This is a genomic window from Paraburkholderia graminis C4D1M, from assembly GCF_000172415.1.
Lineage (GTDB): Bacteria > Pseudomonadota > Gammaproteobacteria > Burkholderiales > Burkholderiaceae > Paraburkholderia > Paraburkholderia graminis.
Genome location: NZ_ABLD01000011.1, coordinates 1 through 192866 on the forward strand (window position 1 = coordinate 1; position 192866 = coordinate 192866).

The following is a 192866-nucleotide window of genomic DNA, read 5'->3' on the forward strand; positions in this document are numbered from 1 at the left end:
ATTAATGCGATGCGGTCCGCAACCCGTCAACCCCTTCTCTGCAATTATTTTCGAAAAGTTCAGAAGTGCAAGAAAAAGCGGCAACAAGCCGCACTCTTCTCCGGCGAATAGAATAGTTAGTTATCCAATGAAAATATTTGTCACTGAATAGGAGCCTGGTCGTCGGCAGATCTTCTCGCCCTTCAGCCGATCAATTCTTCCGGCGTCAGGTGCCGCGCGCCCCAGGCGGTAGCCAGTCTCTCGCAGCGGCCAAGCCGTATCGTGCCGTGCTCGAAGTCGACGAATACGATCTCGTCCGCGTGAGGAGGCCGTGCCGCCTCATCTGTTGTGCGTCCATCGGTGAGTATCCACACCCAGCGCTGCTGCGCGGGCTTGCGCCGCGCGCTGCGCTCGAGCAGTTGCGTGGCGCACTGAACGCCCGCTGCGAACGGCGTACCGCCGCCACCGCCGACCGGCTCGAGCCATCGCTCGTTCCACCAGCGCGGCACGGCGGGACCGAAACGCAAATCCGCACCCGCTCCACCGAAGCAGACCAGCGCAGCTTCCGCACGCATCGCGCTCGCGCGGTCGAACAGCGCAATCAGCAAACCCTTGGCAAGCGCGAGACGCTCTCCGGCCAGCATCGAGCCCGAACAGTCCAGCACGAAGCAATGCAGCACACCGCCGCGCGGTACATCACGCATGAAGCGCAGATCTTCGGCACTCAGCGCGCGCCGCCGTTGTTTCCCCATCGCGGCGAATGTCTGCGGCCATGCGATACGCCGGCTCGAATTACCACGCATCTCAAGACGCGCATCGCCACGCGAACGCAAGACCGCATCCGCCTTTTGCCGCCATCGAAAACCGCTGTCCAACTCAGCGGCGGCGCCCTTCCGATGGCTCAGCGTTTTTTTACGTTGAGCGGGATAACGCCTTTGACGTGCGTCGTCGTGGCCGGCTGCGGTGGCAGATAACCCCAATCGCCTTCGCCGCGAGCGGCCTCGTCTGGCGAAGGTGAAGAGGAAGACGAAGGCGAATGCGCAGTCGAGCCCCGCTGCGACTCACGCGAGGACTCCGTCTCGCTATCCCGCGCACTACTCGCAGACGACGCTCCCCGCTCACGCCGCCGATGCATCAGCACCGCATCCGCGACGCGCTCGACATGCTGCGGCGTCACCGCGTCCGCAAGCTCGAACGCCGCGAGCGCACGTGCCGCGCGAAGCATCACGAGATCGGCGCGCAAGCCATCCACGGCGGCGTCGATACACAACGCACTGACGTGCGCGTGCACTGCGTCGTCGAAAGAAAGCTGCGGCAGCGCCTCGCGCGCCGCATGAATCCGCTCGACGTACCGCGCCTGCTCCTGCGCATAAGCCGCACGAAAACCAGCAGCATCCAGATCGAACGCGAGCCGTGCCTTCACGATCTGCTCACGCACGCGCGGCTCGAAACAGTTTTGCAACTCCACCATCAGGCCAAAACGGTCGATCAATTGCGGCCGCAACTCGCCCTCTTCAGGATTCATCGTGCCGATCAGCACGAAGCTCGCCTCATGACTATGCGATACGCCATCGCGTTCGACGGTATTCACGCCGCTCGCCGCCGCATCGAGCAACGCATCGACGAGCGCATCGGGCAGCAGATTCACTTCGTCCACATACAGCACGCCGCGATGCGCCTTCGCGAGCAGCCCGGGCGAGAAGCGCACGGAGCCGTCGCGCAGCACCGTTTCAATATCGAGCGTGCCGATCAAACGATCCTCGCTTGCGCCGAGCGGCAGGTTCACGAGTTGCCCTTCCGGCAGCAACTCGGCGAGCGCACGCGCTGCCGTCGATTTCGCCGTGCCGCGCGGCCCGCTGACCAGCACGCCGCCGATGCCCGGATCGATCGCCGCGAGCAGCAATGCCTGCTGCAACGCGGGCTGTCCGATCAACGCGGCAAACGGAAACGCGGGTCTTTTCTGCGGCGCGCCGTCGCGTGCATCGTGCGTGGCGGCATTCATGATTGCATTCCTTCGATCTGCTGTTCGCTCGCGAGCAGATGCTGTTCGACCTGCGCGCGATAGTCGCCAGGCGCCTGCCACAAACCGCGCTGCATCGCTTCGAGCAGACGCTCGCAAATCGAATGCAGCGCATGCGGATTGTGCTGTTGCAAGAACTCGCGCGTGTCGCGATCGTTCAGATAAGCATCGGCGACGAGCGCATATTGATGATCCGCGACCACGCGCGCGGTCGCGTCATAGCCGTAGAGATAATCGACCGTGGCCGCGATTTCCGAAGCGCCCTTATAACCGTGGCGCTTCACACCGTCGATCCATTTAGGGTTGACCACGCGCGAGCGGATCACGCGCGCGATTTCCTCATGAAGCGTGCGAACGCGCGGCGCGGCCGGATTGCTGTGATCGGCGTGATAGACGCTCGGCTGATTGCCCGCGAGATGCCGCACGGCCGCCACCATGCCACCCTGAAACTGATAATAGTCGTTCGAATCCAGCAGATCGTGCTCGCGGTTGTCCTGATTCTGCAAGACGACATCCATTGCGGCGAGGCGTGCGCCGAACGCCTGACGCGCCTCTTCGCCCGCACTCTTCTGCGTGTACGCATAACCGCCCCACGCCTGGTAAGCATTCGCGAGGTCCGCGTCGGTCTGCCACTGTTGCGAGTCGATCATGTCCTGCAAGCCCGCGCCATACGCGCCGGGCCGCGCGCTGAACACGCGCCAGCCGGCGCGCTTGCGTGCTTCGGCGGCGTCCATGCCGCGCGCGATCAACGCATCGCGTTCACGCAGAACACGCGCGCGAATCGGATTGAGCTCCGCGGGTTCGTCGAGTTCGGCGACGGCCTGCACTGCCGCATCGAAGAGGTGCATCACGTTGGCGAAAGCGTCGCGGAAAAAACCGGACACGCGCAACGTGACGTCGATACGCGGGCGGTCGAACGCTTCGATCGGCATGATCTCGAAGTCGGTCACGCGATGGCTGCCAGGCGCCCACTTCGGCCGCACCCCGAGCAGCGCAAGCGCCTGCGCGATGTCGTCGCCGCCGGTACGCATGGTCGCGGTGCCCCATACGGAAAGACCGATCGCGCGCGGATAATCGCCGTGTTCCTGCAGATGCCGCTCGATCAATTGCTGAGCCGACTTGAGCCCGAGCGACCAGGCGGCTTGCGTGGGAACCGCGCGCGTGTCGACCGAATAAAAGTTGCGCCCTGTGGGAAGCACATCGGGCCGGCCACGCGATGGCGAACCGCTCGGCCCCGGCGGCACGAAACGCCCTTCGAGGCCGCGCTTCAGATGCAGCATTTCCTGGGGGCCGCATGCGTCGAGCCGCGGCAGCACGTCGTTGCGCAAACGTTCGAGTACGCGTGATGCTTGCGGCAGGCTGACTTCGGCGAAAGCGTTTGAAGCGTCGCCTTGCTCCTTGCACATTGCACGCAGCATGTCGGCTGCGAGCAGTTCGAGACGCTCGCGCGTATCGCCGCAATGCCGCCACGGCGCGTCGCTCACGCGTTGCAGAACATCGGAACGCGGACCCGTCCATGCCGCCGACCAATCGACAGACAACGGATCGAAGAACCGATCGATGTTCAGATCGCGCGCCAACGCATCGATCAAACCTGCGTTGCCGCCTTGCCCATCGCCGACGGGAAAGCGCCCCAGCGCGAGCAACGTATCGCGCCGTTGCACGCCGTGCGGCGATTGACCGAACGTATGCAACCCATCGCGAATCTGCGCCTCTTTCAATTCGCAGAGCCACGCATCGACGCGGGTCAACAGCACATCTTCATCGTCCTCGCCGTTCGGCTCCGACAGGCTCAGCTCTTCATGCAACCTGTGTTCTACGATGGTCGCGAGAATCGTGCGGCGCAACAGCTTCGAGCGGCGCGGATCGACCATCAATGCTTCATAGTATTCATCGACCTGGCGCTCGAGATCCTGCAGCGGCCCATAGCTTTCCGCGCGCGTGAGCGGCGGCATCAGGTGATCGACGATCACCGCCTGCGCACGGCGTTTCGCCTGGCTGCCCTCGCCCGGATCGTTAACGATGAACGGATACAGATGCGGCATCGGCCCGAGAATCAGATCGGGCCAACAGGTGTCGCTCAATGCGACGCTCTTGCCCGGCAGCCATTCCAGGTTGCCATGCTTGCCGACATGCACGATTGCGTCGATGCCGAACTGATGACGCAGCCAGAAATAGAACGCCAGGTACGCATGCGGGGGCACCAGTTCGGCGTCGTGATAGCTCGCGTAATCGCCCTGGTCGCGTGAACGCGACGGCTGAATGCCGACGAACACATGACCGCAGCGCCAGCCCGAAATCATGAAACGGCCGCGCCGCACGGTCGGGTCCTGGTCCGGCGGCCCCCAACGCGCGTTCAGCGCATCGCGCGTCTGAGCAGGCAGCGCATTGAAATGCGCGAGGTAGTCGCCAAGCGCAAAGCTTTGCAAAGCGGGCCGCAGATCGCGCACGACGGGATCGTTCGTCACACCTTCGGTCAGCTTCTTCAGCAGCGCGTCGCCGCCTTCGGGCACGTCGGCCACGCGATAACCTTCGTCGCGCAGCATCGACAGAATGCCGACCACCGACGCCGGCGTGTCCAGCCCGACGCCATTGCCGATGCGTCCCTCGCTCATCGGATAGTTGGCGAGAATCAGCGCGAGCTTCTTGTCCGCGTTATCGAGCGAACGCAGCCGGCACCAGCGGCGGCTCAGTTCAGCGAGAAAACGCACGCGTTCGACATCCGGCTGATAGCGGACCACGTCGACTTCCGTATGCGGACAACGATAGGCGAGTCCCTTGAAACTGATCGCGCGCGTGATGATGCGGCCGTCCACTTCCGGCAGCGCGATATGCATGGCGATGTCGCGCGAATTGAGGCCCTGGTTGTCCTTCACCCAGTCGTCGCGATTGCCGCCGCTCAGGATCACTTGCAGCACCGGCGCATCGCCTGCGAGCGCGAGCGGCTCCGGATCGTCGATCGCAGACGCGGCGAACGCAGTGGTGTTGAGCACTAGCGCGGCATCATGTTGCGCGCACAACGACTGCACGACTTCCCGGCTCATCGCATCTTTCAGCGACGTGATCGCAATCGGCAGCGGGTTCATGCCTTCGGATTCCAGCGCGTCGATCAGCGCATCGAACACCGCGGTATTGGCCGCCTGGAGATGCGCCTTGTAGAACAGAATCGCGGCAACGGGCGCGGCATGCCGCCAGCGCGCCTGCCAGTCGGCGATAGTCGGCGTATCGCATGCGGGATGGTAGAGCGACGCGGCTGGCAACGCGCGCGGCGGCGCCGGTTCGCGGCCCCACCCAAGCGCGCGATGCGCGATGCAGCGCAGGAACGCCTCGGCGTTCTGCGGCCCGCCTTCGCGCAGATAGCGCCACAGTTGATGGCAGAGATCGGCATCGGCGGTACTGCGTGCGAGCAGGTTCGGATCTTCCTGCAGATCGCCGGAGAACATCGCGAGCGTCTGCTGTTTGCGCTCGGCAAGCGCGACCACCTGCTCGATGCCGTATGGCCAGTACGCCTCGCCGCCAAGATGATCGACCACGACGACGCGCGCATGTTGCAACACGTCTTCGACGTAAAAGTCCACGGAGGCCGGCTGCCGCAGATACGTGACATTCGCGAGGCGCACGCTCGGAAAGCCGTCGCCGAGACGGGGAAACGCGCTCGCGAGCAACGACAGCGTCGTATCCGCGGAACTCAGAATGACGATGTCCGCGGGCCGCTGATCGATGCGGATCACGCCTTGCGTATCGTCGACGAAACCGCCCGGCGTGGTGCGCAGCAGATGCATGTGTCTATACCTGCTTACGTCTGTTGCGCGGCGACAGCGGCTGCAACGCCGAGCCCCGCGTCGAACGCGCGTTGCAGCGCAGCCTGGTCGAGGTCTTCACCGATCAGCACGAAGCGGCTTTCGGCGCCTTCGCCTAGTTCTTCCAGTTCACCTTGCTGCCAGCGTCGATCGAAATAACTATCGAAGCGCCGGCCCACGCCTTGAACGACGAGCCGCATCGGCGCGCCCGGCAACGCCGCGAAACCCTTCACGCGATAAATCGTGTTGTTTTCCACGAGTCCTTGCAGCGCGGCGATCACCGCTTCACGCGACTGTGCCTTTGCATTCACGACCACCGAATCGAACTCATCGTGATGATGATTGGCGTCGTCGGCCGAACCGTGGTGATCGTGGCGCAAGTGAATGGTTTCCTCCGACGCCGCTTCAAGCCCGAACAACGCATGCAGATCGAGTTCGCCTTTATGCGCGCGCACGATCTTCACCTGCGGCGGAATTTCGGCGCGAATCACGGCTTCGACCGCGTTCTGGCCTGCTTCGTCGAGCAGATCGGTCTTGTTCAGAATCACCAGATCCGCAGCCGACAACTGATCCTCGAACAATTCGTGCAGCGGCGACTCGTGGTCGAGATTCGGATCGGCCTTGCGTTGCGCGTCGACAGCAAGCGGGTTTTCGGCGAACTGACCGCTTGCCGCAGCGGGTCCATCGACCACCGTAATCACCGCATCCACAGTGAAACTGTTCTTGATCTGCGGCCAGTTGAACGCCTGCACGAGCGGCTTCGGCAACGCGAGCCCCGACGTTTCGATCAGCACATGGTCGATCTGCTCACGGCGCTCGACGAGTTTTTCCATCACCGGAAAGAACTCTTCCTGGACCGTGCAGCACAGGCAACCGTTCGCCAGTTCATACAATTGGCCTTCGGTCTCGACGCCGTTTTCATCGCAACCAATGCCGCAACCTTTGAGGATTTCACCGTCTATGCCGATCTCGCCGAACTCGTTGACGATCACCGCAATGCGCTTGCCGCCCGCGTTCCGAAGAATGTGCCGCAGCAACGTCGTCTTGCCGCTGCCGAGAAAGCCCGTGACGATGGTGACGGGAATCTTGCGCATCTGAACTTGCATGGTGAGTCCATCCGTGAGAGTTGCATCTGCTGGCCGGCCGAATCACGCGCTTTGCGCATGACGTCGCATCGCAAAACGCGGGGACGCACGACGGCCTTGCCGCTACACCAGGGAAACGCAGAATACGGGTATGAGGTCATGAGCGCAGCGCCGCTTCCCCGCGGCGTTCGCCCTTCGTGTTCCGGCCGGTATCCGGGCTGGCGAAAGCGCCGCTTCCCCTTCCCGGACGAGTGATTTCTCGCCCAGTGGTGATATGCCGACGCGGCCTTGCGCGTGGACATCGAAGCCGGCTCCGCGGCGCCATGCAAACCGCCATGACGTCGCTTTTCGCTTACCGTTGCGGGGGCAGCACAGGTTGACCCGATCCATGCGAGGCGGGCGCCCTGTTTCCCGTTTAACTGCATGCGCACGAGCGCGCACACGAGCACCAGAAGTGCGTGCGAGTGTAGGCCGCGCGCCTTGCGCCGTCAAGAAAACGCAAGCCCCGCACGCTTATCGGACGGGCTTGCCGTGTGCTATCGTATGCGCGCGTCTGGTGCCCGCACATGCGCTCGCGTGTGCAGTTAAACGGGAAACAGGCAGCGCGCTTGCGCTCAACCTGTGCTGTCCCCGCAACGGTAAGCGACCGGCGGCGCGATTATTTTTTGCGCCGCACATGCGTTTTCAGTGCCACTGTCCAGCACATTCGAACGAATGTGGGCGGGAAGGCAAAGCGCATGAGGCCGCCAGCCCGGATACCGGCCAGACGCGGAGGCGGCCGTGCGTTCTCAACGTCACGCCGCCGGCCGCCGGAATCCGCGAGGGACGGATGTGAAGGCGCTCAAGCACGACTTAGGGAAGCGGTCTGCAATCCGCGTTTGCTGTCGTGCGCGAATGCACAGTTTCGAATGACTTCAATTTCCATCACATTGCGTGTATGTCGACGCTGCATGATTGCATGTGCGCCGACGCGGCGCATGCCGCGATGAAACGCGCATGGCTGATCGGCGCAGGCCCCGGCGACGTCGAACTGATGACGCTGAAGGCAACCCGCGCGCTCGCGCAAGCCGACGTGATACTCGTCGACGATCTGGTGAACCCCGACGTGCTGCAATTTGCGCGCGCCGATGCGTGCATCGTGTATGTCGGCAAGCGCGGCGGTCATCCGTCGACGCCGCAACACGGCATCGTCGAACAAATGCTCGCGCATCTGAACGAAGGGCGCAGCGTCGCGCGACTCAAAGGCGGCGATCCCTTCGTGTTCGGCAGAGGCGGCGAAGAGCAACAGGCACTGCATGCCGCGGGCGTCGATGTCGAAATCGTCAGCGGCATCACGGCCGGCATTGCGGCGCCGGCGGCCATCGGCATTCCGGTCACGCACCGCGATCATGCGCAAGGCGTCGTGTTCGTGACCGGCCACGGCGCGGGCACGAGCGAGCCGGATTGGGCCGCGCTCGCCGCCACGCGCATGACGCTCGTCATCTATATGGGCATGCGGCGGCTAAACGACATCGTCGGCGCGTTGCTGGCAGCGGGCATGTCGGCACAGACTCCGTGTGCCGCGATCGAATCCGCAACGCGCCCCGAGCAGCGGCATGCGCTCGCCACACTCGGTGATTTCGCCGATGCCGTCGCGCGCGCGGGACTCGGCTCGCCCGCGATCGTGGTGATCGGCGGCGTGGCGTCGCTGGCGAAGGATGTCCGATGAAAACGCTTAGCGTGGGCATCGGTTGCCGCTTGCAGACGTCGGCGGAAGAAATCGAAAACGCTGTGCGCGCAGCGCTCGGCTCGCATTCATTCGAAGACATCGCGGCCGTCGCCTCGATCGAAACCAAAGCGCAAGAACCCGGCTTGCTTGCGTTCTGCGCGCGCCACAAATTGCCGCTGCAACTCTTCACTCGCGAGCAGATTGCCGCGCTGCATGTCGCCGAGCCGTCGGCGGCGGCGCGCGAGCATCTCGGCGTCGACGGCGTCTGCGAACCTTGTGCGTTGCTTGGCGCGTCGATCCACGCTGCTGCTCACACGCCCTATCTCGTCGCTCGCAAAACCGTCCACGCGGGCGTCACCGTGGCGATTGCATCGACCGAACACGCGCTGCCGCGCAGCGCCACCTTCACTGACCAGGACCTTCCATGAAGACCGACCCCGAATCGCATCAACGCATGACCGAACGCCGGCGCGAAGGCCACGAAAAGAAACAGGCCAACGCGACCGTCGAAAAGGGTCTGCTGATCGTCAACACCGGCACCGGCAAAGGCAAGACGACCGCTGCGTTCGGCATGGCCGTGCGCGTGCTCGGCCACGGCATGCGTCTTGGCGTCGTGCAGTTCATCAAGGGTGCGCTGCATACGTCCGAGCGCGACTTTCTCGGCGCGATTGCGAATTGCGATTTCGTCACGATGGGCGACGGCTACACCTGGAACACGCAGAACCGCGACGCCGACATCGCGACCGCGCGCAAGGGCTGGGACGAAGCGCGCCGGATGATCGAAAGCGGCGACTATCAGATGGTGATCCTCGACGAGCTGAACACCGTGCTCAAGTACGAGTACCTGCCGCTCGACGAAGTGCTGTCCGTGATCGCCGCGCGTCCAGAGATGCTTCATGTGGTCGTGACGGGCCGTCATGCGCCCGAGGCGCTGATCGAAGCCGCCGACCTCGTCACCGAAATGCGCATCGTCAAGCATCCGTATCGCGAGCAAGGCGTGAAAGCGCAGCGCGGCGTGGAGTTCTGAACGTGCCCGCCTGCCCCGCGCTCTTCATCAGCGCGCCCGCGTCGGGCCAGGGCAAGACCACGATCACCGCGGGTCTTGCGCGCTACCATCGGCGGCTCGGGCGGCGCGTGCGTGTCTTCAAGACCGGGCCCGACTTTCTCGATCCGATGATTCTGGCGCACGCGAGCGGCGCGCCGGTGTTGTCGCTCGATCTGTGGATGGTCGGTCAGGACGCGTGCCGCAATCTGCTTGCCGAGGCGGCGGCCGAAGCCGATCTGATCCTGATCGAAGGCGTGATGGGTCTGTTCGACGGCACACCGAGCAGCGCCGATCTCGCGAGCGCTTTCGGGGTGCCCGTGCTCGCCGTCATTTCTGCGAAGGCGATGGCGCAGACCTTCGGCGCGGTCGCGTTCGGGCTCGCGAATTTCAGGCCGCACGTGCCGTTTCATGGCGTGCTCGCTAACCGCGTCGGCTCGGCGCGTCACGCGCAGATGCTGCAAGAAGCGTTGCCACCGACGCTGCGCTGGTGCGGCCACCTCGCAGCAAGCGATGAAATCGAATTGCCCGACCGTCACCTCGGCTTGCATCAAGCGGCCGAAATCGACGACCTCGACGCGCGCCTCGAACGCGCCGCCGATGCGCTCGCCGATACGGCGTTAGCCGACCTGCCGCCCGCCGTCGAATTCGGCGCGCCCACGCCGCTGGCGCTGCCGCCGCTTCTGCAAGGCAAGGAGATCGCCATTGCGCGCGACGCAGCGTTCTCGTTCATCTATCCGGCCAACGTCACGCTGCTGGAAGCACTCGGCGCGCGCGTGCAATACTTCTCGCCGCTCGCCGACGAGCCGTTGCCCGCGGGCACGGACGCTGTGTATCTGCCCGGCGGCTACCCCGAACTGCACGCGGCGGCGCTCGCCGCCAACATGCGCAGCGCCGCTGCGGTCCGCGCGCATGTGGCAAACGGCAAACCGCTCGTCGCCGAATGCGGCGGCATGCTGTATCTGCTCGATCGACTCACCGACACGCAAGGCGTCAGCACGCCGATGCTCGGCCTGCTGCCCGGCCACGCGACGATGCAAACGCGTTTCACCGCGCTCGGCATGCAGCAGATCGACAGCCTGCATGGCGTGATGACCGGTCACACGTTTCACTACTCGAAGGTGAGCACCGCGTTAGTGCCGCTGCGCTCGGCCACGCGGCCTCAAGGCGATGCGCCCGGCGAGGCGCTATATCGCGCCGGCTCCATCGTCGCAACTTATATGCACGCTTACTGGCCCTCCAACCCGGCTTTCGCGGCCGCTCTCTTCAATGGCCAAGCCTTTTAACGACGCCGACCGCGATGCGGTCTATCGCGCGATCCACGAACGCCGCGACATGCGCCATTTCGTGCGCGATCCCGTCGATGCCGCCGTGTTGCAGCGTCTCCTCGACGCCGCGCATCACGCGCCGAGCGTCGGCTTCATGCAGCCGTGGCGGATCGCGCGCATCACCGATCCCGCGTTGCGCGCCGCGCTGCATGCAACCGTCGAAAGCGAACGGCTTGCCACCGCCGACGCGCTCGGCAAACGCCGCGAAGAGTTCATGAAGCTGAAAGTGGAAGGCATGCTGGAATGCGGCGAGCTGCTCGTGATGGCGCTGATGGACGGCCGCGAGCGGCACGTTTTCGGCCGACGCACGTTGCCGGAGATGGATCTCGCGTCAGTCGCGTGCGCGATCCAGAACATGTGGCTCGCCGCGCGCGCGGAAGGCCTCGGCATGGGCTGGGTGTCGCTCTTCGACGTCGATGCGGTACGCCGGCTTCTGCATATGCCCGAAGGCGCGCGGCCGGTCGCGATACTGTGTCTTGGGCACGTCGACCGGTTCTATAGCGAGCCGATGCTGCAGACCGAGCGTTGGGCGGATCGCATGCCGCTCGCCGATTGTGTGTTCGAAAACCGCTGGCCTGAGAACCTCTAAGCGCAGCAGCGGCGTTACTTTTTAAGCGGCTCGACGGACACGACATCCGGCACGCCGCGCGCTTTATCCATGCGCAATTTGACGCGCCAGTCGGCCGGTGCGTCGAAGGGAAATTGAGCCAGCGCGCTTTTGATCAGCGACGGCGTCGCGCGCAGCGGATCGGCGTCGCGATCCGTGCTGGCCGCGCTCACTTTGTAGATCTCGCGTCCGCTCGCGCGCTCGAAAAAACGCAGCGTCAGCGTATGCCTATACGCACGTGCCCCGAACAGCGAGAACGGTGCGCCGCTCTGCGGACCGCAATCGCCGGCCGTGCAGTCGCTGCGATCCACGCCGATTTCGGCGGGACGCGTTTCGTATCCGACTGACAGCACGTAGTGCGCGGGACGGTCAGCGGTATCGGCAAAGCCCTGCTTCGCCAGCTCGTCTCGCAGTTGGGTTTCGACCTGCGCGTGGTCGCTCTGCGCACCCTGCGCGCCCTGCGTCGGCATGCGCGCGAAGCTATAGGTCCGCTCGCCTGGCAGTGCAGTTGCAGGCGTGGCGGTATGCACGTCGGCGTGCATGCCGGTGCAGCCGGCGAGAGTCGCCGCCGTGAGCAGCGCGCCGATAAGGATCGCATTCAGCCCTTTCACCGCTTTCACCGCTTTCACCGTTCTCTCCTCGCTTCGATAGGTTGCGTGCTCACACGCCATGAAGAGGCCTCGTGGGCAACTCCGATTGTTCGTCGTCCAGTGCCGGCAGGCGGATCGTTACCGCCGTGCCGCGGCCAGGCGCGCTCACGACCTCGACATCGCCGCCGTGGCGGGTGACGACTGTCTTCACGAAGGCCATGCCGAGCCCCGCGCCGCCCACGTCGGGCCGCTCGGTTTCATGGAATCGCCTGAAGCGCTCGAACAAGCCGGCCTGCTGTTCCTCTGGAATGCCATAACCCTCGTCGCGGATCGTGCACGACACGCCGGCAGACTTCACATACGACAGCTCGCAGGCGATGCGCGTATCCGATGGACTATATTTGACCGCGTTGTTGAGGATGTTGACGAGCGCGCGCGTCATCAGCGAACGGTCCGCGCAGATCCAGTGGCCGTCGTTGTCGTTCTCGTCGCGGCCGCTGCGGCCTGTCGCGCTGTCCGTTCCCGTATCGAGCGCGATGCGCTTCGCGTGCGCCTGCGGCCAGACTTCGTCGCTCGCGTCGATCATCAGCTCGGCGAGATTCACCGGCTCCAGCATGTAGGTTTGCGATTCGGCGCGCGCGAGCTGCACGAAGTCATCGGCGAGCGTCAGCGCGCGTTGCGCATAACGTTCGATGCGCTCGAGCACGCCGCGCGCGAGCGCCGGCGTCTCGCGTGCGCGCTCCATTTCGACGAGCGCGAGAATCGACGCCTGCGGCGAACGCATGTCGTGCGACAGCAGCCGCAGCGCGTCTTCGCGTTGACGCTCGGCTGCGTGCAGCGCCGACACGTCGACGAGACCCGCGATCCAGCCGGTCGTCTCGCCTTGCGCGTTGGTGCAGTTTGCATAGCGCAGCAGATGATCGCGTTCGTCGGCGTCGCGCACCTCGACGCCCTGCGCCATCAGCGCGGCGAATTCGCTGCGCGCGGGATCGAGCAGCGCGGGCCAGTGTGCGCGCGCGAAGAGCGTTTGGTCGGCGTCCGACGCCGCGCCGCTGTCGATCGCTTTGACGAGCGTCAGCCCGCCGAGCACGGCCTGCATCGCGCGTCCTTCCGGCATGGGCGCGCCGAGCCGCGCGAAATGCGCCTTGGCGGCATGATTGGCGATCAGCACGATGCCGCGCACGTCGCTGACGAGAATCGGCTCCGGCACGCTGTTCAGGCTGTCCCACACGAAGCGCTTCATGTCCTGCACGCGTTGCGCGGCTTGCGCCATCAGCGCCATGTGCTGCTCCAGCACGTCGCCGCCGAATTCGCGGCGGCGTTGCGGCGTCTGCGGAGTCTGCGGCAGCAGGTGCGGTTCGTCGGCGAGACGCTGCAGTTCCTTGCGCAGATAGGCCATCGTCATTTCGAGGCGACGCCAGTTCCAGATCGGATAAACGACGACCACGCCGATGATCGCCGGCACCGGCGACAGCCACAGCCGCGCGCCGTAGAGCAGCACGGCGCTGCCCGTCAGCGCGATCACGCACAGCGCGCCCGTGAGCAGCAACGAGCGGCGCGGCGACAACACGAGGAAACCGGCCAGCAGCGCGGCAAGCGACACCAGCGACACCGCGAACAGCAACCATCGCGCGGCCGGCAGGACCTGGCGACCGGTCAGCAGCGTATCCAGCACGTTTGCATGAATGTAGACGCCGGGCAGCGGCCCCAACTCGCCGGACACCGGCGTCGCGAACCGGTCGTAAAGGCCCGATGCGGTCACGCCGATTACGACGATGCGGCCACGCAGTTTATCCACGGGGACGTCGCCGGCAAGCACGCTCGCGAAGCTCAGCTTCGCATAGCGCTGCGCGTTGCGGCTGAATGGGATGAGGAAGCGGCCGTCGGTGGATGCGTCTTGGTTTGCGTCGGGGTTTGCGTCGGGGTTTGCGTCGGGGTTTGCGTCGTTGCTTGCGTCGCCGCGCGCTGCGCTCGCCTGGTTCATCGGCTGCGGATTCAGCACAAACGCGCCCCGCTGCGCCGCCCTTGCGACCGTCACCATCAATTGCGGCCAGCGCGCGTCGGCGTCGCCTTCGAACTGGGCGACGCTGCGCACGATGCCGTCGCTGTCCACCTCGAGGTTGATATGCCCGAGGCCGGCCGCGGCGCGCGCAAGCGGCGCGACCGGCTCGACGACCACGCGCGGCGCGTCGCGCCCCGCATCTTCGAGCAGCACCGGCAGATAAGTCGGACTCAGCGCGATCGCGCGGGCAAGCGCGGCGTCGTCGGCATTGGGTTCTGTGAAGAGCACGTCGTAGACGACGGCGGCAGGCTTCGCTCTCGCGATCTGCTCGAGCAGCTTTGCATGAACGCTGCGCGGCCACGGCCAGCGACCGAGTTCCGCGACGCTTTCATTGTCGATTTCAAGCACGACGATGTCGGGCAGCACCGGTTGCGCGCGCCAGCTCAGCAAGTGGTCGTACACCAGGTGATCGACGCTCGCGCTCATGCGTCCGATCGAACAGAGCAGGATCACGATGAGGCCGAGGCTCCCGATCGCCGCCCATTCGATCAGAAAACGCCGACCCGCGCGCCGTCCGAGACGGGCGCGCGGGTCGAGGCTCAGGCGCGTAGATGTGTTCAGCAAGGCGTGCGCGTAGGGTCTGTTGGGCGTGCGAGTCCGGGAGCGTATCGTATGCGGCTCCGTGAATCTACCAGCGAATCCGCCAACGTCAGCGCGCGAGCGTGAACGAGCGGACCGCGCTCGTCGTCTCGTAGAAGCGGCCGTTGTCGAACTGCTCGGCGACGATCGTCCAGTAATAGACGCCCGGCGGCAGATCGCTCACCACCAGTTGACCGTCCGTCAGATCAGCGCGATCGACGATCGGATGACGCAGATCCGCTGTCGTCGCCATGACGAAGCGAAAGCGCGTTTCGCCCGACGCCGGCGCGCGGCTCACGAACCAGCGGAACTCGTACTCGTGACTGCCGGCGCGCGGCGCGGCGGACGCCGTCAGTCCGAACTGACGCCGCTCGAAGCCATACACCTGCGGCAAACCTTCGAGCCCGTTTGCGTCGATGGCGGCGATGCGCAAGAAATACGTGCCGTCGGCGAGATCGCCAAAGTCCGCGTGCGGCGTGCTCACGCGCAGGTCGCGAATCAGGTCGAGCTGGTCGGCGTCGCGCGAAATCTGCACGCGATAGGCCGCGGCCTTGCGCGCCGTCTCAGCGGAGCCACCGGCGGCGGCCGGTATCAGATCGAAGGCCACCGTCTTGCCGTCCTGCACGCGGGCCGGTTGAACAAGCGCGGGCGCGGCGAGCAGTTCGACTGCTTCGCCTGGCGCGCCGCCGGCTCGCGTGACGCTGCCAAAGCGCGCCGCCAGCAGTTGCGCCGACGCCTGCAACGGCAGGCCGGGTGCAGGCGCACGTGACAGAGCCGAATCGGGATCGACGCCGACCGCGCCATCCAGCACTTCGACGGCGGTGGTTTGCGCGTCGCCGTCGTAAGCGACCCGGAAGTGCGTGCCGCGCACGCCCGCGACCACCGACGGCGAGCGGATCTGAAAGCGGTCGTCTTTCTTCGTCGCGTGCGTGACCTCGCTTTCGACACGCCCACGGCGCAGCTCGAGTTGCCGGTCGCCCGCGCCCGTCAGTGCGGTTCGCCGCAGCTTGCCGATGTCGAGCATCGCGTCGTCGGTCAACGTCACGTGCGAGCCGTCGGACAGTTCCAGCGTGACGAAGCCGTTGGTTCCGGTGCGGATGCGGTCGCCTTCGCCGAGCATCTCGCCCGCCGCAAGCGGCACATACGGCCCCTTGCCGAACGCATGTTCGGCGGGGCCGCTCGTCGCAATCACGCGCGCGGTTTCCGCGTCCTGTTTCAGTTTGTCGGCGGGCAGGCGCAGCGCGACGCCGGCGTGCATGCGACGCGGCGCGGGCACGTGGTTCAGGCGGCTTAACACCGCCCAGTCGCCGCCGTCGATCAGATAGCGGCTCGCGATTTCATAGAGCGTGTCGCCTTCGCGCGTCACGTAGGAGACATAGGCGGGCGGCGCGGCTTTCGCGCGCTGCCTGGGCGCGCGCGAAGACTGCGCGTGCGCGTCAGGCGGTGCGAAACAGGCAATCGCGAGCATGCCGGCTGCCGCGAGCCACGCGCTCGCGCGGCGGCTCGCCGACGCTGCACTGCCGCGCTCCGCCGCGGCAAGATCGACGGCAAAGGTCACGCCTGCCCCGCTTCCCGACGGTCGGCCGCGGCCGGCGCGTCGCTCGCGGATTCGAGCCGTTCGAGCCGGTAGCCATAGCCGTAAATCGGCGTCAGACGGTAGCCGTGTTCGGGGCGCAGACCGAGCTTGCTGCGCAGCATCGAGACGTGCGTGTCCATCGTGCGCGACGGGATGTCGGTCGCCTGCTTCCAGATGACGTCGAGAATATGCGCGCGCGACAGCGGCCGGCTCAGATGCTGGAACAGCAGGAGCGCGAGCTCGAACTCCTTCTGCGTGACCGCGACCTTCGTGCCGCGCACCACCACATGCTTCGCGTGCAGGTCGAATTCGAACTCGCCGAACACTTCTTTCGCCGACGGCGGCTTCAGATGATAGGCGCGCCGCAGCAGCGAACCGACGCGCGCAAGCAGCACGGCGCCGGAGACCGGCTTGACGACGTAGTCGTCGGCGCCCGTATTCAGAATCGACGTGATGTCGCTTTCATGGCCGCGGCTCGTCATGAACAGGACGGGCAAGCGCTCCGACAGACTTTCTCGCACCCAGCGCAAGACATCTTCGCCGGACATGTCAGGCACGTTCCAGTCGAGCACCAGCAGATCGAAGGTCTGGCGCCGCAACTGCCGCACCAGTTCGCGACCCTGGCCATAGGCATGACAGACATGGCCCGCCGCCGACAGCGTTTGGCAAACTAGATCGGCCTGCGCCGAATCGTCATCCAGGACAGCAATTCTCATAAAACCCCGCAACGCGACTTACGTTTGTTCGTCATCTATAACTGGGGCCAGCGCACGAGCACCGTCAAACGGTGCCGCAAACCGGCGGATCGGCCGGGATGCCGGTGCTCGCTGGCACCGACGATCCGGCTTTCCACTCATTTCGAAGTTTCTTCCACTTTCTTTCAACTAATGGTCCTTCGCCTCGCGCCCCGTAAAGCTGTTGCCGCCCCGTCTCAAAATTTGTGCGCATTTTCTTTGATTTAGGAGCGGCGATTATCAAACCGGCGATAATCATAATCGAAAAAACGCGCGTTTATGCTCGCATCATTAAACGTCGCGGCAGCGGCGGCCTTTGCATTGCATCGCCCTTTCGAGCAACGCTTTGGCACCGCTTAGGTACCGTTTTGGGAGCCGCCTGCATGCCGCAAAATGCCGCCGAATGCCGTTCGGTGCGGCCTTGCGCGCCGCTCCGACGTTTTTCGTTTTTGCCTCTCAGGTGCTGCCGATTAGCGCTTCGCCCACTGGGCTCGCTATTGGATTAGTTGGTCTCTCTCGCGCGGTGCTGGCCCCGCCGCCTTGCTTTTCAAACCGCGGCCGGGAACAGAAAACAGCGCGGAAACAGCGATTTGACATTCGTGAGTCAGTATAGGAACTGTCTCAAAATAAATCGTTTAAGCTTTGTCAAATCCGCCAGGCGTTGCCGGCGCCACCGCTTATCGCCGTTGTTGCGCGCAATTAGCCCGCGTGCAACTCCACCACCCCGCGCGCCTCCCGGCTCAGACGACGCACCGCCTGAGGCGGCTGCCCGATCGTGCGCAGGAACGCGCGCCTCATTCGCTCGCGGTCCGTAAAGCCCACTTCGTCCGCGATCACATCCAGCGACAGGCGGCCCTTTTCCAGCATCAGCCGCGCCGCTTCGACGCGCAAATGCTCGACCGCTTTCGCAGGCGACTGCCCCGTCTCGGCGCTGAACGCGCGGCTAAACTGGCGCGGGCTGAGTCCCGCCACCTCGGCGAGTTCTTCGACGGTCAATGCGTTGCGCAGATTGGCGTTCGCGTGATCGATCGCCTTCTGGATCTTGTCGGACTTCGGGTCGAGGTCGAGCAAGGTCGAGAACTGCGACTGCCCGCCCGCGCGCCGGTGGTACACCACGAGCTTGCGCGCGACCGTGCGCGACACGTCCTGGCCGTGGTCCTTCTCGATCATCGCGAGCGCCATGTCGATGGTGGCCGTCATGCCCGCGGACGTCCAGATCGGCCCGTCGACGATAAAAATCTGATCTTCCTCGACGGCGATCTTCGGAAAGCGGCGCTGCAGATCGTTCGCGAACCGCCAATGCGTGGTGGCGCGCCGGCCGTCGAGCGCGCCCGCTTCGGCAAGCACGAACGCGCCTGTGCAGGGCGCTGCGATCCGCCGCGATGTTTCGAGCGAGCGTCTGACGAACGCGGTCAGCGCGGGCGACCGGAGGTCGATGTCGACGCCCGATCCGAACATCACCGTATCGAATGTGGCGTCGCCGAAAGGCTGGGTCTCCACCCGAATTCCCGCCGACGACGGCACGAGCCCGCCCGTCTCCGACAAGAGCGTTATGTCGTACGCCGGCTCGTCGAGCACGCCGTTGGCGAGTTCGAACGCCGTGACGGCCGCAAAACCCATCAGATAGAAGTTGGGAAAAACCACAAAACCGATCGTATGCATGCGTGGCTCCAGCCATGTCCTGAATTGATGGTATATACGACATTTGAGACGCGGTCAACGAAGGCTATGCTTGGTCTATGCATCGCGCCGGCCGTCCGGCGCAGACAGGACCGCATCGCCGCGCCAGGGCCGCGCGGCCGTGCATCGGAACGCAACAGGCTGGCTAAAAAGTAGAGAACCTTCACATGGACCGTCGATTACTGATACTCGCGCTCGGCATGTTCGCGATGGGCACCGACAACTTCGTGGTCGCCGGCATTCTCCCCGGCGTGGCGGCCTCGCTGCATACCTCGGTCGGCGCGGCCGGCCTGATGGTGACGTTTTATGCGCTGACCTACGCGATCGCCGCGCCGGTGATGGCGGCCGTCGCCGGCGCATGGCCGCGCAAGCCGCTGCTGGTTGGCGCGCTGAGCGTTTTCGTCGTCGGCAACGCGATCAGCGCGATGGCCACCGACCTGCACTGGGTGCTGTTCGCCCGCGCGCTCGCAGGCTTCGGCGCCGCGCTCTTTTCGCCTACTGCGTTGGGCGTCGCGTCCGCGCTCGCGTCGCCCGAAAAGCGCGGCCGCGCGCTCGCCACGGTGACGGCGGGCCTGACGGGCGCGACCGCGCTCGGTTCGCCCATCGGCACGTTTATCGGCGGATTCGGCACCTGGCGAACGACGCTGTGGTTCGTCACGCTGCTCGGTCTCGTCGCGATGATCGGCGTGTGGACGATGCTGCCCTCCGTCGCGCAGCCGCAGCCGATCAAATTGCGCGACCGGCTCACGCCGGTCCGCGACACGCGCGTCGCGCTCACGCTGCTCACATCGCTGTTCGCGTTCGGCGGCTTCCTGATGGTCTACACCTACGCGGGCGTCGTGCTCAATCGCGTGACGCACGGCGACGAGCGCATGCTCGCCGGCCTGTTCCTGGTGTGGGGCGTGGCGGCGACGGTGGGGAATCTGCTGGCCGGACGCCTAGTGGACAAGTTCGCGAGCCGCCACATCATCAATGCGATGCTGTGCATTGCCGCGATCAACTTCTGCGCGCTGCCGTGGACTTCGGCGCACGTCGTCAGCGCTGTCGTTGCGCTGATCGTCTGGGGTCTCTGCGGATGGGGGCTCATCGTTCCGCAGCAGCACCGGCTCGTGCAAGTCTCGCCGCAGGTCGCGCCGTTGCTGCTCGCGTTGAACAACACGGCCACGTATATCGGGCTCGCGTGTTCGGGCGTGCTCGGCGGCGTCGTGCTGCAATCGACGGGCGGGCGTTATCTGAGCGTCGTGGCCGCCGCGCTGATTGCGCTCGCGTTGATCCTCGCCGAGGCGGCGTATCGGCGGATCGAACGGCCGCAAGCAGCGCATCGCGCGGCGCCCCGTCGCGAGACCGAGGCGGCGTGAGCCTGGCAACGGTGGTTCGTTTGCGTCGATAATCGCGATTTTCCGCTCATGCGGGATAGCCCGCGCGGATCGCTGCGCAATCGAATCGAGGAACGCATGGACCGCTTGACTGGCATGGCCGTGTTCGTCGCCGCCGTCGACGAAGGCAGTTTCGCGGCGGCAGCGCGCCGCTTTGGCCTATCGGCTGCGATGGCCGGCAAGTATGTCAGCGCGATCGAAGCGCAATTGAACGCGCGGCTGCTTCAGCGCAGCACCCGCCGCTTAAGCCTGACCGATGTCGGCCACGCGTATTACGAGCGATGCAAGCGCATTCTCGACGCTTATGACGAAGCCAACCGCGAAGCCAGCGACGCGCACGGCATCGCGCGCGGCGTGCTCAGAGTCGCCGCGCCGGTCACGTTCGGAGCGATGCACCTGGGCGAAGTGCTCGCGCGATACATGGAGCAATTCCCGCACGTCAACGTTGAAGTTGCGCTGTCGGACCGTTACGTCGATCTGCTGGAAAGCGGTGTCGACGTCGCCGTGCGGATCGGTCGCTTGCGTGACTCCGCGCTGATCGCGCGGCGGCTCGCGCCCTGCCGCATGGTGATCTGCGCGTCGCCGGACTATATCGCACGCAACGGCATGCCGCGCAGCCCCGACGACTTGCGGCAAGCGCCGCGGCTCACGTTCAGCGAAGCCGTGTCCGTCGGCGACTGGACGCTCTTCGACAGCGAACGACGCGCGCACGTAATCGACGGGCCCTGCCGGCTCGCCGCCAACAATACGCAGATGCTGCTTGCAGCCGCGCTCGCCGGTGCGGGCGTCGTCTACGGACCGACGTTCGTATTCGGCGAGCAGATCGCATGCGGAAAGCTCGTCGAACTGCTGCCCGAGTATCAGGCGTCCGAGCTCGCGATCCAGGCGGTCTATCCGAGCGCGCGCCATCTGCCGCTGAAGGTGCGCCACTTCCTCGACTACCTCGCGGCTGCTTTCGGCGACGAGCCGCCGTGGGATCGCTTCAGGCAAGCACCGCCGGCACGCCCGGGCCAGCGCCGCTCGCTCGCTACGAAGCGCCCAGTTCGCCAACGAACTGCCGGATGATCGCCGCAAGCGCCGACGGCGCTTCGAGTGGCGACAGATGTCCGGTGCCCGCCAGCACTTGCAGACGCGAGCCGGCAATTCGCGGCAGCAACTCCGCGCGCAACGTGTCCACGCGATCGACCTGATCGAGTTCGCCGGCCACCACGAGCACGGGCACGTTGATCGAGCTGACCTCGTGCGTGATGTCCTCGAGCATCGCGGCGTTCGGCCAGGCTGCTCTCGCTTGCGGCGCACCACGCAGGCTGTCGGCAATCACCTGCTCGCGCAGCGCCGGCGTGAGTGGATTCGCGCTCAGCACGTTATCCAGCACCCATTCGATCGATTCACGCGAGTCGTACGCCGCCGCCATCGCGGCGCGCTGCTCGTCGGGAAGCACCATCGGCGAAGGCGGCGACGGCGCGACGAGCACGACGCCCTGCAGTCCTTCGGGCCTGCGCGACGCGAGCAGTTGCGCGACCTTGCCGCCCATCGAGTGCCCGACGAGCACATAGCGCGAGAGCTTCAGTGCTTCGATGACATCGTGCGCATCGTTGGCCAAGTCCGCGATCGTATAGCCTTGCTCGGGCGCCGCGGAATTGCCCCATCCGCGATGGTCGACGGCAATGCTCCTGTGCGCGCTCGACAGTTCGCCCACAACCGCGTCCCACGTGCGCGACGATCCGCCCCAGTAGTGCAGAAACACGAGTGCCGGTTCGCCGCTGCCCCGCTCTCTGACATGAATCGTTGTTGCCCTCGTCCGGATATCCATAGCAATGCTCCTTGCCAATGCTCGTTGCGCGTAAGTGAACGGTGCGGGCTTGCCTGCAACCGTGGCCACATTGTGGATTTCGTCGAGCCATCCGATAAGCGCTGTTCTTCTTTATACGGTCGATCGCCGCGCGATCGGATCGGACGTGGAGCGAACGCCGGCGCAAGGCGTCGCGCGCAAAAAAACGGCATCGTCCCGCATGAGACGATGCCGCTCAAAAAACACCACACGCTCGCGGGGGCTACCACACGAGTGCTCAAAAAATAGCTGCTAAGAAAGTCTTCCTCAAGATGAAAGAAGTACTTTTGTAACGACGCAGGCGGTAGTTATTACGCACGCCGTAATAGCTGTGAGCCCGCAAGCAATGCTGCATGCGGCATCAAAAAACTTACGACCAAAGAGCCGCAAAACAGCGCGTTTTACACAAGCGATGATTTGTTACAGTCCGCTGTTGCGTATAACACCGCGGAAGACCGGCCGCCGTCACCCATACGTAAGCCCGCTGAAACCAACCGGCAGGCATGAGCAACGCGTCACATCAGACCGGCTGATCCATGCAGCGACGCGTGCCGTCGGCCCCGCGCACCGGCGCGATGTGTTCGAGCGTGACCTGTGCATGGCCCGCCGCGCGAACGCCGAGCGCTTCTGCGGCGGCATACGAAAGATCGATGATGCGACCGCGCGCGAACGGCCCGCGGTCGTTGATGCGCACCACCACCGAGCGCGGCCGGCCGTGCGCCGTCACACGCACGCAAGCGCCTAGCGGCAACGTGCGATGCGCCGCCGTCAATGCATGCATGTTGTAGCGTTCGCCGCTCGCGGTTCGGCGTCCGTCGAAGAGCTTGCCGTACCATGAAGCGAAGCCCGTCTGCTGAAAGCCCTTGCCGCAGGCGCAGGCCGGCACGATGGGCGAATCGTCGGCGCTGGACTGAGTGTCGGTGTCTGCATCGGCGTCGGCATCGGCGTTCGCGTCTGCGTCTGCGTCCGCGTGCGGCTGCCGGTGCGCGTGCGGCTGCGGGGCCGACGCGAGCGGCACGCCGGCAGCGTCCGCACCGACGCCGTCGTTATGTTTCGAGCGCGATCCGCCCGCGCCTCGCAGCGTGTGAATGGCCGGGGCGTCGAAGCCCGACGGGCTTACGCCCGCGTCGGGTTGCGCGCAGCCAGCCAGCACGAGCGCGGCGCCTAACAATGCAAGCGCCGATGAAAGGCGGCCTGTCGAACAACTGCGGAAATCAGAAATCATGAGCGTCGTCGCGCGCGCCGCGCTGCGTGAACAGCGTCGCGCGTCGTGTGCGGTCTGGTGGGTTCGGGGAAACAAACGCCGGCTTAATGGCGCTTGGGAAGGTAGGCGAGCGGATCGACGGGTTTGCCGTCCTTGCGCACTTCGAAATGCACGGACGCATCGCCGGCGGCGTCCGCGGAAACTTCCGCAATGGCCTGCCCTTTCTTGACGGGCGTGCCTTCCTTGACGAGCAGCGCGCGGTTGTTGCCGTAAGCGGTCAACAAATGCGAGTCGTGCTTGACGATGATGAGCTGGCCATAACCCGCGATGCCGCCGCCCGCATAGACGACGCGGCCGCTCGCCGCGGCTTTGACCTGTTCGCCGGCGCGCGTGGCGATCGTCACGCCCTTGGTCTTGCCGGCCACGAACGGCTCGGTGACCGCGCCGCTGACGGGCCAGGCAAGCCGCGCTTTGGCGTCGGCGGCGGTGGTCAATGCGGCATCCGTGTGCTTGTCCGCTGTTGTGGCCGCGCGCTGATCCGTTGCGGCCGCAACGTTCTGCGTTGCCGCGGGCGGAGCGACGCGCAATATCTGCCCGGCACGCAGCGAGCCATCCGCGGAAAGACGATTCCATTGCGCGATCGCCGACGCGTCGCGGCCGAAGTCGTGCGCAATGGCCGTCAGCGTATCGCCCGGATTCACGCGATAAAACCCCGCGGGCACGGTCGGCGGATTCAACGCGGCCGACGCATTGCCGGCCGTCCAGGCCGAGATCGGATCGTAGGACGAACTGACCGGCGCTTCGAGCAACGGCGTGCTCGGCGAAAGCAGCGAGCAGCCGCTCAGCGCGCCGGCCAATGACCATGCGAGCAGCTTCAGAACGCGCGGCGCTGCGCATCGGGGCAAACAGATTTTCATTAACGGATGAGAAGAGATCGTGATCTTGCCGAGCGGCGTTTCAGCGCTCGCGTTTTTGTGTGTGCGCTAATGCAACCATGCAATCATGCAAATCGGCGTCGCGGCCGGATGGCGCTCTTCATGCCGATGTGAAGCGAATGCGGCGATGCGGGCCGATGCGCTCGCACCGGCCCGCTTCTTCGCAGACTCGCTAACCGACGGAAAAATTACGGCTTGGCAGGCGCTGCTTCGTCGGCTACGGGCGCGCTGTTGTCGTCGCCCTGTGCCGTCGATACCGCGTGCTTGTGTGCATGCTTATGCGCGTGCTTGTGCGCGTGCTTGTGCTGCTTCTTCGCGTGATGATGCGGGGCTACCGGCTCGCCTTCGTGCGTTGCGGCCGAAGCTGCATGCATCGGAGCCGCTTGCGGCGCGGAAGCAGCTGCGGGCGCGGAGGCTTGCGCGAAAGCGGCGATCGAGAACAGACCAGCGACGGCGGCGGCGAGAAGTTGCTTGTTCATGACGGTGTTTTCCTTAACGTATGCGTTGACTGACCGATTAATGGTCGCGTGTTCAACGAGTGCGAAAAGAAACCGTTGACGGCATCAGGTCAAACTCAGCAATCCTTGACGATTTGTGACGCCTTTGAACAGTAGCGAGTCAGATGTGACGAGATTTGAATACGATGAAAAGGCGGGCTTCTAGCGCGGCACGGCGTTTTTGAAAGACGCGCGGTTTTGATCGACACGCACGGTCGTTGCGACCGCGCGCGTCACTTCGAGCCTTCCAGTTCGGGCATCGGCGCAAAGAGCGCGTCGAGGTCGTCGTCGGAGAATTTGGCGGCGCCCGCGGCGTCTTCGGAGAGAATGCTGTCGGCGAGGCCCGCCTTCTGCTCCTGCAATTCCACGATCTTTTCTTCGATGCTGCCTGCCGCGATCAGCTTGTAGACGAACACAGGCTTGTCCTGACCGAGCCGATGCGCGCGGTCGGTGGCCTGATTCTCGGCGGCCGGATTCCACCAGGGGTCGTAGTGAATCACCGTGTCGGCGGCGGTCAGGTTCAGACCCACGCCGCCCGCCTTCAGGCTGATCAGGAACAACGGCACTTCGCCTTGCTGAAAACGCTGCACGGGCGTGACGCGGTCGGTCGTGTCGCCCGTCAGGATCACGTAGGGAATCGCGGCTTCGTCGAGCGCTTGCGCGATCAGCGACAACATGCCGGTGAACTGCGAGAACAGCAGAACGCGGCGGCCTTCGTCGATCAGTTCGGGCAGCATCGAGAGCAACAGATCGAGCTTGGCCGAACGCACCCCCTTCTCTGTTTTATCGGAAGCTCGTGCGGTCTGAGTGCTCGAACCTTCGCTAACTTCGCCGACGTTCTGAGCAGTCCGCAGCGTGCGCACGAGACGCGGATCGCAACACACCTGCCGCAACTTCAGCAGCGCATCGAGCACGATGATGTGGCTGCGCGCGAGGCCCTGCGCGCTCACCGCGGCGCGCACCCTTTCCTGCATCGCCGTGCGCACGGTTTCGTAGAGATCGCGCTGCGCGCCTTCGAGATCGACGGAACATACAATCGTCGTCTTGGCCGGCAGTTCTTTCGCGACCTCGTCCTTGCGACGCCGCAGCATGAATGGCCGAATGCGGCGCGCGAGCAACGAGCGGCGCACGCCGTCGTTATTCTTTTCGATCGGATTGCGCCAGCGGCGCGTGAAGTCCTTCTGGCTGCCGAGAAATCCGGGCAGCAGAAAATCGAACTGCGACCACAACTCGCCGAGGTGATTCTCGAGCGGCGTGCCGGTCAGACACAGACGATGGCGCGCGCTCAAACCACGGATCGCCTGCGCGGCCTTCGTCGTGGCGTTCTTCACGTACTGCGCTTCGTCGAGAATCAGCAGGTGATATTGATGTTCGGCGAGCACCTTCTGATCGCGCCACAACAACGCGTACGTCGTCAGAATCAGTTCGTGTTCGCCGATCTGCTCGAAGCGCTCTTTGCGTTGCGGGCCGTTGAGCACCAGCACTTTCAGCTCGGGTGCAAAGCGTCGCGCTTCCTCGCGCCAGTTGTGCACGAGTGTGGTCGGCACGACGATCAGCGCGGGCTTGTCGAGCCGTCCGGCCTCTTTCTCCGCGAGAATGTGCGCGAGCGTCTGCACGGTTTTGCCGAGGCCCATGTCGTCGGCGAGCACACCGGCAAGACCTTGCTCGCGCAGATACTGCATCCAGTTCAGGCCCTGCTGCTGATAAGCGCGCAATTGCGCGCGCAACGCCGCGGGCACCGGCACCTCGCGCAAACGCGGACCGGCTTGCAGACGCTCGGCGAGCTGGCGGATCGAATCGTCGCCGCGGAATTGCCAGCGGCCCGTGTCGCTCAACGCCTGCAAACGGCCTGCGTCGACGGACGGCACGCGCAGCGGCGCACCATCGGCGAGCGACCCGCCGAGCGAATCGAACAGATCGACCAGCACACGCACCACCGGTTTGAGCCGGTCGGCGCGCAGCCGCAAGCGCTTATTCTCTTCGGTCTTGAGCTCGATCGGCTCGTCGTCGGCGATGGCTTCGAGCGCGCCGCCAAGCCAGCGCCGGTCGCGCCGGAACAGATCGGCGAGCAGCGGTTCGAGCCGCACGTTGCGCTCGCCGATGCGGATGCCCATTTCCAGATCGAACCAGCCGTCGCCGGCCTGATGCGCGGTGCCGTCGATTGCATCGATCTCGATCACGTTGTAGCGGAACTCGGGCGCCATCGTCACGCGCCAGCCCTTGCTGACGAGTTCGGGCACGGCGTCGTTGACGAACGCGGACCACGCTTCGGCATCGGGCAAGCCGAGCATCGTGTCGGGTAACAGACGCGACGCGAACACGCGGCTCGTGGGCACCTTCTGCAACCCGGTCTTGCGCAGTTCCAGCAGGCGCTTTTTCTCGGCGTCGTAGCGGCGGCGAATATGGATGACGTCGCCGCCCGGCATGGGCACGAGGGTGACGCTGCTGTCCACGTTGATGCTGACGCCGTCGTAGTCGAAGCTCACGCCGGCCAGTTCGACGGCCTGGCTTTTGGCGACGTTGCCCGCCTTGCCAGGCTTGCTGGTCTTTGCAGCGAACGGCAGCGCGTGGCTGTTCAGCGTAAGCACGGGCACGGGTTCGACATCGATCACGCGAATCGCCGATGTGTCGTGGGTGGGCGGCAACGGCAACTCGGGCGCGACTTCGCGCAGCACGGACGCGACGAGCGGCGCTTCGGCCAGCGAGATCGGCGGCATCGCGAGGTAGTCGGGCAATTGCTGGAACGGCAGCGACGAGCGCACGATGCCCGCCTCCCGCGCGTCGCCATCCACGTACCAGACGGGCTCGGTCGGCAGCACCATGCTCGCGCGCGGCTCGGTGCGCAGCACGGGACGCAGACGCTGGTCGGCAAGCGGTTCCCATTCGATGCGCCCCGGCCGGTCGGCGGCGCGCGCGAGCGGCGTCGGCGCGTCATCGCCGGGCGCGAGCTTGAAGTCGAAGAAGAGGCGCCCGGTGGCGATCAGCTTTTGCAGCATTTCCGCGCCGCTCGTGCCGCGCAGAATAAATTGCCCGAAGTCTTCGCGCGAACGGCCCAGCCACAGGCCGCGCAGAATCGACAGATCTTCGTCCGACACGAACCTGGGTTGCTTGAGCAGCGCCGACTCTACATTGCCCCACGTCTCGCCGACCTCGACGATGCGGCCATCCGCATCGCAGCGCGCGCGATACAGCACGACCTCATGACGCATGTGGAAGTCGGACCAGTTGAGCCGGTAGGCCAGCGTTTCGGTGCGGGCGGCAGCCGTTTTCTGAGCGGCGGCATCGGCGGCTTCGGCGCGCGCACGGAAGCGTTCGAGCCAGCTCACGAGCTCGGGGCGCACGCCCTGCGGCGGACCGAAGCGTTCCACCGACGCACGTTGCGTTACGAGCGGCGCGCTGTCGCTGCGCTCATCATCGTCGACGCGAATGATGTGGTCCATCTCGTCGTGATACTCGAGCTCGGCGAGCAGCAGCGCGGCCACATGCTTGCAATTGCGGCCGACCGGACAACTGCAATCGCTCTGCGCCCACGGCGTGCCACCGTCCGTGCGAAAGCGCACGCGGGTTCGGTAGGGCTCGGGCTGGCTGCCCTGCACGTCGCCCGTCAGCGTGGCTCCGTGCCATTGCATGTTGGTGACCGGGCCGACCGCGCGCGCCTTGGCGACGGTGGGATCACCGAGCCACTCTGCAATCCGTTCGCGATCAAAGAAAACTGACGACATCAGCGTGCATCCTCTTCAAGCCGGCGAAGGCAAGCGGCGCGATGGAATCGATTCGGCGGACGGTGCGTTGTCTACCGCCACGATTTTTCGAAGCGTTGCTTGCCAGTGATAACCGGCCATTTTACGCGTTGGCGGGATTTGGCTGTGCGAGGTGGCGCTCGTGGGGAATGGGTTGTGGGCGGGGATTGTTAATGGCTCGCGATGCAAGTGGCAACGCGCGACGCCGCACCAATTTGGACAGCGGCGCTTATTCGCCGAGTGGGTCGTCGCTGCCCAAGGCGCTGTCTATCTGGCGGCGCGCGTCGTCGAGCGCCGCGCCGATTGCGGCCGCGCCGCGAAAACGCGAGCGGCTCTGGCGCGGCGCGGCCCACTCGCCGTTGTCCGGTTGACCGCCGTCGTCACGTTGTATTCGCGTGGTCACCGTCGAGCCGCCTGCGGGATCGTCTTCCGCGAGAACGGTCACCGTGAAACCGCGATGAGTGTGCACTTCCTGCATCCGACTGCTCCTTCCGATCGGTGAGCCGAGGTAAGACCGGCCGCACTTCTCGAGCATTAAAGGTTGGACGGATTGCCCGGATCGACCTTGCCTTTCTCGATGTTGTCCGTCTGGTCGCCGAGCTCTTTACGGTTATCGCCGGTCGTAATCTGCGCCTCGCCCTTCGCCTTGCGGCCCTCGTTTCCGGTGATCGAGCCAACGCCCTTGTTCACGAAGCCTTTGAGCTCTTCCTTGATTCCTTCACGCTGATCCTTGTTCATCTTCGTTCCTCCGGTAAAAAATCCGCCTCTTAAAGCGGTTTGGGCCAGCGCGCAACCTATGGAGGTTGCCTTGCGTTAGGCGCCATCGTTCGTCACCGGAGGCGAGCAAACCCCGTACCCGCTTCCCGCAATGCGACACGGCAATCGGATCGATTGTGAAAATCTTTTGGAATAAGCACGCGGCGCCCGTGTTTGCCCCCATGTAGACCAAAGCCGAACCGATAATCGACCGTTAATCGAAGTCACCCGAGAACCGATCCGGCTTGTCGTTATCACTGTCCCGCTGGCTAACTCATGGTCCAGCAAATTTTAAATTTATTTAGGAGTTCCTATCATGTCGAAACTGTTCGTTGCTCTTGCACTCGCCGCTGCCACGCTTGGCGCTCCCGTTCTCAGTTTTGCTCAGTCGAGCGCCCCGCTGACGCGCGCAGAAGTTCGGGCGGATCTTGTTCGCGTCGAGCAGGCGGGCTATAACCCGAGCCGAGGTGATGACGTCAACTACCCGGCTGATGTCCAGGCGGCAGAAGCCAGGATCGCCGCACAGAACGACGGGCAACTGACTACGCAAGCTGTCGGCGGTGTCGCGCAGCGTGGCACTTCCGCTGCGGGCACGCGGCTCCAGACGGCGATGAGCTCCAGCTGCGTCGGCCCGGTTAGCTACTGCAATATCTACTCCGGCAGTTAAGTGAGCCCTGCTCAGCGACTCCGTCGTGCATTGACACGCGATGTCGTTTAGCGTCGCCCGCTCTTCAAATCAAACCTTTGTCGTTGGAGTTTCAAAGTGAAGATTTTTCCTTTCGCAGTATCGACCTTGACCTTGGCCGCCAGTCTTTTGGGATCCGCTGGCGCAATGGCGCAAACCACGCAACCCGCTACGGCGCCGATCAAGAACATCGTTCTGGTTCATGGCGCGTGGGTCGACGGCTCGGGGTGGAAGCCGGTCTACGACATCCTCACCAAAGACGGTTATCACGTGACGATGGTGCAGGAGCCGCTGACGTCGCTGGACGACGACGTGGCCGCCGCGAAACGCGTCATCGATCTGCAGGATGGCCCCACCATTCTGGTCGCGCATAGCTACGGCGGCTCGGTTATCACCGAGGCGGGCGTCGATCCGAAAGTGGCCGGTCTCGTGTACGTTGCAGCGCATGCACCGGCAGTCGGCGAAGACGAAAGCGACCTGGGCAAGCAGATGCCCAGCTATACGTCGAAGCAGGCAGGCGCGATCAAGAAAACGGACGACGGCTACACCTATCTGAATCCCGCCGACTTCGCGAAGGATTTCGCGGCGGATCTGCCGCTGAAGGAAGCCGAGTTCGAATCACGCTCGCAGATTCTGACGGCCGCGAAAGTTTTCTCCGCGCCGATGAAAGTGGCCGCGTGGACCATGAAGCCGAGCTGGGGTATCGTCGCGGCCGACGACAAGATCATCAATCCGGATCTCGAACGCTTCTATTACCAGCGCGCGCATAGCCATACCACCGTGTTGGCGGGTGCAAGCCATTCGGTGTACGAGTCGCGCCCGAAGGAAGTGGCCGCGGTGATTGAAGACGCAGCAAAGCATGCGCAGCAGTAATGCATCTGGCGGCGCATGGATACGCTGCGCGTTATTCGACGCGCGCACAAGTGGCTCGAACGCGATTCAGCTTTTGCATATGAATGGCACCTCGATGGTGCGGAGTCGACATCACAGCAAAAGCACGATCGCGTTCATCGCCAGAGAGGATAGACATGCCGCGCATCACGTTCGCATGACGCGATCGTTCTCTCTCGCGAAAGGGGCCACAGTCGCACCAAAATTCCGCATTGCTAAACGGTAGCGACTAACCTACGCTTCCTAACACTTCATGTAAGCGGAGGCTCGACGGCCATCCGTTTCTCTACTGAGGACCCGGCATGAACTGTGATCCAACCGATACGGCCGTGGTCTTCATCGACCCCCAGAACGACGTGTTGAGCCCGACGGGAAAGAATTGGGGTGCGGTGGGTGCGAGCGTCACGGAAAACAGAACCGTCGAAAACATGCTGAGAATCTTCAAGGCCGCAAAAGCCGCGAAGATCAATGTATTCATATCTCCGCATTACTTCTTTCCGACCGATCGCGCGTGGAAGTTCAACGGTCCACTCGAAGCGGACGAGTTCGCAACCGGTACGTTCGCGCGAGAAGGCGCTCTGAACCTTCAGGGATTCGAAAGCTCGGGCGCGGATTGGCTGGCTGAGTTCAAACCTTACATTGATGACGGCCAGACCATCGTCGTGAGTCCGCACAAGGTCTTCGGTCCGCAAACTAATGACCTTGTACTGCAATTGCGCAAACGTCACATGAGCAAAGTCGTGCTCGGCGGCATGCTCGCCAACATGTGCGTGGAGGCGCATTTGCGGGATCTGCTCGAGCAGGGCTTTGAAGTGTCGGTCGTAGCCGATGCGACCGCGGGGCCTCGTCATCCCGTCTGGGGTGATGGCTATAAAGCGGCCATGATCAACTATGCGTTTCTCGCGCACGCGGTGGTATCCACTGACGACGTCGTCGCCGCAATGACTTGATCCTGGTGTCGGCGTCCGAACTTCCTCGCTTCACATGCCTTTCTTGCAGCGTATTTCTGTAGCTCTCACACAGTGCTGAGCCGCGGCTCGACATCCTCGAGCAAAGAAGGTGATCGCGGACCGGCCATCCGAACAAGGAGCATCGCAATGGCCAGTCCAGCCTCGAGTACTTCGTCTGCTGCCGACCGCACCGGTCCTGCCGTTCCCGTCACCTATCATCGAACCGCGGTGGTGGATGGATTGAAGATCTTCTACCGACAGGCCGGACCGCTCGACGCTCCCGTTGTGCTGCTATTGCATGGTTTTCCAACCTCGTCGCATATGTTCAGGAACCTGATTCCTGCACTCGCCGACCGCTATCACGTGATTGCACCGGACTACCCCGGCTATGGTCAGAGCGACATGCCGGATCGTGCCGAATTCGCCTACACGTTCGACCGCTACGCTGAATTAGTGGACGGCCTGCTCGACCAGCTCGGCGCGGATCGGTACGCGATGTATGTCATGGACTATGGCGCGCCCGTCGGCTGGCGGCTTGCTCTGAAGCATCCGGATCGCGTGGCGGGTTTTATCGTCCAGAACGGAAACGCCTATGACGAGGGCCTCAAGGCATTCTGGGACCCCATCAAGGCGTATTGGGCCGACGGCTCGAACGCGAGCCGCAAAGCATTGCTGCCGCTGCTCACGCTCGAGACGACCATCTTTCAATATACCGATGGCGTGTCCGACCGCACGCGTGTTTCTCCGGACAACTGGGTCCATGACCAGGCGCTGCTCGATCGCCCCGGCAATAACGACATCCAGCTCGACCTGTTCTATGACTACCGGACCAATCTGCCTCTTTACCCGAAGGTGCAGGCGTATTTCCGTGAGTTCAAGCCGCCGATGCTGATCGTCTGGGGCAAGAACGACGTCATCTTTCCGGCGGATGGCGCGTATCCGTACAAAGAGGATTTGCCGCACGTCGAGACGCATCTGCTCGACACGGGTCATTTCGCGCTCGAAGACAAGGCTGACGAGATGGTGCCGCTGATACGCGACTTCCTCGCCCGAAAGATCGACTCAAGAACGTAATTGAGGCTTGCATGGCTCAACTGCTATCGGTGAATGTCGGGCTTCCGCGCGACATCGACTGGAATGGCCGCACTGTCCACACCGGGATCTGGAAGAACCCGGTGCCGGGTCGCCGTTGGGCCAGGCGGCTGAATCTCGATGGAGACGGCCAAGGCGATCTCGCTGGACACGGCGGTGAGCAGCGAGCCGTCTTCGTCTACCAGATGGAATCGTATCGATACTGGCAGGAGCAGTTGAAACGATCGGATCTCGTCTACGGCCAGTTCGGCGAGAACTTCACGATCGAGGGAATGCCCGACTCTGCCGTGTGCATCGGCGACCGTTATCGGATCGGCGACGCACTGTTCGAGGTCAGTCAGCCACGGGTCACCTGCTACCGCGTCGGGATTCGAATGAACGAGCCGCGGATGCCCGCTTTGCTGACATCCAGCGGACGGCCGGGCTTCTACTTGCGCGTCCTGCAAGAAGGCGAAGTCGGCGCGGGCGACGAGATCGTCAAGGTCGGAGAGGCAACGGAGCGGATGACAGTCGCAGAGGTCAACGCGCTCCTCTATTCGCCCGATCATCCGCGCGATCGACTCGAACGCGCATTGCGAATCGAGGCGCTTTCGCCGGGATGGCGCTCTTCGTTCGAGGCGTTACTGCAAAGCCGCATGAGCGGCGAGGCGAGCGGTAACGCGGGTGGTAACGCGGGCGGTAACGCGGGCCTCGCGCCCGCAGCGGCGACGCATCCGGCTCCGCCCGGGTTTCGACCGCTCACAGTGGCGGCCATCGAGCCGGAGTCCGCGGACGTCCTCTCTCTCACGTTGACGAGCGCGGACGGCCAGCCGCTCCGACCCGCTCTGCCCGGCCAGTATGTGGTGCTGCGTCTTCAAAGGACCGTCGACGGCCCGCCGCTTTTTCGCAGCTACTCGCTCTCGGGTGCTGTGTCGACGGAACGCTATCGAATCAGCCCGAAGATCGAGCCGAATGGCGCGGCTGGGAACTATCTGAGGGAGCATGTGCGTGTTGGCGATGCACTCGATGTCAGCTCGCCGCGCGGGAGCTTCACTCTGCAGGAAGGACAGCGGCCCGTTGTGCTCGTCAGCGCGGGAATCGGCGCGACGCCTCTTCTGGCAATGCTCCACGCGCTGTCGACGGCCCGCTCGACGCGGCAGGTCTTGTGGATGCATGCCGCCCGCGACGCGCAGCACCATCCATTCGCCGCCGAAGCGCGCCGCCTGGTGCTGTCGCTGGCTCACGGCCGCAGTCACGTCCGTTACAGCAGGCCCGGCTTGGGCGACCGGATGGGCGAGGATTTCGACGCGACCGGTCGCCTGTCGCGAGCGGTCCTGGACGAGGTCGGCGTCCCGCGAGACGCGGACTTCTATCTCTGCGGACCGACTGTCTTCATGGCGGACATGAAAGAGGCACTCGCGGCCTTCGGCGCGCCGCCCGAACGGACTCACGTCGAAATCTTCAACGGCGGGGAGTCGATGACGCCTGGCATCGCCGGCGTACCCACGCGAGTTCCACATCCACCTGAAGACGCTGTGAACACCGGTCCGCTGGTATCGTTCGCGCGCAGTGGCATCGCCGCGCACTGGAACGCATCGGCCTATCAGAGCATTCTTGAACTCGCCGAGGCATGTGACGTGCCAGTCCGTTGGTCGTGCCGCAGCGGCGTCTGTCACAACTGCGAGAGCGGGTTGATCTCTGGGTCCGTCGCGTATGAGCCCAATCCGCTGGATTCACCTGCGGCGGGGAATGTGCTGATTTGCTGCGCGAGGCCGCATGGTGATGTGGTGATCGATATTTGAGTGGCGTGAGCGGTGGGTCGTTCGGGATGGTAAAACCGTTCTACCGATCGCGCTCCAACAGGCGGGCACGCTTGACGACACCGGACTCGATAAATTCCGAGTAGTCGGTGTTGTCGAAATACGGATATGGCATCACACGAAGGACCACCTGTTGCTGGGTGTGTATCAGTCGTCGAATGATTATTCGTTGTCGATGGTTCGTTTGCGTCTCATCAATATCAAAGACTGGCAAATCGATAAAGACATGAAATTCGACTGCGGCGCGGTCTCCACCGTCCGATCTGACAAACGTCGATTGCCCGCGCCGGATCGCCGTATGCGTGTCGCATGAGACGTGGTTCGGCCAACTCCGTACCGTCGACGCGCCCACATAAATCCTCGACAATCAGGGCTCTCGTAGTCCCGATTGACATTGATTTATGAGGCTTAGTGTGCCCCTTCTTTCGACGGTGGGAAATCAGACAACGTCTTTGCGCAGCATCTGCTTGATACTCGTTTCGATGTTTTGCTTCGCCGTTGTTGACGCACTTGGCAAGTCCGTCGCGCTCCAGTACCCGGCGAATGAAGTGACATTCTTCCGGATGCTATTTGGGTTAGTCCCTGCTATCGCGGTGTGCTTGCGTGGTCGTCCCCTGACCGACAGACTGCGAAGCATGGACGTACGCGGACAGCTTGTCAGGTCGTTGACTTTGCTTGGCGCATCGGCGTGTTTCTTCGCTGCCTTGCCTTACGCTCCGTTGAGCGAGGCGGTCGCGATCGTCTATTCAGAAACATTATTGGTTATCGTGCTCGCTCCAATGTTGCTGCAGGAAAGATTGATGCGCCGGGACGCGCTTGCGGCACTAGTCGGGTTCGTGGGTGTTCTGTTCGTAGTTCGTCCCGATGGATCTCACTCAAGTTGGCTCGGGCCGGTGCTTCTTATCGTCTCTGCAATTTTCGGCGCGTTATCGATTATTCAGATCAAGCGAATCCGGCCGACCGACGACTCCGGGACGACTGTCCTGTTTTTCACGTTTGTCGGCACAGTTGTAATGGGCGCGTCACTGCCGTTTGCATGGCGTACGCCATCGATTGAAGCTTTGGGCTTGATGGCGTGGCTTGGCGCATTCGCCACAGCAGGCCAGCTCCTGATGACCATGGCATTCCGTCAGGCCGACGCCGCAGCCCTGGCTCCGTACAATTACACCAGCATCGTCTGGGCAGTGCTGTTCGGCTACGTCTTTTGGGGCGAGACCGTCAGCGCCGTCTCGCTGGCGGGAATCGCGATGATCGTCGGAAGTTCGATAGCCGTCGCGCTACGAGGGCGGCAGGCCGAGGGACCTTCTGTTTGACGGGGCATTAAGGAAGCAGCCCTACCCCTTATTGAACACGTTCACCACCCGCGACATGGATTTCGCTGCCAGCACGAGCAGAGCGCTGGTTGGACTGTAGTCGACGTTGTACATCAGGTCGATAAAGTAGAACATGGATAGTGCGATGAGCGGGTGGTACATCGCGCGGCTTATCAGGCGTTTCATCGGCATCTCACGCTGTCTCTTTTGCACGAACCGATAAGCCACTGTGCCTAAACCGATCTGCGCAAGTCTGGTGGCGCGCCAGGATTCCGGAACCGGTGGAAGGTTTGGCTGCGAACGACGGATGACCTTGAAATGTCACGTCCCATCCTGTGACGGACTTTGCCTCGCGCAGGCCGTTGCCGTCCTGCCCGTGCGTCGACATTTTTTGCCCGATCGTCCAGGTGTTGCCGACGCTTCGCCTGCCCGTTGCAGCGCATCCAGGAAGATTGTCCGGTCCTACTGAAAAAGCGCGCCGTTTGTTGCACGCAGTTCATCCACACACATCAGGCTGCGCTCGCCACGTTGCAGTGGATGTCCGTCAACGCCGTCCGTCAATCAAGGGGACCACGATGCGCAAGCTGTTCTTCACGACAGGATCGCCCTTCGCTCGTGCCGTCCGTATCGTGCTTGTTGAGAAGGGACTCGATTTTGAGCGCGAGGAGACCTTCACGACACCCAGCGTCGAAGAGCGTGCGAAGGTCGCGCCGACGCTTCAGGTTCCTACGCTGGTCGACGGCAACCTGACGCTTTGGGATTCCGCTGTGATCATCGATTACCTCATGTCCACGTATCCAGGCGCGCCTGCGCCCCCAGGCATGGAGCCCCTGGCATCCGACTATGTGCGCGCGACGGAACGCTGGCACGACAAGCTCGTTCTCGCGACGTTACAGACGTTCGGCGTATCGACGACGATGGTGTCGCAGTTGCAGTGGTCCGGCGTCAGGCATGAAGAAAATGTTCACGCCGCGCGATGTGCGATGCGCAACCAGTATCTTCTCGACTGGTTCGAGACCCAGCTTGTCGGCGCTGACGGCGCTTTCGTCCCCGGTGTCATTTCGGCTCAGGACATCCTGCTCACCTGCGTTTGCCAGTTCATCGAAACGCGCCCATTGCGATTGTCCTGGCGCTCCCCTGCCCGACCCAGGCTTGCGTCGTTGGTCGCTCGAATGGAAAAACGACCTTCTGTGCAACAGGAAGCGGCACTCTGGTGGGAGCCGGGGGTGACATACGCGACTGCTGCCGAAGTGGAATGGGCAAAACATAAAACCATTCGTGACGGGCTGAGCTTCAGCGAATGGACGTCGCAGTCGGCAAGTTAAGGTTGTCGACAAACCGCCTGATGTTGTCCAGCACCGGTTGCTGGTCGCCCGCGAAGACCCAGTGATCCGCACCGTCGAGCCCGACGAAGCGCGCCTGCGCGATGTGGCTGGCGAGATGCCGGCCGGCGCCGATGCGAACTTGAGATCGTTCGCTATGAGAATCGGTCGCGACATCGGTTGGAGTTCGATCGGAATGGACTACGAAAAAGCAAACGGAAACCGTCGGCCGAATACGTTGGAGAGCCCTTGACCTCAAAACGAGTCCCGGTCTAACCCATTCGAGATACCAGCACTGCTCTACGCTTCCCCACCCGCCGGTACGCCCACAACCACCTCCACCCCCGCCGCCGCCAGCAATTGCCCAAGCGCCGGCGCCGGCGCCTCATCCGTCACCAGCACGTCGACGCAATCCGCGCCGAACGCGTGCAGCAGCGCGCTATGGCCGAACTTCGCGTGATCGGCGGCGACCACGCGGCGCTCGGCCTGCGCGAACGCCGCCAGCGAAAACGCGACGTCTGCCGGCAGTGCATCCATGAAATGCCCGCGCATGTCGATCGCCGTCACCGACACGATCGCGTAGCGCACGTGGAACTGGCGCAAGAAAGCCTGCACGCTGTCGCCGACTGCGGCGGCGTCGTCGGCCCGAACTTCCCCGCCCGCGATGAACACGCGGTTGCCGTTGTGCGGCGCGAGCAGCCGGGCCACTTCGATCGAGTTGGTCACGACCGTCAGCCGCGAACGCGCCACTAAGGCCCGCGCGATGTGCACGCAGGTGCTGCCGCCCTCGAGAATCAGCGAATCGCCGTCGCTCACCAGTTCGGCGATGCGCGCGCCGATGGCCCGCTTGCCGGCAAGGCTCGCGGCCATGCGCCGTTCGAACGGCGGCTCGTCGAGGCGCTCGGGCAGCATGATGCCGCCGTGAACCTTCAGCAGCAGACCCTGCTCGATCAACGGCTTGATATTGCGGCGGATGGTTTCGTCGGACACCTCGAATCGCGCGGCAAGTGCCGTGATCGTGCAGGTGCGCTGCTCGCGGACGAGCCGCAGGATTTCGGCCTGGCGTTGGGTCGAGAGCATGGAGTCGGGCGGATGAAGGGTGCGGTGAGTTTAGCAAAACGACGGGCTGATGTGGGATTTCCCACATATTTCCACAGTCGGCTGCAGAGCCCCTATTTCACGGCGTGCGGGGCGCAAGAGCGACGCCCGACGCTAGCTGCAGACCGCCCGCGTTCACAGCCGAATGTGCAAGCGGCTTCGCCGCACCTTCGCTGCATTTTTGCCAGCCGCCTTGCCAACGCCCTTCGCAATGCCCTTCCCAGCCGTTTTCCCAACCGACCTCACAGCCGTCTTCGCTGCTGTCCCGGGCGGAAGATAACTCGCCCTCAGACTGATCCGAGCGCACGTCGATCGCTCACCTACCGCCAAAATACGACCACCACATGACACCACCCCAACCACCACAAAGCCTCACCTCTCACGTTGCATTCCGTGCACTTATACGGCAATCTACGCACACCAACGCCACCAACAACCACATATGTCCACACCTCTCTCCCAACAAACCCGCGTCGTCATCATCGGCGGCGGCATTATCGGCTGCTCGGTCGCCTACCACCTGACCAGGCTCGGCTGGGCCGACGTCATCCTCCTCGAACAAGGCCAGCTCTCTTGCGGAACGACATGGCACGCAGCCGGCCTCGTCGGGCAGTTGCGCGCGCAGGAAAGCATGACGAAGCTGATCCGCTATTCGACCGCGCTTTACGCCGAACTCGAAGCGGACACCGGCCTTGCCACCGGCTGGAAGCAATGCGGCTCGCTGTCGGTGGCCCGCACGGCCGAGCGGATGACGCAACTCAAGCGCACCGCCGCCGTGGCCCGCGCGTACGGCGTCACGTGCGAGGTGATCGGCGCGCGCGAAGCCGGCGACCTGTGGCCGGTCATGCGCACCGACGACCTGCTCGGCGCCGTCTGGCTGCCGGGCGACGGCAAGGCCAACCCAACCGATCTCACGCAGGCGCTCGCCCGCGGCGCTCGCATGCGCGGCGCGCGCATCGTCGAAAACACCCGCGTCACAGCGATCCACACGCGCGACACGCACGGCTCTCGCGAAGCAACCGGCGTCGCGTGGCGCAACAAGGACGGCGACGAAGGCTCGATTAGCGCGGACATCGTCGTGAATTGCGCGGGCCAGTGGGCCAAAGCCGTGGGCCGACTGTGCGGCGTCACGGTGCCGCTGCACTCGGCGGAGCACTACTACATCGTCACGGATCGCATCGAGGGCGTGCACCCCGATCTGCCGGTCATGCGCGATCCCGACGGCTTCATCTATTTCAAGGAGGAAGTGGGCGGCCTCGTGATGGGCGGTTTCGAGCCCGACGCCAAACCGTGGGGCATGAACGGCATTCCGGAGAACTTCGAATTCCAGCTTCTACCCGACGACTGGAATCAGTTCGAAATCCTGATGACTAACGCGCTGCAACGCGTGCCCGCGCTCGAAACCGCACAGGTCCGCCAGTTCTACAACGGACCCGAATCGTTCACGCCCGACAACAACTTCATGCTCGGCGAAGCGCCTGAATTACGGCGCTTTTTCGTCGGCGCGGGCTTTAACTCGATGGGCATCGCTTCGGCGGGCGGCGCGGGCATGGCGTTGGCCGAATGGATCGTCGCGGGCGAGCCGACCATGGATTTGTGGCCCGTCGATATTCGCCGCTTCGCGCGCTTTAACGGCAACGACGCGTGGCTGCACGATCGCGTGAAAGAGACGCTCGGCCTGCACTATGCAATGCCGTGGCCGAATCGCGAACTCGACAGCGCGCGGCCGTTGCGCCGCTCGCCGCTGTACGCGCTGCTGCGCGAGGACGGCGCGTGCTTCGGCAGCAAGATGGGTTGGGAGCGCGCCAACTTTTTCGCGCCGACGCCCGGCGAAGCGCGCGTCGACTACACATTCGGTCAGCCGGACTGGCTGCGTGCAAGCGGCGCCGAACACCGCGCCTGCCGCGAAGGCGTGGCGCTTTTCGACATGACGTCGTTCTCCAAATTCCTGGTCAAAGGACGCGACGCGCAAAGCGTGCTGCAAAGCCTCGTCACGAACGACGTCGACGTACCGCCCGGCACGGCCGTCTATACCGGCATGCTCAACGAACGCGGCAATTACGAATCGGACTTCACGCTCACGCGCATCGCCGCGGACCAGTACCTGCTCGTCACCGGCACCGCGCAAACCACGCGCGACTTCGACATGATCGAGAGAGCGATTCCGCGCGACAAACATTGCGTGCTCGTCGACGTGACCAGCCAATATGCGGTGCTCGCCGTGATGGGCCCGCGCTCGCGCGAACTGCTGCAAAGCGTATCGAAAGCGGACTGGCGCAACGAAGCGTTCGCGTTCGGCCAAAGCCGCGAGGTCGACATCGGCTATGCGACGGTGCGCGCAACGCGCCTCACCTACGTCGGCGAACTGGGCTGGGAACTGTACGTGCCGGTCGAATTCGCCGTCGGCGTGTACGAGGCGTTGCGCGAAGCGGGCAAAGCGTTTGGCCTCGTGAATGCAGGCTACTACGCGATCGACTCGCTGCGGATCGAAAAAGGCTACCGCGCATGGGGCCGCGAACTCACGCCGGACACGAATCCGTTCGAAGCCGGCCTCGCGTTCGCGTGCAAGCTCGACAAGGACATTCCGTTCCGCGGCCGCGACGCCCTGCTGAAACTGCGCGACGAGCCGCTGCGCCGCCGCATGGTCGTGCTGAGCGCGGACGGCGCCGCGGATCGCATGCTATGGGGCGGCGAAGCGATTTTGCGCGACGGCAAGCCAGTCGGCTTCGTGAGCTCGGCGGCGTTCGGCCACACGCTCGGCTGCCCGGTCGCGATGGGCTACGTGAACAATCCCGATGGCGCAGCCGACACCGCGTATCTGACGAGCGGCGCCTACGCGATCGACGTGGCCGGCGAATCGCTGCCGGCCACGCTTCACCTGAAGGCGCCGTACGACCCGCGCGGCGAACGCGTGCGCGCGTAGCCAGGCGTTTGTTCACGAGCCGCGCCGCTCCTCGGCGCGCGCCGCGGTTCAATTCATGCTGTCCGTCGACGCGCTTTCGCTTGCCATGCGGCTTGCCGCCGCTTCGGCGGCGAGCGCCAGCTTGTGCTGCTCGACCTGATGCGCGAACACGGGGCTGACATCCGGGTACGATGCGTCGGTCACGTAGTCGAGGCCGTTCTGTTGTGCCTCGATCAGTTCCTGGTAGACCTGGGCGCGCGTTTTTCCTTCCGCGAAAACATTCGACGATGCGGCGAGGACGACGACGGACAATGCGGCGAAAGCGATCTTCTTCATGATGAACTCCGGTGAGTTGTGTGCGGGTTTGCATCAGGGAGAACCACGCTTTGCCGGCTTTTATTCCTGGGCGCGGCGCAAGTAAAAAACATTTCCGCGCGACGGAATAAAGCGCGCCGCGAACCGGTTTGCCCGGGTCTGGACGACGCCTTGCTCACGCGGTAAAAGAACTTCTGAAAGACGCCGCGCGAGCGGAATAAACCGGCGTACAACCGTGTTTGCACCTCAACAGCCGAACCCCGGCCGGAGAACTTGCATCATGAAACCGACCGACGCCCCCGCCGATTCACCGCTTTCCGAAGCCGACGTTCAAGCCTACGCCGACGGCACGCTGTCGCCGGCGCGCGCCGCGTTTTTGCGCGACTATCTGGGCCGCGATCCCGCGGAAGCCCGCCGCGTCGCCTTTTACGGCTCGCTTAACGAGCAGATTCAGCGTTCGTTTCAGACCGCCGACGAACCCGCGTCCACGGCGTTCAAAGCCCGGCGCGGCGCGGCGAGCCGCTGGCGCAACGCTGCCGGCAGGCCGCGTGTGCGCAAGGCGGTCAGAGCGCTGGTCGCCGTCGTCGTCGCGTGTGCGGCGGTGAGCGGCTGGTTTGCGGCGACCCAGGTGACGCAGCAGGCGCTCAACAATGCCGCCGTGATGGCGCTGGCGGAAACGGTGGCCGCTCCTTATCCGGCGGCATCGCCGACTCGCCGGGAGCCGTCCGCGCCCGACCTCGAGGCGATCGGGCTGCGGCTCGTCGATGAGCGCGTGCTGTCGCTCGGCCTGTTGCAGCGCGCCACCGCATTCGTCTACCTAAACGGCGACAACCAGCCGGTGATCCTGCTGTCGACGCTCGCCCTGCTCGCGCCTGCGCAGCCGCAGTGGTCCGCGCGCCGCATCGGCGATGTGCGTCTGTTGACGTGGACCGCGCAGCGGCAACGCTTCGTGGTCGCGGGCGACGCGCGCACGCACGGCCTGATGCGCGCCGCCGACGTCATGACGATGCCATGAACGCCCACGCAGTCGTACACGCGCTATGACTCGCCGCATCGACGGGAATAGAATCCGCTCACGCGTGTTCGCCCTACAACCGCCCTACAACACGAGCGACGCTCCGACGCAGCGCCGCGCTTCCTGCCCACGAGAGGCCCCATGACCGGGATCAAGAATGGATGTCCGTGACGAGTTGATGGAACACGTGCCGCGCTTGCGGCGCTACGCGCGGGCGCTGATCAACAATCGCGACCTCGCGGACGATCTGGTGCAGGACACGCTGGAACGCGCGCTCGGCCGCACCGGCATGTTCCAGCCCGGCACCGACCTGCGTGCATGGCTCTTTACGATCATGCACAACGTGTTCGCCAATCAGGCGCGCAAGGCATCGTCGCGCGCGGTCCATGTGGCGGTCGACGACGAAAGCGTTCACGAAGCCGAGTTCGCCGTGCCGGCGCCGCAGACGCGCTCGCTGGAAATGCGCGATCTCGACTACGCGTTGCAGCGTCTGCCGGTCGACCAGCGCGAAGTGGTGCTGCTCGTCGGCCTCGAGGAAATGAGCTATGCCGACGTCGCGCTCGCGCTGAACGTGCCCATCGGCACGGTCATGTCGCGGCTTTCGCGCGGACGCGAACGGCTTCGGGCATTGATGGCGGGCAGCCAGCCCGGTGCGAAATTACAGGTGGTGCGATGAGCGACCAACATACCCCGATCACTGAAGAAGAGCTGCATGCTTACGTGGACGGCACGCTGTCCGACGAACGGCGCGCCGACGTCGAGCGCGCGCTCGAACAGAATCCCGAACTGGCCGCGCGCATCAGCGATTATTTTTCGCTGAACAGCCTGTTCCACGATCGCTACGACCGCGTGTTGAACGAACCCGTGCCGAAGCGCTTGCAGCCGGCCGCGCCGCCGCATTCGCGCCGCTCGCGCATCGCCGCCAACTGGCCGCAATTCGCGGGGATGGCGGCGGCGCTGGTGATGGGCGTCGGCATCGGCGTCGGCACGCATATGGGGCAGGACGCGATGCAGTCGGTGGCGGGCTTCTCCGTGGGTTCGTCGACGGGTTCTTCCAATACGCGCCCGGTGAGCGCGGACCGAGCCGAGGTGTTCGCCCGCCAGGCTGCGGTTGCGCACGTCGTGTATATGCCGGAGGTCGACCGCCCTACCGACATGAGCGCCGATCACGAGCAGGATTTCGTGCAGTGGCTCGCGAACCGTCTCGGCACCAACGTCCATCCGCCGATGCTGGCGAAGCAAGGCTTCTCGCTCTCCGGCGGGCGCCTGCTGCCCGGCCCGGACGGCCAGATGGCCCAGTTCATGTATCGCGGACCGAAGGGCGAACGGGTGACGCTGTGCATCTCGCGCCGCCAGGTGAATGCGAACACCACGGCGTTCAAGCTGTACCAGGACGGACCCGTCAACGTGTTCTACTGGGTCGACGGCGACTTCGGCTATGCGGTGTCAGGCGGCATCGACCGCAAGCAGTTGCTGCAGCTCTCGCATGACGTGTACGCACAATTGACCGGCGCGACGCAGACGGATTGATGCGCCTGCGCTGGTGAACCACCGCGCACGTCAGCGCGCGGCCGACTTCACCAGTTCGCGCGGCGTCACGCCGAGCAGCCGCCCGATCCAGTGCGCCATGTGGCTCTGGTGCGAGAAGCCGGCCTCCAGTGCAATCTGGCTCGCGGAGAGCCGGCCTTGCAGCAGCATCGTTCGCGCGCGTTCGACGCGCCGCTGCACCACGTACTGATGCACCGGCACGCCGAGCGTCGCGCGAAACAGCACCTTGAAATGCGGCACGCTCAGATCCGCCTGCGCCGCGAGTTCGCTCAGCGTGAGACGGCGGTCGAGATGCGCTTCGATGAAGTCCGTCACGCGCGCCGCCGTTCTCGGAGCGAGCGTGCGCTCCTTGCCGTCGAGCGACGGCGCCCCGCCGATCAGCCGCACCACCATCGCCGTGCACAGGCTTTCGGCGTATAGCGGATCGGACGCGTCGTCGGCTTCCAGTTCGGCGCGCAACGCCCACGCGAGATGCTGGAAGCGCGCATCGCGCATCTGGAATTGCGGGCGAATCTGCGCGTCGCTTGCCTTGACTGCCAGTTGCTCGGCCGTCTTGCGCGCGAATTCCTCGCCGATCCAGACGCTGAAAATCGTGCAGGCCGATTCGTCGCTCCATTGGCCGTCGAGTCCCGCGGGAATCACGTCGGCGTCGCCGTGCGCCTGAATGCGCGAGTGCGGCTTCTCGTTGCAAAGACAATGCGCTCTGACCGGCCCGCCCACATGCACGCCGACCCGATGATGCTTGAGCGCCGGTATCCGGTGCAAACCCGCCGACACGTTGACCAGCTCCGCGCCGAAGCCTTGCCAGCCGAGCGTTTTGCTCGAGCGCAGCGCGATGCGGGAGCCGCTGTGCGCGGGCGGAATCTGAGTCGGGACAGGTATGACGGCGTTCATCGTTTGTCTCGCGGATGGCAGTCGATCTGCGGGCATTGTGCCGGGTTTTTCGCGGCTTCGCTCGATGGACGGCCATCGTCAAACGACCATCCGAATCTGTTCATTTGCATCCGCGCATGCGCGTTTTTTGCAGCACCTGTCCTTATGATCGGGCCATGACGATCCAATAAGGAGCCTCACGTGTTCGTGATTTTTGGAGCAGGCGGCAAGGTGGGCAACGCAAGCGCGGCTGCGTTGCGGCGCGCGGGCTGCGCTGTGCGTGCCGTGGTCCGCAACGCCGCGCAGGCCGCGCCGCTCATCGAGCTGGGTTGTGAGGTGGCGATCGCCGATCTGCACGATCCGGCGTCCGTAGCGCGCGCCATCGACGGCGCGCACGCGGTGCAGATGCTGTGTCCGGTGCCGCGCGATCACGACGACCCGGCGAGCGCGATGCGCCGCATGATCGACGCCAGTGTCGACGCGTTGCGCGCGAATCCGCCGCAACATGTGCTCGCGCTTTCGGATTACGGCGCCGAGCACGCGAGCGCGACGGGCATCACCACGCTGTTCCACTACCTGGAGACGCGGCTCGGTACGCTCGACACTCGCCTGACGTTTCTGCGCGCCGCCGAGCATATGCACAACTGGGCGCGCGTGCTGCCGGTCGCGTTGGCGAAGGGCGTGCTGCCGAGCCTGCATCATCCGCTGGACAAGCGCTTTCCTACCGTGGCCGCGCAGGATGTCGGCGCGCTGGCGGCTCAACTGCTGATGGACGGCAAGCCGCCACGGCATTCGCCGCGCGTGGTGAGCATCGAAAGCGAACAGCGGGTGAGCGTGATCGACGTCGCGCGCACGATTGCCGATCTCGCCGGCCGCACAGTCACCGCCCACGCGGTGCCGCGCGAGCAATGGGCGGCGATGCTCGCCGGAGCCGGTCTCGGCGACGGACACGCGCGGCTGATCGTCGATCTCTACGACGCGCATAACGCCGGCTGCATCGACGTGCAAGACGGCGTCGGCGAACGGCGTTTCGGTCCGACGACGCTGACGCAGGCGTTAGCGGCAATCGTGCCGCGCGGCGCAGCGCTCAGCGCCTGACGGGAGGATCGATATGTCGACCTGTGTTCTACGGCATGCAACGAGCAAGCGACGCGTGAATACGAGCCGCCTGCTCGCCGTCGCGTTGGCGCTGGCGGGGCTGATCGGCTGGCGCGCGGTTCGCGATCTCCTTGCCGCGATTCCCGACAGCAACGACGACTTCGGCTTGTTTTAGCGCCGAAGCAATGACCTCAGCCCGCGAACGACTGTCCGCACCGCGCGGGCGCTTGCGCATTGCATCGCGCCGCGACACCACGCCCCACGTCTTAAAACTCGCGCAACCCTCAGCACTGGATTAAACTTTGGCGGCTCGTTCGGCCGCCGCGCTCAAAGTTTGGTTCACCGAACGACTTATCGGCTAAATCTTTCTCCCCTATTGCCGTTAACGAGGTGAAAGGTTCTTAAGTTTGCGTCGGGTGCATGGAAGTCATAAATTCAAGACGGTGGGCGCCGCGGGGCCGGAACAGGTGGATCGCCGCAGCCGCGGCACTCGGTGCCGCCGCGATCATCAGAGCGATCCTGCATCCGCTGCTCGGGCCGTTCATGCCCGGCACTGCTTTTCTGATCGCCGCGGTGCTCGTCGAGTACTACTGCGGCCTCGCGCCCGCGTTATGCGTGATGCTGCTCGGGCTTTGCCTTGCCGATTATCTTTTCGTGCCGCCGTACGGCCACATCGACGTGATCGACGCGTCGGATCTGCATCTGCTGATCTCGTACCCTCTGCTCACGATTCTCATCATCAGCCTGGTTGAACGTTTGCGGCGCGCGCAGTATCGCGCCGAACTGCTTGCGGCCGTCGCGCAGTCGCGCTACGAAATGCTGCTGCGCCATGACAACGAGCGGCTGCTTGCCCGCCGGGCTACCGATGAAATGCACCGCATGCTGCGTCATATCGCGCAGTACAACCGCTCGCTGATTCTCATCAAGGCGCTCGATCCGGCCAACAGCTTGCCGCCCGGCAGCTTCGTGGCCGCGGCCGCCACGGCAACACCCCATGCCCTCGTCGACGACGCATCGTTGCACGCGGGCATCGCCTATTGCGCGAAGCACACGCAAGTGCACGAGGAGGATCTCGCACACGTGCGCGTCCATCTGACGCCGGGCCATCACCGTATGCGTTTTCTCTCCGGCACCCGCGACGACTGGCGGCCGGTCGAATGCGTGTGCGATCGCTTCACCACGTCGTCCGGTGAATTCCTGGTTTTGCGCGCGGATGACTGACATGAACGCCACGCCATTTTCAGGCATCGACGGCAGCGATCACGCGGTCCTGTTGTTGCATGGTCTGTCGAGCTCGCCGCTCGAATTGCGCTTTCTCGCCCGACTGCTTGCCGACGAAGGCTTTGCCACGCATACGCCGGAATTGCCCGGCTACAGCGCAGGCACCGGACATCAGCCGATGGAGCAATGGATCAGCGCGGCCGTCGCGGAGTTCGACCGGCTCGCCGCACGGCATCGGCACGTCTCGATCTGCGGTCTCTCGATGGGCGCGACGCTCGCGGCCGCGGTTGCGCACGAGCGGCCCGCCGCCCGCGCGTTGCTGCTGCTGTCGATCACGCTCAACTACGACGGCTGGGCGATTCCCTGGTATCGCTTTTTGCTCGACTACGTGTATTACACGCCGCTGCGCTCGCGTTATCGCTATCGTGAGCAGGAACCCTACGGGCTGCGCAACGAGGCGTTGCGCTCGAAGATCGCGCGCGCGATGCAGAAGAACGACATCAGCGAAGTCGGACCGGCGTTCATCGGCTTGCCGGCGCTGCACGAGGCCGGCCGCCTGGCGGGCTCGGTAAAGAAGAAGCTCAAGAGCATCGGCACCGATTGCCTGATTATTCACGCCATCGACGACGAAACCTCGAGCCCGCATAACGCGCGATTCGTCGGGACCACCATCGGCGCGTCATTCTTGCGAACCATCTGGCTCGACGACTCCTATCACATGATCACGTCCGACAACGAACGCGAAGTCGTGGCGCGCGAATGCGCCCTCTTCCTGCGCGAAAGCGTGGCCGCCACCGTGTCGAGCCATAACCCGGCACCCGTGGTTTCTCGCGCGCTCGCACGCCGCCTGCGGCAACTCGCGACTGTGGCGAGGAAAGCATGAAGCGCACATTCGTGCTCAAGGCGGCAGTGTGCGGCTTCGCGGTGGCAGCTTGTGCCGGCGCGGCTCACGCCGACGAACAGCAAGCAGCAAGCGACTGGAAAATATCGGTCGGGCCGGGCCTGTATGTGTTTCCAAAGTACCCAGGCTCATCGCAGATCCAGGTGTTGCCGTTTCCCGTTCAGGACATTTCATGGAAGGACCGTGTGTTCTCCCAAGGTCCGGACGTGCTGGGCGTCAATGCGCTCGCGGGCGAGAACTATCATGCCGGGGCCTCGCTGAGCTTCGATTTCCAGTCGCGAAAGAGCTCCGACGATGCGCGGCTCAAAGGCTTGCCCGATGTGCACGTGGGACCGAAGCTGCGGCTTTTTGCGGACTATACGTGGTGGGCTTTCACGGGCTCGGCGGCGGTCTACAGGGACATCGCCGGAACCGGGCAAGGCCTGACCGCGATGGCGGATCTCTTCGTATCGGCGCCGCTCGGCAAATTGCTGCTGTCCGCAGGACCTGGCGTGACATGGGCGAACGCGACATACACGCAAACCTTCTTCGGCGTGAATGCGCAGGAAAGCGCCGCGTCGGGCCTGCCTCAATATGCGACGCATTCGGGCTTGCGCGACGTGCACTTCAACGTCAACGCGCTTTATAAATTCGACGCGCACTGGTCGGCGAACGTCGCGGCTGTCGTCGGGCGTCTGCAAAAGTCGGCCGCCGGCAGCCCGATCACCGAGCGGCGTCTCGATCTGAACGGCATGGCTTCGGTGTTGTATCGGTTCTAGCGCACCGTTCGTTAGTGTTGTTCGACCTGCCAGCGCAGCACAGGATGCGTTGCGCCCGCAGGCATCGTCCACGCCCCGTTGCTGCTGAAGTCCCAACCGGCGAAGCTCGCGGGATCGCTCATCTGCGCGGTCGTCAATCCGTTCGACGGCGGCAGATTGCCGCCGCTCGTCGCCACGCCCGTCGTCTCGGCGTTCCAGTACACGTTGCTGCCAAGCCCCGAGCAATAGGCGCAGACCCCGCCTACCTGGCGCAAGCTGTACGCGGAGACCTTGCCGGTTGCAAACGACTCCGTGACCGTGCCGCTGTTGATATTCACGAGTCCCCCGGACGAGCCGCGCGACTCGTTGGCCGACACATTGCCGGTCGCATACGACTGGGTGATCGTTCCTGTGTTGTTGAACACGAGGCCGCCGCCACCCGAATCGGCGACGACATCGGCACTGCTGCCCGAACGCGCGATGGTTCCCGAGTTATCGCCGACCAGTCCGCCGATCGACGCGCCTGCACCATTGGTCGGCGCCGAGATTCCGCCGGAGGTGAACGTATTGACGATCAGGCCGTGGTTACTGCCGGCCAGAATCCCGATGGACCTGAACGACGGCGCGTAGATATGCGAGTTCGCGTTGATGTTCACGTCGCGCACCACGGCGTTTGCGGCGATATCGCTGAACACCGCATCCGAGTCGGGCGAGATGTTCAACACCGTGTGCCACATGCCGTCGAACTGCCCGGAAAACGACGTATGGTCGGTAAAGCCCAACGTCTTGAACGCATAGCCGTTTGCGTCGATGTCCTTGCCTAGCGCGTAGTTGCCGGCCATGTCGTTGGCTATGTTCTGCAGATCCTGCGCCGAATTGACGAGCTTATAGCCGGTGGCCTGCGTGAGCAGGCCGCTGTACTCGGGCGCGCGCCAGGCGCTATTGCTCAGCACGACGCCGGGCGTATAGCTGCCGTTCATGTCGTAAAGCGCGCTGACGGTGCCGGTACTCGAGGACCAGTCGATCATGCCGTTATTGGCGACGCTGCCGCCGTTGTCGATGCCGCCCGCGTCCGCACGCAGCGTGAGTGCGCCGCTGCCCTGGTTGCCGAGCGTCGCGCCCGAGGCGATCGAAACACTATGCGCCGCGTTCAGCGCGAGCGATGCGCCGCCGGTCCATTGAATGCTCTGCGCGACGTCGATATCGCCGCTTTGGCCCGCCGCGCCTGTCGTCGTCATGTTGATGGAGCTGCCCGCGCTGAGGCTGCGGGCAAAGGCGCGCGACGCGCCGTCATCGAACGTGTATGCGGGCAGCGTAACGTTCCATTGCCCTGCGGTGACTTTCGTGAGATCGCCCCAGAAGGTCAGCAGTCCCGTCGTAGTATCGACGATGCCGCCGGTTCCATCGGCGCGCTGCGCGCCGACGTTGCCCGCGAGAATTACCTGGCCCGCGGTGCCCGCCACCAGCCACACATGGCCGTCGCGCGTCGCGGTGCCGGTTGCGCGCACCGCATCGTTGCGGCCGGCGAGCGCATAGATGTTGCCGTCCACGGCTTGCAGGTTCACCTGCGCGGCTTCGATTGCGCCGGTATTGACGATCGCGCCGCCGCTTGCGGTCTGCACGAACATCTGCTGCTCGCTCGACGAATCCTGCAGCAGCACCTTGCTGCCCACCGCGATCTCAGCCGTGCCTTGCGGCGCGCTGATCGTGCCGTAGTTGTCGACTTCCTTCGCGGCGATGAGCAGCACATCGCCGTTCGTCGAGCCGATGTGGCCGAGGTTGACCACACGCTGATCCGACTGGCCGGAGAACGTCAGCGCTCCGCCGTTCATGAACGACGCGTTGTCGGTGTCGAGTGTCGAAGCAACAAAGCGGCCGCCCGTCGTGACCACGCCTTGCGGCCCGACCACGACGCCTTGCGGATTGATCAGATAGACGCTGCCGCTCGCGTTGAGCTTGCCGAGAATCGACGATGGCGATCCGCCTGTCACACGGTTTAGCGTCGCACCGGAACCGTTGTTGAAGACGACCGTGTTGTTGCCGCCGATCGAAAAGCTGTTCCAGTTGACGACGCCGCGCGTCGAACCCGGTTGCGTGACGGTCAGCGTATTGCCGGCGCTGGCAATCGAACCGCTGCCGCTCACATAGGCTCCGCCTTGCGGCAAGGTGCCTTGCGCAAGCACCGGGGCCGCGCACGACATGCCAATGGACAACGCGAAGACAGACAGTGAGATAGAGACGGGGACGGCGGGCACGTTGCCCGAGGCGCGCGGCGGGCGCATGGAGAACATATCGCGTGACATACTTTCCCCTCTTTTATACAAGCGGAATGGCATGCCACTCTGCCGGGCCTTTGCCTCTGTTTTCAGGGCGTGGCCAATGCAGCATAGGCCATAAATTGTGCTCTTAACTAACAGGAACTCTCAGCGTTTTGTGCCTTGATGCCTGCGTTTTGTGCCGACTCCGAATCCGTCGACCGCGTGCACACGCACCGCGGCCCCTGCACGGTTCGTTCGCTCACTGCACGACACACTCGAAAGAAGCAGCCTGATTCACGTCGCCGCCCTGATAACGCGGCCATTTCGGATAATCGCATAGCGGCCGCGTGCGACCGGGAACGCCGGCGGTGTCGGTAGTCACTTGCCCGACCGGAGCCTTGCCTCTTTCGACCCATTGTTGCAGCGCCGACAGCGAATCCCAGGTGGCGTTAAAAGTACTGCTTGCCGCATGGCCCATTCCGGGAATCTCATAGAAGCGCACGAACGACTCGACCTGGCGAACGCCGAATTGCGCTTGCAGCCGCCGATAATATTGCTCCGTTGCACGCGTGCTGACTAGTACATCGGATAATCCATGAACGAGCAGCAGCTTCCCGCCGCGTTCCTTGAACGCAGCAATGTCGGTGCTTGCGTCGAGTTGCGAACTGAGCTCGCTGATACGGTTCGCCCATACGCCCGGCTGCTCCGGATCGAGCGATAGCGAATTGAAGTTCGGGTCGCGCGTGACCGAGTACTTGATCCACTGATCGGTCAGCACGCTGATATACGGTGCCGTCAAAGGCATCGGATTGGCCGGCTGTGATGTACCGAACGCGAGGAACGTAACCACAGGCTCGACGGGAGAACTGCGCGTGACGATGCCGAGGTCGGCGCCCCATACGTTGTAGCCAGGATATTGAGTCTCGCCGCTCGCGAGCCGGAAGCGAAAGTGGGTGGACGTATTGATTGCTTTCAGCGCTTCGATTTGTGCGTCCGACAGGCAATTGTCGCCGGTGTCCACGCCTTTCGCGCAGCGCAACGGAGCACCGTTGAGCGTCGCAATAGACGGATCGAATCGCGCGTTGCATTGCTGCTGATCGCTGATCAGGCCGTCGGCGACGCCGTCGAGCGCGTCGCATGCCTCAATCGCCGCGTCGTACAGTGCCTGGCGTTTGCCGACGGAAAGATAAGCGCCCGGTTTCGCCAGCGCACGGTTCATGCGTTGACCGCCGAGTAGCGCCGCTGCGTCGTCCCATGCCGGATACCATGCAATCGCACCGTCCCAATCCGACGGCCAGCGCTGGATCGCCGTGACGGCTTCACGCCCGCCCGTGGAGCCGCCTGCGAAATAGGCCTTGCGTGGCAAATGCGCATAGCGGGCCTTGATGATCGCAAGCGCTGCGTCGTGCGTTTTCTTTAATGCGTCGCCGCCGAAATTCCTGACCGCCTCGTCGTTCAGGCCAAAACGTCCATCTTGCGAGGCGAGCGCGTTCGCCTGATGGCCCGAGTCGCTTGCGAACGTCGCATAGCCGCGGCCAAGCGGTACGGGTTGGTCGACCGGGCCATTGGGCACGTTGCCGGCCACATTCGGAATGGTCCCGTCAAAACCACCGCCGCCGAACATCACGACTTTGTCGTTCCATTGCGCGGGCAACGCGACCTTGAATTGAATGTCGGGCGCGGATCGGTCGAGTGGCGAGATCTTACCGGTGACCTCGCAGTATTCCGGTAGAGCGGTTGCTCCGCTTCCGCTGGCCGCGACTGGCTTTACGGCGGTGACGGCCGCTCCCGAGGTCGGCAAGCCTATTTCCGAAGCCGACACGATAACGCCTTGCAATCGCTCGCACGCGGCCACATGACCGGCGGGCAGAGTCGCAGCTATGCCGGATGCGGAAATCGCCGATGTACTCAACAGCGCGGCAACGAGCGCGGCAGGGAGCGCGACGGCGCGCGCGACTTTCAAATTGCGAAGGTGAACTCGAATCATGATGTCTCCGTTATGACCGACTTTTTCGCAACGCAAATGCCGCGCGCTGCTTGCACGTTGTGCCGCTACAGCGTCATGCCGCCAGACGCTTCGATAACAGCGCCGTTGATATAACTCGCTTCGTCGCTCGCGAGAAACGCGTAGATGTTGGCGATTTCTTCGGGCTTGCCCAGGCGCCGCAATGGAACCTGGTTTCTCATCTTCTCGAGTACTTCGCCGGGTACGGTCGCCAGAATCGGCGTGTCGATAAATCCCGGCGCAACAGCGTTCACGCGGATGCCTTTAGGGCCGAGTTCACGGCTCCATGTCTTCGTGAATCCGATAACACCGAACTTGGACGCCGCGTAGTTCGTCTGCCCGTAATTGCCGTAGATTCCGACGACCGAACTCGCATTGAGAATCACGCCGGCCTGCTGCCCGATCATGCAGTCGAGCACGGCTTGAGTAGCGTGAAAGACGCCGCGCAGGTTGACATCCATGACGTCTTCGAATTGCTCGACCGTCATGTTTTGCAAGCGTGCATCACGCGTAATGCCCGCGTTATTCACCAGCACGTCGATGCGTTTAAAGCGCTCCTGCACGCCGGCCGCCATATCCTGAACGGCCTCACGATCGGCCACGTTGACGGTGAAGCCCACCGCTTGCGCGCCCGCCTCACGGCACGCGCCGACCACCGATTTCACCGCATCGGCATTCACGTCGCATACCGCGACGCTCGCGCCTTCGCGTGCGAATTTGAGTGCCGTCGCCGCGCCGATTCCCTGGCCCGCGCCTGTGACGATTGCAACCTTGCCGTTGAGTCTCATTGGATCTGCGTCCCTGGGTAGTGAGTTGTTTTGATGTCGGTATGCCGTCAAAGATATTCGACGTTGCCATCCACGCTGATGGCTTGCCCGGTGATGTTGTAGCCCGCCGGCGATGCGAGGAATAGCGCCATCGCGGCAATGTCGTCGACGGTCACCATCCGGCGCAGCGAAATCTTTTTCAGGTACTGCTCTTTCATTTCGTCGAACGACACGCCCGTCGACTCGGCTCGCGCCGCGATCACCCTGTCCATTCGCTCGCCTTGCACGACGCCGGGCAGAATGGCATTCACGCGAATGTTCTCGGGCCCAAGCTCGATTGCCAGCGACTTCACCAGTCCGACAATCGCCCATTTCGTCGCGGCGTATGGCGTGCGAAACGCGTACCCGAGCCGCCCCGCCACCGACGACATTGCAATGATCGCCGGGCAATCCGATGTCTCTTTCAGCAGCGGTACGGCCTTATGCAGGAAGTAGTACTGGCTGTTGAGATTCGTCGAAATGGTTCGTTCCCAGTCGTGCGGTTGAATGGATTCGACGTCGCCCGTCGGACCCGCGATGCCCGCATTGTTGATAAGAACATCGAGTCCGCCGAGCCTCGCGCGCGCGTCGTCGATAATCTGGTCGACCTGCTCGCGATTTGCCACATCCGCGACGCCGGTGTAGAGCTTTGGGTTCCTCTCTTTGGCCTTTTCAACCGCCGACGCATCGACATCACAGATATAGACCTGTGCGTCTGCTTGAACAAATGCATCGGCAATGGCTGCTCCAATTCCCGCGGCTGCGCCGGAGATAAGTACGCGCAGACCGGGCCTCGGTTTGAGAAGCTCGAAAGTATTCATGTGTCGCACCAACAAAATGAAATGGAATGGGGAATAAAGCCGTTTCCGGGCTTATACGCTTTCATAGCGATGCCGGCATTCAGCTTTTGGATGTGTTGAGTTGCGCGCCCTTGGCCGTCGCCGGGATCGGACGATCCGCGGCCTTGATGGCTTTCGCAAGAAGCGGCACGAGACACAGGCCGAGCACCGATGCGACCACCACGACGTTAAAGCCCGAGTCGCTTCTGCCGGTTATCGTTTCGGCGAGCCCGAAAAGATAAGGTCCGACAAAGCCGCCCAACAAGCCGATCGTATTGATGAAAGCAAGTCCGGCCGCAGCCTGCACGCCTTGCAATCGCTTCATCGCCACGGCCCAATACGAAGGCAGAATGCCGCCTGCGAAAAAGCCGGTGATGCCAAGCAGCGTGATTTGTGCCGCCTGATTTTTCGTCGCGATAAATGCGCACGCGGTGATAACCACGCCCGCAGTCAGCACACCCAGGAAGCCGCAGTCATTGCTTATCCGGCGGTGAATGCGCGGCAGCGTGAGCACGCCAAGCAGAAAGCCAATGCCGACACTACTCGACAGTAAGCCGACGAGAAGCGGCGACTTCACATGCATCTGCCCGACAATCGACGGAGTGAAAAAGTACAGGCCCACGAACGCTACCTGATTCAGAAAGTAAATCAGTGCAATGAGTACCGTGGTCGGACGTTTCAGTGCGGCGATCCAGTGCGCCGACGTGAGTTCGGCGTGACCGTGCGTGTCGATGACCGCGTTATCCTCGAGCGCCTGTGCTTCCTCTGGAGTGAGCCACTTCACCTCGGTGGGCCGGTTCGGCAGCTTGAAAAAGAGGATGATGCCGACCACGATGGTGGGCAGACCTTCCAGCAGAAACATCCACTGCCATCCGTGCAGACCGCCGATTCCGCCCAGTTGCATCAGCCCCGCACCGAGCGGATTGCCGATAATGAGCGCAATGGAAGGAGCGGTATAAATCCAGCCCACGGCGACCGCCCGGTCCTTAGGCGCGAACCACAGCGTCACCATGTACATCAAGGCCGGAAAAAGCCCTGCTTCCGCGACCCCAAGCAATACCCGCAGAACGTAGAAGGACAGTTCGCCTTGCACAAACATCATCGCCGTGGATAACGCTCCCCAGGTGACGGCAATACGCGCAATCCAGGCCCGCGGACCGACGCGGTGCGCCGCCAGATTACTGGGCACTTCGAGAAGCGCATAACCGATAAAGAAGATGCCGGCGCCCAGCCCGTAGGCCGCCGCACTAATGCCGAGATCGGCCGCGAGTGCGCTCTTGGCCAGCGCAACATTCGTGCGGTCGATAAACGACATGAAGTAGATCGCGCACATTAACGGAAGGAGCCTCGCCATCGCCTTGCGAGTCGCTCGCCAGTGCGTGTCGCCGAGGCGGGGGTCAATAGTAGCTGCAGTCATGATGTCTCCGGAAATTGTCCTGCCTGTTTTTTCTTGTGTTGCGCGCCGGGCGATTGCCAACCGGCGCGGCAGGATAAAAAGTACTTCGGCTTGCGAGCCTTTTGCGCGCAATGCCATCTGCTCAATGCTCAATGTTTAAAGCGAGACGCTTTCGCGCCCTTTCAATCCGAGCATGGCGCGGGCATCGGCCGGCGTCGCGATTTCGAAAGAAAGCTCTTCGAGGATTCGGCGAATCTTGCGGACTTGCTCGGCATTCGATCGCGCTTTCACGCCACGCGACAAGTAGACGCTGTCTTCCAGACCCACGCGAACGTTGCCGCCCATGATCGCGCCCATCGTCACGAGCGACATTTGATGACGGCCGGCGCCAAGAACGGAGAATTGATAGTTCTCACGTCCGAATAGACGGTCGGCGGTCGAACGCATCAATGCAAGGTTCTCTGGATCAGGACCGATGCCGCCGAGAATGCCGAACACGGACTGAATAAAAAACGGAGGCTTGATCAGTCCGATGTCGATGAAGTACGCGAGGTTATACAAATGCCCGACGTCGTAGCATTCGAATTCGAAGCGCGTGCCGTAGTCATGAAACTCGGTGAGGATGTTCTTGATGTCGCGGAACGTGTTCCGGAAGATCATGTCCTCCATGCCTTCGACGTATTCCTTCTCCCAATCGAATCGCCAGGAAGAGATTCGGGCCGCGACCGGATGCAGCGAGAAGTTCATCGAGCCCATATTCAGCGAGCACATCTCGGGTTTGGCGACGCGTGCGTAGGCCAAACGCTCGTCGAGCGTCATGCGCGTGCTGCCGCCAGTGGAGATGTTGATGACCGCGTCGGTCTGCGCGGCAATCGCGGGCACGAACTGGCGGAACACTTCGGGCGCAGGCGTTGGCCGTCCGTCTTGCGGATTGCGTGCATGCAGATGAAGAATCGCCGCGCCGGCCTCGGCGGCCTCGAGTGCTTGAGTCTTGATGTCATCGGGCGTGAGCGGCAGATATTCCGACATCGACGGTACATGCGCCGAGCCTGTCACTGCGCACGTAATGATGACTTTACTGGTCGAATTTCCCATTTCAATACCTATCGTGTTGCGGCTGATGCAGAGTGCTCGGAAGCCGGGGCGAATGAGGCCGCTGACGCAATGACGCACGTCAGGCCGATTGCCACGAGCGCCATAGGCGCGAGATCACGGGGATGGTGGATTTGCATGCTTGTCTCCAACAGGTTTGCGAGTCGCACAACTGCAATGCGGACCCGTCTCTTGTCCCATTGATAGTAGTGAGATACGATTCAGTATGTAAGGTCAATTTCGGACAAGCTGATGTCCCACGAGGACATCCACGGGAGGCACGGTGTCGGCGAAATTTCCGCTGTTGAACGAGCGCATCTACGCGCCGTACAAGATCGCGGCGCTGGTGGAAGTACTCGCGGAGCAAGGCATTGCCCCCGAACAGAGCCTCAAGGGAAGCGGCGTCGAGCCCGACCAGATCTACGACGCGTCGGTCATGACCTCGGTGCGGCAATACGCGATGGTATGCAGAAATGCCGTCAGTCTTTCATCCGACCCAAGTACTCCTTTCAAAACGGGAGCACGTCTTCATCTCGCCGCCTATGGCATGTACGGCTATGCGCTGATGTCGTGCCTTTCCTTGCGCGACTACTTCCGGCTCGGCGTCAAATACCATCGGCTCGCCACGCCGACTATCACGATCGAGTGGACCGAAAACCCCGATACTTCGGTGTGGACTTTTCCCGACGCCTTTTCTTCGAATTTGCCGCACGACGTCCAGCAGTTTCTTCTCGAACAGCAGTACACGCAGCACGTCACTCATCTTCAGGACGTTGCGGGAAGAAGCTGCCCGCCGGTACTTGCGCGCTTCTCTTATCCCGCGCCGGAGCATGCCGCGATATACGGCGAGTACCTGGGTTGCCCATGCGAGTTCGACGCCGACGAATGCCAGTTGATCTACGACAGCGCCATACTCGAAGTTAAGCCGCACCTGGCACATCGGCATTCGGCTGCGCTTTTGCAGGAGACGTGCGACAGATTGATCGGGCAAGCGAAAACATCATCGGGTGCATCCGGCGAGGTGTATCAGCTTTTAATGCGCAAGCCCGGCGTTTTTCCGAGCATGGAAACCGTGGCCGAAGCACTCAAAATGACGAGCCGAACGTTGAGGCGCCGACTCGAATCGGAAGGCACGTCGTTCGTCGCAATTGTCGATGACGTCCGCTGCTCGCTCGCCACCGAGTACCTGAAAACCACCAAGCTCAGCACCGACGATGTCGCGATGCTGGTCGGCTTTAGCGACACCGCTAACTTCCGCAGAGCAATAAAGCGCTGGACCGGCAAGGGACCTGGCGAGATTCGCGACGAGTCATGAGTCGCTTTATGGCTGTTTTTATAGTGGCTTTGTAGTTCTTTTCAAAGGTTTCATTCTGTCTTCTCTTCGACTTTCGGCTTCTGCGGCAATTGCACCGCCGATTCCCATCGCATCGAACGACACGCGGAGCACGGTTCGGTCGGCCGGTTCTCGGTATCGACGGTCGCGCCGCAACTCCAGCATGCGAAGTAGCCGTCGGCGCCGATCGCATCGAGAAGCGAGCACTCCATGTCTGGTCGAACCGTCAAGCCGGGGCGTTCGTGCTTTCTCCACACGAGGCTATTAGAACCGGACGACTCCAGATAAACGCGGCGCAACTGTCCCAGATGCGCGACGTTTGCAGCACGAAGTTCCGACGCGAGCATTTCGCGGGACACCTCGCTGGTCTTGAGTTCGTCGAGAAGAATTCTGCCGTCTTTTACGAGCATGGTCACGTCGCCTTCCTGCGCTACCTGAAATTTGCGCCACCGCAGGCCGGCTCTCGAACTCATGCGCTGAAGCGCGACGACGGTAAATAGCACGATAGCCGCCGGCAAAATGCCTTGCGACGACACCTGAATAGGAACGCCAATCGCGGCGCCCAGCATGAGAATCACCGCGAGTTCAGTAATGCTCAACTGTGCGGCAACACGCTTGCCCATCATGCGCATTGCCACTAGCAGCAGCACATAGACAAGCGCCGCGCGGACCACCACTTCCAATAAGAACGCCCAGGGTCCGTCGCCGATCAGGATTCGCTGAACGAGCTGCATCAAACCTCCACTTCCCTGACTGCACATGTCCATTCAGTCGAGCCGCAGTTCTCGCATCGCAAATTGTCTGTGTGTTCCTTTTCAATCGTGTTGCCGCAATGACGACATGCCGACCAGCCTGGCAAGTGGCCTTCTTCCTGCAGTTCCTTGTCGATTGCCGGCAGCACGGAGAGGCCCGGCTTCGACGGTCTCGCGGGAATGAACGAGAAAGAACCCGAGGGCTCCATATAGAGCCGGCTAATCTGTCCGAGGTGTTGCCAGCCCTTGATCCGCATTGCTTCGAATACTTTTTCGCGCGGCATCGCGGCACGCGCCAACTCGTCCATTTCGAGCCGGCCTTCGCTGACGAGCAGCGTGACGTCGGTTGAAATAAGTGTTTCCAGCCGCCGGTGTGTGGTGCCGAGCCGGGCAATGAGACGCTGCAATACGATTGCGACGAGTGCAATCACCAGCGGCGGCAGCATCCCCCGGTTCGACGCCTGCAACGGCACGCCGATGGCCGCCGCGAGTGTGACCACAATTGAAATCTCGAACAATGTGTATTGAGCCGCCACGCGGCGCCCGAGCAGACGCATTGCGATGACGAGCAGTACATAGGTCACGCCGGTTCGCAGCAGTACTTCAAGCAGGAACAGCGATGACGTGTTCCCGAAAAGAAAGCGGTGCCAATCCGTAAGGCTGAAGGGATGGTTTTCCACGACGGTATGCGCAGCAGTGGCCTGGTGGGACACGTAGCGCATGGCGCATGCCTGAAGACCGCGCAAGGCAATTCAGGCACTTTCCATCTGCGAGAGCGCCGCTTCGGCCACTCGTCGCCCATTGTTCCAGTGCTCGTCGATGGCGGTCTTGCCGAACTGCGAGTCCTTGAAGTGCGCCTCGCATTGCGAGCGCTCGTAATCCACCGGCACGATGCGTACATTGTCCGGCTGCGCAAGCGCCGCTGCATTGATCAGTTGCGGGTCGCTCTGCCGCTTTTCGCCGTCGATGCACTCGAGCGCGTACGCAAGCAAAGACTTCAAACGTTGCGATTCCTCACGCGTTTCGTTGAAGAACGCCGCTCTGCTTGCGTGCTGAATGTTCTTGAGGCGAATGTCCACGTCGACGAGATTGTCCGCAAGCGGGCCATCGCAACTCCATAAGTCGGCGCGCAAAATGGTGGTGCTCACACCAGGCGATGCGCTCGCCAGCAGATGGCGCACGGGCGCGCCGGTCACGAGCGAACCATCCCAGTACCAGGCGCCGTCTATTTCGACGGCTGGAAACCACGGCGGCAGCGCGCCCGACGCCATGATCATGGCGCCATTGAGTCCGTCGTCGTGATTGACGAAGTAGCGCGCCGCGCCCGTCGCCACGTTCGCAGCCACCACACTGACCTGGACGGGGCTGCGATTGAGCAGTTCGAAGTCGCATAGGTTCGACAGCGTGCGGACGAGTGGTTGTGTGTCGAATACGCTCGCATCGCCCGGATTGCCTGTGCCTGCGACCCACGGAATATCCACGCGCCGCACGAAGAACCCCGGCAACCCGAATTGCAGCGCGTACGTTTGGTCGGCTTCGGCGAGCATGCGTCTCACCGTTCGATGTTCGAGCGCGCCGCGCGGCGGCCATAGTTGCAACGCGTGCTCGCGCAGCGCGGAGCCGGGCACCGACACGCTATTCCAGAAGGTTTTGAGCCGCTCTATCCTGCGCGACGGCTCGTTGCCGAAATACAGCGCCGCATTGATGGCGCCAATCGACGACCCGCTGCAGGCGTCGATTTCGACACCCGCGTCGTGCAACGCTTCGAGCACGCCGGCCTGGAACGCGCCAAATGCGCCGCCGCCTTGCAATGCAAGTGCAATCCGGTGAGCAGGCTTTTTATGTGCAATCGTCGATGGCGGCATGCGGCTCCTCGTCTTCTCCGCACGCAAAGCGGATCAGGATAAAGAAAGCATGCAGCGCCGCAACGCGCGTTCCTGCCGCTCGCGCCGGACTGCGGCCGCAAAAGTACCGCGCGCGCAAGATCGAGCCAAGCGCCGTTCAGTGCTGACCCGCGTTCAGCACCATCCAGATTTGCCGGGCCTCTGGCCCCGCAAGAATTCGCGCAAAGACCGCGCGACATCGGCTGCACGTGTAGTGCTCTTCGCGGCGCGTCTCTTCCACTGAACCGACGCCGTTGAGCGTCAGGTCCGAGTGCGGAGGCTCAGCCGCCGGTTTGCCATACAGTTCCGCGCATTGCGCGCAAGGTTGAATCCAAAGGTCCATGTGTCGGTCGTCGGTACTTTTTCTGTTCGAGGCAAGCGCTTAGTCCTCAAACGGATTGCCGCTGCTTTTCGCCTCAGTACTGAGATTGTATTCCGCACGCACCGCCTTGAGGACCGCTTCCACGTCGCGCTCGAACCCGACCACATTGCCGAAGTGAGTCATGTTCCAGTTGCAGCCTGTCTTGTCGACTTCCTGCAATTGCGGCCGCGGCACGCGAATCTTCACGCCGTCCTCGACGATTTCCTGCAACCGATGGATTCGCCGGCTGACCTCCTGCTGAAGCTGCGAGGCATTGAGCGTCTTGCGTATCATCCAGGTCCCCTTCCGTTTATTCGCGCCAGTCTAGCGCAACCGACGCGCGCCGCGACGTGGCGCCGGAATGGAAAGCTGGACCTGATGAGTGTTGGTATCGGACGAGTAAAACGATGCGAGCTGTCTGGGCAGACCCAACATCGATTTGCCGTTACGCTCCCGCCCTTCCCATGGAATGCCCGCCCACTCTGGCTCGGCGGGCGGTGAGCATAAGCGCATCGTTGTCGGCACAGTAGTTGCAAATGTTAGCCGCATCACCAGGAGACAGTCATGATGCGGCTCTTTGCAAACTCATTCCGAGCGAACGCGGCCTATAAAAACGGAATCGTCGTGATCGGCGCATGCGCGGTCATCGCAATCTGCGTAACCGGACTTGCGGCACTTACAGGCATGCTGCCGGAATCGGAATCGGTCGCCGTCACCGTGACTGCCATGCCGTTGGTGGACCTGCAGACTGCGCTGTCACGCGACATCGTCAGCCCATGACCTAACGCGCGGCAGTGACGCCGCCCGGTTCCGCGTAGTCTTCGGCATCGATGTCGTAGCCCGACGGCTCCCAGCGGATTGCGAGCAGCACGAGCAACGAAGTCAGCGGCGCGATGGCGATCAACCAGAAGACCTTCGTACCGAATGCGGCAGCGAGCACAGGAAAAAGAAACAGCGAGACCGTCGACGCCGAACGCACCAGCGTCTGGTTAAAACCGACGCCGATTCCCCGCAGCGAGGTCGGATAGCTCAGCGACGCATAAGTCATCGAATGCGAGCCGGGTCCGAAACCTTGTCCGAACAGATAGCCGCCAAGCAGAAGAATCGCGACCACCACGAGCGCACCGCTGCCCGGTTTGCCGATCAGCGCGAGTCCGATCAGCGACGCGAATTGCAGCGCGTGCCCGAGCACAGTCATTTTCCACGCGCCGACGGTCGGCGCGGTGCGCACGCCGATCAGCCCGCCGACGAATGCAAATGCGAGATTCAGCGCGAGCGCCGCGACGATCGTCGTGAGCGGCCCCTGCTGGAAGAAACTCGTGATAATGACCGGCAAGCCGAAGATGATCGCGTTATAGCCGAATGACGAAGCACTGCCGATCACCGCGGCAAGAATCGTGCGGCGACGGTAAGTGGCGTTGAACAGAACCCCGTAGTTGCGCCACGATGCCGCGCGCGGCGCCTTCTGCGGCGTCGCGCTTCGTTCGACTACTGTGTCGATGCCGTAAGAGCGCTTCAGGATGCGCGCGGCCTCTTCGAGATCGCCCTGATTCGCGGCCCAAACAGGCGACTCGCTGATATAACGGCTACGCACGAGAATGATCGCGATGGCCGGCACCGCGCCGAATGCGAGCGTCAAACGCCATAGCCAGCCGAGTTGATGCTCGGGCAGAATCGCATACAAGCCGAGAATCAGCAGATAGCAGGTGCTCGTGGCCGCATACCATGCGGGGCACCACGCAGCGACGCTCGCCGCCTTGTTGCCCTTGCCCGCCACCCGCGAGAACTCGGCGAGAAACGCCATCGCCACCGGCAGATCGAGCCCCACGCCGAAGCCCATCAAAAAGCGCGCGCCGCCGAGCACCCACGCATTCGGCGCGAGGCCGGCCGCGATCGCCGCGACCACGAAGAACAGCATGTCGGCCATGAACACGCGATAACGGCCGATGCGATCGGTCAGATACCCGCCGAACAGCGCGCCGAGAATCGCGCCGAACGTGATGGCCGACGACACGAATCCCACCTGAACCGGCGACAACGAAAACTGGCGCGCGATGTCCTTGATCCCGTAAGCGAGCGACGTCAGATCGTAAGCATCGAGAAAGACACCGCCCAATGCAATCGCAATCACGATCCGCGCATTACTGCCTTTCGCGGCGCCTGCGCTGACGATGCGTGACACGTCCTGCGCATTGCGAATGACGGTGGGACGCGCCGCGTTGCCGGCAGACGTTTGCGGATCGGCTTCGGCGGAGGGAAAAGCAACAGTGGACATGATCTCGCGTTCGCATGAATGGCTGAAGCGTCGCATGGTAGCCATGCAATCCATGCGGGCAAAACGACGAATTTAACTATGCAAATCGGGAATTGCGTACTTGCATGCCGCGGGTGCGGCATGCCGGCATTCAGTCACGCGATTCGAACTACTGCAGATTTTCTTATCAGCAATGATTGGTTGGATTCGACGGCACGCGAATCTAACGTGTAGTGCCAGGTCTCTGCCCGCCAGAGCATTCGCACTTCTTTTCCCTTCCATCGACCGGTATTGCCGCATGCGCTATTTCCGTCTGCTGAAATCTTTCTTCGCCGTGGCGGCGCTGTCGCTCGCCGCGGTTCACGCCTATGCCGACAAGCCGGCGGTGATTCGCATCGGCGTCGCGCAACAGGGTAATGGCGACCCGCCTACGTTTGGTGGATCGCCCGCGGCCACCGTGCAATTGCAGCAGTCGCTCGAAAAAGAATTTGCCGCCGACGGCATCAAGGTCGAATGGCTGTTCTTCAAGGGAGCCGGCCCCGCCGTCAACGAAGCGATCGCCAACAACGCGCTCGACTTCGCCTATCAGGGCGATTTGCCCTCGGTACTCGGTCGCGCCAACGGTTTGAAGACGCGCCTGCTGCTCGCCTCGGGCGTCCGCGTCGGCATCAAGATCGCTGTGCCGACGGATTCGGACATTCGTTCGATCAAAGACCTGAAAGGCCGGCGCGTGTCGATCTTTCGCGGCACCAATCTGCAGCTCGTCGCGGACAATGCGCTCGCCGCCAATCAGCTCGATGAGCGCGATCTTCGCGTGATCAATCTCGATTCCGCGAGTTCGCTGGCGGCGCTGGCATCCAAGGGGATCGACGCGTCGGTCAACGATTACCACCTGTACAAGCTGCGCGATCAAGGCCTCGCGAAGATCGTCTACGAGTCGCAGAACGATGGACCGCAATTCACGCGTCAGGCGCATCTGCTCGTGCTCGACGACTTCGATCGCGCGCATCCCGATGTCGTGCAACGGGTCGTCAACGTGCTCGTCAAAGGCGCGCAATGGTCGTCCGATGAAGCGAACCGCGATGCGCTCTTCAAGCTGTGGTCCAAGAGCGGCGTGCCGTATGCGTCATGGCAGGCGGAGTTCGCGAATCAAACACTCAAAGACCGCAACTCGCCGTTGATCGACCCGTTCATCGTCGCGCGCTACAAGGCCGTCGCGGCCGATGCGCTGAAACTCAAGCTGATCCGTCAGCCCGTCGAGGTCGATAACTGGTTCGAGACCAAGTATCTCGACAACGCATTGCGCACGCAGAAACTCGACCATTACTGGACGCGCTACGACGCCGCCGGCAAGCCGCTCGGCTAACACGGGAGCGATCACGATGAGCGAAACCGCACTTGATGCCGGCAACGAACGGTTCGGCCACGACGCAGCGGCGCGCGAGTTGCCCGCGGCGTCGCCACGTCGCAATGCGCGGCTGCGCGCGCTTGCCTGGCGCCTTGCACCGTGGGTCTTGCCCGCCGTGCTGCTCGCCTTATGGGCGACCGGTTGCGAGCGCGGCTGGATCGCACCGCAGATCTTGCCGCCGCCCGAGCGCGTGTTCGACACCTTCGTCGAACTGGCGAGAAGCGGCGATCTCGCAAGCAATACGTTGATCAGTCTGCAACGTGTGCTGGTCGGCTTCGCTGCGGGCACGCTGCTCGGCTTCGCGCTCGGCGCGGCGCTCGGCCTGTCCCGCACTTTCGAAGCGTATGTGCTGCCGAGCTTCAATGCGCTCGTGCAGATTCCGGTGCTCGGCTGGCTGCCGTTTCTGTTGCTGCTCGTCGGCGTCGGCGAGCCGCTCAAATACATTCTGATCGCGCATGCCGCGCTCGTTCCGGTGACGTTGAGCACGCTGCAAGGGTTTCGCCAGACGCCCGCATCGCTCGATGAAGTCGCGCGTGTCTTTGCGTACAAGCGCTGGCAACGGATCGTCTATCTGGTCGTGCCCGCCGCCGTGCCCACGCTCGCGACAGGCGTACGGCTCGCGTTCACCAAAGCCTGGCTCGCACTGGTGGTGGTCGAACTGGTCGCGTCTTCGGAAGGGCTCGGCTATCTGATCGTCTACGGCCGGCAACTGTTTCAACTCGATCTGGTGATGGCGTCGGTGGTCGTAGTCGGCGCTATCGGTTACGCAATGAATCGTTCGCTCGACGCACTCGAAGCGCGCTTGCGGCGCGGTCAACCGTCGGCGTTTCGCGAGTAATGACGAGTAGCGACGACCCAGTGCCGGGTCGCATCGCGTCGCATCGCCCATGAGGTATTCACGATGAGTCTTGCTGTCTTTAAGCGGTCCGCCGAAGCATCTAAGCAGTCGACGAAGACGTTGTCGTGCGACTGCGGCGACAACGTGCCCGCCGCCTTCGCGCGTGCCGCGCGACCGCGCAAGCCACTGATCGCACGCGTCGACTGGCGTGGCGCCGTCTTGCCGATTGCAGCCATTGCAATCTGGTGGGCGATCTCCGAAGCGCACGTCGTCAAGAGCGGCTTGCTCGTCAGCCCCGCGCAGGTGCTGGCCACCGCCTCGCAGCAAATCGTCAGCGGCGCGCTGTTCAAGGCGCTTTCCGCGTCGCTCGCGCGTGAAGCAAGCGGCTTCGTGATCGGCACGCTAGGCGGCCTGCTGCTCGGCAGCGCGCTCGGCTTCTCGCGGCTCGCCACGCGCATGATCGGCCCGAGCTTCGACACGTTCAAACAGATTTCGCTGTTCGCGTGGATTCCGTTGATTTCCGTGTGGTTCGGTCTCGGCGATGCAGCGAAGGTCGTGTTCCTCTCGCTCGCAGCGTTGCTGCCCGTCGCCGCGCATACGTGTGACGGCATTCATGCGGTGCCGCGCGCGTACATCGAAGTCGCGCGCGCTTTTCGCTATTCGCGCTGGCAACTGATCCGCGCAGTCATTCTGCCGGCCGCGCTGCCGTCGATTTTCACGGGCCTCTATCTCGCGCTGATCTATTCGTGGCTCGCGACGCTGGGCGCGGAATATCTGCTCGTGGCAGGCAGCGGAATCGGCAATACGCTGATCGACGGCAGCGAGCAGTTCCGCATGGATCTGGTGCTGTTCGGCGTGGTCGTGGTCGGCGTGACCGGCTGGGCGCTGAACGCATTGGCGCGCGCGGTCGAACGGGCGATGTTTGCGCGCCGTTCGGAGGCGGCCGCCCGATGAACACGCCACACATTGCATTGCACACCGAGGTCCGCACATGACGTCTTCCACGCTGTCCGACAGCATCGACATTCTTCACGTCAGCAAGCGCTATGCGCGGCAAGACGGTACGCCGCTCGCGGTTCTCGACGACATCAGCCTGCGGGTACGCCCCGGCGAATTCGTCAGCGTGCTCGGATCGAGCGGTTGCGGTAAATCGACGTTGCTGCGGTTGATCGCGGGACTCGACACCGATTACAACGGCGAGATTGTCGTCGCCGGAGACAAGGTGCGCGACACGTCGCTCGAGCGCGGCATCGTGTTTCAGGATCATCGACTGTTTCCGTGGCTCACGGCGTCGCAAAACGTCCTGGCCGCGTTGCGCAATGCGCCGCTATCGGCGAAACAGAAGCGCGATGCGGTCGCGCAGCACATCGCGCTCGTCGGCCTGAACGGTTTCGAGCATGCGTATCCGCATCAGTTGTCGGGCGGCATGGCGCAGCGTGTGGCGATCGCGCGCGGACTCGTGAACCGGCCACGCGTGCTTCTGCTCGATGAGCCGTTCAGTGCGCTCGACGCGCTCACGCGCGGCCGTTTGCAAGACGAGTTGCAACGCATCTGGGAACACGAAGGCATCACGATGATTCTTGTCACGCACGACGTGGACGAAGCGCTTTATCTCGGCGATCGGGTCGTCACGATGGCGCCGCGGCCGGGCCGGATCAAACGGATCGTGGATGTCGCGCTGCCTCGTCCGCGCGACCGCAACGATCCCCGCTTCATTCGTTTGCGCGAGGAAGTGCTGGCCGATTTCGCCGGGCACGAGGACGATACGCCGCACGGCGGCACGCGCATTCCGATAGTCAATCCGCCGATCACCGAATGGCGGCTCGCGTGGTGACACCCGCGGCATTCCCACACCTGGATCATTCACGGAGATCACGATGAGCGGTGAAAATCGCCACAAGCGGCAAATCAAACTCGGCGCGTTCCTGATGGAGACGGGCCACCATATCGCCGCATGGCGGCATCCGGATGCGCACGCGAGCGGCGGCCTCGACTTCGCGCACTATGCGGAACTCGCACGGATCGCCGAGCGCGCAAAATTCGACGCGGTGTTTTTCGCCGACAGCGTGAGCGTGCGCGACACGAATCTGCCCTCGCTATCGCGCACCGCGCGCGCCGATCATTTCGAACCGTTGACGTTGCTCTCCGCGCTTTCGGTCGTGACGAAAAACATCGGCCTGATCGCCACGGTCTCCACCACGTTTAACGAGCCGTATAACGTCGCCCGCAAATTCGCGTCGCTCGATCATCTGAGCGGCGGGCGCTCGGGCTGGAACCTCGTCACATCGAGCACCGAATCGGAGGCGCTCAATTTCAGTTTCGAGCGCCATCCGGACCACGCGGTCCGCTATGAGCGCGCGCGCGAGTTCTACGACGTGGTGGCCGGCCTGTGGGATAGCTGGGAAGACGACGCGTTTGTCCGCGACAAGGACAGCGGCGTCTATTTCGACCCGGACAAGCTGCATGTACTCGGTCACACAGGCAAGCACTTCAAGGTGCGTGGACCGTTGAACGTCGCGCGTTCGCCGCAAGGATGGCCGGTCGTCGTGCAGGCCGGCGCATCGGAAGCCGGGCGCGAGCTCGCCGCGCAAACCGCCGAGGTGATCTTCGTCGCGCATCAGACGCTCGAGGAAGCGCAGTCGTTCTATCGCGACATCAAAGGCCGCCTCGCGAAGTATGGCCGTGCGCCGGATCATCTGAAGATCATGCCGGGCATTTTTCCGATCGTCGGCCGCACGCAGGAAGAGGCCGACGCGAAATTCGCCGCGCTGCAGGACCTGATTCATCCGACCGTCGGGCTATCGCTGTTGTCGAACATGTCGGGCGGCGTGGACCTGTCGCAGTATCCCGTCGACGGCCCCCTGCCCGAGCTGCCCGAAACGAACGGCGGCAAGAGCCGTCAACGCCTGCTGTTCGATCTCGCGCGGCGCGAGAACCTGACGATCCGCGATCTCTATCTGCGCATTGCCGGCGCACGCGGACACCAGCAGGTGGTCGGCACGCCGCAAAGCATCGCGGATCAGTTGCAGCAATGGTTCGAGGAAGAAGGCGCCGACGGCTTCAACATCATGTCGCCGTGGTTGCCGGGCGGCCTGACGGAGTTCGCCGAACACGTCGTGCCGGAACTGCAACGGCGTGGACTTTTCCGCACCGAATACGAGGGGCGCACGCTGCGCGAGAACCTCGGACTGCCGCGGCCTGCAAACCGCTATACCAACCTCACAAAACAGGTGCCCGCGGTCGCGGGATATTGACGCAACCTGTTCTCTTTTCCAGGAGCCTAGCATGAGCGCAGCCGCATTGCAGGACACGCAGTCGATTCAGGTGAACCCGCTTTCCGCGCACATCGGCGCGGAAATTCATGGTGTCGATCTCACGCAAAAACTCGATGCGCGGCAAGTCGCGGAAATTCGCGCGGCGCTTCTTAGATGGCGCGTCGTGTTCTTTCGCGAGCAGTTTCTGACGCACGAGCAGCACATCGCTTTCTCGGCGCAGTTCGGCGAGCTGACGGTGGGGCATCCCGTGTTCGGCCACGTCGACGGTCATGCGGAAATCTACTCGATCTCGAAGTATCGCCAGGCAACGCGTTTCGAAGGGCAAACGCTGCTGCGTCCGTGGACTGGCTGGCACACCGACGTGACGGCCGCCGTCAATCCGCCTTGGGCGTCGATCCTGCGCGGCGTGACGATTCCGCCGTATGGCGGCGACACGCAGTGGACCAACCTCATGGCTGCGTATCAGAAGCTCTCCGCGCCGTTGCGCGCGTTCGTCGACGGTCTGCGCGGCCTTCACCGCTTTGCGCCGCCCGCCGGCGCAAGCGGAACGGAAGCATTCGTCAAAGCCGTCGAGCAACGCATTCTCGTGACCGAGCATCCGCTCGTGAGAGTGCATCCGGAAACCGGCGAGCGCGCGCTCTATGTGAGCCCGAGCTTCCTGAAGTCGATCGTCGGCGTGACGCCGCGCGAGAGCCAGGCGCTGCTCGAACTGCTCTGGGAACATGTGACGCGGCCGGAGTTCACCGTGCGCTTCAAATGGGAAGCAGGCAGCGTCGCGTTCTGGGACAACCGCGCGACGGCTCACCTCGCGCCCTCCGATATTTTCGATCTCGAGTTCGACCGGCAGTTGTACCGCACGACGCTGGTCGGCGATGTGCCGGTCGGGCCGGACGGTACGCCTTCGGTGGCGATTGAAGGCTCGCCGGTGAGCGCTGCGGCCGCGGTCGCGTTGAACTGAGTGCGATGCCGAGCCGAGGCGACGCGAGGAAAGACGATGCGCTCAGAGGTCGCGCGTGCGCGGAATCACGACCGCCTGGCCATGCAGTTTGCCTTGCTCATCGAGAAGCTGCCACAGCGTGGCTTCCTCGATCATGAAGCGCCGGCCTGACTGTGTCACGCGCACGCCCTTGTAGCCCGCTTCATAACCGAGCCGCTCCACGCGTGCAAGGAACTGCTGCCGCTCCTCGCGATTCGGGGCTTCTGCCGAGAGCCGGGACGGCAGCCTGGTGATTTCGTCCCAGCTATATTCGAAGCGGCGCTGCGCCGCCTTGTTGCCATAGATAAAGACCGGATCGGGATCGGTGTTGTGCGCAAGCACGGCGAACGGCGCGTGCTCGTAAAGCCATTCGGCGGCGTCGGCGGCAGACATGGGCTGCGGCACCAGCGGGACGCCGAGCAAGCGGGTGTAACTATCGCTGAGAAGCTGGTAGAAAGCGGGATCGCGGTGGAGTGGGGTCATCCAGGGCATCGTTACGGAGATCGGGGTCTCTGGGCAATGAAAGGCGTCTACGATACAGCATGCCCGTCACGTCCGTCATGCCGGCGAGCGCCCCGCTCGGCAATTGAAACTCATCATCAAGCCCACACCATCAGTGCACGCATGCGGTGCGATTCCGGCATGCGCCGGTGCGCGCAATCACCGGAACGGGGCGCAAACGCACTGTGACATCGCCAGATACGGCGATTTCCGCGTGGCACGCTTCTCGCTCTAAAAGGAGCGCAAGGAGCCGGCGCCTCATCCGGTTCAACACAATCTGGAAATGGACGGCTAGGGTTCCGGCCTGCTTCACGCAGGCGCTGGTCCGAGAGCTGTCGACCTCAGGCGAGGTTACACGGCGGGACAAAAGCCCGGGAGAGAACGCGATGTTTTGCGCTGCTCCCTGCCGTCGCTAACCGTCCCTTCCGAGGTCAACCTCATGCGCAAGCTCGTACGCTTTCTCGGCATCGCCGCCGTCTCCCTCGCCGCTTTCGCTTCCACCTCCGCCTCCGCCGCGGGCCGCACCGACTTCAAGGTTTGCTGGACCATCTACGCCGGCTGGATGCCGTGGGGCCAGGCGAAGACTCAGGGCATCGTCTCCAAGTGGGCCAAGAAGTACGGCATCAATGTCGATGTCGTGCAACTGAACGACTACGTCGAATCCATCAACCAGTACACCGCCGGCAAGTTCGACGGCTGCGCGATGACCAACATGGATGCGCTGACCATTCCGGCCTCGGGCGGCGTGGACTCGACGGCGCTGATCGTCAGCGACTACTCGAACGGCAACGATGGCGTGCTCATCAAGGGCAAGGGCAAGCAGATCGCCGACCTGAAGGGCAAGCAGATCAACCTCGTGCAGTTCTCCGTCTCGCACTACCTGCTGGCACGCGCGCTCGAAAGCGCGCATATGAGCGAGCGCGACCTCAAGGTGGTGAACACGTCCGACGCCGACATCTCCGGCGCATTCGCAACGCCTGCCGTGCAGAACACGGTGACGTGGAACCCGATGCTCGCGGACCTGAAGGCGCAGCCGAACGTCACCGAAGTCTTCGACTCGAGCAAGATCCCCGGCGAAATCATGGACATGATGGTCGTCAACACGAAGACGCTGCACGACAACCCCGCACTCGGCAAAGCGCTGACAGGCGCATGGTTTGAAATGGTCGCGCTGATGCACGCGAACAACGCTGACAGCAGCGCCGCGCTCACCGCAATGGCCAAGGCTTCGGGCACCGACCTCGCGGGCTTCAAGGGTCAACTGTCCACCACCGCCCTCTTCTACACGCCGAAAGCCGCACTCGATTTCGTCACCAGCCCGGAGATGCCGAAGATCATGACGCGCGTCGCCAGATTTTCGTTCGATCATGGCCTGCTCGGCCAGGATGCGAAAAGCGCGGACGTGGTCGGCATGGCGTTCGACAAAGGCGTCGTGATCGGCAACAAGAGCAACGTGAAGCTGCGCTTCGATCCGACCTACGTCGAAATGGCCGCGGCCGGCAAGCTCTGAGCGAGACATTCACGCATTCGACAAGGCGGCCATTCATGCGACTCATCAATCGACATCCCAGCCGAAGCGGCGGCCTCATGCTGCTGGTGATGCCGTTCATCGTGCTGATTGCGGTGTATTTCACGGGGTCGTCGATGCGGCTTGCAGTCAATCCCGACGACAAGCTGCTGCCCGCCGCGACGCAGATGAGCGAAGCCATCAAGCAAGCCGCTTTCACCGAAGACAAACGCACGGGCGAATACCTGCTGTGGGCCGACACGGTTTCGAGCTTGCGGCGGCTCGGTATCGGCCTCCTGGTGAGTGCCGTGATTGCACTGGCAGCCGCCATCGCGACCGGCTCGTTTCCGCTCGTCAGCGCGACGTTTTCGCCGTTCATCACGGTCGTTTCGATGATCCCGCCGCTCGCCGTGCTGCCGATTCTCTTCATCGTGTTCGGGCTCGACGAGTTGTCGAAGGTGGTGCTGATCGTGGTCGGCATTACGCCGATGATCATTCGCGATCTGCATTCGCGCGCCCGCGAAATTCCGGCCGAATTGTGGGTCAAGGCGCAAACGCTCGGCGCCAATAGCTGGACGTTGATTCTGCGTCTCGTGCTGCCGCAGTTGCTGCCGCGTCTGCTGGTGGCGATCCGTCTGTCGCTCGGTGCGGCGTGGCTTTTTCTGATCGCGGCGGAAGCGATCGCGTCGACCGACGGCCTCGGCTACCGCATTTTCCTCGTGCGCCGCTACCTCGCGATGGACCTGATCCTGCCTTACGTCGCGTGGATCACGCTGCTCGCGTGGCTGATCGACGAGTGCCTGCGCCGCGTGACGCAGTGGTCGTTTCCCTGGTTCGGAGGCGCACGATGATCGAAGTCCGCAACGTGTGGAAGGAATACGGCGATCAGGTCGTGCTCGAACGATTGAACCTGCGTATCGAAGCGGGCGAGTTCTGTTCGCTGGTCGGCGCGTCGGGTTGCGGCAAGTCGACGTTCCTGCGGCTTCTGCTCGGCCAGGAGCGCGCGACGCGCGGCGACATTCTGCTCGACGGTCAACCGTTGCCCGCAGAGCCCGACGCGCATCGCGGCGTGGTGTTTCAGCGCTATTCGGTATTCGATCACCTCACGGTGCTTCGCAACGTGATGCTTGGGCTCGAGCTGCCGCGCGCGACATTCACCGGCCGGCTGTTCGGCGCGCAACGGCGTGCCGCGCGTGACGAGGCCGCGGCGATGCTCGACCGCGTCGGCCTCGGCGCGGCGTTGGACAAGTATCCGCAGCAACTGTCGGGCGGCATGCAGCAGCGCCTCGCGATCGCGCAGGCGCTGATGATGAAGCCGCGCGTGTTGCTGCTCGATGAACCGTTCGGCGCGCTCGATCCCGGCATCCGCAAGGACATGCATGACTTGCTGCTGAGCCTGTGGCGCGAATCGAAGCTCACCGTCTTCATGGTCACGCACGATCTGAAGGAAGGCTTCACGCTCGGCAGCCGCGTGCTGGTATTCGACAAGGTTCGCGTCGATCCGCAGGCGCCCGGTGCCTACGGCGCGCGCATCACCTACAACATTCCGCTCGACCACAGCCGCGATTCGGCCTCGTCCCTCCATATGGCTCAGGCCGTGGTGGAAGGTGCATCGCGTGTCGAAGCGGTCTCAGCCTGACAGGAATCTCAACATCATGGATCTGCTACTCGAAGAAACCGTCCCCGGCGGCGGGCATGCATCGCTGATCGTCAAGCGCGGCCAGTCGTTGCGCGTGACCGATCTGCGCGGCGGCGCGAACGTCAGCGTGTTGCTGTTCAATGCAACGGAGAAAAGCGAACGGCTCAACCTGCCCGATACGCTGAAGTGCCAGCACACGGCGAAGCTCACGGCCGGCCATTGCCTGTACTCCGACATGGGCCGCGTGCTCGCCGCCATCGTGGCGGATACGTGCGGCTGGCACGACAGCATCGGCGGCGTATCGAATGCGGACGAAGTGCAGGAACGCTATGGCGTGGGCCGCTATCAGGAACGACGCAATGCGTTCTATCGAAACGGCGCCGACAACCTGCTCGTCGAAATGGGCAAGTGGGGACTCGGCATTCAGGACCTGCTGATGACGCTCAATCTGTTCAGCCGCGTCGACGTGACGGATGCGGGCGCGCTCGACTTCGTAGCGGGCAATTCGAAGGCCGGCGACTACGTCGATCTCTATGCGCCGATGAACACGCTCGTCGTGCTCACCGCGATCCAGCATCCGCTCGACCCGAATCCGGAATACGCGCCGAAGCCGGTCAAGCTCGAGTTGAGCCGCGCCGAGCCAGGCGTCGCCGAAATTTGCCGAACCGCCTGCGAGGAAAACGTGCGCGGCTTCATCAATACCGATCGTTTCTTTCTTTGAGCGGAGCGCGACACCATGACAACGACGCTGACCGTCAGCGATAAACGCCCCGAACACGCGGTCTTTCGCGAGACACTCGCGGCCGGCGAGCCGTGGCTTCACGAACTCAAAGCCGGGCAGACGCTGCGCATTCTCGATCTGGAAGGCAATCAGGCCGTCGATACGCTGTTCTACAGTCTCGCCGATCCGCGCGAGCGCTTCGATCCGCAACGCACGCTGCGTCGGCAGAAAAGCCTTTATCTGACGACCGGCACCGTGCTGTATTCGAACCTGGGCAATCCGCTGCTGACGATCGTCGCCGATACCTGCGGCCGTCACGACACGCTCGGCGGAGCGTGCGCGCAGGAAAGCAACACCGTGCGTTACGCGCTCGAAAAGCGCTACATGCATAGCTGCCGCGATAACTACCTGCGCGCGTGCGCGCACGACGGACGTTTGTCGAAGCAGGACATCGGCGCGAACATCAACTTCTTCATGAACGTTCCGGTGACGTCCGAAGGCGGCCTCACATTCGAGGACGGCATTTCGGCGCCAGGCAAGTACGTCGAATTGCGCGCGGAAATGGACGTGATCGTGCTGATCTCCAACTGCCCGCAGTTGAACAATCCGTGCAACGCCTACAACCCGACTCCCGCGGAGCTGCTGATATGGAACTGACGCGTGTTCGCCACTGGCTTTACTACGTCATGCTGGTTCGCTCGGGACGATGCTGTCGCTGCACGCGCGAGCAACTGACTCGAGCGGATCGATAAAGCCTCTTTGAAGCCGGTCTCTGCCGCGGACGACCGCGGCATGCATTCCCACGTGGCGGGACGGCCCGCCCACGAATCAAGCTCCCTTCATGTTCGAGAAAATCCTGATCGCGAATCGCGGCGCGATTGCGTGCCGCATCCTTAGAACGCTGCGCGAACTTCAAGTAACGGGTGTCGCGGTTTATGCCGAAGCGGATCGCGCGAGCCGTCATGTGAGCGAGGCGCCTATTGCGCATGGTCTCGGCGACGGACCAGCAGCGGCGACCTACCTTGATGTGCAAAAGATTCTCGAGATCGCTCGCCGCGAGAACGTTCAGGCGATTCATCCGGGCTATGGTTTCCTGTCGGAGAACGCGAGCTTCGGCGAAGCGTGCGAAGCGGCAGGCATCGCGTTTATCGGACCGACGCCCGCGCAATTGCGGGCATTCGGCCTCAAGCACACGGCTCGCGCGATCGCGGCGGAACAAGGCGTGCCGATGCTCGAAGGCACGGGCCTGCTCGACGATCTTCCGGCGGCGCTCGATGCAGCGGCATCGATCGGCTATCCGGTGATGCTGAAAAGCACGGCGGGCGGCGGCGGTATCGGCATGCGGGTGTGCTGGAACGTCGACGAACTGAGCGCGCATTTCGACGTGGTCAAACGGCTCGGCCAGAACAATTTCAGCGACGCCGGCGTGTTCCTCGAAAAGTATATCGAGCGGGCGCGGCATCTCGAAGTGCAGGTCTTCGGCGACGGGCACGGCGATGCGATTGCGCTCGGCGTGCGCGATTGCTCGGTGCAGCGGCGCAACCAGAAAGTACTCGAGGAAACGCCTGCACCGTGTTTGCCGGAGGGCATGCCGGCCGCACTCTGCGATGCCGCCGTGAAGCTCGCTAAAGCGGTGAGTTATCGCTCGGCCGGTACGGTCGAATTCGTCTACGACAGCGCCGCGCAGCGCTTCTACTTTCTCGAAGTAAACACGCGCCTGCAAGTCGAGCATGGCGTGACCGAACAGGTCTGGGGCGTCGATCTCGTACGCTGGATGATCGAACTCGCTGCGGGCACGCTCGCGCCGCTGCAAGAACTCGCAGCAGGACTGAAGCCGCAAGGACACGCTATTCAGGCGCGTCTTTATGCGGAGGACCCAGGCCGCGATTTCAAGCCGAGCCCCGGCCTATTGACCGACGTCGCGTTTCCAACCGCCGACGGTCGCGCGCTGCGCATCGATACATGGATCGAAGCGGGTTGCGAAGTACCGCCCTACTTCGATCCGATGCTGGCGAAGGTGATCGCGTGGTCGCCGACGCGCGACGAGGCACGCCGTTCACTCGGTCAGGCATTGCAGAACACGCGCATCTATGGCGTCGAAACGAATCGCGACTATCTCCGGCAGATTCTCGACGACCAGCCGTTTGCGTCGGGCGAACCGTGGACGCGCTGCCTCGAAGGCCTTCACTATCGCGCGACCACCGTCGAAGTGGTGAGCGGCGGCACGCAGACGACCGTGCAGGATCATCCGGGACGTCTTGGCTATTGGGCAGTCGGCATTCCGCCTTCGGGTCCGATGGATGACCGCGCGCTGCGGCTCGGCAACCGGCTGCTCGGCAATGCGGCAGACGCAGCCGCGCTCGAAATCACCATGAGCGGACCGACGTTGCGCTTCAACACGGATGCCGTCGTGGCGGTGACGGGCGCGCATCTGTCCGTATCGCTCGACGACATCGAGCAGCCGTTGAACACCACGCTGTTTGTTCGCGCCGGTTCGACGCTCGCGCTCGGCACGATCCGCGGCGCCGGCGCACGCGCGTATCTGTGCGTGCGCGGCGGCTTCGATGTCGCGATGTATCTCGGCAGCCGCAGCACGTTCACGCTCGGCCAGTTCGGCGGACATGGCGGGCGAGCGTTGCGGGCGGGCGACGTGCTGCATCTTCACGCGTTGCGCGACGACAGTGCGGGTGTTGCGCTTGCCAATGTTCCGAAGCTGGAAACCGTGCGGACGCTGCGCGTGATTTATGGTCCGCATGGCGCGCCGGAGTATTTCACGCCGCGTTATATGGAACGGTTCTTCGACACCGAATGGGAAATTCATTTCAATTCGAGCCGTACCGGCGTGCGGCTGATCGGACCCAGGCCCGAGTGGGCGCGCGAGGACGGCGGCGAGGCCGGGTTGCATCCGTCGAACATTCACGATAATCCGTATGCGGTGGGCGCCGTCGATTTCACCGGCGACATGCCCGTGATTCTCGGTCCCGATGGTCCGAGTCTTGGCGGCTTCGTTTGTCCGGTGACGATTATCGAGGCGGACTTGTGGCAAATCGGCCAGTTGAAAGCCGGTGACAAAGTGCGCTTCGTACCCGTTCGAATCGATGAAGCGCGCGAGGCGGCACAACAACGTCTGCGTGAATTGCAGACGCTCGAATTCGATGCGAAGCCGGTTCCTATCGCGAACGCAGCACCGCTCGTATCGCCGGTCGTGCTCGATACCGGCGCGGATCGCGAACGGCTCGTCGCGCGAGTATCCGGCGACACGCATCTGCTGCTCGAAATCGGTCCCGCAGAACTCGACCTCGTATTGCGTTTTCGCGGTCACGCGTTGATGCAGTCACTCGAAGCGATGGCATTGCCCGGCGTGATCGATCTGACGCCCGGCATCCGCTCGCTGCAGATTCACTATCAATCTGAACGCTTGCCGTTGCAGCAGTTGCTCGCGATCGTCGAGCGTGCATGGCAGCATGTTCTGTTGCAGAAGGACTTGCGCGCGCCGTCACGCATCGTGCATCTTCCGCTGTCCTGGGACGATCCCGCGTGCCGGCTCGCCATCGACAAATACATGACGACGGTGCGCAAGGACGCGCCGTGGTGTCCGAGCAATCTGGAGTTTATCCGCCGCATCAACGACCTCGATTCGATCGACGCCGTGAAGCAGATCGTCTTCGATGCGAGTTATCTTGTGATGGGACTCGGCGATGTCTATCTCGGCGCGCCGGTCGCGACGCCGCTCGATCCGCGTCATCGGCTGGTGACGACCAAGTACAACCCGGCGCGTACGTGGACGGCCGAGAACTCGGTGGGCATCGGCGGCGCGTATCTGTGCGTGTATGGCATGGAAGGGCCTGGCGGCTATCAGTTCGTCGGCCGCACGTTGCAGATGTGGAATCGCTATCGCGACGTCGCCGAGTTCGCGGGGCGCCCGTATCTGCTGCGCTTTTTCGATCAGATCCGTTTCTACGAAGTCACTGCCGACGAATTGCAGCGTATCCGCGCGGACTTTCCGCTGGGGCGTTATCCGCTGAAGATCGAAGAGACTGAACTGTCGCTGGCGGATTATCAAACGTTTCTCACGCGCGAATCGGCCGGCATCGAGCAATTCCGCGTGCGTCAGCAAGCGGCGTTTCAGGCCGAGCGCGAACGATGGCGCGAAGCGGGATCGGCGGAGGAAAGTTTCGAGCCGCCTGTCGCTGACGATGCGGAACTCGCGCCGCTGAAAGACGGCGACATCGCCGTGGACAGCGAGATCGCGGGCAGTCTCTGGCAAGTGCGCGTGAATTCCGGCGATACGGTTGAGGCCGGCGACGTGCTGCTCGTCATCGAGTCGATGAAGATGGAGATCTCCGTTTGCGCGCCGTGCGCGGGCACTGTCGGCGAGATTTATGTGGCGCCTGGCTCCGCGGTGCGGGCGGGGCAACGCGTCGCGGTAATCGAACGCCTTTGAACCTTCCTGGAAAATTATCCATGTCTTCATTCGATTTGCGCCTCTCCACGCTGCGCGCCGCTTACCTTAACGGGACGATGACGCCGCGCAAGCTGATCGGCGAACTGCTGGCGAAAGCGGCTGCACTGAATCCCGAGTTTCATCTGTTCATCCACCTTCTGAGCGAGGCGGAAATCGCGCCATATCTGGAGTGGCTCGATACTCAGGATGTCGAATCATTGCCGCTCTACGGCATTCCGTTCGCGATCAAGGACAACATCGATCTCGCCGGTATTCCGACTACCGCAGCGTGCCCTGCTTTCTCCTATACGCCCGCCGAGTCGGCGACGCTCGTCGCGCAGTTGATCGCGCTCGGCGCCGTGCCGCTCGGCAAGACCAATCTCGACCAGTTCGCTACCGGCCTGAACGGCACGCGTTCGCCGTACGGCAAGTGCCGCAACAGCGTGCATCCCGAGTATCCGTCGGGTGGATCGAGCGCGGGGTCGGCGCTGGCCGTCGCGCTCGGCGTCGCGAGCTTCGCGCTCGGCACCGACACAGCCGGCTCGGGCCGCGTGCCGGCGGGCCTGAACAATCTCGTCGGGCTCAAGGCGACCAAGGGTCTGCTATCGACAGCCGGCGTCGTGCCGGCCTGCCGCACGCTCGATTGCGTGACCTATTTCACGGCGACCGCGCGCGAAGCCAGCGAACTGCTCGCGCTCACCGCGCACGCCGATCCTCGCGACGCATACAGCCGCAGAAATCCGCAATGGAATGACGCGCGCGCGTTCGGCAACCTGACTCGCTTCCGGTTCGGCGTGCCGTCGAAGCTCGAATTCGCGGGCTGCGCCGAAAGCCCGGCGTTGTTCGCGAAGGCCCGCGCGATGCTCGAAGCCGCGGGTGGCGAAGCCGTCGAAATCGACTTCGCGCCGTTCGTCGAAGCGGCGAATCTGCTTTATCAAGGGCCGTGGGTCGCGGAGCGCTACACCGTCGCGGGAGAGTTGATCGAGGCTAATGAAGAGGCTGTGTTACCGGTGATTCGCGACGTACTCGCGAAAGCGCCCGGTGCCACCGCGGTCGAGCTTTTTCGCGCGCAATATCGTCTGCAAGCGCTGAAGGTCACGTGCGACGCCGCGCTTGAATCCGTGGACTTCGTTCTCACGCCGACCTATCCGCGTCCCGTTACGTTAGCGGAACTGGAGCGCGACCCGATCGGACCGAACTCGCTGCTCGGCTACTACACGAACTTCATGAATCTGCTCGACTATGCAGCGGTGGCGACGCCGACCGCATTCATGAAAAATGGCTTGCCGTGGGGCGTGACCGTGTTCGGTCGCGCGTTCACGGATCAGTATCTGTTGAGCGTGGCGGACACGTTACAGCGAATGAGCGGAGTCGAATGCGTGGGAGGCAATGCGCCTGATGCGAGCAACGGGCGAGCAGCAGCCAACGACCGCATACGCGTCGCGGTATGCGGCGCTCACATGCAGGGCCTGCCGCTCAATCGCGATCTGCTTCGTCGTGGCGCGCGCCTGGTGGAAGCGACGCAAACCGCTCCGCACTACCGCTTATCCGCACTGGCCGCCACGCCGGACGGCACGAGGCGGCCCGGCATGTGGCGAGTGCCCGATGGAGGCGCCGCGATCGCCGTCGAAGTATGGGAGATGCCGAGCCTGGAACTGGGCTCGTTCATCGCAACCATCCCGTCGCCGCTTGGGCTCGGCAAAGTCGAACTCGCGGACCGCACGTGGGTCACGGGCTTTGTGTGCGAGCCTTATGGCGTGGAGTCCGCGGTCGACATCAGCGAGTTCGGCGGCTGGCGAGCGTGGCTCGCCAGCGAGCGCAAATAATGCGCTTAAAGCACGCCCCGCGACGCCAGATTGCGATACAGCGCGCGCACCCCGAAAGTCCACGGGGCGACCTCGGTACTCAGGCGCACGGTGTTGATTAGCGCACCGAGTTCCGGCGTCGAGATGGTCACCTTGTCGCCAAGGTGATGCGTGAAGCCGCCGCCTTTCGTGTCGCGGTCCTTGATAGGCGAAAACATCGTGCCGAGGAACAGCATGAAACCATCGGGATACTGGTGATGGCGCCCCCACGTCTGCGCGACGAGATCCTCGGGGTCGCGACTGATCTCGCTCATGTGGCTCACGCCCTCGAGGACAAAGCCATCGTCCGACCCTTCCACGCGCAGCGCAACGCTTGTCGCGCGGATCGAGTCGAGATCGAACGATTCGTCGAACAGACGCACGAAAGGACCGATCGAACAGGACGCGTTGTTGTCCTTGCATTTGCCCAGCAGCAGCGCCGAGCGGCCTTCAATGTCGCGCAGGTTGACGTCGTTCCCTAAGGTCGCGCCGACAATTTCTCCGCGGCTGTTGACCGCAAGAACGATCTCCGGCTCCGGGTTGTTCCAGTTCGACGCAGCCAGCAATCCGACGTCTGCGCCGAAACCTACTGCGGACATCGGCTGCGATTTCGAAAATACTTCGGCATCCGGACCAATTCCGACTTCCATGTACTGGGACCACGCGCCGCGTCGTTCGAGTTCCGCCTTGAGCTTCATCGCTGCTTCCGAACCCGGCTTGATTTTCGACAAGTCGGTTCCGATAGTCGCGGCGATGGTTTGCCGCACTTCTTGCGCTTTGCTGGCGTCTCCGCCCGCCTGCTCTTCAATCACGCGCTCGATGAGGCTCACCGCGAACGTGACGCCGCATGCCTTGATCGCCTGCACGTCGTTGGGCGCAAGCAGTCGCGGTGCGTGCTCCTGCACGGCGCCAAGGTTTGCTTCCACCAGCGTCTGCACAGAGCCAAGCGCTTCACCCGCAACCGTCCGCGCAAACTGAACGACGTCTTCACGGTCGAACAGGTCGGCCGTGGTCGACGCGCTCGCAGTTATATCCAGCACTTCGCCGTTGCGGACCACGACGACCGACGGCCCTTCATACGCGGCGGTTTTGCGCCAGACGCGGCCGACAAGCAGCGCCCGCTCGACATCGTGCGGCAGATAGTTAGTAGCGAATCGTGAAGTCATGGTAGCGATTGTCTCCGTGTATGTTGGCAGATCATGTCGGCGCAACGTATCGCCGATTGAAGTCAGTGTCGATAGTCTAGTGGGAATGCCGCGGGTTGCCGCGCTCTTCGATGACTTTCAGATAGAGCGTCGCGGGCTCGAGGCATCCGCCCGTGGACAACTGCCCGACGGTTTGCCGATATAGCTCTTGCCACGGGGTCTGTGCCGGCGGAATCGAGATGCTGACTGTCTCGCGGCGGCGTGCAAGCTCTTCGTCATCGACCAGCACGTTCACCGAACGCGCGTTCAGGTCGACACGCACGCGGTCGCCTGTTTGCAGCAGAGAGAGTCCGCCGCCCACGGCCGCCTCGGGCGACATGTTGAGGATCGAAGGACTCGCCGAGGTTCCGCTTTGCCGGCCGTCGCCCATCGTCGGAAGAGACGTTATGCCCTGGCGCACGAGCGCGGCGGGAGGCGCCATGTTGACGACCTCGGCGCTGCCCGGATAACCCACGGTGCCCGCGCCGCGGATAACGAGAATGCAGTGCTGGTCGATCTCGAGCGACGGGTCGTTGATGCGCGCGTGATAATCCTCGGGTCCCTCGAACACGATTGCCCTTGCTTCGAAGGCGTTTTCCGCACCGGGCTCGCTCAGATAGGTATTGCGGAAAGCATCGCCGACGACCGACATCTTCATGATCGCGCTGTCGAAGAAGTTGCCCGACAGCACGATAAAACCAGCGCCATGCTTGAGCGGCTCGTCGGTGGTCTTGATGACTTCACGGTCCGGTTCGGCTGCACGATCGGCGATAGCACCAACGAACTCGCCCGACACGGTCAAGCACTCACGATGCACGAGGCCAGCGCGGTCCAACTCGCGTAGTACTGCGGGAACGCCGCCCGCGCGATGGAAGCTCTCGCCGAGATACTCGCCGGCGGGCATGCAATTGACGATAAGCGGCACGTTTTCGCCGACGCGCTGCCAGTCATCCAGACTCAGTTCGATACCCATATGACGGGCAATCGCGATCAGGTGCGGCGGACAATTACTCGACGCGCCCAGCGCCGACGCCACGACAATCGCGTTCTCGAATGCGGCCTTCGTCATGATCTTCGACGGCCGTACGTCGTCCCGCACGAGGTCGACGATACGCTTGCCGGTCGCATACGCCATCTGCCCTCGCTCCCTGTACGCTGCCGGGATGCTCGCGCAGCCAGGCAGCGACATGCCGAGCGCCTCGGCGAGACTGTTCATCGACAACGCCGTGCCCATCGTATTGCAATGACCAATGGACGGCGACGAGGCGGTGGTCAGTTCCATGAAGCCTTCGTAGTCGATCTCGCCCGCCGCGAGCAGATTGCGCGCGTGCCAGATGACCGTTCCCGACCCGACCCGTTTGCCGTGATGCCAGCCGTCGAGCATCGGGCCGCCCGACAACACGATGGCCGGCATATCGACCGTTGCGGCCGCCATCAGGCAAGCCGGCGTGGTCTTGTCGCAGCCCGTCGTCAGCACGACGCCATCCAGCGGGAAGCCGTGCAGGATTTCCACCAGACCGAGGTACGCGAGATTGCGGTCGAGCGCCGCCGTGGGACGGCGGCTCTGTTCCGCGAGCGGGTGAACCGGAAACTCCATCGGAATGCCGCCGGCGTCCCGAATGCCCGCCTTCGTGCGCGCCGCGAGTTCGATGTGGTGACGGTTGCACGGCGCGAGATCGCTGCCTGTCTGCGCAATACCGATGATCGGCCGGCCCGACTGCAATTCCTCGCGCGTGAGGCCATAGTTCATGAAGCGCTCAACGTAAAGCGCGGTCATGTCCGCATTGGCGGGGTCGTCGAACCATTCCTGGCTGCGCAACCGCCTTGAATTGAGTTGAGTCATCGCTTGTACTCCTCGTTCGATGTCTTGACGATATGGTAGCCACTATCGCCGTGATTGCCGCTTGCCTCTAGCTTCGTCGCGACATTTTTTGCAGGCGTTGTTATCGGTAACATTTTTGGATGTTATCACGCTGCGCGGGCATCGTGCAGCAGAAAAGGCTACGCGCTTTCGCGTGCAATGACGGTGTAATCGATGGTTAATTTGCGGCGCTGCGGCACCGCTTGTGCGCTGACCGAACCGAGCGACGACAGCAGTAGCTTGCCGGTGCGTGAGCCGATGCCATACGCGTCGACGGAGACCGTGGTAATGGTCGGATGACAGCAAACGGCAACTTCGAAATTGCCGAAGCCCGCCACTGCGATGTCCGCGGGAACGCTGAGCCCGCGGCGGTGGCATTGCATGATGGCGCCGAACGCCGACATGTCGCTCACGCACATGACGGCGTCGGTGTCGGGCCACTGTTCGAGAAGCGCGTCGAGCGCCGGAGCGCCGTGGCTCATCGTGATAGGCGACTCGCCGAAGCGGATCACGCGAGGCTCGCCGAGCCCTTGCGCTTTCATCTCCTGCTGATAGCCCTTCAGGCGCTCGAGACCGCGTCGATCGAGGTCGCTGGCGCCGGCCAGAAAACCTATCTTCCGGTAACCACGCTCCTTCAGATATCGGACCATCTCGCGCGCTGCGCGGGCGTTCGAAAAGCCCACTGCCATATCGATCGGATTCGCCGGCAAGTCCCACATTTCCACGACGGGTATGCGCGAGCGCTGGAGCAGTTGCCGTGTCCCTTCAGTGTGCTGCGAACCCGTCAGCGCGATGCAGCGAGGCTGGTATCGGAGCATTGAGCGAACCAGCCGTTCTTCGCGAACGAGGTCGTAGTCGGTGTCGCCTATCAGGAGTTGCAAGCCGTGTGGTTCGAGTGTGGCCGATAGTCCGCGCACCGTATCCGAGAAGTTGGAACTCGCCAGAGACGGCACCAGTACCGCGACAAACTCCGACCTGCCGGACGAGAGTGCGCCTGCCGCGGCGTCGGCCACGTAGCCGAGTTTGTCGATTGCCTGCTGCACGCGCTCGCGGGTTGCCGGCGCGACGCTGTGCCCGGCGAGTACGCGCGACACCGTCATCTTCGAAACGCCCGCGATGCGCGCAACGTCGGACATGCGAGGCGGGCTCGCTTGCGGGTCGCTGACGACACGGTCGTTGATGCGGGTAGTGCCCATCGGTCTCGGGGTTGGGTTGCCTGAATGTTGTTCGAATGTTGCCTGAATGCGCGAGTCGGCGGAATACGGCAGCACCGGCTGGCAGCGACTGAGCATGATACGACACTCGGTACGGGGCGCCTAAGTAGATTCCCCTGGCTTGCCGTTTTGGGCCGCGTCGTGCTACCTTCGTTACCGATAACATTTTCGCCGCCAGCAACGTTTCGTCCCGATATGTTATCGGTAACATAAATAGCAGCGCACGGCGAGCATGTATGAGCGGCACGACGTACCGGTGCATGACAACGAGATGCTAAAAGCGGTCTCCGCTTTAACGGGACCGTTCGAGACACACCAAAAAGGAGACAGTCCCATGCCAACCCTCACTCAGGCGGCAGCCGCGCCGGCGGTAGCCAACGAGGTCGAAGAACAGTTGTATCGCAAGGTCTTGAAGCGCATCCTGCCGTTGCTGCTTCTATGCTATGTCGTCGCGTATCTCGACCGCGTCAATGTCGGATTCGCGAAGCTGCAGATGCTCGACTCGCTCGGCTTCAGCGACGGCGTCTATGCCGTGGGCGCCAGCATTTTCTTCTGGGGCTACTTCTTCTTTGAAATGCCCAGCAATCTTCTTCTGCATCGCTACGGCGCGCGTTTCTGGATTGCACGGATCATGGTGACATGGGGCATCGTCTCCTCGTCACTCGCCTTCATTTCCCCGCTTTCGCACTTTTTTCATGTCGAGACTTCGACGATGTTTTACACGCTCCGGTTTCTGCTCGGAGTATGCGAGGCTGGGTTCTTTCCCGGCATCATCCTGTATATGAATTACTGGTTTCCGGCCAGGCGCCAAAGCGTGGCGATGTCTGGGTTCCTGATTGCCATTCCGGTCAGCCTGACGCTCGGCGGCATCGTCTCCGGCTGGTTGATGGAAAACACGCACGGTCTGCTCGGCATGGGAGGCTGGCAATGGATGCTTCTACTCGAGGGCATTCCTTCTATTCTGGTCGCGTTCGTCGTGCTTTTCCGTATGGGCGACGGAATTCAATCGGCGACCTGGCTCACATCGTCCGAGAAAGCACTGCTTCAAAGAAATCTCGAACAGGAAAGTTCTAAAAAGACACACAAGGTTGGCGCAGCGCTGAGAAGCCCGCGCGTCTGGTTGCTGACGTTCATTCTTCTCACGTTCAATACCGGCTTTTACGGGTTGGCCTTCTGGCTACCGTCAATTATCAAAGCTTCGGGTGTGAAGAGTACTTTGAACATTGGCCTGTTGACCGCCATTCCCTACCTTAGCGCCGTCGTGGCAATGCTTTGGAACGCATCGCACTCGCGCAAGACCGGGGAGCGCAGATTGCATGCGGCTATTCCTGCGTTCATCGGTGGCGTCGGTCTGATTTTGAGTGCGCTGTTCGCGAACAATGTTCCGGTGTCGATTGTGTTTCTGACGATTTCGACCTGCGCGATTCTCGGCCTGATGCCGATTTACTGGACCTTCCCAGGACAGATTCTTTCGGGCACCGCTGCCGCTGCGGGCATTGCGCTCATCAACTCCGTCGGCAACCTGTCCGGCTTCACGGGCTCGATGATTACGAGCATCGCTAAAGACCTGACCGGCAATATCAACAATGGTACGTATGCCTTGGGCGCATGCCTGCTTGTCAGTTGCGTGCTTATTTTGTCGATTCCGAAGAGCATGCTGAACAAGGACCCGGTTCAAGACGCATGAGCGAATCGTCGCTGGCGCGATCGGGAGTCACATCTTGGTCACACCTATCTCAGACCGGAGTGAAGACGATCGCGCCATCGTTCTCGACTTGCGTGAAGGTGCGCAGGAATCGATAAGGTTGCCCGCCAATCAGCAGGTCGTTCCGGCCAGACTGCGTCGCTTCCAGTATCGAGCTCACCGCGGCGTTGCTGATTGAGCCGGAACGGGTCCATTCGTCGGCGGGCACGCTCGCGTCGCCGATGTATAGGGCGCTCGAGTCGGAGAGCCCCGTCGCACGACGATGAAGCTGACGCCTTTGCTCAGCGCGAGTTCGAGGTATTCGCCAAGCGCCGCGAGCGCCTCAGGGCTCGATGATGGGGTCTCCGACTGATACGTGGTCATAATGCCGCCCGAGGTAGTTCGACTCAATGTCCCATGCTACCAGCAGCAGCGTGACAGATGGAATCAGCCGCTTGCGAACCGCGTCGGGCGCGAGAGGATCACACTTGATTTGATGCTATCTCGACGGGCGTCCGGCGCGTCCTTTGAGTGATTTTGCCGCACCACGCGCGTGTCGCTCGACGTCCACGTCCCACGGCGCCGGCGACGGAAAAACTTCTTGCAAGAAAGCGATAAACGCTTTCACCGCGGGATTGCTCCGGCGACTCTCGGGCCATATCGCGTGAAGCTGAAACCGGTCGTAAGCGTACTCGAACAGCACGGGAACGAGTTCGCCACGTTTGACGTACGGGGCCGCGATATAGGTGGCCGAAATGCCGATGCCGGCACCGGCTGCGAGCGCCGTGGCGATGGCATCGCTCAAGTCCATCGTCAGCCCTGACGGCGGCGACAACTCCAATAGCTTGTCTCCCATCCAGAACGGCCGGACGGCTGGCTGCCCCGTCGATTGATAGCGGAAGTTCACGCAATCGTGGCTCTGCAGGTCGCTCGGGTGCCGGGGCGTGCCGCGCGCCTTCAAATAATCCGGCGACGCAAACGCGCATATCCGATGCGGAGCGAGCCGGCGTGCAATCAGTCTCGTGTCGCCCGGATCGCCGACGCGAACCGCAACATCGATCCCCTCCTCGATCAGATCGACAATCCGGTCGCTCAGTCGAACGTCGACGTTCACCTTCGGAAAGCGCTTGCGAAATTGCGGCAACGCGGCAGCAAGAATGTGCACGCCAACGGGAAGCGACGTCGCCACCTTGAGCGTGCCGGCCGGCTCGGCGCGAGCCGCGGCCACAGCCTGCTCAATGTCTTCCGCTTCGCGCAGCAGACGTTGCGTCCTTTCGAGCAGATCGCGGCCTTCAGGCGTCAGCGTCAACGAGCGCGTTGTCCGGCTGAACAGCTTGAGCCCGAAGTGCTGCTCGAGCCGTTGCACGCTTTTGCTGATCGCGGACGGCGAAACCGCGAGCGAACGTGCGGCGGCCGTATAGCTGCCGAGCGACGCGGCACGCGCAAACGCCATGAGCCCGGTGAGTCGTTCGATTTGTTCCATGATGGCACTATTAAAGCGATGTCCGGCCCAATTATCAAGCTGTGCGTCGTCAATTAATCTTCTTTCCAACGACGCCAACGGGCGTTCATCCCTGGAGAAGAAAATGACTAACGCAGTGCAGGCAGGCAACGCGGCGCAACTCGCGGACAAGACGGTGCTGGTTTTCGGCGGCACTTCGGGTATCGGGCTCCAGGCCGCGATTCAGGCCAAGCAGGCAGGCGCGCAGGTCATCGTTGTGGGCCGCAACGCGGCTGCCGCCGAACAGGCGGCGAAAGACCACGGTTTCGCGGGATGGCGCGCTGCGGACGTCACCGACGCCGATTCGCTCCAACGCGCCGTGAAGGACATAACTCGCGTCGACCATCTGGTGCTGCTGGCCGGCACATTCGTCGCGAGCAAGGTGCGCGACGCCGAGGTGGCGTATCTGCGTCAGGCGTTGGAGGAGCGTATCTGGGCCGCCGTCCATGTGATCCGCGCATTGGGCGATCGCCTGAGCAAGGACGGCTCGATCACGCTGATCTCCGGCAGCCTCGCGGATCGTCCGAACGCTTATGGGACTGCGGTACTCGGCGCGGCGTCGGCGGCAATGGAGGCGCTCGCTCGCGGTCTTGCCCTCGAGTTGGCGCCGGTTCGCGTCAATGCGCTGTCACCGGGACCGATCGACACACCCATCTTTCACAAGGCGCTGGGCGAGGCCCGCGACGGCTTTATCGAAGGACTCAAGCAGACTCTGCCGCTGCACCGCTTGGGCACTGCCGCCGAGGCGGGTGCGGGCGTGGTGTTCCTGATGACCAATGGCTTCATGAACGGCGTCACGCTGAATCTGGATGGCGGCGCCCGACTGGTTTGAATCAAGAAAGCCTGCGCAGCGGCGGCTCGCGCGCTATAAGGAACCCGGGAGCGTAAGCACAACGCATCACGCGCCCACCCGCGACTTCGCCCGCCCGCGCGGCGCGGCATTGCGCGACGGCGGCACGACTTCCGCCAGCAATTCGTCGTGCAAGCCGCGCAACACCTCGACGAACGCCGACGCGAGCCGCTCCCGCGGCCGATGCGGCGGAAACAGCAAATAGGTCTGAAAACGCGTAGCCGGCACAAACGGCCGGATCGCAATATCAGGTCCGGCATAGTCCCGCGCGACGATTGGATGCGCGAGCGTCACGCCCATGCCATGACGGACCATCTCGCAGCACATCGCGGTGTACTGCGCCTCGATGGCGAGCACGCGCTGCACGCCGGCGCGCAGGAATACCTCGTCCATCAAGGCTCGCGTGCCGTCGCCGTGGCAGAGCGATATGAACGACTCGCCCTCCAGGTCCTCCGGCTTGATGCTGCGCTTCGCAGCGAGCCGATGCGCCGCCGGCATCACGCAGACGGCCGCAACGTCCGATAGCTGCTCGACCTCGCAATCCGACGCCTCGCTCACGTAGACCGCCACGCCGAGATCGCAGAACTGCGATGCCGTCCAATGATTGACCGTCGCCGACGTATTGACGTGCAGCGACACCGTCACATCGGGAAACAGCTCGACGAAACGTTTGATCGCATGCGGCACGAGCGTCATGCCCGCCGACGGCATCGCCGCGATCCGCAAGCGCCCGCTGCCGAGATTGCGAATCTGCGCGGCCGCATTCGCCAGTCCCTGCAAGCCGACGAAAGCGCGTTCGACCTCGCGGAAAAAAGCCTCGCCCTCGCTAGTGGGAATCAGGCGCACGCCGCTGCGCTGAAATAGCTGCAGGCCCGTATCGCGCTCCAGTTGCGCAATCAGACGGCTCACGTTCGGTTGCGACGTGAAGAGCGCCTTGGCTGCGGCGGTCATCGACCCCGACACCATCACCGCGCGAAACGCCTCGATGTGCTTGAGATTCATGCGTATTTTCCCCAGGAGACGGTCTGCCTATCCATATCATCCATGTATGGATAGGTATTTTATTCGTATTGGACGACATAGCCAGCCGGCGCGACACTGCATTTCAGCGACGGGCAGCGAAGCCCGCCCCACACATACCGGAACTGGAGATCGTCGTCATGAAAAGAGCGTTGCATCGCCGTCTGTCCGCCCCCGCCCTTGCGGCCGTTTCGCTCGCCGTCAGCCTCGCCGCGCCGCTCATCGCGCAGGCCGAGACCACGCTGTATGTCGCCAACGTCGGCGGGTCGAACGAACAGCTCTATCGGCAGAAAATCATTCCGCCGTTCGAGAAGGCGCACAACGTGAAGATTGTGTACGTCGCGGGCAATTCCAGCGACACGCTCGCGAAGCTCCAGGCGCAGAAGGGTCATCAGCAGATCAACGTCGCGGTGATGGACGACGGCCCGATGTACCAGGCGATGCAGCTCAACCTGTGCGCGAAGCTCGACGACGCGCCCGTGATGAAAGACGTCTACCCGCTTGCGAAGCTGGGGCCGTCGGCAATCGGCGTGGGCATGGTGGCGACGGGCATCGGCTATAACGAGGAAGCCTTCAAGAAAGCCGGCTTGCCGCCGCCCGACTCGTGGAAGTCGCTCACTGACAGCCACATCAAGGGCAAGCTCGGCGTGCCGCCGATCACCAACACGTACGGCCTGCATACGCTCGTGATGCTCGCGCGCCTCTCGGGCGGCGGCGAAAAGAACATCGACCCCGGCTTCACCGCGATGACGAAGCAGGTCGCGCCCAACGTGCTGTCCTGGGCGCCGACGCCTGGCGAGATGGACGGCCAGATGCAATCCGGCGACGTGATCCTCGCTCCGTACGGCAGCGGCCGCGCGGTCGCGTTGCAGAACACCGGCTTTCCGCTGAAGTTCATCTACCCGAAAGAAGGCGCGGTCGCGTTGCAGGTGGCCGCGTGCGTGGTCGCTGAAAACGCGCAGCCGCAGTTGTCGCAGCAATTCGTGCAGTACCTGTTGACGCCGGAAGTGCAGATCTTGCAGGCGCAAGGCATCGGACTCGGTCCGGTGAACAAGACCGTGAAGCTGACGCCTGAAATCGCTGCACGCGTGCCCTACGGTCCCGATCAGATCTCGAAGCTGACCGCGATGGACTGGACCACGATCAACCAGCATCGCACGGAATGGACGGAGCGCTGGAACCGTTCGGTCGAGCGCTGAACATCTTCGGCACTGGCAGATTCCTCGCGCGGCGCGCGATCTGATGAAGGAGCGAGGCGCATGGCCTTTCTGACTCTGCAAGGCATTTCGAAACGCTACGGCGATTTCACGGCGATCGAGCACATCGATCTGGACGTCGAACGCGGCGAGCTGCTTGCGCTGCTCGGCCCGTCCGGCTGCGGCAAGACGACGACGCTGCAGATGGTCGCCGGTTTCGTCTCGCCGACCACCGGCCGCATTCTGCTCGATGGCCGCGACATCACGAACGAGCGCCCCGAGAAGCGCGGCATCGGCGTAGTGTTTCAAAGCTACGCGCTGTTTCCGCATATGACGGTGGCGGGCAACGTCGGCTTCGGGCTCGAGATGCGCAAGGTCAGGCGCAAGGAACGCGAAGAGCGCGTTGCCGAAGCGCTGTCTCTCGTGCGGCTGAAAGGCCTCGGGCATCGCTATCCGAAGGAACTGTCGGGCGGCCAGCGTCAGCGCGTGGCGATTGCGCGCGCCATCGCGATGGAACCCGAACTGCTGCTACTCGACGAGCCGATGTCGAACCTCGACGCCAAGCTGCGCGAGGAGATGCACATCGAACTGCGCGCAATCCAGAAGCGTCTCGGCATCACGACGATTCTCGTCACGCACGATCAGGTCGAGGCGATGACGATGAGCGATCGCATCGCGATGATGCATCGCGGCGTGATCGCGCAACTGAGCACGCCGTACGACGCGTATGAGCGCCCCGCTACGCCGTTCACATCGACGTTTCTCGGCCGCACCAACGCATTGGCCGGCGAAGTGTTGCGGCGCAATCCGCGTTGCGCCGAAGTCGATGTCGCGGGCACGACGCTGCATGTTCCGCACGAAGGCCGGCACGTCGACGGCGCCGTGCATGTCTATATCCGCCCCGAAAAAGTCCATCTCGCCAACGGCGATGCGCGCGTGCGCGGCCGTATCGCGACGCGCGTTTTCGTCGGCAATCAATGGCTGCTCGAAGTCGAGACGGAGCTCGGCAAGCTGCGCGTCGCGCAACCGAATCACGGCGCGCCGCCGCCCGAGGAAGGCGACGAAGTCGGCCTCGCATGGACCGACGACGACCTGCGCGTACTGACGCAAGACCGGCCGGAGGGCGCTCATGGCCACGCTTGACGACGACCGCCCAGGCGCAGCGCCGTGGCTGCTGTCGGGGCCGGCGCTGCTGCTTTTCATTGGTCTCTTACTGGTGCCGCTGCTGCTCACGCTGATGTTGTCGTTCCGCGTGTTCAGCGACACGGCCGGCGTCACGTCCGCTTATACGCTCACGAATTACTGGGAGGTCGTGAGCGATCCGTACTACGGCACGATCTTCCTGCGCACCGCCGGTCTCGCCTTCGCGGTCACGCTTCTTTCGATCGTGCTCGGCGTGCCGGAAACCATCGTGCTCGCGCGGATGAAGCGTCCGTGGCAATCGCTGTGTCTGCTCGTCGTGCTCGGGCCTCTGCTTATTTCGGTGGTGGTGCGCACGCTCGGCTGGCAGATTCTGCTCGGCAACAACGGTGTGCTCAACAACGCGTTGCAGTCGCTGCATATCACCGACGAACCCGTCCGCCTCGTCTTCACGATGACCGGCATGATCATCGCGCTCACGCATGTACTGGTGCCGTTCATGGTGATGTCCGTGTGGGCGACGATGCAAAAGCTCGACCCGCAAATCGAATGGGCCGGACGTTCGCTCGGCGGCTCGCCGTTCGCGGTGTTTCGCCGCGTGGTGCTGCCGCAGATCATGCCGGGCGTGCTGTCGGGTTCGATCATCGTGTTCGCGCTGTCGGCGTCCGCGTTCGCCACGCCCGCGCTGATCGGCGGGCGGCGCCTCAAAGTGGTCGCGACGGCCGCCTACGACGAGTTCCTCGGCACGCTGAACTGGCCGCTCGGCGCGAGTATCGCCGTGTTGCTGCTGATTGCCAACGTGGCGATCGTGATGGGCTGCAGCCGCCTCGCCGAACGCCGCTTCCGGCATATCTTCGATTGAGCGAAGGAGAGCGATCATGAAACAGAACGGCATTCTCGGGCTCGTCTACAACGCGTTCTTCCTCACCTTCATTCTCGCGCCGCTCGTCGTCGTGATGCTCGTCGCGTTCACCGACAAGGGCTTTATTTCGATGCCCTTCGATGGCGCGTCGCTGCGCTGGTTCCGCGCGATCATCGAGAACGGCGACATCGTCTCGGCGTTCTGGCTGTCGGTGCGGCTCGCGTTTGCCGCGGCGACCATCGGCGTGCTGCTCGCGGTGCCCGCGGCGCTCGCCATCGCGCGTTATCGCTTTCCGGGCCGCGCTGCGCTGACCAGCTTTTTCCTCTCGCCGATGATGATTCCGGCCGTCGTGCTCGGCATCGCGTTCCTGCGTTTTCTTTCGCTGCTGCATCTGTCGGGCTCGTTCTGGTCTCTCGTTTGTGCGCACGTGGTCATCGTGCTGCCGTATGCGCTGCGTCTCGCGCTGTCGTCGGCGGTCGGGCTCGATCGCGATGCGCAACGCGCCGCGCTGTCGTGTGGCGCGAGCCGCTTCACCGCGTTTCGCCGCGTCGTGCTGCCGATGATCCGCACGGGCGTCGCGGGCGGCTGGGTGCTGTCGTTCATCCAGAGTTTCGACGAACTGACGATGACCATCTTCGTCGCGACGCCCGGCACGACCACGCTGCCCGTCGCCATGTACAACCAGATCGCGCAGACGATCGATCCGCTCGTCGCTTCGGTGTCGGCGGTGCTGATTGTCGGCACGGTCCTGCTGATGGTCCTGCTTGACCGCATGGTCGGACTCGACCGCATTCTGATCGGAGAAGCTCGATGACATTGACAAGCACCGCCGCGAGTGCCGATAAGCTCGCGGACGTGGTAGTCGTAGGCGGCGGCCTCGTCGGTTCGGCCGTCGCTTACGGGCTCGCCCGCGAAGGCGCGCGCGTCACCGTGCTCGACGAGGACGACGGCGGCTTTCGCGCGTCGCGCGGCAATTTCGGCCTCGTCTGGATTCAGGGCAAGGGCTACGGCCTGTCGCCCTACGCACGCTGGTCGCGAAGCTCAGCGACACGCTGGCCGCAACTCGCGCAAGCGCTGCAACAGGAGAGCGGCATCGACGTCGCGTTGAAACAGCCAGGCGGCTTCCACTTCTGCTTTAACGACGACGAACTCGCCGAGCGCGAAAAACGTCTGTCGACGCTGCGAGCCGAACTGGGCGATTACCCGTATCAGATGCTCGATGCCGCCGAAGTCCGCGCGCGCATTCCGCAAGTCGGGCCCGCGGTGATCGGCGCGAGCTACACGCCGATGGACGGCCACGTGAACCCGCTCAAGCTGCTGCGCGCGCTGCACACCGCGATGCAGGCACGCGGCGTGAAGCTCGTCTCGGGCGAGCGCGCGGCGCGCATCGAAGCTCAAGGACACGGCTTTGTCGTGCATGGAAAACGCGGCACGTATCGCGCTGCTAAGGTCGTGCTCGCCGCAGGACTCGGCAATCGCACGCTCGCGCCGTTCGTGGGACTTCATGCACCGGTTGCGCCGAATCGCGGGCAAGTGCTGGTGAGCGAGCGCGTCGCGCCGTTTCTCCACTATCCGACGCTCAACGTGCGCCAGACCGACGAAGGCAGCGTGCAGTTCGGCGATTCGATGGAGGAAGTCGGCTTCGACGATTTCACCACGACGCATGTGCTCGCCGACATTGCCCGGCGCGGCGTGCGCGCTTTTCCGATGCTGCAACACGTGCGGCTCGTGCGCATGTGGGCCGCGCTGCGCGTCTATAGCCCTGACGGCTTTCCGATCTACGACCAGTCCGAAGCGCATCCGGGCGCGTTCGTCGTTACGTGCCATAGCGGCGTGACGCTCGCGGCCGCGCATGCGCTGCGCGTCGCGCCGTGGATCATGGGCGCGGCCATGCCCGACGAGTTGCCCACCTTCTCCGCGCAACGCTTCGAGCACGCGAGAGAACTGATTTCCGCACACTGAATCCGACATGACTACTCAATCGACTCACACACCGGCTCACACGCTCTTCAAGGTGCTGCCCGGCGCTGAAGGCGCGGCCGTCACCAACGTCGCCATCTGGTTCAACGATCAGCCGCTTACCGTGCCCGGTGGTCGTTCAGTGGCCGCGGCCCTGCTCGCGGCGGGCGTATCGCGTTTTCGCGCGACGCCGGTTTCCGGCGCACCGCGCGCGCCGTTCTGCATGATGGGCGCGTGCTTCGATTGCCTCGTCGAGATCGACGGCGTGCCGAGCCGCCAGGCCTGCATGGTCGAAGTCAAGGCGGGCATGCGTATCCGCTCGCAGGAAGGCGCGCGCGATCTGCCGCCCGTGAGCTTCGCCGACGCACCGATGGAGAACGCACATGGCCGCTGATTTCGCTTCCGAATTCGCTTCCGAGTTCGCTTCCGAGGCTGTCGACGTCGTCGTGGTCGGCGCCGGTCCCGCCGGCATGAGCGCGGCCACGCGCGCGGCGCGCGCCGGCCTCAAGACTGTGTTGATCGACGAGCAGGACGCCGTGGGCGGCCAGATTTATCGCGCGATCGGCCGCGCCGATGCGCGCCGCAAGGAGATTCTCGGCCCCGACTACGCGGCGGGCGCGGCGCTTGCCGAGGCCTTCGCCGCCTCCGGCGCGCGTCATCTGACCAATGCGACCGTGTGGCAGGTCACGCGCGAGCGCGGCGTCAATTATCTGAAGGACGGCAAGATCGGCAGCTTCGACGCGCAGCGCGTGATTCTCGCAAGCGGCGCATTGGAACGGCCCTTCCCGATTCCGGGCTGGACGCTGCCCGGCGTGCTGACGGCGGGCGCGGCGCAGATTCTGTTGAAGAGCGCGGGCGAAGTGCCCGCCGCGCCGCCCGTGCTCGCAGGCTGCGGACCGCTGCTGTATCTGCTCGGCTGGCAGTATGTGCGTGCGGGCGTGCCGATCCGCGCGCTCGTCGATACCACGCGTCATGAAGACCGTTGGCGCGCGAAACGTCACATGTTCGCCGCGCTGCGCGCATGGCCGTTTCTCAGCAAGGGCCTGCAATTGATTCGCACGTTGCGCGACGCGGGCGTGCCGATCTTCGAGGCCGCCGACGATCTGCGCGTCGAGGGGCGCATCGGTGAAGATAATGTGGAGCGTGCCGCCGCGCTGCACTTCACGAGCCACGGTAAAGCGCATCGTATTGAAGCCGATGTGATCCTGCTGCATCAGGGCGTGGTGCCGAACACGCAGTTCACGCAGGCGCTGCGCGCGGCGCATCGCTGGGACAACGCTCAACTGTGCTTCACGCCGAAGGTCGACGCATGGGGCGAGCTCGACGTGCCGGGCATCTTCATCGCGGGCGATGGCGCGGGCATCGGCGGCGCGCAGGCGGCCGCATTGCAGGGCACGCTCGCGGGCCTCGCGGTGGCCGCGCAACTCGGCGCGCTGACCGCGGCGACACGCGACGCCGAAGCCGTCGAACATCGCCGCGCGCTCGCCGGTGTGATGCGCATTCGGCCGTTTCTCGACAGCCTGTACCGTCCGCGCGACATCAACCGCATTCCGCGCGACGAGACCGTCGTGTGCCGGTGCGAGGAAGTGACCGCGGGGGAATTGCGCCAGTTCGTCGAACTCGGCTGCGTCGGACCGAATCAGGCGAAGTCGTTCGGACGCTGCGGCATGGGACCGTGCCAGGGACGCATGTGCGGTCTTACGGTGACCGAAGTAATCGCCGATGCGCGCCGCGTCTCGCCGGCCGAAGTCGGCTATTACCGCATCCGTCCGCCGATCAAGCCGCTCACGCTCGGAGAACTCGCCGGTGAATGACACGACCGTCACGCAGGAAGCCGATGTGCTCGTGGTGGGCGGCGGGCTGCACGGCACGAGCAGCGCGTTTCATCTGGCGCGTCGCGGCGCGAAGGTGATCGTGCTGGAAGCCGATTATGTCGCGCGTCATTCGTCGGGGGTCAACGCGGGCGGCGTGCGGACGCTGGGCCGTCCGCTGCCTGAGATTCCGCTTGCGCTGATGTCGCGTGAAATCTGGCACGGCATGACCGATCTGCTCGGCGAAGACGGTGGGTTTGTCGCGTCCGGCCAGTTGAAGATCGCCGAAACCGACGACGAACTTCAGGTATGCCGCGAGCGAGTCGCGCTACTCGAATCGCGGGGCTTCACGCATGAAAAGGTCATTGACCGCGAGACCGTGCTCGAACTCGAACCGGCGCTTGCGCGGCATGTGACCGGCGGTATCTGGGTGGAGCGCGACGGCTACGCGTTGCCTTATCGGACCACGACGGCTTTCCGGCTCGCCGCACAGCGCCTTGGCGCGCGTTTTCTCGAAGGCACCGCCGTGCGCCGCATCGAACAACGCGGCACGCGCTGGCTCGCGCACACGCCGCGCGGCACGTTCAGCGCGGAGAAACTGCTCGTCACCGCAGGCGCGTGGTCCGGCGAACTGGCCAAGCAGGTGGGCGAGCCCGTGCCCGTTCATCCCGAAGGTCTGATGCTGATGGTCACGCATCGCGTCGCGCCCTTCTGCCGCGCAACGCTCGGCGCAACCGGCAGGCCGCTGTCCTTCAAGCAGTTCGACAACGGCACGGTCGTGATCGGCGGAAAACTGATCGGCATTGCCGATCTGGCGAATCGTCACGGCGAAGTCGATTTCGTGCGGCTCGTGCGCAGCGCCCGAACCGTGACCGACCTGTTTCCGCATCTGCGCAATCTCGGCGTGAATCGCGCATGGGCCGGCGTCGAAGCATTCACCGAAGACGAACTACCGGTGATTTCCGCGAGCCGCGAGGCGTCGAATCTGTATTACTCGTTCGGCTATTGCGGCAGCGGTTTTCAGTTGGGACCGGGTTGCGGCAAGCTCGTGTCCGAACTGATGCTCGACGGCACGCCGAGCCTTTCGCTCGACGCGTTCGCGATCGATCGTTTCGAGCGCAACGCGGCGCCCTCTCACGCCGGCGCCGCGCAACTCGCGACGCATTAAGCGGTTCTGTTTTTTGTTCCGTCGTGCGCGCTTCGCGAGCACGCGCGGCGGCTTCGTTCGACCTCAACCTGAGAAACTGTCATGACCGATATTGTTCGTATCGAAACCAATCAACGTATGAGCCGCGTCGTGAAGGCTGCCGGCCTCGTGTTTATCGGCGGCCAGACTTCCGCGGATCATGCGCCCGACGTGAAGATTCAGACCGCCAAAGTGCTGGAGAAAATCGACGGCTTCCTGGAGAAGGCCGGCATCGACAAGACGCGGCTCGTTTCCGCGCAAGTCTGGCTCGCGGATATTTCGCGCGACTTCGCCGGCATGAACGAGGTCTGGGACGCGTGGGTTCCGCAAGGCTGCGCGCCGACCCGTGCGACGGTGCAGGCCAAACTTGCCGCGCCGGAGCTGCTGGTCGAAATTGCTGTTGTCGCGCTTGGCTGAGGCAACGCGGTAGGGGAAACGTGGGAGCGGCCGCGGTGTCGGGCAAGCGCTGAGATAGGAGCTGTGCGGATCACGGCCACGCGTTTAGCAATGCAATGCGCGTGGCCGCTGCGACTTTCCCGCGACGCGCCGCTATTTGAACTTGACGAGATCCTTGAAGATCAGTTCAGCCCACGTATTGCCCTTGGCCTGCACGAGCGAGCCGCCATTCTTGAGCGGTCCGAGCGCGATCGGCGCGAAACCGAGTTGTTCGGCCAGAGCCGCGACCGGTGCCACCGCCTTTTCGTCATCGCTCGACAGAAACACGACGCGGCTGCCGCCGTTCACGTTCGGATCAGACGCAAGAACTCCAGCGGGCAGATGGTTAAAGCCCTTTACGAACCGGGCGCCGGTGAACGCTTTGGCGATAACCGCGGACGACGGCTGACCGTCTAGTTCCTCAACGGGAACACCGAAAGCGTTGGTCGCGTCGATGATCGTCTTGCCCTGCCAGTTCGGGATCAGCTTCGCGACTTCGCGATGTTCCCAGAACGGAATGGCCAGGAAGATGATGTCGGACGCGATGGCGTCTTGCAGCGTCTTCGGGACAACGGTGGGGCCGATCGCTCTTGCCTGCTGCGTCAGGCTCTCGGGCGAGCGCCGGCTGGCGACGGTCACTTCGATGTTCTTTCTTGCAAACGCTCGGGCGAGCGCCTGGCCTACCGCGCCAAAGCCAATAATCGAATAGCTCATGCGAAAACTCCATTCAATATGATAAGGAATCCGGATTTATGGAAGTACTTGGACCACCTTCATCAAGTCGATAGCTACTTCTACACGTGTATCGGCGCGATCTCAGATAGCCGACGTGCCGCCGTCGACATACAACTCCACGCCATTCACGAAGCTCGAATCGTCTGAAGCGAGAAACAGCGCAACCGTCGCGATTTCCTCGGGACGACCCATCTTCCCGCGCGGCACCAGCGATTCGAACTGCCGCTTCGTCTCTTCGTCGAAGACTTGTTCCTGAATCGGCGTGGCGATCTGCCCCGGGCTCAGCACGTTCACGCGGATATTCCTGCCCTTCAGTTCGTTGAGCCAGCCGCGTGCGAACGCGAGCAGCGCCGCCTTGCTCGCCGCATACACGCTGAAACCAGGGAAACCTTTGATCGACGCAATCGATCCGGTCATGAAGATCGATCCGCCATCGTTGAAGAGCGGCAACGCCTTTTGAACCGTGAACAGCGTGCCGCGCGCATTCAGGTCGAAGGCCGCATCGAAGTGCTGCTCGGTAATCTGACCCAGCGGCAGCGCTTCGCCCGTGCCGGCGCTTGCGTACAGGATGTCGATCTTGCCCTTCTCCCGCTTGACTGTATCGAACAGGCGGTCGAGGTCGTCGAGATTGGCCGCGTCGCCGCGCACGCCGGTCACGTTGCGGCCAATCTGCTTGACGGCCTCGTCGAGCGCCTCTTGCCTGCGGCCCGTGATGAACACATACGCGCCTTCTTCAACGAACCGCTTCGCGCTCGCCAGCGCCATGCCGCTCGAACCGCCCGTGATGACTGCAACCTTACCGTCTAGCTTTCCCATGACTTCTCCTTTCGTGGTGTCGGGCAGCGCCGCTATTCCCATTTGAACAAAAGCGCTGTATCTTATGGATCACTGATCCACATCCTGAGTCAAATATATGGATCACTGATCCACTTGTCAAGAAAATCATGCGAGCCGACGCCAGAAAGAACTACAGCCATCTACTTGAAGTCGCGCGCGACGTCATCAGCGAACATGGTGCCGATGCGTCCATGCGAGATATCGCGCGCCGCGCCGACGTCGGTCTGGCGACCGTGCTGCGCCATTTCCCGACGCGGGAAGCGTTGTTCGAGGCGTTGCTGCGCGAGCATCTGGACGCGCTGACGCAAAAGGCGGCGGAACTGGAAGCGTCGAGTCCACCTGACGAAGCGTTCGTGTCCTGGTTTCGCGAAGGCGTCGCATTCGTCCATAGCTATAACGGCGTTGTCGCGTTGATGGCGAGCGCCCACGCGGACCCTGAGTCCGCGCTTTACGCGTCATGCGCAGCGGTGCACTCGGCGGGCGAGCGGCTATTGCTCCGCGCTCAGGCCGAAGGAACCGCGCGCGCCGATATGAACGGTATCGACCTGTTCGCGCTGATGTCGGCGCTCGGCTGGGTCGTCGACCAGCCGTCGTTCGCGCCACGCGCCGATTATCTCTTCGACTTTATCGCGGGCGCGATGCTGACGAACCGGTCGAGCAAGGATGTGAAGAAGGCAACGTGAGATTCGTCGCAAGCTTCTTAGAGGTACGTGGATGCGTTGACGCGCTGCAAATGCCAATACGGCAATTGCATATCGATAGAAATTGGAACGGCGCACGCGCGCGGCCTTTAACATAGGCATCCTTCCTGTTCCGTCCTCGGGGTTACTCGCGCAATGTCCCAACCTCTCCGCTTCGGCGTCTGGGCGCTCGTACATGGCAGCCGTGCGGCGCTGCAGGACCCCGCGGAACCCTACGACGCTTCATGGGCGCGCAACAAGGCGCTCGTGCTGGAAGCCGAGCGTCTCGGCTACGATTCGGTGCTCGTCGCGCAGCACACCATCAATCCGCACGATCCTTCGCTCGATCAGCTCGAGGCGTGGACGGCATCGGCTGCATTGGCGGCACTGACTTCACGCATCGAGATCATCGCCGCGATCAAGCCGTATCTGTACCATCCGGCCGTGCTCGCGAAAATGGCGCAGCAGATCGAGCACATCAGCGGCGGACGCTTCGCAATCAATCTCGTGAACGCATGGAATCGCCCCGAGCTTGAGCGCGCCGGCATCGGCTTTGCGGAACACGACGAACGCTACGCGTACGGCCGCGAATGGATCACCGTCGTCGATGCGTTGCTGCGCGGTGAAGCGCTCACGCATCGCGGCGACAACTTCCGTATCGACGACTATCAGTTGCGTCCGGCCGATCCGTTCCGCGCGCGGCCGCGCATCTATGTCGGCGGCGAGTCGGAGCCTGCGCGTTCGCTGGTGGCCGCGCATGGCGATGTGTGGTTCATCAACGGACAGCCGCATGACGACGTGGCGGCTCTTATCGCCGATGTCTCCGCGCGCCCCCGTCCGGCCGGCCACGATGCGTTGCGCTTCGGCCTGTCGGCGTTCGTGATTGCACGCGAGACGCAGTCCGAGGCCGACGCTCATCTCGAGCACCTGTTCGCACTGGCCGAACTCGACAAGCCGCTACGGGAACGGCAAAAAGCCAACATCGATCCCAACGCGGTGATGCATCAGACCTTCGCGCGCTCGGCGCGCGTCGGATCGAACGGCGGCACGGCTGCGGGCCTTGTCGGCGATTACGATACGGTCGCGCGGCGCATTGCGGAGTTCCATCGCGCCGGCATCGAACTGTTCATGCTGCAGTTCCAGCCTTTCGAAGCCGACATGGCCCGTTTCGCCGAGGAAGTCATGCCGCGCGTTCGCCGCCTGCTGGACTGAACACAACGCCACCGCCGAAAGTCAAACGCCCGCCCGTCATGTCACGTCGTGGCACGCGCGCGGGCGCTTTCATGCACGCCTAGAAAAACGCACCGGTAGGCGGCAACTGACCGGTCAGCAAATTCTGTCCAAGCAAACGCTCCTTATAGAGCCGCGGATTGTGCGAGGCGATGACCTTGATGTTGCGCCAGTGCCGGTCGAGCGCACCGATACGCGAGACGACCGAGCCCGAGCCGAGATCGATCAGCCAGCTTGCGATCTGCGGCGCGAGGTCGTCGATCACGACCTTGGCTTCGGACGCTGCAAAGGTGGCAGCGAGCGTGGCCTCGTATTCGCCGTCCATGCCGTAAGCGTCGCAGGCGCGCTGCAAGGCAGCGACAGCGCGATCGGCGGTTGCTTCGACGCTCGCCGTATACCCACGGATTCGACCGAGTTGCGACTGAAGCACGGCTTCGTCGGCGGGATGCTCGGCTTCGCCGTGATAGAAGTTGCGGCCGCGCGTGCGCAGCACGTCGACGGCGTCCAGCGCAACGCGGCGCACGATACCCGCAATGCAATTGGTCAGATAGACCTGATGGAACGTGAATCCCCACGGCGCGGCGTGTTCGGACGCCGGCGGATCGAGCGGATAAAGATGCGCCGCCGGCACGGTGACGTCGCGAAAGCGGGCCGTGCCCGAGCCGGTCAGCCGCTGGCCGAAACCTTGCCAGTCGTCGTCGTTGCTGACGCCTGCGCTTCGCTCAAGCACATATTGCACGGTTCGCCCCGCGCGGCTCTCCACCGCGAGGCCGACGAACGCGTCGTTGTACAGATTGCCCGTCGCGTACACCTTCTCTCCCGAGCCGACGTACAGGTCGCGCGAAGCGTCCCATTCGAGCCGGCTCAACACTTGAGTCGGACGCGCGCCGGCCGCCTTCACATCGCTTTCGGTAAAGCTCAGGCCGACGGTTTTTTTCTGCGCGCTCAGTGCGAGGACGTGTGCATGGAACGGATGATCGCGCTTCCTGAGCGCCGTTTCCACCTGCCACAGATGATTGCGGAATGCATGCGCGATGTTCGAATCCGCGGCGGCCACGTCGCGGGCTACGACCAACAATTCGCTGAGCGACACGCCATGCCCTCCTCTATCGGACGGCAGACGCAACGCGCCGAAGCCGATCGCTTTGAGTCTCGCGATCTCGTCGTGCGGCAGACGATGCTCCCGTTCGCGCGCCGCGGCAGTCGCGGCGATGTCGGCAATAATCTCCGCGAAGCCGAGCGTTACGCTCAGCGGCGAAATCCACTGCGTGGGCCTCGCGTCGTTGATGCTGCTGGTGTCAGTCATGCGCTCGCCCGTGTTCAAACTCTGATGCTGTAGTCCGCGACCTTGATGCGCGAGTTGATGATCTTGCGCTCCGCGAGCCAGTCGGCGGCGCGCTGAAACTGCGCGATGAAGGCGGCGTCGTCTGCTTCGTGGAACTGGTTCACGCGCTTGAGGCCGGCGAGATAGTCGCGCACCTGATCCGGATACTTGCCCTCGCGCTGCACGAGCTGCTCCGCTTCGACGGAGTGCGACGACTGCCATGTCCCTTCAACGTAATACGCATCGATGACCGCGCGGATCAGCTCGGAGTTCTCTTCGGTGAACTTGCGGCGCGTGACCAGCGAGCTATAGTCGATCAGGAAATCCAGGTCGCGGCCTTCGTTGAATATGTCCTTCGCGTCGTTCGAGAAGCGCGCGATGTCCACGCCCGGCGACCACATCGACCAGGCGTCGACCCGGCCTTGCGCGAACGCCGGTGCGGCGTCGGGCGGATTCAGATAGACGAACTGCACCTTGTCCCGGTCGATGCGATGTTTCTCCAGCGCGGCGATAAGCAGGAATTCGCCGAGTCCGGAGCGGTTGACGGCGACCTTGCGGCCCGCAAGATCCGCAATCGAGTTGATGCCGCTCGACTTCTTCGCGATGATGGAAGTGGAGCGCGGCGAATAGATATCGAACGCATTGAAGACGATGGGCGAGCCGGCGAGCATTGCGGCGAGCGCGGGCGTCGTCGATCCCCAGAAGCCGAAGTCCGCGCTGCCGCCGACCACGGCCTGAATCGACGGCGCATGGTTCGGGAACGGCCCGATCCATTCGACCTTGATGCCTTTGGCGGCGAGCGTTTTTTCGAACACGCCGCGCTGTTTGGCGATGTCGGGCAGGCTGCCGTAGCCCCAGCCGATTCGTACGGTGTCCGTATTACGTGTGAGCTTGCGCGGTTCGGCTGCCTGCGCCGGAACGAGACCACCCACGGCGGCGCCGGCCAGCAGGCCGCCCGCCGCGCGCAGCAACTGGCGGCGGCTCAGCAATGAATCATTCATCCTTTGAGATCCTTCGGTTTGACGGGAAACGGGTCAATGAGACTGAACGCCCAGCTCTTCGAGCAGAATGGACCGCAGCGTGCCGGCGTGGTCTTTGGGGCGGAACGAGGCCGCGATGCGGCCTGCGCGCATGACGATGATCCTGTCTGCAAGGGTCAGCGCTTCGTCGACATCGTGAGTGACGATCAGCACGCCTGGCTGGTGGAGCGCGACAAGCTCTTTGACGAGTCCGTGCATCTTGATGCGGGTCAGCGCGTCGAGCGCCGCGAACGGTTCATCGAGCAGCAGCAGCGCGGGATCGGGAACAAGCGCGCGTGCCAGCGCCACGCGCTGAGCCTGGCCGCCCGAGAGGTTGCGCGGCCAGTCGTCCTCACGGCCGGCGAGTCCGACTTCGGCGAGCGCGCGCGCGGCGCCGTCGCGGCCAATCGTCCTTTCGTGACCGAGCGCGACGTTCTCCCACAGCGGCGCCCACGGCAAAAGGCGAGGTTCCTGGAACACGACGGACGGACGTTCCGGCGCGCGGATCGTCCCCGCGTCCGGCTGATCGAGTCCGGCCAACGCGCGCAGCAGCGTCGTCTTGCCGCAACCGCTTTCACCCAGCAGCGCGACGAATTCGCCCTTCTGGATGTCGAGGTCGAGCGAGTCGATCACGACGCGGCTGCCATAGCGCCGCTTTAGTCCACGGACGGAAACGGCCAATGCTTGAGTACTGATGCGTTCGCGTTCGCGTTCGTGTGAAGGCGCTGCCGCAGCGCGATCGCGAGATGGAGCGGTAGGCTGATTCACTTGCGCGCTCCTTTCGTGTAGTTCGCGTGCCACGAGAGGAAGCGGCCTTCGAGCAGACGCACCAGCGCGTCCGCGACGACGCCGATGATCGCGTAAATGATCATCGTGAGGATGATGACGTTCGTATTGAGGAATTCGCGTGCATCCATCGCGAGGAAGCCAATGCCCTTCGTCGTTGCGAGCGTTTCGGCGATGACCAGCGCGAGCCACGCATGCGCGAGCGCGTAGCGCACGCCCGTGAGAATGGACGGCATCGCGCCCGGAAGAATGATCCGCCGCACGATCGCGGCCCGCTCGAGTCCGACCACGCGGCCAAGCTCCATGAGCTTCGGATCGATCTGGCGAATGCCGAGCATCGTGTTGATATAGATCGGAAAGAGCACCGCGAGCGCCACCAGGAAAATCTTCGCGACTTCGCCGACGCCGAACCAGACGATCACGAGCGGCAGCATGGCGAGGAACGGAACCGCACGCACCATCTGAACGGAGCGGTCGAGAAGCGCCTGCGCGAGCGGCGAAAAGCCGACGATGACGCCAAGCGCGAGGCCGAGCGTTCCGCCGATCACGAACCCGCCCGCGGCGCGCAGCAGCGACACACCGAGATGAACGAAAAGATCGCCGTTACGTGCCAGGTTGACGGCGGTTTCGAGGACGCTGCTCGGAGCAGGCAGCACTTGCGGCGCAATGAATCCGACGCGCGCCGCGGTTTCCCACAGCAGCACGACGACCGCGGGAATTATCCACGAGAGCCAGATGTACAGCGTCGCTTGAGAAACGCCTACGCGGGACGGTTGCGCGGCGACATAGCTGTTGCGGATGGAAGTCAGGTCGGCCATGCGGCGGGAGACGTCATGAGTCATCGGGAAGGAGTGTGGAGATACATCCGGCAGCCTAAGTAAAAACTTTGCTGTTCTCCAACGAATCAATCCTTCTAACGATATGCGCTGCGTATGCAATGTGCACCGGCATGCCGTTATAACGACGAATTCCGTCCGTATTGCGTCACCCTCCCATGCGATGTTGTGTACTTTGAAAACATAACGACGTGCTTAGCACTGCGCCGTCATAGCAAAGCATCGAATATTGTTAGCCGTTTTCTCCTCTCAGAAGCCGGCGGGCTACAGACGCCTGCGTAACCATCTCGCCACGCTGAGACCGCCCAGCATCATGCCGGCCGTAAGCGGCGGCGCTGCGCGAACCACGCTTGCCTCAGGCCATTCGGAAATCATCGGCTCGCCATCACGCGCTACCAGTCTCGAGATCCACTTGCGCGCGCTGAGCGGCAACGGAGGCGCGACTTGCCCAAACACGTTATGCAACTGATCGCTCGCATGCGGAAACGAGCCTAGCGCGATGGCCTCTTTACGTGACGGCGAGCCTATCACCTGGCTCGTCACGACGGCCGCCCCGCGCGCCAAGCCGTCCATACAATCCAGTATGTCGATTTCAGCCGCCGTCAGGACGGCCAGCACATCATCGACATAAGCGTTGATGACATCCTGTTGGATTTTCAAACCCCATTCCAGCGCCTGCGGATTGTCGCGAGTGAGAAGCTTTGGAAAGACAGAGCCGTCGTCTGCCCGCGTGTATCCGGTCGTCGTGCCATGATCCGCCGCGCACAAGGCTTCGAAAATGGGCGCGCGAATCAGCGGCCTGATAGGCTCTCCCACGGACTCGCTGAGATAGTCATCGAGGCTGCCGCAGTTTTCCGGACGATGATAGAGGCCAAAGTAAAAGCCCGAGAGGCGTCGGTCGAAGCCTGCTTCCCGGCTGCATGCAACCTTTGCCAGCGAGCGCTGCAAATTTGCGCGCCATCCAATATCGACGACACCGACGTTACCGTCCGCGAAGAATGCGTGCTGCTCCAGATAGTCGAGCAGTAGCCGTCGCGCAGAAGAAGCGGACGCGTTGATCAGATCGCGAACCTGATCGTCTGTCTGGATGTACCGGATCAACTGCTCTACTTCAGCGCGACTCATCGCGGCATGCGGGGAGCGAATACCAAGACGTTCCTGCAAACCGGCGATGGCCGTGTGATTGATATCCAGATCGAATTTCCTGAACACGTCCGCGAGCGAATTGCCTGCCTTGAAACCGAAATGACTCAGGTCGCCTTCCGATATGTCCAGAACAGCAGGCAAGTGAAGCGATTGCCGCGACACGTGCAGATACCGCAAATCGATCGGCAAGTCGTATGCGCTTACTATCTTTTTCGCAATCGATAAAAGTATCTGGCCGTCACGCGCGAGGAAGAACAATCGATCGACTTTCCTGCGTCTCGCCTCTGTGAGAATCCACACGACAAACGCGAGCAGCAACGGACCCACGAAGCCAGCCGATACCTCTGCGAGCGTCTCGTCGTGGTCGCTGACGGGCTTGACGCGCAGCCGCGCCGTGCGCGCGCTTCCCGACAGAGCAGACCCAAGCAGCGGCGGCTCGATCGCGGCCTTGTCGAGTTCGCGCTCGAGCCGTCCGGGCGCCGTCTTGAAGAACGGCGCGGCACGACCGCCTACGCGCCATACCTGGAATACATCGGAGAATACGTTGTCTCCGACGTGCAGGTGTTTGACTCCACTGCCTTTCGCATCCGAAAAGAGAGTCCCACTCCTCTTGGTACGACGGTTCTCGCATGAAATGAACAACTGCCCCGGCTGCACGCGCACGCCGCAACCGCTGAGCATGCTTTCCAGATCCGATCGTGAAAAGTAGATATCCGAAATAATTGCCGTTCTTCCCAATGCCGACAAGCGATTGAATATCTCGACCATGCCGGTTATGGGACGTAACAAGCGCTTTTCGAGCGCGACTTCGATGGCCTGCGCCGCACACAGGAATTCGCGTGGCAAATCCACCGACTCTGCGATCTCCGCATAAATGTTGTCGAGCGTCACTTCACGCTCGACACGGGCCTTGCGTGCCCTCCACTCCGCCGATTGCCTGATCGCCATCCATTCGCCCGGCTCGACGACAGAACCAAATTCGCGTTGCAGCCGATATCCCGCCACGAGGAACAGATCGGAGGGTCGCCGCAAGGGCCTTGTTATTAAAGTGTCGAACGCATCGAAAGAGACGAGGCCATCGCCGGTCCAGATTCGCTGTGCATCCAGGTCGTGTAGTGGATTCATCCCCGCAAAAAGTTGCTGGATGCCAGCTGATACAAATCGTTGGTTGATGACGCGTTCGAGAAGGAGGTTCGTCGCATTCATCGGTGCCTTCCGCCTTAAAAGAGAGGGACTACTTTCGACCGCGCCGAGTTTGTCTGCTCGCTCGCCCGGCATGGGTCTTCCGCACGCCGGTTCAACACTAACGATCTAAAAAACGCGCGCCGTCAGCCATGACTCATCAACCATGACTCATCGTCAACGCAAGCGGTTAAAGCTACCCGGTCGCAGATCACGACGATCTCCGCGCCATATGACGGCTCGATCACCAGCAGATTCCAATCCCCACTGGCGATGCTCGTCTCGTACCTCGTCATGGAGGGCGAACCAAGGCGGACCTCGGTGCCATCGAGTGAATTTGCCCAGTTGACTTTCGCCGCCAGTTCACCCTCCGCGAATCGATGCCACGAAGATAGCAATACCCTCGACACCACGTTGTGACGAATGATGTCTGCCGCCCTCAGCGCATGTATTCCTTCGCAGGTTATTGCTCGCACGTTGTCGCCCCTCAGCGCGAACGTCGTGCGTAATTCGGACCTGGCGCGATCATGTGTCACGGACAGTAGCTCCGCGTCATGAAAGCTGCGCGCCACGTCTTTCGTCAGTAATTCGTCTTTCATAGCGATCCTCAAAGCCTTGAGGTGTTCACGGTGTAAAGCACGGCCGGGTTCTGTGACGCGCCTCGCTCCTATAAGTGCGTCGCTCGTGCTTCGCTAACAACACGAACTCCTTTTTTAGCGGTGTGATTGCGAGCTAACGGGTTGCAAATATAACGGACTGCGTAATCAGCAATAGGCGAATATGGAACGAGACAAAGACTGGAAAGCGCGAGCGTCCCGAGCTTTTTCTTCAGGCTCCAGAACGGATTTGCCACGATCGCATGGAGATAAGCATGCGAATGTTTTAACATCCAGCGCCAGCGGGCCGTCAGCGGCGCGTTGTAGACACTCGCGCAGAAATACGCCCTTTCAAGCGCGAAATCGTGAAAGTCCCGTGGCAACTGCATGCCCAGGCGGCGCGATGCTATTTCGCGCAGAGTCGCCCACCGCGACGTGAATGCTTTAGGCGCCCTGTCGGTCTGCTCCGAATTAGCAAACGTAGCGCCTCGCGCTCCGCAATACACGCGGTAACCGCCGAGCGACTTTGGAATGCTCAATACTGTTCCAACCAGAGCCGCCCCGTAAATCGCGTAGAAATCCGCGCCATACCGGCTCTTGGCCGTCTCTGGTACGGGGAAGATTTTTCGCAACGCACTGACGCTATACGCGTTGCCGGACGCAGGCGGTGACGGGTACAGCCATCCGTCGAGCAGAGGTTTCAAACAGTCGCCGTCGGCTAACGAGTGAGGTACATAAACTCCCGTACATTTGCTGGTGCAGTCGATCACATCCAGCCGGAACTGCACCTTTGCCACGTTTTCTCTCTCGAAGCTCTGCATCACTTCGGTCACTGCGCCGGGATAGAGTACGTCGTCCGAATCGAGAAACAGAACATAGCCCGTCTTGAGCCGCTGAAGCGCCAGGTTGTAGGCAGAGACCTGCCCGCCGTTGTCCTTGAAAATAGTCGTTATGCGCGTGGCGTAGGCTTGCATGATGGCGCGCGATCCATCCGTCGATCCGTCGTCGATGACGATGACGTGTGTATTCATGTAGTCCTGCGCGAGCGCGGAATCTATTGCCTGTGCCAGATACTCTTCATAGTTGTAGTTGCAGATCACAACGTTCATTTCTTTCATGGTGACTTCCCGGCAAGAGCTCAAGGCGATCTGACCGACCGGATACGTTCAAACGAATCGGCGCCGGATGAGCGATCTTGCAATGTTCATGGGGGCGAGCAACGTGACGATGCTCCATCCCGCAATCAGGCAACGAAACGCGGCTCGCTCGAAGTTCGGGCGAAAGGGAATGGACAATGCGTCGCGCAGGGCGCGCAATCGGCTGTCGCCGGGCAGCGGATGTTTTTCCGGTGTCAGCCGCAAAGAAGCAACTCGCAATTGAAGCAAATGCGGTGCGCAGAACAGCGTGCTAATCGGCGGTGGCGGCCTGCCGGTCATGGCGCAGGCTTTGCACGCGGCATGGTGTCGCTTGAGCGCGCGCGCAATCTCGCGGCCGAAGTTATTCGTGTTCGCGCTCATCGCGCTATCGTTCTCGCCATGCATGCGATAGAGCACCAAAGGCGCGGGAATCGTCTCGACGTCGCCCATATAGGGAGCCATCGCGATGCATGTCGAATCCGTGAACGAATCGCAACTCGCGTCCAGTGGAAAGATCTTTCTGAGGAAGCTGCGCGCCCACGCATTTCCCGAACCGGGCGGCGTGGGATACTCCGACGTCCTGTATGCCCACTGACGGATCGCCTCCGGCGAGAGTCCCGGCGGGACCTTTGGAATCACGTTTCGAATCTTCGGAATGGCGTTGTCATTGTGTATGGGACGCCCGTGTGCGTCGACTCGCTCCATCAATACCTGCACTTTGGTGAGGCCGGTGCGCCACACCGAGGCGATCGAGCGCAGTGCGCCGGGCACCAGAACGTCGTCCGCATCGAGGAAGATAACGACGTCGCCCGAACTCTTCGCGAAGCCCATGTTGTTCGCTTCACGCTGACCACCGTTCTCCTTGAAGATGGCCGTAATCGCTTCGCCAAACGAGTCAATGACTTCCGCGGAGTTATCGGTCGAGCCGTCGTCGACGACGATGACTTCGACGTGCGGCCAATCCTGCGTCAGCGCGCTTTCCACCGCTTGCCGGAGAAAGCGACCGTAGTTGTAGTTGGCGATCACGACCGAGAAGAACAGCTCGGAATGGTTCGCTGGACATTCGCTGTATCGAACTCTCATCGACTACCTCCAGCCCGCCTGGATGAATACATCCTGAACACATCCGTTTTGCGAAGCCGCTCACGGTACGCTTTTTCGTTGATTCAGCCACCGGCCCGGACGGTAGGTTGCGTTACTTCGCCCGAGCCGGATTCGCGCACCCTGCCCTCGCGCAGCAACAGAGTGCCTGGCGATATTCAAGTTATGCGTTCATATAATCAGTGCAGTCGGCGCGGCCTAAAGTCGAGTAGTAATGTCGCGAATCGCTGAATCGTCGATAATATCGTCGTACGAAATAATCGTATTTAGTCGTCCGTAGATGCGCTTATTCGCACTGCGCTACTTTTCGCACAATCGCTTCGCAGAATGGGAACAGGTTATGCAGACTGCTCTCTGCACTACGCGGAAGGCGGCGGCTGTTTCGTCGATTGCAGGATGCACGCTGTAAAAAGCCGAGCTGATCGAAGACGTGCCGTTGCCGCCGTAATCGGCCAGTCGTTTATGAATCGAGCGATACGCGTTTCGCGTACATTGGGACGGCGCGGCTAAATTCGCGCTTCGAGAATAGCGGCTAGAAACGTTACGGCTGCGCCACCTTTCGGACCGCGCTGGTCGCTGCATTCAGCAAGCGGCCATCGTCGTGCCTCAATGTCTGCTTCTTGATTACGCGTCCCGTCTTGCGGTCCACCAGTACCGAGTGCTTCTCGCCCGGAGCAAACAGATTGGCCTCGCCCCATTGACGCAACATCACAATGACAGGGAAAAGCGCTTCGCCCTTCTTTGTCAGGACGTATTCCTGGTGTCCGGAACCATCCGACGCTGGCACAACCTCGAACACCCCGCCTTCAACGAGCATCTTGAGGCGGTCGGCCAGAATATTGCGGGCGATGCCCAGGCTGGAAACGAACTCACCGAACCGGCTCACGCCGTCGAAGGCGTCTCTAACTATCAGCAGTGCCCACCTGTCTCCCACGATGTCAATCGCCCGGCCAACCGGGCACGATAAATCAACAAGACTTCTCTGTCTGGCCATCTGGCGCTCCTCGATCCCAATGCGAACGTCCGAGCCCGACCGACATTACCGACGGTCGCACGTAAGCTCAATCGTAAGTTGCATTTTAAAACAACTGTCCCTACACTCTTCGTAGTTGCAATTTGAAACTACACAAACCGACTTTTCCATGAGCACGTCCTGTACCCCCGAAGTGCAGCATGATCCGCCCACTGACTCAATAGAGCGCAAAGAAATGCCCACGGGCCTCGTCGCCCTGATGTCGGTGTGTTGTGCGGTGAGCGTTGCCAACGTCTACTACGCCCAGCCGTTGCTCGACGCCATCTCCCACGACTTCCATATTTCTCATTCCGATGTGGGTGGCGTCATAACAGCGACTCAAGTGGGCTGCGCGCTTTCGCTGATGTTTGTCGTGCCGCTCGGCGACCTGCTCAACCGCAAGCGGCTTATCGTCTGCCAGCTGGTTTTGCTCGCCATCGCGTGCGTAGCCGTGGCTCTATCAGGATCGCAGCATGCGTTGCTCGCTGGAATGATTGGCGTCGGATTGCTCGGCACGGCAATGACGCAGGTTCTGATCGCATGCGCAGCCGCACTTGCCAACGAAAGCGAGCGCGGCAGAGTAGTCGGCACGGCACAGGGCGGTGTTGTCGTTGGCTTGCTGATGGCTCGATCGCTCGCCGGCGTCGTGGCAGATGTGGCTGGCTGGCGAGCCGTCTACCTCGTGTCTGCAATTTTCGCTGTCGGCATGCTGATTGTGCTTCTTCTCTTTCTACCGACTCCGCGGCCGTCCCGAGTGCAATTGAGCTACGCCGGCCTGCTGCGTTCGATGATCGAACTCCTGCTGCGTGAGCGCGTACTGCAGGTACGAGGTTTCCTTGGTCTTCTCATGTTCGCAGCATTCAGCATTTTCTGGAGTGCACTTGTTCTACCGCTAAGTGCGCCGCCTCATGCAATGTCACATACGGGCATCGGTGCATTCGGTCTGGTCGGGGCACTCGGCGCGATGGCGGCGGCACGTGCCGGGAGCTTGACCGACCGGGGCCACGGTCAGACCACAACGTGCGTCGCGCTAGTTCTTCTCTGCGCGTCATGGCTACCGATCTCGCTTATCGATAAGTCAGTGATCCTATTGATTGTTGGCATCATACTTCTTGACATAGGCGGGCAAGCGATACACGTCGTCAACCAGAGCATGATATTCAGCACGCGTCCCGAGGCGCATGCCCGCCTGGTCGGCTGCTACATGCTTTTTTATTCCGCTGGAAGCGGCTTGGGCGCGATATCGTCGACGGTGATTTATTCGCGTGCAGGGTGGCCAGGCGTTTGCGCACTAGGTTTCGTCGTCAGCATGACTGCATTCGCATTCTGGGCAGCGACGGTCCGGCATGCCGGGAGATAAATGCCGCTTGCCGGAACGTCTGTGCCCGTTCCTGTCGAAGCCGGACTGTCGCGGCCTTCGCGACTCGTCGCGAAGGCTCCTGCCCGGCGAAGTACTCGTCAGCCGTGTGGCGGAACCGCCTCGGGATCCATCCACATCACTTCCCAGATATGACCGTCCGGATCCTCGAAACTGCGACCATACATGAAGCCGAAATCCTGCACAGGCGTAGGGTCTGCCTTGCCGCCCGCCTTACTCGCCTTTTCGACAAGGCTGGATACCTGCTCGCGATCATCCGCAGACAGACAGAGCAGCACCTGCGCGTCGGTGTGCGCATCGACAATCCGCTTGCTGGTGAACTGGCGCCACTTGTCGTGTGTGAGAAGCATCGCGAAAATGGTATCGGAGAGCACCATGCACGCTGCGGTATCGTCACTGAATGCGGGATTATTGACCGCGCCAACTGCCGCGTAGAAGGCTTTCGACCGCTCCAGGTCCGTCACTGGCAGGTTAACGAAGATCATCTTGGTCATCATTTTTCCTTTGAGATCTAGCCGCGGCAGGATTGCCGCCACCATACATACCGACGAATGACATGGAGAAGAATCGACGAAAGCCGCGAAGAAATTTTTGAACGCGCAACGCGCACTCGGAAATAGCATGTCTGCTTTCGACGGTCTCGCGGATTAGGCCGACGTTGGTTCGACCTCTTACCCCGGCAATAAGCCGACTGCCCTGTAAGTGCCGATCAAGGTGTCGAACAAGGCAATGTCCGCCCGCCCGCGCGCCATCAACTGAGCTCCCGCGACTGCGGCGTAAATCGCGCACGCGCGTTCGCGGCTCCCCTCGCCGGTGACGACGCCAGACGCCTCCAGCGACCGACGGAGCCAGGCCACGTTGACGTCAGCGAAGGCCTGCACTTCCTTTTTGACCGCTTCAGGCAGATCGTCGTATTCCGCGGCCATAAAGCTGCTCAGGCACATGCGGTTGTCGCACTCCAAAGACCGGCGAAACGTCTCCGGGTATCGACGCAAACTGACGAGCGGATCGCCTGATGCCGCCGAGAGTTCTTCCAGCGCAGCGGCCGCGTCCTCGTAGTAGCGTCGCGCGACTGCCGCCGCGAGGTCCGCCTTGCTCGCGAAGTGATGGTAAATGCTGGCAGCTTTAATGCCGACATCCTGCGCCAGGTCCCGAATATTGAGCCCGGTATAGCCGTGCGCCTGCGCCATTCTTGTCGCAGCAGCAAGGATGCGGTCCCCTGAGCCGGTGACGGCTGCAATGGTCACGACGGTCTCCTCAAAAGTTGTTGACCTGACGCATTGTATCGCCTAAAGTTGCCCCTAACAAACGTTAGGTAGGCAACCCACATGTCGCATCGCAAGAGCGGCATTTTTTTGATAATCGTTGCCTAACTACTGTTAGGTAGTCTCATCAGTTTTGACTCAATCCGTCCCACAAGCGCCAGGGAAAAACCATGACCTCCGAACTCCTTTACCTCGATGCCACCCGACTGGCCGAACTGATCCGCACACGCGAAGTCTCGCCCGTCGAGGTCGTGAAGGCACACCTTGACCGCATCGACGCGGTCGATCCGAAAATCAATGCGATCGTGACGGTCGCGGACGATGCGCTGGAAGCCGCCAGGGCCGCCGAAACGGCAGTGCTGTCGGGCAAGGCGTTGGGGCCGCTGCACGGAGTGCCCTTCACCGCAAAAGATTCGATCGACACGGCGGGCGTGGCTACGCAACGTGGCTCGCCCATCTTTAAAGGACGCGTTCCTGACGCCGACGCAACTAGCGTGGCCCGGCTGAAAAATGCAGGCGGCATCCTTCTCGCAAAAACGAACTTGCCCGAATTCTCGTACTGGATCGAAAGCGACAATCTGCTCAGTGGCCGATCGAATAATCCGTGGGATCTGGAGCGCACTCCGGGCGGCTCCAGCGGCGGCGAATCGGCGGCCATCGCAGCGGGTATGTCGCCGCTGGGGCTCGGCACCGATCTGGCGATCTCTGTGCGCGGACCCGCTGCGCAGACAGGCATCGTGTCGCTAAAGGCGACTCACGGACGCGTGCCCATGACAGGGATCTGGCCGCGCGCCCCACGCCGCTTCTGGCACGTGGGTCCGATGGCTCGCAGCATCCGCGACCTGGCGCTCGCGTTCTCGCAGTTGTCCGGTCCCGATGGGCACGACGCTTTTGCAAGCAGTACCGTCCCGTTCGATGCCGGCGTGGGCCGCTCACCAGACCGTCCGCTGCGAGTGGGCTGGATGGTTGAACCGGGCTTCGGGCCCGTCGATCCGCAAGTCGCGGCAACGGTGCAGGCGGCGGCGGAAGCGCTCAAAAGTTTGGGGCTAGTGGTGGAGCCTGTACGCATTCCTGCCCTCGAGCGTGACTTCGCTCTCGACGTATTCAACCGCCTGCACGTCATGGAAATGAAGCCGGCCTTTGCGGAAGTGACAGCAGGCCGCGCTGAGGACGAACTCTACAAGATGGCCAAGACGATGCTGGCGCTGCCCGACACTTCGATGAGGGACTACATCGACGCTGAACAGGCGGCCGAGCGTCTGCGAGACGGATACGCCGAATACTTCCGGAATTACGACGCGCTGATTACGCATGTGCTTCCGATCCCGGCTCACAAGCACGGCGTGGACACGTTCTCGATCAACGGCCACACAGTGGATGCCACCTATCTGCAGGGCGCAACTGTGCCGTTGAACGTCACGGGCTTGCCTGGCATCTCGATGCGCTTCGGCACGAGCAAGGAGGGCCTGCCGATCAACGTACAGATTGTCGGGAGTTGGCAGGCTGAGTCAACCATTCTTCACGTGGCGTCACTGCTCGAATCGGTCAGCCCTGTGCGCGATCTACATCCGCATATTTGAGCCTTCAGCTCTGCGCAAACCGACCATCGCCGCCCTGGATCAAGCGATCAAAGCGGCAAAAGTTTAGACTTCGCATCTGGCCGCAAACATGTACGACGCGCTCGACGGCCCGCAGCAGATCGAGAAATCGGCCTCGCCGATTTGCCTGCCTGAAGCGCGTTCGCCGATGTGCTAAAACCTGCGTGGTCGCTCAACGAACTACTGCTCAAACTGCGGCGCGGCATGGGGCCAACCCGCACTAACTACACTGACTATTGAAACGGGACGATGATGACGATGTCAGAAAATCCAACGATCGCCCTGGTTGGGCCGGGAGCAATCGGCACGACCGTAGCGGCGGCGCTTCATGAAGTCGGACGCACGCCGGCCATTTTCGGCCGCTCGGCGCACGAACAGCTGGAACTGCGCTTCGACGGCGGCCGCATCGCGGTGCCGGGACCTGTGCGCACCAATCCGGCCGAAGTCGACAACACGTTCGACCTGGTTTTTGTCGCGGTGAAGTCAACGCAAATCGACGCAACAGCGCCGTGGCTCTCCGCGTTGTGCAACAAGAACACCGTGGTCTGCGTGCTGCAAAACGGCGTCGAACAGAAAGCGCTTGTCGCGCCGCATGTGCCCGGCAGCCCAGTCTTACCCTCGGTGGTTTGGTTTCCTGCTCAACGCGAACCGGACGCCTCTGTCTGGCTACGCGGCAAAGCTCGCATTACGTTGCCGGACACGCCGGAAACCAGCCTTGTCCTTGCGGCATTGAGTGGCACACGGTGTTCGGTCGACGTAGCAGCCGATTTCACATCCGTCGCGTGGCGCAAGCTTTTGCAAAATGCTGTCGCAGGTTTAATGGTTCTGGCGGGCCGCCGTGCCGGCATGTACTCACGAGCCGATATCGCCGGCCTGGCTCTCGCCTACTTGCAGGAATGTCTCGAGGTTGCCCGTGCGGAAGGCGCGACACTCGGCGACGAAGTCCCGCAAGAAATCGTCGATGCATTTCGTGGTTATCCGGCCGACCTGGGCACTTCGATCCTCGCCGACCGGGAGGCTGGCCGCCCGCTCGAATGGGACAGCCGCAACGGCGTCGTGCAGCGACGTGCCCGGTCTCACGGTATCGCCACACCGATCAGCGATCTGGTCGTGCCGCTCCTCGCGGCCGCGAGCGACGGACCGGGCTAATACTTCCACGAAGGATGTGACGGCGCGACGCGCCCACTCTCGGACTCATCCGCCAAACAGGTTGTGCCGGATCTGCTTCAAATGTCCGGTCAGCAATTCGCACGCGAGGTCGGCGTCGCGGTCGCGCAGCGCATCGACGATCGCGCGATGCTGCGCCTCATACTCGGCGCGCCGCTCGGCCGTCAGCGACTTGCGTTTGAGCCGGCCCCACTCGCCCTGCTCGCGCACTTCGTTGGTCAGTTCGAGCACGCGCAGAAAAAAGCTGTTGTGCGTGGCCAGCGCGAATGTCTTATGCAATTCGCCGTCCCACTTCTCGAACTCTTCGATGCTCTGCGCGGCTTCGGAACGCTCGATGCATTCGACCATCCGCGCGAAATCGGCCGCGGTCGCATAACGCACGATCAAGCCGGGCATCAGCGGTTCGATCAGCAAACGCGCTTCCATCAGCTCGGCGGGACTGGTCTGCACGACCTCTTGTGAGCTATGCATGACCTGCGCGTTCTGCGCTTCCACACGCACCGCCGCTGCGGCGACGTCCTTCTGCGGCAGCACGAAAGTGCCGCTTCCCACCACCTGCGTGATGAACCCGCGCCCCTTCAGATCGGCCAGCACGCGCCGCACCGCCCCGCGTGACGCGCCGAATTCCTCGCTCAATTCGCGCTCGGCGGGAAGCTTGACGCCCTCTCGCAAACGCCCGGTGCGGATGGCCTCTTCCAGATAGCTCGCAAGCGCACGCGCGCCCTCCGCTCTCACAGAAATCTTGCCGGTCTCAACGTCGCCCATGACTTTCTTCCTTGCCGGTGAAGCCTCTTGCATAGAACCAATTGGTACTTACTTTTGGTTAACCCTGGTTGGTTGTGGTCGCATTTGGTCCTACAGTGACACAAATTCTCACCAACTGGACCTAGATTAAAGGCTCGACATGAAATTGGCAAATTTGCTGGTAAACGGCGCGAAAACCGTTGCTGTGGTAGATCCAGAACGGCAACAGTATTGGCCCGTAGCGGAATTGAGCGACGGCTTTCGCGGCGATATGATCCAATTGGTACATGACTATTCGTCGATCAGGAGCGCGCTGGTGCCGAAGCACGACGGCCGACCCTTGAGCGGCGTCACGGTTCTGGCGCCGATCGACCAGCCGCGTCGCAACATCTTCTGCGTGGGCAAGAACTATCACGACCATGCGGAAGAGTTCAGCAAATCCGGCTTCGACAAAAGCGCCCAGGCCGGCGAACACATTCCCGAAGCACCGGTCGTCTTCACCAAACCCGCGACGACGGTGATCGGCCCAGGCGACAAGATTCCGCGTCACGCCGCAGTCACGCAGCAACTCGACTACGAGGTTGAGATCGGCGTGGTGATCGGCAAAGCGGGCCGCGGTATTCGCAAGCAGGATGCACTCGCGCACGTGTTCGGCTACACGCTGATCAACGACATGACCGCGCGCGATCTGCAAAAGCTGCATCGCCAATGGTTCCTCGGCAAATCGCTCGACGGCTTTTGCCCGATGGGCCCGTATCTCGTCACCGCCGACGAACTCGACGCCAACGACATCGACGTGCGCTGCTGGGTCAACGGCGAGCTGCGTCAATCGTCGAACTCGCGGCATCTGATTTTCGACATCCCCACGCTGATCGAAACCATTTCGGCCGGCATCGAACTGCAACCGGGCGACGTGATTGCAACCGGCACGCCGGCGGGCGTCGGCATCGGTTTCAATCCGCCGCGCTTCCTGCAATCCGGCGACGTCGTGCGGATGGAAATTCCGCGCGTCGGCGTCCTTGAAAACGAGGTGGCATAAATGGCAACAACTCTGGTCCAGGGTCTTTACATCGAAACGCAAGGCGACGGCGCGCCCGTCGTGTGCATTCACGGTCTCGGCGGCTCGTCGAATAACTGGACGCCGGTGCTCGGCGCATTCGAAGGCAAGCGGGTAATTCGCATCGACCTTCCTGGCAGCGCGCGCTCGGAACTGCCGGCGCAGAAGCTGTCGATCGACGGCTACGTGGACGTGATCGCCGCCGCGCTGCGCGAGATGAAGATCGAACAGGCGGACGTGGTCGCGCATTCAATGGGCACCATCGTCGCGCAGCATCTTGCGATCAGACATCCGCAACTGGTGAAAAGCCTCGCGCTGTTCGGGCCGCTGCTCGCGCCGCCCGATGCCGGCCGCGAGGGCATGCGTCAGCGCGCGGCGCTCGCACGCGACAAGGGCGTCGCGGGCTTGCAGGAAATCGCCGATGCGATCGTCAAAGGCGCGACGAGCGACGAGACCAAGGCTCAGCGCCCCGTCACCCTCGCGCTGGTGCGCGAGAGCGTGATGCGCCAGTCGCCGGAAGGCTACGCGCAAAGCTGCGAAGCGTTGGCTGGCGCACAGGCCGCGCCGGTCGAACAGATCAAGGTGCCCACATTGCTCGTCACCGGCGATCAGGACGGCGTGGGCAAGCCCGAAGCCGTGCAGGCGATGGGCGAGCGCATCGCGGGCGCGAAGGTAGTCGTGCTGAGCGGCTGCGGACACTGGACGACGTTCGAAAAGCCCGCGGAATCGCAGGCTCAATTGCAGGCGTTCTACAGCGCCGCCCGCTGATAAAGAAGTGACCGACAAGGCCCAAGCGGGTGATACGTCTTTAGCGAAACATAACCCTTAGGGCGAGATGCGCGCCAGTCGCAGTCCGCCCGCCTGGAGGAGACACATGAGCTCGATCGTATTCACGAACGTAACGGTTTTCGATGGCAGCGGCGCGCAACCCTTCAAAGGCGAAGTGCTCGTCGAAGGTCAACGCATCGCCAAGGTAGGACGCGAAGGCGAGCCGGTCAGCGCGCCGCACGCGCAACGCATCGACGGCAAGGGCGCGTTCCTGATGCCCGGCATGACGGAGGCGCACACGCATTTCTCATGGAACGATCAGCCTTCGTTGTCGGCGATTCAGTTCATGCCGCCGGAAGAACACATGCTGTGGTGCGTGCGCGTCGCCAAACGCTATCTGGAGATGGGCTGGACTTCGGCGCTCGGCGCGGCGGCCGCGAAGCCGCGGCTCGATGTCGTGCTACGCAACGCGGTCAACGCAGGCGAATTCCCCGGCCCGCGTTATCTGGCCGGCAGCCAGGAGATCACGATACTCGGCGGCCTCGCCGACAACACCCTGCCGCACATGCCGTTCAAGGAACTGAACTTCGGCGCGGTGGTAAGCGGTCCCGAAGAGATGCGCGCCACCACGCGCATGTTCGTCAAGTACGGGGTCGATCATCTGAAGATCAATCTGTCCGGCGAGTACATTGCCGGGATTTCGGCGGAATCGTCGCCATTCTCGGAAGAAGAAATCGCCATGCTCGCCGCCGAGGCCAAACGCGCAGGCAAGCGCGTCGCCGCGCATGCGCGTTCGAGCGAGTCGGTCAAGCAATGCGTGCGTCACGGACTGGAACTGATCTTCCACGCAAGCTTCGCGGACGAAGAAGCGCTCGACATGCTCGAAGCGAACAAGGACAAGCACTTCGTCGCGCCGGGAATCGGCTGGCTGATCAGCACGCTGTATCACGCGGAACCGTGGGGCATCAGCGAAGCGGCCGCCACGCAAATGGGCTATAAACGCGAGCTCGAAACCGCGGCGATCACGCTGCAGAAGATGCACAAGCGCGGCATCCGCATCCTGCCCGGCGGCGACTACGGCTTCGCATGGATGCCGCACGGCACGAATGCGCGGGACCTCGAATACTTCGTGAAGTACATCGGCATGACGCCGATGGAAGTGCTGTTGGCGGCCACCCGATATGGCGGTGAACTGATGATGCGGCCGCATGAACTCGGCCAGATTCGCGAGGGATATCTGGCTGACATCCTGCTCGTCAATGGCGATCCGCTGAAGGACCTGGCCGTGCTGCAGGACCCGCAAAAAATCACGCTCGTGATGAAGGACGGCGAGATCTTCAAGACCTCGCACGACGTCGTACCGCCGCGCGGCGAACTGCATGCGGGCGCGCCGTTGCCGGCCGATGCCGGCGTCGCGCAGACGACTCACGCGCCGGTTCACTGAGCGGCGCGGACTTCGGCGCGGCGGCGGGCCCATCAAAACAGCAACCCCTGTTCACGGGACGGGAGACAGCATGAAATCGCTTGCTCTGCTCGCCGCTTGCGCGGCGAGCTTCGTGTGCGCGTCGGCCTGGGCCGCCGCGCCGGATATCGGTTTATCGAACGGTTATTTCGGAACCGAATGGCGCAACCAGATGGTCGACGGCGCGAAGGAACAGTTTCAGACCTACAAGTCCAAGGGTCTCGCGGGCAATCTCGTGATCCAGCAATCGGGGACGAATACGGGCCAGCAGATCCAGGACATGCGCAACATGATCCGCCAGAAAACCGGCGCGATCATGGTCGACGCGAATTCGGCCACCGCGCTAAACGGCGTGATTTCCGAAGCGCAGCGTAGCAAGATTCCTGTTGTTTCGTTCGATCAGGCCGTGTCGAACAAATACGCGGTGAACGTCACCGTCGATCACTACAAGTGGGGGCAGCGCTACGCCGAGTGGATCGTGCAGCAATTGAACGGCAAGGGTAACGTCGTGGTCCTCGACGGCATTCCCGGTCATCCGGCAGCCGAAGCGCGCAAGAAAGCGGCGCTCGACACCTTCGCGAAGTATCCCGGCATCAAGGTCGTGTGGTCCGGTTATGGCGAATGGGACGAAGCGAAGGCGCAGGCGGTGATGGCAACGGTGATCGCCGCGCAACCGAAAATCGACGCGGTCTTTACCGAAGACGCGATGGCGCTCGGCGTGCTGCGTGCGTTCGAGAACGCGAACCGGCGCGTCGCGGTGATGACCGGCGAAGCGCAGAAAGGCTTCCTCCAGGAATGGAAGAAGCAGCGCGACGCGGGCAATCCGATGAAGGTGTTCGTGCAGGTGAATCCGCCCGACATCAGCCGGACCGCGCTCGGCATCGCAGTGCGGCTCGCGCAGGGCCACAAGCTCAAGCCGCTGCCGGACAACACCTACTACTTCCCGATCACGAAGACGGTCACCGCCGACACGCTCGACGCCACGCTTGCGTCGATGAACGGCAAGCCCGATAGCTATTTTCTGGGGCAATGGCTGAGCGAGCCGGAGCTCGACGCGCTCTTCACGCCCTGACGGAACGCGCATGCCTTTACTGACTGCCACAGGAATCACGCGGCGCTATGGCGGCGTGGTCGCGCTCGATAACGTCAGCATCGAAGTGAATGCCGGTGAAGTGCTCGGTTTGCTCGGCGCGAACGGCTCCGGCAAGTCGACGCTGTCGAGCATTCTTGCCGGCGACAATCGGCCCGACGCGGGCACGCTTTCGCTCGACTCGCATCGTCTGCCGCCCGGCGAGCCGCGTGCGGCTCGCGCGGCGGGCATTGCGATCGCGCATCAGCATCCGGGGCTCGCACCCGATCTGCCGGTCTGGGAGAACGTGTTTCTCGGCGCGGAAATGTGCCGGCGTGGGCGCTTTCTCAATCGCACGGCGGCAAGGCGGCGCGCGGCGCAGTTGCTCTCGAGCCTGCGTGCCGGCTGGAACCTGGACCTTCCCGCGGGGCAACTCTCTGTCGCGGATCAGCAGCTCGTTGAAATAGCCAAGGCGCTGGCGCTCGAACCGCGCGTGCTGATCTTCGACGAACCGACGGCTGCGCTCGCCGCCGCCGAAGTCGAGAGCCTGATGCGCGTGATCCGCGCACTGGCCGCGCGCGGCACAGCGATCGTGTTCATCTCGCATCGAATGGCGGAAATTCAGGCGCTGTGCGATCGCGTGATGGTGTTGTGCAACGGAAGGCATGCCGGCGAAATTCCGGTGCAAGGCAAGCTCGACGAAGCGCGCGTGCTTGCGTGGATGGGCGGCGCCGCTGACGTGGATATGCACGGTGAAAGTGCGGCCGCTCGCCGGCATTCGCAACACAGTCCGCGCATGAGTGCCGTGATTACAGCTAGCGCGCCCAACGACATCAGCCCTATCGCGTTGAGCGCGCGTGGCCTGCGCGCCGGCGCCCGCCTGCGCGGCGTGGAGTTCGAATTGCGGCAAGGCGAAATACTCGGCGTGGCCGGACTGCAAGGACACGGCCAGGAAGAATTGCTCGATGCGCTCGCCGGATATCGCAAGCTCGATGATGGCGAGATAACGCTCGACGGTGCACCGATCGCTGTCCGCTCGCCGCGTGAGATGATCGACGCGGGCGTGTGTCTGGTGCCGAACGATCGGCATCGGCAGGGACTGTGGCTCGATCATTCGGTCGAGTTCAATCTCGCGCAAGTGGCGGCCAATTTTCAGCGCGAGCCGTGGCGTTTGCGAAGTGCTTCCATTCGCCAGTTGGTCGATTTTGCCGTGAAGCGTCTGCGGATCAAGACGTCCGACGCGCGACAACCGGTGCGTGCGCTGTCGGGCGGCAATCAGCAAAAGGTCGTGATAGGCCGCTGGCTCGATCGCCGAATCAAGGTGCTGCTGCTGAGCGATCCGACCAAGGGCGTCGATGTGATCGCGCGCAAGGAGATCTACGAAGCGATCGGCGCGCTGACCGAAGCGGGCGCGGCCGCGATCGTCTACGCATCCGACACCGATGAACTGCTCGCCGTTTGCGACCGCCTGATCGTGATGTACGAAGGCCGCGTGGTCGCGCAACTCGAAGGACCCGACATGAACGAAGCCCGCGTCATGAGCGCGCTGTTCGGCAGGAGCGCCGCATGAAAGCCGGCCTGACCGAACGACTTCAGCCTGCGCGCGAGCAGCCCGTCCACGGTTTGCGTCAATGCATTCACGCGATCACGTCACGCAACAGCAGTGCGTTGCCGGGCGTCGCGATGCTGCTGATCGTGCTGGCCTGCAATGCGTTTCTTCAGCCCGATTTCTTCAGCGCCGATTCGCTGTCGAGCAACCTGCAAACGCGGCGCCCGTGATTCTCGTCTGCATGGCGCAGGCGGTGATCGTGCTGCTCGGCGAGCTGGATCTTTCAGTGGGGTCCGGGATCTCGCTGATCAATTGCGTGCTCGCCGCGGTGCCGTCGCTCACCGGCTGGGGCACGGCGGCGACCTGCGTCGCGGCGCTTGTCATCGCGGTTGCGGCGGGTGTCTGCAACGGCTTGCTGGTCGGCTACCTGCGGCAAAGCGCGCTGATCGCGACGTTCGCCACCGGCGCGATCTGGTTCGGCGGCGCCCTGCTGCTGATGCCGCAGCCCGGCGGCGCAGTGCCGGAAATACTCGGCGAGTGGTTTGCGATGCGCGTCGGCGTGTTTCCGCTTGCGGCCATTCCGGTGCTCGCGGCGTGCGCGTTGTGGGCGCTGCTGCAACGTCATCGCTTCGGACGCCGATTGATCGCGACCGGCAGTTCGGCGGATGCGGTGTTCAAGTCCGGCGTCGATACGCGGCTTGTCAAGCTGCTCGGCTATGTGCTCGCGTGGCTGTTCGTGTTCGGCGCGGCGCTTTGCATCTCCGCGCAAACCTCGTCGGGCGATGCGCGCCTCGGCTTGCCGTACACGTTGAATTCGGTGGCAGCGGTCGTGATCGGCGGGATTTCGCTCGCGGGCGGACGCGGCTCGATGCTCGGCGCGATCTGCGGCGCGCTGGTGCTCGTGCTGATCGGCAACGTCGTCTACTTCGCGGGCATTCCGAGCAACTATCAGGAAGTGTTCAAGGGCGCGGTGATTCTGCTCGCGCTCGGTTGCACTTTCATCGGCGCGAGGAAACCGGCATGAGCGCGACGCTGACTTCCCGGCGCATGTTGCTGCTGGTGCTCGTCGTTCTCGTGATGGTCGGCGGACAGTGGGCGGTGCCCGGCTTTACGAACGCGGACCAGTTGGGCAACCAGTTGAAGATTGCCACTTTCCTCGGCCTCTTCGGCATCTCGCAGACGCTCGCGATGATGGCCGGCGGCCAGGGGCTCGACCTCTCGGTCGGCGCGGTCGCGACGTTGGGCGGGATCATCGGCGCGGCGGTGATCAATGTGGGGCCAGCGGGTTTGCCCGTTGGCTTGCCGCTCGCGTTTTTTGCGGCGGCGTTGTGCGGCGCGGTGGTCGGTGTGATCAACGGTTGCGGGATCACGGTGTTCAAAGTGCCGCCGCTGGTGATGACGCTCGCAATGGCGAGTCTGGTCGACGGCGGTTTGATCGTGTGGTCGTCGCTCATGCATGTGAATACCGCGGCCAGTGCGACGCTCGTTGCGCTCGCCGGACGTAGCGTGGCAGGCGTACCGACCGTCGCCGTGTTGTGGCTCGTCGCCGGCACTGCGGTCTGGTGGTTTCTGGATCGCTCCGCATGGGGACGCCGCCTGATGGCGACCGGCGCGAATCCCACCGCCGCCCTGCTCACCGGCACTCGCGTGCGAGCGGTGCGCATCGCGGCTTATACGGCGAGCGCGATGATTGCCGCGCTGACCGGCGTGCTGCTGGTGGGCTACGTCGGCCAGGCGTTTCTCGGACTCGGCAGCGGCTATGTGCTGACGAGTGTCGTGGTGGCGGTGATCGGCGGCGTCTCGCTGGGCGGCGGACGCGGCGATTACATCGCGGTGGCGATTGCCGCGCTGTTCATCACCGCGCTGACCAGTTTGCTGACCGCGCTGCAGATCGGCGAGGCCGGACGTCAGTGCATCTTCGGCGCAACGCTGATCGTGTTTCTGACGATGAACGGCTGGTCGGTCGGACGTCGGGCGATGGCGGCTTGATGCGGGCATCGTCCTGCGGGCGATGCAGCGGTTTTCTACGGCCAATACCACATCCATCACCGCGGCGTTTGGAGAAACCGGCGCACACATTTAAGGCACGTAGGGTCGCTCACAACCATTCACCGAACCAGGCCGCGCCGCAGCCGAAACCAGGACTAAAAAGCGCGCGAAAAAAAACCCGCCGGGTGGAGTGGCCGGCGAGCCCTTAGATCCAAACCTCGGTGACAAGTCCGGAGAGTTCGGAAGGATAACGAACTAGGGTGACTGGATCAACCGCTTGGTCCTGCCACTACGCTCCCCTTGTTATGAAACGGTCAACGAGACAGCGCGCGCTATCCTGTCGACGACGCTTGCCGCCCCCGACGCTGCGGAAAGCCCGCGTCACGCGATCGGGCCTTGCCCCTTGGGCGCAACGCTCAATCCCTTCGACTCATGCCTTCGCGAACTGCAGACCGCCGAAATTCTGGATCGTCGGAATCTCGACCTTCGTGTACGTGTCGATCTGCGTGACCGGTGCGACGACGATAGCAGGGCTGGCGAAGCCGCCGCCATAGGCAGCATTGAAGTTGCCGAAGTTGAAGTTGCTGCCGCCGCGTACAGCGCACAGGGCCTTGGCGGAGAGGTGTTCGGTATGGGCGATGTCTTTGATGGTGAGCGAGGTCATGGTAGGTCTCCTGGAGCTGTTTCTCTGTTTCGGTTTGGAAGTACGGTCGGCGTGCCGTCAGGGAGAGCGCTGCTCTCCCTGACGCTTAACTCACGCCTTGGCGAACTGGAAGCCGCCGAAGTTCTGGATCGTCGGGATCTCGACCTTCGTGTACGTGTCGGTCTGCGTGACCGGTGCCACGACGACGCCCGGGCTGGCGAAGCCGCCGCCATAAGCAGCATTGAGGTTGCCGGCGTTGTAGTTGCTGCCGCCGCGTACAGCGGACAGAGCCTTGGCGGACAGGTCTTCGGTGCGGGCGATGTCTTTGATGGTCAGTGAGGTCATGGTAAGTCTCCTGAGATGTTTCTCTGTTTCGGGTTGGAAGTACGTTTGGCGAGCTAGGGGGAGAGCGCCACTCTCCCCGGCGCTTAACTCACGCCTTCGCGAACTGGAAGCCGCCGAAATTCTGGATCGTCGGGATCTCGACCTTCGTGTACGTGTCGGTCTGCGTGACCGGTGCCGCGACGACGCCCGGGCTGGCGAAGCCGCCGCCATAAGCAGCGTTGAGGTTGCCGAGGTTGTAGTTGCTGCCGCCGCGTACAGCGGACAGAGCCTTGGCGGACAGGTCTTCGGTGTGGGCGATGTCTTTGATGGTGAGCGAGGTCATGGTAAGTCTCCTGAGATGTTTCTCTGTTTCGGGTTTGGAAGTACGGTTCGGCAAGCAAAGGGAGAGCGCCGCTCTCCCCGGCGCTTAACTCACGCCTTGGCGAACTGCAGGCCGCCGAAGTTCATGATCGTCGGGATCTCGACCTTCGTGTACGTGTCGGTCTGCGTGACCGGTGCGACGACGACGCCCGGGCTGGCGAAGCCGCCGCCATAAGCGGCATTGACGTTGCCGACGTTGTAGTTGCTGCCGCCGCGTACAGCGGACAGAGCCTTGGCGGACAGGTCTTCGGAATGGGCGATGTCTTTGATGATCAGCGAGGTCATGGTAAATCTCCTGTGAGGGTCTTCAGTCTGGAAGGAAGAGCACTATTCGTTGCGCTCACAGGGGTATTTGCACAGGGTATGCCAGGCTTAATCGCGCAAGGCGGATATAGGCATCCAAGCCGCTGAAAACAAAGGGGAATTAAAAATTTACCAGCAGGCTTTTCAAGCGCTTTCGGTATGCGACGGGGAGAAAGGTGTCGTGCCGTAGCAAACAGGTTTTTGAGGACTGTCTGCGTTGCGAAAACAGCGGCGGGGTTTTGGTAATTCGCGACGCACCCGGTGGTGTGCGCATATCGTTCGTGCGACGTGACACGGCGCGCTTGCCGTCTTGCTTATTCCTTGCTCTCAGGAAACATACATCCGCCATTGCGGATCAGCGCCTTCACATCTTCGCTCACCTGCATGGGGTTTCGATTTAATCGGGCAACGAACTCCTTGCAGCGCCGCACGTACGACTTCGAATCGTGCTTCGCGCTCCAAACGACTATGTTAAGCACGACGGGAATGAGGTCCAGGCCCTTCTCGGTCAGCGTGTAAAAGTCCTTCCGCCTGTCGTCGGCACTGGGTGCCCTCGAGAGAATTCCTTGCTCCTCAAGAAACGCAAGGCGCGAAGCAAGGACATTGGTCGCGATTCCCTCCTCCGATCTCAGGAACTCGCCATACGTCTTCTTGCCGGCAAAGACGATGTCGCGAATGATCAGGAGCGACCACCGGTCGCCGAAAACCTCCACGCCGTAGTTCACTGCGCAATGGGACCGAATGTCTTCTTTAGATGTCGTCTTCATGGATGTCGTCTTCATCGCTCGATATTAACATCGCTTGCATAACGCAAGTAATTTGCGCCGTTTACTTGTTTTTTGCAAGCAATGTGTTTAGCATGGTTGTTCGGGAGTACGAGCAGCACCCAACAAACCAGGAGGCTGCATATGAGCACTATCAGCATCATCGGCACAGGCGGCATGGCCGCAGCGATCGGCGGCCTCGCCGCGAAGGCGGGCCACACCGTCGAGGTGACGAGTCGCGACGCCGTCAAGGTGCGGACGCTCGCCGCGCAGATCGGAGCCGGCGCGACGACGGGCGCGTTCGGCGCCGCCCCGGCCGGGGACATTGTCATCCTGGCGGTTCCCTACTCCGCCGTTCTCGACGTGGTGAAGCAGTACGGCGAAGGGCTGGCAGGCAAGGTTCTTGTCGACATCACGAATCCGGTCGCCTCCGATCACACGAGCTTCGTGACCCCTGGAGACAGTTTCGGCGCGAAGGAGATCACTAAGGCCGCCCCTGCCGATGCGAAAGTCGTCAAGGCGTTCAACACCCAGTTCTCCCACGTCCTCGCGGCCGGTCCCGTCCCGGGCCACGCATTGGATGTGTTCATCGCCGGAGACGACGCGCACGCGAAGGCACGCGTCTCGGCGTTCATCGAGAGCCTCGGACTGCGTCCAATGGATACCGGGCCATTGCCAATGGCTAGGTCACTGGAGCACGCGTGCCTGCTGTCGCTGGGCCTCCTCGCCCACTCGGTCAAGCACACGAACTTCTCAATCGGCGTCAGCCTTCCCGGCTGAGTGCACCGGTATCACCGCTTCCCGCATCACATTACTGATAAGGAACATTCACATGCAGGTTTTCGTCACCGGCGGGACCGGCCATTCCGGCCCGTACATCATCTCCGACCTCATCGCCGCAGGCCATCAGGTCACAGCCCTCGCTCGTTCGGACAAGGCGGCGGCTGCGGTGTCCGCACTTGGCGCGAAGCCGCGTCTCGGTAGCCTCGAGGATCTCGACGGCCTTAAAGAAGCGGCCGCCGCCGCCGACGGCGTCATCCATGTCGCGCACCGGCAAGACCTGATTCCGGTCGGCGGGATCAACGCCGTGGCCGATGCGGAGCTTCAGATCATGCTCGCATATGGCGAGGCGCTGGCCGGAACCGGAAAGCCGCTGGTCTCATCGGGAAGCATCGGCTCGCCCGGCTGGGACAACCTGGGCCGGCCGGCCACCGAGGAGGATCCGCCTCTTCCCGGCGGCGATCCCTACAGGAACACCTTGCGGGTCCGTAACATCGTGGAAACTACCGTAATCGGACTCGCGGAAAAAGGCGTGCGGTCTTCAGTCGTTCGGATTCCTGAAATCATGCACAGCGCGACCGATAATGCCGGCTTCCTTCCGCTGCTAATCGGGCTGGCGAAGGAAAAGGGTGTCGTCGGTTACCCCGGAGACGGTGCGAACAGGTGGGCCGCCGTGCACACGCGCGACGTCGCCACCGTGTTCCGCCTGGCGCTTGAGAAAGGCGCCGCCGGCAGAAGCTGGCACGCGGTTGCAGAGGGGAGCATTGCGTACCGCGAGATCGCCGAGGCCATCGGCAGTCGCTTGAATCTGCCCGCCGTACCCATTCCCGCGGACGTGCTGATGCTGCCTGGGTACTTCGGATTCCTTGCAAATCTGGTCACACTGGATACACCGGCGTCGAATGCGATCACGCGCGAGACGCTCGGCTGGACACCAACGCAGCCCGGCCTGTTTGCCGATATGGACAATGGTCACTACTTCCCTGCCGGCTGAGTTGAGCGGACGGCAAGAACTCCCCCATCGCGCCGAGCCCGTCACGGAGTAGCAGGAAGGTGACGCAAGTGGCTCGGCGCACACGGAAAACATCATGGGCGAAGCCTCGTACAGATCACGGGCATACCCCAACTCAGAAGGATATTTGACATGAGCACGATTAGCATCATTGGCGCAGGAACCATGGCCACGGCCGTCGCCGGCCGTATCGCCAAGGCAGGACATACCGTCGAGGTCCTGAACCGCGACCCAGCCAAAGCGCGGGCGCTGGCCGATAAGCTCTCAGCGGGAGTGACCACGGGGACTTACGCCGCCGCGCCGACAGGCGATATCGTCATCCTCGCCGTGCCGTACGGCAGTGCGGCGGCGGTCGTCGCCGATTACGGAAACGCGCTCGAAGGCAAGGTGATCATCGACATCACCAATCCGGTCGCCCCGGACCTTTCCGGCCTCGTCACCCCGCACGGCAGTTCCGGCGCGCAGGAGATCGCCAAGGGTCTTCCCGCCACCGCACACGTCGTAAAGGCGTTCAACACCGTCTTTGGCCACGTACTGGCCAAAAACGGACGCCTCGACGCGTTCATCGCAGCCGACGATGCACAGGCCAAGGCGCGCGTCTCGACCTTGATCGAGAGTCTCGGACTGCGTCCGTTGGATGTGGGTGGCCTGCACATGGCCGCGACGCTCGAGGCGCTCGGTCTGATGATGATCGGCCTCGCGAAAAACGGCGCCGGCACATGGGATATCGCGTTGAACGTCGAGATTGGCTGAATCACCGGCGCGACGTCCTCCGGCGGCTTTTCGGCCACATGAAACAGAAACGGAGAATTTCAATGAGCACGCAAGAGAATGTCCAGATTGTGAAGGATTTTTTTGCAGCAATGGGCCGCGGCGATAAGCAGGGCCTGCTCGCGATTTCCGCCGAAGACATAGAGTGGATCATTCCGGGCGAGTGGCCACTGGCCGGCACCCATCGCGGACACGCGGGGTTGGCAGATTTGCTTGAGAAGGCTTCCGACACGGTTGAAACGTCATACCCAGCCCCTTTCGAATTCGTCGCGCAGGGCGACCGGGTTCTGGTCGTCGGCTTCGCCACGGGCAGAGTCAAAGCGACGAACAGGACGTTCGACGACGATTGGGTCTTCGCCATTACCGTTCGAAATGGCAAGGTGACGAACATCCGCGAGTACATCGACACACTTGCACTGGCACGGGCCTGCGATCTTTGAAGCTGAAGGTCCCGCAGCTTGCGACATGCCCGCCCGCCGCGAATCCGGACCCGGCGCTCATGGCGCCGTAGATGGCGTCCTATCGACAAGCGTGCGGCGCCCCACCTCCAGGATCTCGTCGGCGAAGGCGGGATCGGCGCTCACGACCGCACGCGACAACACGAGTGCGCCGACCATCTGACTGAACGCCGCAATGGCATCGTGACGGCTCTGCTTCGCCGTTGCGCCTTCCGCGGAAATCATGGCTTCAAGCCGGCGGAGATACGCCGCCAGGCCGCGCGTGTAGGACGCGCGCGCCGCGTCGCTCATACGGGGCACGTCGCCCGCGAACCCGGACAGCGGACAGCCGGCCTCGATGTTGCCGCGGTGCCGCGTCGACAGGTAGCGCGCCGCCTGCTTTGCCAGGCTCCCGGCGTTCGGCGAATCTGCATAGTCTTCCATCGCCTTTTCCATCACCGCGGCGACCAGCGCGTCTTTCGACTTGAAATGGTTGTAGAAGCCGCCCTGTGTAAAACCGGCTTCCTTCATCAACTCCGCGAGCCCCACAGCGTCGACCCCGCGCGCGCGGAACAGCCGCTCGGCGGCCGCGACGATCGCGCTGCGGTTCTCGGCGGCCTGCTGTCGTGACACACCCATCGATTCCTCCTTTGTTCAGGCGATCGCATCGATTAATAAACACAATGTCGATCACCATTGACACGCCCGTGTTGCGTCGACACAATGCGTCTTAAGACGATGGCGATCGACATTGAGATAAGTTTAGCCGACTTTGGCCCATGACGCGAAGCGACGCGGGACAAGGTGCAAACGGCAATGTGGGTCATGCCGTCTTTGATGCCGATGTTTCATCCGATTGTTTTCACCCGATTTCTTGCGCCCGGCGAGCCCGCGCGCCGGCGATCAACCCCAGGAAAGGATGCGTCATGAAAATCGAAGGTTCTGTTGTTTTGGTGACGGGCGCGAACCGCGGGCTTGGCCTCGAGTTCGCGAGACAGGCGCTCGAACGAGGCGCGCGCAAGGTCTATGCGGGCGCGCGCGATCCGGCCAGCGTGACGCTGCCGGGCGTCGTGCCTCTCAAGCTGGACGTGACTGATCCGGCGGCTGTGGCCGCTGCCGCGGAAGCCGCGCGCGACGTCACGCTGCTGATCAACAACGCGGGCATTGCGCGGTTCAGCAGCCTGACCGACGACGGCGCGCTCGACGTGTTGCGCGATCACTTCGAAACCAACGTCTTCGGGATGCTCGCGATGTCGCGCGCGTTCGCGGGCCACCTCGCCGGCAACGGCGGCGGCGCGATTCTGAACGTGCTGTCGGTCGCGAGCTGGATCAACCGGCCGATCCTTTCCGGCTACGGCGTGTCGAAGTCGGCCGCGTGGGCGGTGACCAACGGCCTGCGTCATTCGCTGCGCGAGCAGCGCACACAGGTTGTCGGGCTGCATGCCGGCTTCATCGACACCGATCTGACGCGCGGGCTTGAAGTGCCGAAGGCGACACCGGCCGACGTCGTGCGTCAGGCATTCGACGCGATCGAGGCCGGCGCGGAGGAAGTGTCCACCGACGAGTTCACGCGAGAGGTGAAAGCCGCGCTGTCCGCGGGCGTCTATCTGAACGAGCCGGCTCCTCGCTGACGGCGTCGCGGCGTTCACCCGAAACCGAGCGCGGCTATCAACCCGCGCTCAGTTCCTGCTGCCGCCGCAATCGCGCATCTTCCTCAAGACGCGTCTCTTCGAGTTCCTGAAGCACGCCATCGAGATCCACCGGTCGCGTGTCGACTTCGATGCGGCCGGTCAGTTCGATATCGACATGCAGCTGCCCCGATTCGAACAGCGTCCAGATCTCCGCGCCATAACTCGCGGTGAGAATTTGCGGCGCAAACCGTCCGAAGTATGCGGCCAGGTTGTCGACGTCCCGCTTGAGCATCGAGGCGGCTTCGTTGTTGCCGGCGGCGTCGACGGCCTGCGGCAGATCGATGATCACCGGGCCGTCCGCTGCGAGCAGGATGTTGTATTCCGACAGATCGCCGTGAATCATGCCTGCGCAGAGCATGCGGACAACCTGGTTCAGCAGCAGCGCGTGCAGTTCGAGGGCGCGGGCTTCGGTCATATCGACGTCGTTAAGCCGCGGCGCGACGTCGCCCATCTCGTCGATCACCAGCTCCATCAGCAACACGCCGTCGGTGCAAATATAGGGTTGCGGCACGCGCACGCCTGCCGCGGCGAGCCGGAACAGTGCGTCGACTTCAGCGTTCTGCCATGACGCTTCCTGCATCTGACGGCCGTAGCGCGTGCCTTTTTCCATCGCCCGCGCCTGCCGGCTGTTCTTGACCTTGCGGCCGTCCCGATACGACGCGGCTTGCCGAAAGCTTCGCTGCTTCGCGTCCTTGTAGACCTTTGCGCAACGCGTCGATTCGCCGCTGCGCACGACGTAGACCGTTGCCTCCTTGCCGCTCATCAACTGGCCGATGACTTCGTCGATGAGCCCTTCTTCGAGAAGCGGGGCAAGCCGTTTAGGTATTTTCATGCGACCGCCGACTGCAGCTCGACGAACGTGGATTCCGCACGAGTGGAGGGTGAATGGACCGGGCCGATGAAACGCGCAGCCGGTGCCGCTGCGCGCAAGCTTACTGCTGTGGGGATGAATTGAGTCATGCCGGATTATACGGGGGCCGCGGATAAGCCGATTTAAATTCCCCGGCGACTGCTCCTTCGACCCTGCTGCTTCCCCCGCCGCGCCTTTATGTATCTCAACGTAGCCACGTCCGACAGCGATACGCACGCTTACAAACAACCGACTTCCGGACACAAGCGAGATACGTCCGTCCGCTCAAATACGCCCATCGCGAGCAAACACCGCTCCGCAAACTGAAGGTGGTGCATATGCAGCATAAGTGGAACGAACCCGTTGAATCCGACCGCACCGCGCGTGAAGTGCCGAGCAGACAGATCGCGCGCAGTTGTTTGCTGACGCGCGCCCGGCAGATCTCCCGTTTCCTCACTTCGATCTACGACGACGCGTTGCGCCCGTTCGGCATTGTTGCTTCGCAGTTCTCATTGCTCGTGATGATCGCGGAGTTCGGGCCGATGAGCCGCTCGGATCTGGGCCGACGCAATTATCACGAGCGCTCGACGCTGACACGGAACCTGCAACCGCTGATCGCCCAGGGCTGGGTTGCCGAAGGCGCGCCAGGCAGCGATGGTCGCAGCCGCCCTCTTTCGCTCACGCACGAAGGCAACGCGCTGCTCACGAATGCCGCTAACGCGTGGGCCGCGGCGCAGAGCCACGCGACGCGCGTCCTCGGCGAGGGCGGCGCACATGGCCTCATGAATATCGCGCAGCAATTGCCGCCGCGCATCGTTTGAAGTTTTTCGGTCGATGTTGCATGTGCAAGATCGACCAACGCCTCGCACCCTTCCCCGCATCAAGGAGTTCGTCATGAAAGTTGTCAAAGCCGCCGCCGTCCAGTTCAGTCCGGTGCTTTATAGCCGTGAAGCCACCGTCGCGAAAGTGGTGCAGAAGATCCACGAACTGGGCCTGAAAGGCGTGCAGTTCGCCACTTTTCCCGAAACGGTCGTGCCTTATTACCCTTACTTTGCGGCAGTCCAGACCGGCATCGAACTTCTTTCGGGATCCGAACATTTGCGTCTGCTCGAGCAGGCTGTGACTGTGCCGTCCGCTGCGACTGACGCGATCGGCAAGGCCGCGCGAGAGGCAGGCATGGTCGTGTCGATTGGCGTCAATGAGCGCGATGGCGGCACGCTGTACAACACACAATTGCTCTTCGATGCTGACGGTACGCTGATCCAGCGCCGCCGCAAGATCACGCCGACGCATTTCGAACGCATGATCTGGGGCCAGGGAGATGGCTCGGGCTTGCGTGCAGTCGACAGCGCCGTCGGCCGCATCGGCCAGCTCGCATGCTTCGAACACAACAACCCGCTCGCCCGCTACGCAATGATCGCCGACGGCGAGCAGATCCATTCGGCGATGTACCCCGGCTCTGCCTTTGGCGAGGGGTTTGCGCAGCGCATGGAAATCAATATCCGCCAGCATGCGCTCGAGTCCGGCGCATTCGTCGTCAACGCGACGGCATGGCTCGACGCCGACCAGCAGGCGCAGATCATGAAGGACACCGGTTGTGGAATCGGTCCGATCTCGGGTGGCTGCTTCACCACCATCGTCTCGCCTGACGGCATGTTGATGGCCGAACCGCTCCGCTCGGGAGAAGGCGAGGTGATCGTCGATCTCGACTTCGCGCAAATCGACCGCCGCAAGATGCTGATGGACGCGGCCGGCCACTACAACCGCCCCGAATTACTCAGTCTGATGATTGACCGCACGCCGACCGCGCATGTTCACGAACGCGCTCCGCACTCGTTGCCTGTCAGTGACAAGGCTGACGACGATGTGCGCACGCAGGCGGCCGCTGTTGCAGGTTCGCGCTGACCAGAGGATGCTGGTTCGCAAATTTCAAATGATGTGTGTATTCGTGAGGCCGCACGCCGCCGACTTCACCGCAACACAACACGCTGATCAAGCAGGAGACAATCTCATGTCACAAGACACGCCCCAATCCTCATCCCGCCGCCACTTCGTCAGTGCGGCCGCCGCAGCCCTGGCTGCCGGTTCGCTCAGCCGGCTTGCTTTCGCGGACACCAGCCCGGCAATCGGCAGGATCACCGAACCCGCGAACGGCGACAAGTCCGCAATTCGCCCGTTTCGCGTTGAAGTGCCCGAGGCACAACTCGTCGACATGCGCCGCCGTATCAAGGCGACCCGCTGGCCTGATCGCGAGACCGTGCCCGACGAGTCACAAGGCATTCAGCTCGCCATGATTCAGACGCTTGCGCAATACTGGTCGACCGGCTACGACTGGCGCAAATGCGAAGCACGGCTCAATTCGTATCCGCAGTTCATCACGGAGATCGACGGGCTCGATATTCATTTCCTTCATATCCGCTCGAAGCACGAGAACGCAATGCCGCTGATCGTGACGCACGGCTGGCCCGGCTCGATCATCGAACAGTTCAAGATCATCGACCCGCTCGTCAATCCGACTGCGTACGGCGCACCGGCTTCGGATGCATTCCACCTCGTGATTCCGTCGTTGCCCGGCTACGGCTTTTCGGCACGGCCCACAACGACCGGCTGGGGTCCGGAGCGCACCGCCCGTGCGTGGGTCACGTTGATGAAAAGGCTCGGCTACGAGCGCTTTGCATCGCAGGGCGGCGATCTTGGCGGCATCGTCACCAACATCATGGCGAAACAGGCGCCGCCCGAACTGATCGGCATTCATGTGAACTTCCCGGCGGCCGTTCCGGCTGAGATCCTCAAATCGCTGGCGGCCGGCGATCCGATACCTCAAGGCTTATCGGACGAGGAGAAGCACGCTTATGACCAGTTGAGCGCGAACTTCAAGAAGAAGCGGGGCTACGCGGTCGAAATGGGCACGCGGCCACAGACGCTCTATGGACTTGCCGACTCGCCCGTTGCGCTGGCGTCCTGGCTGCTGGATCACGGCGATGGCTACGGCCAGCCCGCAGCGGCGCTGAGCGCGGCCGTGCTCGGGCATCCCGTCAATGGACATTCCGCAGGCGCGCTGACGCGGGACGACATTCTCGACGACATCACGCTTTACTGGATCACCAATACAGGTGTGTCGGCTTCGCGGTTCTACTGGGAGTCGCACGCGAATTTCTTCCTTGCGGCCGACGTCAACGTGCCTGCCGCAGTGAGCGCTTTTCCGGGAGAAAACTACCAGGCGCCGAAGAGCTGGACCGAAAAGGCCTATCACAATCTGATGTACTTCAACAAACCCGAAACCGGCGGGCACTTCGCGGCATGGGAAGAACCGATCATCTTCGCGAATGAAGTGCGAGCGGGGTTAAGGCCATTGCGTGCGTAAAGCGCGAAACGCTCCGACCCGCATGCGTTGGAGCACTCATTGCAGGAGAGTCACCATGTATTTTTCAGCATCATCAGCGCCCGCGCGGCGCACGCTTGCTGCGTTTGTCGCAGCCTCTTTGGGCCTTACGCTAGCGACGGCTTTCAGCTCTGCGTACGCGGTTCCAACACCGGATGTACTTCCGGCAACACAGCATGCAAGCGTCCAGGACGAGTCCATCCGTCCGTTTGCACCGGTTCATGTGCCGCAGGTCGCGATCGACGACCTGCGCAGGCGTATCGCCGCCACGCAATGGCCGGAAAAAGAGACCGTGGCGGACTCGTCACAGGGCGTGCAGCTTGAGACGATGCAGAAACTCGCGCGCTATTGGGCAACGGATTACGACTGGCGTAAAGCGGAAGGGGCGCTCAATGCGTTACCGCAATTCGTGACGACCATTGACGGCGTGGACATCCATTTCATCCATGTTCGATCGAAGAACCCGAATGCGCTTCCATTGATCATCAATCATGGCTGGCCCGGCTCGGTGCTGGAACAGGTCAAGCTCATCGGGCCACTGACCGACCCCGTCGCGTATGGCGGAAAAGCCGACGATTCGTTTGACGTCGTCATCCCGTCGATGCCCGGCTACGGTTTCTCCGGCAAGCCGACGACGACCGGCTGGGGTCCCGAACACATGGCGCGCGCGTGGGCCGAGTTGATGCGCCGTCTCGGCTATCAGCATTACGTCGCTCAAGGCGGGGACTGGGGTGCGTTCGTCGTCGATCAAATGGGCTTGCAGGCACCTCCGGGGCTGCTCGGCATCCACACCAACATGCCCGCGACAGTTCCTGCGGACATAGACGAGGCGCTAAGAATCGGCGCCCCGGCGCCAGCCGGTATGTCAGCGGATGAGAAACGCGCCTACGGGCAGCTCGCCCAAACGTTCAAGCAAGTGGACTACGCCCGCTTGATGGGCTCGCGCCCGCAGACGCTCTACGGCATTGACGATTCACCCGTCGGCCTGGCGGCCTGGCTACTCGATCACAACGACGCCAATGCTCAACCCGCCGCGGCAGTCGCTGCAGCGCTGAACCGGAGTGCGAGCGCAACAGGCGAACTGACGCGCGACGAAGTTCTCGACAACATCACGCTGTATTGGCTGACTAATACGGGCGTGTCTGCGTCGCGTCTCTATTGGGAATATAAGGGTGGATTCTTCAACGCAAAAGGCGTCAAGGTTCCAGTCGCCGTCAGCGTATTCCCCGGCGAGCAATATCAGGCGCCGCGTAGCTGGACCGAGAAGGCCTACCCTCACCTCATCTATTACCATCAGGCCGAGAAAGGAGGCCATTTTGCAGCGTGGGAGCAGCCGACGATATTTGCTCAGGAACTGAGGGCGGCTTTCCGGTCGCTACGGTAAGTGGCGTGCCCTCTCCCGCCGTCCGCACTCGCCGTCATCAATCCAGTTCAGCCGTGCCGATGCCCCGGATCATTGCAGGTGCACGCGTAATTCGAGTCGTTCCAAGCGTTTCCAAGAATGATGCTGCAAAAGTTCTTGCGACGGAAACCGGGGTCCTTCAACGCAAGCACGTCGTCGTTGACCGTACCGAATGTCGAGTCCGGCCGGTGCTTCATGCCCTCGTTAAAGGCGTTGATAATCTGCTCCTTGAAGTTCTCCCCGCGAGGGTGAGCCGCCACCACCACCTTGCGCTGTTCCTCGGTGAACTCGTCATACGCGAAGCCCAGCACGTCCATCTCGACGCCTGCCGTCACGAGTTGAACCACTGGCTTCTTGAACGGCGGAATACCCGGTGTGGTATGCAGCGCGATCGCGTCCCACACGAGCTCGACCTCGCCTTCGGGAATGCCGTGCCCCTGAAGGAAGCTGCGTGCCGCATTTGCGCTGTCGACCTCGAAGCGGTTCTGCGATCCGCGAAACTGTTCGCTAAGACCCATGTCATGGAACATTGCGCCTATATACAGAAGCTCGGGGTCATACTTCAACCGCTTGCGCTCGCCGGCGAGAGCGCCGAAAAGAAATACGCGAGTGGAGTGATGGAAAAGCAGGTCCGACTCTGTGTCGCGAACCAGTTGAGTGGCTGCGCGTGCCATTGCGCTGTCGGGAATCTTGATTCCTGCAATCGTCGTCATGTTCGTTGCTCCAATGTGTGCGTAGTTGCCGCGCATTCCGGGCGGCTTGAGATAGCTACGTTGAGAAGGAAAGCCCGCACCCAAAGTATCGGAGTGCGGCAAGCAACTTTCAATTCGATCGATGCCTGGAACACAGCCAACCAGACGGCGTTTTCTGCCAACTGCGGCGCCTACGACCGCGTAGGTTATCCTGCGCATACCGACGACAGACACCATCGCCATGAACCTTAGGGCTCTACAGTGCTTCGTGATTCTTGCAGAGGAGCTCAACTTCAGCCGCGCCGCGGAGCGCTTGCATATCGCGCAGCCCGCGCTCAGCCAGCAGATCCGTTCACTCGAAGACCGGCTCGGCACGCAGCTCGTCGATCGCGCGAGGCGTCCGCTCGCGCTCACAGAAGCCGGCCACTATCTTTGCACCGAGGCTCGCCAGATACTCGGCGCATTGGAGCAGGCCGGCCTCGCGACGCAGGAAATCGGCGTGGGCCGGCGCGGCTGGCTCAGCGTCGGCTTCACGCGCTCGGCGATGTACAGCATCTTGCCGCCCGCGCTCAAGGCATTTCATCACGCGTATCCGCAAGTGGAATTGAAGCTCTTCGAGATGCTCACCGAAGAACAGACCGATGCCTTGCGCGACATGCGCATTCATATCGGCATCGGCCGGCAGCCGCTGGCCATCGACGGTTGCACGTCATATCCGCTGCTGCGCGAACGGGTCATGGTCGCACTGGAGCCCGGTCATCCGCTCGCCGCGCAGAAGAAAGTCAAAATCGCCGATCTCGCGGATACGCCGTTGATCCTTTATCCGAAGCATCAGAATGCGCAGTTCAAGCGCTCGGTTCTATCGTTGTATCGGGACGCCGGTCTGACGCCGCTCGTCGCTCATCAGGCGTATGAAATCCAGACCGCTATCGCGCTCGTGGCGGCCGGACTCGGCGTCACCTTCATCGGCGAATCCGTCGCGCGGCTCGGCCGCAGCGACGTCGTGTATCGCCATCTGACCGGGCCCGGTTCAACGCATCGCTCGACGCTCGCCGCAACTTTTCGTACAGACGACGCTTCACCCCATTTGCGTGCATTCCTCGCCTGTCTGCCGCCGCCAATTGCGGACGCAGCACTATAAGCAAAAACCTATAGAAGCATAAGCAACCCGTCTTGGACTCATCACCGCCGCGTTCTTATCATTGATTCCACACATGACAAGAACGCAGGGACGGCAACTTCGCCGTCGCCGCAAGGTAGGAGACAGGATGAATCCGATCGACGAAGCCGCCACCATGCGAAAGGTCTATGGGCGCCTGATGCCCCTGCTTTTCGCCATGATGTTTTTCAACTATCTGGACCGGATCAACATCGGATTCGCCGCGCTGGATATGAACAAGCAGCTCGGCTTCAGCCCCGCTGTGTTCGGATTTGCAGGCAGCATTTTCTTTGTCGGCTACATGCTGCTCGAAGTGCCGAGCAACCTGCTGTTACATCGCGTCGGCGCACGCCGCTGGATCGCGCGCATTCTTCTGACATGGGGCGCTGTGGCCGCGGTCACCGCGTTCGTCTTCAACGACACGAGCTTCTACGTGCTGCGTTTTCTGCTCGGCGTGATGGAAGCGGGCTTCCTGCCGGGCGTCGCGGTCTATCTGACGAAATGGTTTCCTGTACGTTACCGGGCGCGCGCCGTGGGCGGCTACATCATTGCCGGTTCTTTTTCGGCGGTGCTGGGCGGTCCCATTTCCACCGCGCTGATGACTTACGCGGACGGCGTTCTCGGCCTGCACGGCTGGCAGTGGATGTTCATTCTGGAAGGCGTGCCGGCGATGCTGCTCGGCCTTCTCACACTGCGCATCATGACCGAGCGCCCCGCCGACGCCGCCTGGCTTTCCGCCGATGAAAAACGCTGGCTCGAATCGACGCTCGCCGCCGAGCGCGAGGCCTTGGGAGGCAACACGCATTTTCCGCTGCTGCGCGTGGCGGCCGACATCCGCGTGTGGAGTCTTGCATGCCTGTTCGGCTGCGCGCTGGTCGGCATTTATGGATTGTTCCTGTGGCTGCCGCAGATCGTCAAAAGCCTTGGACATCTAACTAATCTCGAAGTCGGTTTTCTGTCCGCCGCGCCGCCGTTGCTCGGCGTACTCGGGACTTTCCTGATTAGCCGCAGTTCCGATCGTACCGGCGATCGCAAGAAACACCTCGCTTTCGTCTATGGCATGAGTGCACTTGCCATTGCCGGCAGCGCGTATGCGCCTAACCCCGTCATCGCCTATGTGCTGTTGTGCATCACGGGCCTGTTCATCTACGCGGGCAATCCGCTGTTCTGGAGCCTGGCGTCATCGTTCAGAACGGGAGCCGCGGGCGCCGCGACGATCGCGCTCATCAACACCATCGCGCAATTCGGCGGGCTCGTAGGGCCGTGGAGCATCGGACTCGTGCGCAGCGCGACCGGCAACTTCAAGCTTGCGCTGCTGACCATTGCCGCGTTCCTTCTTGTATCGACGATCATCGCGCTCGTGATGCGAGTCACGGCATCGGACGACGAAACCGCCTCGCTCACCGCCGGCGATGCCGCGCCGCGTGCTTGACGAATAACCCTTGCGACAACCAGAACGAAGGTACTTGCAGACATGATCATCGATTGTCACGGGCATTACACGACCTCGCCGCCGCAGCATGAAGCATGGCGCATACAGCAGATCGCCGCGCTAAAGGACGGTCACATGCCACCGGCACGCCCCAACATTAGCGACGACGAAATCCGCGAAAGCATCGAAACGGGCCAACTGCGCATTCAACGCGAGCGCGGAACGGACCTCACGATTTTTTCGCCACGCGCCGCAGGCATGGGTCACCATCTGGCCACCGCCGAAGCGAACGCGCACTGGTCGCGCGAATGCAACGACCTCGTGCATCGCGTGTGTTCGCTGTTTCCGCGCAATTTCGTCGGCGTATGCCAGTTGCCGCAAGCGCCGGGCGTGCCGCCCGCGAACTGTATCGACGAATTGCGGCGCTGTGTCGAAGAACTCGGCTTTATCGGCTGCAATCTGAATCCCGATCCATCCGGCGGACACTGGTCCGGACTGCCGCTCACGGATCGTTCGTGGTATCCGCTTTATGAAGCGATGGTGGAACTGGACGTGCCCGCGATGATCCACGTGTCGTCATCGTGCAATCCGAATTTCCACGCGACGGGCGCGCATTACATCAACGGCGACACGTCCGTGTTCATGCAGTTGCTCACCGGCGATCTGTTCGCCGACTTTCCCACCTTGCGCTTCGTCATTCCGCACGGCGGCGGAGCAGTGCCCTATCACTGGGGACGTTACCGCGGTCTCGCGCAGGACATGAAGCGTCCGCTGCTGCGCGACTATCTGCTGAACAACGTGTTCTTCGATACGTGCGTGTATCACCAGCCGGGCGCGGAATTGCTCGCGAAAGTCATTCCGGTAGAGAACATTCTGTTCGCGTCGGAAACGATAGGCGCGGTGCAAGGCATTGATCCGGAAACCGGCCACTATTACGACGATACGCGCCGCTACATCGATGCAATCGGTTGGCTCAGCGACGCGGACCGGCAACGTATCTACGAAGACAATGCGCGAGCGGTGTACCCGCGGCTTTCGCGTCAACTCGATCGACAATTCGCGGCGCAAGGAGCGATTGCATGAACCCAATAGGATGGCGGGAATTTGAGTCCGCACCGCAGGCTCGGCCCGCGACGCTCGACGCATTGCGCGAGCTCGCGGTCTCGCTGCTCAGCGACAACATGGCGCGAGCGAGCGGCATGATCGGACTGCGGCCGTATCATCGGCCGAAGCCTCTCGCGGGCACGGCGGTGACCGTGCATACGCGGCCCGGCGATAACCTCGCGATTCATCGCGCGTTCGATTTTTGCCGGCCCGGCGACGTGCTGGTGATCGACGGCGCGGGCGACCTTACGCAGGCGCTGATGGGCGAGATCATGGCGAGCTTCGCGCAAAGCCTCGGCGTCGAAGGACTCGTGATCGACGGCGCAATCCGCGATGTCGGCGCGTTGCGTCAGCGCGATTTTCCGGTGTATGCGCGCGGCGTCACGCATCGTGGTCCGTACAAGAACGGCCCTGGCGAAATCAATGTGCCTGTCACGGTAGGCGGCATGGTGGTCCGTCCAGGCGATATCATTGTCGGCGATGAAGACGGCCTGCTCGCAATCGCGCCCGCCGATGTCGACGCCGTTATCGAAGGCGCGCGCCGGCAACATGCGAAAGAAACGGCCGCCTTGAAGTCGATTGCGGAAGGCAATTTCGACCGCTCGTGGGTGGCCCCGCAACGCGACAGGATGATGAACACCTGAATGTGAGCCTCATGGCGCAATATCTGAACGCTGCAACGCTTCTTGAACTCGCGCGCGCCGCGGAAGCACGCGCAAGCGCGCCCTGCCCGTGCATGAAGACGCCGCTCGACGGCTGGCAATCGCAACCGCTGTCACTCGATGAAACGCAGTTCGGGGAAATCGGTACGCTTTCTACTGAAGACTATATAGAGCCGACCTTCAGCGAGTATCTCCCCGGCAAGACGACCTACTGGTCCGTCGATGCGCCTATTGCACCACGCTACTTTCCATACAACCGCTGCGCGGTATGGGAATGCAAGTTATGCGGACGTCTCTATCTGCACTACACGGAAGGCGGCGGCTATTTCGTCGATCGCAGGATTCGCGCTGTAAAAGCCGGGCTGGTTGAAGACGTGCCGCTGGAGTCTTAATCGGCCAGGCACTCACCAGCCGCCAAACTCATAACTGCTATGCATCCCTCGCAATGTGCAGCGCAAACGGCAACCGCATAATGCCGTGACGCAACGCTCACATTGAAGCCGCGTTTGTCCCGCGAACCGGCAACGAGGAACCCCAATCCATGTCTGACAATGCAAATGCAAATGCCGTTGCACAACCGCGCAATGGCGGACGCATTCTCGTCGATGCGCTCGCGCGCAACGGCGTCGATACCGTCTATTGCGTTCCCGGCGAAAGCTATCTGCCGGTGCTCGACGCGCTGCACGACGCGCATGGCATCCGCGTGATCACGACGCGCCATGAAGGCGCAGCGTCGAACATGGCCGATGCATACGGCAAGATCACCGGCCGCCCCGGCATCTGCTTCGTCACGCGCGGCCCCGGCGCCACGCACGCGAGCAACGGCGTGCACACGGCCAGTGAAGACTCCACGCCGATGATCCTGTTCATCGGCCAGGTGGAACGGGACTTCATGGGCCGCGGCGCATTCCAGGAAGTCGACTACCGCCAGATGTTCGGCGGGATTGCCAAGTGGGTCACGGAAATCGACAGCACCGAACGCATTCCCGAGATTCTCGCGAAGGCATTCAGCATCGCGATGTCGGGGCGCCGCGGTCCAGTGGTGATCGCGCTGCCCGAAGACGTGCTGTTCGGATCGGCAACCGTAGCCGATGCCCCCGCGGCACGTGTCGTCGAGGCGGCGCCCACGGCGCACGCGCTGAGTGAACTGCGCGCGCTACTCGAACGCGCGTCGCGGCCGCTCGCGATCGTCGGCGGCACCGGTTGGGATGCCGACGCAACCGCCGCGTTCGGACGCTTCGTCGTATCGAACGATCTACCCGTCGCCGCCTCGTTCCGCCGCCAGGACCTCTTCGATAATCGCGATCCGCACTATGTCGGCCAGCTCGGCCTCGGCGTATCGCCGAAGCTCGCCGAACGCGCGCGCACCGCCGACCTGTTGATCGTGGTCGGCTCGCGGCTCGCGGAGACGACGTCGTCGGGCTATACGTTGTTCGAAAGCCCGACGCCCGCGCAGATGATGATTCATGTGCATCCCGATCCGGAGGAACTCGGCCGCGTCTACCAGGCGCGCTTGCCGATCAACGCCGGCCTGCGCGAGTTCGCGCTCGCGCTGGATAGCGTCGCGCCGGTCAGCTCGCATGCGTGGGCGCAATGGACGAAGGACGCGCGCGCCGACTACGTGGCTCATTCGACGCCGCCCGCGCCATCGCCGGAAATTGCGGGTGTGGATCTCGCGCATGTGGTCGGCCACCTGAACGAAGTGCTGCCCGACGACGCCGTCATTTCGAACGGCGCGGGCAACTACACGGTCTGGGTGCACCGCTACTACCGCTACAGGATGCCCGCGACCGAGCTCGCTCCCACGAACGGCGCAATGGGCTACGGCTTTCCCGCCGCCATTGCCGCCAAGCTGCGCGATCCGCAACGCAGCGTGGTCTGCTTCGCCGGCGACGGCTGTTTCATGATGTACCCGCAGGAGCTCGCCACCGCCGTACAGTTCGGCGCGCCGCTTATCGTCATCGTCGTCAACAACGGGATGCTCGGCACGATTCGCATGCACCAGGAACGCGAGTATCCGGGCCGCGTCTCGGCGACCCAGCTCGCGAATCCGGATTTCGTCGCGCTAGCCAAAGCGTTCGGCGCACACGCGGAGCGCGTCGAACGTACCGAGGATTTCCCCGCTGCGTTCGAGCGCGCGCAACAGGCCGGCGTCGCGGCGCTGATCGAACTGCGCACCGATCCGCGGCAGATCACGCCGGTTAGCCGTCTGAGTGCATGAGCGTGGCCGCGTGCAACGTCGTATTCGGCCACGTGCCGTCGCTGACGAGATCCGCGGCAAGATCGCGGATCATCTGCGCGACGTTCCATACGCCTTCCGGCATCACGCGGTTTTGCGGCCACGCGATGGCGACTTCCCGCTGCACGACGGGGTCCGTCAACGGAAAACATTTCACCGTGCCCGATGCCACTTCGTCGACGACGGCGGCTGCGGGCAGCGCAGTCGCGCCGCATCGTTCGATCACGAGGCGCTTCGTGATGGATATCGAGCCATCGCATTCGAGGGCGATCATAGGCGCAAAGCCGTGCCGCGCCGCAAGCGATTCCACGAGCACGCGCAGTCCGTGATGCGTGCTCGGCAGAATCAACGGAACGCCGGCGAGCCCGCTGACCGCAAACGGCCCGTCGGGCACCGGCGATGCGGCGGGCGTCACGAGGCACACCTGCTCCGACAGCAGCGCATCGAACTGGCTTGTGCCCGGATGCTCGGGCACGTACATGATCGCGAGATCGATCTCGCCGTCGTTCAGCAAGCCGAGAAGATGAGTCGCGAGTCCTTCGACGAAACGCACTCGCGTGGCCGGATAGCGCGCCTTCAGACGATGGCCGAGACTGCCGAACATCATGCGCGCGATGGTGGGCTGCGCGGCAACGGCGAGCGTGGCCGGCCCGCGCGCGGCGCTGTCCTGCATCGCGACGCGAGCTTCGTCGAGCGTCTTTTCCATCGCGAGCGCGTAACCGAGGAGTTGTTCACCACGCGCGGTGAGCCCGACTCCGCGGCCGCTACGGCGAAAGAGCCGCACGCCGAGCTCCGCTTCGAGCATGCCGATACGCCGGCTGACGGTCGACTGATTCGCGCCCAGCTCCATCGCGGTGCGCGAGATGCTGCCGGTTTTCGCGACGCGCGCGAACAGTGCGAGATCGTCTGAGTTCATGGACGCGGAGTAGTTAGCCGGAATAGTTAGCCGTACTGCGCGAGTGCGTCGTACCGTTCACCGCGTTACAAACGCTATGCTCACAGGAGACGGCACGCTCGCCGATTGCCCGGTCTGCGACAGCATGCCAGAAGCATTGTCGATAGCGAGCACGTTCACTGTGCCGCTGCGCTGATTCGCGACCAGCATCCACTTTCCGGACGAATCGATCGCGAATGCCCACGGCTTCTCACCGCCCGACGAAATGCGCTGAACCAGCGACAGTTCGCCGGAGGCCGCATCGACGCGATAGACCGCGAGCAGATTCTCCGCGCGATTTTCGGCGTACACGAAGCGTCCGTCGCCGCTGACCGCGATTTCCGCTCCGCTCGGCGTGCCCTTGAAGTTTTCGCCGCTGACCGGCAACGACTGCCGCAACGTCAAGCGCCCTTGCGGTGCGTCCCAACGAAACACCAGCACCTGCGCGGGCAATTCGCTGATCACATAGACAAACTGACCGTTCGCGCCGAATGCGATATGACGCGGCCCGCTGCCCGGCGGCGCAGCGAACGATCGCGGAGGAGTGGCGTCGTCGGCCACGAGCGCGTGCGCCGCGCGGTCAAAGCCGTAAACGAACACGCGATCGGCGCCGAGGTCGGGAACAAGTGCATACCGCCCCGAGGGATCGACTGCCGCGCTATGCGCATGCGCGCTTGCCTGCCTGCGGTTCGGGCCCGAACCGGTCTCCTTAACCGTGCTGACGACCGCGCCCAGGCTTCCATCGTCATTGACCGCGATGCTCGATACCGAACCGCCGCCGTAGTTCGCAGCGAGCAACGTCATCGACGGGATGTCCAGGTACAGGTTCGTGGTGCCGCTGCCTCTCGTCGCAACCTCGTTGATCCTGGCGAGCGCGCCGTTCGAGCGATTCACCGCGTAGGCGATCACGCGCCCTTCTTTCGTGTTGTCGTCGTCGACCGCGTAGAGCACCGGCAAAGCCGGATGCGCGGCGACCCATGTGGAGCGCGGCCCCTCGGCGACCTTGCCGATCGTCGTGAGGCGGCCCGTGGACGTATCGAAGCGCATGGCGTGAATCTGGCGGTCCTGCGTGCCGATGTAGACGAGTTCCGTGCGCGCGTCTTGCGACGATGTACCCGCACTGCTGCACGCACTCAATGCCGCCGCGAGCGACATCAGTACAGCGAGCGCGCCGGTTTTAACGTATCGCGTACGCGTGATTCTTGTTAAAGGCTGGGTCATGGGCGACAAATCTGGAGACCTGAATGAACTAGAGATGTTTCCAGACTATTCGATTCACCGCGGTGCGTCCCTGCATAAAAGCACGATTCGCCGGCATTTTTCGCTGCACGCGCTGCGTTGTCCAGGCGCTTACTGCGACGAAGCCTTGCGATGAGGCTGCTGCCGCGCGGCCGCACGAAACTGGCTGGGCGCCTGACCGACTTCCCTGCGAAAGAAGCGCGTGAAATACGCGGCATCGGCGAAACCGAGGCCAAAAGCAATCTGCTCCACCGACATGTCGCCGAAAATCAGATTGCGCTTCGCCTCCGTAATGATGCGGGCGTGGATCATCTTGGTGGGGCTTTGCTCAGTCGCCGACGCGCACGCTGCACGCAGTTGCACGAGAGACACCGCCATCATCGATGCATAGTCCTGCAGCGGCAGATTCTCGCGGAAGTGTTCATCGATCAGCTTGCGAAAACGTTCGACGAGCCGAATGTCGTTGCGAGTCGAGCTTTCGTGCGCCGCATCGAGGCGCGCCTCGCGAACCAGCTTGAGCAAAAGCATGGTGAGCAGCGCTTCGGTGCCGACCACATGGCCGGTCGCATCCGATTCCACTTCTTCCTTCAGGCTGTGGATCAAGCTGCAGAACTCCATTCCCGCTTCTGCGGAATGGGCAAGCGGAATCACGCGCGGCGCAGCCCACAGTGCGATGAATTCGTGAAGCCTGGCGTTCACCTGCGCCAGATAGGCGACCTCGATCGTGACGACCCAGCGGTCGGCATCGACTTCATAGTCGAGACCATGCACGCACTCGGTCGGCAACAGCAATGCGCACGGCCCTTCGAACGGCACGCTGCTGCCTTCCAGATTCATCACGCCGCGCCCATTGCGCACGAATATCACTTGCCCGTAGGCCGGATGTGCGTGAGGCTCGGTTCGCCAGCGGCCTCGTTCGGTGACATGTCCAACATGCACGAACCAGTCCCGTTCTTCAGGGCGCTCAACGTACAGACGAACCTTCGGAACAGTTGTCAGCTTCGCCTTGGAACCGGACCGCGTTTGATACTTTGCCGACGCACTGTTTGTCATAAAGTCTCCTTGGCCGCTACGGATTCACGCGCCTATTGATTCACGCGCCCACTATCAGCATTCCGGTTTCGCGAGCCATCGGGCAACGCGATGCGGATAACCGCATGCTGCTCGTGGCGTATGGCGAGTGGAACCGCGAAGTGCGTGAGAAGATGGACGCGGCACGAATTGCGGTGCGCATGCGCGAGTTTGCAGCAGCGCTAACAGCGGAAAAAACCCACGAGAGCGCCGTAGATTTTTGCATATCTTCGAACAGCACGCGCCCTGCTATTTACCCGAACGCGCAGCGCGGCGGCGATCAGAATCGATGCACCATGCCGATAATCGCGCCGCGCGTGTCGGCGCCCGGTGCGACGGCAAGGCCCGTATAACCGGTGCCGTTGAGCGTGAAGCGCGCCTGATTGCGGTTCTGGATGAAGCCCGCGGAGCCGTACAGCGTCGTGCGTTTCGACAGTGAATAGGCGTACGTCAGACCGACCTGCTGCGCATTATTGCCCTGCCCGGTCCGGTCATGCGCATAGCCATACATGACTGAAAACTGCGCGGCCGGACTGAATGCATAAGAACCGGATGCCTCATACACATCGCGTTTGATACTGTTATCGGTCTGGTGTTCGGTGTGGTACGCCAGATAGAACCGCGCGGCCCCTACAGCGACAGACGCCCCCGCGTTGAACAGTTTGAGTGTGGACGTTCCCGCGGCGTTTGCCGCCTGCTCGTAGCCTGCGGCGATGCGAAAAGGTCCGTTCTCGTAGCGAAGCGCCGCGTTATAGAACTGGAATCCGTTGGTCGGCTTCGTGGTGGAATCGCGCATTGCCACCATGAACTGCGCGCTCAGGCCGTACACCGTCGGCGTGAAATAAGAAATCGCGTTGTTCACGCGCACGGTCAGGCTGTTGAAGTTATTCATTGGCGAGCCAATGCTCATGACCGCCACAGGGTCGAGCTCGGGGTTGATAAAGATGTACTGAGGCGTGTTTTGCAGGCCAAAGCGCGTCTCGCCGAATGCGCCGGATAGACCGACCCACGCCTGCCGGTTAAAAGCGGCGGCCGAATTTGAAGCCGCGCCTGTCACGCCGGAGAAGCCCTGCTCCAACTGGAAATTGACGTGCAGACCACCACCTATGTCTTCACTGCCCTTCAAGCCATACCGGCTTGCGAACAGTCCACCGGACACCGCGCGAAGAACCGTTCCCGCAGCGGAATTCCGGTATTCGATGCCGTTGTCGATAACCCCGTACAGCGTGACCGACGACTGCGCGTATGCAGAATTGAAAGCGCATGCCGATGCAATCACGGATAAACCCATGATGGTCTTTTTCATTTCGTCTCCTGTTTATAGTTTGTTTGTGCGAGCCTGATCCCGGCCGCCAGGGTCGCTACGGCCGCTACGGTCGCTGTGCGCTATCAAGCGTATTGAATGAGCGGTGGCGCGTCCCTACACAAAAGTCAGTTTCACTGGCATTTTTTGGGTAGTACTGGCTCGAGCGAAAGCGCCTCGTCGACCTCGTTGATTTTTGGCGCCCATTCGCGGCGAAGCAGAATGACGGTGCTCGCCGCTCCCATTAACAGGAAGATAAAAATCGCCATCATCGGCAGTTCGTAGCTTCCGCCAACGTGCAGAAGCCAGCCCGAAAGACTCGCCGATACGCCTCCCGCCAGGCTGGTCGCGACCTGCTGTAGCCCGGTGTTCAAGCCGACGGCCTGAGTTGGAATCAACGTCAGTTTGCACAGCGCGAGATTGTTCGCCGTGACGAGCCCCAGCAGCGACAGCGACGCTACGTTCCAGAAGAGCGCCATGTCCGCGGTGCGCGCATAGGCGCCGAGCAGAACCGTCGTGCCGCCGATAAAACCCGCCACGATAAAGCATTTGCGCACGAACACGGCGTCGTGTCCGCGCGCGATTATTCTGTCTGCGGCGAACCCCGCGAGCGCCGCCACGACCGCGATCCCCGCAAAGCTAAAAAACGTATAAACGCCCGACTTCTCCAGCGAAAGCCCGCGCTGTTCCACCAGATAGGCAGGCATCCATGTCATGCAGTAGAACGCGAAGTAGCTGTAGCAGAAATTGTTGACGAGCCCGCCCCATACGACAGGGCTCGCCAGCAGATTACGGAGCGGCACCGAAGCGGCCCGATGCATGGCCGCCGCGAGTTCATCGCGCGACGGGTAATCGTTTCGCACCATCAGCAGCCAGAGCAGCAACCAGACGAGTCCGACGAGTCCTGTTGCAATGAACATCAGTTGCCACGAATACCCGACGATCATCCACGCCGCGATCGGCGCACCGAGTGCGGGCCCCATCTTGCCGCCAATCGAAAAGATGCCTAATGCAGTGCCTTTCTGCGTTTCCGCGAAGTTGTTCGCGAGATAGCGATAGGTGGCCGGCACCACCACCGCTTCCGCAACGCCGATAAGCAGACGCATCACGATCAGCGCCGACAATGTCGTCACCATGCCGGTGGCCGCGGCTGCCAGACACCACAGCAGGAAGCACACGGAATACGGCCACTTCACGCCATAGCGATCGACGAGCCAGCCCATCGGCATCTGAAACAGGCCATAAGACCAGAAGACGGCGGAATTGAGCCAGCCGCGCTCGATGCTCGTCAGCGCAAAATGCCGGACAAAGCTTTTGTCCGCGAGCGCAGCGGAAAGGCTCGTGCGATCGACAAAAGAAATCAGCAGACCTAGCGCGAGAAGCACGAGGATGCCCCAAGGGTTTTCAGCGCCCGCGCGTCTGTGCGTCAACTGATTCGTCTCCATGCTCACAGCGTCGGAATGTATAGCGGCATCGCTTCTTCCCACAGCGTATCGGTAATCGGCCGCTGATTGCTGCCGTCCGCATTCATCACCCAGTTCTGGCCGTCGGGCTGGAAGCTGTTGTCGTAGAGCGCGAGTTCGTCGCGAAAGCCGTACGTTCCCGAGCTATATGCGATGCGGCCGTCCCACGTCCATACGGCGTGCCCCTGATTCGAGCCGTCGGTCGTGAGCCGTGTGAGGCCCGTGCCGTCCGGTCGGATCGTGAACACGTCGTAGTTGAACCGGTTTGGATTCGTGGCGTCGATCTGCTTGCGCGTGAACACGATCCTGCTGCCATCCGGCGACCAGCCCGGCAGATTGTCGGCGCCGCTCGTCAACACAGTCGTGCTGCGCGTGGCCAGGTCGAGAATGCGCAGCCCCTGAACCGCGTCGCTCCATACGCGGTACACGAGTTTCTTGCCGTCCGGCGAGTAGCTCGGGAAGCCCGAATTGATGGAGCCGTCTGTCAATGCTTCAGCCTGGCCGTTCATGCTGCCGTCGGCCCTGATACGCATGATCTGCGCGGGGCCGGTACTGCGCGTGAAAAACCAGTTGCCCACGCCGAAAGCGACCCACTGCCGATCGGGCGACCAGGCCGGTTGAAATGCGCCGGCGAGACCCTGAGCGATGGCAGCGGGGTCGAGGCCGCTCGTCGCCGGATCGTAAATGCGCGTGTAACCGGACAGATTGGGATTCGCAACGGCAATCGACGAATTAATTGCCTTCTCCGTATACACGAGCTTCGCGCGATCCCTCGACAATTGTGGGAATACGTCCAGATAGATGTACTTCCATGCGGGGTCGAAACTGAAGAGCGGCGTGCCATTGGCGCGTGCGGGACTAAACGCGACTTTTTCGTAGACCAGCTTCGTGCCGTCGGGCGAATAACGCGGCGAACGGATACCCGTATTGGCTGTCGAGTGGAAAGTACCTGCCGTTGTATAAAGCCCTTCGGTCGAGCCGCCCTTGACGTGATACGCGACGGTGGCCGCATTCAGATATTGCGGAAAGACCTTGAAGCCCGCCGTGGAGGTGAGCGTCGTTCGTGAAAGGCTCGTTATATCCACAGACACCAGTTGCGAGCTCACCGAGTTGATCGACTCGGGACGGTGCGCGCCCCATGTCGATTCCACCGGCGTTTCATAGAACACCACGCGCTTGCCATCCGGCGACCACGACGGCGAACCTTCGTCATAGCCGGAAACGCCGGCAATTTTCTTCCAGCCGGAACCGTCTGGCCGGACGATATAGATACTGCTTTCCTGCGTACGCTCCCAGCCGGTCGGCAGATTGTGGCCGCGCCAGTCGGAGCCGGTATCCGAAGACAACGCAAGCCATTTGCCGTCCGGCGACCATGACGGCCTGAAGTAACCATGCGGGCGCGTCGGATCGAAACCGAGCGAGCCCGTCACGTTGTTCAATGCGCCCGTCGATAGGTTCAGCGTCCACACGTTGGTCGTGCCGAAGCCGTCGTTGCCGCGGCGCGACGAGACGAACGCGATCACGTTCGGGTCCGTCGGCGAGAAGACGGCCGCATCGTCGACCGCAATGTGATCGGTTAGCCGCTCGAGACCGGTGCCGTCCACTTTCACGCGATACAGGTTCGATTGACCAGCGCCGTCGCGCTCGGACGTGAACACAAGCCACTGGCCGTCTTTCGAAAAGGACGCGTGATAGTCGAAGCCAGTACTCGGAATCAGCTTGCGTTCGCCAGTACCGTCGGCATTCGATATGTACAACTCTGAACTGACGGGGCCGACGCGGTTCAGGAACAAGGTTCCTTTCGGCGCCGTGCCCGCGGTGCCCGCAACGGCAACCGAAACCGAAGCGGAAACCGAGACAGCCCCGATGGCGATGCACGCGAGAAGCTTCTTTAAGGACGAAGTGAGATACACAGCGAATGCCTCCATGAGTTTTATGATCAAGCGGTTTTATTTCCTCGATACCTCCGTTCGCTCCTGCTTTCCGGGCACGATTCAGCCGAGGCTGCCGGTCACGTCGTCGAACAGTTCATCCACCGAAAGCCGATGCGGAATGATCTTCTGATCGAGCGCCCAGTCGATTGCCAACTGAATGCCCTTGCGGTTCTCCTCGAGTCCAATAGGCGGAAACACGGCGGGCACACCGCCTTCGGTCTGCGTGCGGCTCTCGACGATCATCCGGTACAGTTCCCGCACAATGTCCGGACGCTTCTTCGAAATGTCCTCGTGCACGACGAACATGTGGTTGATAGGCACCACGCCTTCGCGCGCGAACCAGTCTTTAGCCGCGGCCTGCGCGTTGGGCACGAGCGTGCGTACGCGTTCGTCTTTGGGCATGTCCTCGCCGAGCAGCGCGGCGGCGAGTTCGCCGTCGAGCATCATCTGCGAGATCGACGAACCGGCGGGCAAACGTTCGCAGTTATTCGGATCGCGGTACTCGGCGAGATGGCCGTCGCCGAGCGTCATCCACGTGACCTTGTCGAGATCGACGCCATATTCGTGGCGCAAAATGCCGCGAATCCATAGCGCGGTCGTCTGCGTATAAGTGCGAACGCCGACTTTCCTGCCTTCTATGTCCTTCGGATCGAGCTGGCCGAACTCGATGTTGTAGCCCGCGCAGTGATGCTGGAAGCGCCCCGAAATCGGCGTCGGCAACAACACATAGGGCTTGCCGTAAGCCTTGGCCTGCAGGAAGGTGACGATCGCGAGTTCGCCGGCGTCGAACGCGTTCTCGCGCACCATCGCCTTGAAGCCGTTGTGCGCCGGCGTGGGTCCGCAGTAGTCGAGCTTGACGAGGTCCGAGGCGACGCGGCCTTCCTTCATCGCTTTCGTGACCGGATAAGTGGCCAGATTCGTGCGTAAGGTGGGCACGCCCGCGGACCGCTCGGTAAACGTCGTTGTCATTGCGCTTCTTTCCTGTGCTTGAATGAATCCGGTTCAATACCCCGCCATCTCGCGCGCCATGCCGACCACGCCGTAGCTGCGCAGCGGCGCCGACATCAGAAAGCGATATCCCTCTTCGAGCAGGCGTTTGTGGTTCTTCGCGTTCACGTGCGGATTGCCGACCACCACGTTGTGCTTGCGGCACGTTTCGACGATCTTGCGCATCGCGTCGACCACCACCGGGTGCTCATAGTCGCGGGGATAACCGAGCTCCTGGCTCAGGTCGCCCTCGCCGATCAGAATGAACCCGATGCCCGGCACGTTCGACAGAATGTCGTCGAGGTTTTCGATCGCCTCGGTGCTCTCGCACATCAGTCCGACGAGAATTTCTCCTTGCGGCGCGAGCGGCCACACGTCGGCCTTGCGGTAGTAATCGGCCATGCTCAAACCCCAGTAACGCGCCGCGTTGGCCGGGCCGTCGCCGCGCACGCCCTTCGGCTCATACAAGGGCGCGCTTTTAGGCCGCGCATACCGGCACGACGCGACTGCGTTGTATGCCTGCTCGACTGTCGCCACATGCGGCCAGATCACGCCGTAAGCGCCGCGGTCGAGCACCTGCTTCGCGAACGCCTGATTCATTTCGGCGCCGTTGGCGGGAATGCGCGCGATCGGCGTCACACGCGGCGCTACCGAGCCCGACTCGGCGATCTGCTTGCGGCTGAGCATGTACTGCAACGCGTCGCCGAGCGCGGTCACGTCGTATGGGTTGTGCTCCATTTCGAAGACGATGCCGTCGTACGGCGCATCGCTCATCTCGATGGCGGTCTGCTTGTCGAGCTTCGAGAACGCGGCAAAAGCGGGCTTGCCGGATTCGAATGCGCGGATGATGCTGTTAAGTCGCGTGTCGCTCATGGTCTTTATCTCAGGATGAAGAGGGGCAGGCGTGGATGCATGAACTTGAGTTGGGCGCGGCTCATTCGTCGGCCTTCCAGTACATGAAGCCCATGCCTTCGCCGGTGCCGGCCGGCGTACGCCAGCACGGCACATAGTCGACGAGCGTCATGCTGGCGCGCGTTTCCTGCACGGCCTTCATCACGCTCACGTAAAGCTTGATTTCGGAAGTGCCCGACTGATACGAACGGTTGTCCACCGCGGCGAGACCTTCGTAGTCGTAGTCGGCGAGCATCTTCATGATGCGGCGGTCGAATTCCTCGTCGTTGACGAAATGGGAGAGACCGCCGGATGCGAAGATGCCGACTCGCACATCCTCCGGCCACGCGTCGATCGCGTCGCGCAGTACCGCTCCGAACTCGATGCAGCGCGACATGGACGGCTGCGTCGGCGGATAAAAGCAGTTCATGATGATCGGCACATGCGGCGGCGGTTCGTCGCCCATGATCTGGTGATAGACGAAGCTGTACGCATGCGGCACGACCGGATACGCCGGCAACGGCTTCATCCACACGTTGTCGGGCCACGCGAACAGATCGGTGAGATCGAAACCCTCGCGCTGGAAGTGCCCGATCAGATAACTGGCCAGCTTTGGATGACACTGGTGCGTGACGTGGTGGTCCGGTGCATAAACGGAGCGCTGCGGCGGGCCGTTATGCACTTGCTCGCCGCTGTAGATGGCGATGGACGGCGAGCAGTGCGTAAAGATCTCTTTTTGATCCTTGCCGAGAATGATCGCGACGTCGATGTTCGCGTCGCGATACGCGGCGGCCATGACGTCGAGCGCGGCGCGGCAGCGCGCGGCGCGCGCGGTGCGCTCCTCGAGCGTCAGGAACTTCTCGAACGCCGCTTCGCGATGCGCTTCCAGCTCCGCATAAGTCCAGGTCCGATTGCGATACCACAGCTCCGGATTGCTACGGTCGCGCTCACCGTTCTTTAGCCAGTCCTCCGGTGCCTGACCCAGCATGCCGCTATGCGGCACTGCCATCCCGAATACAATCTTCGCCATGTAAGGTTTCTCAGTGAATTAGTGTTTCAACATTGGTCTCGACGGCGCCGGCGTGCGTGCTACGCCTCGCGCAGCGCAGGCTGCATTTCCGTGACCTTCGGCGCCCATTCGGGGCGATAAAGAATCGCCGTGGCGAGCGCTCCAATCGCGAGGAAGACGAGGATCACCATCATCGGCAGGTCATAGCTTCCGCTCACATGCAGCAGCCATCCGGACAGGCTCGCCGTCACGCCGCCCGCGAGACTCGTCGCGACCTGCTGTACGCCCGTGACGAGTCCGATCGCCTGCTTCGGAATCAGGGAGAGCCGCGACAGCACCAGGTTGTTCGCCGTCACGAGGCCAAGCAGCGAGAGCGACAGCACATTCCAGAAGAGCGCCATGTCGAGCGTCTGCGCATACGCGCCGAGCAGCACCGTGCATCCGCCGACAAAGCCGGTGATGGTGAACACCTTGCGCACGAGAATCGCGTTGTGCCCTCTTGCGATGATCCGGTCCGCCGCCCATCCCGCGAGCGCCGCGACGATCGCGATGCCGGCAAAGCTGAAGAAAGTGAAAAGCCCCGACTTGGACAGCGACAGGTGACGCTGCTCGACCAGATACGCGGGCATCCACGTCATGCAGTAAAACGTGAAATAGCCGTAGCAGAAGTTGGTGATCAAACCGCCCCACACCACCGGGCTCGACACGATGCTGCCGAGACTCACCATGCGCGCGCGCCGGTTCGCCGCCGCGAGTTGCGCCTTGTCCGGCAGATCGTTGCGCGCGAGCAGCAGCCAGGGCGCGAGCCAGATAAGCCCGACGAGGCCCGTGGCGACGAACATCACCTGCCACGAATAGTGGACGATGAACCATGCGCCGACCGGCGCGCCCAATGCCGGGCCGAACTTGTTGCCCATCGCCAGCAGCCCGACCGCGAGACCGTTCTGGCTCTCGTCGAAGTTGTTGCGAATCCAGCGGTAGCTCGCCGGAATCACAATCGCCTCGGCCATCCCGATGACAAGACGCATCACGACGAGGCTCGCGAGCGCCGTGACCGCGCCCATCATCGCGGTGGCGACGCACCACAACGCGAAGCTGATCGCATACGGCCACTTCACGCCGTAGCGGTCGGCGACCCAGCCCATCGGAATCTGGAACGCGCCGTACGACCAGAAGAACGCCGCGTTGATCCAGCCGCGATCCACATTGGTGAGCGCGAAGTGCCGGATGAAGTTCGCGTCGGCGAGCGTCGACGAAATGCTGGTGCGGTCGACGAACGAAATCAACACGCCGAGCGCAAGGAGTGCGAGCACGGCCCACCGGCTCACGCCTGCCTGTCGTTCAGATCTGCTTGTCTCCATCTTCTGTTTTCTCGTTGGTTTGTGTGAGGCTTGCTCAGGCCAAGGCGGGATACAGCCGCCGTGCGGTGTCGCCGAAGATCCACGCGCGATCCGCTTCGCTCAGGCAGGCGAGGCCGGCTTGCGCGGTCGCGAGAATGTCGGCGAGCGTGCCCGGCGAGGTCGGATAGTTCGAACCCCACGCGAGCCGCTGCGCGCCGAATGCGTCGACGACACGCGGGAAAAAAGTTTCGGCGCTCGCCTGGTCCTTTTTCACATCGCCGAAAATGCGCGGCGTGAGCTTCAGGTAGATGTTCGGCAGCTCCGCCAGATCGAAGAAGCTCTGCGCTTTTGCATACGGCGCACCGTCGGCGACTTCGGGACGCGCCAGATGGTCGAGCACGATCCGCACGTTCGGAAAGCGCCGCGCGAGCGCCGTGACTTGCGGCAAACCGATCGGCCCGGTCTGGATGCACATCGGCAGCCCGAGTTCGCCGCACAGTTCCCACGCGGGAAACGAGCGCGGGTCGTCGAGTTCGCTTGGATCGAAGTCCTTCGTGCTGCCGCCCGTGAAGAGGCGCAGGCCCGCGAGGCCGCGCTCTGCCCAGCCGCGAATGACTTGCGGCGCATCGGCCTGCAATACGTCCACGGAACCGACGGCCACGAGACGCTCCGCGTATTTCGCGCAGCCGTCCACCACGTAGCTGTTGTCGAAGCCATACGTCGTCGACGAATGGACCACAGCGGCTCTCGCGACGCCGGCTTCGTCCATTGCCGCGATCAGCGTCTCGACCGTCGTGGGCCGCTCTTTCGACCAGTCCGAGCGCTTGCCGAACAACGGCGCCGGCGGGTAGCGGCTTTCGTCGTCGGAAATGATGTGCGGGTGAATATCAACGATTGAAAATGTCATGAGTGTCTCTGTGCTTTTCTGTGTGCCTGTCTATGTGCATGCTTATGTGCATGCTCAGGTGCGCGATGTGTTGAGTTGCAGCGGCTCGCGCCGGCATCACTTGCCGCGAGCCTTCAGGCGCGCGTCGAGACGCGGATAGACGCGCCGCGCATTGCCTTCGAAGATCTTGTAGCGGTCTTCGTCCGAGAGCGCCGGGCAGGCGTCGATATAGCGCTTCGTGTCGTCGAAGTACTGGCCGGTGGACGGGTCCTTGCCGCGCACCGCGCCAATCATTTCGGAGCCGAACAGCACGTTGTCGGCCGGCACGACCTTGGTCAGCAATTCGACGCCCGGCTGGTGATACACGCACGAATCGAAGAAGATGTTCTCGAGCAGCCCTTCCAGCGGACGCTCGCGCATTTCCAGCGACATGCCGCGATAACGTCCCCAGTGGTAGGGCACCGCGCCGCCGCCGTGCGGAATCACGAGGCGCAGCGTCGGGAAGTCCTTGAACAGATCCGACTGAAGCAGTTGCATGAAGACAGACGTATCCGCGTTCAGGTAATGCGCGCCCGTGCCGTGAAAACACGGATTGCACGATGCGGCGACGTGGATCATCGCGGGCACGTCGAGATCGACCAGCGCTTCATAGAGCGGATACCATTCGCGGTCGCTCATCGGTTTGCCGGTCCAGTAGCCGCCGCTCGGATCGGGATTCAGATTGCAGCCAACAAAGCCCAGTTGCTCGACGCAGCGGCGCAACTCGGGAACCGAGTTGGCCGGCGCCGCGCCCGGCGACTGCGGCAACTGGCACGCCGGCGCGAAATTGTCGGGATACAGTTCCGTCACGCGATACACGAGTTCGTTCGACACTTCGGCCCATTCGAGGCTCGTCCGCTCGTTGCCCAGGTGGTGGCTCATCAGACCGGCAATCGGCGAGAACAGCGTGAGGTCGCTGCCGCGCTCGCGCTGCAGTTTCAGTTGCCCGTTGCCGATGGCCTCGCGAATCTGGTCGTCGGTGACATAGGCGTCGGCGCGCGACGGCGCGTTAGCGGGATCGTTCGCGAATTCGACCTGCTTTGCGCGCCAGTTGCGAAATGATGCGGGTACGGTCGTGAAGTGACCGTGGCAATCGATAATCATGTTTTCTCTCTAACTTGCGTGCGCTCAGCGTGCGAGCGGATCGACGAACAGCTCGTCGATGGACATGCGCCGCGGCGTGAGGCCCTGCCTGAACGCCGTCGCTTCGAGCGCCTGAATCGTCTTGAGGTTTTCGGCGAGACCGTAAGGCAGCGGGTCATGTCCGACGATCTTGCGCAACTCGATGTATTTCCTGTCGCTCGCGCTCGTGGCTTCGCCGGCATCGAGCCGCGCGAGCCATTCCTGCTTCGCCTGCGCGAAGGCATCGAATAGCGAGCGCGCGATCCACGGGTGCTCGGCCAGCACCGAATCCTTGACGACGATCGTGCCGTGCATCGGATAGACGCCGGTGCGCGCGTAGTACTCCGTTTCGAGCTCGGCCGCGTTCGGCAGCAGGTCGGGATAGTCGGCCTCGACTTCCTGCCAGCCGCCCGTCGGCGCGCCGGTGCGGCCGATGCCCGCGGCAGCCGCAAAGCCCGCCGCCAGTTCGCCCTTCTCCATCATTTCGGATAGCGAACTGTTGGCCGGCGCGTGAATCACGTTCGGCGGCAACTTCAGTTGCGTTACGTGCTCTTCGTCGTCGACAACCCAGGTCACTTTCGACGAATCGAGCCCGAATTCGTCGATCAGCACCTGGCGCGTCCACACGCCGGTCGTCACCGAATAGGCGCGCACGCCGACCTTCTTGCCTTCGAGGTCCTTAGGCGTCTTGATGCCTGCGTCCGGGCGCACGAGCAGCCCGCCGTGGTGAAAGCGCCGCACGACGAACACCGGAAGCGCGACAAAAGGCGCGCCATAAGCGCGGGCGATGATGTAAGTGGTCGGCGCAAGTTCGCAGACATCGAACTCGACATCGCGGACCATCCGGCGAAACGCGCCGATCTGCGGCTTGACCGTGATGAATTCCGCGTCCACGCCTTCAATGGGAATGGAACCGTCACGGATGGCCGAGGTGTGCGGGTGCTCAGCAATTGCAATCTTGAGCGGGACTTTCCTTGTCAACTTCCTCTCCTTGGGAGTATTCGCCGCCGGCACCGGCGGAACACACCGGCGCCGGGCGCATCGTTTCGACGGACCCAGCATATTTGAGGAAGAGGCTCGCGTCCCTACACAAAAGTCACTTTCAATGGCACTTTTTTTGTCAGCGCGTGAGCGTCGATCGGCATTTGAAAAGTGCCGGTGAATCTGGATTTTGTGCAGGGACGTACGCGCGGCGATCCCCTATTCTGCGTTCTCGCTTTTCGCGGCACACCAAAAGAAACAGTCCCGGAGACAGAATGAAGAAGCTGGCCTATTCGCTATTGGCCGTTGCATCGGCATGTGCATTTAACGGCGCTTATGCGCAGTCGTCGGTGACGCTTTATGGCGTTGTCGATAACGGCATCGAATATCAGAACGGCGGTGCGGGAGGCGCGGTACGCGCGGTATCGAGCGGACTCTTCGCGACCGTGTATGGGCTGATGGGTCACGAAGACATTGGCGGCGGCGTGCACGTCAACTTCCAGCTCGAGCAGGGCTTTTCAGGCGTGACCGGTGCGGCGACCGACCCGACCGCGTCGTTCAACCGGCTTGCGTGGATCGGCGTATCGGGGCGTTTCGGCGAATTGCGCTTTGGGCGCCAGAAGAAACCCGAATATCTGTTCCTGAACGGCGAAGTAGACCCGACCGCGGTCAAAAGCTTCGCATCGCCGATCAACAACTTTACCGACGCGTCCGTGCGCGCGAGCAACGCAATCGCGTACTTTCTGCCGGACTTCCGCGGGCTGACGGTCCAGGGCATGGTCTCGCTGCGCGATCAGACAACGAGCCCGTCCAACGGGCTGCGTTTCTATAACGTGGTCGCGCGCTATGTGCACGGGCCGATTCATGTGGGGGCCGGCTATGAGTCGTCGGCGAATGCGACGGGAACGTCCGTGCAAAAAATCTTCCGCGCGGCCGCGTCTTATCGGCTCGGCGCCGCGCGCTTCTATCTGGCGTATCAAACGGAGCGTCAGAGCGATCACAGCGAGAAGCGCGACATCTACGAAGCTTCGGGTACCTATCTATTCAATCCGTTCAACCGCTTTTCAGTGATGTACGGTTATGCGCACGACCGCACGGGCCAGGGCAACAACGCGCAGCAGGTCGGTCTGATCTACGAATACTATCTGTCGAAGTCGACGATCCTGTACACCGCTGCGGGGCTGATCCAGAACCGCCATCAGGCGCAATACACGCTCGACGGCACGCAGTATTCGGGCATCGCGGTTGAGCCCGGCGCTTATGCGCGCGGTGCTATCGTCGGAATGACGCATAAGTTCTGACGGCGGCGAACAGCTTGCCGATCTGCATGATGAACCGCGTGGCCAGTAACCGGCTTATAGCGGCGAGATTCCACTGACACCCGTCTTGCAGCCGACCTCGGTCGAACATTCGCCTGAGAGAAAACGCGCGTTGGGCGCGTCGGACAACGAGTCGTGGCCGTCCGTCGTCAAGTGGCTGCGTCGCCAACTGGCGGGCGGCAAGCCGAATTCCCGCTTGAATGCGCGATTGAACGCCGCCTCCGACTCATAGCCCACCCTCTCCGCAATAGCCGTAAGTGACTGCGCTCCGTCACGTAACGCCTGTGCCGCAATTTGCAGACGCCAGCGCGCCAGATATTGCATCGGTGGCTGGCCGAGCAATTGAGTAAAGCGCTGTGCCAGCGCCGAACGGGAGAGGCCCGCTTTGCGGGCAAGTTCATCGACTGTCCAACCATGCGCCGGTTGCGCGTGCATTAACGCGAGCGATCGTCCCACGAAACGATCGCTGACGCCGGCCAGCCATCCTTTGCGGTCCGCAGGCAGCGAATCGACACAACGCCGTACCGCCTCCACGAAAAGCAGTTCGGACAAACGTCCGAGTACGATCGCACTGCCTACGCGCAATTCGGCTGCTTCGAGAGCCGCGAGTTTCAACGACGACTCCAGCCACGCGGATCTCGCGTCGTTGCGCATGTCGATCTTGAACATACGAGGCAATGCCGATAGCACCGGATTGGTCAGCGTATCGTCGCAGGCGAGGAAGCCGCAAATGAGCCGCGTTTTCGCGCCGCCCCCGCCGTAGCTCAACCTGATGACGTCGCCCGGCGCGGTTTCCAGATACTGCGACAGCATCTGGTGAGAGGGCGCCGGTTCGAGTTCGACCGAACTGCCCATTAGATGCGCTTCGCCCTGCGGCACGACGAGAAGTTCTCCGGCATCGACGCAGATAGCGGACGACGGGTCGTCGACGAGCCGTGCGCGACAGCTTCCTTCCGTGATGAGGTGATAGGAGACGATGCGCTCTGCGCGCGGCAAAAACGATACGCACAACTCCCGCGTCGCCTCGCCGAAAACACACCACGGTGCAGTGAAGTCGGCGCTTAGATACACCGCTCCGCTCAGATGCACGAGGCGAAGTACGTCGGAAAGAGCATCCATGACGTCGTCCATCAGTTTCGGCGTCCTGCGCAAAATATCTGGACGACCGGTCATTCACCGATATGGCTTGCGTCCCGATACTAGCACTCACGCGAATCCGCAACAACGAACGGTAGAGCGCCGCCTTCCACCATCAGGAGAACGACATGAGTAACGCAGAGACTTATCGCGGTCAATGCTTTTGCGGCACCGTGCAATTCACGGTAAGCGGGGAGCCTGCGGGTATGGGCTATTGCCATTGTGAGTCGTGCCGAAGCTGGTCGGGAGCGCCCGTCAATGCGTTCACGCTGTGGAAGCCCGAGGCGCTGCACGTTACTCGCGGCGCCGATGATATTGGCACTTACAACAAGACAGCCCATAGCTACCGCAAGTGGTGCAAGTCATGCGGCGGCCATCTGTTTACCGAACATCCCGGGCTCGAACTGATCGACGTCTACGCCGCAGTCATCGCCGACTTCCCCTATGAACCCGGTGTGCACGTTCATTACCCGGAGTCGCGCCTTCGAATGAAAGACGGTCTGCCCAAGCAGAAAGATCTGCCGGGGGAAATGGGCGGCTCGGGCATCAGCGTTGCCGAATAGCCATTGCATCTCGCGGTTCTGGTTTGATTCGCCCGATCGTCGCGCGGGCTTTTTCACAGTGCAAGTTCGCGGCGTCATCTGAATGGCAGCAACTCTGAGTATTGACTCATCGCTGCCCCGGTTCTCAGGAGTCGTTTATGTCCGCAGTCGATTCTTCTTTTTTACCCGTCGCAGATTTCGCTGCCGTCAAGATCCGTCAACAGGCCGCGTGGTCGACCGGCAATTATGCTGTCGTCGGCACGACGCTGCAGATCGTCGGAGAAGCTCTATGCGAAGCGCTTGACCTGCGCGCCGGCTCGCGCGTGCTCGACGTTGCAGCAGGCAACGGCAATGCAACGTTGGCTGCCGCGCGCCGCTGGTGCGATGTCACCTCCACGGATTACGTCGCCTCACTGCTGGACGCCGGCCGCGCCCGCGCACAAGCAGAAGGTCTATCCGTCGAGTTTCAGGAAGCGGACGCGGAAGCGCTGCCCTACGCGGACGCCTCGTTTGATATCGTGATGTCGACGTTCGGTGTGATGTTCACTCCGGACCAGGCGAAGGCAGCGGCTGAACTGGCTCGTGTGTGCAAGCCGGGCGGCCGCATCGGCCTCGCGAACTGGACGCCGGATAGCTTCATCGGCCAGGTGTTCAAGACAATTGCCATGCACATTCCGCCACCTGCGGGCGTGGCGTCACCGGCGCTGTGGGGAACGAAGGCGCGGCTGGAAACACTGTTCGAAGGAAAAACCCGGAAGATCGTCGCAAACAGCCGCCACTTCACGTTCCGTTACCGCTCGCCCGAACATTTCGTGGAAGTTTTCCGCACGTTTTATGGGCCGGTGAACAAGGCATTTGGCGCACTCGAGGGCGAACGGCAAGCGGCGCTTCTCGGCGATCTGATGACATTGATAAAAAGCCGCAACCGGTCCGGCGACGCGACGCTCGTGCTGCCGAGCGAATACCTCGAAGTGGTGATTGAACGATCATGAACGGCGTTGGACGCAGCGCCGCCGTCCTGCACGGATTCGCGTCGCGCCTCTGGTCGCTGTTGGATCTTTCCGCTTAGCGCCGCACCATTGCAAGTTGCTGCTTTGCCGCGCCTTCGTGCGCGGCAAAGCCAATCCATTTCCTCATGCCACGCATGTCCAAACGCAGCTCACTCCGACCAACCCGACAGCCGTGAGCGAAGTCAGTCCCCTTGCGTCACTCCAGAAGAATCAGTTAAGACGCTTAGGTTCGCCATCGTCCGCATACCAGTCGATGGTTTTGCCGCTCGTATTGATCGTCACCGCGCGCGGCTCGCTGAACTGATCGAACGATTCGACACCCGTCTCGCGCCCCACGCCGCTGTTCTTGAAACCGCCCCACGGCGACGCCGGATCGAGCCGGTGGTGATCGTTGACCCACACCATGCCGAATTCGAGCTTGCTCGCCACGCGATGCGCCCGCGCGACGTCCTGGGTCCACACGGAAGCGGCGAGACCGAACTGGGTGTCGTTGGCGATGCGGATCGCGTCCGCCTCGTCGTCGAACGGCATCACGACGGTGACCGGCCCGAACACCTCGTCCTGACCGATCTCCGAACGCGGATCGACGTCATACAGCACAGTCGGCTCGATAAAAAAGCCCTGCTTCAGGCTGGACGGCACGCCGCCGCCGGTCAGCACCTTCGCGCCCGCTGCCTTCGCACGCTCCAGCATCGCCAGAATGCGCTGACGCGAGCGCTCGGAAATCACCGGCCCGAGTTGCGTCTTCACATCGGCGGGATCGCCCACGCGAATGGCCGCCGCTTTCGCGCGGAAGCGTTCGAGAAACTCCGCATGGATCGACTTGTGCACCAGAATCCGCGCGCCGCACACGCAGGTTTGTCCCGCGCCGATGAAGGCCGCGAACGCCGCGCCGTTCACCGCGCGCTCCATGTCGAAATCGTCGAACAGGATCACGGCGCCCTTGCCGCCGAGTTCGAGCGTCGTCAACGCGAAGCTGCGCGCCGCGGCTTCGCCAATCGAGCGGCCGACTTCAGTGCCGCCCGTGAAAACGACCTTGCGGATCAGCGGATGCCGCGCAAGCGCCGCGCCCGCTTCGCGCCCTTCGCCGTTCACGACGTTCACGACGCCCTTCGGCACGCCTGCTTCATCCAGTAGACGCACGAGGCGCACGGTGGTCAGCGGCGTCTGCTCGGACGCCTTGATGACGACGCTATTGCCGGTCGCGAGCGCGGGCGCAAGACTCTTCGACAGAATCATCAGCGGATGATTGAACGACGTCATCAACGCGACGACGCCGAGCGGCACGCGCTGCGTATAGCACAGGTACGGCCCTTCCACCGGAATCACGTCGCTGCGGCGCGTCAGCGCGAGCGCCGCGAAATAGCGGTAGAACTGCGGCAGACGCGAAATCTGCGCGCGTGTCTCCGAGATCGGCCGGCCGTTGTTCAACGTTTCGAGCCGATAAAACTGTTCGAGGTCCGCTTCGAACAGATCGGCGAAACGATTCAGCACGCGCGCGCGTTGCTGGATCGGCATGTCGCGCCACGCGCCGCTTTCGAACGCGCGATGGCCCGCGTGCACCGCGCGGTCCACATCCTGTTCCGACGCGGCCGCGAGCGCGCCAATCACTTCACCGGTCGCGGGATTGACGATATCGAGCGTGCGGCCGGTGTCGGCGTCCGTCCATGCGCCGTCGATGAAAAGCTGTGCATCGAGATGGGTCTGGTTCACTGTGTCCATAGAGATCGATTCCAGGTGGTTCACTTCAGAGGCGATGCATGCGCATCGGTGCGCAGCGCATCGGGTGTCTGTGAGTCGGCGGGTTGCAGGTCTTCGAGACGCTGGCCGGTCGGCTCGACGCCGAGCCACGCGACGACGACGATCTGAATCGCGAGCAGGCCGATCATCAGTGCGAGTACGCCGACAATGCCGTGCCGCGCGTACAGCGCGATGACGATAAACGGCGTCACGATCGTCGCGCCGCGGCCCAGCGTGTTGCAGATGCCCGATGCGCGCAGCCGGACTTCGGTCGGAAAGAGTTCGGGTATGTAGATGGCGAACAGCAGCGCGACCAGCACGTAGATCGGAATGGTCAGCAACAGGCCGACGAGGGGCAGCAGCAGCGGATTCGAGACGAACGGATAGATCGCGCCGAACACGATCGCCGCGAGCGACGCGCCGATGATGGTCGGCTTGCGGCCCCACGAGTCCGCCGTCAATGCGCCGATTGCAGAGCCGATTGGCGCGCCGAGCGACATGACGAGCGCGAAGCCGAATGACTTCGCGATGCTGAAACCCTGATGCACGAAGAACGTCGGCAGCCAGGTAACGAAGCCGTACAGCAGCGTATTGATGACGACGAGCGTCACGCAGCCGACGATCATCCGTTGCAGCATCGCGCCGCTGAACAGCGAGCCGAACGACAGCGCAGCCGCAGCCTGGCTCGGCGTTTTCGCAACGGCAGGCGGCGGCAGCGGTTGGCCGCCGTGCGTGTGCGCGACTTCGTCTTCGATGCGTCGCAGGATCGCGTCCGCCTCCGCGTGACGGCCGACCGAGTCGAGCCAGCGCGGCGACTCGGGCAGCGACTTGCGCGCATACCAGACGCCCAGCGCGCCGAAGCCGCCCAGAACAAACATCGCGCGCCAGCCGAACGCCGGAATCAGCGCGAGGCCGATGAGCCCCGCGACCGGCAACCCGGACACGACGAACACAGCCATCAGTCCTTGCAGCTTGCCGCGCTTTTGCGGCGGCACGAATTCGGTCAATGTCGAATAGCCGACGACGTTTTCCGCGCCGAGGCCCAAGCCCATCACGAAGCGGCACGCAATCAGCACGCTCATGTTCGGTGCGAGCGCTGCGCCGAGCGAGGCGAGTCCGAACACCGCGAGATTCGCCTGATACGTGAAGCGGCGGCCGAAGCGGTCGCCGAGAAAGCCGGTGCCGAGCGAACCGAGCATCATGCCGAGAAAAGTCAGCGACACGAAAATCGCGTTCTGGCCGATTGTCGAGAACCCGGTTTTCAGCGTGGCGCCGAGCACCGTCGACGCGACGTAGATGTCGAAGCCGTCGAAGAACATGCCGATGCCGATCAGCCACATGATGCGCCGATGAAATCCCGACATCGGCAAACGGTCGAGCCGCGGGCCTGCGTTAACGTTCATGTCTGTCTGTCTCCTGTCGACGGGAGTTAGTGCTTCAGCACTTACTCCCGTCCCATGCACCGCTGTCGACCGGACTTGGCGCTTTAGCGCTTAGTCCGGTCCCATGCAAAGCTGTCGACGGGAGTTAGTGCTTCAGCACTTACTCCCGTCCCATGCACCGCTGTCCCAGGCAAGGTGCTTGCCGCTGGCGTTCTGCGCAAACACGAGCCGTCCCGCGATAAAGTTCGCGCTCGCCGTCTATGAACTTCGATGAAAGAACCTGCGCTCAGCGCCCCTGCATCAGCCGCAGGCTCGCGACGGTCAGCATGTCGGTCGCGCTGCGGAAGTTCTGTTCGGTCGTGCATTCCTCCGCCGCCAAAAAGAATGCCTTGCACTGGCGCACGCCCGCATCGTCGAGCGCGAGAATGCGCTCGGTGAGCGCGTCCGCGTCGCTGCGCAGCATTGCTGGCTCGCAGACCTTCGTGATCAACCCCGCCTGCAACGCGGCCGCGGGCGTCAACGCGTCGCCGAACAGGACCATCGGAAACAGCGCCTTCGGCAAAGCGTAGCGGCCCGCGTACGCCATGATCGCGGCAGGCGGCAAACCCTTGCGCATCTCGGGAAACGCGAGCGTCGCGCGCGACGAGACCAGCGTGAAGTCGCACAGAATCGCCAGTCCGAAGCCGAAGCCGTGCGCGTCGCCCTGCACTTCCGCGATCGCAATCATCGACGTGCCGCGCACGAGCCGCTTCAGCTCGATCAGCCGCGCGACTTCCGAACGGATCGACACCGCATCGCGCGCGGCGCGCTCGCGTCCCGTGCAGAAAACGTCGCCGCTCGCACGGATGCGCAGCACGCGCGCGGTCGGCTCGGCGGCTTCGCTGCGCAACGTCGCCGTCATCGCGTCGAACATCGGGCCGGAAATCTCGTTACCCGCGTCCGGGCGATTCAGCGTAAAGCTCAGCACGTCGCCCGCTCGCTCGATCAAAACCGGCTGCGGCAATGGACTGCGATCCATGACATCTCCTGTTGTATAATCTGTATACAGCGTATTCACATGATGACGAGGTGTCAATGCCTTCCAGCAAAACAGTGGTCAAGACTGCCGGCGCCGCCGCGCGCAAGCGCGCGAAAGAGCCTCATGCAGGCGCGCATTCGCTAGACAAGATCGCGATCAAATATCACTCGCGCCTGCGCACGGTGCATGCATCGAGCGACTCATTGAGCGAGGGTGTGGTGGTGCCCGCGTTGCGCGAGGCGATCGTCGAGGGCGTGCTCGCGCCGGGCAGCCGCCTTTCGGAAGTGCAGGTTGCAAAGCAGTTGAACGTAAGCCGCACGCCGATGCGCGAGGCGTTCGCGCAACTGGAACGCGAGGGACTGGTGACGGTCCTGCCGCGCGTCGGCGCGTACGTGCGCGCGGTGACGCTGCGTGATGTCGAGGAGATTTACACGGTGCGCGCGGCGCTCGAATGTCTTGCTGTGCAACTCGCGTCGGAGCGCATCACGGCGCTCGGCACCGCGCAATTCGACGACGTGATCGAAGCAATGCAAGCGAGCGTCGATGCCGACGATCCGGCGAGTTACGTCGATGCGCTAGATCGCTTCTACACACTCGTGATGACGATCGCCGACAACCGCACGCTACAGGACAGTCACGCAGCTTTGATCGGACCTGTGCGGCGCCTGCGACGCATTGCGATGGCGCGCGGCGGCCGCATGCTCGCGTCGTTCAGGCAGGCGGTCAAGATTCGCGATGCCATTGTGAACCGCTCGCCGAACGTGCAGGACCTGATGCGCGAACAGTTGGCCGGCGCGTGCCGTGCGGCGCTCGACGTGTTAAACGACGCAAATGAATAATCGAGGAAACGAGTCATGATCAATACGCAAACCGCCCGCATTCTTTCCCGCTATAAGAGCTGGGCCGACACGGTGCTTTTCGACGCCACCGGTGCCCTCGCGCCAGAGGAAGTCGTCAAGACGCGGCAGACGTTGTTCAAAACGATGATCGGTACGCTGAATCATAACTATGTGGTCGATCTGATCTGGAAGGCGCATCTCGAGCGCAAGGAACACGGCTTCACGACGCGCAGCGTGGTCCTGCACGCCGAGCTGAACGACTTACGTCGCGCGCAACAGGATGTGAACGCATGGTTCGAACGTTGGGCCGATGCACAAAGCGATGCGTCGCTGGCTGAAGAGCTGACGTTCGCGTTCATCTCGGGCGAGCGTTCGACGATGTCGCGCGGCGCGATGTTCATGCATCTCGTGAATCACGCTTCGTATCATCGCGGGTGGGTCTGCGAAATGTTCTTCGAGGTTCCCGCGAGACCGCCGACTACCGACCTGCCGGTTTTTATCGCGGCCCACCCGGAGTCCGGTTTTTCGCGCGCTTAGCCGCTAGCAGTCGTGTCGACATGGCTAGCGGTATTTATGAAGACCTACACTCTCACAGGTATTGCGGGGCGCTGTGTATCCTTCAGGGAAGTCGGCGGGCGAACCAGGGTTCATCTTGTGCTCGTAGTGGCGCCCCTTGATCATGCCGCGACTGCCCGCTAACGGATATCTGGGAGAGGCAAATGACTGACAGCAGTTGGGACCGAGTCCCAATCGATTCGCAAAGCATCGATGCGCCACTGTCGCGTGCGGCGGTGTTTCTCACCTTGACGGTCGCCGAGGGTCGCGACGCGCTACAGGTCGTCGCCGGCGTCCTGGACGGTCTCGACGATCTGATCAAGACGGTCGGCTTTCGCGATCTCAACGGCCGGCTGTCGTGCATCACGGCCTTGGGGTCGGCGCTGTGGGACCGTTTTCAGACAGGCAAGCGCCCGAAGGAGCTGCGCCCCTTCACGCCGATCGAGGGTCCAACGCACACGGCACCGGCCACGCCCGGCGATCTCTTCTTCCATATCCGCGCCGAGCGCGAGGATCTCTGCTTTGAATTCGAGCGCCTGCTGGTGGATCAACTGGGCAATAGCGTGACGCTGGCCGACGAGGTTGCGGGCTTTCGCTACTTCGACTCGCGCGACCTGCTTGGCTTCGTCGATGGCACAGCCAACCCGACTGGTCGCGAGATAGGCTCGTCAACGCTGGTCGGCAGTGAGGATCAGGAGTTCGCCGGCGGCAGCTACGTGGTAGTGCAAAAGTATCTGCATCAAATGCAGCCGTGGGCTCGGCTTCCCAGGGATGAGCAGGAGCAGATCATCGGCCGGGAGATCGTCAGCAACGTGGAATTGCCCGACGCGGCGAGCGGCCAGAAGTCGCACAAGACCCTCGCCACGATCGTGGACGGCGACGGCACCGAGCACGATATCCTGCGCGACAACATGCCCTTCGGCCGCCCCGGCCACGGCGAATATGGGACCTACTTCATCGGCTACTCCAGGCATCTATGGGTGACGCAAAAGATGCTGGAGCGCATGTTCCTCGGCGATCCACCGGGCATGCACGACCGCCTGCTCGATTTCTCGACTGCGCACACCGGCGCCGCGTTCTTCGCTCCGGCGCCGCGCACGCTCAGTGCCCTGTTGCAAGCGGTGTAGGTCGAACGCCCCGATCAGAACCCGGCGGCCAGTCCATCGCGCCGGGTGTCGCTCGCGGCGACATAACCGCGTTCGGGATCGTTGCGATCGAGCTTCCAGATGTACTGCCCGGAGCCGAAATCCATATACGGATCGTCGACCGATTTGATCGTATGGCCGAGCCCCTGGAGCGCGCGCACCGTGTCCACATCGAGCGTCGCTTCGACGTCGACCGAGAAGTCGCGATTGACCTTCCAGCGCGGGGCGTCGCAGGCGGCCTGCGGTTGCTGGCCGTAGTCGAGCATGCGCACGACCGATTGCAGATGCCCTTGCGGCTGCATGTCGCCGCCCATCACGCCGAAGCTCATCACCGCTTCCTGTGTGCCGTCCACCTGCTGCGTGAGGAACGCGGGGATGATCGTATGGAACGGCCGCTTGCCGCCCTCGACCACGTTCGCCGACTTCGGATCCATTGAGAACCCGTAGCCGCGGTTCTGCAGCGAAATGCCCGAGTCCGGCACCACGATGCCCGAGCCGAAGCCCATGTAGTTCGACTGAATGAAGCTGACCATCATGCCGCGCTCGTCCGCCACCGACATGTAGATCGTGCCGCCCGCCTTCGGCATGCCGAAGTCGAATTGCGTGGCACGCTTGCGGTCGATCAGCTTCGCGCGCGACTTCAGATACGCGTCGTCGAGCATCTGTTCCGGCGTGACCTCCATCGAGCGCGGGTCGGCGACGTACTGGTAGACGTCGGCGAACGCGAGCTTCATGGCTTCGATCTGCAGGTGCTGCGATTCGATGCCGTCGACCGGCAGCGAGCCCAGGTCGAACTGTTCGAGAATGCCGAGCGCGATCAGCGCGGCAATGCCCTGCCCGTTCGGCGGAATCTCGTGCACCGTGTGGCCGCGATAGTCCTTGCTGATCGGCTCGACCCAGTCGACACGGTAGTTGCGCAAGTCGTCCATCGTGAGCGCGCCGCCGCCCTGGCGCGAGAACGCGGCGATCTGTTCGGCGATCTCGCCTTCGTAGTAAGCGCGCGGCCCCTGCTCCGCCAGCTTGCGCAGCGTCTTCGCGTGGCCGGGAAAGCGCACCAGTTCGCTGACTTCCGGCGCGCGGCCGCGCGGCATGAACGTGTCGGCGAAACCGGGCTGATCCTTGAGCTCGGGCACGGCCGCCGCCCACTTGTACGCAACCACGCTTGCCACCGCGTGACCCCGTTCGGCGATCTCGATCGCCGGCTCCATCAGGTCGGCGAACGGCAGCGTGCCGAACTTCTGATGCAACGCCTCCCAGCCGGCGATGACGCCCGGCACCGTCACCGCATCCCAGCCGCGCTTGGGATGCTTCGCGAGACCGTTTTCCTCGCCGTACTTACGCTTGAAGTAATCGACGTTCCATGCCGCCGGCGAGACGCCGGACGCATTCAGGCCGTGCAGCTTCTTGCCGTCCCAGACGAGCGCGAACGCGTCGCTGCCGAGGCCGTTGGAGACCGGCTCGACGAGCGTGATCGCCGCCGCTGCGGCAATCGCCGCATCGATGGCATTGCCGCCTTTCCACAACATGCGCAAGCCGGCTTGCGCGGCAAGCGGATGAGACGTCGAAACGATGTTGCGCGCGAACACGGGCAAGCGCGGTGTCGGATACGGGTTTTGCCAATTGAAACGTGTCATTGAAAACTCAAACGAAAGTGATGAGAGGGCCAGTCGGCCGATGAAAGCGGTGACGGAATCCGGTCACGACTCGCGCGGATCGAGCGCATCGCGCAGACCGTCGCCAAGCAGGTTGAAACCGAGCACGGCCAGGAAGATCGCGATGCCGGGGAAAATCGACATCCACGGCGCCTGGCTGACAAAGTCCTTCGCGGTGTTGAGCATCGAACCCCACGACGGCGACGGCGGCAACTGGCCGAGCCCGAGGAACGACAGACTCGCTTCGGCGATGATCGCGGTCGCGATCGTCAGGCTGGCCTGCACGATGATCGGCGGCAGCACGTTAGGCAGAATGTACCGCACAATGATCCGTGCGTGGCCGAGGCCGATTGCCCGCGCGCCTTCCACGTAGTCCTCGGCCTTCACGGTGATCGCCTGGCCGCGCGTCAGCCGGACGAAGCGCGGCATCGCGGAGATGCCGATCGCGGCCATCGCGTTGGTCAGGCTCGGTCCAAGGAACGCGGCGAGCGCGATGGCGAGGATCAGGAACGGAATCGACAGCAACGCATCGGCGATTCGCGAGATCACGCCGTCGACGAGCTTGCCGAAATAGCCGGCGAGCAAGCCGAGCGGCACGCCGATCGCGACCGCGATGCAGACCGACACGACGCCCGCCAGCAACGACGCACGCGCGCCCCACAGCAGACGGCTCAGCACGTCGCGGCCGAGTTCGTCGGTGCCGAACCAGTGCGCGGCCGAAGGCGCCTGCCGCACGGTCATGAAGCTGGCCTGCACCGGGTCGTAATGCGACAGCCAGGGCGCGAAGACCGCCATGACGACGATCAGCAGCACGAGCGCCGCGCCGAACACGGCAGCGCGATTGCGCATGAATTTCACCAGTCCGCGGCGCTCGCGGCGCGGCAGTACGGTCGTCTGCGACGCAGCGGCCGAGGCGTGAACGGGGGCGGCGGGAGTAACCATCAGCTGCGTCTCAGTCGGGGATTGAGGAGGACGTACAACACGTCGGCGCACAGGTTCACGACGATGAAGCACAGCGCGGTGACGAGCACGACGCCCTGCACGACCGCATAGTCGCGATTGAACACGGCGTCCACGATGAGCTTGCCGAAGCCGGGGATCGTGAAGACCTGTTCGGTCAGCACCGCACCCGCGAGCAGTTCGCCGAACAGCAGCGCGAGCACGGTGACGATCGGAACCAGCGCGTTGCGAAAGGCGTGCTTGACGACGACGGTGCCGCGCAGCAGCCCTTTCGCACGCGCGGTCCGGATATAGTCGGTGCGCAGTACGCTCAGCATCGCGCTGCGCGTGTGACGCATTAATTGCGCGCCGAGCGAAGCGCCGAGCACGAACGCGGGCATCAGCATGGTCTTGATGCTGAGCCAGAAGTCTTCGGCCGGCGACACATAGCCGGACGACGGCAACAGATGCCAGCGCACCGACACGATGAAGATCAGCATGATGCCGAGCCAGAAGTTCGGGATCGACATGCCGGACAGCGCGAACACGTTCGCTCCGTAATCGAGCGCGCCGCCGCGGCTCGCGGCGGAGATGACGCCCGCCGGAATGCCGATACCGATGGCGAAGATCATCGCCATCGCCGCGAGTTGCAGTGTGACCGGCAGCTTCTGCGCGATCAGCGACGTCACCGGCACGTCGGTGCGCAGCGACGCGCCGAGATCGCCACGCACGACGTCACGGACCCACAGCGCGTACTGCGTCGGCACCGGCTCGTCGAGGTGGTACTTGACGCGCAGCGACGCGATCAACTGCGGGTCCTGGTCTTCCCCGGCCATCGCCGTCACGGGGTCGCCCGGCAGCAGCTTCTGCAGGCCGAAGATCAGCATCGACACCAGAATCAGCGTCGGAATGGCGACCAGCACGCGATTTGCAATGATCCGCAGCATGACCGATCAGCCCTTGATACTGACGCCGCGCAGGCGGACCAGGCCGTCGGGATACGGCGTGAAGCCTTGCACTTTCTTCGACAGCTCGAACGGCCACGGCTGGTTATAGACATAGACGATCGGATCGTCGTCGGCGAGCAGCTTCGACGCCGCTTCGTAGTCGGTTTTGCGTTCCGCGGTGGTCAGCTTCACGCGCGCGGCGTCGAGCAGGCGGTCGACTTCGGGGTTGCAGTAATGCGCGTAATTGAGGTTGCCGGAACAGGTGTTGAACTGATGCAGATTGCCGTCCGGATCGACACGGCCCGACCAGCCGAGGTACATCGCCTCGAAGTCGCCGCTGTGGGCGGCGTTGAGTTCGGTCGCGTAGTCGGTCGGCCGCAGCTTGAGATTGAAGCCGGCTTCGCTGACCATCGCCTGCATCATCTGCACGATCTGGCTCGACACCGTGTTGTTCGGATAAGTGAACTCGATGTCGACATGCTCGTGGCCCGCCGCCTTCAGCAGCGCCTTCGCCTTCGCGATGTCGCGATGCGACATCGGCAGCGACGCGTTGTAGTACGGGCTCGACTTCGGCACCGCCTGATTCGCGGGCGCGAAGATGCCCGCGCCGATCACCTGGTTGATCGCGTCGCGGTCGATCGCGAGCTCGAATGCCTGCCGCACGCGCCTGTCTTTCAGCACCGCGTTGCTGCGCTTGCCGTTGCCGATATTGAACGTCACGTAGTAGTAGCCGAAGCCGCTGACCGGCGCGAACCTCAAGTTCGTGTCGCTCTTCGCCGACGCGACATCGGAGGGCGCGAGGCGCTCGAGCATGTCGAGCGAACCCGAGCGCAGATTGGCGAGGCGCACGGTGCTGTCCGGAATCGGCAGGAAGACCACGCGCTGGATCGGGTATTTGTCGGCGTCCCAGTAGCCGGCGAATTTCTCGAGCACGACGCGATCGTTCTGCACGCGCTGAACGAACTTGTACGGCCCCGAACACACCGGATGCGCGGCGACGCCGGCCGGATCGGCGAGCGTCTTCGGCGCGAGCATCATGCCGGCGCGGTCGGTCAGCGTCGCGAGCAGCGCGGCGTCGGGCTGCTTCAGCACGATGGCAACCGTGTAGTCGTCGATGACGTCGACGTGATCGACCGACGCCAGTTCGCTCTTGCGGTTGCTCGTCTGCAGCGTGCGGTCGCGGTCGAGGTTCGCCTTGACGGCGGCCGCGTTGAACGGCTCGTCGTTCTGGAACTTCACGCCTTTGCGCAGCTTGAATGTCAGCGTCTTGCCGTCGGCGCTCGTCGTCCACGAGGTTGCCAGCATCGGTACGATCTTCTGGTCGGGCGTGATATCGACGAGCGCGTTGCACAGCGACGCAAACACGATCCGGTCGACGAGCTGCACGCTGCGTGCGGGGTCGAGCGAACCGATGTCGTCCTGCAAGCCGATCCGTATCGTCTGACCGGTCTGGGCCATCGCGGCGCCGGCGCCAAGTGCGAGCGCCGCGGCAATCAACATTCTTCGCATGAGCATTTTCCCTTTGTATTCCGATTCATCAAACGGTGTGGTGAAGAGGCTGGCGGCGCGGCGCGCGTCCCGCTTCTTCGCTCGAATTTCATCGCGGCCACCGGCTCAGTCGCCCGCGGAAGCTAGCGCCGTCTGGCGCTCACGGTAGATCGCGAGCCGCTCGATCAATTTCGGACTGACGCTCGTGGCCAGCGGTGCGCCGCTGCCGGCGTTCTGGATCTCGCGCCAGAAGTGGCATGCGACCTGCCGTCCGTCATCGAGTCGTTCGCTGACTGGCCGCACTTCAGCGCAATGCGGCTTCGCATGCGGACAGCGCGTATGGAAACGGCAACCCGAAGGCGGCGCGGTCGGACTCGGCAGATCGCCGGACAACGCGGGCTTCGCACGCCGCTCGTGCGGGCTGCTCGCCGGAATCGCGCGCAGCAGTGCTTGCGTGTACGGATGCAGCGGCGCGTCGAACAGTGCATCGACATCGGCCAGCTCGACGATCTCGCCGAGATACATCACGGCGACGCGGTCGCTCATATGGCGGATCACCGCAAGGTCGTGCGCAACCATGATCAGCGTGAGGCCGAGGTCCTGCTTGAGCGTCTCCAGAAGATTGATCACCTGCGCTTGCACCGAGACGTCGAGCGCCGACACCGGCTCGTCGCCGACGATCAGCTTCGGCTCACCGGCCAATGCGCGCGCGATGCCGATCCGTTGCCGCTGGCCGCCGGAGAATTCGTGCGGGTAACGGTTCGCGTAGGCCGGCTGCAGGCCGACCGTGCGCAGCAGGTGAGCGACGCGCTCGCGGTGCCCGGCGCTGTCGTGCGCGAGCCCGTGCAGCGCGATCGGCTCGCCGACGATCTTGCCGATCGTCATGCCCGGATTCAGCGACGCGAACGGGTCCTGAAAGATGATCTGCATTTCGCGGCGCAACCGCCGCAGCGGCGCGCCTTGCTCATGCGTGATGTCCTTGCCTTGATAGAAGACGCGGCCGTCCGTCGAATCGATCAGACGAAGCAGCAGGCGGCCCAGCGTGGACTTGCCGCAGCCCGATTCGCCGACGATCGCGAAGGTCTCGCCCGCCTGCACCGCGAACGACACCTCGTTGACTGCATAGACCGTTGGCGTGCGCATGAAGAGCTGCCGCGTACCGCCAAAATGCTTCGTCAGCGAGCGCGCCTCGATGATCGGCGCCGGCGAATGGGAAGCCGGCTGCGAGGCCGGCTGTGGGTGCCGCGTCGGTGCGTGCGGCGTCGGTTTATTGGGCGTCGTCATGCCATTTCCTCACGCAATACCGGCGCGGCGACCTGTTCGACCGGAGCGAGCCAGCACGCAACGCGATGCACGCCGGCGATCACCTTATCAGGCGGCGCGGCGTCAATGCAGCGTTGTTCGGCGAACGGGCAGCGCGGCGCGAAGCGGCAGCCGTGCGGCATCAACTCAGGCGACGGCACCGAACCGCGGATCGTCGCAAGCGCGCCTTCCCGCTTGCCGACCGAAGGAATCGCGCCCATCAGGCCGATCGTGTACGGATGTTGCGGGTCGTCGAACAGATCGGCGACGGTGCCGTATTCGACGATGCGTCCCGCGTACATCACCGCAACGTGGTCGGCAACTTCCGCGACGACGCCGAGGTCGTGCGTGATCAACACCATCGCCGTGCCGGTCTCGGCTTGCAGATTTTTCACGAGCGCCAGCACCTGCGCCTGGATGGTCACGTCGAGCGCGGTCGTCGGCTCGTCGGCGATCAACAGGCGCGGGCGATTCGCGAGCGCCATCGCGATCATCACGCGTTGGCGCATGCCGCCGGAAAGCTGATGCGGGTACGCATCGAGCCGGGTTTCCGGCGCCGGGAATCCGCACCAGCCGCAGCATCTCGAGCGCCTCTTCGCGCGCTTGCCGGCGCTCCACATTGCGATGCCGGCGGATACTTTCGCCGATCTGCTCGCCGACCGTGAACGCCGGATTCAGCGACGTCATCGGCTCCTGAAAGATCATCGACAGCCGGTTGCCGCGAATATCGGCCAGTTCGCGCTCGGACAGCGCGAACAGGTCCTTGCCTTCGAAGTGCGCGGTGCCGGCGACGCGTTGCGCAGGCGGACTCGCGAGGAGCCCCATCAGTGCGAGCGACGTGACGCTCTTGCCGCAGCCCGATTCGCCGACGATGCATAGCGTCTCGCCAGTGCCGACCGAGAACGACACGTCATCGACGAGGTTGGGCGCGTCGGCCGCGCGCGAAAACTTCAACGAAAAGCCGCGAACCTCGAGAACCGGTCGGCGGGCGTCATCGGTCACGCTGGGAAACTCCATATCGTGCTGCTAGTCCTGTTCAAGGCTGTCTCGCGGCGATTATGTGGTGCGCTTTACGACAGAAAATATTAATATTTCTTACCCGTACTTAACTTTTTCTTGAGGATGAACGATGCCCACGCTGCGCATGCTGAGGACCTTTCGGGCAGTCGCGCGCACCGGATCATTTGCGGCAGCGGCCGACAGCGTCGCGCTGACCCAGGCGGCGGTCAGCCTGCAGATGCGCGGGCTCGAACAGGCGCTCGGCCGCCAGCTATTCGACCGCAGCGGCCGGCAGATCGCATTGAGCCGCGACGGGCAAGATATCTGGCCGAAGGTCGAGCAGATTTTCGACCTGCTGGCCGAACTGGAGGCGACGCCGGCGGATTCGATGGTCGGGCCGGTGACCATCGGCGCGGTGGTGTCGGTGATCGGCGCGCTCTCGCTGGTCATCGCGCGTTTGAAGGCCGCGCATCCGCAACTGGATGTGCGGCTGCTGTCGTCGCGCTCCGACGAACTGGCGCGGATGGTCGAGGCGGGTGAAGTCGATATCGCGGCGGTCGTCGCGCATGCCGACACCACCCTGCCCGACACGCTGAAGTGGACGACGCTCTACACGGAGCCGCTGATGCTGGTGGTCAGCCGCGAAATCGGCGACAACGATCCGCGGCGGATTCTGCGCAGCTATCCCTTTCTGCGCTTCGACCGGCGCGTGCGCACCGGGCGCGTCGTCGAGCATGCGCTGCAAACAGCCGGCGTGACGGTCAACGAATATCTCGAACTCAATTCGATCGAGACGATCGTCGCGCTGGTGCGCGAAAATGTCGGCGTCGCAGTGCTGCCGCTTCTGCATCGCGGCAACTGGCAAAACGATCCGTTACTGCGCGTGCTGCCGATTTCAGATCCGCCGGTGCTGCGCACAGTCGGCATGATCCAGCGCGCGTCATATGGCCGGCCCGGCATCACGCAGGCGATTATCGATACGCTGCACAGCGACTGAGCGGCCGGAAGCGGCGTGTGCGCTGTTCTGTTCTCTTACTCAATCGATCCGCAGCGGATCGCCAGTTCAGCCATACAAAGCACCCGCAAATAATTTCCCACCACTGGAATAAACCCGTTCGCCTTCCCGTTCATTCAGCGTTGTGATCTTTGGACGGAACAAGGAGTGCGGCCATGAAGTCTCTACTCGCAGCGTTCACCGTCGTAGCGTGCGGCGCGGCTATCGCGACACTCGCGTCGTGCGGCGGCAGTTCCAGCTCGAACAGTTCCGGGCCGCCTTTGCAGTCGTCGTTCACCGCAACGGCGCTCGTCTCGGACGGCGCCGTGTCGGCGGCGCACACGGACCCCAATCTGAAGAATGCCTGGGGCGTGGCCTTCAATCCGAAAGGCTTCGTCTGGGTCGCCGACAACGGAACCAACCTCGCGACACTCTATGACGGCAACGGCGTGCCGCAATCGCTGGTCGTCACGATCCCCGATGGTACGAATGGAACAGCGTCGCCGACCGGCATCGTATTCAACGGCACGCAAAGCTTCAACGTGACGCGAAACGGCAAGACGGGCGTCGCCGCGTTTATCTTCGTGGGAGAAGGCGGCACCGTCACCGCGTGGGCGCCCGCCGTTGGGCCGACGAATGCGTTTGTCATGTACGACGACGGCACCGGCGGCGCCGTGTACAAGGGCCTCGCGCTCGCGCCGAACAACGGCAACAACTTTCTCTACGCCACCGATTTCCATAACAGCAAGATCGACGTCTTCGACACCAATTTTGCCAAAGTCGCCATGCCCGGCGCCTTTGCGGATCCATCCATTCCTGCCGGCTTCGCGCCGTTCGGCATCCAGTTGATCGGATCGAATCTGTTCGTCACCTATGCGAAGCAGGATTCCGACAAACATGACGACGTCGCCGGAGCCGGACTCGGCATGGTCGACGTATTCGACACGGCGGGCAATCTCAAGCAGCACTTTGCAACGGGCGGCGCGCTGAATGCGCCGTGGGGTATTGCGCAAGCGCCGGGCAATTTCGGCTCATTGAGCGGCGCTGTGCTGATCGGCAATTTCGGCGACGGCACGATCAACGCGTTCAACGCATCGAGCGGCCAGTCGATGGGCGCCATCAAGAGTTCGAACGGCAAGGCGATCGTCGAGCCGGGTTTGTGGGGCATCGCGTTCGGCAACGGGCTCGACAATCAGCCTGCCACTACCCTCTTCTTCGCCGCGGGGCCCAATGACGAAGCGGACGGTGTCTATGGAAGAATCGATCTGAATCCGGCATCGACCCCGGGTTCCGCCACGGGAACGAGTACAGGCACGAGTTCGAGCGGCGGCGCCAGCATCGGCATGTAGGTTGTGGGCAGTCGTGCGGCCGCTAAGGTGGGACGAGCGGCCGCGTTGCTTTGAGCACCGCGAGCGCCCGAGAATCGTGCAAAAGGGCCTGTCGGATATCACCCTGCGGACAAAGGAACTGCTGAGCGGGAAGCAGTTCTCTTTTGGGAGAGAAGGTCGCTCATCGTGAACGAGCGACCGGCATGTCGAAATGTCGAAACAAATGGCCGCAAGCGTCTGGCGGCGGCCGTTCGCCTACCTGGTTCAGGCGTCGCGCTCAATTCTCGAACTGCCGAATCGTCGCGTTGTACGCACGTGTGGCCATCTCCTCGAGCGGCAGCTTGCGCTCGACTTCCGACAATATTTCCACGCCCCACGGCCCGTCAAAGCCCGTCGCCTGGACTGCCTTGATGAAGCCCTGCACGTCGAGTACGCCTTCACCAGGCAGACGGCGTTTGTGGCAGGTGTCCATCCACAGCGGCTCGATTGCGTAACGGTCCGCGTCGTCGAGTTCGATGCCCTTGATAAATTCCGGCTTGATTGTGGCGATTTCCTTGAAGTCCACATTGCCGCGGCTCAGGTGCCAGATGTCGAGCAGCAGACCCGCGTTCTTCCTGTTCGCGCCTTCGACGATGGCCTTGCCGGTTTCAATCGTGCGTACGTTGCTGAACGGCATGATTTCCAGCATCACTTGCGTACCGCGCTTCCCGGCATCGTCAGCCAGCTTGCCGAATTCATCGACCATCAGCGGGATGTTTGCGGTTTCTTCGCCAATGCCTGGACCGACCTTCACGATGCGCGCACGAAGTTCTTCCGCAGCCTTCAGGTAGTAGTACCGCATGCTGTCCGACGTGCGGCGGCGCTCGCCGGTTTGATACCAGTCGACCAGGAACTCGAACTCGACGTGCTTCATGCCGTTGGCTTCGAGGATTCGGCGCATTTCCGGGAAGCCGATCTTGTCGGCCGTTGCATAGATATCCGAATGAATCAGGCCGATGCCGTCCCAGCCCGCTTTTGCTGCCGCTTCAACGCGATCCTTGAAGCTGAATGGACTGATTTCCGTCGGGCCAAACGGAAAGACGTCGCCCGACAGGGTGAAGTAAGCAGCAACAAGTTCGACTTTAGATCTGGACATGAAAACCCTCGTTAAGAAAGCAGCGACCGACCCGACGGCCGTCGCCAGAAAACCATGCCCTGAACTATCGCGTAGAAACGGCAGCGGATAAACAACCCTCGAATCGTCTCACCGTAGAGTTTGAATCTACACGCTGGCGTTTTGCGGATTGCTGGGCGTGTCGCGGCCCGCAAAAGCGGCGCGCAGCGTCATTCTTCGAAAGCCGCGTGGCTATCGCCGTCTGCAAGTCGCAATTTTTCCAGTGAGCGGAAATAACTTTTCGTTCTGTCGCATTTTTCTTTCCCATACCAAGCCGTACTGTGCCTTCTCGAGAACATTAAAACCCGGCTCACCTATCTCACGGGCCATCAGGAGACACAGCATGAACATCCGCAAATCCGTTATTTCTTGCCTTGCTGTCAGCGCTATCGCCACCGCTTTCGGCAGTGGCGCCCAAGCCGCCGACCAACCCCGCGTCGCATTGCTTATGCCGACGCAGAGCGTCGAGTACTGGGCGCTCTATGTCAAAGGCTTCGAAAAGGAGGCCGCGGCGCAAGGCATCAAGCTCGACGTGAAGGTCACCAACTACGACCCGAATGAGCAGGCAACCCAGGTCGACCAGACGCTCGCGCAGAAGCCTGATGTCATCGTCCTCGTGCCGGTTGATTCGAGCGCAATGGTCCCGTCGATTCGCAAGATAGACCAGGCAAAAATCCCGCTCGTCATTTCCAACTCGATGCCCGACCAGAAGTACTCCCGGTACTGGAAAGTCTTCACTGGGCCGAACGACATCAGCAACGGCGACGTCGCGGCGAAGACGATGATTCAAGGCTTCAAGGAGAAGGGATACGGCGATAAAGGCAAGGTCATCGTCATTAACGGCCCGATGGGCACGCCTCCGCAAGTCCAGCGCTATCAGGGCTTCGTCGATGGCCTCAAGAAGAATGCGCCGGGCATTGAAGTAGTTGGCTCGCAGCCGGCCGACTGGGATGCGGTGAAGGCGGAAGCCGCCGCGTCGGCGCTCTTCACGCAGTTCAAAGACGTGAAAGGCATCTACACCGAGAACGATTCACAACTTCGCGGCGTGGTGACCGCCGCACAACGGCTCGGCCTCGACCCTTCGAAGCTCGTGATTGTCGGACACGGTTGCGACTCCGGCGCGGTGGAAGCTATCTCGGCCGGAAAGGCGTATGCCACGGTCGAGCAATCTCCCTTCGACGACGGCGCTTACGCCGCGAAGGCCGCGAAGCAACTCGCCACCGGCAAAGCCCCGCAAGCCGTGCAGTACCTGCCGAACCCGGCGGCCACCAAAGCCACGTTGAACGTCTGCTATTCCCAGAAAAAGTAAGTCACGCGACGGCTACCCAGTTGCTGCGCAGCCAATAGGACGCAACGCGACCCTGCGGGGTCGCTTTCGCTTAAGCACGGAGACACGAATGAGACGAGAGATTGGCGTTGCCGTGATTGGAACTGGCTTTATGGGAAAAGCGCACGCGCTGGCGTACAGAGCGGTGCCGAATGCTTTTCCTGAGTCTTTGATCCCGCGGATGGTGGCCGTCGCCGATGTCAGCGAGGCCGGAGCGAGGCAAGCGGCCGAGCAGTTTGGCTTCGAGCGTGCGACAAATGACTGGCGGTCACTCCTCGAAGACCGCGATATTCAGGTCGTCTCAATCACGACGCCATGCAGCTTGCACCGAGAGATGGCATTGGCAGCGATCGCCGCCGGGAAGCATGTGCATTGCGAGAAGCCTATTGCGCCATGCGCTTCCGATGCTCACGACATGATGAAGGCGGCCGAGTCCGCGAACGTCGTCACGCAAGTCGGCTACAACTACATCAAGAATCCCCTTCTCAAACTGGCGCGGGAGATGATCGCGTCCGGCGAACTGGGCGATATCACGAGCTTTCGCGGCATCCATGCGGAAGACTACATGGCCGACCCTGAGATTCCCTATAGCTGGCGAGTCGACCCTCAAAACGGTGCTGGCGCGCTGGCGGAAATCGGCAACCACATCGTCGGAATGTCGCGCTTCCTTCTTGGTCCTATCACCCATGTGAACGCGCAACTCGAGACCGTCAATAAGTCGCGCCCAGTGTCGCCTGGTTCGCCCGAGCGCCGGAAGGTCAAGGTCGACGACATTGCCAGATTGATGGTGACGTTCGACCGCGGGTGTTTGGGCTCAATCGAAGCAAACTGGACCGCGACTGGCCGCAAGATGCAACTCGAGTTCGAGATTTATGGAACAAAGGGTGCATTGTGCTTTTCACAGGAGCGCTTGAACGAGCTCCGCTATTTCAAGGCCGGCGGCGACGTACGGACATCGGGATTCACTCGAATCGAAGCCGGACCCGCACATCGTCCCTACGAAAACTTCACGATGGCGGGCGGCCACCAATTGGGCTTCAACGATTTGAAAACCATAGAGATGACGGAATTCATCGCCGCAATCGAACATGGAACGCCCACGTTCCCGGACTTTCGGGAAGCGTGGGAAATCCAACGGATTGTCGACGCCGCTATCCGGTCTTCGGCCGAGGCACGGAGAGTCTCTCTGTAACCGACCGCGTTTCTGTACGACTGCAGCCGGACGCCGATATTTCCGGTGGCTGGAAATATCATTTCGCGGCCACGCATTTTTCTTTCCTCGGCGAACGAATAACCTGTGTTTAACGATAACGAAGCCGCTAAAGCGAGTTTCGGATGGAGACGACATGCATTCCTGCGCACGCAGCGATTCTTTGCCAATTCCTCTCCTCCTGAACTCACAGCAGCGGCATCGCTGATGCGGTCGCGCCCACGGCATGCCTGCGCTTCAGTCTCGATGCAAGGCTTCGTTATTCGACATGTATGCGTCACGAAGCGTGAGCAATCACGCGTATGAGCAAGGTGACGGTGACGGGCATCGACCCGTAGCAGCGGACGACCGAAGAGTGTCCGCGTATGGAGGAAGACAATGCTGCAAGACGCTAAAACAGGCGGCGAGACGCTCGCCACCCAGAGTCTGCTGTGCGCTCGCAATCTGACCAAACACTATGGTGGCGTGAAGGCGCTCACCGGCGTCAGCCTCGAGCTGGCACCTGGTGAGATTCACGCGCTCTGTGGCGAGAACGGTGCAGGCAAAAGCACGTTCATCAAAATTCTCGGTGGCCTGGTGCAGCCGGACGACGGTGAAATTACCATCGACGGACATCAACTGAAACTCGGTCATCGCACCGACCCGAGACTCATCTCCATCGTTCACCAGGAGCTGGCTATCGTCCCGACGCTGTCGGTGCTCGACAACATCCTTCTCGGTGGCGCGGACCAGAGCGAAATCTACCGTCGCAGCCAATACCGGGACTCTGTCCGTGAGCATCTGGATTCGGTCGGACTGTCGCATATCAAGCTCGATGCACCCGCCTCGCGGCTCAGCCTCGCTGAATGCCAACTCGTCGAAATCGCTCGGGGCATGTCGCGTCAAGCGAAGGTCCTGCTCCTGGACGAACCTACCGCGACCTTGTCGGATGCGGAGATTGTCCGAGTCTTTGAAGTTGCGCGCAAACTGCGTGACCAGGGGACCGCGATGATTTTCGTCAGTCATCGACTCGACGAAGTGTTTGCGCTCACAGACCGCGTAACGGTCTTCCGCAATGGACAGCACGTGCTCACGCAGCGCACCGCGGATATGACGACCGCAGAGGTGGTCAAGGCAATGATTGGTCGCGAGCTGGTGCACAGCAAGGTCATGCCGCCGGAGAAACGCGCCAATGTGGCGCCGCGTCTTTCGATTTCCAACCTGACGGTCGCGGACAAGGTCAAGGAACTGTCAGTCGACGTCGCGCCGGGTGAAATCCTTGCCGTGGTCGGCCAGTTGGGTTCAGGAGCGGAAGTCCTCGTTGAAGCGCTTGCTGGCCTGCGCGGTGATATCTCCAGTGCGGTGAAAGTGGACGGCCAAACCGTCAAGCTCGACAGCATTCGCAACTCGCTGCGAGCGGGAATCGCGTACGTGGCAGAAGACCGCGCTGACAAGGGCGTTTTCCTGGATGCGCCAATTGCCATCAATATCACTGCGTCCGTTATGGCGAAGTTCACCCGAGCGGGAATCATGCGACGCGCCGGTGAACAGGAAGAGGCACGACGCCTGGCCTCGATGTTCACCATCGACCCGAGGCGTCTTCCGCACGAAGTGTCGACGCTTAGCGGCGGCAACCAGCAGAAGGTCTCTCTCGCGAAGGCAGTAGCACTAGCTCCACGTCTGTTGCTTCTGAACGAGCCTACCCGGGGCGTCGATATTGGCGCCCGCAGCGAAATTTACGCCACGCTGCGCAAGATGGCGGACGAAGGCCTGGCGATCGTCTTCTATTCGACTGACCTCGAAGAAATCCTGGAGCTCGCGGATACGGTTCTCACTGTCTTCAGAGGCCGGATGGTCCGTCATAAGCCGCGGTTCGAGATAAACGGCGACACGCTCCTGCACGACATCGTGGCAGGCGACGGCGATGCATCTCATGGCCATGTCTCTTTCCGGAACCAGACTGCGGAGGTGGGTAATGCATAAGACAGCTCTTGAGCCTACCGCGCAGGTATCGACGACTGCGCTACGACGCTGGGCCGCAGCATTGTTCGGCACGACGAGTATTCACGCTGCGTCGATTCGCATCGCTACCCTTGTACTTATCGTAGTGGCCGCGGCTATCGTTCCGCACTTCACCGAGTTCGGAAACATGCAGTCTCTGATGTACTCGGTGGCCGCAGTCGGCATTGGCGCTATCGGGATGGCGCTAGTGACCCTCAGCGGAAATCTCTTCATGCTTTCGATGGGCGCAACAGCGGCCGTCTCCACTGTGATGTTCGCTGCGCTCATTCATCTGGGTCTCGGCGCAGCGCTGCTGCTTGTCGTGTTGAGCGGCCTTTTGATGGGGGCTCTCCAAGGTGGAATCATCGCATTGGGCAGGGCGAATCCCATCATCACCACGATTGCCACGTCGTCAATCATCATTGGCGCTGGCGTTATCTACACCGGCGGGCTTACCGTCATCGGAAAAGGCGACGCGACCTGGCTCGGTCAAGGACGCTTGTTTGGCTGGCTGCCGAATCAGATCCTGGTGCTGGCTATGTTCGCCGCCATCGCAAGCTTCATTCTGCAAAAGTCCCGCATCGGGCGGGAAATCCGACTGATTGGTATGCGCGCCGAAGTTGCGCGCATTGCAGGACTTCGGTTGATGACGGCAACGCTCGTTTGCTATGGATTCGCGGGCGCCGCAGCGGCGCTTGCCGGCTCGTTGATTGCATCGTCGTCGGCGCAAGGCAACCTGACTTACGGCATTGACCTGGACTTCAACGCAATTGCTGCCGTGCTCGTCGGCGGAATTTCGATTCGAGGCGGACGCGGACAAATCTCCGACGCGGTAACAGGCGCCATTTTCCTCGCCGTTATCAGCAACATCCTTCTGGTCAGCGGTGTGAGTTACGAGTACCAGTTGGTAGCGAAGGGCATCGTCGTTCTCGCGGCAGTCGTGTTCGGAGCGTTGCTTGCCCGGCTCGGTCCGGGACGGAAATAACAGGAGATGTGAAAATGGAACAGTCTCAACGACTTCTCAATCTGGCCATTCGCCTCGTATTGCTCGTGGGAATGCCTGTTGTCTTCGGCCTCTGCGTCGACCACTATTTTTCGCAGGCGAACCTCTACGCAATCTTCCAGGCGTTTGCATTCCTCGGCATCATCGCACTCGGTCTTTCGGTCACGATGATTGCGGGTGAGTTCGACCTGAGCGTCGCTGCAATCTCGACAGTTGCCGGCCTCATCACGGTGAAGTTCGGTGGCGATAGTGCGATGCTCGGCATGCTGTACGCCATCATCTTTGGTGTGGTGGTCGGTATCGCTAACGCGGCGCTGCTGCCGTGGCTCGGTGTCTCTTCGCTGGTGACGACAGTCGGCTCCATGATGTTCCTTACCGGCATCGGTTACTGGATTGCGGGCGGCCGCGTGCTGAGCTACGCCAACCTCGATGTCAGCGACTTCCTTGACCAGAACATTGCTGCAATCTTTTCCCCGCGTAGCCTCATTACGATCGCCTGCTTCGTCGTCGTATCGCTGTTCTTGCGTTACACCACCCTCGGGCGCGACATCTACGCATCGGGTGGGCATCGGAAGGCGGCAATTCAGAGTGGCGCGCGTGTGGGTAAGGCACTGACGGTCGGCTTCGTTATCTCCGGCGGACTGTCGGCACTCGGCGGCGGCCTTCTCTCGCTGAGCCTCGCGACTGCGTCCGCAACGATGGGAAGCAATATCCTGCTTCAGGCGGCTTCAGCGGCGATTGTTGGCGGTGTCGCGTTGGGTGGAGGTATCGGTTCGCCGCTCGGCGTGGCAATGGGTGTTCTGATTCTTACTGTGCTGAACAATGGGCTCGGCCTGTTGAGCGCTACGTCTACGCAGATTCTTCTCGTCAACGGCCTTTTGCTTCTGATTGTGGTTCTGCTCGATGGGCGCCTGGGTGCAGTCCTCGCGTCGCCGCTCGAGCGATTTATTGCATTTCGCCGAGTGCATTGAAGGCCGGTATTTCAGGTCGCAAACGTCATCCAACGTTCTTCGAGATTCAGGCTTCTGACGCGCTCCATGAGGAAGTCCGTGAAAACTCTGATTTTCGCGGGCTGGTAACGTCGGCTTTGATAAGCGAGGTTGATGGTCAGACGCGGCAATTGCCAATCGTCGAGCACTGGCACGAGACGGCCAGACACGATGTCGTCGTGAATGATGTAAAGCGGTTGCACAACAATCCCTAGCCCTGCCCGCCCGGCCGCGACGATGACCTGGCCTTCGTTGGAGTCGAGCGCGCTTGCAATGGCGATGTTGCGTTCTTCCGTGCCCCGACGCAGATGAAGCAGATAGGGGTCAACGGCAAGGTTATAGACGAGCATGTTGTGCTGCGCGAGATCCTCGGGATTCTGGGGACGACCGTGCGCGGAGAGGTACGCCGGCGACGCCGCCAGCACTCGCCTGGTCTCAGCAAGGCGTCGTATGGTGATGCCGGAGTCTCCCTCGTGCTCCCTGGTGCGAATGGCGATGTCTATCCCGGCTTCGATGAAGTTCTGGTACTGATTCGCCGCGACTATCTGAACCGACAGGTTGGGATAGCGCGTGAGGAACTCCGGTAGCGCGGGTGCAATATGCATCATTGCGAATGAGACGGAACTGGTCACGCGCAGTACGCCCCGCGGGCTCACTGCTTCTTCGGAAGCGATCGAGTCGGCTTCGGACAGCTCGGAAATAACCGCAGTGCAGCGACGATGATATTCACGGCCGGCATCGGTGAGCCACATGCGGCGGGTCGTCCGCTCTATCAACCGTGCGCCGAGGCGCTCTTCCAGCGAGCTCAGCGTTCGACTGGCCGCAGCGTTCGACATGTCGAGCTGCTCGGCCGCCTTCGACAGGCTGCCCAGATCGGCAGTGAGCACAAACAACTGCAATTGCGTCCAGCGGTCCATCGCCTGCCCTCTTCCCATTCAGGTGAAACATTCAGGTGAAAAAATCGGAAGGGATTCTTCCACCCCTTCCGGGCCCAATATGCCGTAGACGGGAGCATTGATAAACCGACTCAAGGTATCCGATTTGTAGAATCGACTTCTACAATGAAAGAGCGTTGACGGGCGCGCTTGCAGGTCCGCCGCAAGCTGCAATGCGCGCTTAGCCGATTCTTCCGGGACAAGGAAATGTCATTTCACTTCGAGGCATTTTATTTACGCGGATGACCCATTACCTTTCGTTTAAGACGCCTTGAGCGCACAACGGAGACACGCACGATGCGCAACATCAACGAAGACACCATCACTCAGGCCGTTATCGCCTCGCTCGCGGAGTGCAAGGACGCGAGACTCAGGACCGTCATGACGAGCCTGGTTCAACATCTCCACGCTTTCGCCCGCGACGTTCATCTCACCGAGGACGAGTGGTTTAAAGCAATCAGGTTTCTGACAGAAGTAGGTCATATCACCGACGACAAGCGGCAGGAATTCATTCTGCTGTCGGACACGCTTGGCCTTTCAATGCTGGTCATGTCGCAGAACAATCGCAAACCATCGAATTGCACGGAAGCAACCGTGTTCGGGCCGTTCTACGTAGAGGGAGCGCCTCTCTACAACAACGGCGACGACATTTCGAATGGTGCGAAAGGTGCGCCTTGTTATGTGAAGGGGCAGGTTCGCGGCGCCGGAGGGGAAAGCATCGCGAACGCCCAGATTGACGTTTGGCAGTCGGACGAAGACGGTTTCTACGATGTCCAGAACCTCGACGAGGCGGGCAACGCCACCCATCGCGGTCGCGGCCGACTGAACGCAGATGCTGAAGGGTATTTCAATTTCCGCTCGATTCTTGCCGAGGCATATCCCATCCCGCACGACGGGCCCGTTGGTCGCATGCTAGCCGCTGTCGGTCGTCATCCGTGGCGACCAGCGCACCTGCACTTCATGATTGAAGCGCCTGGCTACGAGACGCTCATTACGCATGTGTTTCGTGATGGCGACCAGTATCTCGACTCGGACGTCGTGTTCGGCGTGCGCTCATCGCTGATTGCCGATTGGAAGCGTCATGAGCCAGGTGTAGCGCCGGACGGCCGCGAAATGACGGTGCCGTGGTACTCGCTTGAATACGACTTCGTGCTCAACCCGTCGGAGGCACACGCATGATTCGGCATATCGTCATGTGGCGTGTCAAAGGCGACTCGCCTGCAGAGCGGCTAGCTGCGTCCAACCTCGTTAAGACCAGTTTCGAAGGCTTGCGCGGCTGTATCCCCGGCATGCGGCACCTCGAAGTCGGACTTGACTCCAGCCAGGTCGATTACGCGTGCGACGCCGTTCTCATCACCGAGTTCGACTCGCAGGAAGCGTTGGAAGCCTATGCGTCTCACCCCGAACATCTGCGCGTTCGTCACGAACTCGGCGACCTTCGCACTGCACGGTTCCAGGTTGATTACCAGTTGGAAGCGGGGTTGAGTTTCGAGAGTACAGCGGAGTTATCCAATGCAAAAGCGTGAGTTCGTTTATCAGGCGCGTGCCGGTCGAGTTGTCTTTGGCCCAGGCAGTTTGCAGCACCTCGAGCGCGAAGTACTTCAACTGGGTTCGGAGCGAGCACTCATTCTGTGCAGCCCGGAGCAAAAAGAGACCGGTGAAGCCATCGCTGCGCGCCTGGGCGCGCGAGCCGCCGCTGTGTTCGACCGCGCGGTCATGCACGTGCCGCTCGAGTTGGCCAAGGAAGCTCGCGCACTGGCAAGAGAGCTGAACGCCGATTGCGCCATTGCCGTTGGAGGCGGCTCGACGATAGGTTTAGGCAAGGCAATCGCGCTCGAATCGGACTTGCCGATTCTCGCCGTGCCGACGACTTATGCAGGCAGCGAAATGACGCCTATCTATGGCATCACCGATGCGGGCCTGAAGAAGACAGGAACGGACCTGCGCGTGTTGCCTAAGACAGTGATCTACGATGCGGACCTGACGATGTCGCTTCCTGTCGCGCTATCGGTCACGAGCGGCATCAACGCAATGCCCATGCCGCTGAAGCGCTCTACTCGCGCGACGAGAACCCCGTGACGAGTTTGATGGCGGAAGAAGGCATCGCTGCTCTGGC

176 protein-coding genes, 2 pseudogenes and 3 riboswitches are annotated in these 192866 nt (G+C 62.6%); of the genes and pseudogenes, 93 read left to right on the top strand and 85 right to left on the bottom strand.

The genetic code is table 11. The features are described from left to right. Positions 1–182 precede the first annotated feature (182 nt). The 4 genes from BGRAMDRAFT_RS18255 to cobW all read right to left on the bottom strand — a co-directional run bounded on the left by BGRAMDRAFT_RS18255 (position 183) and on the right by cobW (position 6905). Positions 183–782, bottom strand: a complete 600-nt coding sequence (locus BGRAMDRAFT_RS18255; protein WP_044021377.1) for a vWA domain-containing protein — start codon at positions 780–782, stop codon at positions 183–185. A 98-nt stretch (positions 783–880) separates the two neighbouring features. Next, positions 881–1981 carry an ATP-binding protein gene (locus BGRAMDRAFT_RS18260; RefSeq protein WP_006050284.1) on the bottom strand — a complete coding sequence of 367 codons (1101 nt, stop codon included), beginning with the start codon at positions 1979–1981 and terminating at the stop codon, positions 881–883. After that, positions 1978–5781, bottom strand: a complete 3804-nt coding sequence (gene cobN / locus BGRAMDRAFT_RS18265; RefSeq protein ID WP_006050285.1) for a cobaltochelatase subunit CobN — start codon at positions 5779–5781, stop codon at positions 1978–1980. Before cobN ends, BGRAMDRAFT_RS18260 begins: the two co-directional genes overlap by 4 nt. Before the next feature lie 14 nt (positions 5782–5795). Beyond that, the gene (gene cobW / locus BGRAMDRAFT_RS18270) at positions 5796–6905 is read right to left on the bottom strand and encodes a cobalamin biosynthesis protein CobW (protein WP_006050286.1); all 1110 of its coding nucleotides are present in this window, start codon (positions 6903–6905) and stop codon (positions 5796–5798) included. Positions 6906–7071: 166 nt separating this feature from the next. Then, positions 7072–7352, bottom strand: a riboswitch (cobalamin riboswitch). A gap of 69 nt (positions 7353–7421) precedes the next feature. Continuing rightward, positions 7422–7665, top strand: a riboswitch (cobalamin riboswitch). Between the two features lie 204 nt (positions 7666–7869). On the opposite strand from cobW, the gene cobA reads away from it, so the two are divergent. The 5 genes from cobA to bluB are packed head-to-tail and all read left to right on the top strand — an operon-like array spanning position 7870 to position 11551. Beyond that, complete coding sequence (cobA, locus tag BGRAMDRAFT_RS18275; RefSeq protein ID WP_044021378.1) at positions 7870–8592, top strand: uroporphyrinogen-III C-methyltransferase; 723 nt, start codon at positions 7870–7872, stop codon at positions 8590–8592. Continuing rightward, positions 8589–9020, top strand: coding sequence for a cobalamin biosynthesis protein (locus BGRAMDRAFT_RS18280; protein ID WP_006050289.1), 432 nt, complete (start codon positions 8589–8591; stop codon positions 9018–9020). The genes cobA and BGRAMDRAFT_RS18280 overlap by 4 nt, the downstream gene beginning before the upstream one ends. After that, positions 9017–9619, top strand: coding sequence for a cob(I)yrinic acid a,c-diamide adenosyltransferase (gene cobO / locus BGRAMDRAFT_RS18285; RefSeq protein ID WP_006050290.1), 603 nt, complete (start codon positions 9017–9019; stop codon positions 9617–9619). Before BGRAMDRAFT_RS18280 ends, cobO begins: the two co-directional genes overlap by 4 nt. A gap of 2 nt (positions 9620–9621) precedes the next feature. Then, on the top strand, positions 9622–10920 hold the full coding sequence (locus BGRAMDRAFT_RS18290; protein ID WP_006050291.1) for a cobyrinate a,c-diamide synthase: 1299 nt from the start codon (positions 9622–9624) through the stop codon (positions 10918–10920). Continuing rightward, on the top strand, positions 10904–11551 hold the full coding sequence (gene bluB / locus BGRAMDRAFT_RS18295; protein WP_006050292.1) for a 5,6-dimethylbenzimidazole synthase: 648 nt from the start codon (positions 10904–10906) through the stop codon (positions 11549–11551). The genes BGRAMDRAFT_RS18290 and bluB overlap by 17 nt, the downstream gene beginning before the upstream one ends. A gap of 14 nt (positions 11552–11565) precedes the next feature. Here the strand turns inward: bluB and BGRAMDRAFT_RS18300 are convergent, their stop codons facing one another. From BGRAMDRAFT_RS18300 to BGRAMDRAFT_RS18320, 5 genes are all read right to left on the bottom strand, one after another. Further along, complete coding sequence (locus BGRAMDRAFT_RS18300; RefSeq protein WP_006050293.1) at positions 11566–12240, bottom strand: DUF4136 domain-containing protein; 675 nt, start codon at positions 12238–12240, stop codon at positions 11566–11568. Next, positions 12230–14785 (bottom strand): CHASE2 domain-containing protein, encoded by a 2556-nt coding sequence (locus BGRAMDRAFT_RS18305; RefSeq protein WP_006050294.1) that lies wholly within the window; start codon positions 14783–14785, stop codon positions 12230–12232. The genes BGRAMDRAFT_RS18300 and BGRAMDRAFT_RS18305 overlap by 11 nt, the downstream gene beginning before the upstream one ends. An 85-nt stretch (positions 14786–14870) precedes the next feature. After that, a complete protein-coding gene (locus BGRAMDRAFT_RS18310; protein WP_006050295.1) occupies positions 14871–16358 on the bottom strand; it encodes a FecR domain-containing protein in 1488 nt (495 codons plus the stop codon). Then, a complete protein-coding gene (locus BGRAMDRAFT_RS18315) occupies positions 16355–17092 on the bottom strand; it encodes a response regulator transcription factor (protein ID WP_006050296.1) in 738 nt (245 codons plus the stop codon). Before BGRAMDRAFT_RS18315 ends, BGRAMDRAFT_RS18310 begins: the two co-directional genes overlap by 4 nt. Positions 17093–17809: 717 nt before the next feature. Further along, complete coding sequence (locus BGRAMDRAFT_RS18320) at positions 17810–18772, bottom strand: GlxA family transcriptional regulator (protein ID WP_006050297.1); 963 nt, start codon at positions 18770–18772, stop codon at positions 17810–17812. A gap of 185 nt (positions 18773–18957) precedes the next feature. Between BGRAMDRAFT_RS18320 and BGRAMDRAFT_RS18325 the strand changes: the two genes are divergently transcribed. Then, complete coding sequence (locus tag BGRAMDRAFT_RS18325; RefSeq protein WP_006050298.1) at positions 18958–20148, top strand: MFS transporter; 1191 nt, start codon at positions 18958–18960, stop codon at positions 20146–20148. Between the two features lie 96 nt (positions 20149–20244). Then, entirely contained in the window at positions 20245–21231 is a 987-nt protein-coding gene (locus BGRAMDRAFT_RS18330) for a LysR family transcriptional regulator (RefSeq protein ID WP_006050299.1), read from the top strand. Here BGRAMDRAFT_RS18330 and BGRAMDRAFT_RS18335 read toward each other — a convergent pair. The 7 genes from BGRAMDRAFT_RS18335 to BGRAMDRAFT_RS18365 form a co-directional block, all read right to left on the bottom strand. Further along, positions 21194–21979 (bottom strand): alpha/beta fold hydrolase, encoded by a 786-nt coding sequence (locus tag BGRAMDRAFT_RS18335; protein WP_006050300.1) that lies wholly within the window; start codon positions 21977–21979, stop codon positions 21194–21196. The genes BGRAMDRAFT_RS18330 and BGRAMDRAFT_RS18335 overlap by 38 nt on opposite strands. A gap of 538 nt (positions 21980–22517) precedes the next feature. Next, positions 22518–23222, bottom strand: a complete 705-nt coding sequence (locus tag BGRAMDRAFT_RS18340) for a septal ring lytic transglycosylase RlpA family protein (RefSeq protein ID WP_006050301.1) — start codon at positions 23220–23222, stop codon at positions 22518–22520. 83 nt (positions 23223–23305) lie between these two features. Further along, positions 23306–24118 (bottom strand): peptidoglycan DD-metalloendopeptidase family protein, encoded by an 813-nt coding sequence (locus BGRAMDRAFT_RS18345; RefSeq protein WP_006050302.1) that lies wholly within the window; start codon positions 24116–24118, stop codon positions 23306–23308. 206 nt (positions 24119–24324) lie between these two features. After that, entirely contained in the window at positions 24325–24615 is a 291-nt protein-coding gene (locus tag BGRAMDRAFT_RS18350; protein WP_006050303.1) for a hypothetical protein, read from the bottom strand. A gap of 251 nt (positions 24616–24866) precedes the next feature. Beyond that, positions 24867–28355: a DEAD/DEAH box helicase gene (locus BGRAMDRAFT_RS18355; RefSeq protein ID WP_006050304.1), complete on the bottom strand. Its 3489-nt coding sequence runs from the start codon at positions 28353–28355 to the stop codon at positions 24867–24869. A 247-nt stretch (positions 28356–28602) separates the two neighbouring features. Next, positions 28603–28851: a hypothetical protein gene (locus tag BGRAMDRAFT_RS18360; protein ID WP_006050306.1), complete on the bottom strand. Its 249-nt coding sequence runs from the start codon at positions 28849–28851 to the stop codon at positions 28603–28605. Positions 28852–28907: 56 nt separating this feature from the next. After that, positions 28908–29111, bottom strand: a complete 204-nt coding sequence (locus BGRAMDRAFT_RS18365; protein ID WP_006050307.1) for a CsbD family protein — start codon at positions 29109–29111, stop codon at positions 28908–28910. A gap of 334 nt (positions 29112–29445) precedes the next feature. On the opposite strand from BGRAMDRAFT_RS18365, the gene BGRAMDRAFT_RS18370 reads away from it, so the two are divergent. The 6 genes from BGRAMDRAFT_RS18370 (at position 29446) to BGRAMDRAFT_RS18400 (ending at position 35859) form a co-directional block, all read left to right on the top strand. Next, the gene (locus BGRAMDRAFT_RS18370; RefSeq protein ID WP_006050308.1) at positions 29446–29796 is read left to right on the top strand and encodes a DUF4148 domain-containing protein; all 351 of its coding nucleotides are present in this window, start codon (positions 29446–29448) and stop codon (positions 29794–29796) included. A 165-nt stretch (positions 29797–29961) separates the two neighbouring features. Continuing rightward, entirely contained in the window at positions 29962–30687 is a 726-nt protein-coding gene (locus tag BGRAMDRAFT_RS18375) for an alpha/beta fold hydrolase (protein WP_232292293.1), read from the top strand. Between the two features lie 320 nt (positions 30688–31007). Further along, positions 31008–31655 carry an isochorismatase family protein gene (locus BGRAMDRAFT_RS18380; protein WP_006050310.1) on the top strand — a complete coding sequence of 216 codons (648 nt, stop codon included), beginning with the start codon at positions 31008–31010 and terminating at the stop codon, positions 31653–31655. 147 nt (positions 31656–31802) lie between these two features. After that, entirely contained in the window at positions 31803–32729 is a 927-nt protein-coding gene (locus BGRAMDRAFT_RS18385) for an alpha/beta fold hydrolase (protein ID WP_006050311.1), read from the top strand. 11 nt (positions 32730–32740) lie between these two features. Further along, the gene (locus tag BGRAMDRAFT_RS18390; protein WP_006050312.1) at positions 32741–34528 is read left to right on the top strand and encodes an MOSC and FAD-binding oxidoreductase domain-containing protein; all 1788 of its coding nucleotides are present in this window, start codon (positions 32741–32743) and stop codon (positions 34526–34528) included. Between the two features lie 419 nt (positions 34529–34947). Then, entirely contained in the window at positions 34948–35859 is a 912-nt protein-coding gene (locus tag BGRAMDRAFT_RS18400) for a DMT family transporter (protein WP_044021346.1), read from the top strand. 21 nt (positions 35860–35880) lie between these two features. Here BGRAMDRAFT_RS18400 and BGRAMDRAFT_RS35010 read toward each other — a convergent pair whose 3' ends face one another. Then, positions 35881–36045, bottom strand: coding sequence for a hypothetical protein (locus BGRAMDRAFT_RS35010; protein ID WP_167450670.1), 165 nt, complete (start codon positions 36043–36045; stop codon positions 35881–35883). Between the two features lie 389 nt (positions 36046–36434). On the opposite strand from BGRAMDRAFT_RS35010, the gene BGRAMDRAFT_RS18410 reads away from it, so the two are divergent. Both BGRAMDRAFT_RS18410 and BGRAMDRAFT_RS34570 read left to right on the top strand, forming a co-directional pair. Then, positions 36435–37184, top strand: a complete 750-nt coding sequence (locus BGRAMDRAFT_RS18410) for a glutathione S-transferase family protein (protein ID WP_006050316.1) — start codon at positions 36435–36437, stop codon at positions 37182–37184. A gap of 61 nt (positions 37185–37245) precedes the next feature. Further along, on the top strand, positions 37246–37434 hold the full coding sequence (locus BGRAMDRAFT_RS34570) for a hypothetical protein (protein WP_044021349.1): 189 nt from the start codon (positions 37246–37248) through the stop codon (positions 37432–37434). 47 nt (positions 37435–37481) lie between these two features. Here BGRAMDRAFT_RS34570 and BGRAMDRAFT_RS18420 read toward each other — a convergent pair whose 3' ends face one another. Next, complete coding sequence (locus BGRAMDRAFT_RS18420) at positions 37482–38261, bottom strand: DeoR/GlpR family DNA-binding transcription regulator (RefSeq protein WP_006050317.1); 780 nt, start codon at positions 38259–38261, stop codon at positions 37482–37484. A 460-nt stretch (positions 38262–38721) separates the two neighbouring features. Here BGRAMDRAFT_RS18420 and BGRAMDRAFT_RS18425 point away from each other — a divergent pair, with 460 nt between their 5' ends. Further along, complete coding sequence (locus tag BGRAMDRAFT_RS18425; RefSeq protein ID WP_006050318.1) at positions 38722–41202, top strand: GcvT family protein; 2481 nt, start codon at positions 38722–38724, stop codon at positions 41200–41202. Positions 41203–41250: 48 nt separating this feature from the next. On the opposite strand, the gene BGRAMDRAFT_RS18430 is transcribed toward BGRAMDRAFT_RS18425, so the two are convergent. Next, positions 41251–41517 (bottom strand): DUF4148 domain-containing protein, encoded by a 267-nt coding sequence (locus BGRAMDRAFT_RS18430; RefSeq protein ID WP_006050319.1) that lies wholly within the window; start codon positions 41515–41517, stop codon positions 41251–41253. 259 nt (positions 41518–41776) lie between these two features. Between BGRAMDRAFT_RS18430 and BGRAMDRAFT_RS18435 the strand changes: the two genes are divergently transcribed. The 3 genes from BGRAMDRAFT_RS18435 to BGRAMDRAFT_RS18445 all read left to right on the top strand — a co-directional run bounded on the left by BGRAMDRAFT_RS18435 (position 41777) and on the right by BGRAMDRAFT_RS18445 (position 44041). Next, positions 41777–42511, top strand: coding sequence for an anti-sigma factor family protein (locus BGRAMDRAFT_RS18435; RefSeq protein WP_006050320.1), 735 nt, complete (start codon positions 41777–41779; stop codon positions 42509–42511). 157 nt (positions 42512–42668) lie between these two features. Continuing rightward, positions 42669–43187, top strand: a complete 519-nt coding sequence (locus BGRAMDRAFT_RS18440) for a sigma-70 family RNA polymerase sigma factor (protein WP_006050321.1) — start codon at positions 42669–42671, stop codon at positions 43185–43187. Next, positions 43184–44041 carry an anti-sigma factor family protein gene (locus tag BGRAMDRAFT_RS18445; protein WP_006050322.1) on the top strand — a complete coding sequence of 286 codons (858 nt, stop codon included), beginning with the start codon at positions 43184–43186 and terminating at the stop codon, positions 44039–44041. The genes BGRAMDRAFT_RS18440 and BGRAMDRAFT_RS18445 overlap by 4 nt, the downstream gene beginning before the upstream one ends. A 30-nt stretch (positions 44042–44071) precedes the next feature. Here the strand turns inward: BGRAMDRAFT_RS18445 and BGRAMDRAFT_RS18450 are convergent, their stop codons facing one another. Further along, on the bottom strand, positions 44072–44953 hold the full coding sequence (locus BGRAMDRAFT_RS18450; RefSeq protein WP_006050323.1) for an AraC family transcriptional regulator: 882 nt from the start codon (positions 44951–44953) through the stop codon (positions 44072–44074). Between the two features lie 180 nt (positions 44954–45133). Here BGRAMDRAFT_RS18450 and BGRAMDRAFT_RS18455 point away from each other — a divergent pair, with 180 nt between their 5' ends. The 4 genes from BGRAMDRAFT_RS18455 (at position 45134) to BGRAMDRAFT_RS18470 (ending at position 48910) form a co-directional block, all read left to right on the top strand. Next, the gene (locus BGRAMDRAFT_RS18455) at positions 45134–46030 is read left to right on the top strand and encodes an NmrA family NAD(P)-binding protein (protein WP_006050324.1); all 897 of its coding nucleotides are present in this window, start codon (positions 45134–45136) and stop codon (positions 46028–46030) included. 420 nt (positions 46031–46450) lie between these two features. Then, complete coding sequence (locus tag BGRAMDRAFT_RS18460) at positions 46451–47251, top strand: DUF4118 domain-containing protein (RefSeq protein ID WP_006050326.1); 801 nt, start codon at positions 46451–46453, stop codon at positions 47249–47251. Between the two features lies 1 nt (position 47252). After that, positions 47253–48134 (top strand): alpha/beta hydrolase, encoded by an 882-nt coding sequence (locus BGRAMDRAFT_RS18465; RefSeq protein ID WP_006050327.1) that lies wholly within the window; start codon positions 47253–47255, stop codon positions 48132–48134. Beyond that, positions 48131–48910 carry a MipA/OmpV family protein gene (locus tag BGRAMDRAFT_RS18470; RefSeq protein WP_006050328.1) on the top strand — a complete coding sequence of 260 codons (780 nt, stop codon included), beginning with the start codon at positions 48131–48133 and terminating at the stop codon, positions 48908–48910. Before BGRAMDRAFT_RS18465 ends, BGRAMDRAFT_RS18470 begins: the two co-directional genes overlap by 4 nt. Positions 48911–48921: 11 nt before the next feature. On the opposite strand, the gene BGRAMDRAFT_RS18475 is transcribed toward BGRAMDRAFT_RS18470, so the two are convergent. From BGRAMDRAFT_RS18475 to kce, 6 genes are all read right to left on the bottom strand, one after another. Beyond that, complete coding sequence (locus tag BGRAMDRAFT_RS18475) at positions 48922–51192, bottom strand: beta strand repeat-containing protein (RefSeq protein ID WP_006050329.1); 2271 nt, start codon at positions 51190–51192, stop codon at positions 48922–48924. Positions 51193–51406: 214 nt separating this feature from the next. Continuing rightward, the gene (locus tag BGRAMDRAFT_RS18480; protein WP_006050330.1) at positions 51407–53134 is read right to left on the bottom strand and encodes a tannase/feruloyl esterase family alpha/beta hydrolase; all 1728 of its coding nucleotides are present in this window, start codon (positions 53132–53134) and stop codon (positions 51407–51409) included. Between the two features lie 65 nt (positions 53135–53199). Further along, positions 53200–53940 carry a beta-ketoacyl-ACP reductase gene (locus BGRAMDRAFT_RS18485; RefSeq protein ID WP_006050331.1) on the bottom strand — a complete coding sequence of 247 codons (741 nt, stop codon included), beginning with the start codon at positions 53938–53940 and terminating at the stop codon, positions 53200–53202. A gap of 47 nt (positions 53941–53987) precedes the next feature. Continuing rightward, complete coding sequence (locus BGRAMDRAFT_RS18490) at positions 53988–54779, bottom strand: SDR family oxidoreductase (RefSeq protein ID WP_006050332.1); 792 nt, start codon at positions 54777–54779, stop codon at positions 53988–53990. 79 nt (positions 54780–54858) lie between these two features. Next, a complete protein-coding gene (locus tag BGRAMDRAFT_RS18495; protein ID WP_006050333.1) occupies positions 54859–56214 on the bottom strand; it encodes an MFS transporter in 1356 nt (451 codons plus the stop codon). A 135-nt stretch (positions 56215–56349) separates the two neighbouring features. Further along, on the bottom strand, positions 56350–57288 hold the full coding sequence (kce, locus tag BGRAMDRAFT_RS18500) for a 3,5-dioxohexanoate:acetyl-CoA acetone transferase (RefSeq protein WP_006050334.1): 939 nt from the start codon (positions 57286–57288) through the stop codon (positions 56350–56352). A 280-nt stretch (positions 57289–57568) separates the two neighbouring features. Here kce and BGRAMDRAFT_RS18505 point away from each other — a divergent pair, with 280 nt between their 5' ends. Next, positions 57569–58600 (top strand): AraC family transcriptional regulator, encoded by a 1032-nt coding sequence (locus BGRAMDRAFT_RS18505; protein ID WP_006050335.1) that lies wholly within the window; start codon positions 57569–57571, stop codon positions 58598–58600. A gap of 50 nt (positions 58601–58650) precedes the next feature. On the opposite strand, the gene BGRAMDRAFT_RS18510 is transcribed toward BGRAMDRAFT_RS18505, so the two are convergent. The 4 genes from BGRAMDRAFT_RS18510 to BGRAMDRAFT_RS18530 form a co-directional block, all read right to left on the bottom strand. Further along, entirely contained in the window at positions 58651–59352 is a 702-nt protein-coding gene (locus BGRAMDRAFT_RS18510; RefSeq protein WP_006050336.1) for a DUF421 domain-containing protein, read from the bottom strand. Beyond that, the gene (locus BGRAMDRAFT_RS18515; protein WP_006050337.1) at positions 59352–60092 is read right to left on the bottom strand and encodes a DUF421 domain-containing protein; all 741 of its coding nucleotides are present in this window, start codon (positions 60090–60092) and stop codon (positions 59352–59354) included. The genes BGRAMDRAFT_RS18510 and BGRAMDRAFT_RS18515 overlap by 1 nt, the downstream gene beginning before the upstream one ends. Before the next feature lie 30 nt (positions 60093–60122). Beyond that, entirely contained in the window at positions 60123–61235 is a 1113-nt protein-coding gene (locus BGRAMDRAFT_RS18520; protein ID WP_006050338.1) for a patatin-like phospholipase family protein, read from the bottom strand. Between the two features lie 400 nt (positions 61236–61635). Then, on the bottom strand, positions 61636–61908 hold the full coding sequence (locus tag BGRAMDRAFT_RS18530; protein ID WP_006050339.1) for a hypothetical protein: 273 nt from the start codon (positions 61906–61908) through the stop codon (positions 61636–61638). 270 nt (positions 61909–62178) lie between these two features. Between BGRAMDRAFT_RS18530 and BGRAMDRAFT_RS18535 the strand changes: the two genes are divergently transcribed. Then, positions 62179–62394, top strand: a complete 216-nt coding sequence (locus tag BGRAMDRAFT_RS18535) for a hypothetical protein (protein ID WP_006050340.1) — start codon at positions 62179–62181, stop codon at positions 62392–62394. Between the two features lies 1 nt (position 62395). Here BGRAMDRAFT_RS18535 and BGRAMDRAFT_RS18540 read toward each other — a convergent pair whose 3' ends face one another. Continuing rightward, complete coding sequence (locus BGRAMDRAFT_RS18540; protein ID WP_006050341.1) at positions 62396–63889, bottom strand: MFS transporter; 1494 nt, start codon at positions 63887–63889, stop codon at positions 62396–62398. A 277-nt stretch (positions 63890–64166) separates the two neighbouring features. On the opposite strand from BGRAMDRAFT_RS18540, the gene BGRAMDRAFT_RS18545 reads away from it, so the two are divergent. From BGRAMDRAFT_RS18545 to BGRAMDRAFT_RS18570, 6 genes are all read left to right on the top strand, one after another. After that, positions 64167–65234, top strand: coding sequence for an ABC transporter substrate-binding protein (locus tag BGRAMDRAFT_RS18545; protein WP_006050342.1), 1068 nt, complete (start codon positions 64167–64169; stop codon positions 65232–65234). A gap of 16 nt (positions 65235–65250) precedes the next feature. Next, positions 65251–66114 carry an ABC transporter permease gene (locus BGRAMDRAFT_RS18550; protein ID WP_006050343.1) on the top strand — a complete coding sequence of 288 codons (864 nt, stop codon included), beginning with the start codon at positions 65251–65253 and terminating at the stop codon, positions 66112–66114. 63 nt (positions 66115–66177) lie between these two features. Next, on the top strand, positions 66178–67068 hold the full coding sequence (locus tag BGRAMDRAFT_RS18555; RefSeq protein WP_006050344.1) for an ABC transporter permease: 891 nt from the start codon (positions 66178–66180) through the stop codon (positions 67066–67068). Between the two features lie 37 nt (positions 67069–67105). Beyond that, the gene (locus BGRAMDRAFT_RS18560) at positions 67106–67948 is read left to right on the top strand and encodes an ABC transporter ATP-binding protein (protein ID WP_006050345.1); all 843 of its coding nucleotides are present in this window, start codon (positions 67106–67108) and stop codon (positions 67946–67948) included. A 43-nt stretch (positions 67949–67991) separates the two neighbouring features. Then, positions 67992–69368, top strand: coding sequence for an LLM class flavin-dependent oxidoreductase (locus tag BGRAMDRAFT_RS18565; protein ID WP_006050346.1), 1377 nt, complete (start codon positions 67992–67994; stop codon positions 69366–69368). 31 nt (positions 69369–69399) lie between these two features. Continuing rightward, positions 69400–70347, top strand: a complete 948-nt coding sequence (locus BGRAMDRAFT_RS18570; RefSeq protein ID WP_006050347.1) for a TauD/TfdA dioxygenase family protein — start codon at positions 69400–69402, stop codon at positions 70345–70347. A gap of 42 nt (positions 70348–70389) precedes the next feature. Here BGRAMDRAFT_RS18570 and BGRAMDRAFT_RS18575 read toward each other — a convergent pair whose 3' ends face one another. Next, a complete protein-coding gene (locus BGRAMDRAFT_RS18575; protein ID WP_044021358.1) occupies positions 70390–70848 on the bottom strand; it encodes an MEKHLA domain-containing protein in 459 nt (152 codons plus the stop codon). 298 nt (positions 70849–71146) lie between these two features. Then, positions 71147–71246: riboswitch (guanidine-I (ykkC/yxkD leader) on the top strand. A gap of 59 nt (positions 71247–71305) precedes the next feature. Here BGRAMDRAFT_RS18575 and BGRAMDRAFT_RS18580 point away from each other — a divergent pair. The 7 genes from BGRAMDRAFT_RS18580 to atzF all read left to right on the top strand — a co-directional run bounded on the left by BGRAMDRAFT_RS18580 (position 71306) and on the right by atzF (position 81003). Continuing rightward, positions 71306–72376 (top strand): putative urea ABC transporter substrate-binding protein, encoded by a 1071-nt coding sequence (locus tag BGRAMDRAFT_RS18580; RefSeq protein ID WP_006050349.1) that lies wholly within the window; start codon positions 71306–71308, stop codon positions 72374–72376. Between the two features lie 35 nt (positions 72377–72411). Next, complete coding sequence (locus tag BGRAMDRAFT_RS18585) at positions 72412–73224, top strand: ABC transporter permease (RefSeq protein WP_006050350.1); 813 nt, start codon at positions 72412–72414, stop codon at positions 73222–73224. After that, positions 73221–74012 (top strand): ABC transporter ATP-binding protein, encoded by a 792-nt coding sequence (locus BGRAMDRAFT_RS18590; protein ID WP_006050351.1) that lies wholly within the window; start codon positions 73221–73223, stop codon positions 74010–74012. Before BGRAMDRAFT_RS18585 ends, BGRAMDRAFT_RS18590 begins: the two co-directional genes overlap by 4 nt. A gap of 16 nt (positions 74013–74028) precedes the next feature. Then, positions 74029–74733 (top strand): urea amidolyase associated protein UAAP1, encoded by a 705-nt coding sequence (locus BGRAMDRAFT_RS18595; RefSeq protein ID WP_006050352.1) that lies wholly within the window; start codon positions 74029–74031, stop codon positions 74731–74733. A gap of 15 nt (positions 74734–74748) precedes the next feature. After that, complete coding sequence (locus BGRAMDRAFT_RS18600) at positions 74749–75390, top strand: urea amidolyase associated protein UAAP2 (RefSeq protein ID WP_006050353.1); 642 nt, start codon at positions 74749–74751, stop codon at positions 75388–75390. A gap of 184 nt (positions 75391–75574) precedes the next feature. Next, positions 75575–79177: an urea carboxylase gene (gene uca / locus BGRAMDRAFT_RS18605; RefSeq protein ID WP_006050354.1), complete on the top strand. Its 3603-nt coding sequence runs from the start codon at positions 75575–75577 to the stop codon at positions 79175–79177. 20 nt (positions 79178–79197) lie between these two features. Next, positions 79198–81003, top strand: coding sequence for an allophanate hydrolase (atzF, locus tag BGRAMDRAFT_RS18610; protein ID WP_006050355.1), 1806 nt, complete (start codon positions 79198–79200; stop codon positions 81001–81003). Between the two features lie 5 nt (positions 81004–81008). On the opposite strand, the gene BGRAMDRAFT_RS18615 is transcribed toward atzF, so the two are convergent. The 3 genes from BGRAMDRAFT_RS18615 to BGRAMDRAFT_RS18625 form a co-directional block, all read right to left on the bottom strand. After that, positions 81009–82187 (bottom strand): fumarylacetoacetate hydrolase family protein, encoded by a 1179-nt coding sequence (locus BGRAMDRAFT_RS18615; RefSeq protein ID WP_006050356.1) that lies wholly within the window; start codon positions 82185–82187, stop codon positions 81009–81011. A 76-nt stretch (positions 82188–82263) separates the two neighbouring features. Then, on the bottom strand, positions 82264–84048 hold the full coding sequence (locus tag BGRAMDRAFT_RS18620; RefSeq protein WP_006050357.1) for an IlvD/Edd family dehydratase: 1785 nt from the start codon (positions 84046–84048) through the stop codon (positions 82264–82266). 158 nt (positions 84049–84206) lie between these two features. Beyond that, positions 84207–85262, bottom strand: coding sequence for a LacI family DNA-binding transcriptional regulator (locus BGRAMDRAFT_RS18625; protein ID WP_175130893.1), 1056 nt, complete (start codon positions 85260–85262; stop codon positions 84207–84209). Positions 85263–85614: 352 nt separating this feature from the next. Between BGRAMDRAFT_RS18625 and BGRAMDRAFT_RS18630 the strand changes: the two genes are divergently transcribed. After that, the gene (locus BGRAMDRAFT_RS18630) at positions 85615–86967 is read left to right on the top strand and encodes an MFS transporter (protein ID WP_006050359.1); all 1353 of its coding nucleotides are present in this window, start codon (positions 85615–85617) and stop codon (positions 86965–86967) included. A gap of 49 nt (positions 86968–87016) precedes the next feature. Here BGRAMDRAFT_RS18630 and BGRAMDRAFT_RS35415 read toward each other — a convergent pair whose 3' ends face one another. Next, positions 87017–87193, bottom strand: coding sequence for a hypothetical protein (locus BGRAMDRAFT_RS35415; protein WP_232292294.1), 177 nt, complete (start codon positions 87191–87193; stop codon positions 87017–87019). A gap of 270 nt (positions 87194–87463) precedes the next feature. Then, positions 87464–88447: a LysR family transcriptional regulator gene (locus BGRAMDRAFT_RS18640; RefSeq protein ID WP_006050360.1), complete on the bottom strand. Its 984-nt coding sequence runs from the start codon at positions 88445–88447 to the stop codon at positions 87464–87466. Between the two features lie 103 nt (positions 88448–88550). On the opposite strand from BGRAMDRAFT_RS18640, the gene BGRAMDRAFT_RS18645 reads away from it, so the two are divergent. After that, positions 88551–89297 (top strand): SDR family oxidoreductase, encoded by a 747-nt coding sequence (locus tag BGRAMDRAFT_RS18645; RefSeq protein WP_006050361.1) that lies wholly within the window; start codon positions 88551–88553, stop codon positions 89295–89297. Between the two features lie 66 nt (positions 89298–89363). Here BGRAMDRAFT_RS18645 and BGRAMDRAFT_RS18650 read toward each other — a convergent pair whose 3' ends face one another. Next, entirely contained in the window at positions 89364–90317 is a 954-nt protein-coding gene (locus BGRAMDRAFT_RS18650) for a LysR substrate-binding domain-containing protein (RefSeq protein ID WP_006050362.1), read from the bottom strand. A gap of 158 nt (positions 90318–90475) precedes the next feature. Between BGRAMDRAFT_RS18650 and BGRAMDRAFT_RS18655 the strand changes: the two genes are divergently transcribed. The 9 genes from BGRAMDRAFT_RS18655 to BGRAMDRAFT_RS18695 all read left to right on the top strand — a co-directional run bounded on the left by BGRAMDRAFT_RS18655 (position 90476) and on the right by BGRAMDRAFT_RS18695 (position 98906). Continuing rightward, complete coding sequence (locus tag BGRAMDRAFT_RS18655; RefSeq protein WP_006050363.1) at positions 90476–91534, top strand: ABC transporter substrate-binding protein; 1059 nt, start codon at positions 90476–90478, stop codon at positions 91532–91534. 60 nt (positions 91535–91594) lie between these two features. Continuing rightward, positions 91595–92674: an ABC transporter ATP-binding protein gene (locus BGRAMDRAFT_RS18660; RefSeq protein WP_006050364.1), complete on the top strand. Its 1080-nt coding sequence runs from the start codon at positions 91595–91597 to the stop codon at positions 92672–92674. Next, positions 92661–93533 (top strand): ABC transporter permease, encoded by an 873-nt coding sequence (locus BGRAMDRAFT_RS18665; RefSeq protein WP_006050365.1) that lies wholly within the window; start codon positions 92661–92663, stop codon positions 93531–93533. The genes BGRAMDRAFT_RS18660 and BGRAMDRAFT_RS18665 overlap by 14 nt, the downstream gene beginning before the upstream one ends. A 16-nt stretch (positions 93534–93549) precedes the next feature. Then, positions 93550–94347 (top strand): ABC transporter permease, encoded by a 798-nt coding sequence (locus BGRAMDRAFT_RS18670; RefSeq protein WP_006050366.1) that lies wholly within the window; start codon positions 93550–93552, stop codon positions 94345–94347. Further along, positions 94344–95495: an NAD(P)/FAD-dependent oxidoreductase gene (locus BGRAMDRAFT_RS18675; RefSeq protein WP_006050367.1), complete on the top strand. Its 1152-nt coding sequence runs from the start codon at positions 94344–94346 to the stop codon at positions 95493–95495. Before BGRAMDRAFT_RS18670 ends, BGRAMDRAFT_RS18675 begins: the two co-directional genes overlap by 4 nt. Before the next feature lie 7 nt (positions 95496–95502). Further along, positions 95503–95886, top strand: a complete 384-nt coding sequence (locus BGRAMDRAFT_RS18680; protein WP_006050368.1) for a (2Fe-2S)-binding protein — start codon at positions 95503–95505, stop codon at positions 95884–95886. Further along, positions 95876–97306 carry an FAD/NAD(P)-dependent oxidoreductase gene (locus BGRAMDRAFT_RS18685; protein WP_006050369.1) on the top strand — a complete coding sequence of 477 codons (1431 nt, stop codon included), beginning with the start codon at positions 95876–95878 and terminating at the stop codon, positions 97304–97306. Before BGRAMDRAFT_RS18680 ends, BGRAMDRAFT_RS18685 begins: the two co-directional genes overlap by 11 nt. Continuing rightward, positions 97299–98471, top strand: coding sequence for an NAD(P)/FAD-dependent oxidoreductase (locus BGRAMDRAFT_RS18690; protein ID WP_006050370.1), 1173 nt, complete (start codon positions 97299–97301; stop codon positions 98469–98471). The genes BGRAMDRAFT_RS18685 and BGRAMDRAFT_RS18690 overlap by 8 nt, the downstream gene beginning before the upstream one ends. Before the next feature lie 81 nt (positions 98472–98552). Further along, positions 98553–98906 (top strand): RidA family protein, encoded by a 354-nt coding sequence (locus BGRAMDRAFT_RS18695; RefSeq protein WP_006050371.1) that lies wholly within the window; start codon positions 98553–98555, stop codon positions 98904–98906. Between the two features lie 132 nt (positions 98907–99038). Here the strand turns inward: BGRAMDRAFT_RS18695 and BGRAMDRAFT_RS18700 are convergent, their stop codons facing one another. Together BGRAMDRAFT_RS18700 and BGRAMDRAFT_RS18705 are read right to left on the bottom strand one after the other, a co-directional pair. Continuing rightward, a complete protein-coding gene (locus BGRAMDRAFT_RS18700) occupies positions 99039–99638 on the bottom strand; it encodes an NADPH-dependent F420 reductase (RefSeq protein ID WP_006050372.1) in 600 nt (199 codons plus the stop codon). Positions 99639–99740: 102 nt separating this feature from the next. After that, positions 99741–100475, bottom strand: coding sequence for an SDR family NAD(P)-dependent oxidoreductase (locus BGRAMDRAFT_RS18705; protein WP_006050373.1), 735 nt, complete (start codon positions 100473–100475; stop codon positions 99741–99743). Positions 100476–100603: 128 nt separating this feature from the next. Here BGRAMDRAFT_RS18705 and BGRAMDRAFT_RS18710 point away from each other — a divergent pair, with 128 nt between their 5' ends. Both BGRAMDRAFT_RS18710 and BGRAMDRAFT_RS18715 read left to right on the top strand, forming a co-directional pair. Then, positions 100604–101179: a TetR/AcrR family transcriptional regulator gene (locus tag BGRAMDRAFT_RS18710; RefSeq protein ID WP_006050374.1), complete on the top strand. Its 576-nt coding sequence runs from the start codon at positions 100604–100606 to the stop codon at positions 101177–101179. 153 nt (positions 101180–101332) lie between these two features. Beyond that, complete coding sequence (locus BGRAMDRAFT_RS18715; protein WP_006050375.1) at positions 101333–102388, top strand: LLM class flavin-dependent oxidoreductase; 1056 nt, start codon at positions 101333–101335, stop codon at positions 102386–102388. 79 nt (positions 102389–102467) lie between these two features. Here the strand turns inward: BGRAMDRAFT_RS18715 and BGRAMDRAFT_RS18720 are convergent, their stop codons facing one another. The 9 genes from BGRAMDRAFT_RS18720 to BGRAMDRAFT_RS18760 all read right to left on the bottom strand — a co-directional run bounded on the left by BGRAMDRAFT_RS18720 (position 102468) and on the right by BGRAMDRAFT_RS18760 (position 112526). Then, positions 102468–103712: an acyl-CoA dehydrogenase family protein gene (locus tag BGRAMDRAFT_RS18720; protein ID WP_006050376.1), complete on the bottom strand. Its 1245-nt coding sequence runs from the start codon at positions 103710–103712 to the stop codon at positions 102468–102470. A 14-nt stretch (positions 103713–103726) separates the two neighbouring features. Continuing rightward, positions 103727–104731, bottom strand: a complete 1005-nt coding sequence (locus BGRAMDRAFT_RS18725; RefSeq protein WP_006050377.1) for an NrtA/SsuA/CpmA family ABC transporter substrate-binding protein — start codon at positions 104729–104731, stop codon at positions 103727–103729. A 33-nt stretch (positions 104732–104764) separates the two neighbouring features. Beyond that, entirely contained in the window at positions 104765–105445 is a 681-nt protein-coding gene (locus tag BGRAMDRAFT_RS18730) for an ABC transporter ATP-binding protein (protein WP_044021388.1), read from the bottom strand. 68 nt (positions 105446–105513) lie between these two features. Continuing rightward, a complete protein-coding gene (locus BGRAMDRAFT_RS18735; RefSeq protein ID WP_044021365.1) occupies positions 105514–106353 on the bottom strand; it encodes an ABC transporter permease subunit in 840 nt (279 codons plus the stop codon). Between the two features lie 282 nt (positions 106354–106635). Beyond that, positions 106636–108795 (bottom strand): HAD family hydrolase, encoded by a 2160-nt coding sequence (locus tag BGRAMDRAFT_RS18740; RefSeq protein ID WP_232292295.1) that lies wholly within the window; start codon positions 108793–108795, stop codon positions 106636–106638. 50 nt (positions 108796–108845) lie between these two features. Continuing rightward, positions 108846–109298, bottom strand: coding sequence for a hypothetical protein (locus BGRAMDRAFT_RS18745; RefSeq protein ID WP_006050381.1), 453 nt, complete (start codon positions 109296–109298; stop codon positions 108846–108848). Positions 109299–109366: 68 nt separating this feature from the next. Then, complete coding sequence (locus BGRAMDRAFT_RS18750; protein WP_006050382.1) at positions 109367–110413, bottom strand: glycosyltransferase family A protein; 1047 nt, start codon at positions 110411–110413, stop codon at positions 109367–109369. 48 nt (positions 110414–110461) lie between these two features. Further along, on the bottom strand, positions 110462–111514 hold the full coding sequence (locus BGRAMDRAFT_RS18755) for a glycosyltransferase family 2 protein (RefSeq protein ID WP_006050383.1): 1053 nt from the start codon (positions 111512–111514) through the stop codon (positions 110462–110464). Positions 111515–112073: 559 nt separating this feature from the next. Next, positions 112074–112526, bottom strand: coding sequence for a winged helix-turn-helix transcriptional regulator (locus BGRAMDRAFT_RS18760; RefSeq protein WP_006050384.1), 453 nt, complete (start codon positions 112524–112526; stop codon positions 112074–112076). A gap of 148 nt (positions 112527–112674) precedes the next feature. On the opposite strand from BGRAMDRAFT_RS18760, the gene BGRAMDRAFT_RS18765 reads away from it, so the two are divergent. Continuing rightward, positions 112675–113904 (top strand): MFS transporter, encoded by a 1230-nt coding sequence (locus BGRAMDRAFT_RS18765; RefSeq protein WP_044021367.1) that lies wholly within the window; start codon positions 112675–112677, stop codon positions 113902–113904. Between the two features lie 98 nt (positions 113905–114002). Here BGRAMDRAFT_RS18765 and BGRAMDRAFT_RS18770 read toward each other — a convergent pair whose 3' ends face one another. Then, positions 114003–114416 carry a VOC family protein gene (locus tag BGRAMDRAFT_RS18770; protein WP_006050386.1) on the bottom strand — a complete coding sequence of 138 codons (414 nt, stop codon included), beginning with the start codon at positions 114414–114416 and terminating at the stop codon, positions 114003–114005. 177 nt (positions 114417–114593) lie between these two features. Beyond that, positions 114594–115169 carry a TetR/AcrR family transcriptional regulator gene (locus BGRAMDRAFT_RS18775; protein ID WP_006050387.1) on the bottom strand — a complete coding sequence of 192 codons (576 nt, stop codon included), beginning with the start codon at positions 115167–115169 and terminating at the stop codon, positions 114594–114596. 188 nt (positions 115170–115357) lie between these two features. On the opposite strand from BGRAMDRAFT_RS18775, the gene BGRAMDRAFT_RS18780 reads away from it, so the two are divergent. Continuing rightward, positions 115358–116767 (top strand): amidase, encoded by a 1410-nt coding sequence (locus tag BGRAMDRAFT_RS18780; RefSeq protein ID WP_006050388.1) that lies wholly within the window; start codon positions 115358–115360, stop codon positions 116765–116767. A 270-nt stretch (positions 116768–117037) separates the two neighbouring features. After that, positions 117038–117934 carry an oxidoreductase gene (locus tag BGRAMDRAFT_RS18785; RefSeq protein ID WP_006050389.1) on the top strand — a complete coding sequence of 299 codons (897 nt, stop codon included), beginning with the start codon at positions 117038–117040 and terminating at the stop codon, positions 117932–117934. A gap of 45 nt (positions 117935–117979) precedes the next feature. On the opposite strand, the gene BGRAMDRAFT_RS18790 is transcribed toward BGRAMDRAFT_RS18785, so the two are convergent. Beyond that, a complete protein-coding gene (locus BGRAMDRAFT_RS18790; protein ID WP_006050390.1) occupies positions 117980–118717 on the bottom strand; it encodes a FadR/GntR family transcriptional regulator in 738 nt (245 codons plus the stop codon). Between the two features lie 139 nt (positions 118718–118856). On the opposite strand from BGRAMDRAFT_RS18790, the gene BGRAMDRAFT_RS18795 reads away from it, so the two are divergent. The 8 genes from BGRAMDRAFT_RS18795 (at position 118857) to BGRAMDRAFT_RS18830 (ending at position 126590) form a co-directional block, all read left to right on the top strand. Beyond that, positions 118857–119735, top strand: a complete 879-nt coding sequence (locus BGRAMDRAFT_RS18795; RefSeq protein WP_006050391.1) for a fumarylacetoacetate hydrolase family protein — start codon at positions 118857–118859, stop codon at positions 119733–119735. Then, on the top strand, positions 119736–120521 hold the full coding sequence (locus tag BGRAMDRAFT_RS18800) for an alpha/beta fold hydrolase (RefSeq protein ID WP_006050392.1): 786 nt from the start codon (positions 119736–119738) through the stop codon (positions 120519–120521). A 106-nt stretch (positions 120522–120627) separates the two neighbouring features. Further along, a complete protein-coding gene (locus tag BGRAMDRAFT_RS18805; protein ID WP_006050393.1) occupies positions 120628–121965 on the top strand; it encodes a metal-dependent hydrolase family protein in 1338 nt (445 codons plus the stop codon). A gap of 70 nt (positions 121966–122035) precedes the next feature. Next, on the top strand, positions 122036–123055 hold the full coding sequence (locus tag BGRAMDRAFT_RS18810; protein ID WP_006050394.1) for an ABC transporter substrate-binding protein: 1020 nt from the start codon (positions 122036–122038) through the stop codon (positions 123053–123055). A 10-nt stretch (positions 123056–123065) separates the two neighbouring features. Then, positions 123066–124622 (top strand): sugar ABC transporter ATP-binding protein, encoded by a 1557-nt coding sequence (locus BGRAMDRAFT_RS18815; protein ID WP_006050395.1) that lies wholly within the window; start codon positions 123066–123068, stop codon positions 124620–124622. Beyond that, positions 124619–124831: a hypothetical protein gene (locus BGRAMDRAFT_RS34575; RefSeq protein ID WP_006050396.1), complete on the top strand. Its 213-nt coding sequence runs from the start codon at positions 124619–124621 to the stop codon at positions 124829–124831. The genes BGRAMDRAFT_RS18815 and BGRAMDRAFT_RS34575 overlap by 4 nt, the downstream gene beginning before the upstream one ends. Continuing rightward, positions 124828–125625, top strand: coding sequence for an ABC transporter permease (locus BGRAMDRAFT_RS18825; RefSeq protein ID WP_044021371.1), 798 nt, complete (start codon positions 124828–124830; stop codon positions 125623–125625). The genes BGRAMDRAFT_RS34575 and BGRAMDRAFT_RS18825 overlap by 4 nt, the downstream gene beginning before the upstream one ends. Continuing rightward, the gene (locus tag BGRAMDRAFT_RS18830) at positions 125622–126590 is read left to right on the top strand and encodes an ABC transporter permease (protein ID WP_006050398.1); all 969 of its coding nucleotides are present in this window, start codon (positions 125622–125624) and stop codon (positions 126588–126590) included. Before BGRAMDRAFT_RS18825 ends, BGRAMDRAFT_RS18830 begins: the two co-directional genes overlap by 4 nt. A 430-nt stretch (positions 126591–127020) precedes the next feature. On the opposite strand, the gene BGRAMDRAFT_RS18835 is transcribed toward BGRAMDRAFT_RS18830, so the two are convergent. From BGRAMDRAFT_RS18835 to BGRAMDRAFT_RS18855, 5 genes are all read right to left on the bottom strand, one after another. Continuing rightward, positions 127021–127254: a hypothetical protein gene (locus BGRAMDRAFT_RS18835; protein ID WP_006050399.1), complete on the bottom strand. Its 234-nt coding sequence runs from the start codon at positions 127252–127254 to the stop codon at positions 127021–127023. Between the two features lie 90 nt (positions 127255–127344). Further along, positions 127345–127578 (bottom strand): hypothetical protein, encoded by a 234-nt coding sequence (locus BGRAMDRAFT_RS18840; RefSeq protein WP_006050400.1) that lies wholly within the window; start codon positions 127576–127578, stop codon positions 127345–127347. Between the two features lie 88 nt (positions 127579–127666). Further along, entirely contained in the window at positions 127667–127900 is a 234-nt protein-coding gene (locus tag BGRAMDRAFT_RS18845) for a hypothetical protein (RefSeq protein WP_006050401.1), read from the bottom strand. A gap of 89 nt (positions 127901–127989) precedes the next feature. Further along, the gene (locus BGRAMDRAFT_RS18850) at positions 127990–128223 is read right to left on the bottom strand and encodes a hypothetical protein (protein WP_006050402.1); all 234 of its coding nucleotides are present in this window, start codon (positions 128221–128223) and stop codon (positions 127990–127992) included. Positions 128224–128555: 332 nt separating this feature from the next. Next, positions 128556–129008, bottom strand: a complete 453-nt coding sequence (locus BGRAMDRAFT_RS18855) for a winged helix-turn-helix transcriptional regulator (RefSeq protein WP_006050403.1) — start codon at positions 129006–129008, stop codon at positions 128556–128558. A 141-nt stretch (positions 129009–129149) separates the two neighbouring features. Between BGRAMDRAFT_RS18855 and BGRAMDRAFT_RS18860 the strand changes: the two genes are divergently transcribed. The 4 genes from BGRAMDRAFT_RS18860 (at position 129150) to BGRAMDRAFT_RS18875 (ending at position 132008) form a co-directional block, all read left to right on the top strand. Next, positions 129150–129785, top strand: a complete 636-nt coding sequence (locus BGRAMDRAFT_RS18860; protein WP_006050404.1) for an NADPH-dependent F420 reductase — start codon at positions 129150–129152, stop codon at positions 129783–129785. A gap of 52 nt (positions 129786–129837) precedes the next feature. After that, positions 129838–130779, top strand: a complete 942-nt coding sequence (locus BGRAMDRAFT_RS18865) for an SDR family oxidoreductase (protein ID WP_006050405.1) — start codon at positions 129838–129840, stop codon at positions 130777–130779. A 150-nt stretch (positions 130780–130929) separates the two neighbouring features. Then, positions 130930–131550: an NADPH-dependent F420 reductase gene (locus tag BGRAMDRAFT_RS18870; protein ID WP_006050406.1), complete on the top strand. Its 621-nt coding sequence runs from the start codon at positions 130930–130932 to the stop codon at positions 131548–131550. Between the two features lie 62 nt (positions 131551–131612). Then, the gene (locus BGRAMDRAFT_RS18875; protein WP_006050407.1) at positions 131613–132008 is read left to right on the top strand and encodes a nuclear transport factor 2 family protein; all 396 of its coding nucleotides are present in this window, start codon (positions 131613–131615) and stop codon (positions 132006–132008) included. Positions 132009–132065: 57 nt separating this feature from the next. Here the strand turns inward: BGRAMDRAFT_RS18875 and BGRAMDRAFT_RS18880 are convergent, their stop codons facing one another. Then, positions 132066–132644 carry a TetR/AcrR family transcriptional regulator gene (locus BGRAMDRAFT_RS18880; protein ID WP_006050408.1) on the bottom strand — a complete coding sequence of 193 codons (579 nt, stop codon included), beginning with the start codon at positions 132642–132644 and terminating at the stop codon, positions 132066–132068. A 287-nt stretch (positions 132645–132931) separates the two neighbouring features. Between BGRAMDRAFT_RS18880 and BGRAMDRAFT_RS18885 the strand changes: the two genes are divergently transcribed. Beyond that, positions 132932–133636: an SDR family oxidoreductase gene (locus BGRAMDRAFT_RS18885; RefSeq protein ID WP_006050409.1), complete on the top strand. Its 705-nt coding sequence runs from the start codon at positions 132932–132934 to the stop codon at positions 133634–133636. A gap of 37 nt (positions 133637–133673) precedes the next feature. Here BGRAMDRAFT_RS18885 and BGRAMDRAFT_RS18890 read toward each other — a convergent pair whose 3' ends face one another. Next, positions 133674–134528: a PA4780 family RIO1-like protein kinase gene (locus BGRAMDRAFT_RS18890; protein WP_006050410.1), complete on the bottom strand. Its 855-nt coding sequence runs from the start codon at positions 134526–134528 to the stop codon at positions 133674–133676. Positions 134529–134884: 356 nt separating this feature from the next. Here BGRAMDRAFT_RS18890 and BGRAMDRAFT_RS18895 point away from each other — a divergent pair, with 356 nt between their 5' ends. The 4 genes from BGRAMDRAFT_RS18895 (at position 134885) to BGRAMDRAFT_RS18910 (ending at position 139312) form a co-directional block, all read left to right on the top strand. Further along, a complete protein-coding gene (locus BGRAMDRAFT_RS18895; protein ID WP_006050411.1) occupies positions 134885–135367 on the top strand; it encodes a MarR family winged helix-turn-helix transcriptional regulator in 483 nt (160 codons plus the stop codon). Between the two features lie 73 nt (positions 135368–135440). Next, a complete protein-coding gene (locus BGRAMDRAFT_RS18900) occupies positions 135441–136451 on the top strand; it encodes a carbon-nitrogen hydrolase family protein (RefSeq protein ID WP_006050412.1) in 1011 nt (336 codons plus the stop codon). 106 nt (positions 136452–136557) lie between these two features. Further along, on the top strand, positions 136558–137910 hold the full coding sequence (locus BGRAMDRAFT_RS18905) for an epoxide hydrolase family protein (protein WP_006050413.1): 1353 nt from the start codon (positions 136558–136560) through the stop codon (positions 137908–137910). Positions 137911–137965: 55 nt separating this feature from the next. Then, a complete protein-coding gene (locus tag BGRAMDRAFT_RS18910; RefSeq protein WP_006050414.1) occupies positions 137966–139312 on the top strand; it encodes an epoxide hydrolase in 1347 nt (448 codons plus the stop codon). 47 nt (positions 139313–139359) lie between these two features. On the opposite strand, the gene BGRAMDRAFT_RS18915 is transcribed toward BGRAMDRAFT_RS18910, so the two are convergent. Beyond that, on the bottom strand, positions 139360–140043 hold the full coding sequence (locus tag BGRAMDRAFT_RS18915; protein ID WP_006050415.1) for an HD domain-containing protein: 684 nt from the start codon (positions 140041–140043) through the stop codon (positions 139360–139362). Between the two features lie 220 nt (positions 140044–140263). On the opposite strand from BGRAMDRAFT_RS18915, the gene BGRAMDRAFT_RS18920 reads away from it, so the two are divergent. From BGRAMDRAFT_RS18920 to BGRAMDRAFT_RS18945, 6 genes are all read left to right on the top strand, one after another. Beyond that, positions 140264–141163, top strand: coding sequence for a LysR family transcriptional regulator (locus tag BGRAMDRAFT_RS18920; protein ID WP_006050416.1), 900 nt, complete (start codon positions 140264–140266; stop codon positions 141161–141163). 127 nt (positions 141164–141290) lie between these two features. Further along, on the top strand, positions 141291–142613 hold the full coding sequence (locus BGRAMDRAFT_RS18925; RefSeq protein WP_006050417.1) for an MFS transporter: 1323 nt from the start codon (positions 141291–141293) through the stop codon (positions 142611–142613). A 42-nt stretch (positions 142614–142655) separates the two neighbouring features. Next, positions 142656–143696: an amidohydrolase family protein gene (locus tag BGRAMDRAFT_RS18930; protein ID WP_006050418.1), complete on the top strand. Its 1041-nt coding sequence runs from the start codon at positions 142656–142658 to the stop codon at positions 143694–143696. Next, entirely contained in the window at positions 143693–144361 is a 669-nt protein-coding gene (locus BGRAMDRAFT_RS18935) for an RraA family protein (RefSeq protein ID WP_006050419.1), read from the top strand. Before BGRAMDRAFT_RS18930 ends, BGRAMDRAFT_RS18935 begins: the two co-directional genes overlap by 4 nt. An 11-nt stretch (positions 144362–144372) precedes the next feature. Further along, the gene (locus BGRAMDRAFT_RS18940) at positions 144373–144771 is read left to right on the top strand and encodes a hypothetical protein (protein WP_006050420.1); all 399 of its coding nucleotides are present in this window, start codon (positions 144373–144375) and stop codon (positions 144769–144771) included. A 149-nt stretch (positions 144772–144920) separates the two neighbouring features. Further along, positions 144921–146600, top strand: coding sequence for a thiamine pyrophosphate-binding protein (locus BGRAMDRAFT_RS18945; protein WP_006050421.1), 1680 nt, complete (start codon positions 144921–144923; stop codon positions 146598–146600). On the opposite strand, the gene BGRAMDRAFT_RS18950 is transcribed toward BGRAMDRAFT_RS18945, so the two are convergent. From BGRAMDRAFT_RS18950 to BGRAMDRAFT_RS19010, 13 genes are all read right to left on the bottom strand, one after another. Continuing rightward, positions 146581–147534 (bottom strand): LysR family transcriptional regulator, encoded by a 954-nt coding sequence (locus tag BGRAMDRAFT_RS18950; RefSeq protein ID WP_006050422.1) that lies wholly within the window; start codon positions 147532–147534, stop codon positions 146581–146583. The genes BGRAMDRAFT_RS18945 and BGRAMDRAFT_RS18950 overlap by 20 nt on opposite strands. Before the next feature lie 57 nt (positions 147535–147591). Next, positions 147592–148773 carry a lactonase family protein gene (locus tag BGRAMDRAFT_RS18955; protein ID WP_232292296.1) on the bottom strand — a complete coding sequence of 394 codons (1182 nt, stop codon included), beginning with the start codon at positions 148771–148773 and terminating at the stop codon, positions 147592–147594. Between the two features lie 129 nt (positions 148774–148902). Continuing rightward, complete coding sequence (locus BGRAMDRAFT_RS18960) at positions 148903–149844, bottom strand: helix-turn-helix domain-containing protein (RefSeq protein ID WP_006050424.1); 942 nt, start codon at positions 149842–149844, stop codon at positions 148903–148905. Between the two features lie 298 nt (positions 149845–150142). Further along, positions 150143–151168: a porin gene (locus BGRAMDRAFT_RS18965; RefSeq protein WP_006050426.1), complete on the bottom strand. Its 1026-nt coding sequence runs from the start codon at positions 151166–151168 to the stop codon at positions 150143–150145. 131 nt (positions 151169–151299) lie between these two features. Beyond that, complete coding sequence (locus tag BGRAMDRAFT_RS18970; RefSeq protein ID WP_044021375.1) at positions 151300–152610, bottom strand: MFS transporter; 1311 nt, start codon at positions 152608–152610, stop codon at positions 151300–151302. A 2-nt stretch (positions 152611–152612) separates the two neighbouring features. Continuing rightward, entirely contained in the window at positions 152613–154571 is a 1959-nt protein-coding gene (locus BGRAMDRAFT_RS18975; protein ID WP_232292297.1) for a hypothetical protein, read from the bottom strand. A 51-nt stretch (positions 154572–154622) separates the two neighbouring features. Then, on the bottom strand, positions 154623–155531 hold the full coding sequence (locus tag BGRAMDRAFT_RS18980) for a type 2 periplasmic-binding domain-containing protein (protein ID WP_006050429.1): 909 nt from the start codon (positions 155529–155531) through the stop codon (positions 154623–154625). Positions 155532–155564: 33 nt separating this feature from the next. Next, complete coding sequence (locus tag BGRAMDRAFT_RS18985) at positions 155565–156422, bottom strand: HpcH/HpaI aldolase family protein (RefSeq protein WP_006050430.1); 858 nt, start codon at positions 156420–156422, stop codon at positions 155565–155567. Positions 156423–156483: 61 nt separating this feature from the next. Further along, entirely contained in the window at positions 156484–157470 is a 987-nt protein-coding gene (locus BGRAMDRAFT_RS18990; RefSeq protein ID WP_006050431.1) for a DODA-type extradiol aromatic ring-opening family dioxygenase, read from the bottom strand. Positions 157471–157529: 59 nt separating this feature from the next. Beyond that, positions 157530–158810 carry an MFS transporter gene (locus tag BGRAMDRAFT_RS18995; RefSeq protein WP_006050432.1) on the bottom strand — a complete coding sequence of 427 codons (1281 nt, stop codon included), beginning with the start codon at positions 158808–158810 and terminating at the stop codon, positions 157530–157532. Between the two features lie 34 nt (positions 158811–158844). Continuing rightward, on the bottom strand, positions 158845–159696 hold the full coding sequence (locus BGRAMDRAFT_RS19000) for an amidohydrolase family protein (RefSeq protein ID WP_006050433.1): 852 nt from the start codon (positions 159694–159696) through the stop codon (positions 158845–158847). A 96-nt stretch (positions 159697–159792) separates the two neighbouring features. Continuing rightward, positions 159793–160818, bottom strand: coding sequence for an amidohydrolase family protein (locus tag BGRAMDRAFT_RS19005; protein ID WP_006050434.1), 1026 nt, complete (start codon positions 160816–160818; stop codon positions 159793–159795). Between the two features lie 24 nt (positions 160819–160842). Further along, positions 160843–161817: an ABC transporter substrate-binding protein gene (locus BGRAMDRAFT_RS19010; RefSeq protein WP_006050435.1), complete on the bottom strand. Its 975-nt coding sequence runs from the start codon at positions 161815–161817 to the stop codon at positions 160843–160845. Positions 161818–162092: 275 nt separating this feature from the next. On the opposite strand from BGRAMDRAFT_RS19010, the gene BGRAMDRAFT_RS19015 reads away from it, so the two are divergent. Continuing rightward, positions 162093–163118, top strand: coding sequence for a porin (locus tag BGRAMDRAFT_RS19015; RefSeq protein ID WP_006050436.1), 1026 nt, complete (start codon positions 162093–162095; stop codon positions 163116–163118). A 54-nt stretch (positions 163119–163172) separates the two neighbouring features. Here the strand turns inward: BGRAMDRAFT_RS19015 and BGRAMDRAFT_RS19020 are convergent, their stop codons facing one another. Then, the gene (locus BGRAMDRAFT_RS19020; RefSeq protein WP_044021396.1) at positions 163173–164255 is read right to left on the bottom strand and encodes an AraC family transcriptional regulator; all 1083 of its coding nucleotides are present in this window, start codon (positions 164253–164255) and stop codon (positions 163173–163175) included. A gap of 146 nt (positions 164256–164401) precedes the next feature. Here BGRAMDRAFT_RS19020 and BGRAMDRAFT_RS19025 point away from each other — a divergent pair, with 146 nt between their 5' ends. Together BGRAMDRAFT_RS19025 and BGRAMDRAFT_RS19030 are read left to right on the top strand one after the other, a co-directional pair. After that, on the top strand, positions 164402–164836 hold the full coding sequence (locus BGRAMDRAFT_RS19025; protein WP_006050438.1) for a GFA family protein: 435 nt from the start codon (positions 164402–164404) through the stop codon (positions 164834–164836). 137 nt (positions 164837–164973) lie between these two features. Further along, positions 164974–165807, top strand: a complete 834-nt coding sequence (locus BGRAMDRAFT_RS19030) for a class I SAM-dependent methyltransferase (protein ID WP_006050439.1) — start codon at positions 164974–164976, stop codon at positions 165805–165807. 228 nt (positions 165808–166035) lie between these two features. Here the strand turns inward: BGRAMDRAFT_RS19030 and BGRAMDRAFT_RS19035 are convergent, their stop codons facing one another. From BGRAMDRAFT_RS19035 to BGRAMDRAFT_RS19045, 3 genes are all read right to left on the bottom strand, one after another. Beyond that, a complete protein-coding gene (locus BGRAMDRAFT_RS19035; protein ID WP_006050440.1) occupies positions 166036–167547 on the bottom strand; it encodes an aldehyde dehydrogenase in 1512 nt (503 codons plus the stop codon). Between the two features lie 20 nt (positions 167548–167567). Then, entirely contained in the window at positions 167568–168968 is a 1401-nt protein-coding gene (locus BGRAMDRAFT_RS19040) for an MFS transporter (protein WP_006050441.1), read from the bottom strand. Positions 168969–169233: 265 nt separating this feature from the next. Then, the gene (locus BGRAMDRAFT_RS19045) at positions 169234–169965 is read right to left on the bottom strand and encodes an enoyl-CoA hydratase/isomerase family protein (RefSeq protein WP_006050442.1); all 732 of its coding nucleotides are present in this window, start codon (positions 169963–169965) and stop codon (positions 169234–169236) included. A gap of 56 nt (positions 169966–170021) precedes the next feature. Here BGRAMDRAFT_RS19045 and BGRAMDRAFT_RS19050 point away from each other — a divergent pair, with 56 nt between their 5' ends. The 3 genes from BGRAMDRAFT_RS19050 (at position 170022) to BGRAMDRAFT_RS19060 (ending at position 172486) form a co-directional block, all read left to right on the top strand. After that, positions 170022–170804, top strand: a complete 783-nt coding sequence (locus BGRAMDRAFT_RS19050) for a GntR family transcriptional regulator (RefSeq protein WP_006050443.1) — start codon at positions 170022–170024, stop codon at positions 170802–170804. A 15-nt stretch (positions 170805–170819) separates the two neighbouring features. Beyond that, positions 170820–171341 carry a DinB family protein gene (locus BGRAMDRAFT_RS19055; protein ID WP_006050444.1) on the top strand — a complete coding sequence of 174 codons (522 nt, stop codon included), beginning with the start codon at positions 170820–170822 and terminating at the stop codon, positions 171339–171341. 182 nt (positions 171342–171523) lie between these two features. After that, positions 171524–172486: a Dyp-type peroxidase gene (locus BGRAMDRAFT_RS19060; RefSeq protein ID WP_006050445.1), complete on the top strand. Its 963-nt coding sequence runs from the start codon at positions 171524–171526 to the stop codon at positions 172484–172486. 14 nt (positions 172487–172500) lie between these two features. Here BGRAMDRAFT_RS19060 and ggt read toward each other — a convergent pair whose 3' ends face one another. The 6 genes and pseudogenes from ggt to BGRAMDRAFT_RS36125 form a co-directional block, all read right to left on the bottom strand. Then, complete coding sequence (ggt, locus tag BGRAMDRAFT_RS19065; RefSeq protein ID WP_006050446.1) at positions 172501–174138, bottom strand: gamma-glutamyltransferase; 1638 nt, start codon at positions 174136–174138, stop codon at positions 172501–172503. A 63-nt stretch (positions 174139–174201) separates the two neighbouring features. Next, a complete protein-coding gene (locus BGRAMDRAFT_RS19070) occupies positions 174202–175098 on the bottom strand; it encodes an ABC transporter permease (protein ID WP_006050447.1) in 897 nt (298 codons plus the stop codon). After that, a complete protein-coding gene (locus BGRAMDRAFT_RS19075; RefSeq protein ID WP_006050448.1) occupies positions 175098–176042 on the bottom strand; it encodes an ABC transporter permease in 945 nt (314 codons plus the stop codon). The genes BGRAMDRAFT_RS19070 and BGRAMDRAFT_RS19075 overlap by 1 nt, the downstream gene beginning before the upstream one ends. Positions 176043–176048: 6 nt before the next feature. After that, positions 176049–177551, bottom strand: coding sequence for an ABC transporter substrate-binding protein (locus BGRAMDRAFT_RS19080; protein WP_006050449.1), 1503 nt, complete (start codon positions 177549–177551; stop codon positions 176049–176051). 105 nt (positions 177552–177656) lie between these two features. Further along, positions 177657–178814 (bottom strand): ABC transporter ATP-binding protein, encoded by a 1158-nt coding sequence (locus BGRAMDRAFT_RS19085; protein ID WP_006050450.1) that lies wholly within the window; start codon positions 178812–178814, stop codon positions 177657–177659. Then, a pseudogene (locus BGRAMDRAFT_RS36125) lies at positions 178811–179849 on the bottom strand (ABC transporter ATP-binding protein). The gene BGRAMDRAFT_RS19085 and the pseudogene BGRAMDRAFT_RS36125 overlap by 4 nt, the downstream one beginning before the upstream one ends. A 112-nt stretch (positions 179850–179961) precedes the next feature. Between BGRAMDRAFT_RS36125 and BGRAMDRAFT_RS19095 the strand changes: the two are divergent. Continuing rightward, on the top strand, positions 179962–180828 hold the full coding sequence (locus BGRAMDRAFT_RS19095) for a LysR substrate-binding domain-containing protein (protein ID WP_006050452.1): 867 nt from the start codon (positions 179962–179964) through the stop codon (positions 180826–180828). A gap of 173 nt (positions 180829–181001) precedes the next feature. Beyond that, positions 181002–182174, top strand: a complete 1173-nt coding sequence (locus BGRAMDRAFT_RS19100; RefSeq protein ID WP_006050453.1) for a TIGR03118 family protein — start codon at positions 181002–181004, stop codon at positions 182172–182174. A gap of 256 nt (positions 182175–182430) precedes the next feature. On the opposite strand, the gene BGRAMDRAFT_RS19105 is transcribed toward BGRAMDRAFT_RS19100, so the two are convergent. After that, the gene (locus tag BGRAMDRAFT_RS19105) at positions 182431–183288 is read right to left on the bottom strand and encodes a sugar phosphate isomerase/epimerase family protein (protein ID WP_006050454.1); all 858 of its coding nucleotides are present in this window, start codon (positions 183286–183288) and stop codon (positions 182431–182433) included. Between the two features lie 361 nt (positions 183289–183649). Between BGRAMDRAFT_RS19105 and BGRAMDRAFT_RS19110 the strand changes: the two genes are divergently transcribed. The 5 genes from BGRAMDRAFT_RS19110 to BGRAMDRAFT_RS19130 all read left to right on the top strand — a co-directional run bounded on the left by BGRAMDRAFT_RS19110 (position 183650) and on the right by BGRAMDRAFT_RS19130 (position 189797). Next, on the top strand, positions 183650–184615 hold the full coding sequence (locus BGRAMDRAFT_RS19110) for a sugar ABC transporter substrate-binding protein (RefSeq protein ID WP_006050455.1): 966 nt from the start codon (positions 183650–183652) through the stop codon (positions 184613–184615). 88 nt (positions 184616–184703) lie between these two features. Then, the gene (locus tag BGRAMDRAFT_RS19115) at positions 184704–185825 is read left to right on the top strand and encodes a Gfo/Idh/MocA family protein (RefSeq protein ID WP_006050456.1); all 1122 of its coding nucleotides are present in this window, start codon (positions 184704–184706) and stop codon (positions 185823–185825) included. Between the two features lie 396 nt (positions 185826–186221). After that, positions 186222–187805, top strand: coding sequence for a sugar ABC transporter ATP-binding protein (locus tag BGRAMDRAFT_RS19120; RefSeq protein WP_006050457.1), 1584 nt, complete (start codon positions 186222–186224; stop codon positions 187803–187805). Next, on the top strand, positions 187798–188808 hold the full coding sequence (locus tag BGRAMDRAFT_RS19125) for an ABC transporter permease (RefSeq protein ID WP_006050458.1): 1011 nt from the start codon (positions 187798–187800) through the stop codon (positions 188806–188808). Before BGRAMDRAFT_RS19120 ends, BGRAMDRAFT_RS19125 begins: the two co-directional genes overlap by 8 nt. A 14-nt stretch (positions 188809–188822) precedes the next feature. Continuing rightward, positions 188823–189797: an ABC transporter permease gene (locus BGRAMDRAFT_RS19130; RefSeq protein ID WP_006050459.1), complete on the top strand. Its 975-nt coding sequence runs from the start codon at positions 188823–188825 to the stop codon at positions 189795–189797. An 11-nt stretch (positions 189798–189808) separates the two neighbouring features. On the opposite strand, the gene BGRAMDRAFT_RS19135 is transcribed toward BGRAMDRAFT_RS19130, so the two are convergent. Then, positions 189809–190732, bottom strand: coding sequence for a LysR family transcriptional regulator (locus BGRAMDRAFT_RS19135; RefSeq protein ID WP_006050460.1), 924 nt, complete (start codon positions 190730–190732; stop codon positions 189809–189811). Positions 190733–191047: 315 nt separating this feature from the next. Between BGRAMDRAFT_RS19135 and BGRAMDRAFT_RS19140 the strand changes: the two genes are divergently transcribed. From BGRAMDRAFT_RS19140 to BGRAMDRAFT_RS19150, 3 genes and pseudogenes are all read left to right on the top strand, one after another. Continuing rightward, the gene (locus tag BGRAMDRAFT_RS19140; RefSeq protein ID WP_006050461.1) at positions 191048–191929 is read left to right on the top strand and encodes an intradiol ring-cleavage dioxygenase; all 882 of its coding nucleotides are present in this window, start codon (positions 191048–191050) and stop codon (positions 191927–191929) included. After that, positions 191926–192276, top strand: a complete 351-nt coding sequence (locus BGRAMDRAFT_RS19145; protein WP_006050462.1) for a Dabb family protein — start codon at positions 191926–191928, stop codon at positions 192274–192276. The genes BGRAMDRAFT_RS19140 and BGRAMDRAFT_RS19145 overlap by 4 nt, the downstream gene beginning before the upstream one ends. Continuing rightward, a pseudogene (locus tag BGRAMDRAFT_RS19150) lies at positions 192263–192866 on the top strand (iron-containing alcohol dehydrogenase); the annotation flags it as partial. The gene BGRAMDRAFT_RS19145 and the pseudogene BGRAMDRAFT_RS19150, both read left to right, overlap by 14 nt.

Bases quoted from the DNA above. Each gene is read 5' to 3' on its own strand.
- BGRAMDRAFT_RS18255 (WP_044021377.1), bottom strand. From the start codon at position 782: ATGCGTGGTAATTCGAGCCGGCGTATCGCATGGCCGCAGACATTCGCC.
- BGRAMDRAFT_RS18260 (WP_006050284.1), bottom strand. From the start codon at position 1,981: ATGAATGCCGCCACGCACGATGCACGCGACGGCGCGCCGCAGAAAAGA.
- cobN (WP_006050285.1), bottom strand. From the start codon at position 5,781: ATGCATCTGCTGCGCACCACGCCGGGCGGTTTCGTCGACGATACGCAA.
- cobW (WP_006050286.1), bottom strand. From the start codon at position 6,905: ATGCAAGTTCAGATGCGCAAGATTCCCGTCACCATCGTCACGGGCTTT.
- cobA (WP_044021378.1), top strand. From the start codon at position 7,870: ATGAAACGCGCATGGCTGATCGGCGCAGGCCCCGGCGACGTCGAACTG.
- BGRAMDRAFT_RS18280 (WP_006050289.1), top strand. From the start codon at position 8,589: ATGAAAACGCTTAGCGTGGGCATCGGTTGCCGCTTGCAGACGTCGGCG.
- cobO (WP_006050290.1), top strand. From the start codon at position 9,017: ATGAAGACCGACCCCGAATCGCATCAACGCATGACCGAACGCCGGCGC.
- bluB (WP_006050292.1), top strand. From the start codon at position 10,904: ATGGCCAAGCCTTTTAACGACGCCGACCGCGATGCGGTCTATCGCGCG.
- BGRAMDRAFT_RS18300 (WP_006050293.1), bottom strand. From the start codon at position 12,240: ATGGCGTGTGAGCACGCAACCTATCGAAGCGAGGAGAGAACGGTGAAA.
- BGRAMDRAFT_RS18315 (WP_006050296.1), bottom strand. From the start codon at position 17,092: ATGAGAATTGCTGTCCTGGATGACGATTCGGCGCAGGCCGATCTAGTT.
- BGRAMDRAFT_RS18320 (WP_006050297.1), bottom strand. From the start codon at position 18,772: ATGCATACGATCGGTTTTGTGGTTTTTCCCAACTTCTATCTGATGGGT.
- BGRAMDRAFT_RS18325 (WP_006050298.1), top strand. From the start codon at position 18,958: ATGGACCGTCGATTACTGATACTCGCGCTCGGCATGTTCGCGATGGGC.
- BGRAMDRAFT_RS18330 (WP_006050299.1), top strand. From the start codon at position 20,245: ATGGACCGCTTGACTGGCATGGCCGTGTTCGTCGCCGCCGTCGACGAA.
- BGRAMDRAFT_RS18335 (WP_006050300.1), bottom strand. From the start codon at position 21,979: ATGGATATCCGGACGAGGGCAACAACGATTCATGTCAGAGAGCGGGGC.
- BGRAMDRAFT_RS18340 (WP_006050301.1), bottom strand. From the start codon at position 23,222: ATGATTTCTGATTTCCGCAGTTGTTCGACAGGCCGCCTTTCATCGGCG.
- BGRAMDRAFT_RS18345 (WP_006050302.1), bottom strand. From the start codon at position 24,118: ATGAAAATCTGTTTGCCCCGATGCGCAGCGCCGCGCGTTCTGAAGCTG.
- BGRAMDRAFT_RS18350 (WP_006050303.1), bottom strand. From the start codon at position 24,615: ATGAACAAGCAACTTCTCGCCGCCGCCGTCGCTGGTCTGTTCTCGATC.
- BGRAMDRAFT_RS18355 (WP_006050304.1), bottom strand. From the start codon at position 28,355: ATGTCGTCAGTTTTCTTTGATCGCGAACGGATTGCAGAGTGGCTCGGT.
- BGRAMDRAFT_RS18360 (WP_006050306.1), bottom strand. From the start codon at position 28,851: ATGCAGGAAGTGCACACTCATCGCGGTTTCACGGTGACCGTTCTCGCG.
- BGRAMDRAFT_RS18365 (WP_006050307.1), bottom strand. From the start codon at position 29,111: ATGAACAAGGATCAGCGTGAAGGAATCAAGGAAGAGCTCAAAGGCTTC.
- BGRAMDRAFT_RS18370 (WP_006050308.1), top strand. From the start codon at position 29,446: ATGTCGAAACTGTTCGTTGCTCTTGCACTCGCCGCTGCCACGCTTGGC.
- BGRAMDRAFT_RS18375 (WP_232292293.1), top strand. From the start codon at position 29,962: ATGGCGCAAACCACGCAACCCGCTACGGCGCCGATCAAGAACATCGTT.
- BGRAMDRAFT_RS18380 (WP_006050310.1), top strand. From the start codon at position 31,008: ATGAACTGTGATCCAACCGATACGGCCGTGGTCTTCATCGACCCCCAG.
- BGRAMDRAFT_RS18385 (WP_006050311.1), top strand. From the start codon at position 31,803: ATGGCCAGTCCAGCCTCGAGTACTTCGTCTGCTGCCGACCGCACCGGT.
- BGRAMDRAFT_RS18390 (WP_006050312.1), top strand. From the start codon at position 32,741: ATGGCTCAACTGCTATCGGTGAATGTCGGGCTTCCGCGCGACATCGAC.
- BGRAMDRAFT_RS18400 (WP_044021346.1), top strand. From the start codon at position 34,948: ATGAGGCTTAGTGTGCCCCTTCTTTCGACGGTGGGAAATCAGACAACG.
- BGRAMDRAFT_RS35010 (WP_167450670.1), bottom strand. From the start codon at position 36,045: ATGAAACGCCTGATAAGCCGCGCGATGTACCACCCGCTCATCGCACTA.
- BGRAMDRAFT_RS18410 (WP_006050316.1), top strand. From the start codon at position 36,435: ATGCGCAAGCTGTTCTTCACGACAGGATCGCCCTTCGCTCGTGCCGTC.
- BGRAMDRAFT_RS18420 (WP_006050317.1), bottom strand. From the start codon at position 38,261: ATGCTCTCGACCCAACGCCAGGCCGAAATCCTGCGGCTCGTCCGCGAG.
- BGRAMDRAFT_RS18425 (WP_006050318.1), top strand. From the start codon at position 38,722: ATGTCCACACCTCTCTCCCAACAAACCCGCGTCGTCATCATCGGCGGC.
- BGRAMDRAFT_RS18430 (WP_006050319.1), bottom strand. From the start codon at position 41,517: ATGAAGAAGATCGCTTTCGCCGCATTGTCCGTCGTCGTCCTCGCCGCA.
- BGRAMDRAFT_RS18435 (WP_006050320.1), top strand. From the start codon at position 41,777: ATGAAACCGACCGACGCCCCCGCCGATTCACCGCTTTCCGAAGCCGAC.
- BGRAMDRAFT_RS18440 (WP_006050321.1), top strand. From the start codon at position 42,669: ATGGATGTCCGTGACGAGTTGATGGAACACGTGCCGCGCTTGCGGCGC.
- BGRAMDRAFT_RS18445 (WP_006050322.1), top strand. From the start codon at position 43,184: ATGAGCGACCAACATACCCCGATCACTGAAGAAGAGCTGCATGCTTAC.
- BGRAMDRAFT_RS18450 (WP_006050323.1), bottom strand. From the start codon at position 44,953: ATGAACGCCGTCATACCTGTCCCGACTCAGATTCCGCCCGCGCACAGC.
- BGRAMDRAFT_RS18460 (WP_006050326.1), top strand. From the start codon at position 46,451: ATGGAAGTCATAAATTCAAGACGGTGGGCGCCGCGGGGCCGGAACAGG.
- BGRAMDRAFT_RS18465 (WP_006050327.1), top strand. From the start codon at position 47,253: ATGAACGCCACGCCATTTTCAGGCATCGACGGCAGCGATCACGCGGTC.
- BGRAMDRAFT_RS18470 (WP_006050328.1), top strand. From the start codon at position 48,131: ATGAAGCGCACATTCGTGCTCAAGGCGGCAGTGTGCGGCTTCGCGGTG.
- BGRAMDRAFT_RS18475 (WP_006050329.1), bottom strand. From the start codon at position 51,192: ATGTCACGCGATATGTTCTCCATGCGCCCGCCGCGCGCCTCGGGCAAC.
- BGRAMDRAFT_RS18480 (WP_006050330.1), bottom strand. From the start codon at position 53,134: ATGATTCGAGTTCACCTTCGCAATTTGAAAGTCGCGCGCGCCGTCGCG.
- BGRAMDRAFT_RS18485 (WP_006050331.1), bottom strand. From the start codon at position 53,940: ATGAGACTCAACGGCAAGGTTGCAATCGTCACAGGCGCGGGCCAGGGA.
- BGRAMDRAFT_RS18490 (WP_006050332.1), bottom strand. From the start codon at position 54,779: ATGAATACTTTCGAGCTTCTCAAACCGAGGCCCGGTCTGCGCGTACTT.
- BGRAMDRAFT_RS18495 (WP_006050333.1), bottom strand. From the start codon at position 56,214: ATGACTGCAGCTACTATTGACCCCCGCCTCGGCGACACGCACTGGCGA.
- kce (WP_006050334.1), bottom strand. From the start codon at position 57,288: ATGGGAAATTCGACCAGTAAAGTCATCATTACGTGCGCAGTGACAGGC.
- BGRAMDRAFT_RS18510 (WP_006050336.1), bottom strand. From the start codon at position 59,352: ATGCAGCTCGTTCAGCGAATCCTGATCGGCGACGGACCCTGGGCGTTC.
- BGRAMDRAFT_RS18515 (WP_006050337.1), bottom strand. From the start codon at position 60,092: ATGCGCTACGTGTCCCACCAGGCCACTGCTGCGCATACCGTCGTGGAA.
- BGRAMDRAFT_RS18520 (WP_006050338.1), bottom strand. From the start codon at position 61,235: ATGCCGCCATCGACGATTGCACATAAAAAGCCTGCTCACCGGATTGCA.
- BGRAMDRAFT_RS18530 (WP_006050339.1), bottom strand. From the start codon at position 61,908: ATGATACGCAAGACGCTCAATGCCTCGCAGCTTCAGCAGGAGGTCAGC.
- BGRAMDRAFT_RS18535 (WP_006050340.1), top strand. From the start codon at position 62,179: ATGATGCGGCTCTTTGCAAACTCATTCCGAGCGAACGCGGCCTATAAA.
- BGRAMDRAFT_RS18540 (WP_006050341.1), bottom strand. From the start codon at position 63,889: ATGTCCACTGTTGCTTTTCCCTCCGCCGAAGCCGATCCGCAAACGTCT.
- BGRAMDRAFT_RS18545 (WP_006050342.1), top strand. From the start codon at position 64,167: ATGCGCTATTTCCGTCTGCTGAAATCTTTCTTCGCCGTGGCGGCGCTG.
- BGRAMDRAFT_RS18550 (WP_006050343.1), top strand. From the start codon at position 65,251: ATGAGCGAAACCGCACTTGATGCCGGCAACGAACGGTTCGGCCACGAC.
- BGRAMDRAFT_RS18555 (WP_006050344.1), top strand. From the start codon at position 66,178: ATGAGTCTTGCTGTCTTTAAGCGGTCCGCCGAAGCATCTAAGCAGTCG.
- BGRAMDRAFT_RS18560 (WP_006050345.1), top strand. From the start codon at position 67,106: ATGACGTCTTCCACGCTGTCCGACAGCATCGACATTCTTCACGTCAGC.
- BGRAMDRAFT_RS18565 (WP_006050346.1), top strand. From the start codon at position 67,992: ATGAGCGGTGAAAATCGCCACAAGCGGCAAATCAAACTCGGCGCGTTC.
- BGRAMDRAFT_RS18570 (WP_006050347.1), top strand. From the start codon at position 69,400: ATGAGCGCAGCCGCATTGCAGGACACGCAGTCGATTCAGGTGAACCCG.
- BGRAMDRAFT_RS18575 (WP_044021358.1), bottom strand. From the start codon at position 70,848: ATGACCCCACTCCACCGCGATCCCGCTTTCTACCAGCTTCTCAGCGAT.
- BGRAMDRAFT_RS18580 (WP_006050349.1), top strand. From the start codon at position 71,306: ATGCGCAAGCTCGTACGCTTTCTCGGCATCGCCGCCGTCTCCCTCGCC.
- BGRAMDRAFT_RS18585 (WP_006050350.1), top strand. From the start codon at position 72,412: ATGCGACTCATCAATCGACATCCCAGCCGAAGCGGCGGCCTCATGCTG.
- BGRAMDRAFT_RS18590 (WP_006050351.1), top strand. From the start codon at position 73,221: ATGATCGAAGTCCGCAACGTGTGGAAGGAATACGGCGATCAGGTCGTG.
- BGRAMDRAFT_RS18595 (WP_006050352.1), top strand. From the start codon at position 74,029: ATGGATCTGCTACTCGAAGAAACCGTCCCCGGCGGCGGGCATGCATCG.
- BGRAMDRAFT_RS18600 (WP_006050353.1), top strand. From the start codon at position 74,749: ATGACAACGACGCTGACCGTCAGCGATAAACGCCCCGAACACGCGGTC.
- uca (WP_006050354.1), top strand. From the start codon at position 75,575: ATGTTCGAGAAAATCCTGATCGCGAATCGCGGCGCGATTGCGTGCCGC.
- atzF (WP_006050355.1), top strand. From the start codon at position 79,198: ATGTCTTCATTCGATTTGCGCCTCTCCACGCTGCGCGCCGCTTACCTT.
- BGRAMDRAFT_RS18615 (WP_006050356.1), bottom strand. From the start codon at position 82,187: ATGACTTCACGATTCGCTACTAACTATCTGCCGCACGATGTCGAGCGG.
- BGRAMDRAFT_RS18620 (WP_006050357.1), bottom strand. From the start codon at position 84,048: ATGACTCAACTCAATTCAAGGCGGTTGCGCAGCCAGGAATGGTTCGAC.
- BGRAMDRAFT_RS18625 (WP_175130893.1), bottom strand. From the start codon at position 85,262: ATGGGCACTACCCGCATCAACGACCGTGTCGTCAGCGACCCGCAAGCG.
- BGRAMDRAFT_RS18630 (WP_006050359.1), top strand. From the start codon at position 85,615: ATGCCAACCCTCACTCAGGCGGCAGCCGCGCCGGCGGTAGCCAACGAG.
- BGRAMDRAFT_RS18640 (WP_006050360.1), bottom strand. From the start codon at position 88,447: ATGGAACAAATCGAACGACTCACCGGGCTCATGGCGTTTGCGCGTGCC.
- BGRAMDRAFT_RS18645 (WP_006050361.1), top strand. From the start codon at position 88,551: ATGACTAACGCAGTGCAGGCAGGCAACGCGGCGCAACTCGCGGACAAG.
- BGRAMDRAFT_RS18650 (WP_006050362.1), bottom strand. From the start codon at position 90,317: ATGAATCTCAAGCACATCGAGGCGTTTCGCGCGGTGATGGTGTCGGGG.
- BGRAMDRAFT_RS18655 (WP_006050363.1), top strand. From the start codon at position 90,476: ATGAAAAGAGCGTTGCATCGCCGTCTGTCCGCCCCCGCCCTTGCGGCC.
- BGRAMDRAFT_RS18660 (WP_006050364.1), top strand. From the start codon at position 91,595: ATGGCCTTTCTGACTCTGCAAGGCATTTCGAAACGCTACGGCGATTTC.
- BGRAMDRAFT_RS18665 (WP_006050365.1), top strand. From the start codon at position 92,661: ATGGCCACGCTTGACGACGACCGCCCAGGCGCAGCGCCGTGGCTGCTG.
- BGRAMDRAFT_RS18670 (WP_006050366.1), top strand. From the start codon at position 93,550: ATGAAACAGAACGGCATTCTCGGGCTCGTCTACAACGCGTTCTTCCTC.
- BGRAMDRAFT_RS18675 (WP_006050367.1), top strand. From the start codon at position 94,344: ATGACATTGACAAGCACCGCCGCGAGTGCCGATAAGCTCGCGGACGTG.
- BGRAMDRAFT_RS18680 (WP_006050368.1), top strand. From the start codon at position 95,503: ATGACTACTCAATCGACTCACACACCGGCTCACACGCTCTTCAAGGTG.
- BGRAMDRAFT_RS18685 (WP_006050369.1), top strand. From the start codon at position 95,876: ATGGCCGCTGATTTCGCTTCCGAATTCGCTTCCGAGTTCGCTTCCGAG.
- BGRAMDRAFT_RS18695 (WP_006050371.1), top strand. From the start codon at position 98,553: ATGACCGATATTGTTCGTATCGAAACCAATCAACGTATGAGCCGCGTC.
- BGRAMDRAFT_RS18700 (WP_006050372.1), bottom strand. From the start codon at position 99,638: ATGAGCTATTCGATTATTGGCTTTGGCGCGGTAGGCCAGGCGCTCGCC.
- BGRAMDRAFT_RS18705 (WP_006050373.1), bottom strand. From the start codon at position 100,475: ATGGGAAAGCTAGACGGTAAGGTTGCAGTCATCACGGGCGGTTCGAGC.
- BGRAMDRAFT_RS18710 (WP_006050374.1), top strand. From the start codon at position 100,604: ATGCGAGCCGACGCCAGAAAGAACTACAGCCATCTACTTGAAGTCGCG.
- BGRAMDRAFT_RS18715 (WP_006050375.1), top strand. From the start codon at position 101,333: ATGTCCCAACCTCTCCGCTTCGGCGTCTGGGCGCTCGTACATGGCAGC.
- BGRAMDRAFT_RS18720 (WP_006050376.1), bottom strand. From the start codon at position 103,712: ATGACTGACACCAGCAGCATCAACGACGCGAGGCCCACGCAGTGGATT.
- BGRAMDRAFT_RS18725 (WP_006050377.1), bottom strand. From the start codon at position 104,731: ATGAATGATTCATTGCTGAGCCGCCGCCAGTTGCTGCGCGCGGCGGGC.
- BGRAMDRAFT_RS18735 (WP_044021365.1), bottom strand. From the start codon at position 106,353: ATGGCCGACCTGACTTCCATCCGCAACAGCTATGTCGCCGCGCAACCG.
- BGRAMDRAFT_RS18740 (WP_232292295.1), bottom strand. From the start codon at position 108,795: ATGCCGGGCGAGCGAGCAGACAAACTCGGCGCGGTCGAAAGTAGTCCC.
- BGRAMDRAFT_RS18745 (WP_006050381.1), bottom strand. From the start codon at position 109,298: ATGAAAGACGAATTACTGACGAAAGACGTGGCGCGCAGCTTTCATGAC.
- BGRAMDRAFT_RS18750 (WP_006050382.1), bottom strand. From the start codon at position 110,413: ATGAAAGAAATGAACGTTGTGATCTGCAACTACAACTATGAAGAGTAT.
- BGRAMDRAFT_RS18755 (WP_006050383.1), bottom strand. From the start codon at position 111,514: ATGAGAGTTCGATACAGCGAATGTCCAGCGAACCATTCCGAGCTGTTC.
- BGRAMDRAFT_RS18760 (WP_006050384.1), bottom strand. From the start codon at position 112,526: ATGGCCAGACAGAGAAGTCTTGTTGATTTATCGTGCCCGGTTGGCCGG.
- BGRAMDRAFT_RS18765 (WP_044021367.1), top strand. From the start codon at position 112,675: ATGAGCACGTCCTGTACCCCCGAAGTGCAGCATGATCCGCCCACTGAC.
- BGRAMDRAFT_RS18770 (WP_006050386.1), bottom strand. From the start codon at position 114,416: ATGACCAAGATGATCTTCGTTAACCTGCCAGTGACGGACCTGGAGCGG.
- BGRAMDRAFT_RS18780 (WP_006050388.1), top strand. From the start codon at position 115,358: ATGACCTCCGAACTCCTTTACCTCGATGCCACCCGACTGGCCGAACTG.
- BGRAMDRAFT_RS18785 (WP_006050389.1), top strand. From the start codon at position 117,038: ATGACGATGTCAGAAAATCCAACGATCGCCCTGGTTGGGCCGGGAGCA.
- BGRAMDRAFT_RS18790 (WP_006050390.1), bottom strand. From the start codon at position 118,717: ATGGGCGACGTTGAGACCGGCAAGATTTCTGTGAGAGCGGAGGGCGCG.
- BGRAMDRAFT_RS18795 (WP_006050391.1), top strand. From the start codon at position 118,857: ATGAAATTGGCAAATTTGCTGGTAAACGGCGCGAAAACCGTTGCTGTG.
- BGRAMDRAFT_RS18800 (WP_006050392.1), top strand. From the start codon at position 119,736: ATGGCAACAACTCTGGTCCAGGGTCTTTACATCGAAACGCAAGGCGAC.
- BGRAMDRAFT_RS18805 (WP_006050393.1), top strand. From the start codon at position 120,628: ATGAGCTCGATCGTATTCACGAACGTAACGGTTTTCGATGGCAGCGGC.
- BGRAMDRAFT_RS18810 (WP_006050394.1), top strand. From the start codon at position 122,036: ATGAAATCGCTTGCTCTGCTCGCCGCTTGCGCGGCGAGCTTCGTGTGC.
- BGRAMDRAFT_RS18815 (WP_006050395.1), top strand. From the start codon at position 123,066: ATGCCTTTACTGACTGCCACAGGAATCACGCGGCGCTATGGCGGCGTG.
- BGRAMDRAFT_RS34575 (WP_006050396.1), top strand. From the start codon at position 124,619: ATGAAAGCCGGCCTGACCGAACGACTTCAGCCTGCGCGCGAGCAGCCC.
- BGRAMDRAFT_RS18830 (WP_006050398.1), top strand. From the start codon at position 125,622: ATGAGCGCGACGCTGACTTCCCGGCGCATGTTGCTGCTGGTGCTCGTC.
- BGRAMDRAFT_RS18835 (WP_006050399.1), bottom strand. From the start codon at position 127,254: ATGACCTCGCTCACCATCAAAGACATCGCCCATACCGAACACCTCTCC.
- BGRAMDRAFT_RS18840 (WP_006050400.1), bottom strand. From the start codon at position 127,578: ATGACCTCACTGACCATCAAAGACATCGCCCGCACCGAAGACCTGTCC.
- BGRAMDRAFT_RS18845 (WP_006050401.1), bottom strand. From the start codon at position 127,900: ATGACCTCGCTCACCATCAAAGACATCGCCCACACCGAAGACCTGTCC.
- BGRAMDRAFT_RS18850 (WP_006050402.1), bottom strand. From the start codon at position 128,223: ATGACCTCGCTGATCATCAAAGACATCGCCCATTCCGAAGACCTGTCC.
- BGRAMDRAFT_RS18855 (WP_006050403.1), bottom strand. From the start codon at position 129,008: ATGAAGACGACATCTAAAGAAGACATTCGGTCCCATTGCGCAGTGAAC.
- BGRAMDRAFT_RS18860 (WP_006050404.1), top strand. From the start codon at position 129,150: ATGAGCACTATCAGCATCATCGGCACAGGCGGCATGGCCGCAGCGATC.
- BGRAMDRAFT_RS18865 (WP_006050405.1), top strand. From the start codon at position 129,838: ATGCAGGTTTTCGTCACCGGCGGGACCGGCCATTCCGGCCCGTACATC.
- BGRAMDRAFT_RS18870 (WP_006050406.1), top strand. From the start codon at position 130,930: ATGAGCACGATTAGCATCATTGGCGCAGGAACCATGGCCACGGCCGTC.
- BGRAMDRAFT_RS18875 (WP_006050407.1), top strand. From the start codon at position 131,613: ATGAGCACGCAAGAGAATGTCCAGATTGTGAAGGATTTTTTTGCAGCA.
- BGRAMDRAFT_RS18880 (WP_006050408.1), bottom strand. From the start codon at position 132,644: ATGGGTGTGTCACGACAGCAGGCCGCCGAGAACCGCAGCGCGATCGTC.
- BGRAMDRAFT_RS18885 (WP_006050409.1), top strand. From the start codon at position 132,932: ATGAAAATCGAAGGTTCTGTTGTTTTGGTGACGGGCGCGAACCGCGGG.
- BGRAMDRAFT_RS18890 (WP_006050410.1), bottom strand. From the start codon at position 134,528: ATGAAAATACCTAAACGGCTTGCCCCGCTTCTCGAAGAAGGGCTCATC.
- BGRAMDRAFT_RS18895 (WP_006050411.1), top strand. From the start codon at position 134,885: ATGCAGCATAAGTGGAACGAACCCGTTGAATCCGACCGCACCGCGCGT.
- BGRAMDRAFT_RS18900 (WP_006050412.1), top strand. From the start codon at position 135,441: ATGAAAGTTGTCAAAGCCGCCGCCGTCCAGTTCAGTCCGGTGCTTTAT.
- BGRAMDRAFT_RS18905 (WP_006050413.1), top strand. From the start codon at position 136,558: ATGTCACAAGACACGCCCCAATCCTCATCCCGCCGCCACTTCGTCAGT.
- BGRAMDRAFT_RS18910 (WP_006050414.1), top strand. From the start codon at position 137,966: ATGTATTTTTCAGCATCATCAGCGCCCGCGCGGCGCACGCTTGCTGCG.
- BGRAMDRAFT_RS18915 (WP_006050415.1), bottom strand. From the start codon at position 140,043: ATGACGACGATTGCAGGAATCAAGATTCCCGACAGCGCAATGGCACGC.
- BGRAMDRAFT_RS18920 (WP_006050416.1), top strand. From the start codon at position 140,264: ATGAACCTTAGGGCTCTACAGTGCTTCGTGATTCTTGCAGAGGAGCTC.
- BGRAMDRAFT_RS18925 (WP_006050417.1), top strand. From the start codon at position 141,291: ATGAATCCGATCGACGAAGCCGCCACCATGCGAAAGGTCTATGGGCGC.
- BGRAMDRAFT_RS18930 (WP_006050418.1), top strand. From the start codon at position 142,656: ATGATCATCGATTGTCACGGGCATTACACGACCTCGCCGCCGCAGCAT.
- BGRAMDRAFT_RS18935 (WP_006050419.1), top strand. From the start codon at position 143,693: ATGAACCCAATAGGATGGCGGGAATTTGAGTCCGCACCGCAGGCTCGG.
- BGRAMDRAFT_RS18940 (WP_006050420.1), top strand. From the start codon at position 144,373: ATGGCGCAATATCTGAACGCTGCAACGCTTCTTGAACTCGCGCGCGCC.
- BGRAMDRAFT_RS18945 (WP_006050421.1), top strand. From the start codon at position 144,921: ATGTCTGACAATGCAAATGCAAATGCCGTTGCACAACCGCGCAATGGC.
- BGRAMDRAFT_RS18950 (WP_006050422.1), bottom strand. From the start codon at position 147,534: ATGAACTCAGACGATCTCGCACTGTTCGCGCGCGTCGCGAAAACCGGC.
- BGRAMDRAFT_RS18955 (WP_232292296.1), bottom strand. From the start codon at position 148,773: ATGACCCAGCCTTTAACAAGAATCACGCGTACGCGATACGTTAAAACC.
- BGRAMDRAFT_RS18960 (WP_006050424.1), bottom strand. From the start codon at position 149,844: ATGACAAACAGTGCGTCGGCAAAGTATCAAACGCGGTCCGGTTCCAAG.
- BGRAMDRAFT_RS18965 (WP_006050426.1), bottom strand. From the start codon at position 151,168: ATGAAAAAGACCATCATGGGTTTATCCGTGATTGCATCGGCATGCGCT.
- BGRAMDRAFT_RS18970 (WP_044021375.1), bottom strand. From the start codon at position 152,610: ATGGAGACGAATCAGTTGACGCACAGACGCGCGGGCGCTGAAAACCCT.
- BGRAMDRAFT_RS18980 (WP_006050429.1), bottom strand. From the start codon at position 155,531: ATGACAACGACGTTTACCGAGCGGTCCGCGGGCGTGCCCACCTTACGC.
- BGRAMDRAFT_RS18985 (WP_006050430.1), bottom strand. From the start codon at position 156,422: ATGAGCGACACGCGACTTAACAGCATCATCCGCGCATTCGAATCCGGC.
- BGRAMDRAFT_RS18990 (WP_006050431.1), bottom strand. From the start codon at position 157,470: ATGGCGAAGATTGTATTCGGGATGGCAGTGCCGCATAGCGGCATGCTG.
- BGRAMDRAFT_RS18995 (WP_006050432.1), bottom strand. From the start codon at position 158,810: ATGGAGACAAGCAGATCTGAACGACAGGCAGGCGTGAGCCGGTGGGCC.
- BGRAMDRAFT_RS19000 (WP_006050433.1), bottom strand. From the start codon at position 159,696: ATGACATTTTCAATCGTTGATATTCACCCGCACATCATTTCCGACGAC.
- BGRAMDRAFT_RS19005 (WP_006050434.1), bottom strand. From the start codon at position 160,818: ATGATTATCGATTGCCACGGTCACTTCACGACCGTACCCGCATCATTT.
- BGRAMDRAFT_RS19015 (WP_006050436.1), top strand. From the start codon at position 162,093: ATGAAGAAGCTGGCCTATTCGCTATTGGCCGTTGCATCGGCATGTGCA.
- BGRAMDRAFT_RS19020 (WP_044021396.1), bottom strand. From the start codon at position 164,255: ATGGATGCTCTTTCCGACGTACTTCGCCTCGTGCATCTGAGCGGAGCG.
- BGRAMDRAFT_RS19025 (WP_006050438.1), top strand. From the start codon at position 164,402: ATGAGTAACGCAGAGACTTATCGCGGTCAATGCTTTTGCGGCACCGTG.
- BGRAMDRAFT_RS19030 (WP_006050439.1), top strand. From the start codon at position 164,974: ATGTCCGCAGTCGATTCTTCTTTTTTACCCGTCGCAGATTTCGCTGCC.
- BGRAMDRAFT_RS19035 (WP_006050440.1), bottom strand. From the start codon at position 167,547: ATGGACACAGTGAACCAGACCCATCTCGATGCACAGCTTTTCATCGAC.
- BGRAMDRAFT_RS19040 (WP_006050441.1), bottom strand. From the start codon at position 168,968: ATGAACGTTAACGCAGGCCCGCGGCTCGACCGTTTGCCGATGTCGGGA.
- BGRAMDRAFT_RS19045 (WP_006050442.1), bottom strand. From the start codon at position 169,965: ATGGATCGCAGTCCATTGCCGCAGCCGGTTTTGATCGAGCGAGCGGGC.
- BGRAMDRAFT_RS19050 (WP_006050443.1), top strand. From the start codon at position 170,022: ATGCCTTCCAGCAAAACAGTGGTCAAGACTGCCGGCGCCGCCGCGCGC.
- BGRAMDRAFT_RS19055 (WP_006050444.1), top strand. From the start codon at position 170,820: ATGATCAATACGCAAACCGCCCGCATTCTTTCCCGCTATAAGAGCTGG.
- BGRAMDRAFT_RS19060 (WP_006050445.1), top strand. From the start codon at position 171,524: ATGACTGACAGCAGTTGGGACCGAGTCCCAATCGATTCGCAAAGCATC.
- ggt (WP_006050446.1), bottom strand. From the start codon at position 174,138: ATGACACGTTTCAATTGGCAAAACCCGTATCCGACACCGCGCTTGCCC.
- BGRAMDRAFT_RS19070 (WP_006050447.1), bottom strand. From the start codon at position 175,098: ATGGTTACTCCCGCCGCCCCCGTTCACGCCTCGGCCGCTGCGTCGCAG.
- BGRAMDRAFT_RS19075 (WP_006050448.1), bottom strand. From the start codon at position 176,042: ATGCTGCGGATCATTGCAAATCGCGTGCTGGTCGCCATTCCGACGCTG.
- BGRAMDRAFT_RS19080 (WP_006050449.1), bottom strand. From the start codon at position 177,551: ATGCGAAGAATGTTGATTGCCGCGGCGCTCGCACTTGGCGCCGGCGCC.
- BGRAMDRAFT_RS19085 (WP_006050450.1), bottom strand. From the start codon at position 178,814: ATGACGACGCCCAATAAACCGACGCCGCACGCACCGACGCGGCACCCA.
- BGRAMDRAFT_RS19095 (WP_006050452.1), top strand. From the start codon at position 179,962: ATGCCCACGCTGCGCATGCTGAGGACCTTTCGGGCAGTCGCGCGCACC.
- BGRAMDRAFT_RS19100 (WP_006050453.1), top strand. From the start codon at position 181,002: ATGAAGTCTCTACTCGCAGCGTTCACCGTCGTAGCGTGCGGCGCGGCT.
- BGRAMDRAFT_RS19105 (WP_006050454.1), bottom strand. From the start codon at position 183,288: ATGTCCAGATCTAAAGTCGAACTTGTTGCTGCTTACTTCACCCTGTCG.
- BGRAMDRAFT_RS19110 (WP_006050455.1), top strand. From the start codon at position 183,650: ATGAACATCCGCAAATCCGTTATTTCTTGCCTTGCTGTCAGCGCTATC.
- BGRAMDRAFT_RS19115 (WP_006050456.1), top strand. From the start codon at position 184,704: ATGAGACGAGAGATTGGCGTTGCCGTGATTGGAACTGGCTTTATGGGA.
- BGRAMDRAFT_RS19120 (WP_006050457.1), top strand. From the start codon at position 186,222: ATGCTGCAAGACGCTAAAACAGGCGGCGAGACGCTCGCCACCCAGAGT.
- BGRAMDRAFT_RS19125 (WP_006050458.1), top strand. From the start codon at position 187,798: ATGCATAAGACAGCTCTTGAGCCTACCGCGCAGGTATCGACGACTGCG.
- BGRAMDRAFT_RS19130 (WP_006050459.1), top strand. From the start codon at position 188,823: ATGGAACAGTCTCAACGACTTCTCAATCTGGCCATTCGCCTCGTATTG.
- BGRAMDRAFT_RS19135 (WP_006050460.1), bottom strand. From the start codon at position 190,732: ATGGACCGCTGGACGCAATTGCAGTTGTTTGTGCTCACTGCCGATCTG.
- BGRAMDRAFT_RS19140 (WP_006050461.1), top strand. From the start codon at position 191,048: ATGCGCAACATCAACGAAGACACCATCACTCAGGCCGTTATCGCCTCG.
- BGRAMDRAFT_RS19145 (WP_006050462.1), top strand. From the start codon at position 191,926: ATGATTCGGCATATCGTCATGTGGCGTGTCAAAGGCGACTCGCCTGCA.